Consider the following 226,942-nt stretch of genomic DNA (forward strand, 5'->3'; position numbering starts at 1 on the left):
AACTGGGAAGCTCATGACAGGCGCAAGCACATCGGTCACCGCGCTAAATTTTTCCCGGTAGGCATCGCGGTTAGCACGCACGTGGTGCTCATCCTGCCAGGCGGCAATAGAGGCGTGCTGGAGGGGCAGCGACATGGCGCAGCCATGATAGGTGCGGTAGCGCTTGAAGGGGGTTAGCAGGGCTGCATCGCCCGCCACAAAACCCGAACGCAGGCCGGGCAAGTTAGAGCGCTTGGAGAGCGAGTGAAATACTACGCAACGCCGATAATCGTTACGGCCCAGTTCGGCGCAGGCTTGTAATAGGCCGGGCGGTGGGGCGGTCTCGTCCAGATAAAGTTCCGAATAGCACTCGTCTGAGGCGATGATGAAGTCGTGCTCATCGGCCAGTGCAATGAGTTGCTTGAACTCCTCAATGGGAGTGACTGCCCCGGTGGGGTTGCCCGGTGAACAGATAAACACCATCTGCACCTCGCGCCACATAGCGGCAGGCACCGCACTAAAGTCCGGCCGAAAATTGTTCTCAGCGGTGCAGTCTAAGTAGAGCGGTTCACCGCCTGCCAGCAGCGTCGCGCCTTCGTAAATCTGATAAAACGGGTTGGGTACCGCGACTTTCGCAGGGCGCGTGCGATCCAGGGCTGCCTGCACAAAGGCAAAAATTGCTTCCCGAGTGCCGTTGACCGGAACGATATGTTGTTCGCTGTCGAGGTTGCGTAGCTGAAAGCGCTGTGTTGCCCAATTAGCGATGGCTTCACGAAGCGCTGGCAGGCCGTTGGTGGCCGGGTAGCGGGCCATTTCCAATTGGTGCGCTACTAGGGCATCAAGCGCTGCTGGGTAGGGCGCGTGCTGAGGTTCGCCAATGGTCAGCGGTATATGGGCGAGCTCGGTGGGCGGGGTGAGCGTCGCCTTTAGCGCCGCCAGCTTTTCAAACGGGTAGGGATGCAGGGCGTCGAGGTCGGCGTTCATGATGTGTCCGTTAGTGGCTGGCTGGCGTAAGACGACGATTATAGGCAAGCCCCGGTGCAGGCTCAAACCTAACGAGGGTGTGATTTTGCAATGAATGCTTTTACAGACACCTGATAGACGGGAGCGAGGGTAGGTTGGAGCGAGGGTCTTTCGCCATGGATGGCGAAAGTAGCGCCCATGGAGGGGTTCACAGCGCCCTCGCGGAAACCTACCCTCGCCCCCAGGCTTGGCACTACAATCTCTGCGTCAGCCTCGGGGTTCGGTGTATTACCTTTTAAACCCCTAACACTTCAATCAGCCGCTCGCGTAGCTGCTGTTGGCGTTCAGGGTCGGTCAGTGGTTCGCCAGCCTTGGTGGTAATGAAAAAGACGTCTTCCACCCGCTCGCCGAGGGTGGCGATTTTCGCCGCTGAAAGGGAAATATCCTGCTCCATAAAGATTCGACCCACGCGAGCCAACAGGCCGGGGCGGTCGGGGGCGGTTAGCTCCAGCAGCGTGCGTTCGTTGGCCGGGTCCTGCTCAATCAACACTTCCGTGGGTACCTTGAAATGCTTGAGCTGGCGCGGCGTGTGACGTGTCACGATAGTGGGGTAGTCGTCGGGGTCATCCAGCTCTTCGACCAAGTGCTGGCGCATCTCTTCGATGTGGTTCGGGTCACGAATGGGCTGGCCGTGACTATCGAGCACAATAAAGGTATTCAGCGTCCAGTCGTTGTGGGAAGTGGCGATGCGTGCGTCGTGGATCGACAGACCCAGCTGCTCCATGGCGGCTGCCGTTGCGGCGAACAGGTCATCCACCGAGCGAGTGTGGATAAACACCTTGGTGCCGCCTTCGGCCATGTCGGCGGTGGGCGCGCTGATCAGTACCAGCGGCAGCGGCGACTGGTTGTGATTGAGGATGCCTTGGGTCTGCCAGACAATCTCGCTGGGCGCATACTGGAGAAAGTAGTCCTCTCCTAACGATTCCCAGAGCTGATCGATTTGGGCCCGATTAATCCCGATAGTTTGTAGCAGCGAGCGCGCTTCGGTGCGTGTTTCGCGTACCCAGTCATCTCTGTCAGGGGGGTTGTTCAGGCCACGGCGCAAAGCGCGCTTGGTCTCAGCATGCAGTTGGCGCAGCAGTGTCGCCCGCCAGCCGTTCCACAGCGTTGGGTTGGTCGCGTTGATATCGGCAACGGTGAGCACATAAAGGTAATCCAGGCGGGTTTCATTACGCACCACCAGGGCAAAGTCGCGAATCACATCGGGGTCGCTGATATCGCGCTTTTGTGCGGTCATCGACATCAGCAGGTGGTGCTCCACCAGCCAGCTGACCAGGTTTGTATCGTGAGGCGAGACGTGATGCCGCTGGCAGAACTGTTCTACGTCCCGGGCGCCAATTTCCGAGTGGTCGCCGCCACGGCCCTTGCCGATATCGTGAAATAGCCCGGCAATCCACAGTAGGTCCAGCTTGGGAAGCTGCTGCATGAGCGCTGCCGCCACGGGAAAGTCGCCTTTCGCTTCCGGCTTACGGAAACCGTGCAGAAACTTGAGCAGCCGCAGAGTGTGGGCGTCAACGGTATAGATATGAAACAGGTCGTGCTGCATCAGCCCCACGGCACGGCCAAACTCGGGCAGGTACTTGCCCAAAATGCCGTAGCGGTTCATACGCCGCAACTGGCGCGGTACGTTGCCTGGGGCGCGCATAATGGCCATAAACAGCCGCTGGTGGCGCGGGTCTTCCCGGTAGTGGTCGTCAATCTGGTGGCGGTGATCGCGGATCAGCCGGATGGTGTCGGCGCGTACCCCTTCAATTTCGGGGTGCTTGGCCATCAGCAAAAACAGCTCGAGCATGGCGGCAGGCCGTTCGCGGAACAGGTTGCGTGAGCGAACCTGAATATAGCCGCCTTTGGTCTCGAAGCGCTCATTCAGCTTGACGGTTTCCAGTGCCTCTTTGCCGCGCAAAATCACTTCGTCGAAATGCTGCAGCAGCATATCGTTAAGGCCCGCGAGCGCGGTGACGTGGCGGTAGTAGCGCTTCATAAACTGCTCGACCGCGAGGCGCTCAGGCGTATCGCGGAAGCCAAACATCTCGGCAATCGTGCGCTGATGGTCAAACAGCAGGCGGTCTTCGGCGCGGTCGGTGAGCATATGCAGGGCGTAGCGCACTTGCCATAAAAATGCCTGCCCCTGGCTCAAAATGCGCAGTTCGGCGTCATTCATAAAGCCGTTAGCGACGATGTCGGTGTACTGTTCGGTGCCAAAGTGGCGTTTGGCTACCCAGCCGATCATCTGAATATCGCGCAACCCACCGGGGGAACTTTTGAGATTTGGCTCCAGGTGGTACTCAGAGTTGTTGTAACGGTAGTGGCGGGAGATCTGCTCCTGCCACTTGGCCTCAAAGAAGCGGTCGGCGGGCCAAATGTGCTCGGCGCTGAGGCGCTCGCGCATGGATTCACGCAATGCCTCCGGCCCCGCGATCAAACGTGATTCGAGCAGGTTGGTAATCACGGTCACGTCCGCTTCGGCTTCCCGTTCGCAGTCGTTGAGCGAGCGCACGCTGTGCCCGATCTCCAGGCCAATATCCCACAAAAACGTGATAAAGGCGGTGAGCGGTTCACGGTAGGCGGTGTCGTCGTCCTGCTTTAGCAACAGCAGCAGGTCAATGTCGGAGTGTGGGTGCAGCTCGCCCCGGCCATAGCCGCCAACTGCGACCAGCGCGATGCCATCATCGGGCCACTCATGCTGCGCCCAGGCAATAGCGAGTAGCTGGTCAAGATACCAAGCGCGGCCGCGCACCAGATCACGGATATCCGCTCCGGCGCGAAACTGGTCATCGAAGCGTGCCTGCAGTTCGCGCAGCGCGGCTTTGAAAGGGGCGACCGGGGAGCGCGAGCCTGCAAGCTCGGTGCGAAACAGGTCTAAATCGAAAAGCGAGGTGTCCGGTTCAAACCGGTAGTGGTGAAGAAGCATCAGTTGTTCAAAAAACTGAAGTCTTCGTCGCGACGCGCGGTCAGCACTTCAACACCGGATTCAGTGACCAGTAGCGTGTGTTCCCACTGGGCGGAGAGACTGCGATCCTTGGTGACGGCGGTCCAGCCATCGCGCAGTACCTTGGTTTTATAGTCACCGACATTAATCATCGGTTCGATGGTGAAGCACATGCCGGCAGCAAGCTTGATGTCGGCGTCCGGCGCGTAGCCGTCGTAGTGCAAAAACTGCGGCTCCTCATGGAAATCAGCACCGATACCATGGCCGCAGAAGTCGCGCACCACCGAGTAGCCGTGCTCTTCGGCGTGCTTTTGGATCACTCGAGCCAGTTCGGAAAGGCGTACGCCAGGTTTCACCAGTTCAATGCTCTTGTACAGGCACTCCTGGGTGATGCGGCACAGCCGTTCGCCCTGAATAGTCTCGCCGACCACGAACATCACGCTGGAGTCGCCGTGGTAGCCGTCCTTGGTCTTGACGGTGATATCCAGGTTCATGATGTCGCCGTTTTTGAGCTTCTTGGCATCGTCAGGAATGCCGTGGCACACCACATGATTAATGGAGGTGCAGGTTGCCTTGGGAAAGCCGTGGTAGTTCAGCGGTGCCGGGGCCGACCCCAGTTCGTTAACGATATAGTCGTGGCAAAGACGGTCGATTTCCCCCGTACTGACCCCTACCTGGACATGAGGGGTGATCATTTCGATAACGCTAGCCGCTTGGCGCCCGGCTTCGCGCATGTGTTCGATTTCAGAAGGCGTCTTGATAGGAACGTTCATGAATACTCGATATGAATTCAGAATGGAAAAATTGAATGGCGCAATTTAAGACCGTCAAACGGGGTGCGACTTCATCTTGGCAATGATCTATGGTATAAAGCCGCGCGCTTTCCTGCAATCGTGATTCCGAGCTTCTTGGCTGGGAAAGACGGCAGTAGGGCAGGGCGATGAATCCGCAGCGAGCCCGTTAAAGGGCACACTGCTTACTATCAAGCCTTAAAAACACACATGCACCGGCACATGGTCCCGGGTGCCGCTGGCAGCGTTTTACGCAGTCAACGGTCGGATCCATGGGGTGCGTGGAGGCCTAACCCGAGTTTGAGGAGTTTTACCATGTCTCACGTTAATATGCGTGACCTGCTGAAAGCAGGCGCTCACTTTGGTCACCAGACCAAGTACTGGAACCCGAAGATGAGCAAGTTTATCTTCGGCGCGCGCAACAAGATTCACATCATCAACCTTGAGCACACCCTTCCGGCGCTGAATGAAGCGATCGATGTGGTCGAGAAGATGGCGGCATCCAACAACAAAATTTTGTTTGTTGGCACCAAGCGCAGCGCTAGCAAGGTAATTAAAGAAGAAGCAAACCGTGCAGGTCAGCACTTCGTCAACCATCGCTGGTTGGGCGGCATGTTGACTAACTTCAAGACCATCCGTCAGTCCATTAAGCGTCTGCGCGATCTTGAAACCATGCGCGAAGACGGCACGTTCGAGAAGCTGACCAAGAAAGAAGTCCTGGTAGCAACTCGCGAGCAAGAAAAGCTTGAGCGTTCTATCGGCGGTATCAAGAACATGGGCGGCCTGCCGGACGCACTGTTCGTGATCGACGTTGACCACGAGCGCATCGCGATCAACGAAGCCAACAAGCTGGGTATCCCGGTTATCGGCGTGGTGGACACTAACTCCAACCCCGATGGCGTTGATTACGTAATCCCAGGCAACGATGACTCCATTCGCGCTATCCAGATTTACGTTAAAGCGATTGCGGATGCGTGTGGTCGTGCCAAAGAAGGCAACGCGCAAGAGTTTGTTGAAGTGACCGAAGAGGCCGCTGCAGCTGAAGACAAGACTGCCGCCGAGTAATCGCAGCAGTGGGTGCGGTAAGCAGATGTGCCGCATCAAGATAAAGGGGGCTATGCCCCCTTTTTCCCGCGACAGATGAACTGTCTGAGCGGACGAATTTGCCGGCGCTCAATACCGGCCCCGTAATACAGAGAGACATAGGGCAGTGTGATACATGATGGTCATTTATCATGCCTATACTCTGTGTTGCGTTTAACTCTCATAGAACCATTTCAGAGGTGAATTCTCATGGCAGCTATCAGCGCCTCTCAGGTCAAGGAACTTCGCGAACGTACCGGTCTCGGCATGATGGAGTGTAAAAAAGCACTCACCGAATCCGACGGCGACATCGAAGTTGCGATTGAAAACCTGCGCAAAAACTCAGGTCTAAAAGCGGCTAAGAAAGCCGACCGCATCGCCGCCGAAGGTGTTGTGGTAACGCGTGTAGCGGAAGACGGCAGCTACGGCGTAATGGTCGAAATCAACTCCGAGACTGACTTTGTTGCTCGTGATGACAACTTCATCACGTTTGCCGACAAGATCGCCGGTGCTTTCTTCACTGCGAAAAGTGAAGATGTCGCCGCTGTTATGGCGGGCGAGCTGGAAACTGCTCGTGAGCAGTTGGTTCAGAAAATCGGTGAAAACATCGGCGTACGTCGTGCCGTGGTTGTTAACGCTGCAGACAGTGGTTTAGTAGGTGAATACGTCCACGGTGGCCGCATTGGCGTTCTAACCGTACTGACCGGTGGCACTTCGCAAGTCGCTAAAGACGTTGCGATGCACGTAGCCGCGATCAATCCTGCGGTTGCGCACCCTGCTGATATGCCCCAAGAGCAGCTGGATCAGGAAAAAGCGATTATTCTGGCGCAGCCGGATATGGCCGGTAAACCGGAGCAGATCGCTGAGAAAATGGTCCAGGGTCGCTTGAAAAAGTACCTGGCGGAAAACAGCCTAACCGAACAGCCGTTTGTTAAAGACCCGAACCAAACCGTTGCTGAGTTCGTCAAAGCGGCAGGCGGCGAAGTGGTTGGCTTTACGCGCTTTGAAGTTGGCGAAGGCATCGAGAAAGAAGAAGTCGACTTTGCTAAAGAAGTTATGGAACAGGCTGGCCGTCGCTGAGGTCAGAGGTTTCAGAAAGAAGATGGCGTGCGCGCGAGCGCACGCCTTCGCGTATCCGGCCTCTGTATAATTGATGCTAGTATGACCGGCTCTTTTTTATCGGTTTTATACGTTATCAGTTTTATACATAGGGGCTGCACCGCCTGCCTGTGTTCAGGTCTGCCTCAGGAGAGATGCCATGTCACGTGATGTTCAAGAGCCTACCCCCCACGTAGCACCCAGCAAAGGCACTGCTGAGAGTTCGAAGTCAAAATACAAACGTATTTTGCTCAAGCTTTCTGGCGAAGCGTTGATGGGTGAACACGATTTTGGGATTGACCCCAAGGTGCTTGACCGCATGGCGCTGGAAATAGGTCAGCTAGTCGGCATTGGGGTGCAAGTCGGTATCGTGATTGGCGGTGGTAACTTGTTCCGCGGCGCGGCGCTCAATGAAGCCGGTATGGATCGCGTCACGGGTGACCACATGGGCATGTTAGCCACCGTGATGAACGCGTTGGCTATGCGCGACGCCTTAGAGCGCTCTAATATCCGTTCGCGGGTGATGTCTGCTATCCCGATGAGCGGTGTGGTAGAGCATTATGACCGCCGAACCGCTATTCGTTATTTAACCTCCGGGGACGTAGTGCTGTTCTCTGCAGGGACGGGTAATCCCTTCTTCACCACCGATTCGGCTGCTTGCTTACGCGGCATTGAAGTGGACGCAGATGTGGTCATTAAAGCGACCAAAGTGGATGGCGTCTACAATAAAGACCCGGTAAAACACCCAGATGCTGTGAAGTATGACCAGCTCTCTTACGATGACGCCTTGGATCAAAAGTTGGGCGTGATGGATTTGACCGCAATCTGCCTGGTACGTGACCATAATATGCCGGTGCGGGTATTTGATATGAATAAGCCTGGTGCTCTACTGAATATGGTTGTAGGGGGCAAGGAAGGCACGCTGATATACAGAGGTTAATGACGTGATTAACGATATTAAGAAAGATGCCGAATCGCGCATGAAAAAAAGCGTTGAGGCGCTGAATAGTAACTTCAACAAGATTCGTACCGGCCGTGCTCACCCGAGTATTTTAGACGCCGTTACGGTGGAGTATTACGGCAGCCAGGTGCCGCTTAGCCAAGTGGCGTCGGTTAACGTTGAAGATGCTCGCACGCTGAGTATTGTACCGTGGGAGCAGGGCATGGTGCCGAAAATTGAAAAGGCCATCATGACCTCTGACCTTGGCTTGAACCCGGCCAGCGCCGGTACGGTGATTCGGGTGCCGATGCCGATGCTCACCGAAGAAACCCGCAAAGGTTACATTAAGCAAGCACGTAGCGAAGCCGAAAATGCTCGCGTTGCGGTGCGCAATGTACGTCGTGATGCCAACGGTGATTTTAAGTCGTTATTGAAAGATAAAGACATTACCGAAGATGATCAGCGTGAAGGCGAAGACGCCATCCAAAAGCTGACCGACAAATATATCGCTGAGATCGATAAAGCGCTGACTGCAAAAGAGCAGGATTTGATGCAGGTATAAACCTGTGTTTTATGCAGCCACGGGCAGCTTATGCTGCCCGTTTTGCCACACTCTGGCTGGTTTTTTTATGACTGATCTTTGGTGCGAGAAACCATGACGTCACCGCAGTTTCCTGAAGAACAGCAGGACGAGACCGGTGCACTTTCTCAGGCCGGGGAGGCGCCGCCGGCACACGTTGCTATCATTATGGATGGCAATAATCGCTGGGCGCGCGCGCGTGGGCTTTCAGGCGTACGTGGGCACCGCGCGGGGGTAGAAACGGTGCGTGCAGTGATACAGCGGGCCGCCGAGCGCGAGGTGAAAACGCTGAGTCTGTTTGCCTTCTCCAGCGAAAACTGGAAGCGCCCCGCCGCAGAAGTTAATGCCTTGATGGAGCTGTTTTTGATGGCGCTCAAGCGTGAAGTCAAAAAGCTCAACGAGCGCAATGTTCGCCTCTCGATTATTGGTGAACAGCGTGGTTTCTCCCATGCGATACAAAAGCATATTCAGCGTGCTGAAGTGTTAACTGCACAGAATACCGGCATGCACTTGGTGATTGCCGCTAACTATGGTGGCCAATGGGACATCGCCCGCGCGGCGCGCTCCCTGGCCGAGCAAGTCGCGGCAGGCGATTTAGCGCCCTCGGATATTGACGAGGTCTGCTTTGATAAAGCGATGGGGGTTGATAATGTGCCGCCCATCGATCTGTGTATTCGCACCAGTGGTGAGCAGCGACTATCTAATTTTATGCTTTGGCAAATGGCCTATGCCGAGCTGCATTTTTCACCGCTGCTATGGCCTGATTTCGGTGCTGATGCATTCGATGGGGCATTAAACGACTTCTGTCAGCGCCGTCGTCGCTTTGGGATGACGGATGAACAAATAGAGGCGCAAGGTGCTTAAACAGCGGATTATCACCGCAGCCTGGCTAGCGCCGCTGGTGCTAGCTGGCCTGTTTGGATTGGACGGTGGCGCCTTTGCGCTGTTTACGGCGCTGATTGTGCTACTCGGCACCTGGGAGTGGGCCAATTTAGCCGGTATCACCCGCACAGCGCAGCGTGCTCAGTTAGTGGTCGTGATGGCCGCGTTAATGCTGGTGATGTGGCTAATAGATGCCGCAACCTCGGCATGGCCGCTTTGGCTGGCCGCAGCAGGCTGGCTGATAAATCTTTATTGGGTTACCCGCTACCCTGCCGCTGGTCAGCAATGGCAAGCTACCCCGCGACGATTGGTGATGGGCTTGTGGGTGCTATTGCCTTGCTGGGTCGGTTTTAACGTGCTGCGTGAGAGCGGTATGACGTGGCTGTTGTTTGTGCTGTTGCTGGTGTGGTGTGCTGATATCGGCGCCTACTTTGTGGGCCGCAACTGGGGCAAGCGCAAGCTAGCGCCTAATGTAAGCCCAGGCAAATCCTGGGAGGGCGTGTACGGCGGTTTAGCAGCAACGGCTATGCTGGCCATTGTGTTTGCCGTGTGGCTTTCACTGGGTATGGCCAGTAGCCTCATGCTTATCCTCGTGACAGCAGTCGTCACATTGACCTCTGTGCTTGGGGATCTGCTGGAGAGCATGCTCAAACGTCACCGCAATATCAAAGATTCAAGCCAGCTGCTGCCAGGCCACGGCGGGGTGATGGATCGCATTGATAGTCTGACGGCGGCGATTCCGCTATTTGCGCTGTTTTATCTTGAAGTGCTTATGCCGATGCTGGTTCAGGGGCAGTCGCTATGAGTCAACGGCAGCATCCGCAAACTAAACCACCTACGCAGCGTGTGACGGTGCTTGGATCAACAGGATCCATCGGCACTAGCACGCTGGATGTGATTGGTCGTCATCCCGACCGCTATAGCGTCCATGCGCTTACCGCGCATACTTCAAAAGAGTCCCTGTTAGCTCAGTGTTTAACGCACCGTCCTGCAGTGGCCGTGCTGGATGATGATGTTGATGCTGCTTGGCTACGCCAAGAGCTCAAACTTGCAGGCCTGCCAACCGAAGTGAACGCGGGGCGAGAGGCGCTGTGTGAGGTTGCCCGTGACGCTAGTGTAGATTGCGTGATGGCGGCTATCGTGGGTGCCGCAGGCTTGCTGCCTGCACTGGCCGCCGCCGAAGCGGGCAAACGCGTGTTGCTGGCCAATAAAGAGGCACTGGTGATGAGCGGCGCACTGTTTATGGACGCTGTTTTGCGTTCGGGTGCGACGCTATTACCGATTGATTCCGAACATAATGCCATTTACCAGTGTCTACCTGCAGAGCATCGCGGCGGCTTGGCGCGCCACGGCATTAGCCAACTGCTGCTGACGGCCTCCGGCGGGCCGTTTCGTACCTGGAGCCAGGCTGATATTAATAACGTCACACCCGAGCAAGCCTGCGCTCATCCAAACTGGTCAATGGGGCGTAAAATCTCCGTTGATAGCGCCACGCTGATGAACAAAGGGCTAGAACTCATTGAAGCTTGCTGGCTGTTTGATGCGACGCCTGAGCAGATCCAGGTGGTGGTGCACCCACAAAGCGTGATTCACTCCATGGCGGCGTATCATGATGGCTCGGTGATTGCGCAGCTAGGTAATCCCGATATGCGCACGCCCATCGCCTATGGGTTAGCGTGGCCTGAACGTATTGATGCTGGGGTCGAAACGCTGGATCTTTTTCAGGTGGCGCGGCTAGATTTTGAAGCACCTGATGAATTTCGTTTCCCGTGTTTGGGACTTGCCCGTGAAGCGATGCAGCAGGGTGGTATGGCGCCAGTAGTACTGAACGCGGCTAATGAAATAGCGGTTGATGCTTTTCTACAGCGTAAGCTCAGTTTTACGGCGATTGGACAACTGGTGGCCGAGGTCTTATCGCGCCCCTATGAAGGCCGGGTCGACAGCCTTGAAAGCGTTTTAGCAACCGATCAATGGGCGCGACAACAGGCGTTGGAACTGGTAACAAGGTGGTCCGCTTAAGCATTCGCTGGGCTGGTCGTTAAGCGCGGGTCGTTAAGGAGTGCAGTGTGGGCCTGATACAGAATATTTTAGCGGTCATTGTGGTGCTGGGCCTGTTGGTAACCTTCCATGAGTTTGGCCACTTTTGGGTGGCGAGACGCTGTGGCGTCAAAGTACTGCGTTTTTCGGTAGGGTTTGGCAAGCCGCTATGGTCTCGTGTTGACCGTCAAGGCACGGAATATGCGATAGCCGCTATTCCGCTGGGCGGCTATGTCAAAATGCTCGATGAGCGTGAGGCGCCGGTACCCGAAGATCAACTCGACCAGGCATTTAATCGTAAGACTGTATGGCAGCGCATTGCTATTGTAGCCGCGGGGCCAATCGCTAACTTTCTGCTGGCGATTGTTGCCTACTGGGCACTGTTTGTGGCGGGTACCACGGTGGTTTCGCCGATGGTGGGCAGCATCGTGCCTGACTCGCCAGCCGCCGAGGCCGGGCTTGCCAATGGCGATGAGATTATTGCCATTCAGGGCGATGAAATGCGCTCTTGGGAAGATGTTAATCTGAAGCTAGTGTCTATTATTGGCTTCAGTGGTGAGTTGGCTATCGACGCACGTTCTGAGGGTGCCACTGACATACAGCGCTTTGAACTACCTGTTACCGATTTTTTGGTGCGCCAAGATCCGCCCCAGCCGCTGCAAACATTGGGTATTACGCCTTGGCAGCCAGAATTTCCGGCTATTTTGGGCCAAGTCGTCAGTGGGGAGGCCGCCGAACAAGCGGGCCTCATGGCTGGCGACACCATGGTCGCCATTAACGGCGAGCCAGTGGATGATTGGATGCACTTCGTTAATATTGTGCGAGGTAATCCTAACGAAACGCTGGAGCTCACCTACGAGCGTGATGGCGAGCGAGCAACCGTAGATTTAACGCCCGGGCGTAACAGCTTAGATACTGGGGTGGAAATTGGTTATATCGGTGCTGGTGCCGAGCAAGTTGAGTGGCCGGCTGCGTTTCAGCGTGAGATTCGCTATGGTCCTATCGAAGCGGTAGGCCAAGCGTTATCACGTACCGGTGAGATGACGTTACTGACCGTTGACGCCATTCGAAAGATGTTGGTGGGGCTTATTTCGCCTTCCAATCTCTCGGGGCCCATTACTATTGCTCAGATCTCTGGCGATTCGGCTCGTGCTGGGATAGAAGCGTTTATTGGCTTTCTAGCGTATCTTTCTATCAGTCTTGGGGTGCTTAACTTACTGCCTATCCCGGTGCTCGATGGTGGTCACTTGCTTTATTATTTTATGGAGGTCGTGCGTGGACGACCAGTATCTGAAAAAACACAAGCTGTAGGATTGCGCATTGGGCTTGCCATGGTCGGCACCCTGATGTTGATGGCCCTCTATTTTGATCTGATGCGCCTGTGGTAATGACGCGTGTAGCGCGCAGGATGCCTTGTCATCTGCCTGCACAAATGTATATGGTGCCTTTCTGGAATGAACGGCAGACCAACGCGAGCGAATTGACTGCATGAAAATCAAGACCCTTGGAATGGCGGCACTCTTGCTGGCAGGCGCCAGCGGCGCCCAAGCACAATCCTTTGATGTTTCTGACATTCGAGTGGAAGGACTGCAGCGGGTATCCGCCGCCTCGGTCTTCAATGCATTTCCGGTGAGCGCCAATGAGCGTGTCAGTGAGGCGCAGTTGGCCGCCGCTGCCCGTGACTTATTTGCCACAGGGCTCTTTGACGACGTCTCCTTGGCACGCGAGGGTGATGTACTGGTTATTCAGGTCGTCGAGCGCCCGACCATTGCCCGACTACAGATCAGTGGCAACGATCAGATCTCCGAAGAAGATTTGCGCAATGGTTTGCGTGAATCAGGGCTCTCGGAAGGCCAGGTACTGGAGCTTTCCACGCTGGAAGAGATTCAGCGTGAACTGGAAGGCGTTTACCAGTCACAGGGCCGCTACAGCGCCAGCATCGATACCGAAGTTGAAGAGGTTGATGAGGGGCGGGTACAGGTCAATATCAATATCAACGAAGGCGAAGTCGCTAAGATTCGTCAAATCAATATCGTTGGTAACGAAGCTTTTGATGACGAAACGCTGCGCGAGGTGTTTGAGCTCAATGATCGGCCAGGACGCCTTTTCGGCTGGTTCTCAAGCGATGAGTACTCCCGTGAAGCGCTTGCCGGTGATATTGAGCGGCTACGTTCGTTCTACCTCGATCGCGGCTACGTCAACTTCGATGTCACCTCGACCCAGGTGTCGATTGGCCCGGAAAAATCCGAAATCTTTATCACCCTCAACGTCGATGAAGGCGCCCAGTACCGGGTAGGTGATATTCGTTTCGCGGGTGACCTACAGATCAGCGAGAACGAAGCTCGCCAGCTGCTCACCGTTAAAGAGGGAGAGATTTTCTCCCGCGGCGATGTGAATGCCTCCACCGAAGCCTTGCGCCAGCGTTTGGGTGCCGAAGGCTTCGCATTTGCTGATATTCAAGGCGTGCCTGAAATGGCAGAGGACGGGGAAACGGTCGATCTGGTGATTGCCGTCAATCCCGGTGAACGTGCCTACGTTCGCCGTATCGAGTTCTACGGTAATACCACTACCCAGGATGAAGTGCTGCGACGTGAAATGATTCAGTTGGAGGGCGCACCCGCTTCCACCGACGCCATTACGCAATCGCGTCAGCGTCTTGAACGCCTGGGCTTCTTTAGCCAAGTAGAGGTGGATACTCAGCCTGTGCCCGGTGAGCCGGATTTGCTCGACGTTACTTATAATGTCGAAGAGCAGCCTTCAGGCTCGGTCTCGGCAAGCGTTGGTTTCTCCCAGAGTGCCGGGGTTATTTACGGGGTAGGGCTGTCGCAGAATAACTTCCTGGGTACGGGCAATCGCGTCAACGTAGGTGCTCAGCGCAGCGACACTTTCACCAGCGTTAACTTTGGCTTCACAGATCCTTACTGGACCTTGGATGGTATTTCCCGCGGCTATAACCTGTTCTACCGCGAAACCGACTATGCCGATTCGGATATTTCGACGTTCTCGACAGATGCCTACGGTGCAGGGATTAACTTTGGTTATCCCGTCAGTGAGCTGTCGCGGCTTAACTTTGGGGCCAGCGTTGAAGACCTAACGGTGAAAACCTACTTCGACACGGCCTCAGAAATTCGTCGCTACGTGGAAGATCAGGGCGAAGATGCGCAAAGCCTGAAGCTGACCGCCAGCTGGACACGCAATAATCTTAACCGCGGTATTATGCCTACCGATGGCAGCTATCAGCGCCTGTCGCTGGAAACCGGCGTGCCGGGCAGTGATTCGGAGTACTACAAGCTGCGCGCGCGAGCTCAACAGCTCTTCCCGATTAACGATGACGAGTCCTGGGCGTTCAAATTTACCGGCAACGTCGGCTATGCCGATACGCTGGGCGGCAACGATCCTTACCCCTTCTATGAAAACTTCTACGCCGGCGGTCTAGGCTCGGTACGTGGCTTCACCTCGAATACGCTTGGGCAGCGCACTACGCCAGCAACAGAAGGCGGCCGTGACCGCACCCTGGGCGGTAACGTTTCAGTAGAAGGTAGCGCCGAGATCATTTTCCCGCTGCCCTTTGTTGAAGATCAGCGTGCGCTGCAAACATCGCTATTCCTGGATGGCGGTAATACCTTCCTGACCTCTTGCTACGATGTGCTTGCAGAAGACGCAGGACGTCAGCAGTGCAACTCCGGCGTTGATCTAGGCGATTTGCGCTACAGTGCCGGTATCGGCCTTTCTTGGCTAACGCCGGTGGGGCCGCTGACCTTCAGCGTTGCCGAACCATTGAACGATGAGAGCGGTGACGATACCCAATTCTTCCAGTTCTCACTCGGCCAATCGTTCTAATTTTGCTAGACCGCGTGCCATGGCGGCGCGCGGCTGGCGTGACCTAAGGAGATAACATGATGCGTAGACTAACAGCGGTGGTATGCCTGTTGGGCGCGATGATTTTGCCCGCTCATGCGGCAGAAGTAGCGGTATTAGACTGGCGAGCAGCATTGATGAATACCCAGTCGGCACAGGCCTCAATGAGTACTCTGGAAGGGCAGATCGGCAATCAGCAGCGTGAAGCACAGAACCTGGGTAATGAGCTACAGCAATTACAGCAGCGTTTGCAGAACGAAGGCGAAACCATGGCCCAGTCTCAGCGTGAGTCGCTGATTAGCGAACTACAAGAGAAGGGCAGTCGTTTTGAGCAGCTTCGCCGGGAAGTCATGCAGGCCCAGCAGAGCTCTGAGCAGCAGTTTTTAGAAAGCGCTGAACCGAAGTTGGAGCAAGCCGTCGCACAGGTACTGGAACGCCACGGTATTGATGTACTGGTTGAGCCCCAGGGCGTACTGCACTCAGGTGTGGATCTGCCCAATGTGACCGACGAAGTCACGCAGATTTTTGATACCCTGAACTAAATTTAAACGATGATTGGTGTGGCTTGACCACACCAAAGCTTCCCTGGGCTCCCATGACGCACGCTTCTCATCACCTAACCCTCGCAGACATTGCGCGCCAATTGGACATTGCCGTTAGCGGCAACGCCCAGCAGCCGATACGTGGCTTGGCGACGTTAAAAGAAGCGCAGCCGGATCAAGTCGCTTTTCTGGCCAATCGCGCCTATCTGAAAGATCTGGCGACGACCAAGGCGGCCGCTGTATTACTGCACCCTGAGCACGGTAAACACTGCCCGGTAGCGCGTCTGGAAATTGATAATCCTTACCTAGGCTATGCCAAGCTATCGCAGCTGTTTGACCCATTGCCCGCCCGCGATATTGTTGGTATTCACCCTACCGCAGTCGTAGCGGAAGATGCTCAGATAGGCGCCGATGTCTGTATTCAGGCTCACGCTGTGATTGAAGCGGGTGTGGTGCTGGGCGACCGCGTAGCGATTGGAGCAGGGAGCGTGGTTGGGGCCGACAGCATTATCGGCGAAGCAACACGACTGCATGCCAATGTCACGGTGTGTCATGGTGTGGTGGTAGGTAAGCGAGTCATCCTGCAAAGTGGTTGTGTTATCGGCGGTGACGGATTTGGTTTTGCCCACGACGGTGCTGGCTGGCATAAAATTGCCCAGCTGGGAGGCGTTGTGCTGGGCGATGACGTTGAGGTGGGCAGTTGCTCCAGCATCGATCGGGGCGCACTGGGTGATACGGTGATTGGTGATGACGTCAAAATCGATAGTCAGGTACAAATTGCTCATAACGTCATCATTGGCGATCACAGCGCCTTAGCGGGCTGTGTGGGCATTGCCGGCTCTACCAAGGTCGGTAAACACTGCATGCTGGGTGGCGGCGTTGGTTTGTCCGGCCATCTAACGATTTGCGATGGCGTTCAGGTGACGGGAATGAGCTTGGTGACAAACTCAATCCATGAACCGGGGGTCTACTCCTCAGGTACCGGCGCTATGGCCAATACCCAGTGGCGTAAAAACGCGGTGCGTTTTAAACAGCTCGATGATATCGCTAAGCGCCTAGCAAGATTGGAAAAAAAACAGCGTGATTGATTTATGCTGAATGAAATTTACCTGCCACTGACTTGAGGCTGAATAGCAGCAGGTTATAATCCACTGCTTTTTGGCCAGCAGGGGTGCTGGTATTTGCCTGAGAGTCATTAGGCGTTTTGTTATTTTAGAGGTCGCTACGATGGTTATGGATATCAATGAAATTCGCGAGTACTTGCCCCACCGCTACCCTTTTTTGCTGGTGGATCGAGTAACGGAACTAGCCATCGGTGAATCCATCGTTGCGTACAAGAATGTCAGCATCAACGAGCCGTTTTTCAACGGCCATTTTCCGCATCACCCGATTATGCCTGGTGTGCTGGTGATTGAAGCACTGGCCCAAGTTTGCGGTATTCTCGGCTTTAAAACGGTCAATAAACTGCCCGCCGATGGCTATGTATACTACCTGGTAGGCAGTGACAAGGTGCGCTTTAAGCGCCCGGTAATGCCGGGTGACAAGCTCACCTTAGAGGCCGACGTGATTAAAGGTAAACGCGGTATTTGGAAATTTGCATGCCGTGCCTCGGTTGACGGTGAGCTGGCCTGCGAAGCGGAAATTATTTGTGCCGAGAGGAAGGTGGCTTGATACATCCTACTGCACTGGTCGACCCGACGGCGCGCCTTGCCGACGACGTTGAGGTAGGCCCTTTTAGCATTATCGGCCCCGGCGTCACGATCGGCGCGGGCTCGGTAATTGGCCCCCATGTGGTGGTTAAAGGCCCCACCACGCTGGGTGAGCGCACGCGTATCTTTCAGTTCGCCTCGGTAGGCGAAGACTGCCAGGACAAGAAATACGCAGGCGAGCCGACACGTTTAGTGATGGGTGACGATAATGTCATTCGTGAAGGTGCCACCATTCACCGTGGCACCGTTCAGGATCGTAGTGAAACCACCATTGGTTCGCGTAACCTGTTAATGGCCTACGTTCATGTCGGCCATGACTGCGTTATTGGTAATGACTGTATTTTGGCCAACCAGGTCACCTTGGCGGGGCATGTCACCGTCGGCAACCATGTAATTCTGGGTGGTTTGGCGGCAGTACACCAGTTCTGCCATTTTGGCGATCACGCCATGGCGGGTGGAGGCTCGATTATCACCAAAGACACCCCCGCCTATATCATGATTAATGGCAACCCTGCCGAAGCACGTGGCCTTAACCTGGTGGGCTTAAAGCGCCGTGGCTTTAGCCGCGAAGCGATTAATGCTTTAACCGCCGCCTATAAGATGGTCTATCGCCAAGGGTTGACCACTGAGCAGGCACTTGCCGAAATGCGTAACCGCTTTGAGCTACCCGAAGTCGAGCATTTTGCCGCCTCTATTGAGCGTTCGACCCGCGGCATTACCCGCTAACCCATGCTGATCTGCCTATGACCCTGCAACGCGTCTACCTCGTGGCCGGAGAGCTATCTGGCGATATTCTTGGTGCTGGGCTGATGCGCGAACTGAAAGCACGCCATCCCGACGTCGAGTTTCGTGGTATTGGTGGGCCGCGCATGCAAGCAGAAGGCATGGAGAGCCGCTTCCCTTTAGAGACCCTCGCGGTAATGGGGTTGGTTGAAGTGCTCAAGCACCTCCCCGAACTGATCCGCGTGCGTCGAACCCTAAAAGCCGAAGCCTTGGCCTGGCAGCCAGATATTATGCTCGGTATTGATGCCCCTGACTTCAATTTAGGTCTGGAACGCCAGCTCCGCGAAGCGGGTATTACCACCGCCCACTACGTGAGTCCTTCCGTATGGGCGTGGCGCCAGGGGCGGGTAAAAGGCATCGCTAAATCGGTAAACGGCATGCTAACACTGCTCCCTTTTGAAGCCGCCTTCTATCGCGAACACCGTGTCCCCGTCGCCTTTGTGGGCCATCCTCTGGCCGACGAGATGCCGCTGGAAAATGACCGTGTTGCCACCCGTCAAGCGCTGGAGCTAGCGCCTGATAGCCAAGTGTTGGCGCTGTTGCCCGGTTCCCGGGCCAATGAAATTCGCTTTTTGGGTGATACTTTTCTTAACGCTGCCGAACAGCTGTGCCAGCGCCACCCGGCGCTGCAGGTGTTGATTCCTGCGGCCACTGCTGATCGCCGCCGGGAAATCAGCGCACTGCTGGCTAATTACCCGCTACTGGCTGAGCGTACTGCGTTGCTCGATGGCCAGGCCCGTGAAGCCATGGTGGCGAGCGATGTGGTACTGCTGGCCTCGGGTACCGCCGCGTTGGAAGCCATGCTGTGTCACCGCAGCATGCTAGTGGCCTACAAAATGGCCCCCGCCACCCACTGGCTGGCTAAACGAATGGTAAAAACCCAGTGGGTGTCGCTGCCCAATTTGATTGCCCAGGCCACGCTGGTGCCCGAACTGATTCAAGAGGCCGCCTCACCCGAGGCGATTGCCGACCAGCTTAGTGCCATGCTGTCAGATGAGGCAGGCCGCCATGCGTTGGAAGCGCGCTTTGCCGAGATGCACGCTACGCTCCAGCGCAACGCCAGCCGTCGCGCCGCCGAGGCAATTAGCCAGCTAGCAGCAGGCCAGCCACTGGAGACTGTTGATGGCAATTGAGCATTGGTTGATCGAGCACAAGGATTTTCAACCGCTAAAAATTGCCTACCGTGGTGAGCGTCTGGCAGGGGTTGATGAGGTGGGACGTGGGCCGCTGATAGGCAGTGTGGTAGCCGCTGCGGTAATTCTTGACCCCGCTCAGCCGATTGACGGTCTTACCGACTCTAAAAAATTGACGGCGCGCAAGCGTGAAGCGCTGGACAGTCAGATTCGCGAGCGGGCGTTAGCCTTTGCCGTGGCAGAAGCCAGCGCTGCCGAAGTGGATGCACTGAATATTTACCACGCTACCCACTTAGCCATGCGTCGAGCCATTGATGCATTGGCACCGGCGGCGGAATATCTACTTGTCGATGGCAATAAATTACCTGGCCATCTGCTGCCTGGGCAGGCCGTGGTGAAGGGCGATGCGCGTCACGCGGCCATCGCCGCCGCATCGATTCTGGCCAAGGTTGCCCGGGATGCCCAAATGGTTGCCTTGGATGAGTGCTATCCTGAGTATGGTTTTGCGCGCCATAAAGGCTACCCGACCAAAGAACACCTGACGGCGCTTGCAGCTCACGGGCCACTGGCCGACCATCGTCGTAGCTTTGCGCCGGTGCAGCGTCAGTTGGCGCTGCTTTAACGTATTTCTTCTTCATCTAGCGTATTTCTGAGAGTCTCATGACGGTCCCGTTCGTTCATTTACGTTTGCACAGTGAATACTCCCTGGTCGACGGCCTGGTTAAGCTCAAATCACTGGTCAGCACAACCGCTGAGCGGGCGATGCCAGCGCTGGCCTTGACTGATGAGACCAACCTGTTTGGTTTGGTCAAGTTTTATAAAGCCGCCCAGGGGGCGGGGTTGAAGCCGATCATCGGCAGCGATTTATGGCTGCAAAACCCCCACGACGAATCGCACCCCTATCGGCTAACGCTGCTGGCCATGAATGACGTTGGCTATCGCAACCTTACCGAGTTGATCTCTAAAGGCTGGACCCATGGCCAGCGCCAGGGGCGGGCCATTCTCGATAAACAGTGGGTGTTAGAGCAGAGCGAAGGGCTGATAGCGCTTTCCGGTGCGCGGGAGGGTGAGATTGGCCGACACCTGCTCTCTGATCATGAGCCTGAAGCACGCCAGTTACTTGAAGAGTGGCAGGCAGCGTTTCCCGAACGTTTTTATTTAGAGCTAGTGCGCACCGGGCGCCCATTGGAAGAGGCCTGCGTTCACGCCAGCGTCAAGCTGGCCATTGAGACAGGCACACCGGTGGTGGCGACCAACGACGTTCGCTTTTTAGAGCGCGACGATTACTGGGCCCACGAAACCCGCGTCGCTATCGGCGAAGGTAAAGCGCTGGATGACCCACGTCGTGAACGCCGCTACACCGAAGAGCAGTACCTAAAAAGCCCTGACGAGATGGCGGCGCTGTTTGCGGATATTCCCGAAGCGCTGGAAAACAGCGTTATGATCGCCGAGCGCTGCAGCGTGAACGTGCGTTTGGGTGAGATTTTCCTACCCGAATTCGAAATTCCTGAGGGCATGACCCAGGATGAGTTCTTCCGCAAGGTCTCTCACGATGGCCTGACGGATCGACTCGATTTTCTTTTCCCTGCTGAGCGCTATCCCCGCGACAGCGACGAGTACAAGGCGATCGACCAGCGCTACCGCGATCGGCTGGAGTTTGAGCTCAACGTTATTATCCAGATGGGCTTTCCTGGCTACTTCCTGATCGTAATGGACTTTATCCAGTGGGCAAAAGATAACAGCGTCCCTGTAGGCCCAGGGCGCGGCTCGGGTGCTGGTTCGCTGGTGGCCTATGCGCAAAAGATCACCGATCTGGATCCAATTGGTTACGATCTGCTGTTTGAGCGCTTCCTGAACCCGGAACGTGTCTCCATGCCCGACTTTGACGTCGATTTCTGTATGGAGAAACGCGATAAGGTCATTGAGTACGTGGCCGAGCGTTACGGACGCAATGCGGTATCTCAGATCGTGACGTTTGGCACCATGGCCGCCAAGGCCGTGGTGCGTGATGTTGCCCGCGCTCAGGGGCGGCCCTACTCTCTTGGGGATAAGCTCTCCAAGTTGATTCCCTTTGAAGTGGGCATGACCCTGGCCAAAGCCATCGAGCAGGAACCCGCGCTCAAAGAGTTTATCGGTAACGATGAAGAAGCTGAGGAAATCTGGGAGATGGCCCTCAAGCTCGAGGGCACCACCCGGGGTACCGGTAAGCACGCCGGGGGCGTGGTCATTGCGCCGACCAAACTGACGGACTTCTCGCCGCTGTTGTGCGACGAAGACGGCTCAGGCTTGGTCGTTCAGTTCGATAAAAACGATATCGAAGAGGCGGGGCTGGTCAAGTTTGACTTCCTGGGCCTACGCACGCTGACGATTATCGACTGGGCGCTGGAGATGGTCGATAAGGTGCGCAGCGTTAACGGTCAGGGACCGCTCAGTATCGAGAGCATCCCACTGGACGACGCGCCGACCTTTGAAATGCTCAAGCGCGCCGAAACCACCGCGGTGTTCCAGCTTGAATCCCGCGGCATGAAAGAGCTGATCAAGCGTCTGCTGCCCGACTCGCTGGACGATATGATCGCCCTGGTGGCGCTGTTCCGCCCCGGCCCGCTGCAGTCGGGCATGGTTGATGACTTTATCAATCGTAAGCACGGCCGAGCCGAAGTCTCTTATCCACACCCGGATTACCAACACGAACTGTTGAAGCCGGTGCTGGCGCCTACCTACGGCATCATTCTTTACCAAGAGCAGGTCATGCAGATCGCTCAGGTAATGGCAGGCTATAGCCTCGGCCAAGCCGATATGTTGCGCCGGGCCATGGGTAAGAAAAAGCCTGAAGAAATGGCCAAACAGCGCGACGGCTTTATGGAAGGTTGTGCCGCCAACGGTATCGATAAAGACCTCGCCGGTAACATCTTTGACTTGGTGGAAAAATTCGCCGGTTACGGTTTTAACAAGTCGCACTCGGCCGCCTACGCCTTGGTTTCCTATCAAACGGCGTGGCTAAAAGCCCACTATCCAGGGCCTTTCATGGCCGCGGTGATGTCCACAGAGATGGACAACCTGGATAAGGTGGTACCGCTGATTGAGGAGTGTCGCAACCTCAAACTCACGGTGACCCCACCGAACGTTAACGTCGGTGGCTATAAATTCACCGTCGATACCGATGCGCGGGTGGTTTATGGCCTGGGCGCGATTCGTGGCGTGGGCGAAGGACCGATTGGTGCCATTGTTGAAGCCCGTGAGGCAGACGGTCCGTTTAAGGATATCTTCGACTTCTGTCGCCGCATGGATCCCAAACGGATGAATAAGCGCACCCTGGAAGCACTGATTCGCTCCGGCGCGCTGGATACCATCGGTCCCAACCGCGCGGTGCTATTCGCTGCCATGGAAGACGCGCTGAAAGCCGCCGCCCAGAACCATACCAATCAAAACCTGGGTATGCTGGATATGTTCGGCGACGCCTTCGTTGAAGCCGACGACAGTGATAGCAACGTTTACGCCGAATATATCAACGCCCGAGAGTGGACCGATCGCGAGCGCCTCTCGGGGGAGAAAGATACCCTGGGGCTTTATCTGACGGGGCACCCGATTGATGAGTACGAGCGCGAATTAAAGCGCTTCGTGTCTACGCGAATCAGCGATTTAAAGCCCTCCCGCGACCCCCAGCGTGTGGCAGGTCTCGTGGTCGGCGTGCGTACCATGAAGTCCAAACGCGGCGATACCATGGCGTTTATTACCCTGGACGACCGCACCGGGCGCATTGAAGCCTCGCTGTTTGGGGAGTTATTCGAGCAGTTGCGCGGTCAGATTGAGGCCGACCAAGTGCTCATCGTAGAGGGCGAGGTTTCCAGCGATGAATTCTCTGGCGGCCTGCGCCTGCGCGGTAAAGACGTCACACCGATGGTGACAGCACGTATTCGCTACGGCCAAGCGGTGGAGCTGGCGCTGGACGCCGCCCAAATCAATGGTCGCTTAATTGAAACCCTGCGCGACAGCCTGACGCCGTATCGCGATCAAGAGGGCTTGCCGGTGCGCCTACAGTATCGACACCCGGCAGCTGTCGCGTGGCTGGAACTTGCCGATGAGTGGAAAGTCGCGCCAAGCGACGATTTACTGCTGGCGCTGCGGGATGTGCAGGGCCAGGCAGGCGTTCAGCTACGTTATCGTTAAAAGTATCGTTAACGGGTAAACGGGCGAACACCCACCTTGCGCAGCAGGGTCAGGGTGCGATAATGCTCTTTATACTCTCTACACACATATGCATGCTTATTTTGACCAGGCAGAGCCGATGAATCCTAATTATCTCGATTTTGAACAGCCCATTGCCGAACTTCAGGCAAAAATTGAAGAGCTGCGTTTGGTCAGCTCTGATAGCCAAGTGAACCTTTCTGACGAGATCTCTCGGCTGGAAGAGAAAAGCCGTAAGCTGACGGAATCGATCTTCAAGGATTTGACTCCCTGGCAGGTTTCTCAAATATCTCGTCACCCCCAGCGCCCCTATACGTTGGACTATCTCGAACACATCTTCACCGACTTTGACGAGTTACACGGCGATCGTAATTTCGCCGATGATGCGGCGCTAGTGGGTGGCATTGCACGGTTGAACGATGCGCCGGTGATGGTGATTGGTCATCAAAAAGGCCGCGATGTAAAAGAGAAGGTGCGCCGTAACTTCGGTATGCCGCGCCCAGAAGGCTACCGCAAAGCGTGCCGCCTGATGGAAATGGCTGAGCGCTTCAAGATGCCGATTCTGACCTTTATCGATACGCCTGGGGCTTATCCCGGCATCGACGCGGAAGAGCGCGGCCAGTCAGAGGCCATCGCCTATAATCTGGCCGTTATGTCGCGACTGAAAACACCGATTATCTCCACCGTGGTGGGCGAGGGCGGCTCCGGTGGCGCGTTGGCCATCGGTGTATGCGATGAACTGCAAATGCTGCAGTACTCCACCTACTCGGTGATCTCACCGGAAGGCTGCGCCTCGATTCTATGGAAGAGTGCCACCAAGGCTTCTGATGCCGCGCAGGCCATGGGGATCACAGCCGAGCGCTTGAAGGAGCTGGGTTTTGTCGATTCGCTGATCAAAGAGCCGTTAGGCGGCTCTCATCGCCATCCTCTCTCTACCGCCGAGCGCGTCAAGGAAGCGCTCACCGCGAGCCTAGAGCGTTTGCAGGCGATGGATACCGATGCGCTGCTAGAACGTCGCTATAAGCGCTTGATGAGCTATGGCGCCTCAGCCGCTTAACACGCTTCAATGCCTGCTTAATGACGCCCTGGCGGAAACCCCGTCGGGGTGCTCTATTTGGGTGGCACTCTCGGGTGGTTTGGACTCCTGTCTGCTGCTCTCGTTAGCCGCACAGGTCTGCGAACAAGCAGACCGTCGCTTGCAGGCAATCCACATTAACCACGGCCTGCAGTCGGCAGCGCAGACGTTCGAAGCGCACTGCCGTGATATGTGCTTGCGTTTAAACGTACCGCTGACAGTGGCCAATGTGGCGGTAGATGGACAAAGGGAAGGCATCGAAGGCGCCGCCCGCAACGCCCGCTACGAGGCCTTTTTCGCGATCATTCCTGCGGGTGACACCCTTTGGCTGGCCCAGCATCAGGACGATCAGGCGGAAACCTTTCTGCTCGCCGCCCTACGCGGCAGTGGGGTGCGCGGTTTGGCCGGTATGCCCCATCGACGGGAGGCTCAAGGCATCGCCCTGGTGCGCCCCTGGCTCTCTGTGCGCCGAGCGGAACTTGAAGCTGCGGCTGGGCTGCTTGAGTTGCGCTGGTGTGAAGATCCCACCAATCAAGATATTAGCTTCGATCGCAACCGCCTGCGTCACCGGCTACTACCCGCGATGCGCGAGCGCTGGCCGGCAGCAGAAACTGCGCTGGCGAATAGCGCTGCCCATGCCAGTGAAGCAGATGCAGTGCTTAGTGAGTATTTAGCGGCGGAGCTAACAGAGCTCTTCACCGGAAAAGGGCAGATAGATGCGAGCGCGCTTAGTCAGCGCTCCCGCCCCCGCCAGCGGCTGCTGGTGCGCACTCTTTGCCAGCAGCAAGGATTGCCAACGCCGCCGCAGAAGCGTTTAGAGAGCCTTTTAGATCAACTGACAGCCAAAGCCGATGCCGAGGTGTGCATTGAGTGGCCGGGCGCTCAGGCGCGCCTATGGCGCCAGCGGCTCTACCTCCTTCAACCCCTTGAACCGCTTCCGCCTTGGGAAGTTAGCTGGGATGGTCAAACGCCGCTGGAAACGCCCATCGGGCCATTAGGCTGGCAACTTGCATCATCTCAATCGCACTCTCAAGTATTGAGGGCGAGCTGGCGACAAGGGGGGGAGGTTATTCAATTGCCCAAACGAGGGCGGCGCGATCTCAAACGGCTGCTACAAGAGGCAGATATGCCGCCTTGGGAACGCGAGCGGCTGGTGGTCGTCATGCAGGGTGAGGCGTGTATTGGGGTGATTTGCCCCCCTGCTCAGCTGCTATGGCAGGCAGAGGGCGTTCGCTTTACCCGTCTAACTTCGCCTGTTTAATAATCAGCTTAAAACCGGCGGCTTCCATAAACGCCTGCTCCTGCTCCAAGTCGGTACTCAGCAGGGTGGGTTCATCACTGGCAGGCAGCGTGATTGTCAGGCTATCGCTGTCAGCGCTTATCTCCGGCAGCGAGGGAGCGGTTTCAGGGCGCGAATGGTTAAGCAGTACGGCTAAACGTAGCAGCCGGGCGAGCTTCTGCGTCACTCCCTGTTGCGCGTCGGGCAAAGCCTGCCACTCTTTAAGCGGAAATTTGCGTCGATGAGCACGCACTAGAAACGCCAGCCGGCGCTGCTCAGGACGAGAGAAACCAGCGAGATCGGAGTGCTCCAGCAGGTACGCACCGTGGCGATGAAATTGGCTGTGGGAAATCGCCAAGCCGATTTCATGCACATGGCTAGCCCACTGCAAATAGCGCTCTTGATCGGGGTTGAGCGACCACGCTTGGCGTATCTGATGAAATAAGCGCTCAGCGGTGTCGGCGACATTAAGTCCCTGGCGAGTATCGACATCGTAGGTGCGTTGCAGCGACTCCAGGCTTTTCGAGCGTGAATCTTCTGCGGTATTACGCCCGGCCATATCGTAAAGAACGCCTTCGCGCAGAGCGCCATCGGCAAAGCGCATCTGGGTTAAATCAAAGGCTTCAAAGATCGCACCAAGGATGGCAATACCCGCCGGAAAGACTTTAGCGCGGTCAGCTTTTAGGCCATCCAGCGCGACTTTATCCAGCTGCTTGCACTTTAGCAGCCGTTCGCGCAGCTTCTTCAAACCACCACGCGTAATCACACCTTCGTGGGGCGTATCGCCATAGGCATGCAGTACGCTGGCGGCGGCCTTGATTGTACCGCTTGAACCGACGGGGTCATCCCAGCCCAGGCGCTGGTAAGGACGCTGAATATTGGCAAGCTCCGAAAGGGCGGCTAGCTCGGCGCGGCGCATACGTTTTTCGTTTAACTCGCCGTCGGGGAAGAAGCGCCGGGAAAAAGTGACGCAGCCCATGCGTAGGCTTTCCAACGCCTTGGGTTCAAACGCCTCGCCGATGATAAATTCGGTCGAGCCGCCGCCAATATCGACGATTAATCGACGGCCACTTTCGGCCAGGGCGTGGGCGGCGCCCAAATAAATCAGCCGAGCCTCTTCGCGCCCAGCAATAATTTCGATGGCGTGACCTAATTGGGCCTCGGCGCGCTCTATAAACGCTTGGCTATTATGTGCATCGCGTAACGCGTTAGTGCCCACAATACGCAAATTGGCGTTGGTAATATCGCTTAAAAAGGGCGCGAAGCGGCCTAAGCAGTCTAGCGCGCGCTGCATAGCGGCCTCGCTCAGCATGCCGTCATCGTCTACGCCTGCGGCGAGCTGCACTTTTTCACCCAAGCGGGCCACCACCTGGAGGCGTTCATGCTGGTAGTTGGCCACCAGTAGATGAAAGCTGTTAGAGCCCAGGTCAATGGCGGCGAAGCGCTGTGGCGCACCGCTGTCTGCCACGGTGTTAGAGGCGGCAATGGGGAGCGAAATGTCCTTGGGCATGAGCTTTCCTTCGTGTTGGCTGTGCCAAGGTTGCGGTGACCTTTATCTATTGTCAATTGCAAAGACTTGCGTTTGTCGCGAGGCTTGACTACCATCGACCTACTGGCTTGATCTGACCTGGTTAGTTAGTGTGTCCACAAGTACTTCGTTGTTAAGATAGTTTGGCTAGACCGTTTAGATAGACGGCTTAAATAGACAGTTTAGATAAATCATCTTGCATGCGTCGTTCAAGTACGGCACCTTGGTCGCCCCAGACGTTATTCATTGTTTATCCCGTTAGCGTCAGCCAGAATTCCAAGTCGTCAGATAGCCCACTGGTTCAAACTCTTCCTGTGTGAACCAGAGTAGACAAGTGTTAGCACCCTCGAGTTGAGTCTTAATAACAACTAGTAGCAGCGTTGTTAGTTAAGTCCAACGCCGTTCCTTTCATCTTCGAGCGCGTGCCTTTACCGGGGTCTGAACGCATCACACGGCGTCACTTTCACGCCTCCTGTCTTACTCCCGGCGCCTGGCGCCCAGCTTCCATGAGCAACTTTCTAACACACCGATGAATCTCACTGAACTCAAGCAAAAAACCGTTCCCGAGCTCCTCGATATCGCCCGTGAAATGGGTATTGATAACTTGGCCCGTTCGCGCAAGCAGGACATCATTTTCGCCATCCTCAAGAAACACGCCAAAAGTGGCGAGGATATTTACGGCGACGGTGTGCTGGAAATTCTTCAGGATGGCTTCGGCTTCCTGCGTAGCGCTGACAGCTCCTATCTCGCCGGTCCCGACGATATCTACATATCGCCTTCGCAGATTCGCCGTTTCAATCTGCGTAAGGGTGACTCCATTTCCGGCAAAATCCGTCCGCCGAAGGAGGGTGAGCGTTATTTCGCCCTGCTGAAGGTCAGTCAAATCAACTTTGACCGTCCGGAGAATGCCAAGCACAAGATCCTGTTTGAGAACTTAACACCGCTGTTCCCAGACGATCGTATGCGTATGGAGATCGGTAACGGCTCCACGGAAGACCTTACCGCGCGGATCATCGATCTGACCGCGCCGATCGGTAAAGGCCAACGTGGTTTGCTGGTATCGCCGCCCAAGGCGGGTAAAACGCTGATGTTGCAAAACATCGCGACCTCCATCACGCGCAACAACCCAGAGTGTCATCTGATCGTACTGCTGATCGATGAGCGCCCTGAGGAAGTCACCGAAATGTCGCGCACCGTGCGTGGCGAAGTAGTGGCGTCAACCTTCGATGAGCCGCCGGCGCGTCACGTGCAAGTGGCTGAAATGGTTATCGAGAAAGCCAAGCGTTTGGTTGAGCACAAGAAAGATGTGGTCATCCTGCTCGACTCGATTACCCGTCTGGCGCGTGCCTACAACACCGTGGTGCCCAGCTCCGGCAAAGTGCTCACCGGTGGTGTCGATGCCCATGCGCTTGAGAAGCCGAAGCGCTTCTTTGGTGCGGCGCGTAATATCGAAGAGGGTGGCAGCCTGACGATTATCGCCACGGCGCTGGTCGACACCGGCTCCAAGATGGACGAAGTCATCTTCGAAGAGTTCAAGGGTACCGGCAACATGGAAGCCCACCTGGACCGCAAACTGGCCGAGCGTCGCGTATTCCCGGCGATCAACATCCGCCGCAGCGGCACCCGTCGTGAAGACCTGTTGGCATCCGAGGAAGAAATGCAGCGCATGTGGATTCTGCGCAAGCTGCTCAACCCGATGGAAGACACCGCCGCGACTGAATTCCTGATTGACCGTCTGAAAGATACCAAGACCAATCTTGAGTTCTTTGAAGCAATGAAGCGCCGCTAGCTTGTAGTCCAAAAGAGCGCCGCTAACGCGGCGCATTCGCCAGTCAGGGAGCGTGCCTTGAAGTACAAAGACTTGCGCGAGTTCATCGCGGCGCTTGAAGCGCAGGGTGAACTCAAGCGTATCCATGTCGAAGTCGATCCTTACCTGGAAATCACCGAAATTTGCGACCGCACGCTGCGTGCCGGTGGCCCGGCGTTGCTGTTTGAGAACGTCAAAGGCCACGACATGCCGCTGTTGGGCAACCTGTTTGGCACGCCCAAACGGGTTGCGCTGGGCATGGGGCAGGATTCGGTAGAAGCACTGCGCGAAGTCGGTAAGCTGCTGGCGTTTTTAAAAGAGCCTGATCCACCTAAAGGCTTGAAAGATGCCTGGGACAAGCTGCCGATCTTTAAGCAGGTGCTCAGTATGGGCCCCAAAAACGTCAAGCATGCACCGGTGCAAGAGGTGGTGTATGAAGGTGACGAGGTCGATCTTGGCCTGCTGCCGATTCAGCACTGCTGGCCGGGCGATGCAGGGCCGCTGGTGACTTGGCCATTGGTCATTACCAAGGGACCGAATAAGAAACGCCAAAATTTGGGTATCTATCGTCAGCAGAAAATCGGCAAAAACCGCCTGATTATGCGCTGGCTTTCCCATCGTGGTGGCGCCTTGGATTTTCTGGAGTTTCAAAAGGCTCACCCTGGCGAACCTTTTCCCGTGGCGGTAGCGCTAGGCGCCGACCCAGCGACGATTTTGGGCGCCGTGACGCCGGTGCCAGATTCACTTTCAGAATATGCTTTTGCAGGGCTGCTGCGCGGTTCACGGACGGAGTTGGTGAAGTGCGGTCATGCGGATCTTGATGTGCCTGCATCAAGCGAGATTATCCTCGAAGGCTTTATTTACCCCGATGATATGGCCGCGGAAGGCCCCTTTGGTGACCATACCGGTTATTACAATGAGGTCGATCACTTTCCAGTATTTACCGTCACCCGCATGACCATGCGCCGTGATGCGATTTACCACTCGACCTACACCGGGCGCCCGCCGGACGAACCGGCCATTCTGGGCGTTGCCCTGAACGAAGTGTTTGTGCCCATTCTATGCAAGCAGTTTCCCGAAATTGTCGACTTCTATCTACCTCCGGAAGGCTGCTCTTATCGTATGGCGGTCGTGACGATGAAGAAGCAGTACCCAGGACACGCCAAGCGCGTAATGATGGGTGTCTGGAGTTTCCTCCGCCAGTTTATGTACACCAAGTTTGTGATCGTGCTGGATGATGATGTGGATGCGCGTAACTGGGAAGATGTGATCTGGGCGATCACCACGCGGATGGACCCCGCACGGGACACCGTGATGGTCGAAAATACGCCGATCGATTACCTCGATTTCGCCTCGCCGGTCTCAGGCCTTGGCTCGAAAATGGGGCTTGATGCTACCAACAAGTGGCCGGGAGAGACCGACCGCGAATGGGGCACCCCCATTGTGATGGACGAAGCGGTTAAAGCGCGGGTAGATGAACGCTGGGAAGCACTGGGCATTGGCCTGGAGTTACCGCCCTCTCGCCTTTGATAGACTGAAGACAGCCGTTGATCATGCGTATCGCTGACCAAATTTGTAAAAAGAGGCTTTCATGAGTGCAAGGACGTTGACTTGCCAAGTCACCGAGGTTGAGAACTTAAACCCCGATGTGTTTGGCGTAACGCTAGCCGGGCGCGCCGAGGCCATGCAGCATGCGCCGGGGCAATATTTAGAACTGAAGATAGACGACACAACCTGGGTACCGTTTTCGATTGCCAGTGCCGATCGCAGCGATGGTGTTATCGAGCTGCATATTCAGCACTGGCCGGAGCGGGATAACTCCGCGCGGCTGCGTGAGCTGCTTCAGGTGGCCAACCAGCTCACCTTGCGTTTGCCGGGTGGAGATTGCGTGTTGGATCGTCAGAGCGAGCGGCCGCTAATGCTGGTAGCCGCTGGCACCGGTTTCTCGCAGATGAAAGCGATTATTGAAGCAGCACTCCACGAGCAGCCTGAGCGTGAAATTTCGCTATGGTGGGCAGCGCGTGAACATCGCGACCTGTACTTGGAGCAATTGGCGAGTTCATGGGCGCAAACCCATGCCAACGTTTCGTTTCATGCAGTGACCGAGCTTGCGTTAGAAGAGCCGATGGCAGTGGGTGAGCGGATCAACCACCACCAGGGGCGTATTGACCAGGTCTTGAAAGACGCAGAGATAACGCCGGACACCCATGATGTATATATCTCGGGTTCACCAGGCATGGTATATGCCTGCTTGGATGTGCTCGACACGAAAGGCGTGAAGCTTGAGCGAGTGTTTTCGGATGTGTTTGCCTACGCCCCTCGAACTACTTAATATGGCCGCAGGTTTTTTGAGACTCCCCTGATATAGCGTTGATAAAAAAGGAGGCTAACATGGCCCATCACGACGAAGACTATAAAGACGAATCTGGCTTTTTATCCATTTTTCTCGGCATAGTGGTATTGGTTAGCATGGCAGCACTGCCCGCGACGATTGGCTGGGTACAAGCTTTTAGCGGTTGAGTGTTGCCATTTGCAGCGCTTGCAGGCAGGATAAAAACCACAACATCATTGCGGCAGCCTTAGCGGACGATTCTCTCGGGCGAGCTATTACTAACGGAAAATAAAGACATGCAGCGACTCACCACGCCACACACGATGAAACCACTGCCAGACATGGCTGATGGCGTGTGTGCGCTCATGAGTAGCGCAGGCTCTTATTGGTATTGGTTTAGCCACGGAGTGCCCTTGGCCGACGCCTAACGTCGCGCCACCAGGCACACCACACGGTTGCCTGCCGCAAGCACAGAAGCCCCGGTCGGTAACCCCGCCGGGGCTTTTGGCGTTTTTAGTCCCTGCTACTGACGGGGTCGGTTAACTTTCATCACTATTTCATCGAGGAGCAGCATCATGATTTATCGTGCACTGACTAACGCGTTCGCTACCGGCTATGTGGGCTATGGCTATGGTTGGCGATTTAGCGACGCGTGGTCGGTGCTAGCTGCCACCTCCGACCGCGTGCGCCTGGGTGGTCACCTAGTCAAACGATGTACGATTGCGGAGAATTAATCATGAATGCGCCCATCAGCTCTGTTGTAAATAAACCAGCCGTCAATACTACCCAGGTCACTTCGCGGCTTACGCCTACCACCCCCAAAAGGCTGCCTACCCCCGCCGAACTGCGTCAGCGTATCTCGTTAAGCGACCCGCTAAGCGAGCAAATTGCCCGCCAGCGTCACGCTATACAGCAAATTCTAAGCGGTCACGATGACCGTCTACTCGTGGTGGTCGGCCCCTGCTCGGTGCACGACCCTGATGCCGCGCTTGAATACGCCGACCGCTTGGCAGCACTCAGTGAAGAAGTGAGCGGGCAGATATTAACTGTGATGCGTGTCTACATTGAAAAACCCCGCACCACCGTGGGCTGGAAAGGGCTGGCCTATGATCCTGGTTTAGATGGCAGTGGCGATATGCCCCGCGGCCTGGCGCTCTCCCGTGAACTAATGCACGCCGTGGCGGCGCGTGGCCTGCCGGTGGCCACCGAGCTTCTGCAGCCGATGCTGGCACCTTACCTGGACGATTTGCTGAGCTGGGTCGCCATAGGCGCGCGCACCACTGAATCGCAGCTGCACCGGGAACTTGCCAGTGATTTAGCCGCGGCGGTGGGGTTCAAGAATGCTACCAGTGGCGATGTTCAAGTCGCGATTGATGCCATGAGTGCCGCAGCCCACCCGCATCAGCGTTTCGCCGTCGATTCTCAAGGCCATCCGATCGTCCAGCAAACCACGGGCAACCCACACACCCACGTAGTACTACGCGGTGGTCACGGTGAACCCAACTACCAGACTCAGCACGTACGTGCAGCTACCACTGCGCTACGTAACGCGGGCCAAAACCCACGGCTGATGGTTGATTGCAGCCACGCTAACGCACGTAAGGATCACCGTCGCCAGAGCGAAGTGATGCTGGATGTGCTCGCCCAGCGCCAGTCGGGGGAAGCCAATCTGGTGGCATTGATGTTGGAAAGCCATCTATTCGAAGGCAAGCAGCCGCTCAAGCCAGGTGCCATGCGCTACGGTGTTTCGGTGACCGATGCCTGCGTGGGCTGGGAAACCACCGAACACTTACTCAAAATGGCGGCGGAGCGTTTGAGTTAAGCCTCGCTAACACTAGTACTTGTTTGCCATGGCCAGCCCCGTATCATAAGAAACTTATTTTGATGATGAGGCTGGCCATGGTATTTGCCCTAGAAGATCACGACCCTGAGACTTACCGCCGTAAAGCCCGCATGATCAGTTTTGCCATGGCAGGGCAACTGATTATTTTTGGCCTGCTGTTCTCCATGCTGCTCACGACCACCTTTGGCAGCAGTCTTTGGCTCAACGCCCTTGGCGTACTACTTGGGTTACTGGCCACCAGTGCACTTTTTGCCGTGCTGCGTGAGCGCCCGTGGATGACCGAAGTACGCTATGTCTGGCAGCTCAAACATCACTTGTCGCAAGTCAGCGGCTACCTTTCCCAGCTACGTAAAGCAGTGGAAGAGAATAATCGCACAGCCTTGGACCTGCTCACCTTCTACCACCAAGGCATGGCGCAGTTGGCAGAGCTTAACGGGCGTACCACCGACGACGACTCGGAGCGGCTGGCTGAAAAAATGCAGGTTAAGATTAAACGCGAAGAGCTGGGGATGCCCCCGCAGGTGGAGAGTATCGATACCCATGACCTGCAGGCGTTCAAGCGCGGATAAACACTATAGACAGCAAGAGCACCTGACACAAAGGGAGCGCGGTGTATGAAGAGATTAAAAGCATGGGGTGGCGCCATTGCCGCAGCAGGCATAACGGTTGTCATTGGCGGCTGTGCAGCGACGCCTTCCGCCGAAACGACGACAGCCAATCAAGCCACACTGGATAACCGAGCCCCCTTTTTACCATCGGCACTTTTTCCCGGCTCGGCGCAGGGCTTTGATGCGTGGCATTGTAGCCCAGCGCGTCAGAATTTAATCACCGCTGTCGACGGCGAAACGCTGCGTCTTTGGTCGCTGCATGGCGCCTGGCACTTGCCGCAAGCGGTGGTGGCCAGCGGTGCTCGCTATCAAGACGGTGAAATCAGCTTCTGGAATCGCGGTGAGCAGGCATTGGTCGAAACGCCCCGTGGTCAACTCAAATGCGCGCTGGCCGCTAGCCGTGATGCCTCAACCCGGAAGGATCACCCTGGGGTCATGTTCCGCGGGCAGGGCAATGAACCCGGCTGGTCGGTTGCCTTGGCGAACGATACGCCAACGCTGACGATGGAACTCAACTATGGGGAAGAACGTGTCCAACAACCCTATATGATCAGCGTGATGGACAACGAAGCAGGCAGAGTCGTCATTGAAAACGCGGATGTGGAACCTTTCTTCCGCGTTCGCATTGAAGCTGGCGCCTGCTTTGACGGCATGAGCGGCAAGCCTTTCCCTGCCAGGGTCACACTAACCTACGGTGGGGAGCAATATAGTGGCTGTGGCCAAGGCATTGCTCCCTAATGGGTTGAGTAGCTTAGTTTAGCAGCGATAGATAACACGCTCGGCCCGCCACTCTTGTGTCACAAAGTCGCTGGCGCATAGTGCCGAGGTGTTGCCAGCGGCACGAGCGGCAAGCCGGGAGAGCGTTGTCATCTGAATGCCGCGCGAACTTTCCACTTGTTCGCTCACCGCCAGCGGTACCCAGCGCTCCTCTTCTAACGTAGCCAGGGTGAAACTAAACGGATGAAACCCTGGAAAGCCGAGCCGTATATCGGTGGCAATAAGCGTCTCTTTACCGTCCATCCAACGCGCTTCATAGCGCAGAAAAGGCCCAGCGAACCACGCCAAGCGCTGCCCTTGCAGGCTGGCCAAAAGAGGGGCTTCTAACGCTGCGTTACGAATCAGTGGTTCCAGGCGGGGCTGGCTATTACCGTCAAACACACTGATCAAACTTTCATAATAGCGATCCCCATCCATCACCGTGGCGCGCCATAGCACAATATTGAACGGGGTTGGCTGTATCAGCAGAGGAGCCTCCTGCAGTCCCTGCTCCGCCAGCACCGGGGCGATCCGCTGTTCAATCATTACTTTCGCCCCAGCCGCCATGGTCAGATAAACACAGCTGATGACCAGCCCCCAGGTGCAGGCCTTTCTTACCCGCAAAGAGACCAAACCGAACCCCAGGGCGATTAGCAAGGCAAGGGTATAAAGCGGGTCGATAATGAAAATGATTGGCCAGGCCGCAGGCGTTACATCAAGTGGCCACAACAGCTGGGTACCGTAGGTGGTAAGGGCATCAAGCAGCGGGTGCGTGACCAGAATAAGTGTATAAAAGCACCACCAGCGGGGTAGGCTAATCGCCGTGATAGGCGCAAAGCGTGCGCTCATTAGTGCCAGCAGCGTGGCCAAGCCCGTCAGCACAAACAGTGAATGGCTAAAGCCGCGATGCTCGGTAACATTGGCCACGGCGTCGCCGTAATCGATTATCACATCAAGGTCAGGCAGGGTGCCCAGCACGGCGCCAATGAGAATGGCTTTTCGGCCCAAGCGCCGGCCCAGCACGGCACCGCCAATGGCTGCGCCAAGCGCAGCTTGCGTGACTGAATCCACAGGTTTCTCCGACGGGTAAACCCAGCTAAGATAAACGTTATGGTTTAATTGTACAGCGTTGCGGCGTTTTATGTACGCTGTCACGTTTTTGTAAAGTATGGCTACGGTCGTTTTTTGAGGAGTCGATATGCAATACCTACATACCATGGTACGTGTGAGTGACCTAGATGCTTCGCTACGTTTTTACTGCGATCTGCTGGGCCTTAAAGAAGTCCGCCGTAAAGAAAACGAGAAGGGCCGCTTTACGCTGGTGTTCCTTGCCGCCTCCTTTGATGAAGCGCGCTCGGCGCGTCTCACCGCTCCTGAGCTAGAGCTGACCTACAACTGGGATCCTGAAGAGTATACGGGCGGGCGCAACTTCGGCCACTTGGCTTACCGCGTCGACGATATTTATGCACTTTGCCAAAAGCTTCAAGACAACGGTGTAACCATCAACCGTCCGCCTCGCGATGGCCACATGGCGTTTGTAAAATCACCAGACGGTATCTCGGTTGAACTGCTGCAAAAAGGCGATGCACTCGAGCCGCAAGAACCCTGGGCGTCGATGGAAAATACCGGTAGCTGGTAATTATTCCTGAAAGACTATCAAACAAGGACGATTCACCATGACCATGAAAGGTTGGCGTTTATTGCCACTGCTCGCCTCCACTGTGCTCCTTTTAAGCGCCTGTAGCAGTGCGCCAGGGCCAAGCACTGCGCCGCAACCAGGGCAGAGTGGCTCCTCGCTTTCTGGCGCGATCGTCGATCAGCGTTGGAATTTATTGCTGGTAGGCACCGATGAGCGTATCTCCATGCCGGAAACGCCTTTTTTCAGCATTGCAAATAATGGGAAAGTCAGCGGCCATGACGGCTGTAACCGCTTTAGTGGTGAAGTAACCCTGGGTGAGAATCAGCGTATAGAGTTTAGCCAACTGGCCACCACCCGTATGGCGTGCCCGCAAATGGCCGATGCCAAACGGGTCACGGATATGTTGGAAACTGCCTATCGGTATTTGATTGACCATGATCGGTTGGTCTTCTTTGGCCCTGATAGTCGCGTGCTAGGCGGCTGGCGCGAAGGCAACTAATACAGTCGGTTAGTTCTCAACAGGCGGATTGAAGCGGGCGATAAAGCGCGCATCAATCCGCTTTTTCCATTGCCATACCCACTTGCCGGATACCCCAAAGCCACCGCGGCTGGCAATGGCGCGGCCGTCGCCAGTGCCAATCAGTGCCAACACCCGTTCGGGTGGCTGCCAGGGGAGTAACGGTTCGTTATGGCAGGCACGGCGGAGGTTGTCTGCTAAGTGGGGGCCCATACGCACTGCATATACACCCGCATTGGGTAGCGCTGGGGTCAATGCTGCACAGTCGCCCGCGGCAAAAATAGTCGGCTGGCCGGTGACTTCCAACGTGTTTTCTACCTGAATAAAGTTGTGTTTATCCAGTGGCAGCGAGGTGTTTGCAAGCCAAGAGTGGCCGATAGCCCCGGTTGCCCAGAGCACAATGTCCGCATCAATGCGAGTACCGTCCTGGGTGGTTACCCCGCCTTCCACCAAGGTTTCGCCGCGTTGCTCAACGTGAACGGTAATGCCTGCCTTTGAGAGCGCGCGTCGGGTAAGCCAGCGTGGCAAGCGCCCGGCCTCGGGCAAGAGTGCATCAGCGGCAGTGAGTAAGTGCCCCTCCCAATCAATATCCGGGCGCTGCTTGCGCAGCTGGGTCAGTACACTCATCAATGTTTCGCAGCCTGCCGCACCGCCCCCAACGCCTAGAACTCGTTGGACACCGCCGCTGGGCAAGTGGCTAAGCTCATTTTTCACTACTTGCCAGCGCTGGTGTAGGCTGCTTAGTGGTCGCATGGCGAGTAGCTTGGGGAGGTTCTCCCCATGCTGCTGGGGGCGCGCCAGGGTCGAGCCGATATTGAAGGAGACCACATCAAAATTAACGCGCTCGCCATTCGCCAGCGCTACGTAACGCGCCTGGGTATTGATGCTACTCGCTGGGGAAAGAATCAGTCGAGCGTTGGTCCGTTGGCATAACGCTGCCACGTCGATTTGCGTCTCGCGCAGCGTGCACTCTCCCGCTAGCCATGCGGGTACACTGCCGGAGTAAGCGGCTAAGGGGCTATCACTCACGACAGTAATGGCAATATCTGAAGCGGGCTGTTGGGCAAAGGCTTCGAGCACAAAGGCGTGGGCATGGCCCGCACCAATCAGTAATAATTGCGGCATGGGCATCGCCTATACGCCTATAGAGAAGCAAGGAGCTATGGGATGTTTAGCAGACAAAAACTTGGTTTTTACCTGCCATTTTGGCCAGATACATGCCTTGATCTGCCCGTTCAAACAGCTGTCGAGGCTGGTCGCCGGGCTGTAATAGAGTCAGGCCGATACTCACCGTTAAATGGTCGGCGATGGAGAAGGTGTGCTGCTCCACGCTGCGGCAGAGCCGGTTAGCCAGCTTCAAGCTGGCGTCTTGATCAAGCTCCTTGGATATGATGACGAACTCTTCGCCTCCCCAGCGACCAAGGTGGTCATTAGCTCTCAGCGTCTCCTGCACTAACTGCGCTATATCACACAAGATATCATCCCCGATGGCGTGACCATAGGTATCGTTAATATTTTTAAAATCATCAATATCAAACATCAACATGGCGAAACTGACAGAGGAGTGGATCAAATCCTCGATCACCAATTCGGTGTAGTAGCGGTTCCAGCATTTCGTTAAGGGATCGGTGTGGGCCAAGCCCTCAAGGCGCTGATTGGTCTTGGTTAACTGGCGGTTGAGGCGAGCGACCTCCAGAGCCGTTATGGCCACTGCTATATCGTCAGCCAACTCGATGATCATGGAAGCTTCCAGAGGCATCCAATAGCTCAAGGCGTCTTGGAGCTTTGTATCCGCTACCCGTGCAGTGATGAGCGATTGTTGGCGAAACAGTAGCAACCAGCCTAGGGGAGCATTCGCGACACTAAGAGGGGCAGCCAAGCCGTCTTGGCAGTTGCTATTCAGCTCGATAATTTCGTCATGGGTGTTTTGCTGATTCAACTGCTGTAATTGATGAAACAGCTGGTGCTTGGTGGGGCACTCGCCAAAGCAGTGAAGATCGCCCTGATAGGCCAGCGCAATGCCTTCGGCCTGAAATATATCGCACCAGCTGGCGCCATGATGCTGCAAAATATCATCGATGGAGGTGAGTCGTTTAATATCTCTGGACAGCAATCTGCGGCGAGACTTTAAACCAGAGTGGCGAGCAGCTATGCGCTCTGCTTTTAACAGGCGTAAGCGTTGGGATGCAATGTCGACAAGTAGCTGGATCCACTTGCCAAGCCCGGGATGAACCGTAGGCGGATGTCCAATATACCCCCACACCTCCTGTTCGCCCTGTAGCTCATAAAGTTGCAGGTTTGAGGTCGCCAGGTCGTCGTCACAACGAATAGCGAGCAACTCGTGATGGGAGGTCAGCGTACTTTCCAGCGGATAGCAGTATGCCAAACGGAGGTCGCCTGTACTTAAGCGGCGATAAAGTACCACGGGTTGACCCTGGGTAAGCGCGTGGAGCGTTTTGGCCAGCAGTTCAAAAAGCTCCAGAGGCGTTGCCAAGTCGCATAGTAGCGCCAGCTTTTGGCACAGGTTGTCGAGATTTTGCACCGATAGAGATAGTGTGCCACTCATCATGAATGACTCCTCAAGCGCCGCATCTCAGCGCTTAGCATAGCAACTCGCCTAAGCGAAAACTCGAAATTGAATTAATGATTCAATCAAAAGGTGAACTGTTATTCAACTATTATTGAACAATCGCTTCACATTGGCGGCATGAATGAAAAAATCATGTTCGCTGAGCGTCTGAAGTCAGCACTCGAAGCAGCCGGCTACGAAGCGCGACCATCGGTGCTTGAGCGGGAATTTAACCTGCGCTACTGGGGAAAGCCGATTACATTTCAGGCCGTAAGGCGGTGGTTACGAGGTGACTCAATCCCCAGTCAGGACAAGCTTCAGGTATTAGCACGCTGGCTGCTAGTGGATCCGCACCAATTGCGTTATGGCGACAGCGCTTATAATAGTGTCAGTGAGCCAACGCCAACCTGGGAGGTTTCATCTTCAAGTGACGAGTGGCAGGTTCTTTTACTGTATCGGGGGCTGCCTGCCGCGCAGAAAAAGGTCGTGCGCGACATCATCGAAACATTTGCTAAAGCACATCCACCGAAAGACGGCTGTTAAACTTTATCACCGCGCCGCCAATTGAAGTAGCGCTTCAATAGTGCCAGTACCCGCTCGGGCTTATGAGCGTTTTTCCATACGCCCGCCGTGGCCTTGGCCGCTTCGCACAGTGTTGGGTAGGGGTGAATGGTGCCCAACAGCTTGTTGAGGCCCAAGCCGTGCTTCATGGCGATGGTCAATTCGCCTAGCCACTCGCCAGCGTTTTCGGCAACGATAGTGGCGCCCAGGATTTTGTCTTTGCCAGGCACGGTAAGTACCTTGATAAAGCCATGGGTCGCACCTTCGGCAATGGCGCGGTCACTTTCGCTCATGGCGTAGCGGGTGATCTCAAAGGCAATACCTTGTGCTTTGGCCTCCTTTTCATTCAGCCCAACTCTGGCGACTTCCGGCTGCATATAGGTGACTGCAGGCATATAGCGGTAGTCCACTGAGAAGCTTTTCAGTTCGCCGAACAGGGCATTGACTGCCGCATGCCACGCCTGGTGCGCGGCAGCGTGGGTAAGCTGATAAGGCCCGGCTAAATCACCACAGGCCCAGATATTGGGTAGGCGGGTTTGCAGTCGCTCGTTAAGTTCAAGAGTGCCTGCTTGGGTGGTCGTGATCCCCAGCGCTTCTAGCCCTAAGCCCTCAATATTGGCCTGGCGACCCACGCTCACCAGCAAATAGTCAAAGGAGAGTAATTTGCGCTCGCCATGTTGCTCCACCGCTAGCTGATAGCCGCCATCCTCGTTAAGAACTTCCAGCGCTGTGGCGTCGGTCATTACCATCACACCTTCGTCAGCCAAAGTGCTTTCAGCCAGCTCACTAACCTCTTGATCCTCACGATTCAGTAGTTGGGAAAGCCCTTCCACCAGCGTAACCTGACTGCCCAAACGGGCGAAGCTCTGACTCAGCTCACAGCCAATGGCCCCGCCACCCAGTACCACTAAGTGTTTGGGCAGCTCGGTCAGCGACCAGAGGTTTTCGGACGTTAAAACAGGGGCGCTCTCCATACCTGGCAGCGAGGGCACCCGGGGCCGTGCGCCGGTTGCCAGCACAATATGGCGGACGGTCAGGGTTTTATCGCCGACCTGAACTTCCCATGGCGAAGTGAGTTTAGCGTGCTCCTGGTAGACCTCAACGCCCAAGCCACTATAGCGCTCCACGCTGTCGTGGGGTTCGATATCGCTAATCGCCTGTTTGACGTGGCCCATTACCTTGGCAAAGTCGATCTCTGGCTCGCTGGCGGTCACCCCGAAGCGGTGGGCAGTTCGTATTTCATGGGCGGCACGGGCAGCGCGAATCAACGCTTTGGAGGGCACGCAGCCGGTGTTCAGACAGTCGCCGCCCATTTTATGTTTTTCCACCAGCGCCACCTTGGCTTTTACGGCACTGGCGATATAGCTGGTGACCAGCCCCGCCGAACCGCCCCCAATGACCACAAGGTCGTAGTCAAAGTGGGCGGGTCGGGTAAAACCTTTATATGTCTTGCGCTGTTGCACCAGCAGCACAATGCGCCGGGCGATCCAGGGGAAGATGGCCAGCAGCAAAAACGAGGCGATAAGCGTGGGTGAGAGGATGCCTCCCAAACTCTCCAAGTCACCCAACTGCCCACCCGCATTCACATAAATAGCGGTACCGGGCAGCATGGCGACCTGGCTTACCCAGTAAAAGGTGACGGTCTTGATCCGCGTCAGGCCCATGACCAGATTGATCATGAAAAATGGAAACACCGGCACCAAACGCAGGGTGAATAGGTAAAGGGCACCGTCCCGCTCAACACCGCGATTCACGGCTGCGAACTGGCGGGGAAATCGCTTTTCGATAGGGTTACGGAATAGACAGCGCGAGAGTAAAAAGGCCAGGGTGGCGCCCATGGTGCTGGCGAAGGAGATAATCAACAGCCCCCAGCCAAGCCCAAACAGAGCTCCACCTAGCAGGGTTAATAGCGTGGCTCCAGGCAGTGAAAGGGCCGTCATCACGACATAAACGGCAAAGAAGGCGCCCGCCACCTGCCACGGGTATTGGTTAAACGCTGCTTGAAAGTCGCTTTGGTACGTCTTTAGGGTTTCCAGGGTGAACCATTGGTGGGCGCCGCTGAGGAAAAACACGCCAATGGCAGTGATCAGTAGCGCTGTAATCATCAAACGTTGTCGGGTCACAATAAAAGCTCCAGCGCTAATAAGGTCAGTATTGGTGGTGACTTTGTGAAAGGGTCGCCCGTTTCCTTACACTGATATGGGAGCACTTTTCCAGCGCTGCCAGTCTTCTGGGCGATCCACATCCCAAATGGTTTCGGGGTAGGCGGCGCTCAGCCCCAGTTGTCTAATGCGCTGTTTAGTGATGCTCAGTACGCTTTTAGTACCCCATGGAATGTCTTCAAACAGTGCGGGATAGTCTTGCCGGGTGCCCACAAGGCCGTAGCCGCCATCTTCGGCGGGTAACAGCACCACATCAAAACGGGCCAGTTGCTGCGCGCAGGCAGTGATCAGTGTGCTGGTGATGCTTGGGCAGTCACTGCCCATCAGCATGGCGGGCCCTGGCGTACTGTTCAGGGCATAGCGAACCCTTGCGCCTAAATCACCCTCTGGTTGAGCGCTTAGCGCCACACCAAAGGCTTCGCGAAGCTCGATAAACAGCGGGTGTACGTGATCCAGCGCCGTCCATAGCGTGACGTTTTCAGCAGGCAGCGCTTTGCAAGCGCTGGCGGCGCAGTGACGAACCAGCTCCGCGTGGGCACAGGCAGCCCCTTCTAAACCTAGCAGGGGGGCCAAGCGCGTTTTGGCCTGCCCCGCCAGCGGTGCTTTGGCGAGCAGGTGCAGGTGGGGCGTTTCAGCGGGCATCGCGATACTCCTTGGCGAGTTGGGTTGCGCTCACGCCGCGCCAGTAGCGATAGCGCAGTCGCCACATCAGGCGGATGGTTTTCCAAGCGCCGAACTCATCCCAGCGCCTGCCCGAGCTTATCACTTTCGCCGTTAGGCAGGCGGGGCGCGATACCTGTTTAAGCCGTTTAGACAGTTCAATATCTTCCATCAGTGGCTGTTCGGGAAAACCACCGACGGCCCTGAAGGCGCTGGTGCGGACAAAGATTCCCTGGTCGCCGGTGGCCATCCCGGTCAGTCGCGAGCGCTGATTCATCATCCAGCTCACCACGGGCAGCCAGCGGCTGCGGCCTGAAAGCTGAATAGCAAAGCGCCCCCAGGCGTGGCGGTTAAGCCCCCGTGTTATCTGTTCAACGGCACCATCGGGCAGTTGAGTATCCGCATGCAGAAACAGCAGCGCAGGCGCTCGGGCATGCTGCGCGCCCAGGTTCATTTGTTCACCTCGGCCGGATGAGCTGCCGAGCACGCGGTCAGCCAGGGGTGTGGCGATGCGAACGCTGCTGTCGCCACTGCCGCCATCGACCACAATGACTTCGACCAGTGCCGAAAGGCGCTGAGCGCGTAGTAACTGTAGCGGCAACAGTGTTGCCTCAATACCGGCTGCCTCGTTAAGTACCGGTATCACGATGCTGAGTTGAGGTGCCTTTTCAATCGAGTTTTCAACCGAGTTCAAGCACAGGCCCTCCTGCTGCCTTGGCATCTGCGAGGTCGTGGGTGACCAGCAGTGCAGGCAGGCCTGCGTCGCGCAGTTGGTTAAACACGAGGGTGCGCATTTCCTGGCGCAGTGCCGTATCCAGCTTGGAAAACGGCTCGTCCAGCAGCACGGCGCGCGGCTTGGAGAGCAGCAGGCGCATCAATGCCACGCGAGCCTGCTGGCCGCCAGAAAGGGTGGCGGGGTCGCGCGCTTCAAAGCCTGCCAGCCCCACTTGTTTAAGCGCTTGGGTGACCTGTTGGTGTTTATCTTGAATATGGCGAGGTAGCCCAAAACGCAAATTGCCGCCCACGCTTAGGTGCGGAAACAGCAGCGGATCCTGAAACAAAAGCCCGATGCCGCGCTTTTCAGCGGGGAGGCTTAGCAGGTCTTGCTCGCCCAGCCATACGCCGCCACTGGCGCTAAAATCTCGAGTAATAAAGCCCGCAATATACGCCAGCAGGGTCGATTTTCCTGAGCCCGATGGACCCATTACGGTGAGCACCTCGCCAGGGACTATGGTGGCATCCACTGCCAGTAACTCGCGGCCCGCAAGGGCGATGCTAATCTGCTCAAGGCGCAGCGACGCGCTGAAATAAACTGTCACAATGTCCCTCTTAGGTAGCCAGTTCACGGCGGTGGGAGCCCAATAAGCGGGGCAGCCCCAGAGCAAGCATAAAGCCGATCAGTGGCAGGCCCGCCTGCACTAATGCCCAAACGCCGATTAAGCGTCGGTTACTGCCTGCGGCAAGCGCCACCGCCTCGGTCGTTACCGTAGTGACACGCCCGGCTCCCAGCAGTTGGGTGGGTAAGTATTGGCCAATACTTACCGCCAGGCCCACCGCAAAGGCCGTTAATAGCGGCGCTAATAGTAGCGGGAGGCGCACTTTCCAAAATGCAGCACTGCGTGACACACCCAGGGAGCGCGCTACCTGTAGCCAGCGTGGATCCAGGCGACGATACGCCTCGGCTAATGATAGATAGACATAAGGCAGCACAAACAGCAGGTGACCTGCGATCACCAAGCCTAGTTGGGGGCGAACGCCCAAACTCTCCGCTGCCACAATCAGACCAAACAGAAAGGCAATTTGCGGCACCAGTAGCGGTAGATAGAGCAGCCATAGTGCGCGCCTCGGTTGAATGTGCTGGCGATGCTCGTTTTCCAGCGTCGTTAACACCAGCGCCGTGGCCAGCGTCGTTGAAATCAGCCCAATCAGCGCGGTATTGACAAGCGGTGTGACCAGCATAGGGCCGCTGCGTTGCCAGTGATCCAGCGTTAGCATCTGCGGTAACAGCTCAGGAAAACGCCAAAAACCGGCCAGCGAAAATAGCCCCAACCCGACCAAGGCCGCCAGCGCCGTGATACTTGCAAATAGTAACGCCGAGCGGCCCACTACGCGCAGGGCGATTTCACCTCGCTGGCGGCTGCCATTGGTCAGCCAGCCTCGCGCCAGCAGGCGGGTCAGTTGTTCCAGTAGCCACCAGCAGAGCAGCGCGGCGATGGTGACCCCCAGTTGTAGTACTGCCGCCGCCGAGGCCATAAAGCGGTGGCTAATATCGGGGTCGTTGAACCAGCGCAAGATAGACACGCTCAGCGTGGGAGGCAAGGTCGGGCCGAGAATCAGCGCCATATCGACGACCGAGGTGGCGTAGGCGATCACCGCATACACGGGCAGGCGAATCAGCGGGTAGAGCGAAGGCAGCACGGTTTTTAACCACGCAATGGTAGGTGAATAGCCCAGTGATCGCGCCAGCATTAAGCGCTTTTCAGGCACTAGCTGCGGCAGCGCTGCCAGGCTCATTAGCAGTAGGAACGGCACTTCTTTTAGCACCAGCCCCGCGATCAGGGAAAGCCCCCAAGGATCGTTGATGATCAGCGCATCCGGCGGGCGCTCCCAGCCGGTTAGCGATGGCGATATGAGCCGCGCCAACAAGCCCGAAGGGGCAATCAGAAAGGCAAATCCAAACGCGATAGCGGCATGGGGGATGGCGAGTAGAGGCGAAACCAGCCGCCGAATGCTGCGGTCTAGCCATGTGCCCCGGCTGGCGGCCAAAAACAGCACCACAATAACCAGCGCTATGGCTGCGCTGACTAACCCGCTGGTAAAGCTCACCGCCACCGAACGCCAAAGCCCCGGCTGGGCGAACAGCATCTGCCAGGGGGCTAAACTACCGCCATGTCCGCCTAGCGCGGGCAAGTAGCCAAATGCTGGCAGCAGCACCATCAGTAGCCCTGCGGCTACCGGCAGTACTAGCAGGGCAATGATGAGCGCCGGGGCCAGTCGCAGCATGGTCTAGTTAACGCCGTAACGCTCAAGCCAGGCATCTTGCAGGGCGGTCATCCAGCTGGGGTGCGGTTCGGGTAGGGTGTTAGACAGCGCGTCCGCGGGTAGTTCTGAAGGGTGACGATCTCCCTGCTCAAACAGCGCTTGGGCGTCAGTGTCTAGCTGGTTGATATCCAGCACGCTGTGGTCGCCCCACATCGCTAACGACTGTTTTTCGGCCTGGGCTTCCGTTGAAAGTAGATAGTTGGCGAGCACCATGGCCCCAGCTTTATGCGGTGAGTTATAGGGAATTGCCACAAAGTGGACGTTACCCAGGGTGCCGCCTTCCAGCACATAGCTGCGCACGCTATCGGGTAATTCATACTCCATGACCGCCACGGCAGCATCAGTGGGGTAGAAAGAAAACGCTAGACTTAGCTCACCATCGCTCATCAATGTACGCAAGTGGGGGCCGGAGTCGGGAAAGCTGCGCCCGCTGCGCCATAGGTGCGGGTGCAGCGCATCTAAATAGGTCCACAGCGGTTCTGTCACGGTCTCGAAATCGCTCTCTGAGAGCGGCTGGTAAAGCGCCTCATCCTGCTCGGTAAGCTCGATCAGTGCTTGTTTCAAAAAGGTGCTCCCGGTGAAGTCGGGAATACGTGGATAACTAAACTGGCCCGGGTTGGCTCGAGCCCAGGCGAGTAGCGACTGTATATCCTTGGGGGGAGTCTCGGTTTGGGCGCTGTCGTAATAGAAGGTGATTTGCGCTTTTCCCCAGGGCGACTCGTAGCCTTCGGTAGGCAGTGTGAAGTCGGTGACAACCTCGGGGTTTTCGTCGGCGTTGGTGAGCGCAAAATGGGGCAGCGCCTCGGCGAAGGGGCCGAACAGCAGATCGTTGTCGCGCATGGCTGCGAAGTTCTCGCCGTTGATCCAAATCAGATCAATACTGCCCTCGTCGTGGTTACCTGCCTGCTTTTCGCCTAGCACCCGCGCCACCGCGCTGCCGGTATCGTCCAGCTTAACGTGCTCCACATCGACGCCGTACTGGGCCTGCATTTGCTCCGCCACCCAGTCAATATAACGGTTGGTGCGCGTATCACCCCCCCAGGCATTCCAGTAAACGGTTTGGCCTTCGGCTTGTGCCACGACGCTTTGCCAGTCGTCCGGATCAGGGTTGGCCATGGCAGGAAGCGCAAGGCCTAACAGCGTGGTGGCGATCGTGAAGCGTATAGGGTGACGGTTAATCGGCATCGCATATCTCTTGGGTAGGAAGCACAAACGTTATAGGGAAGCTTGCAAGCACTGCAGCTCGCTATGGACGTGATCAATAATCGGCAGCGAGAGGTAGTGCTCAACGCGGTCACGCACGTGGTCAATCACGGCAGGGTCGGTGAGTTCTGCCGACCAGTCTTCTCCCCGTTGCTGGGCATCTTTAGCGTTTAGGTGCTGGGCGCGCCATTTCGCGCACCAGGTTAATGACCACAGCCAGGTAGCGCGACGGCAGGCGACCAGGGAGTCGGTATCGGGTGATTCACTCATGGCTGCTTGCCAGCGGCGGTAAAAATTAATCACGTCATTCAGCGATAGCACCGCTTGGCTGTTTACATCCCAGGTAGTGGAGGTGTAGAGGCTGGTGTGGGCGAGATCAATGCCCGGCAGGCCGTAGCGACACTTCTCTAAATCCACCAACACCGCGCGGCCATCGTCGCGGATTAAGAAGTTGCCAGGGTGGGTGTCAAAGCTAATCAGCGTCGCGGTTTCATCGTTTAGGCGGGGCGGAAGTAAGTCCAGTTCCTGCTTAATCCGCTGGGTCACTTTACTCGAAAGCTGCGCATCGCCTAGCCAGTTAGCCTGCTGGCGCACTTCATCCACCATCGCCTGCCACGGATTTTTAGGAGCGAGCAGTGGCGCCCGTGCCGCGAGAGCGGGCAGCGGTTGACGGTGCAGGCTGGCAAGAGCATCTGCAATGGCAGGCAGGTCTTCCGGCAGGCTGGCCAGACGGCCGCGGATCGCCTCAACCAACAACCCGCCACGAGGCAGCGATTCGCCTGGCGGCAGGGTGTCATACAGCACAGGCGTGTGTCCGCCAGGGCTAGAGCGCTGATAACAGGCGGCCTGATAGGCAAGGTTCGCTTCCGGCGGCAGGTTCATCTGGCTCTGTTTCGGTAGCCGCGCCACCCAATCATCGCCATCGTTGCGATGCACCCATACATGGTCATGAGCTAGCCCGGTATCCGCCATTGGCGAAAGCTCGCGGTACGCAATCCCGGCCCGCTCAAGTTCGGTCGCCAGCGCCTCTAATCGCGCCACAGTTGGTGTCGGCATAGAGCAGTCCGTATTGTTGCTGAATCAGCGATGCCACTTGGTGGCTGTTCTTGTACCAACCTTACACGTTTCGTAAGAAAATGTGATTAGGTGTGGTGTAAGGAGGAGGAAAAGCTTTGTATTAACTCACTCTAAACTTTGAAGTGGTCTGACAAAGTCAACAGAGCGTTCCCAAACAAAAACGGCACCCTGACGGTGCCGTTTTTGTTTCAGCTATTGTTACTAACCAACTTTATAAAGCCTCAATCTTCGCCTTTTGCTCTTCCAGCAGCTGCTTGGTGGCTTGGAACTCGTCCAGCTTGCCTCGCTCTTTATCCACCACGGCGACGGGGGCTTTGGCGATAAAGCCGTCGTTGCCAAGCTTCTTCTCGATGCCGCCGATCAGTTTGTCCTGTTTCTCGATCTCTTTACTGAGGCGAGCGATTTCGGCATCTCTGTCGATGAGATCCGCCATCGGCACCAATACTTCCATATCACCTACCAACTGCGTGGCTGAGAGCGGGGCATCATCAGGGTTGTCGAGCCATGTCACGCTTTCCAGCTTGGCGAGCTTGGAAAGGAAGTGGCGGTTGCTTTCCAGGCGCTCGGCATCTTCGGGCTTGCCTTTGGTCAGCAGCACGTCGAGGGGTTTGCCAGGGGCGATGTTCATTTCGGCGCGGATGTTACGCACGGCGATAATGACGCCTTTGAGCCACTCAATATCCAGGCTGGCCTGTTCGTCGATTTTACTCTCATCGGCTTCTGGCCAAGCTTGCAGCATGATCGATGCGTCGTCACCCATAAACACACCTGCCAGCGGCGAGACGCGTTGCCAGATCTCTTCGGTGATATAGGGCATCATCGGATGGGCCAAGCGCAGGATAGCTTCGAGTACGCGCACCAACGTGCGGCGAGTGCCGCGCTTGGCTTCGGCCGTCGCATTTTCGTCCCACAGTACGGGCTTGGATAGTTCCAAATACCAGTCGCAGTACTCGTTCCAGATGAATTCATACAGCGCTTGGGCGGCGTGGTCAAAGCGGTACTCGTCCAGCGCCTTGGTGACCTGGGCTTCGGTTTTCTGTAGCTGCGAGATGATCCAGCGGTCGGCGAGGGAAAGCTCAACTTCCTCTCCGCTCGTACCGCAATCTTCGCCTTCGGCGTTCATCAGCACGTAGCGTGAGGCATTCCACAGTTTGTTGCAGAAATTGCGGTAGCCATCCAAGCGGTTCATATCAAACTTGATATCGCGCCCGGTGGTGGCCTGGGAGAGGAACGTAAAGCGCAGCGCATCGGTGCCATGGGCTTCGATGCCGTCTTTGAACTCATCCTTGGTGGCTTTGGCAATCGCCTTGGCCTGTTTGGGTTGCATCATATTGCCGGTGCGCTTTTCGAGTAGCTCATCCAGCGTGATGCCGTCGATCAGGTCGATGGGGTCGAGCACGTTGCCCTTGGATTTGGACATCTTCTGGCCCTGGCCGTCGCGTACCAAACCGTGCACATAAACCGTCTTAAATGGCACCTCTTTGGTGAACTTCAGGGTCATCATGATCATCCGGGCTACCCAGAAAAAGATGATGTCAAAGCCAGTGACCAGCACACTAGAGGGATGGAAGGTCTCAAGCTCTGGGGTTTTTTCCGGCCAACCGAGAGTACCGAAGGTCCATAATCCCGAACTAAACCACGTATCGAGTACGTCTTCATCCTGCGTCAGCACGACATCGGGTTCGAGTGCATGCTTCTCGCGGGCTTCTTCTTCGCTACGGGCAACGTAAACATTGCCTTCCGCGTCGTACCAGGCGGGAATGCGGTGGCCCCACCACAGCTGGCGGGAAATACACCAATCTTGCAGGTCACGCATCCAGGCGAAGTACATGTTTTCGTAGTTTTTAGGCACGAACTGGATATCGCCGTTTTCCACCGCTTCGATGGCGGGCTTGGCGAGGCTTTCCACCGCCACAAACCACTGGTCGGTTAGCAACGGCTCAATGACATCGCCAGAGCGATCACCATAGGGCAGGGTGTTGTTAACGGCTTCGACTTGCTCCAGCAGGCCCAGCGCCTCCATATCAGCAACGATCTGCTTGCGCGCTTCAAAGCGGTCAAGCCCAGCGTACTTGGCGGGCAGCGTGGCGTCTTCGTCGGGCTGGGGCTGGCCTTTTAGGTCAAAGATCTCAGCTTGCTCAAGGATCGTCGCATCTTTGGAGAAGACGTTGATCAGCAGATGATTCTGACGCTTGCCGACCGCGTAGTCGTTGAAGTCGTGAGCCGGGGTGATCTTGACGCAGCCGGAGCCTTTCTCCATATCGGCATGCTCATCCGCCACCACCGGAATACGGCGGCCTACCAGTGGCAGCTCGATAAACTTGCCGACCAGTGAGGCGTAGCGCTCATCTTCCGGGTTGACCGCCACACCGGTGTCGCCCAGTAGCGTTTCCGGGCGGGTGGTGGCGACCACTACGTAATCCTTACCGTCAGCGGTTTTAACTCCATCCGCTAGCGGGTAGCGGAAGTGCCAGAAGCTGCCTTGCTGCTCTTTGTTTTCCACTTCCAAATCAGAAATGGCGGTATGCAGGGTAGGATCCCAGTTGACCAACCGCTTGCCGCGGTAGACCAGCTTTTCTTCGTGCAGGCGCACGAACACTTCCTGCACCGCTTTATAGAAGCCGTCGTCCATGGTGAAGCGCTCGCGGCTCCAATCCACGCTGGCGCCCATGCGGCGCAGCTGGCGGGTGATATGGCCCCCAGACTCTTCTTTCCACTCCCACACCTTGTCGATAAACGCATCGCGGCCAAGATCGTGGCGGGTCTTGCCCTCTTCAGCCGCTATTTTACGCTCGACCAGCATTTGCGTGGCGATACCCGCATGGTCGGTGCCTACCTGCCACAGGGTATTGTTGCCCTGCATCCGTTTCCAGCGCGTCAGGGTATCCATAATGGTGTCCTGAAACGCGTGACCCATGTGCAGGCTGCCGGTCACGTTGGGCGGTGGAATCATGATCGAAAAGGGCTCGCCCTGGCCGGAAGGGGCGAAACGGTTGTCGGCCTCCCAGCGTTCGTACCAGCGGGTTTCGATCTGTTCGGGTTGGTAGGTCTTTTCCATGGAGAGTCGGCTCACGGCTGGCAAAAAATGTGAAATTGTATAGCGCGAGAGTATACAGCGTGAGTGCCGGGGTCGTCAGGTGCTACTCACGCTCGTTGTTAATGTTAACGGTTGCCGCGCACCGTCTTTACAAGGTGCTGATGCGAAGAAAACCCGCGCATGGCGATGAGCCCCAGGATAGGACCTGGCACTAGCCACCAGATCACCGCCAGCGACTGGCTCGACCACAGCGCGGTAACCAGCGCAATCGAAGGAATGGTGAGCCCAAAGCCGATAGCGTTCATCATCGCCAGCGCTGCCCCCAGTCGCTCGACTGGGGCGGTGGCCGATGCAAGCGCTGAAAACTGAGCAGAATCGGCAATCACGCTAACGCCCCATACGCCGAGAAGCGCTAGCAACAGCCAGGGCGATGCGCTGCCCAAAAGCGGATAAACCAAACACAACGTGCCCGAGACAGCCAACGCCACGCAGGCCACGCGGTCGCTGCCAATGTGACGGCTCCATTTGCCCGCGAGTACGCAGCCGGGCAAGCCCAACGCAATCACGGCAAAGCTTAGCCATGGCTGGGCGCCGTTGGCAGCGCCAAGACGTTCCAATTCCCTAGCGACCAGAAACGGCACCAGCGCCCATAGCGCATACAGCTCCCAACAATGGCCGAAATAACCTAGCGCGGCGGCGCGAAAACGCGGCTGTTTAAACGCGGCCAGCCCTGCCCAAGGGCGCCCGCTTTTGGCGGTGGCCGGGAGGTGTGGGCCTACGCCCAGTCTGAAAATCAACAGCGCGGCGACCAGCGCCAACAATGAGGCCAACAGCAGCGGCCACTGCCAGGGCAGGTGCAGCGTTAACCCGCGTAGCAGGTGTGGGGAAGCAATGCCCAAGGTCAGCATGCCCACCAGCCAACCCAGCGCTGCCCCGGCGTGGCTGGGAGTCCAGCTCACCACCAGTTTCATACCCAGCGGATAGATACCGGCCAGGCAAAGCCCTGTTGCAAAGCGCGCCACGGCTGCCAGCGTGACGCTCTCGGCCACGCCGATAAAAGCGGCGTTGATCAGTGCGCCAAGAACGGCAGAAAACGCAAACAGGTGGCTGGCACGAATTCGGTCAGCAAGGCCGGTGGTGGCGATCAGCAGCGTGCCGCTAATAAACCCGGCCTGAACGGCGATAGTGAGCAGACCCAAATCGCTTTCACTAAGGCCCACGGCCTCCTGCAGCGCCAGACCAACGCCATTAACGCTAAACCATAGCGAAGTGCCGAACAGTTGGGCGATGACGATAACGGCCAGGGGAGTGCGGGCTAAAAAGGTGTGAAACTGCATGGGCGCTCTCGTGCGTTGAGTTATTGTTGTTAAAAGATTAGTTAACCGAGCTTATGCGGCACGACCTCATGGCCCATTTCTTTATAGCGCTGCCAGCAGGTGCGTTTGGCGACCAGCACTTGTTGGTGCTGATTGATGATCTCGGCGATTCGCGCGTAGCGTTCTACACCTTCGGGAATATCGGGGTGCAAATTAAGCAGGGCGGTTTCTTCTGTCGGCACCGGCAGCTGCTGCCAGCCTAGCGTGATCGGTACGCTGGCGGCCATTTCGCTATCTTCCAGGGCGTGGGGTAAATAGGCATCCGGACGAAAATTCCACAGCGCGCTATCGGCCTGCTCGGCGAGGGCTCTGTCTTCGCAGTGTAGATGCAGGCGGTAGCCTTTACGCCAGATGGTCTCGGCCAGTTTGCAGGCAAACTGCAAGCGCGCCTCCAAGGTCGTATCGGGCAGAATGTAGAAATCAATACGGGCCATTGGCGGCTCCAGCGATTGCAGATAAATGTACTACTTACAAACAGCGCCGCCGCAAACGTTGCGGCGGCGCTGAACGGTGAAGCGTGGGTTTTAAACCCGCTTAAACCAGCTGGGTTAGCCAGCCGTACTTATCTTCACTGCGGCCGTACTGCAGGTCGAGCAGTTTGGTACGGATGCGCATGGCGATTTCATTATTGCCGCCCGCGGTGAGCTTGATACGCTCGTTTTCAGTGACCAGTTCACCTACCGGAGTGATGACCGCGGCGGTACCGCAGGCAAACACTTCGGTGATCTCACCAGATGCCGCCCCTTCGCGCCACTCGTCAATGCTGATAGCGCGCTCTTCTGGCGTTAGACCTTCATCTTTGGCCAGTGTGAGTACGGAGTTGCGCGTCACGCCTTCGAGAATGGTGTCGGTCAGACGCGGGGTCACCAAACGGCCGTCTTTGAAGACGAAGAACAGGTTCATGCCACCCAGCTCTTCCACCCACTTGTTTTCAGCCGCATCGAGAAACGCGACCTGACCACACTGGTGGGCTTCGGCTTCTTTTTGCGCGGCCAATGAAGCGGCGTAGTTGCCGCCACACTTGGCAAAGCCGGTGCCACCGGGGGCTGCACGCTTGTAGTTCGAGGAGAGCCATATCGACACCGGGGCAATACCGCCTTTAAAGTACGCCGCGGCGGGGGAGGCGATCACGTAGTAATCGACTTCCTGTGAGGGGCGTACGCCAAGAAATGCTTCAGAAGCGATCATAAACGGGCGCAGGTAGAGGCTGCACTCATCAGAGGCGCTGGCAGGCGTAGGTACCCAAGCCTGATCCTGGGCGAGCAGCGCTTTCAGCGAGCCGATGAAATCCTCATCGGACAGTTCCGGCAGCGCCAAGCGGCGGGCGCTGCGGCGGAAGCGCTCGGCGTTTTTCTCAGGGCGGAATGTCCAGATTGAGCCGTCGGCGTGGCGATAGGCCTTGATACCCTCAAAAATCTCCTGGCCGTAATGCAGTACAGAGGCAGCAGGGTCGAGGGTTAGCGGGCCGTAAGGGCGCACCTGATGGCCGTGCCAGTCGGCGTCCACGGTCCAACGAATATGGGCCATGTGGTCGGTAAAGTAGCGACCAAAACCGGGGTTTTTAAGGATGTTTTCACGGATCTCATCGGCCGTAGGCTGGTTGGACGGCAGTATTTCAAAACGCGATTCTGACTGGTTATTTGAAGCTGTGGGCACGGCGTGTTGTCTCCGCTAGAGCCAGACCCCGAAGGGCAAAAGTAAGCAGTGTATGTAAGTACGGCGTGTGTCCAAGGACAGGGTGCACGCTCATGTATTCAGGTTTAACGGTTGCCGCGCTGAAAGGCAACCGTTGAACGAGGGATCGTGGTGCCGAGTGATGATATTAGCCGTCGCTGTTTTCTACTTGGGCATCGGTTTCACGGTCCAACAGGTACTGGGTTAATAGCCCAACCGGCCGGCCGGTGGCGCCTTTTTGCTTGCCTGAGTGCCAAGCAGTGCCCGCGATATCCAGGTGCGCCCAGGGGAAGTGATCGGCGAAGCATGATAGAAAACATGCGGCGGTAATCGTACCCGCGGGGCGGCCGCCAATATTAGCCAGATCGGCAAAGTTGGAGTCTAACTGCTCTTGGTATTCATCCCACAGCGGCAGGTGCCAGGCGCGATCCCATGCCCCTTCGCCGGCATCCAGCAAATCCAGCGCTAGGTCGTCGTCGTTGGAGAGCAGGCCGGTGGCGTGATGGCCTAGGCCGACAATCACAGCGCCAGTAAGAGTGGCGATATCGACCACGCTGGCGGGAGTAAAGCGCTCGGCGTAGGTTAGCGCGTCGCACAGCACCAAGCGGCCTTCGGCGTCGGTATTGAGCACTTCGACGGTCAGCCCTTTTAGCGTTTTGATGATATCGCCGGGCTTGGTGGCGCGGCCGTCGGGCATGTTTTCGGCGGCGGCGACGATAAACACCAGATTGAGCTTCGGCTTGATATCCAACACCGCTTTGACGGTGCCGAATACGCTGGCAGCACCGCACATGTCGAATTTCATTTCGTCCATGCCTTCGCCGGGCTTGAGCGAAATGCCGCCAGTATCAAAGGTAATGCCTTTGCCGATTAGTACATGGGGCGCTTCTTCACCATTGTCGGCGCCCTGGTACTTCATGACGATCAAGCGTGTCGGTTCCTTGCTGCCGCGACCGACGGAAAGCAGCGAGCCTGCACCCAGAGCTTCCAGCGCTTCTTCATCGAGAATGTCGACCTCAAGTGCGCCCTTTGAATCGCGGCCCAGCTGCTCTGCCTGCTCGGCTAAATAGCGAGGCGTGCAGATATTGGCAGGCAGGTTGCCTAAGGTACGCGTGTAGTTGATGCCTTGGCCGATTGCATTGCCTATTAAGGCGCCCTGCTTAACCTGCGAAACAGCGTCAGCATCGCTGATCATTAACGTCAGCTTGGCTAGACTGAGGGCCGGTGCGGGCGATGATTTGAACTGATCAAAGCGATAAATGGCCCGCTCAGCTGCTTCCATCACCTTGCGCGCTTTCCAGGCAGGGTCGCGGTCGGCGAGTGGCACATCGCCGAATACCACGCTCGCTTCATCGATAGGTAGTTTTACCAACGCTGCCATGGCCGCATCCAGGGCCTTGATGAAGGCGGCTTCCTGGCATTTTTCGCGCTCACCCAAGCCCACTAGCAAGATGCGCTCAGCGCCCAGGCCCGGTGCAAAGGGCACTAATTGCACGTTGCCCAGCGCGGCGTCAAAGTCGCCGCGTTCCAGCAATTGGCCAATCAGGCGCTCGCTGGCGTCGTCCAGCTTGGCAACGGTGGGCAGAAGATCGCTCCCTTTGAAAACCGGTACCAAAAGGCAGGCCGTTTCGGTTTTGGCCGGGTTCGCAGTCTGAACGGAAAATTCCATGACGGCTCCAACAAGACAAGCAGCGAGGGATTCGGGATAATGCCCCGTTGCTTTTGATTGTGAAAAGGGACTGAGAATAATTTGTTTAGTGTACCCAAGCCATTCGCTTATTGCATGGCATCCTGCACGACTAGCCGGAGAGCGCGTTGATTTTATTTCGATATCTAACTCGCGAAGTGTTACTCACCATGTCGGCGGTCGCTGGCATCCTGTTGCTGGTGATTATGGGCAGCCGCTTTATCCGCTATTTTTCGGACGCAGCGGAAGGTGATATTCCGGTCACCATGTTAGGCAGCCTAATGATGTTTCACCTGCCCGGCTTTATGGAACTGATTTTACCGCTGTCTTTTTTTCTGGGCATCCTGCTGGCCTACGGGCAGCTCTACATGAATAGCGAAATTACCGTGATGGTCGCCTGCGGAATGAGCCCTACTCGGCTGTTGAAAGTGACCCTGCTACCCGCCAGCGTGGTGGCGGTGCTGGTAGGTATCTGCAGCCTGTGGCTGACCCCCTATGGCGCGCTGCAAACGGAAACTGCGCTGGAAGAGCAGCGTAGCCGCCTGGATGTTTCTGTGTTGGCGCCGGGGCGCTTTCAGGAATTTGGGGGTGGTCGTACCGCTTACATTGGCAGCTTTTCCAGCGATGGCACGGAAATGCAGGATGTATTGGTGCACGAGCAGAACCAGCAGGGCGATGAAGGTACCCACGACTACGTGACCCGCGCCGCATCGGGTTTTCAGGAAACGAGGCTTGAAACCGGTAGCCGATTTTTGGTGCTGGATGATGGTGAACGCTACGGGGTGACGCCAGGTGAGCAGAGCGCCGAGCGGCTCACGTTTGAGCGCTATACCCTGCGCCTGGGGTTAAGTCGCGACCGGCAGGAGCTTGATTCTCTGGAGTACGCGACCACGGCTGCGCTATGGAATAATCCAAGCCCCCGTGCCCAGGCTCAATGGCAGTGGCGGGCAGGGCTACCCTTAATGGTGTTTGTGCTGGCTTTGATGGCTCAGCCGCTGTCCCGCGTCAACCCCCGCCAGGGGCGCTTCGGCAAACTACTGCCCGCGGTCTTTTTATATGTTGCGTATCTCAGCCTGCTGCTGGCGGTGGTCGATGCGATTGGCAGCGGTACTTGGTCCATTATGCTGGGTGTGTGGCCGGTACATGGTTTGTTCTTGGGGTTGGGCCTGCTAATGCTGTGGCGCTCGCAACGTAAGGGGATGCGCTAATGGTACTTGACCGTCTCGATCGTTATATCGCCCGCAACGTGTTGGCGGCCATTGTCGTCGTTCAGTTTGTGCTGTTGGGTTTGGATATTACTATCGCCTATATCGATGATTTAGGCGATGTACAGGTGGGTTATACCGCTTTTGATGCGCTGCTTTACCTGTTAATGCGTACGCCCTGGCGCTTTTACCAATATGCGCCGGTGGCGGTGTTAATCGGCGCGCTGATTGGTTTGGGCAGCATGGCGTCCAGCAATGAGCTCACCGTTATGCGTGCGGCTGGGCGCTCCCTGGCGCGCATTGTGTGGGGCGTGATGAAGCCGGTGCTGGTGGTGGTGGTCGTGGTGCTGCTGGTTGCCGAATATGTTAGCCCGCGCACCGAGCAATACGCCGAAGCGTGGCGCTTGGAAAAACTCCAGGGTGAAGGCGCCATGTTGACCAGCCGCAGCGGCTGGCAAATCGAAGGCGACAGTGTTTACCGTTTTGGGGCGATTCGTGCGGATAACGTGGTGCTTGATTTAACTCGCTATCGCTTTGATGATCGCCAGCTAGTCGAAGCCACTTACGCACAGCGTGCTCGTTGGGAGGGCGAGGCGTGGCGGTTGGAAAACGTCGCTACCACGCGCATTTTCGACGATCACACGGAGTCGGATCAATCGGCAAGCATGGGCTGGGACACTGCGTTTACCCCGACCCAACTGGAGCGCTTGCTGCGCGATATCGAGAGCCAGGCACCCAGCGAGTTGTGGGCCTATGCCCAGTTCCTTGAGGAGCAGAACCTGCAGAATGACCAAGCGCTGCTGTATTTTTGGCAGAAGATGCTGATGCCGCTCACCATGGGCTCGCTAGTGCTGATTGCCGCCTCCTTTGTGTTTGGCCCACTGCGCACCGTGGCCGCGGGTACGCGCGTGTTTTACGGCGTGGTCACCGGGCTGAGCTTCAAGTATGTACAGGATTTGCTGGCGCCCGCCTCGACAATCTTTGGTTTTTCCCCTGTATGGGCCGTACTGGTGCCGACATTAGCGTGTGCCGGGGTAGGGATCTACTTTCTACGTCGCAATGGTTAATGCCGCAAGGGGTAGGCATAGTTCGCTAAGCCCAAATGAGACGTCATCACCACCAAGTGGCAAACAAGAACTAATAAGAGGAACTATGCGAATACGACGCTTTGCTCAGTTGGACAGCGTATGGCCAGCGGGTCTTGGACGCCGCCTGGGTGCCATGCTCTATGACGGCTTTTTGGTCACCGCGATCTGGATTGCCGTGACCGTCGCGCATATGGTTTTTTTCCGCTATGTGCTTGGCCAGCAGCCAGAAGAGATTGGCACCACGGCCGGTGATATTTGGAGCCTGCGTCTCTTGCTGCTGTTTTTTGTCACGCTGTTTTTCGTTTTTTCCTGGTCGCGTGGAGGAATGACGTTGGGCATGCAGGCGTGGCGGTTGCGGGTGCAAACACTGGATGGCTATTCGCTGAATTTGAGGCAGTGCCTCATTCGCTGCGCGGTGGCGTGGCTCTCGCTGCTGGCATTTGGTTTGGGCTACTTATGGGTACTGTTCGATAAGCAGCGGCGTAGCTGGCCGGATATTGCTTCTAACACGCAAACGGTGGTATTGCCGAAAAAATAATGGTCACTTGCGATATGCCTTATGAAGATAGAAAACATTGCTAAGTCAATAGGTTATCGTACTTTGTTTGTTCTTTAAGACGAATAGATACCAACAAGCAGTCATTTCTACTTGAAAAGACCTATGCGAATCATTTACATTCACCTCATGACTTTTATGAGGTATCGCCATGTACGTTTGCGTGTGCAAGGGAGTAACCGACCATCATATTCGCCAGCACGTTAGCGACGGAGCGCGCAGCTGGCGAGAAGTGCGTGAAGCAACCGGCTGCGCAACGCAGTGCGGCAAGTGCGCGTGCTATGCCAAATCTATTACCCGTGATGCAGTGTTTGAAGCGCGCCAAGAAGCCGATATGGGACTCGCTTATGCTGTGTGACGCGAATCACTATTGTTAGAGTTATCGTTAGCAAATATATGATTTACTTGAACTTTTAATCACCTTATCTATACTCTCAGAAACGCTGGGAGTATAGCTATTTGCGTCTATGCTCTTCTCCAAACGTAACTGCTTGATCGTATTGTCTAAACTAGATTAAACATCAGCATTACAGTAGAAAAGGTGACGTTATGAAAGGTGATACGAAAGTTATTGAGCATCTTAATAAGGCGCTCGGCAACGAACTCGTTGCGATCAATCAGTACTTTTTGCACGCCAAAATGTATAAAGATTGGGGGCTGAAAGCCCTCGCCAAATGGGAATACGATGAGTCCATCGAAGAGATGCAGCACGCTGACAAGATCATCGAGCGCATTCTATTCCTGGAAGGCATTCCCAACCTGCAAGACCTTGGCAAGCTGCACATTGGCGAAAACGTCAAAGAGATGCTCGAAAGCGATCTAAAAATTGAGCACGACGGCCGTAACGATTACATCGAGGCCATCACCTATTGCGAAAGCGTTAAAGATTACGTGACTCGCGATATGCTGCGTGACCTGCTTGCTGATGAAGAAGACCATATCGATCACATCGAAACAGAGCTGGGTTTGATCGACAAGGTAGGTATTCAGAATTACATGCAGCGCCAAATGCAGATGGCAGGCGACGAGTAAAACGCTATCGCGCGTATGTATAGAAGCAAGCTAGCAACCAAAACTAGCTAAAAAGCAGCCAGTCAGGGCTAACTGACTGGCTTCTTGCGTTCTAAAGTCTCCTTTAACCTATCGATTTTCCCGCTTCCCTTTTCCCCTATGTGTTCCTTCACTACTTACCCATCTAACATTTTCGCGGCAACCTGCGTTTAGCGCTGAGGTGTGCCGATAGCCAACGGCGCTAACTTAGCCAGTGAGTGTCATAAGACTGACATCGTCATGGTGTTGGATAGTTAATCGGACATAGCAAATTTAATAACTTAATCAGTCGTTTCTGAAGCTTAAGCAAGGGATTAACTCCATCATGATACTCAAACGCAGACCAATACTGTTGGCGCTGGCTGCTGTGCTGGCCGCCACGCAAGCGGCAGGCGCGGCAGATAAACATTTCAACCGCATCGCCAGCTTCGCGGTTCCCGATAACATGGCCGAGGGCGAGGATCGTACACGCGAGACCGCGCCTGAAATCATTGCTGCCTCCGGTGATGGCATGACGCTGGTGTATACCGATAGCCCGCTGGGCGCGATTGGGCGCATTGATATCAGCGACCCGGCTAACCCGCAACCGCTGGGTAATATCGTTATGGACGGCGAGCCTACGGCCGTATCGGTGCTCGGCAATATGGCCTATGTCGGAGTGAATACATCGGTTTCCTACAGCGAGCCTTCCGGTGAGCTGCGCACGGTCGATTTAGCCAGTGGCGAGATACTCGCCTCCTGCCCGCTAGACGGACAGCCCGATAGTGTAGCTTCTGCTGCGGCACCCGATGGGCACTTTGTCGCTGTCGCCATTGAGAACGAACGCGACGAAGAGGCGGGCGATGGACGTGTACCGCAGATGCCCGGCGGTTCCGTGGCACTGGTGGAGATCAATGCGGCAGGGCTGGTTAACTGCGACAGCCTGCTCTACGCCGACGTAACCGGGCTCGCCGAGATCGCCCCCGAGGATCCCGAGCCGGAGTTTGTCGATATCAACACCCTGGGTGAGACCGTCGTTACCGTGCAGGAGAACAACCACCTGGTGGTGCTCGACTACGCCGGAAAGGTGGTGGCGGATTTCAGTGCCGGGACTGTCGACCTGGACGGCATTGACGCCAGCGATGACGGTGCGCTGATTTTCAACGAGCAGCAAGCCGAGCGCCTGCGTGAGCCGGACGCTTTGCAGTGGATCGACAACGACCACTTCGCTATTGCCAACGAAGGCGATATGGATGGCGGCGCGCGCGGCTGGACGATCTTCAGCAAGCGCGGCGAGGTGGTATACGAGTCAGGTACTTCATTCGAGCGCGCGGTGATTGAAGCGGGTCATTACCCCGATAAACGTTCGGATGCCAAAGGCAGCGAGCCGGAGGGGATGGAGTTTGCGGTGTTCGAAGGTACGCCCTATGTCTTCCTGCTTTCCGAGCGCGGCTCGCTGGTGGGCGTTTATGACGTTAGCAATCTGGCCGAACCGCAGCTCACCCAGCTGCTGCCCTCGGGCCTGTCTCCCGAAGGCGCCGTGGCGATTCCCAGCCGTGGCCTGTTAGCCACCGCCAATGAAGGGGATCTGGGCAAAGACGGCGGCCCCCGCGCCCATGTCATGATTTATCAATATCAGGCTGCGCCAGCGGTCTATCCCACCCTGACCTCGGCGGGCGCTGATGAACTGATTGGCTGGGGCGCACTTTCCGGTTTGGTCGCTGCTGATGACATGCTCTACGCGGTTAGCGACAGCTTCTACAGCGCCCAGCCGCGCATCTTCACCATCGACCCATCAGCATCGCCGGCGCGGATTACGGCAGCGCTGGATGTGACCCGCAACGGTGAGCCTGCGCTAGGCCTGGATATGGAAGGTATTACCACCGATGGTGAAGGTGGCTTCTGGGTCGCTTCCGAAGGTAACGACAAAGGCCTTGCCAACACCCTTTATCATGTGGGTTCCGACGGCGAGATTATCCAAGGAATTGCACTGCCCGAGGCGCTCGCTCAACAGGCATTGAAGTGGGGATTAGAAGGCGTCACGCGCATTGATAATCAGCTGTGGCTGGCGGTACAGCGCCCCTGGCAGGATGACCCCGAAGGCATGGCCAAGCTACTGCGTTTTGATATCGACAGCGGTGAGTGGGGCGCTGTTCATTACCCGTTGGATAACGTGGAACAGGGTTGGATTGGCCTCTCCGAAATCACCGCCCATGGCGCTTGGCTTTATTTGATCGAGCGCGACAACCAGATCGGCGCCGAGGCGAAGGTTAAGCAAGTGACCCGCGTTGCCCTGGACGGCCTGGAACCCGCCCCGCTGGGCGGTGAGCTGCCGGTGGTCGAGAAACAGCTAGTACGCGACCTGATTCCCGACCTGGCCAGCTACAACGGCTTTGTGGTGGACAAGATTGAAGGAATGGCGATCAACGATAATGGCAACGCCTGGCTGGTCAGCGACAACGACGGCGTGGACGATAGCTCCGGCGAGACCTACTTCTGGTCGATACCGCTAGAGTAGTCCCTGCCTGTTTTCGTCTATACCGCAGCAGCATGGAAGCGATAAACATGAGGAGGAGGGGAGAACAGGTAGGATAAGAGAGATAGGGAAAGAAACGAGGGCACGCATCAAACACGGTTATGTGGCTGATGTGTGCCCTTTTTTGTGGCGTGGCTCGTGTTTGAAGAGCGTCCTGTTAAGAGAGTGTGGTGGTAACGTTATGGAGCGCCTAACTATTTAGCTGTAATCGCCTCTCCGCTGTCCACAAACTGGCTCGGTACCGCCGGCTCATCAACGGCAAAAGTTGCCCGGCTTAGACGACGGACACGCTTCATAAACAGCGCAATGCAAAGAAGCGTACCTAGCGCGGCTACCACATAGCTTAGCTGCAGCGGTAGACCAAAACCGATCGGCGCGTAGGCCAAGTAGGTAAACGTGGCCATGGTCATAAAGGTGGCTGGGATCGAGGTAATCCAGTGAGGCTTACGCGACAGCACTAAATACATAGTGCCAACCCATAGCGCGATAACGGCGGTGGTTTGGTTCGCCCATGAGAAGTAACGCCACAGTAGCGTGAAGTCCATATGGGTTAATGCATAGGACACTACAAACAGCGGTAGAGCGACCATGACGCGCTTCATAATCGGCTTTTGATCGATCTTAATGTAATCAGCAATGATCATTCGCGCGCTGCGGAAAGCGGTATCGCCCGAGGTGATCGGCAACACGATAACGCCGAGTACCGCCAGGGTGCCACCCACCGCGCCGAGCATGGTGGTAGAAACTTCGCTTACCACCGCGGCAGGGCCACCGGCCGCCAGCACATCGGAAAGCGACTGGTCGCCGTAGAACAGGCTCATGGCGGCGGCCGCCCAGATCATCGCAATAATGCCTTCGGTGATCATCATGCCGTAGAAGATTTTGCGGCCGTTGGTTTCGTTTTGCGTGGTGCGCGAAATAATCGGCGTTTGGGTAGCATGAAAACCGGAAAGTGCGCCGCAGGAGATGGTTAAAAACAGCAGCGGGAAAATCGGTGCGGCGTCAGGGTGCATGTTCTGGAACGAGAGCTCGGGGATCGGAGCACCCGTGATGATCAAGCCGATACCGATACCCGCCGCGCTGAACAGCAGCAGGGCGCCAAAATAGGGGTAGATACGGCCAATGACTTTATCAATCGGCAGCAGGGTGGCAATCAAATAATAAATAAAGATAGCGACAATGATGAGCGTTAACGACAGCGAGGTCATATTGGCCAGCAGTGCTGCGGGCGAGGTGACGAATACTGTACCGACTAAAAGTAGCAGCAGAATCGCGAAGCCATTGACCACATGCTTCATCGCTTTACCCAGAAACTTGCCGGCCAGTTGCGGCAAATGAGCGCCGTGGTTGCGGATCGAGATCATACCGGTCAGGTAATCATGCACCGCACCGGCAAAGATGCAGCCAATCACAATCCACACAAAGGCTACCGGACCATACAGCGCGCCGAGAATCGGTCCAAAAATGGGGCCGACACCGGCAATATTTAATAACTGAATGAGTGAATTGCGCGTAGTGTTCATCGGCACATAGTCGATGTTGTCGCGCATGCTGAAGGCAGGGGTCTGACGTTTGCGGTTAGTCACAAACACGCGTTCAACGAACTTCCCATAGGTAAAGTAGCCCGCTATCAGCAGCAGGATCGATACGATAAAGGTGATCATCTAAGGTACCTAGAGCAGTGAGGGGGATGGGCGAGCATGCCGGTAAGCATGCAAGCAGGCACTTTTTTAGCAGGGCCGAATGTACAGATAACCACTATAAAATCACAGTTAGACTTTAGTGGGCCGTAAGCAAAAAAATGGACAGCCGAGTGGTTGCCCATTTTGTCGATTAACAATAACGGTAAAGCTTAAGACTCAACGACGCCGCAGGCCATGCGAGTGCCGCCGCCGCCCAGATGTGGCTCATCTTTGTAGGTGTCGCCACCTTCATGGATCATCAGGCTGCGACCCGGCATATCTTCCATGCTTAGGCGTGGGGCTAGAACGGGTAGATTGGCTTCGCCCTCTTCATTAACGGTTAGCACCGGCAGATCGCCTAAATGTCCTTCACCATAGGGGCCTTGGTGCGTGCCGGTTTCTTCGGGGTCATAGTGACCACCTGCGGACAGTGCAGCGGTCATTTCGCCACTGTCGTTTTCGGCAGGATCACAGCTGGCGTTCTGGTGGACGTGAAAACCGTAAACACCGGGCTCAAGATCCGTCAGCGAAGGGGTTAGCAGTAGGCCATGATCGGTATGCTCAAGAGAGACGGTGCCGATTGACTCTTCATTACCCTCGGTGCTGACTTTATGCATCTCGACATCGAGCGTTTCATTGGCTTGTGCCGCCGTGCTGGCGAGCAGCAGCGAAGCGGCAATGGCGGTAAGTGGTGTTGAGAAACGTATAGTTGAATAGCGCATAGAGTTATCTCCTTCCGAATCCATGGAAACGCTGTAGTTGCGTTGCTTATTTAAGGTAGCTGCCAAGCGGTTTGTTCGCCAATTAAGCCGACGGATGACATCGGCTCGTCAAGCCGCGACAATAGCGGCCTGTTTGATAGATAGCTTTTGTAGAAAGTCTTGTCACCAGCTGTTACCAGGAGCGTTATGACGCCACTCAACATCCTCTATCAGGATGATTATCTCGTTGCAGTGCATAAACCGTCAGGCCTATTAGTGCACCGCTCGGCGTTAGCGCGTGGCGAAACCGAATTTCTGCTCCAGCGGCTCCGCGACCAGCTCAATAAGCGAGTGTATCCCGTTCACCGGTTGGATCGGCCGACGTCAGGGGTGATCGTTTTTGCGCTCTCTTCAACAGTCGCTGGCCTGCTCAGCGAGGCTTTTAGCGAGCGTCAGGTAGAAAAGCGCTATCTGGCGGTGGTGCGGGGTAAAGCGCCGGAGAGCGAACGTTTGGATTACCCATTGCGGGAAGAGGATGGCACGCGGCCCAAAGCTGAGATGCCTGCTATGCCTGCGATGACTGATATTCGCCGTCTGGATAGCGCTGAGTTGCCGGTACAGATCGACCGTTACCCAGTGGCGCGTTACTCCCTGGTAGAGGCTCGGCCATTGACGGGTCGGCGCCACCAAATTCGTCGTCATCTTTCACGGCGGGGCTATCCGATTATCGGCGATGCCAAACACGGTAAAAGTGTCCACAACCGCTTTTTTGCCGAGCAGATGAGTGCTCCACGCTTACTGCTCGCCGCGACCTATTTAGCCTTTGACCATCCGCTGTTGGCCAAGCGTGTACAATTGAGCTGCGCCTTGGACGAGACCATGGTCGCGCTGTTTAATCACCTTGGCTGGGCAGGGCATTTGCCGCTGGATAGCGTACGAACGCCGCCTCTTGCAACGCCTTCCGCTCTCCAAGCACTGTGAGTCTGTTTTTATGCTTTTGAACGAGCCATCAACCTCCCTTGCTACTGCCTCAGTATCTAGCGACCGTGTTTCAAGTGACTATGATTTTCGCTTTGGCGGTATACGACGCCTCTACGGCCAGCGCGCTGCGGAGGCGTTTCGCCATGCCCATGTAGTTGTGGTCGGGGTAGGCGGCGTGGGTAGCTGGACGGTAGAGGCGCTGGCGCGCTCGGGCATTGGCAAGCTCACGCTGATCGATCTGGACGACGTCTGTGTCTCCAACGTTAACCGCCAGCTCCACGCGCTGGATGGCACCATCGGTCAGCCCAAAGTGGACGTGCTGGCCGAGCGCTGCCGTTTGATCGCCCCTGAGATCGAAGTCATCGCAGACACCGCCTTTGTCACGCCCACCAATCTGGCCGAGCGCATTCCCGAGGATGCCGACCATGTGGTGGATGCCATCGACAGCGTGATCGCCAAGGTTGCGCTAATCGCCTGGTGCAAGCGGCGCAAAATCCCGATTACCGTGACCGGTGCGGCGGGCGGGCAGACCGACCCGACGCGCATTCAAGTGGCGGATTTAACCCGCACCGAGCACGACCCGCTGCTCTCCAAAGTACGCTCGCGGCTGCGTCGCGATTACGGTTTCTCCCGCAATCCCAAGCGGCGCTTTTCGGTGGAGTGCGTCTATTCCGACGAGCAGTTGATCTATCCCGGTGCCGACGGTGAAGTCTGCCTGCAAAAGCCCGGTAGCGGCGACGCCACCCGGTTGGACTGCGCTTCGGGCTTTGGTGCCGCTACCTTTTTGACCGGCACTTTTGGCTTTGTGGCCGCCTCCAAAGTGCTGGAGCGCCTGGCCAAAAAAGCCAACCAGCCAGCTGTCGCAAACGCTACCCAAGAGGAGAGCTCATGACCACCCCCGTTCCCGGTATTTACCGCCACTACAAAGGCAGCCTCTACGAAGTGCTTGGCACTGCCCAACACAGCGAAAGCGAAGAGCCGCTGGTGGTGTATCGTGCCCTCTACGGCGACTACGGCCTCTGGGTGCGCCCGCTTGAGATGTTCACTGAAAGCATAAACAAAGAGGGCCACATCCAGCCGCGCTTTGCGCTGGAAAAGGCGTTTTAGATCTTCACTACTTAGATCTTAGCTACTCATCACTTAGCAGGCAGTGTTTATGACCTCATCATCACCCCAGCAAACGCTGAAAGACGTATTCGGTTTTGACGACTTTCGCGGCGGCCAACAGGCGGTGGTGTCACGAGTGTTGGAGGGGCACTCCACGGCGGCAATTTTTGCCACCGGCGCGGGCAAGTCACTTTGCTACCAGCTTCCGGCGCTGCATCTTCCCCATCTCACCCTAGTGGTATCGCCACTGCTGGCGCTGATGCAGGATCAACTGGCGTTTCTAACGCGCCATGGCGTGGCGGCGGCCAGTATTGATTCCACCCAAGACCGCGAAACGACTCGCGATGTCATGGAGCGCGCCAAAAGTGGTGAGCTGAAAATCCTGATGGTGTCGGTGGAGCGACTTAAGAACGAGCGCTTTCGCCATTTTCTGCGCCAAGTGCAGATATCGCTGCTGGTGGTCGACGAAGCACACTGCCTTTCTGAATGGGGGCATAACTTCCGACCCGATTATTTGAAGCTACCGGACTACCAGCGCGAGTTCGCCATCCCCCAGGTGCTGCTACTAACCGCCACGGCAACGCCGACCGTGATTGCCGATATGAGCGAGAAGTTTGCCATTGCCCACGATAACGTTATCACCACCGGCTTTTACCGCCCCAATCTTGAGCTGCTGGTGGCACCCGCCATGGAGGATCGCCATCAGCAGTTGGTTGAATGGCTGAAACCACAGATGCAGCCGGGCAGCGAAGCACCGACGATTATCTACGTCACCCTGCAGCAAACCGCTGAACAAGTGGCAAAAGTGCTGGCGGCCCAGGGTATTGCCGCTCAGGCCTACCATGCTGGGTTAGATCCTGAATTCAACTAATAAGTGCAGCACCTGCGGTTTCTAGCGCTCCTGAGTATTCACCTAAGAACACCTGGGCTGGGGTTCGGTATCCCAGCCGCTTTCTTGGTCTATCGTTTAGCTTATTGACGACTCTTCGTAGCTCGGCATTGGTCACTTTGCGGAAGTCAGTACCTTTAGGAAAATACTGCCTAATCAGACCATTGGTGTTTTCATTAGTACCACGCTGGCATGAGCGGTACGGGTCGCAAAAATAGATCTTGGCCGAGACGGACTTGGCAACCTTCCGATGCTCGGCGAATTCCGACCCATTATCCAAAGTGATGGTGTGCACTGCCCCTCGGCGTGGTGCCAATAACCGCGTCATCGCCTGTGCCGTTCTAGTGGCGGTGATTGTTGGCAGCCGCGCTGCCAAGAGGTAGCCACTGCGTCTTTCGACCAGGGTCACCAGCCCGGATTCTTTGTGGCCCTTAAGCACCGTGTCGCCTTCCCAATGTCCGATATGGCGCCGTTCTTCCACCTTGGCAGGGCGCTGCTCGATGCCTACTCGGTGCGGGATTTTGCCTAACCCCGCCCGCTTAGCCAATTGGCGCTGATAGCGCCGCTGGCGTGGCAGCCGGAGCCGTTTCCATAAGGTTCCACCGTGCTTCTTGTCGTCCCAGATTAACGCATAGATCCACTGATGGCTTACGCAGACTCCGTTGGCATTGGCCATAAAACCACTGATTTGTTGAGGGCTCCATTCGTCCATCAATTGGCCAGTGACCCAGCGAACCAGGCTGGGTAGTCGTTTAGTCACTTTCCAGGCGGTGCGTCGGCGCTGATCACTTACCAATTGGGCCTGTTCAGGCGCATAACCACGGGTCAGACCGTTACGTTTTATCTCGCGGCTAATGGTGCTGCTGTGGACACCAATGGCCTGGGCGATCTGTCGCTGGCTGATGCCGGTCTCAAGATAGGCAAAAATTTGGTATCGTTGGATTTGGGTCAGTTGTCGGTATCCCATGCTCTGCTTCACTTTGGTAGGTAAGGCAGAGAGGGTACCGGCGCTGGCCCTCCTGCCTCTACCTTGTGATCCAAAGTGCTGCGCTTATTCTATGAATCCAGGATTCAAGCCGCCGAGACGAGATTCAGCGCCAGTTTATGGGCGGCGAGTCGCCCTGCATTGTCGCCACGATTGCCTTTGGCATGGGCATCGATAAGGGCGATATTCGTAATGTAGTGCACTATGACCTGCCCAAATCTATTGAGAATTATAGCCAGGAGATTGGCCGGGCAGGGCGTGATGGACAACCTTCTACCTGCCTGACCATGGCCGGGCGCGATGGCCTGCGGGTGCTGGAAAACTTTGTTTACGGCGATACCCCTGAATACGCGGGTATCTACTGCCTGTTGGAAGAGATTGCTGCGGCAGGCTGCGCGTCAGGCAATGCGGCAGATCAGCAGTGGGAAGTGCTGCTCAATACACTTTCCCGGGATACCAATATCCGCCCGCTGCCGCTGAAAACACTGCTGGTGCGGCTGGAGATGCACGGCATTATCGCCCCGCGCTTTGCGTTTTTAGCCGAGTATCGGCTGCGCTATCACATCGAAGCGGAGGCGCTGGTGGGCCGTTTTAAAGGCGAGCGGGCGGCGTTTGTACGTTTGCTGGTCGACAATATCCCTATTGCCCGCACCTGGGGAACGGTGGATTTTGACCGCTTACATCATGCCGGGCAGGCCCAGCAGATTGATGCCTCCCGCGCTCGCGTGATTACGGCCCTTGAGTACTTTCAGGACAAAGGCTGGCTGACCCTGGAAGGCAAGCGGATGACCGATGTTTACGAGGTCTGCCAGCCGAATTTTGCCATTGAGACGCTGGCGAGGCAGCTTTTTGAAGATTGCCTGAACCGGGAGCGTATTGAGATCGAACGGCTCCAGGCCATGCTGGCACTGTTTGAATCGGAGAGCTGCCTGACGCGGCGGCTGGCCGAGCACTTTGGCGATAGCACTTTTGATGCGCCATCCGACACCGAGCAGGGCCGCTGCGGCCACTGTTCGGTGTGTTACGGGCACCCCGTTAGGCTACCGGAAGCGCCGCCACTACCCACGCTACCGGATAACGACTTCACGCGCTTTGCCGCTCCGTTTATACAGCGCCACACCGAACAACTGGGCCAGCCGCCAAATGCCCAGAGGCTGGCGCACTTTCTGTGCGGTTTAACCATGCCGGTCTTTACGCCGCTCAAAGCGCGTAGCATTAGCGGCTTCGCGGTTTTCGAGCAGCGCGGCTACTCCGACGTGCGCCAGTGGACAGAGGCGATGCTGTCGCTAGACAGTTAAGGTAATACCGCTGAGCTTAGCTGTAAGTGCAACAGCTCAGCGGCACTCCTGCCTGCTACGGCCCCCAGCACCACAGCGCTGAGCAGCCCGTTACCGGAAAGGTATCCGCTGTCGTTGGAGCCGGAAACCCCGCGAGCAGCACCGCCTGCGGCGAACAGGTTGGGCAGCGCCTGGCCTTGGGTGTTGAGCACCCGGGCCGTGCGATTCACTTCTAAACCCCCCTGAGTGTGAAACAACGCACCGGTTACGCGAATAGCGTAATAGGGCGGTTTGAGTAGGTTGGCGGGTTCAAAACGGCGGCCAAAGGTATCCGTCGTTTGCTGCTCGGCATGCTGCTGCATTTCCGCGAAGGTGTCCTGCAGTGTGGTTAGTGGCAGACCCAAGCCAGTTGCCATCTCTTCAATACTGGCAAAGCTGCGCACTGCGCCGCTCTCCTGGGCATTGCGGTAATCCTCAAAGGCCTGTGCGGATTCATGAATGCGGGCGTCATAAAGGTTCCAGGCCACCTGATCAGGTTGCGCCAGCACCTTGGCCGCCTGTTCGGAGTAGCCGCCGTGCTCGTTGGAGAAGCGCTCGCCGTTTAGGTTGACCTGAATGCCGCCCTGCATCATCAGTGCCCAGCTAATCAAAATCTGGTGGGGCGTAGCGAGTGACCCATGCCCCTGGCAGGCACCTAAGTCTTTGGTGCTCGCGCCCATGGCCTGACCCCACAGCAAGGCGTCGCCCTGGTTGCCTTCATGGCCGTAATACAAGGCATTTTTTAGCGTCGGCAGATAGCGCTCCACCAGTTCCACGTTACCTCCATAGCCGTTGCAAGCCAGGATCAGCGCATCGCAACCAATGGTTTCGCGGCTACCATCTGGGCGTTCGAGCGTAATGCCCCGCACTCGCTGTGTGGCATCAACGTACAAATCAACTACCCGTGCCTGGGCCAAAATATCGATGCCCACCGACTCGGCAGCGTTAAGCAGCGCACCCATCAGCTCTTCCCCGGTGCGCCTCGGCGTGGCGTGCATGCGCAGGTGGCGGTGGCCGGGGTAGAGAAAGCCTTCTACTAGTTCAAAGGGCACGCCATGCTGATCCGCCAGCCATTCGATGGTTGGGCCGGATTGGCTGGCCAGCAGTTCGACGATGGCTGGGTCGGCCTCAAAGCCATTTTTTTTCTGAATATCTTCCGCCATGGCCTCAGCAGAGTCCGTGACGCCCAGCTCATGCTGAAAGCGCGTATTGGCGGCGGGAATAAACCCCGACGACATCGCCGTGCTGCCACGGGGCAGGGAGTCGCGCTCTAGAACAGCAAGCTCAACGCCCGCTTTCTGGGCGGCGAGGGCCGCTACCAGGCCGCAGGCCCCCGCACCGATAATCAGCAGCGGCAGGTGGGCATCAAAGCCTTCGTGTGTGTAGGGAATGATCGCCATTACGCCTGCTCCGCAGCTTGGTGGAAGACATCCAGAATCTCACCCGCTGGGGCTTGCCAGACGTCTGGGTGCCCGCTGATATGCACCAGCACTTCTTCCAGGCAAGCAATTCGGTGGGGCTGACCCACCAGCCAGGGGTGCAGGTTCAGCGCAAACAGTCGCCCGCCCTGCTCGCGGGACTCTTCCAGCAGGAAATCGAAGGCGTCTTTTACCTGTGTCACCCAAGAGTCTTCCGAGTGCAGGTTCTGGCTCATCACAAACTGATCTTCAATCTCGGTGGCCAGCGGCATCATGGTCAATCTGCCGGTGTTGGTTTCACAAGCATAAGGCATATCGTCGTTCACCCAGTCGGCGCAGTACTCGATGCCGTTTTCCGCCAGCAGGTCCAGGGTGTTGAAACTCTGGTGCTTGGCGGGGCTTAGCCAGCCGCGAACGGGTTGGCCGGTCACCCGCCGCAGCGTGTCCACGGAGCGTTTGACCAGCTCGGCTTCCTCTTCAATCGGTTGGCCGCCGTAGTGCAGGTGATCCATGTTCCAGCCGTGGGCGATAAATTCACCGCCGTGCTCTTTCAAGCGCTGCACCAGATAGGGCGTCTGCTCAGCCAGTTGCGCGTTGATCGCAAAGGTAGGCGTGATGTTGTGCGCGGCCAGCGCTTTCAAAACACGGTAGATACCCACCCGATTGCCGTAATCGCGCAGCGAGAAGTGGCGCAGATCTGGGTAGGGCATGGTCATGCCGTTGGGCACCTTGAACGGCTCGCCGCGCTGGTTGAGCGGGTAGAACTGCAGTGAAATATTGACCCATACCGCCAGCGTCTTGCCACCGGGCCAGGTGACGGGCGCACGTTCACTCAGCATCGACCAGTCATAGCGGTCGTGGTCGTAGCCGTGGCGGCGTAAAGGGTAGTCGAGATAGTCGTCGTTGAGCACCATGTCTTTGGATGCCATAAGATTAGCCCTCCCTGCGTGCGGTGGCGGCCTGGGCCTGGATGCTGTCGAGGGCGGCATCGTAATAGTGTTCGAGATAGTAGTCGGCGATTTCGCGGCCCGTGGCTACCCATACATCCGGGTGCCCGGTGATGTACTCCAGTGCCTCTTCAAACGCCTTGATGCGGTGGGGGCAGCTCACCTGATAGTTGTGAGTGGGAATGCACATCACCGTGCCAGACTCCGCGCCCTCTAAGTACAGGCGATCAAAGTGGCGCTTGAGCATGGTGGCGTACTGGCGCGGCTCTACTTTATTCACCGCGTAGACGATGGTGTCGTTCATCTCCAGCGAGTAGGGCATGGAGATAAACCGCTTGCCGGAGCGAACGCTGACCGGCGTTGGCTGATCGTCATGGAACAGGTCGCAGGTATAAAGCCCGCCCCGCGCGCCGAATAGCTCTTCGCCTACTTCGGCAAATAGATCCAGGGTGCGCTCGGAATGCGAAAGCGCAGGCGCCAGATAACCCGCACAGGCTTGGCCGGTATGGCGGTGAATGGTTTCCATACTGTCGCGAATCATCGCCCGCTCTTGTGCCTCGCTCAGCCCATAGGTGTAGCGGGTGTTGTAGATGCCGTGGCTAAAAAACTCCCAGTCGCGCTCTTTGCACATCTGGATGATTTCGGGATGGTGCTCGCAGAGCGCCACGGAAAGCGATACCGAGCCGCGAATGCCGTACTTATCCAACAGGGCCATTTGGCGCTGGTGGCCCACGCGGTTGCCGTAATCGCGAATGCTGTAGCCGGGTACCGACGGGTGTGGGTGTGGCCACGGCTTGCGGCTTGGGTTCTGCGGCGGGTCGAGTTCGTAATACTCGATATTGGGGGCAACCCAGAAGGCCACCTTTGCTCCGCCGGGCCAGGTGATTTTGGGGCGCTGGTCGTAGGCCCAGTAGTCGTAAACGCCTAATGACTCTTTCATCGCTAGCTCCTCGCCTTATGCATCGCCCTCAAGCCACGCCAGCACCTCAGCAACGGGCATGACATCGGCGTATTTAAGGTGCAGGTCGGTCAGGTTGGCGTAGTGGTAGCTTTCGTGTTTATCGGAGACGCACTCCATCGGCACGATGGTGCGGTAGCCACGGGACAAGCTCTCCACGGCGGTCGCGCGAATACAGCCCGAGGTGGAGCCGCCGGTGATGATCACCGTGTCAACTTGATGCCATACCAACAGTGACTGCAGCGGCGTTTCAAAAAATGCCGAAGGCATGCGCTTGGTGTAGATCACGTCGCGGCTGAGGTCGATCTCGCAGCGATCGTCGAACTCGGCGCGCTCAGAATCGTACTTGATGTTTTGCAGTGAGTCGGGGGTATCGGTGCGGGTGCCCCATACACCTGCATCTTCAGCGGAGTCCAGAAAGGCGACATGGGTCCAGACCACCGGCCAGTCCTTTGCTCGAAAGCCGCGCGCCAGCTGGTTGGTGTACTCCAGCTGTTTGGGGTCGGTTTCGTAGGCAGTCTTGAAGAGATCGGTACGGGTGTAGGCCTTTTGGGGATCTACATTGACCAGCACGGCTTTCTTGCCAAAGCCAAAGGGCACCCGCTGAGGGTTGGCCATCACGTCGTTAAAGATCTCTTTTGCCGTTTTATCAGTGGTCTGCATGGTCGTCTCCTGAAGTTATTAATTTATAAATCATTGGCACGCGTTGGGAAGCGAGCGTTAGCGATTGTCGTACTGCTCGCCAAGTTCCAGCATCGCCTGGGTGCCTAGGTAGTCGTTAAGCTGTTTGAAGTCGAGCATCTGGTCGCGGAAGGCATCGGTAGTACCGTCCTGTTTCAGCGTGGCAAAGAAACGGCTGGCCATATGGGTAATCGCCCGCACCAAGGCGCCAGGGAAAATCACCAGCGAGAAGCCAAGGTCTTCCAGCGCCTGGGCGTTCTGCAGCGGCGTGTCGCCGCCCTCGACCATATTGGCCATGATCGGCACTTTGCCTTTGAACTGGGTCATGATCTTGCTGATATCTTCATCGCTACGAATACCTTCGATAAACAGCATATCCACGCCCGCTTCATAGTAGGCCTGGGCACGCTCGATGGCGCTGTCGGTGCCTTCCACGCCCAGCGCATCGGTACGGCCAATAATCAGCGTGCTATCGCTTTCCCGTGCGTCCAGTGCTGCATGCAATTTACCCACCATTTCGCTCTTGGAGACCAGTGTTTTGCCACGCAGGTGGCCACAGCGTTTGGGGTAGGTCTGGTCTTCCAACTGAATGGCGTTGGCGCCCGCGCGTTCAAGCAAACGCACGCTGCGCATCACGTTCATGGCATTGCCAAAGCCGGTGTCGCAATCCACCACCACGGAAAGGTTGGTACGTTCGCGGATATGCGACATGGCGGTGCAAATTTCGGTAATGCTGAGCAGGCCAATATCTGGCCGCCCGAGTTGGGTGTAGGCCAAGCTGGCGCCAGAAAGATAGACGGTATCAAACCCTGCCTGTTCGGCCAGTGATGCGCCCAGTGCATCAAACACGCCGGGAGCGACCACAATGGAGCTGTCTTGCAACTGTTGTTTAAGCTGGGCGGGCTGGTGTTTCGCGTGATGTTGGCGTGTCATAACTATCTCGTCATTGGGTAAGCGAAAGGTACGTTTAGTGTTAGCAGTGGCTGTTTGTTCTAGCGGCTAGCGCCAAGTCATTCCAAACGTCCTGGCGGGTAATCAGGCCATCGGTTAATTCAAAGCGGTCAATAAAGCGCACGCCGGTTGACGTGCTGCCATCCAGCCACTCCACGGTTAGCTCGCCATGGCAGACCACCACGCAGTGGTTTGGATATAAGCATTGATCTACTGCGTGAAATGTTTTGCTCACACGGCGATAGCGGGTTTTTGCCCACTCCACGACCTCGTTTAGTCTCTGCATGGGCGGCGCGCCAGGGAATTGCATCACCACGTGAGTCGCAAGGTAGCGCTTGGCACTGGCTAGGTCGCGCGCTTCCATGGCGGTTAAGAAGGCGCGCACCTGCTCTGTGCTGTGGTTATCTGGATATGACATCGTCAATTCTCTTTATGCCAGCGGTGCCTTTTAGATCGTGTGGTAAGCGATACCCAAAGACGCTGGTTCTGTAATAATGGCTTTCAAGCGTGAGTAATTGTGTTATTGATTGGCTGTCGATATGTATTATATGTAATACATTTTTATGTCTATTATTGTCCCTGCGTCAAGCCTGTTATGAATTTTTTGAACCACATCCTGAGGAGAGGCATGGATGAGTGAGGCAAAAACCTCTGCGGTGGGTGGCACCAAATCACACCGTATTTATCTGCTACTGAAAGATGCCATTTTGAGTGGGCGGCTGCCTGCGGGCAGTAAATTAGCAGGCGAAAATAAGCTGGCGGAGCAGCATGGCGTTTCGCGAGTCACCGTTCGGCGTGCCATGGAGGCGTTGCAAGCAGCAGGAATGGTAGAGCGCAAGGCGGGAGTGGGCACAGTAGTGCTGGAGCAGCCGCTGGACGCTACGGTGATGACCGCCAGCGTGTCTAACCTGATGCCCAACATGGTCAAAATGAGCCAAGCGTCCCAAGTGCGGCTGCTGGAGTTTGCCTATGTGCTGCCACCGGAAATGATCCGTGAGCGGCTGGGCATGGGGCCGAGTGGCAAGGTGCAGCGTTCGGTGCGTGTGCGCATGGTCGACGATAAGCCATTTTCCCATCTGGTGACCCACGTCCCGGAGTCTATCGCTCTGCACTACAACGAGATGGATTTAGCCAATACGCCGCTGTTTGTGCTGCTTGAGCGTAGCGGTGTGAAGGTCGATCACGCTTCCCAATCGATCTCCGCTACGTTGGCTAGCCACGAGGTCGCGGAAGCGCTGGATGTACCGGTAGGTTCGCCGCTGATCTCGCTGACCCGTGTGGTATTTGATGAGCAGGGTCGAGGCGTTGAACATCTCGATGCGCTCTATCGTCCGGATCGGTATCGCTTCCAAATTGATCTGGAGCGAAACGGCGATGAACACTCACGCTACTGGGAGCCCAAGGTAGGTGGAATGCCCACCAACGGGAAGGATGAGTAGTGTGATTGGTTGATTTTTTAATGTATTAAATTTAATACAGATTTAAAATTTCAAAAAATACATTTGACCTGTGTTGTGAAATTGCGCTAGTTGTATTGGGGTGAGAACGATAAGTCCAACGAAGGCCGAGGCAACAAGCGAAGACAATGAGTACCCCAACCACGCTGTTTGACAAAGTTTGGCAAGCCCATGAGGTTCACCGCAGTGACAGCGGTCAAAGCCTGCTGTGGATTGACCGCCACTTCGTCCATGAAGGCTCCTTCCATGCGTTCAATAAGCTTTCTGAGCGTGCGTTGCCCGTTGCCCGGTCCGATTTAACCTTTGGCATTGCTGACCACTACGTACCGACGCTAGCCCGCGATTTGGCAGGCGTTGCCGATCCCAAAGTGCGTTCAATGATCGAACAGCTTTCGCAAAATACCCAGCAGCATGGGGTGACGCTGTTTGGTTTGGATGACCCGCGCCAGGGCATCGTGCATGTGCTAGGCCCCGAGCAGGGGCTCACTCAGCCCGGGATGGTGATGGTGTGTGGCGATAGCCATACCGCTACCCATGGTGCTTTTGGCAGTATTGCCTTTGGCATTGGCGCATCAGAAGTTGCCCATGTGCTGGCCACCCAAACGTTGTGGCAAAGTAAACCCAAGGTGATGCGCATCACGGTGGAAGGCCAACTGGCCGAAGGCATCACCGCCAAGGATATCGCGCTCACCTGGATTGCCCGTTTGGGTGCCGATGGTGCACGAGGCTACGCCATCGAGTACGCCGGAGAGGCGATTCGCTCGCTCTCCATGGAGGCACGGCTCACGCTGTGTAATCTCTCCATAGAGGGCGGTGGCCGCTGCGGCATGATCGCGCCGGATCAAACCACCTTCGACTATTTGCGCGAGCGCCCCTGGAGCTCGAAAGGCGATGCCTTCGATCAAGCCTGTGGTTACTGGTCCACGCTCTATAGCGACCCAGGCGCCAGCTTTGATCTTGAAGTGACGCTGCATGCCGATGAGATTGCGCCGACAGTGACCTGGGGCGTCTCGCCGGAAGAAGCGTTGCCGATCGACCGGGCGGTGCCTGATCCTGACCAGTTGAGCGATCCGGCGAAAGCGCGCCAAGCCCGAGATAGCTTGTCCTATATGGGGTTAACGGCGGGGCAAAAGCTCACTGATATAACCATTGACCGGGTATTTATCGGTTCTTGCACTAACGCGCGTATTGAAGACTTGCGCGCTGCGGCGGCGGTGCTGGCGGGTCAGAAAAGCCGCGTGCCCGGTATGGTCTCGCCCGGCTCGACACTGGTCAAAACCCAAGCCGAAGCTGAAGGGTTAGACCGCATTTTTATCGATGCGGGTCTTGAGTGGCGCCATTCTGGCTGCTCCATGTGCGTAGGGATGAACGGTGATTTGGTGGCAAGCGGCGAGCGCTGTGCTTCAACCACCAACCGCAACTTCAAGGGTCGCCAGGGGCCTGGGGCGCGTACGCATCTGATGTCACCTGCGATGGTGGCCGCTGCGGCGGTCAGTGGACGGCTGGCCGATGTGCGGACGTTAACGGCGGGCAGTGACTCATCCGTTCAGGCTTCAGGAGCGCACTAATGCAACCGATTACCGTACTAGACACCCTTGGCGTTGCCCTTGCTGCGGCTAACGTGGATACCGATCAGCTCATCCCTGCGCGCTTTATGAAAGAACCGCGCAGTGTCGGTTACGGTCAGTTTCTGCTCTACGACGTTCGCCACGATGAGCAGGACACACCTAACCCCGAGTTTATTCTTCATCGCCCTAACGCAAATGATGCCGAAGTGATGGTTAGTCGGCGCAATTTTGGCGCGGGGTCATCTCGTGAAGCGGCGGTTTATGCGCTGGTCGACTACGGCTTTCGCTGTGTGGTGGCACCGAGCTTTGGTGATATTTTTGCGTCGAACGCCGTCAATAACGGCTTACTGCCTGCGGTGGTGGAAGAGGACGATGCCGAGCGTTTGCTGGCTGCCCTAGGCGATGCACCGGCGGCGATACACGTTGATTTAGAGAAGCAGGTCGTCCGTGTGGCAGAAGTAGAGGTCAGTTTTTCGATTAGCCCTGTTTGGCGCACTAAATTGCTAAATGGCTGGGATGACATTGATATGACCCGCCAGCATGCTGACACCATTACCGATTTTGCCACTCGGTATTCAGCACAGTTTCCCTGGACATCGGCTCAGCCGCCAGAAAACGCCATTATAAGTAAAGGGTAGTGGCAGCAATGGCTACTCCCAGAATGAGTTTCAATAAAAACAGCACGCACGCTTGCAGCAGACGTTTATAAAAAAGGTTAACCAAAAACAGCTTTATAAAACGACTTATAAGAACGCAACAGAAACAATAAACGCTATAACGCAGACTACCTCGTGCAGGAGACTAACGAATGAAAAAAGTAACGCTTACCCTGGGCATGCTCACCGCCCTAGCTTCCGCTCAAGCGCTGGCCGTTGATGAAATCACCGCCGTGCATGCCTTTCCCCCTTCGCTCATCTATACCCAGAGCTTTCTGGAGTTTGTCGATAAAGTAAACGAGCGCGGTGAAGGCGTGGTGCAGATTAACGTGCGTGGCGGACCTGAAGTGATCGGCCTTTCCGAGCAGCCTGATGCAGTGCGCAACGGCGTGGTGGATATGGCCTATACCGCGGCAAGCTTTTATGCCGGTACCGTGCCAGAGCGCGATGCCATGGTGGCCTCTAATACCAATGCGATCTACGCGCGTGAAAATGGCGGCATCGACCTGCTCAATGAAATTCACCAAGAGAAGATGGGCACCTATTATTTGGGCTGGTTCGACAGTGGGGTCAGCTACAATTTCTACACCATTGATGAGCCCAACGTCGATGGCGAAGGTAATCTAAACGTTTCGGGCCTTCGCCTACGCAGTAACCCGGTGTATGACGCCTTCTTCCAGGACTACCTGGGCGCACAGCCAATCAGCCTACCGACCACCGATGTTTACGCGGCCCTGGAGCGGGGTGTGGTGAACGCGACCGGCTGGACGCAGATTGGCCTGAAAGACCTCAATTGGGATCGTTTTCTTAACTACCGGGTTGACCCTGCCTTCTTCTCCACTGATATGGGCGTGATCGTCAACCTGGACAAGTGGAACCAACTCAGCGAAGAGTCCCAGCAAATTCTTCAGGAAGTCGCTATTGAGCATGAGCGCGACAGCGCCGAACAACTGGCTGAATTAGCCAAGGAGCAACAGGCTCAGCTTGAGGCCGATGGTATGCAGGTCATCACCCTGGAAGGCGAAGCAGCACAGCGCTTCTCAGACGCTGCCCGGGATGCCACCTGGGAGCGTATGCGCGGCCAGATGGAGCGCCACCCTTCAGGGCTTGAGCACTACGATACGTTGATCGAAAAATTTAACGACCTATAAAGACATGCGGGGTGCTGCGCCAGTGAGCGCCCCTTTTTTGTGTGGCTATTTTCGTTAGGGTCTTTTATGCGCTACGCACAACGCGGCTATTTGCTGCTACTTAATGGCATGGCTCTTCTGGCCGCTATCATGCTGGTATGGCTGATGGTGGCCGTAGTGCTCTCGGTGGTCATCCGTAATTTGGGGCTCCAGCCCTCTGCATGGTTTTTCCTTTCCACCGAGTACGCCATGTTTTACCTCACCCTGTTAGGGGCACCCTGGTTGGTGCGCCAAAAAGGGCACGTGCATATTGAGTTGCTGACCTCCGTCCTGCCGCTGCCAGCGCTCAACATTCTAAGCCGAGGGGTATCGCTGCTATGTGTCGTGGTGTGCGGCGTGCTGGCATGGAAAGGATTGGATCTATTTCTGCTCAACATTGAGCGCACAGACTATGACGTGCGTGCCTACTTTGTGCCGAAGTGGATATTGACCATCGTATTCCCTATTAGCTTTACGTTAATGGCGATTGAGTTTGGCCGCTTTGTAGTGGGCCATGAAATACTTCACAGCGGCGAAGCGGGGATGAAAGAATAATGGAATGGTACTTTGCGCTCGCTTTTCTGCTCTCGCTGATTCTTATCTTTATGGCGATTGGCACTCCGATAGCCTTGGCATTTTTAGCCGCTAACGTCATCGGTGCCTGGCACTTTATGGGTGGTCAAACCGGCATCTTACAGATGCTCAACAACGGTTTCGGCGCACTTTCAAGCTTCAACCTAGTCCCCATCCCGCTCTTTCTACTGATGGGCGAACTGTTTTTCCGCACCGGCTTAGGCATGAAAATGTTCAATGCCGTTGACCAGTTGATGGGCAAGCTTCCAGGCCGTTTATCTTACGTGACGGTGGTCGGCGGCACGGCGTTTTCTACTTTAAGCGGCTCTTCCATGGGCTCCACGGCGTTGATGGGATCGCTGCTGGTACCGGAAATGGAGCGACGTGGCTATAAGAAGAAAATGGCCATTGGTCCTATTCTGGGAACCGGCGGTTTGGCGATTATTATTCCGCCTTCTGCGTTGGCGGTACTGTTGGCAACTTTGGCAAAAGTGGATATTGGCGCGCTGCTGATCGCTGGCATTTTGCCTGGGCTGACGCTGGCGGGGTTCTATATTGTCACCATCTTTATCCAAACCAAGTTGGACCCGGAGGCCGCTCCTGTCTATGAGTTGGAGCCGGTGCCGCTAAGCGCCAAGCTCAAGCTGATAGTGACCGATATTCTGCCCATGCTTAGCGTGATGGTGATCATTGTTGCGATGATGCTGATGGGGTTTGCTACGCCTTCAGAAGCCGCGGCCTTTGGGGCTTTGGGCGTGATTATCCTGGCGTTTCTTTTCCGCTGCATGACTTGGGAGGCATTTAAGCTTTCGGTCACTGGGGCGCTAAAAGTCACGCTGATGGCTTATCTGATCGTGTTTGGTTCGGCCACTTTCAGCCAATTGCTCGGTTTCTCGGGCGCGTCAGGCGGTTTGATCAGTTGGGCAACAGGCTTCGATCTTTCCCCCATCCTGATGCTATTAGCAATGTTTGCGGTACTGTTGGTGCTGGGCACCTTTATGGAGCAGATCTCCATCATGATGCTCACTGTGCCGATTTTCTTTCCGCTGGCGCAGGCACTTGGCTTTGATTTGGTATGGTTCGGTATCGTCGTGTTGCTGGCACTGGAAATCAGCTTCTCGACACCACCATTGGGGCTGTTACTGTTTGTGATGAAAGGGGTAGCACCGCCGGGCACGACCATGAGTGAAATCTACTCGGCCGCGATTCCTTATATTCTCTGTTCGATGCTACTGGTCGCCGTGCTGATAGTATTCCCGGGGCTCGCTACTTGGTTGCCCAGTATGCTGCGGTAAGCGCCTTCGCTTGCAAAAAAGTAGCTTGCATAAAATAGTTGGCAATAAAAAAGAGAGGCTTCGGCCTCTCTTTTGGTACTTGAGTATTACTACAATAACCTACTCCCAGGAAGGAAACGGGTCAGATAGTTTCTTCCACGCTTTCATGCCTTCCAGCAGTTCTGCCTCGCTTAATAGGCAGTCGTCCAGCGCTTCGCGCATACGGGCTTGATCCAGGTTCTGGCCGATAAATACCAACTCCTGGCGCATATCGCCAAACGGCTCCTGCCATTTTTCCATAATAAACTGACGCGTTTCTGGATCCGTTGGCCAGCGCTCTTCGGGAATCGCCTTCCAGAACACCCCCGCTGGGCCGTGGTGGGCGATACCACCTGCTTGGCTCCACTGGCCAGCGGCTTGAGGGCGGGTGGCGAGCCAAAAGAACCCCTTCGAGCGTAACAGGCCTTTGCCGAACCACTCTTGGTTAAGCAAGTCGTGAAATTTCTGCGGATGGAAGGGGCGTCGGGCGTGGTAAGCAAAGCTGCCAATGCCATACTCTTCGGTTTCTGGGACGTGCTCGCCGCGCATCTCCTTTAGCCATCCCGGTGCCAGTTGGGCGCGCTCAAAGTTGAACTTGCCGGTATCGAGTACTTTATCCAACGGCACGTCACCTTGGGTAATCGGCACTAGCTCAGCATCAGGGTTAAGCGAGCGTAAAATCGCCTTCAGGGCCTCCAGCTCTTTTTCGCTGATGAGGTCTGTCTTACTGATGAGCAGCACATCGCAAAACTCGATTTGATCGACCAGCAGGTCGGCAACGTTGCGCTCGTCGTCTTCACCTAAGCTTTCGCCGGCTTCGGCGAGGCTTTGCGCTTCGCGATACTGGTCAAGAAAATTGGCGCCATCGACTACCGTCACCAGCGTATCTAATCGGGCGACGTGGGAAAGGCTCTGGCCGCTTTCGTCCTCAAAGGTGAAGGTTTCCGCGACAGGCAGCGGCTCGGAAATCCCGGTGGACTCAATCACTAGGTAATCGAATTTTCCTTCTCGGGCCAGTTGGCTAACTTCTTCCAGCAAGTCTTCGCGTAGAGTGCAGCAGATGCAGCCGTTACTCATCTCTACCAAGCGCTCTTCTGAACGGTTAAGGGCCACGTCGCCATCCAGCGTCGATTCGCCAGGGCCACCGCGCACCAGTGCACCATCAATGTTGACCTCACTCATGTCGTTAACGATCACCGCCACCCGACGCCCCTCGCGATTGGCCAGAATATGATTGAGTACGGTTGTTTTTCCGGCACCAAGAAAACCCGAGAGCACCGTCACGGGAAGGGGAGTAAATGCGGTCATTGCTAGGTCACCTCTAAACGGGTTTATGTTATGTAATAATATAACAATAAAGAGACGTTTAGATAAAGGCTTGTTTTGGAAATAATGAAGTAAGATTGACGTTGCTTAGTAAATGAGTATTTAACACACATAATCAATGAGAAGAGGCCCAAAGTATTGATGAGCCTCTTCTCATGAGTGATCGAGCATTGCTCCTACTAAATAGGTTACTTATACACTCTACTCAATCATTCTGGGCGTATCTCAAGGAAGAATGAGCAAAGTGCCGCCGATGATGATGCCGGAGACTAACAAGATCACCGCACAGAACCCCATAATATCGCGAGCTTTGAGCCCAGCAATCGCTAATGCAGGTAGTGCCCAGAAAGGTTGAAGCATATTGGTCCAGCTATCTCCCCACGCAAATGCCATGGCAACCTTGGCAATATCTGCGTTCAAAGCTTGTGCTGCCTCCATCAGGATGGGTCCCTGTACTGCCCATTGGCCGCCGCCTGAAGGTACGAAAATATTGATAATCCCTGCAGAAATGAAACTAAGCGCAGGTAAAGTAGCTGGTGTGGCATGCTCAATGAAGAGCTGAGCCATGGAGGAGGTTAAGCCTGAAGCGCTCATCATGCCCATAATGCCAGCATAGAAAGGAAACTGGATCAGCACTCCACTAGCGCCCGAAATACCTTCCTGCACACAATCGAGATAACGACGCAAAGTACCGTGCAATAGAATGCCGATGAACAGTAGTGCGAAGATCACCACGTCTAGCGTAAGTCCACCGCCATTAGCCAATGCGTAAACCGCCATCGCGGCTAACCCCATTGCCCCAATCAGTCGTGCTAACCACACCGAACGCTCCAATCGCTGAGCGGGGCGCATATCATCATCGTCACTCTTCGCAGGCAAAACCTCAGGATGTACTTCCACGACTTCCTGCAATGTTACTGGCTGGTCGATGTTGCGCATCATCAGCCGATTGGTTAGCGGCAGAGCAACCAAAAGCGCCGCTAAGATGAATAAGTTAAAACTGCTGAGAAGCGTCTGGCTGGTAGGAATAAGGCCAATGCTGCTTTCCAGAAAGTGACCGGGGGTAGCCAGTGTCAGTGGGACCGCGCCGGATAACCCACCATGCCAAACAAGAAAGCCGGAATAAGCGCTGGCTATCAGCAACCGGTAATCCACCAGGGGAACTCTGCGTGCCAGTTCACGGGCGAGAATGGCTCCAATAACCAAGCCAATGCCCCAGTTAACCCAGGTTACGATGAGAGAGGTTAGTGTCACTAGCACGATAGCACGCTCGGGCGTACGCGCAACGCTCGCGATGCGCTCTACCAGGCGGGTAAACAGCGGCGCCTTAGCAACAATAAAGCCAGTAAGTAAGATGAGCGCCATCTGCATGGCAAAGGTGTGTAGTGACCAAAATCCTCCGCGCCAATGATCAAGCATCGCTACTGGGCTTTGGCCCTCAAATAGTATGCCCGCACAGAACACTACCAAGGTAATGAGCACAACAAGCACAAAAGGGTCGGGCAGGTAACGGTCGAACAGCCGCACACAGCCATTGGTGAAATGTTTTATCATTATTTCGTTTCTCCCGGGTTTATGTGAAAAGCAGGTCAAGCATCCAAACTAAGGTCGGTCAAAGGAACCGATTGGCACGTCAGGCAGCGCCCTTCCTCCGCTGGGGTATCTACCAAGACATGAACGTCCCCCTTCATAAGAGTGAGTGAACAGCTTTCACACTGGCCGACACGGCAACCGCTAGGCAGTTGAAGACCCTGTTTCTCTGCGCTTTCAAGCAAGCTGCCGTGCTGAGGCTGCCAAACAAATTCGCGTTGTGAACGTGCTAAATGAATGCGGCGCGGCTGCATAGCGTCTAAGACGGGGCGTGAGGGGGCGGAAAACGCCTCGTGAAAAATCTCAAAAGGTAATATGCCCTGGGCTACCAGTAGGCCACGTAGGGCATCCATCATGACGGTAGGGCCACAAAGGTAGACGCGGGCATCGTGCCCCACGTGTGAGAAGAGCAATTGCTCATCCACAATGCCGGCATGATCGAAAGCACCATCAGCGATATCACTGGGGCTAGGTTCACTGTAAACATCCAACACCTGGAGGCGGGGCAAGCGCTGGCAGAGTTCTTTGAGGCGCTCACGAAACGCATGGCTCTGGCCGCTACGGTTGGCGTACAGCAGCGTGACTGATGGCATCGTGCCAGCACCTTGGGAATCCAGGGTTTCCAGCAGCGATAGAAAAGGCGTAATACCAATGCCACCAGCGATAAGTACTAACGGATGCCGATGACGAAGTGGCAGAGTGAAGTTGCCGCCAGGCATCTTCATGCCAATCTCCATGCCAGCCTGCAACTGGTCATGAATGTGCTGCGATACACTTGGGCTCTCTATCAACGAGTGGGAGCGGCGCACGCTGATGCGATAACTCATCCCGGACGTTGACTGAGCTGGAGCCGCGCCGGAAAGCGAATAGGTGCGTTCTATCCAGGCCCCATCAATAGAAAAGCGGAAAGTAGCGTGCTGGCCGGGTAGGTAAGAAGGCAATGGCAAATCGCTGGATGGGGTTAGCCACAGCGAGGTCACATCCTCGCTCTCTTGAATCTTCGCGCTGATGCGCATAGGGCGAAAGCCGCTCCAACGAGTACCCGGTATTTCCGCAGGACGCAGGTCGCAGGCAGCACTACGCAGCGGCAACGCGCCGCTCAGCGGGTCGCGTCGGCGAGCAGAAAGTGCGGCATTAATATTGGCAGAGCCAAGACCATGCAGCGCATAACCAGAACGACCGAGGTCGTGACAGGCCTGCCACCAACCATATTCGGCTACCACCAAATTATTGCTTAGGTTCTCATCGAGCTTAACGCACAGCTGTGCACTACCCTGCTCACCAAGGATCTCTGCCCAAGCGCCTTCCACTAGCCCTTTAGCCTTGGCAAGTGCCGGTGAGATAGACACACTCGGTTCGGGCGCCCGGCGGCGCAAAGAGGCCAACTGGCGTTGTTGGGAGTGGCAGTAATAGCCATTTTTCACCGTGATTAACGTCAATGGCCATTCGGCGGAAGTGGCTGGTTGTGGTGGCACATACGAGGGCACCGCCGGGTAGCCATTCTCTGCCAAGGTTTGGGAGTAGAGTTCTACCCGGCGGCTTAACGTTGAAAAACCCTGACAATGACCCTTTGCGTCCAGCAATGTATGGCGCTCAGTTAGCTGCTCCAGCGGTAAACGAATACCTTCAGGACGGCGGCGTAGTGTCGCTACATCAAGCCCCATTGGGGCAAGCATATGGTTCCAACCTTGCTCAATATCACCGTGGAAGAACGCCTCTGCCATGCCCAAGCGGCAACCAAGATCCAGCGCGATTTGGTAATCAGCACGGGACTCACCACGTGGCGACACCATGGCAGGGCGTAACTGCACATGGCGTGCTGCTTCAGCGTTAATCTCAAAACCGATGCGCAAGCCCTCCCGTTCCCACGGGGTATTCACCGGCAGCAGAATATCGGCAAAGGCATTAGTAGGCGTATGGAAAAGATCGCAATGCACATGAAAGTTGAGAGCGGCAAGAGCACGCTCACCGCGCTCGGCCTCAGGCTGTGAAACCAGCATATTGCCGCCAAAGCAGAATAACGCCTCAATGGGGTAGGGAACGCCGCTTTCAATCGCCGCATAAACATCCTCCGCCGTTACCCAACCACTGGCTGCCGGGCCAAGGGGGCGTTTACCAAGCCCCAGTGCTTTTTCCCGCTGTCCCTCTGGCATTAATTCTAAGCCGTTAACGGAGTTGCTCGGCGGTGTGCTCCAGCGGCGATTACCGCCAGGGCGGTCGAAACTACCCGTTAAGGCATAAAGCGTCGCAATAGCACGCTCAGTTTGCGTCGCGTTGGTGTGCTGGCCAATGCCGGTCCAACCGTGATAGCTAACGGCATCACCAGCCTCACCTATCAGTGTCACCGCGCGTAAAATCTGTTCAGCTTTAACACCTGTTACCTGCTCGGCACGCTCCAAAGGCCATTCGGCGCAGGCCTGGCGGTAATAGCTCCAAGCAGGGCGGCAGCGGATTACCTCCATACTCTCCGGGTGAAGTTCATACTCTCCCTCCAGGGCAAGTTGGGCAGCTAACGACTCAGAAGTCTTAAAGCGGTTATCCAAACCAATAGGCGCTCCTTGTTCGGAATGCCATGCCATAAAGCGTTCTGGATTGAGGGGGTCACGTACATAGCGTCCAGTGGCTACGTCCACCAGCAAACAGGCATTGCTCCAAAGGCGAATAAAATCAACATCAAAACGGCCCGTAAGAATCAACTGATGGGCAATTGATAGCGCCAGAGCGCCATCAGTACCCGGATGTGGAGCAAGCCACAAATCGGCCTGTCGGGCATGCGATGTTTCACGAGGATCAATCACTAGTAGCCGGGCCCCCGCCTGTTGGCCCACCCCTAACTCACCAGCTTGGGAAAGCCACACATGGGAAGGATTGTGCCCCCACAGCACGTTAAGTCGCGCATTGGCGTAGTCCGCGTTGGGAGTGCCGCAGCCAAAAGTGAAGGTATGAGCAACATCTTTATGCCAATTACAAATTTCTGTGCCATAGATGGTATTGGGGCTGCCAAAGCTACGGATAAAGCGCTCCACCCAATCGATGCTGTCAGAAAGTGGCGTGCCACTAGGGGTAGTAACAGCGAAGGCAACTCGCTCAGCTCCACGAGCGTGGATCTCGTTCAAGCGGTCGGCAATCTCAGTTAGCGCCTCCTCCCAACTGATACGCTTCCAGCCGGGGTCCCCACCATTTTTTGGGCGGGTGCGCTTAAGGGGATATAAAATACGTTCAGGGTGATTAACCAGCTCCGGCGCCGCACGTCCCTTTGCGCAGGTACCGCGGCCAGTGGGGTGGCCTGCCAATGCCTCAACCGCCACCAGCTTGCCATTTTGAACATGATTGAGCGTACCGCAGCGAGAGCGGCACAGCGTACAAAAGCCGGGAAGGGCGGCGGCGGGAGTCGTTGTAAGTGTTGTAGATGCCATAGGTAAGTGCTCGAAACATTTAATTCATCCTATCGCTCCACAAACGCATCAAGCTAATATGTATTTCAAGTCGATTGATATAGGTTTTATCTATGACGCTGCAGCAATTACGCCACTTCCTGGCCATCATAGAGACCGGCACGCTTTCTATGGCGGCGCAACGTTGCCATATCTCCCAGCCCTCAATGTCAGCCTCGCTTAAAGCGCTGGAGAACGATTTGGGTTGCCTGTTATTCACACGACATTCCAAAGGGTTGTTGCCCACTGCAGCAGGGCAGTCTCTGCAGCAATATGCTGTTCGCCTACTTCACGAAGCGCAGCAGGCTAGAGAAAGCGTTCGGTCATTGCCAGATGAGCCCTGTGGCACCTTGCGCCTCGGGGTAACCGAAACTATCTCGGCCTACATGCTGCCCCGCTTACTTCAAGGGCAACTAAATATATTAAGCGGTGTTCAGCTAACTATTTCTGAAGCCAGTATCGAAGATATTCAACAGCAACTGCGGGCTGGCGACATTGACCTTGGGTTGTTAGTCATCGATAACGTGTCCCCTGCGGAAGACTTTCACTGTGAACGGCTGTTTGACTCCCCACGGCGGCTATGGGCACCCACAGGTCATCCCTTGCTACGCCGAGCTCACGTTAAGTTAAATGACGTGTGTGAATACCCCTTTATTCTGCTAGAGATGGATGAGCATATAGCCACCTGGGAGCGCTACTGGAAAAGGCAGCCGCGTAGGCCACAAGTGATTACGTGCAGCCGCTCTATTGAAGCAGTGCGCAGTTTAGTCGGCATGGGTATCGGCGTGACGATTTTATCCAATCTAGTGTTTCGTCCCTGGTCGCTGGATGGCGACCACTTATCGCGACGTGAACTAGCAGAAGATGTGCCCGGAATGGGCATTGGCCTGTTAAGTAGAAAAGAACCGTGCTCTACCGAAGCCCAACGTTTTACTCACCATTTGAAAGGATTGCTTAAACAGGGCGGGTATTGGGGAAGTGTGGGCGATTAAAAATGGGCTCTAGGTAAGGCAAAACTACCCGTCATTGATGAAACAGCCCCTTCTTTAGGGTCTGTTAAATACTGTCAACCAGCGCGTATTGGAGAGGACGCTTTCGGAAGCATTTCTTTTTCCAATCATCAGCGCTTATATTGCGTCGGGCAGTAGCCGCGAAGTACATCGGGCGAACGCAGAGCTTGGTGCTTTGTCGCGCGGCCGGTGACGCGTTTGCGCCATAGGCGAAACGAAGCGGGTTTGAGCTGGTGGCGCATTACTTCTATGACGTCCGGTTCGGCTAAACCATACAGCGTTTCGATCGCCTCAAACGGCGTTCGGTCTTCCCAGGCCATCTCGATAACGCGTGACTGCTCGTCATCGGGTAAGCGACGAAAGCGTTTAACGGGTGCTTTTGGCATCGATCACCTTGATGTATTTGAAGGGTGGGCATTTAGGTGGCGGGCAGTGTAACGCTTTTTCACATACCAGCGTAGCGCATCGATCACGATAAATATCGCGAGACTAACGCCTAAAACGGGTAGCGCCATACCTAACGCGATAGCAACTAACAGCACGCTGAGCTTGGCTTTAATCGGAAGCAATAACCATGGCTCTGAAACCGTTGGGAAACGCTGGCCACTCGCCGTGCGCAGCCGACGCCATGCCATGGCGTACCCCCAGCTCATTAGCGTCACAAGCCCTGCAGCGATCAATGCCAGCACTACTTGATTGACCAAGCCAAAGAGAACCCCCATATGCAGGTCAATCCCCCAGCGGGTGAGCTTGGCGGCTAAGGGGAACGTGGCAAAGTCGGTTTGATCGGTGACCGCCATGCTGTGCGGATGCAGCGCGACCTGGTCCACCTGGGTGGGCCAACGCCGATCAATTTCTGCTACCCGCCAAGCCTGGTTTTCACTGGTTGGTGGAGAGAGTTGAATGCGATCTGCCGTTAGCCCTGCCGCCCGTGCCGCCATGAGCGCACGATCAAAATCTTCTGGCAGCAGCTGTGTACTGGCTGAAACGGGGGCTGCATGACCGTGATGTTCGGCATGCTCGTCAGTGATTTGGCTATCAGGATCGATCAGTGCTGTTGAGGCGCTAGGTGTGTTCCAACCCCAGGCATTGCGCAGCTCCGCGATATTGCCCCCCGCCCATTGCGACCAAGTAAGTCCCGTCACCGAGAAGAACAGCAGTCCGATGGCAAGTACCAATCCCAGCGTGGCGTGACGTCGCCGGGTTGTAGGGGCTCCAGAAACCCTTTTCAGCGCAGGGCGCTGCCACATCCACAATATGACGCCACCCAAGGCAGCAAGCCAAAGCCAAGACGCGGCTAATTCGCTGTAAAGGCGGCCTACATTACCCATCAGCAGCTGACGGTGAAAATGATCAATCGCTGTGCGTAGCGGTAAAATACCGCTGGTGCCGTAGACCGTTGTATCGCCTGTCACGATGAGCGAAATAGGATCAACAAACACCGCTCTATGTTCCGAAGGGCCAAGGTTCGTTGCGTTAAACATGAGGCGCGTGGTGTCGCCGAGCTCAGGAGCCGGGCGAACGGCGCTTGGGAGCGTAGCATCACCTAAGAAGTCCTGAGCAGCGGCAATCTGAGCGGACAGTGGCTGTGGGTCACCCTGAGTTTCCCCATAAAGCGTGTCGTAATAGAGCCACGCTTCAAGAGGTGGGCTAAGCAGGTAAGCAATGCCTGATAGCGCTGCAATAAGAATAAAAGGTCCAATAAAAAGACCAATATATAAGTGCAGGCGACTAAGCAGGGCAAGCAGAAGCCTTTGGGTACGAGCGGAAGAGGGCGGTGGCATGGCAAAAATCCGAGCATGATCGGCGAAGAAGTTTGCCAGAGTAGCCAATCCCCTCGGCAATCACCAGCGTGCAGGCAGCGGTGAAAGGTCACATGCTTAACGGTTAGCAAGCGCTGGTTTGGTAGCTAACAGCGCACGGAACAGGCCATTCATCAGCACGGGTTCATCGTGGCGAATCGTGAAGCCAGCCTCCGCAAACAGTGGTTGGGCTTGGCGGGTAATATCGGTGGCAAGTGCTGATGTCAGATGGTTCAACAGGCGTCGGCCCGCCCCAGCAGGCTGTTCATCCGGCTGGAACTTATCCATCACACACAGCTGGCCGCCTGATTTCAGCACACGGTGTGCCTCTGTAAGCCCTCGCTGTGGGTTAGGCATGACCGCAATAATCAGATGCATGATGACGGCGTCAAAGTGCTCGTCGGGGTAGTTGAGCGCCTCGGCATCCATCACCCGACACTCCACATCGCGGCGTAGCGTTTCAGCTCGTTTAGCCGTGCGCTTAACCATCGCTGGGGCTAAGTCGGTGGCATGTAATTCAATGTCATGAGGCAGAAAAGGTAGGTCTAGCCCTGTACCGGCGCCGACCAACAACACCCGCATACCTGGCTCCCAATCGACCTGGCCTAGCGCAATACGCCTTGGCCTGCGGAAAGCACGAGCTGCAACCACGTCATAAAAAGGGGCGTAAGCGGTATAACGCAGGCGGTTCCAAGCAGTCGTGTTGAACATAACGCCTCTTTGCAGCGCAACGCTGCGATGGCTGAATAGCAAAACCTGACTATTTACATCAGGCTTTTCTATAGCATAAAAATGGCTGTGCAACCAATAGGGTGCACTAGTGCACTAGTGCATTAGAGCTTCTTAATTCTGGTTTTATAAGATTAATGTGTGAAGTCAATTGTGCTGTTTTAAATACCATAAAGTGTAGACAATCTATTATAAAATATTATTGAAATAATAGAGAATGCTAGTTGTCTTATGGGGCTATGTGGCGGTTGCCACGATTGCTTTGTATTAAGGTGACAAGAACATGTGCTTGTCATCTTATATAGTTACCCTTGCTGCAAGCGCGTCGTTAAATTCTCCACTAAATCGATCACTAGTTGTCGGTCATTTTGGTTTAAAGGTGCCAGAAGCTGTTTCATTCTGCTTGACTGATCATCAACATGAAAGCTTGCTTGGCCGAGTAATTCTGCAGCTTCGCAATTAAAAACCTCCGCAAGTTCTATTAGACGCACAATATTGGGTATCACCCGCCCGCGCTCAATGCGAGAAACGGCTTCATTGCCAACGCCTAAGCGCTCAGCGACTTCTTCTTGGGTCATTTGACTGCGAACCCTTTGTTTGGCAATGGCTCTGCCAATACTGCCTGCAAGCCGATCCTGTTCTGTTTTATTCACAACGTCCTCCATTAGACCTAAATAGTTGAGGAACGACCTATTGACATGAAGGGCTGTTTGGGTTGAATATCAACTTCTAAGGTTGGTTTGGATGATAAGGGTAACTTTTTGTTTCGTATGGTTGCTGTTTGAAGTATTAGTTGTTGGTGGAGGTAAGGTTAATTGAGCGTTTGAAAAAGAAAAAGCCTAAATGCTCAGGGTAAAGCCTGGAAGTTTGAAGCGGGTAGGTTAATGCTGTAAAGGAAAAGAGAGTTATATGTCAATATTTAGTAATAAAGTATGAGTTAATTTTTAGTAGTGTTGAGCTTCTAGCTGGAAGGTTTTTAAAGTGAATGGGTGTCAGTGGCTTGATTTTTTCATTAAAGTTTTTGAAGCCTGAGTAGATGCTGGAATATTTTATATGACGGGTATAAGTGATGTTTTCAATAATGCTGTTCAGAAAGAGCTGGCAAGTAGCTTGATTTTGGCACGACTAATCCGAAGGCGTTTAATACCATGTCTCTTACCTCGGCACCAGAAATTTTTCGACAGTTAGCGGATAAGCTATCTTACGTCAGCGAAGAGGGCTTTTTTCACCACCTTGTGAGGTCCTTAGCGGGTATTCTCAAGGTGGATCATGCCGTTGTAGAGCATATCGATAGCCACCGTGAAATGGCGACCACGCTGGCCATGTGGTCACATGAAGCGTTCAGTGAGGGGGCTCCTTATGCTTTGGAAGCCACGCTATGCCAACAAGTAGCTGATCTATCAACATATTTTATTTCCTCTCGGGTTTGCCAGCACTTCCCGAATGATAAGCGGCTAAATTTACTCAACGTTGAAGGGTATTGGGGCATCGCTATCACAGCGCCTGATGGCAGCTTTTTAGGCGTTATTGCGCTGATGCACTCCTCTCCTTTGGTACTACCTATATATGCCGATTACGTATTACGTATTGCTTCCGCGCTAGCAGGGGCTGAACTGGCACGTCAGTTATCGGAAAGCCACACCCAAGAGCGGCTACAGTATAAGAAGCGGGCGCTGCAGCGTATTGGTCGGCAGAATGAAACACTGGTTAATACCATTAATGAACAGCAACGCTTTCAGCAAGCGGTTGTTAGCGTGGCGACTGCGGTCTCAGCAACAAGTGGTGGGGCGTTTCTGCATCAACTAACCGCCCATATGGCGGAGGCGCTGTCTGCCGAAGTGGGCTTTATTGCGTTGTTGGACGAGCAGAATTCAGATTTTTCGCATACCTTAACGCTATATGTAAATGGTCAACTGCAGGATAATTTTGCCTATTATCTGCCTGGGGTTCCCTGCCATAAGGTGATGGTTGAGCAGGAGTGTATCGTTCATGAGGGTGCCGCCATCATGCTGCCTAAGGAGAGCAACGGGGCCCTAAGTTGGGTAAATGGCTATGTAGGACGTCGGCTTGATAACAGTCACGGTCAGCCGATGGGCCTTATGGGCGTCATGTTTAAAAAGCCGCTAGATGAAGTGGATATCGTGCGTAATGTGCTGCAGATATTTGCGGCGCGTGCAGCTTCAGAGCTTGAGCGTCAGCGAGACGAAGTGCGTATACGGCAATTGGCCTTTTGTGATCCTGGCACTCAATTGCCTAATCGGGCCGCTTTTATGCGCCACTTAGAGCGAGTCTTCGCCGATACGAAGACCCCTGAGTTGGCGCTATTGCTGCTTGATCTGAACCATTTTAAAGAGATCAACGATACCGCAGGGCATGATCTGGGCGATTTAGTTCTGAAGGGCGTTGCTAGCAACTTTGCAGCGTCGCTAACGAAGGATGAGTTTTTGGCCCGATTAGGGGGCGATGAGTTTGTCGTCGTTTGCCCTGGAGTCGGAGCGATTGGCGCGTTAGCTGCCGCTCAACGGTTGTGCGATAGCATGGCATACCCGATGCTGGTTGAGGAGCACTCCTTTGAACTCTCAATGGGCATCGGTATTTCGCTTTGTCCCCAGCATGCGGCAACGCCCTTGGAGCTGTTGAAGCATGCTGACATCGCCATGTATCAAGCCAAGCGGCAAAAACTTTCCACCTGTGTATTTGAACCCTGGATGGGGCGCGTCATCTCTGAGCAGTTGAATATCGCCAAGCGCTTAGCGTCCGCTATTGCAGAAAAACAGTTAAGCTTGCACTTTCAGCCTCAGGTGGATTTAAACAGTGGCCAATTAATTGGCGCCGAAGCACTGTGCCGGTGGCATGATGAAGAGCTTGGCGACGTATCTCCGGGTAAATTCATTCCCATTGCCGAAGAGCGTGGGATGATTGTAGCGCTTGGTTATTGGGTGATTGAAGAAGCTTGCCGACAGCTGGCTGAGTGGCGGGCTCAGGGCTATTCAATGCCGGGGCAGCTAGCGATCAATATTGCCGCCCAGCAGTTCGAGGAAGAAAACTTGGTCGCCAACCTGCTCGATAGCTGTGCTAGTTTCAGCATCGAGCCCTCGCAACTTAGCTTGGAAATTACCGAAAGCGGCATCATGGAAAATCCTGAAAAAGCGATCGCCATGACCGAAGTGTTGAAGGGCAAGGGGCTGGGGCTATCTATCGATGATTTTGGCACCGGCTACTCATCGCTTGCCTACCTGAAGCGCTTTGCCGCCGATAAAATAAAAATCGATATCTCGTTCGTCCGCGATATGCTCACTAGCGACAATGACCGTGTGATCGTGGCGACGATTATCGCCATGGCGAACACGCTAGGGCTTGAAACCATTGCCGAAGGTATTGAAAGCAAAGATCAAATCGCCGCCTTGCTTTCACTTGGCTGCAACCAAGGGCAAGGTTACTACTTTGACCGACCTCTGGTCACCGATCAGTTTGTTCAGCGCTGGCTCTGCTAATCTAACAGGTAGAGATAGGTTAAGTATTGGCGAAGGGTTTTCGTAAAACTACGGCTTGTAATAGACCACCCGCTTAATGTAGCGCCTCTCCACGCGGTTCAACATACTGAGTAAGTTCTAATTTTTTGCCTCAGTCCTTTCAAAAAGCTCGGTCAGTCAGGGTGCCAAGTAGTCTAGACTCATGCTATACCTAAAATGTAATCTAATCTTTACATGCGCGCATGGTGTGTATGTTGGCGATGGCGAGCAATAGCAAAAGGACGCAATTAGCTGATCGAATGGTCTCTCACGTATGTCGATTCGGCAAATAAGCGTATTTGAATTCAGTCAAAGGATTGTACAGGAGGATTACGCTAAATGAGTGGATCGACCCCACAGAGTAAATTTTCACGCCGTAACGATTTTTTTTCTCTAGCCGTTCTAGGTGGGCTGCTGATTGGAAGCATTCCTGTTGAGGCTTTTGCGTTTGGCTTTGATGATGTCGTTAAAAAAGCAGAGGAACTCGCGCAGCAGGGCTACCGCGCCCCGGAAACATCGTTGCCCAATGAGCTGCGCGAACTCAGCTTTGCAGAGTATGCGCAAATACAGTACAAGCGAGATCGCGACGTTTGGAGCGGTAGAGGCGCACCTTTCACCCTGAGTTTTATCCATGAAGGGATGCATTATGACAGCGCCATCCAATTAAACAGCATTGATCAGGACGGTGAGGTGCATGGCTTTGCTTATAACCCAGATGACTTCACTTACGGTGATTTAGGTATCTCCGACGAAGCGAAAAATAGCGATGGCGTTGGTATTGCTGGTGTCAGGATCAACCATGCGCTCAAGGAAGGAAATCGCAATGAGGAGGTGATGGTCTTTCTGGGGGCAAGCTATTTTCGCGCAATTGGCAGAGGGCAGGTTTATGGTCTTTCAGGGCGCGGCCTGGCTGTTGATACAGGGTTGCCCTCAGGCGAAGAGTTCCCTCGCTTTAGCGAAATGTGGATCATCGAGCCTAGCCTAGAAAGTCAGTACTTGACGATTTTCGCCCTGCTTGACTCGCCTAGCGTTACCGGTGCCTACCGCTTCGTGTTACGCCCCGGAGAAGACACCTTAGTAGACGTACAGTCGCGGCTATATTTGCGCCGGGCGGTCGAGAAATTGGGGATAGCACCACTCACCAGTATGTACCTTTACGGCCCAGAACAGCCCTCTTCGACACAACACTATATCCCGGCAATCCATGACTCTAATGGCCTATTAATCAATGATGCGCAGAATGGGTGGGCATGGCGCCCGCTAGCCAATCCAGCCCGATTGATGATGAATCGACACGCAACGCCTCAGTTACGCGGGTATGGACTGATGCAACGTGGTCACAATTTTAGCGATTATCAGGACATTGCCGCACGTTATGATCTGCGCCCAAGCGCCTGGGTTGAGCCACAAAACGAATGGGGGGCCGGTAGCGTTGAGTTGATCCAGATTCCCACCGACAACGAGACCAACGACAACATCGTATCAATGTGGTTGGCTGACGAAACGCATGATCCTGAAACACCGCTGGCGTTCGATTACCGTATTACGTTTACAACCGATGAAAGCCGTCACCTTGATCCTCAGCTTGCGTGGGTTGAAGAAACACGTCGCTCACGGGGAGAAGTGATACGCGATAATCTGGTGCGTGAGCCTGACGGTACGCTCGCTTTCGTCCTCGATTTTATCGGGCCCTCGCTTTCCGGCATCCCCAGCGATGCCAATATGAGCGTAGAGGCCAGCGTTGGCGATAATGGCGAATTAGCCAATAGTCGCGTTGTGCATAATCCAGCGACCAACGGTTGGCGTGTGTTTGTTAACGTGAAGCGCGATAATGGCAACCAGCCTTTGGATATCAGGGCCAAGCTAGTACTCGAGGGCAAGCAAATGTCCGAGACTTGGTATTACAGGCTGCCCGCTAATGGCTGAGACAATGTCCTCTTCCCAGGCAACGCCAACGGATCTGTATTTAGAACGATTGGCATTGGAGACCCGGGATCGTAAGGAGCGCTACTCGTTATTAGTCGGTGACCTTGATAAACAGGATATGGCTTCGCTACATGCTGCGTTGGGTGGAGATAGCGAGGGTGAAGGTGATTGGCAGAATAAAAATAGTGATGATCCAGCGGCCTTATCAGTGGGACGACGCTTGGCGCTTGCCTATGCAGAGCCGCCGTTAGCGCCGCCAGAGGTATTGTCAACGGATGCATCTGGCATTACGCGTCTACGCACTGCGCCACCGATGAAACGCACGCCGTTGGCCCCCCAGAAGTGGTCGACCAATCCTTTCATAAATATTGGTCGACGTTTCAAGCGCTGGGCTAACGGGGATTTTCGAAAGCGCAGAAGAGAGTCACCCTCCGCGTCCTGGAAGTGGGTCGCCAGAAGGCGTCGTTGGATTTTGCTGGTGCTGATTTTTGGTCAAAGTATCATTGCCGCCAATCAGATGCGCACTGTACTCCCCGGCCAAGGCCTGCAGTGGCTTGAGATCACTATCCTATCGTTGTTTGTGCTGCTATTCGCCTGGGTATCGGCCGGGTTTTGGACGGCCTTGATGGGGTTTTTCCAGCTATTACGCCGCCATGACCGTTACGCCATTGATAGCGAGGTGGGTGACGAGCCGATTGATGATGAGGCGCGCACAGCGTTGCTGGTGCCCATATGTAACGAGGACGTTGCCAGGGTATTTGCCGGCGTGCGCGCCACCCTGGAGTCTTTGCGCAGCACGGGTAATGATCGGCATTTTGACATCTTCATCCTGAGCGATACGTCTGATCCCGATATTGCCATTCAAGAAACCTACGCCTGGCTGGTGTTGTGCCGTGACCTGAATGCTTTCGGCCAAGTTTACTATCGCCGTCGGCAGCGCCGTGTCAAACGCAAAAGCGGTAACCTTGACGATTTTTGCCGTCGCTGGGGGGCGCTCTATCGTTATATGGTGGTGCTGGATGCCGATAGTGTCATGAGCGGCAAATGCCTGACCCGACTGGTGCAAATGATGGAGGTGCACTCCAGGGTCGGCATTATCCAAACAGCACCACGCGCTTCGGGGCGCCTAAATCTGTACGCCCGCATGCAGCAGTTTGCGACGCGGGTTTACGGGCCGCTATTTACCGCCGGGCTCCATTTTTGGCAACTGGGCGAGTCGCACTACTGGGGCCATAACGCGATCATTCGTCTGGCCCCGTTTATGCAGCACTGCATACTGGCGCCGCTGCCCGGTAAAGGCTCCATGTCGGGGGAGATTTTATCCCATGACTTTGTCGAGGCGGCGCTGATGCGACGTGCGGGTTGGGGGGTGTGGATTGCCTATAAACTGGAAGGCAGCTATGAGGAAATGCCGCCTAATTTGCTGGATGAGCTCAATCGCGACAGGCGCTGGTGTCACGGAAATTTGATGAACTTCCGGCTGTTTTTCTCACAAGGTATTCATCCGGTACACCGTGCCGTCTTCCTGACCGGTTTAATGTCTTATCTGTCAGCGCCGCTATGGTGCCTTTTTTTAATTCTTTCCACCGCACTTCTAGCCGTGCATAGCTTTAGCACGCCCGACTACTTTCCCGAGCCGGGGATGCTGTTTCCTGTTTGGCCGCAATGGAATCCCACCTTAGCGGTGGGCTTGTTCGGCGTGACGGCATTACTGCTGTTCTTGCCCAAGTTGCTAAGCGTATTGCTGGTATGGATAAAAGGTAGCCGCCACTATGGCGGGCCGCTCAAGGTATTGACGAGCATGGTGCTCGAGTCGCTATTCTCGATGTTGTTAGCGCCGGTAAGAATGCTGTTTCATACCCGGTTTGTACTCACGTCAGTAATGGGGTGGGCGGTGCAATGGCGCTCACCATCGCGGGAAAATAGCGATACGACATGGGGGGATGCCATCCGAGCTCATTGGACACAGACTCTCATTGGAGCTGTGTGGGCAGCGGGTGTTTACGTTATGGAGCCTACCTTTCTTTGGTGGCTCTCGCCCATCGTCGTCGCTTTGATGCTGTCTATCCCGGTATCGGCACTGTCGAGCCGTGTCTCGTTAGGGCGGTTCTGCTTTCAAAAGCGGCTGTTCCGGATTCCTGAAGAAACGCAGCCACCACGGGTGCTGCGACGCATGGTGAGTTTGCTTGCCCAGATGAACACCGGGATGTCGGCACCCTCTTTTGTCCGAGTGGTGGTAGAGCCCGTGCCTAATGCGTTGGCGACGGCTTTAGGCACATCACGGCACACCGATGTCGCGCCCATACGCCAGCGCCGAGCCGAGCGGGTTTCTCGCGCCGTGTTGATGGGGCCAGCGGGGATGAGTCGATTGGAACGATTGGATTTTCTAGATGATCCAGTGATGATATCTCAATTGCACTATCACCTATGGGTCGATAGTAAGGCGCATCACAGTTGGTTTGAATTGGGTCTGCCAGGGCGTGAATCCACGGATCTACCGACCTTTAGCTAAGCTTACTTTTGGGTTAAGCGTATGTGACGGACACTCACCAAACTGCTGCTTATAGTCGTGGGCGAATTGGCCCAGATGCCAGAAGCCCCAGTAAGTGGCTATTTCCGTTACCGACTGTTCGGGTGATGCGGCTCGCAGCGCCCGACGGACACGATTGAGCCGCGTTAAACGTAAATACTGCAGCGGGCTAATGCCCAAAATGGCCGTAAAGCTGTACTGCAGCGTGCGCCGACTAACATGGGTCAACTGGCACAGTTCATCCATGGTGACCGGGCCATCCATATGCTCGTCCACGTAGCGCTTCACCCGGTCAACCACTTCCTTGCGGTGCGCGTAGCTGGGGGGCAGCTCTGCACTAGGCTGTTCGGCTTGCAGGAGTTCAAGCAGCGCCATCAGCAGAATGTCTTGATGTATATGGCTGGCAATTGCCAGCGTTTGGCTAGTCAGCAGGCGCTCGATAAGAAACGCGACGGCATTGAGCGTTTCGGTCGCCGCTTGCCGACGGGGCATGACGTGCCAGCCTGTATCTAAGCTCATCCCCTGCCGCTTGGCCGCCTCTGCTAACGCTGGCAATTGAATCACCAGCCCATAGATGTCGAATCCTTCCGGCGTCACCAATTCAAAATCCCGCCCACCGGGGCGGCACATGACGTCGCCCTCGCTAAGCGCTTGGCCATTGATCCGCGTGCCATGTCGCGTCGTGGGGATGCCGATCCATAGCGAGTTTGGCCATACCCGACACTGCTGGCGTAGCGCTTGTCCGGTGTGCTCCTTGAAAACTTGCATCGTTTCTAATGCCACTTCATCCAGGCGACCATAGAAGCTGCCAGGGCTGAGCTGGTCGTACTCCTGCTGCCAGCGCGTCAGGTTTTGCGCGTGCTCATCGGCATCGAACGCTTCCTGAACGCATCTTTTTGGTGCAAATGCGTTGTCGAGCGTGGTCATGGGGCTCTCCTTGTGGCGTTATATGCATTCAATATTGCTGGACTAACGTCCTAACTTTATGTATTTATTTAAATTTATTAAATATTCTTGGGTTTGCCAAAACTCGATACTCCCTCTCTAGTGATAGCGCTATGGTGGAAACAAGCAAGTTTCGTACCTCAACGCGCAGCCAGCGCGATGTAAAGCAGTCATGACAAAAAGGACCGCTCTATGGCGCAGACCTATCACACCACGGTGGGAAGCCGCAGCTATCGCTTTGCAAGCCTGGCAGAGTTGATGGCCAAAGCCACACCGCCTCGTTCCGGCGACCGCTTGGCCGGGGTAATGGCGGAGAGCGCTGAAGAGCGCGTGGTCGCTCAAATGGTACTCGCCGACCTCCCGCTTACCACTTTTTTGAATGAGGCCCTGATTCCTTACGAAGAGGATGAGATTACCCGGCTGATTATTGACGATCATGACGCCGACGCCTTCGCTCCCCTACGTCACCTCACCGTCGGCGACTTTCGTAACTGGCTCTTATCCGATCACGCAACTAGTGACGTATTAACAGAAGTAAAAGCGGGAATTACCCCAGAAATGGCCGCCGCCGTCAGCAAGCTGATGCGCAATCAGGATTTGATTCTGGTGGCTAAAAAGTGCCGGGTCACCACCGCTTTTCGCAATACGATTGGCCTGCCGGGGCGGCTCTCGACACGCCTTCAGCCCAACCATCCCACCGATGATGTAACCGGTATTGCGGCCAGTATTTTAGATGGCCTGCTCTATGGCAGCGGCGATGCAGTCATTGGCATCAACCCCGCGACAGATAACGTCGCCCAGAGCGTCAAGCTGATGCGCCTGATGGATGAGGTAATTCAGAAGTATCAAATTCCCACCCAAGCCTGCGTGCTTACCCACGTAACGAACACCTTGGAGGCGATCGAGCAGGGCGCCCCGGTGGATCTGGTCTTTCAGTCGATCGGCGGCACCGAAGCCACCAACCGCAGCTTTGGCTTTGATTTGGGTACTCTCGCCGAAGCCGAAGCTGCGGCGCAGTCGCTCAATCGCGGCACGGTGGGCCGCAACGTGATGTATTTCGAAACCGGCCAGGGCAGCTCGCTCTCCGCCGATGCCCACCACGGGCTCGACCAGCAAACCTGCGAAGCCCGCGCTTACGCGGTAGCGCGTAAGTTCAATCCGCTGCTGGTCAATACCGTGGTGGGCTTTATCGGCCCCGAGTACCTGTTCGACGGCAAGGAGATCACCCGTGCGGGCCTTGAAGACCACTTCTGCGGCAAGCTGTTAGGCGTCCCCATGGGCTGCGATGTCTGCTACACCAACCACGCCGAAGCCGATCAAAACGATATGGATAACCTGCTGACGCTGCTGGGCGTGGCGGGCTGCAATTTCATTATGGGCATTCCCGGCTCCGACGACATTATGCTCAATTACCAGACGACTTCCTTCCACGATGCCCTCTACGCACGGCGAGTCCTGGGGCTCAAGGCCGCGCCCGAATTTGAACGCTGGCTCGAAGAGATGCAGATTTTCCAGGATGTCAGCACCCACCGGCTCAATGACCAGCTTCCCGCCGCCTTTGCCAACAGCCTGCGCCACCTGCCCAAGGAGCCGCGACATGTCACATAAACCCTCATCCCCCATCGTAGTGGAAAACCCTTGGGAGCGGCTAAATGCCTTTACCGATGCGCGCATTGGTCTGGGGCGCGCTGGGGTTAGCCTGCCGACCAGCAAACTGCTGGCATTTCAGTTAGCCCATGCCCAAGCCCAGGATGCGGTTCACTGTCCGCTGGATGTGGAAACGCTCTCCAACGAGCTGACCCAAGCCCTCAATTTGACTGAGGCGCCGCTTCGCCTACACAGCCACGCTCAAGACCGCGCCATGTATCTGCAACGACCCGACTATGGCCGTCGCCTTAACGACGAGACCCGAGAGCAGTTGCAGCAAGCGGCTACTTCTCAGCAACGCTATGACCTTGCGGTGGTTGTGGTCGATGGGCTTTCCGCGCTGGCCGTGCAGCAAAACAGCGCGCCCTTTCTTAGCACGCTTTATCAGATGTTGAGCAGTGACGCCGCCGATTGGCAGCTAGCGCCGTTAACGATTGTTGAGCAGGGGCGGGTGGCCATTGGCGATGAGATTGGAGGGCTGCTCAATGCTGACGCCGTGCTGGTGATGATCGGCGAACGACCAGGGCTAAGCTCGCCAGATAGCTTAGGGCTGTATATGACCTGGGCACCGGAACCGGGGCTTAAGGATGACCGGCGCAACTGCATTTCCAACGTGCGCCCGGCGGGTTTGCAAATAGAGGAGGCCGCTAGACGCTTTTTTCTACTCTTAAAAGAGGCCCGCCAGCTCAAATTGTCTGGCGTTAAGTTGAAAGACCGCAGCGAAGACGATGTGTTGGAAGGCGAATCAGCATCAGGCTCGACGCGTAACTTCCTGGTGGCGGATTAGCTTCGCCCCAAAAACGACACCTATAACAACGATCAAACAACAACAGTCACATAACAAAATGGAACAGCGTTAGTAAACAACAGCACGCCGCTGACGACGATTTCGTTCCACACTGAAAGGGCAAAACGATGACACAACCATCGATTGATCAGGTGTATTTGGCAAAACGCCAACTACGCAAAGGCACCGCTGGCTGGATACTGCTAGCAGGGCTTGGGGTTTCCTACGTCATTTCCGGTGACTTCGCCGGGTGGAACTTTGGCATCGCTGAAGCGGGCTGGGGTGGCTTTGCGATTGCCGCCTGTTTGATGGCGCTGATGTACTTGGCTTTGGTGCTGTCGCTCGCGGAAATGTCAGCGGCACTTCCCGCAGCAGGCGGTGGCTATAGCTTTGCCCGCCAGGCAATGGGGCCTGCCGGTGGTTACTTAACCGGGTTGGCGGTATTGATCGAGTACGCCTTGGCCCCAGCGGCGATTGTGATCTTTATCGGTGCCGCGGTAGAGGCGTTAATCGGTATTGACGGCCCGCTGGTGTACCTGATTTTCTACGCCGTGTTTATTGGCATTCATTTGGCAGGCGTGGGGGAAGCGCTCAAGGTCATGATGGTGATTAGTGGCCTAGCGGTGTTCGCCATTCTGGCGACCGCTGTCGCGCTGATAGGCAGTTTCGATGCTGCCAACCTGTTTGATATTGCGCCCACTGATGCGGCGGGCGCCAGCACCTTTATGCCGTTTGGCTGGTACGGCGTTTGGGCGGCGCTGCCGTTTGGTATGTGGCTGTTCCTGGCAGTGGAAGGTGTACCGCTGGCGGCGGAAGAGGCTAAAGACCCCGCCCGAGATATGCCCAAAGGCATTATCGCGGCGATGCTGTTTCTGCTCTTCACTGCACTGTTAGTCGTGGTGCTGCTGGCCGGTGCGGCGGGTGCCGAAATGATTGGCCAAAGCGGCGTGCCATTAGTAGATGCGTTGAACGAGGCGGGCAACCCGACCCTGGCCACGCTGGTTAACGTGCTGGGCTTGGCTGGGCTAATTGCCTCGTTCTTTTCGATTATTTACGGCTACAGCCGATTGGTATTTGCGCTCTCACGGGCGGGCTATTTGCCTAAGCGCTTATCGCTGACTAGCGGGCGTAAGGTGCCTTATTTGGCGTTGATCGTACCGGGCGTATTTGGCTTTTTAGTCTCACTCAGCGGTGAAGGCGACTTAATGCTGGGGATGGCCGTGGTCGGAGCAACCATTTCCTACGCACTGATGGCACTGAGCCACATTATGCTGCGTGTGCAGCAGCCTGATCTGCCTCGCCCGTATAAAACCCCTGGCGGTGTTGTCACATCAGGCATTGCGCTGGTGCTTTCCCTGGTCGCGCTCACCGGGGTATACGCCTTCGACCCACGTGCCTTTAACTACACCATTGTGCTGTTCATTGTTGGCGCAGCCTACTTCTTCCTCTATAGCAAGAATCATCTCGTTGCGAAAACCGCCGAGGAGGAGTTTGCGCTAGTGGTCACATCACCTGAAGAGCTGGATAGCCAGGATTCAGAACCAGCGGTCACGACGGCGAAGCTATAATTTGCAAGGTTAATCACCTAGGCTGAACGAGCCTCTTTGCCCTGCGGCAAAGAGGCTTTTTTAGCTAATGAGAAGGAGTAATCATGGCGTTGACATTTGATAACCCAAACGAGCAGCAGCGCTGGTACGCGGTTGACGATGGCGTAATGGGCGGTGTTTCTCAGAGCACATTTAGCGTTACTGACAACGAAGGGCGCTTTCATGGCGAGGTGTCGCTGGAAAACGGCGGGGGCTTTGCCTCGGTTCGCCGCGAGCCCAACGGTTTTGAACCAACCCTGGCGGATGCCTGGGGAATAGCGCTGACAGTGCGGGGCGATGGGCGTACCTATCAGTTGCGCCTGAAAAGCACCTCCCTTGGCAATGCCTCAGCGTACCGAGTGAAATTTACGCCTGCTCAGGATAGCTGGGAAACGCTGCACTTCCCCTGGAGCGTCTTTGAGGCGGTGCGGCGTGGCACGCTGCTCAACGATGCCCCCGCAGTCACGCCCAGCGAGATTCACCAGCTCGGCTTTTTAATTGCGGATCGAACGGCAGGGCCTTTCCGTTTGCAGGTCAGCCGCATTGAATCTGTTCGTTAACGGAGCACGGGTATCCACCAAGGTCGTCTCGCATGTAGTTTACCGTTAGGCAACGCTACTAGCGTAAATCCACAGGAGTACGGCCCGTGAAGCACGCACCTGCATACCGCTTAGCGACGACGATTTTGCATGGCTTCGATGAGTACCGTGCGCGTTTTAAAGAGATTACTGCCGATGCCAGCCGTCGTTTCCGTGACGCGGCGTGGCGCGAAACGCAGCAAGCCTCCGCGGAGCGGATCAATCTATATAAGGAGAAAATCGACGTTACCCTGGGGCGCTTAAAGCGCACTTTCGATCCCGAAGTGGTATCCCACTGCGAGTGCTGGCGAGAGGCGCGCAACCACTACGCTGAGCTGATCAGCCTCCGACTCGATTATGAACTCGCTGAAACCTTTTTTAACTCGCTGTTCTGTGCGATTTTCCATCATCGCCATATTCGCAACGACTGGATGTTTGTGTATAGCTCCCGGGAGGATGCCGCCCACCGCTCGGGAATTGACTTATGCCGTCGCAAACAGGTTAACGGCGACTGGCAAGCTGCGCTCAAATGGGCGCTTATCGATGCTCCCTTCGAAAATCGCTTTGCGGAGATAGACCAGGATACCCACCTCGGCGCCACCTTCTTACAGCAGCACTTACCCTCGGCGATGTTGGACGACGATGATACTGAAATCGAGCTGCTGAATAGCGTCTTTTATCGCAATAAAGGGGCTTATCTGGTGGGACGGATTATCGGCGGCGGTGAGCAGGTGCCACTGGTGCTACCGGTACTCCACGGCGAGGGTTTTGGTGAGCAGGCAGGAGGCGATGCCAGCCTGAGCCTGGATACGGTATTGATCGAAACTGACGAGGTGTCGATTATCTTCTCCTTCACCCGCGCTTACTTTCAGGTGGAGGTGGCGGTACCCAGGGAGTTTGTCGATTATCTTCAGCAGTTGATGCCGCATAAGCCAGAAGGTGAGCTCTATGCCTCAATCGGCTTCTTCAAACATGGTAAAACCGAACTTTTCCGGGCGCTGAATCGTCAGGTCGCCAAGCGGGAGGAACAGTTTATTATTGCCCCTGGCGTGCGTGGCATGGTGATGGCGGTGTTTGTGCTGCCCAGTTTTCGAACCGTGTTTAAGATCATTAAAGATAAATTCGACCCGGCCAAAGACGTGACCCACGCCGTGGTGCGCGAAAAGTATCGACTAGTAAAGCGCCATGACCGAGTAGGGCGTATGGCCGATACGCAAGAGTTCTCCAATTTTATTGTCCGTCAGGATCATTTTGCGCCGGAGTGTCTGGAGCACTTACTGGAAGTGGCGCCCTCAACCGTTGTGTTGAAAGGCGATAAGGTGATTATCAAACATTGCTATACCGAGCGCATGATGACACCGCTGAACATCTATCTGGAGCAGTGCAGCGACCAAGAGAAGGAGATGGTGCTTAAGGATTACGGCAATGCCATTAAGCAAATGGCTGCGGCGAATATTTTTCCCGGCGATATGCTGCTGAAAAATTTTGGCGTGACACGCCATGGAAGGGTGATTTTCTACGACTACGATGAAGTCTGCTACCTCACCGAGTGTCGTTTTCGGCATATGCCCAAATCCCAGGGCAATGACTTCCAGGGGGGGGATACGTTGTCCATCGGTCCTAACGATATTTTTCCAGAGGAGTTTGGCCCTTTCATGTTCGCTAATAAGGCGCTGCGCGATATGTTCATGGCGCAGCACCCCGAGCTATTTGATCCGGAATACTGGCTGGAACTGCAGCAGGCCATCATCGATGGGCGCGTCATCGATGTTTATCCTTACCGTAACAAGCAGCGTTTTGCGGGCAGCATCGGGCAGCTAGTATATTAGTGTTTGACTTAAGAAAAAGTGGAACATAAACGACGAGGTAAACATGGCAGCAAGCCCGCATTTGGTGGTATTAACCGGCTCGGGGATTAGCGCCGAGAGCGGGATTAAAACCTTTCGCGCCAGCGACGGCCTGTGGGAAAACCACCCGGTCGAGGATGTGGCTACCCCCCAGGCGTGGCAGCGCAATCCGCAGCAGGTGTTGGATTTCTATAATCAGCGCCGCGAGCAGATCCGTCGTGCCAAGCCCAACGCCGCCCATAAAGCGCTGGCTGCTCTGGAGCAAGGCGGCTTTAGCGTCAGTATCATTACCCAGAATATCGATGACCTGCACGAGCGAGCAGGCTCCCGACACGTGCTGCACCTGCACGGTGAGATTTTAAAAGCACGCTCTTCCATCGATGAGCGTATGCGCTACCCGCTGCCCAAAGGGGGGATTGAGCTGGGGAATGTCTGCGATAAAGGCAGCCAGCTGCGTCCCGATGTGGTCTGGTTTGGAGAGTCGGTGCCGCTGTTTGAAGATGCCTGTGAACTTGTTAGCCAGGCTGATTTTCTGCTGGTCGTGGGCACGTCGCTGGCGGTCATGCCTGCCGCTTCGCTGCTCTCTTACATTGACTACGACACACCCTGCGCGCTGGTCGACCCTGAGGCGGATATGCTCAGCCCGCCGGGTGTGCTGGCAATCAATACCACCGCTGGAGAAGGCGTTCCGGCGTTGGTAAATCGCTGGAAGCAGCAGGGTAATTTGCTGTTGTCTTAAAAATTCGAGACCGGCTCGGCACAGCCTTCTGCGAGGGCGCTTCAATCAGGGCGGTGGCGCCGAGCACGCAAATATAAAGGGAAAAAAGCACGTGAAGAGCGCAATCTGTAGCATTGTTATCGTGATGGCTTGGACGGGCGGTGTTGCCGCGCAGGATATGACTTATTCGAACGAGGCAACGCAGTCCTGCCTTGCTGACGCATCGGGTGACGCTCGGCTGGCCTGCGTTGGTGAATCCGCTAATGCCTGCATGGCTGACACAGAGGGCGGTTCCACGACCGTCGTTATGGGGGGTTGTCTAGATCGGGAACGGCAGTTTTGGGACGACAGGTTAAACACCGCTTACAGCGACCTGATGGCGATGTACGCCTCAGCTGACGCTGAGGCAGAGGATGACAGTTGGAACACACCGGCACAGGCGCCAACGCTGAAGGCTATGCAACGGGCCTGGATCGGCTACCGCGATGCCCGCTGCGATTTCGAGCGGGCGAAATGGGGTGGCGGCACCGGCGGTAGCCCTGCAACCGCGCAATGTCTGATGCGGGTCACGGCAGAACAGACACTGGTGCTGATCGACGGTCAGGACGGACTGCAGTGATACGCGCCGCGAACGAGGCCCGCCGTGTGTGCTGGCAATCAATGCCACTGGCGGAGAAGACGTTCCGGCGCTAGTGAATCGTTGGAAGCAGCAGGGTAATTTGCTGCTTTCCTGAGCCATTACGACTCAAGAAACCATGCTTTCATCACGCTGGTAATCTGAGTGATTTCCGCTTCCGAGGTGATGTAGGCGGGCATGGTGTAGAGCCAGCGGTCAATGGGGCGCAGCCATACGCCGCGCTCGCGGGCGAAGTCGCCTACGCCTTTTAGCGCCTCGGCGGAGTGCGCTTCGATCACGGCGGTGGCGCCAAGGACTCGAACGTCAGCCACGGCCGGATGTGCATTCAGCGCTTGGTCTTCAAGTAGCTCATGCTGCAACTGCTGGCTGAGCTTGGCAATTTTGCCCAGGTAATTCTCTTCCTCGAAGACGCGCAGGCTTTCCAGCGCCACGCGGCAGGCCAGCGGGTTGCCCATAAAGGTAGGCCCGTGCATAAAGGCGTGCTGGGGAGTATCGCCGACAAAGGCGTCGTGGACGCGATCTGTGGCGAGCGTCGCAGCGTGGCCTAAATAGCCGCCGGTCAAGCCTTTGGAAAGCACCATGATATCCGGCGTGACCCCCGCGTGATTGGCAGCAAACAGTTTGCCGGTGCGGCCAAAGCCGGTGGCGACTTCGTCAAAAATCAACAGCACCCCAAACTCATCGCACAGTTCCCTGGCGCCAGTGACATAGTCCGGCGAGGTCATATTAAGCCCGCCAGCAGCTTGTAAAAGCGGCTCCATTAGTAGGGCGGCGATCTCCTCATGGTGGCGCTCAAGTACGCTGCGCAGGGCGCCAAGATCGTGTTCAACCTGTTCAGCGCTAGCATTAAAAGGAGCCGTAGGTGCCGGGGCGAAATGGTGTTGGGGGAGTAGGCTGGCGAACAGACTGTGCATGCCTTCTTCCGGGTCGCACACTGCCATGCAGCCGGTGGTGTCACCGTGGTAGGCCTTCATCAACGAGAGCATCTTTTGCTTGCCGGGGTTGCCGGTGAGTACCTGGTACTGGAGGGCCATTTTCATCGCCACTTCCATGCCTACCGAGCCGCTGTCCGAATAGAAAACGTGGTTCAGCCCGGCGGGGGTAATGCGCACCAGCTCGCGCGCCAACTGGTCGGCGGGGTCGTGGGTTAAGCCGCCAAGCATCACATGGCACAGCTCACCTGCCTGCTCGCGAATGGCCGCCACCAGGCGCGGGTGGCCATAGCCGTGAATCATGCACCACCAGGAGCAGGTGGCATCCAATAAGCGTTCGCCGCTCTCGAGCACAAAGTGAGTACCGTCACCGCCCACCACCTTGGGCGCGGGCGTTTGGGTTTTTAAGTGGGCATAAGGATGCCAAACCGGCGTGTTCATAACGGCTCCAGGGAGAGATAGGGGGCGGCAGTTGCGGCGTCGGGGGCATCAAGATGGGGAATAATGCCTAAACAGGGCGCCGCGAGTTTGGCGTTTAGATGGGCGATATTGGCCTCAAAGCGGGCTGTGTCAGCCGCAAAAGCGGGATCAACTACGCTGCCCGCCCATCCTGCTACTACCAAGCCGTCGGCGCGAATGGCTTCTGCTGTTAAGCGGGCATGGTTTAAGCAGCCCAGCTTTAGGCCAACCACCAGAATCACCGGCAGCTCAAGCGCTATCGCCAGGTCGGCGAAATCTTCCTGCGCGTTTAACGGTACGCGCCAGCCACCGGCGCCTTCAATCAGGGTGATATCTCTGGGTGTTTGGCTAAGCGTTTCGCGCAACAAGCTAACGATAGCGCTAACCTCAAGCGGCTGGCCCGTCTCTAGCGCGGCAAGATGGGGCGCAATAGCGGGGGCAAAGGCGATGGGATTCACCTTGACGTAGTCGACCGGCGGCACGCTTTGATGCTGAAGGGCGAGGGCATCGCTATTTTGCAGGCCTTCAGGCGTCGCTTGGCTGCCTGAGGCGATGGGTTTTAAGCCCAGCGTGCTCAACTGCTGTTGGCGGGCGGCATAGAGCAATCCACTGGTCACTAGGGTTTTACCCGCATCGGTATCGGTGCCCGTCACAAACCAGACGTTCATAGCGATTTTTCCAAGTGCAGCGTTAAGCAGTGGTAGCTCACGGGTAGGCCTTCCGGCTGGCGGAGTTGTTCAAAGCGCGCTTGTGCGGCGGCGACGTCATTTCGGCTAAGGCTGGCCTGTGGCCGGGCAATCTGAGCGCCGACACCTTTGATAGACGCCATTACCGCCTTCAAGTCAGGGTAACTGAAGCGCTCAACGCTGGCCGCCTGACGGGTGATGGTTAAGCCGCTTTCGCCGATGGCCCTCTCGACACTGGCGCGATCAGGCATTTGCAGCAGCGCCTCGGGGCGCTGCCAGGCAAAGGCAATCTCCTCCAGGATGCCGGGCAGCAGCGTGGTGATATGCGCCTCCCCGCCGGGTGTGAGAACCCGGTAAAGCTCCTCCATCACCGCGCCAATATTGCGACACCACTGCACCGCCAAGTTGGAAAACACTAGATCAAAGGTGTGCTTACCAAACGGCAGGGCCACAGCGTCACCCGGTTGCCAGTGGATACTTTCACTATAGCGCTGACGTGCCTGTTCGAGCATGCCGGGGGCGATATCGAGCCCCGTTACGCGGGCTTGGGGGTAACGTTCAGCCAACTGCTGAGTCCAGTAGCCGGTACCGCACCCCATATCCAACACGTTAAAAGCGCTTGGAGGTAACGAATCCCAAAGCATTTCGCCTATTTGGCGCTGGGCAGTGGCGAGTACATCATAGCGGGGCGCAGCCCGGGAAAAGGCGTGGGCGACCCGTGCTTGCCAGTTAACCTCGCTGTTCAGCGTTAGGTCGCTCATAAAACCGCCGTGCTGACGTTAGTCATCTGGGTAGCATGACGGATAATCGCGGCGGCGAGCACCTGGGGCTGCGAGAGCATCGGGCAGTGGCCGACACCGCTTAGGGACTTGCTTACGTGGTGCTGGGCGGGGCTGATAAAGGGATCATGTTCGCCGGTGAGACGTACCACCGGGCAAGGGGAAGCCGCTAGGCGTGGGCGATTATCAATGGTGGACAGCCAGTGTAAGCCGGTAGCCAAGGTGAGGCTGTCGGCAGGCGGGGTGTCGCCCAATAAATCACGCAGTTGCCGGTGAGCCTGCCGGGGGCTGGGCTCCCCTTGGGTCTGCCAGCGCAAAAAGTGTTGCCATGTCGCGGTGGGGTCGCGCTGAAAGGCGCGTTGGAAGGCGCTCAGCTCTGCGCTAGTGACACCACCTGTGGCGCTGACCTTGTCTTTTGCACAGAACGTATCCCCCGCACCAAGCAGAATCAAACCCCGAGGTGGGGGGAGATACGCCAGTAGCGCCGTAGCCAGTAGTCCGCCCAGTGACCAGCCGACCCAGATCGCATCGCTGGCTAACGGCTCGGCCATGGCGTCTGGCAGCTCTTCCAAGGTCGCGTTGGCCGCAAGCGGGGTCGTACCGCCGTAGCCGGGCCACTCTACCGCCTGGGCTGTTAGATTAGTGGGCCAGTGCGCCTCGAGCGGCTGCCAAATACGTTGGTCGATTCCCCAGCCAGAGAGCAGAATTAAACGCAGGGGCTGCATAAGGCCTCTTGGTGCTGACAGTGGTGGAGCGCGGCTATCAGTTGATCGATATCGTCGTGCTGATGGCGCGCACTTAAAGTCACACGCAGACGGGATTCACCCTTGGGCACCGTTGGCGGTCTAATCGCCCCCGCCTGTATACCCTTTTGCTGGAGCTGCAACGCCCAGCTTAGGGTGCGCGTTTCATCGCCCAGGATCAGCGGCTGAATGGGAGTGGCCGAATCGCTGAGCGGTAGCCCTAGTTGCAGCGCCTCATGGCGAAAGTAAGCGATATTGGCGTTTAGCTGAGCGCGAAGTTCCGGTTCACTTTGAACGATCTCCAGCGCTTTTAACGTCGCGGCGGCGATGGCCGGAGGCTGGGCGGTGGTGTAAATATAGCTGCGTGAAAACTGGATCAGGTGATCGATTAACTCGGTATCGCCAGCAACAAAGGCCCCGGCGGTACCTAACGCTTTTCCTAACGTGCCGACAAGAATCGGCACGTCCTTACTACTCCAGGCGCTGCCCACGCAGCCGCTGCCATTGTCGCCTATCATGCCTACGCCGTGGGCATCGTCGATCATTAGCCACGCATCGTGGCGTTGAGCGACGGTGATTAAGCTTGCGATGTCAGCGATATCGCCATCCATACTGAAAACGCCATCGCTGACCACGAGCTTATGCGCGCACTCACTGCGCGACAGCAGGCTTTCCAGATCAATGGCATCGCGGTGATGAAAGCGCCGGGAGCGAGCGCCGCTTAATGCGGCGCCATCAATTAGCGATGTGTGGTTGAGGCGATCCTGGAAAAGTGCGGTATGGCGATCTGCCAACGCCTGCAGCACGCCGAGATTGGCCATATAGCCGGTGGAAAAAAGCAGCGCACGTTCGCGGCCTGTCCAGCGCGCTAATGCTTCTTCCAGGGCGTCGTGAATCTTCAGATGACCGCTGACCAAATGCGAAGCGCCTGCACCCGCGCCAAGTCTACGCGCGCCTTCCGCCTGGGCCTCTAAAACGCGAGGATCTTTGGCAAGGCCCAGGTAGTCGTTACCGGCAAAGTCGAGGGTATTGCTTTTGGCTACCTGACGAGTGCGCCAGCGCTCCCTCTGTTGACGATGAGCGCGGGCGTCGGCCAGACGCTTTTGCCACGCTTTAGACACTGGCGTCTACCGCCAGCTCGGCAACGCGTTCGGCGTGCATCTGCTGTTGTGCCTGTTGGGCAAGGCGGGCTGCTTGGGTATCCTCGCTTTCGCAGGTCTCGCGCTTCTCTGGGTGCAGGCCCAGCTTGGCAAACAGCGCACGGTCGCGATCCACTTGGGGGTTGCTGGTGGTCAGCAGTTTGTCGCCGTAGAAGATCGAGTTGGCGCCTGCCAAAAACGCGAGCGCCTGGGTCGATTCGTTTATCTGCTCGCGGCCAGCGGAGAGACGCACATGGCTTTGCGGCATCATAATGCGGGCGACCGCAATGGCGCGGATGAATTCGATCGGGTCTAAGTCTTCGACATTTTCCAGCGGCGTGCCGGGTACTTTTACCAGCATATTGATCGGCACGGATTCAGGGTGCGGGGAGAGTTTGGCCAGCTGTTGCAGCAGGGCACTACGATCTTGGGCATCTTCACCCATGCCGAGAATGCCGCCGGAGCACACTTTCATGCCCGCATCGCGCACGTTGGAGAGGGTTTCCAGCCGATCGGAATAGGTGCGGGTGGTGATAATCTCGCCGTAGAACTCTGGCGAGGTATCCAGGTTGTGGTTGTAGTAATCGAGCCCAGCCGTGGCCAGTCGGCTGGCCTGTTCGCCGTCGACCATCCCCAGCGTCATACAGGTTTCCAGGCCTACCGCTTTCACCTGACGAACCATCTCTTCGACTAACAGCAAGTCTTTATCACGGGGGCTACGCCACGCCGCGCCCATACAAAAGCGGCTGGCACCGGCTTCTTTCGCTGCCTTGGCTTGTTCGACCACCTTTTCAATTTCCAGCAGCTTCTCTTTCTCCAGCTGGGTATTGTAGTGGCCGGATTGGGGACAGTATTTGCAATCCTCCGGGCAGGCGCCGGTTTTAATCGACAGCAGGGTAGAGACCTGCACCGCGTTTGCATCGAAGTGGGCACGGTGAACCTGCTGAGCTTGAAACAGCAGGTCATTGAACGGCAGCGCGAAAAGCGCATTGATCTCTTCTAGCGTCCAATCGTGACGCTGTTCGTGAAATCGTTCGTGGGACACGGTCATGGTGTAAACCTTTTTAACTTTAATAGTTGACTAGACAGTTGGCGAGACTTTAGCGGCGTTGCGCTTTGGGTGTCAACGTTGGAGATTTTGTAGGTTTACGGTGGTGTTGGAAACATTCGTCAAAAGACGCCGTGCTCATTTATACTCTGCGCCCTTTTTCACTCTTAGTTTCCCCCCACTCTTTGGAGCGCGGATGTCTGCTTTTGAAAGCTCTGCTGATAAGGGCTCTATTGATAAGGACTGTGTTAACAGTCCCAGCAATGAGCATCCGCGTCCGCCCCGGCGTGAATTTAAAGCCCGTGGTAGCTTTGTCACGCGCTGTGAAGGGTGCAATTTACCGGCACTAAATTGTTTGTGTCCTTATCAAGTGAAGGCGGAAAGCGTCGCTCAGGTATGGCTGTTAACGCATCCGATAGAGCACTACAAACCGACGAATACCGGTCGCTTGATTGGTGATGTGCTTAGCGAGACGCGAATCTTTACCTGGTACCGTACGGCACCGGATGCGCAGCTGGCAGCGCTGTTGAAAGACCCTCGCTATGTCCCCTTTGTGATCTTCCCCGATGACCAGCCCGACTACGCGGATCGGGTAGTGGGTATTGAAGCGGTGCATGCGGCGAAAGCGCAGGCGCGCATTCCAGTATTTATCATTCTGGATGGCACTTGGCGTCAGGCGCGGCGGATGTTTCGCAAAAGTGCTTACCTTGACGCGCTTCCCGTACTGCCGTTGAGTACTGAGCGGGAGACGCGTTATCGGCTGCGCAAACCGGCGTCAAAATCGCACCTGTGTACTGCGGAAGTGGCTATTGAGCTGCTACGTCAGGGCGGGGATACGGTCGCTGCGGATGTGCTGGATGACTATTTTGAGGTGTTTAACGATAGCTACGCGGCGAGCCGTCTGCATCACAGAATCGACTCACCGACCGCAGCAATGCGGCGCCTATTAGCTCAGCAAGAAGCAGCACCCATAGAGATATGAGCGCTGCGAAGGTCGTTTTACGCGCTGCCGCTGCCAAACAGGGCACCGGCGATTCTGAACCCGGCTACCCAAGTGCCCACCGCGGAGCCTAGCGTGGCGAGAATAAACACCAGCAGAGTGCGCGATACGCGGTTTTGCCACCAGCCTTTGAGCTGCGTGACATCGTGGCGTAGGGACGAAAAATCGCGCACTTTGGGTTTACGCATAAATAGCTCAACCCCGGCGGCCACAAAGCCAGCGCCGATGGTGGGGTTGAGCGAGGTGAGCGGCGCGGCAAAGAACGTAGCAATCACTGTCACCGGGTGGGCCAGGGCGATAATCGTTGCACCGCCCGAGAGAATGCCGTTAATCAAGAACCACTCAAGCACCAGTTGCCAGCCAAGGTCGGTGTTGCGGGAAAAACCAATCGCAAAGCCGGTAAGCACCAGTGCGGTAATCAACCACGGTAGCGCTTTCCAAAGCTTGGACGGCGGCGGGGTGGCTTCCAGGGCTTCGCGTTCGACTTTTGGCTCGGCAGGCAGTGGCGCTTCAAGGTGCTCGCCGGTGCCTTTAAGGTGGCCTGCGCCGAGCACCACTAACACGTGCTTGTAGCGCCCTGGCGGCGCCTCTTCAGCCAAGCGTAGCGCCATATAGCGATCGCGCTCACGAATCAGCGGCGTATAGAGCGCTTCTGACTCAGCGGCAAACTCGCTGAAGGTGGCCTCCAGCATATCGCCCTCTTTAAGCTTTTCGATATCCTCTTTGGAGACATCCTGGCGGGAGAGCACACTGCCGATAAGGCCTGAAAACAGCGAGAAGCGCTGCCACCAGGGTACATTGCTGTAAATGCGTTTCAGCGTGATACCGACATCGCGGTCGACCAGCAGCAGCGGCAGCTTCAGTCGGCTGGCTTCTTCAACTGCCGCACGCATTTCGGCCCCCGGCTGGATGCCGGACTGGTCGGCTATACGCTGCTGAAAGGCACCCAGCGCCAGGCTCGCAGCGACCATGCCCGCTTTGCCTTCTCTGAACACCTGAAAAAGATCCTGCTCGCCCATGGCATCCGGGTTGGACATGCTGTGGTGGCGGGCGTCACAGAGCTCTATGGCGACGGCGTCAAACGCGTCGCTACCCAACAGTGAGCGAACATCGTCGGCGCTTTCCGCCGATACGTGAGCAGTGCCCAGCAGCGTGTAGTGGGTTTCACCAACGGTGAACGTTTTTAGCGGCCCACTGGTGACCGGAAGCGAGGTTGTTGCTTCAGATAGTGGCCTCGTTTCTGCGTTGGGGGGTTCTTGGTGAGATGTATCATCGTGGTTCATTAACAGCTCTCAATTCGGTCATATAAGTGTGTCTGGTTGGAGGGTTAACGCCGCCAGAAAGCGGGCGTAAACAGCACCAGTACCGTAAAAATTTCCAGGCGGCCGAGCAGCATGGCCATAACCAGTATCCATTTGGCCAGGCTGGGCATCTCGCCATAGTGAGCATGGGATTCACCCAGTGCAGGGCCGAGGTTGTTGAGGGCCGAACCCACCGCCGACCAGGCCGTTATCTGGTCAACCCCGGTCGCCATCACCCCCACCAGCATCAAAAAGAACAGCAGAACGTAAACCGAAAAGAACCCCCAAACCGCCTGGGCTATGCTGTCGGGAACGCTGACTTTGCCCACTTTGACCGCAATCACCGCGTTGGGATGGATCAGGCGCATAATCTCGCGCATGCCCTGTTTGATGATCAAAATAATCCGGATCACTTTCATGCCACCGCCGGTAGAGCCGGAGCAGCCGCCAACGAAGGCCGCCACAAACAGCAGAAAGGGCAGGGCACCGGGCCACATGGAGAAATCGGCAACGCTAAAGCCCGCGGTCGTAGCAACAGAAACAACCTGAAAAACCCCGTGACGAAGGCCGCGTACAGTGTCATAGGTATCGGTGAGCCATAGCGAAAGCACCGTGACCACGCTCAGGGCGAGTAGAAAGAGCATTAAAAAGCGCGCTTCTGGGTCGTGAAAATAGTGCATCACGCTTTTTTCACGCCAAGCAATAAAGTGCAGGCTAAAACTGAAGGCCGAAATCAACATAAAGCCGACACAGATCATTTCAATCGTCGCGCTATCAAAGTAGCCGATGCTGGCGTCGTAAGTAGAAAAACCACCCAAAGCAACGGTTGAGAAGCTATGGCTCAAGGCGTCGAACCAGTCCATCCCGGCTAACATATAGGCCACCATACAGGCGAGGGTGAGGGTAGCGTAGATGTACCAGAGCGCCTTGGCGGTTTCGGTGATACGTGGAGTGAGCTTGGAGTCTTTCAACGGCCCCGGAATCTCGGTGCGATACAGCGCCATACCGCCCACGCCTAGGGTAGGCAAAATGGCGACGGCCAAAACGACGATACCCATGCCGCCCAACCACTGGAGCTGCTGGCGATAGTAGAGAATCGACTCGGGTAAAAAATCGATGCCGGTAATCACCGTGGCGCCAGTGGTGGTCAAACCCGAGAACGACTCGAATACCGCATCGGTAATGCCTAGCGAGCCTTCGCCAAATAGCATCAGCGGCAGCGAACCAAACAGCGCCAGCACCGTCCAGAACATGGCGGCGATAATAAAGCCGTCGCGAATACGCAGCTCTTTTTGCGAACGTCGATTGGGCAGGTAAAGCAGTAATCCCGTTGCCACGGAAATCCCAATGCCGCTAATAAAAGCACTCCACACGCCGTCGCGAAACCACAGTGAAATCAGCGTGGGAGGGAGCATGGTTAGGCTGAACAGCATGAGCAGCAGCCCCAAAATGCGCAAAATAACCCGCAGACTCATGGTTGTCGCATGCTCCTGTTTTTAGCAGCCAGTGGCAGGAATTCGAAGGTTATCAAAAGAACGTTAAGCCGACTTGGAACAGGCGCTCCACATCGCGAATGCGGCGCTTGTCGATCACGAATAGGATCACGTGGTCGCCGCTCTCCACCATCACGTCGCCATGAGCGATAATGACTTCCTTGCCGCGCACAATCGCACCGATGGTGGTGCCGTCGGGCAGGTCGATCTCGCGAATGGTGCGGCCCACCACTTTAGACGACTGCTTGTCACCGTGGGCAATGGCTTCAATGGCTTCAGCGGCACCCCGGCGCAGCGAGTGGACGTTGACGATGTCGCCGCGACGCACATGGGTCAGCAGGCTGCCGATGGTGGCCTGCTGGGGGGAAATAGCGATATCGATCTCGCCACCCTGCACCAAATCCACATAAGCGGCGTTGTTAATCAGCGTCAACACCTTCTTGGCCCCTAAACGCTTGGCGAGCAGCGACGACATGATATTGACCTCGTCGTCGTTGGTCAGCGCGCAGAAGATATCGCACTCTTCGATATTTTCCTCTTCCAGCAGACGCTTGCTGGTGGCGCTGCCGTGGAGCACCACGGTGCGATCCAGGCGTTCAGATAGAGTGGTGCAGCGCTCCAGGTTGTGCTCGATGATCTTGACCTGGTGGCTATGCTCCAAATGCTCTGCTAGCCGCTCGCCGATATTGCCGCCCCCGGCAATCACCACGCGGCGGAAATCGCGCTCGACCCGCCTTAGCTCGCTCATGACCGCGCGAATATCCCGGCGGGCGGCGAGGAAGAACACTTCGTCGTCAGCCTCGATGACCGTATCGCCGCGGGGAATAATCGGCCGGTTGCGGCGGTAGATCGCCGCCACGCGGGTATCCACGTTGGGCATATGGCGACGTAGAAAGGCCAAATCCTGGCCTACCAGCGGGCCGCCGTAAAACGCCTTCACCGCCACCAGCTGTACCAAGCCACCGGCAAACTCCAGCACCTGTAGGGCACCGGGGTGCTCAATCAGGCGGCGCACGTGGTCGGTGACCACCTGCTCGGGGCTGATCAGTACATCAATGGGGATCGCTTCGTGGGCAAAAAGGCCTTTACGGGTTAAATACGCGGTGGCGCGCACCCGGGCAATTTTGGTCGGGGTGCGAAACAGCGTGTGGGCTACCTGGCAGGCGATCATATTGATCTCGTCGCTGTTGGTGACGGCGATCAACATATCGGCGTCTTCGCAGCCTGCCTGGCGCAGCACAATCGGGTAGGAACCCGCCCCGGTGACGGTGCGGATATCGAGTTTGGTGTGCAGGTCGCGCAGTTTTTTGGCGTCGGTATCAACGACAGTAATGTCGTTTTCCTCGCGGGCGAGGTGTTCAGCCAGTGTGCCGCCGACCTGGCCGGCGCCGAGAATGATGATTTTCATTGCTGAGCATCGGTTCCATTAAAAGCGCCAGCGCGCGATGTTGTTGAGACCATGTCGTTAAGGCCATGCCGTTAAAATCAGGCGAGGTCTATCATGCGCTGCAATAAAGACGGCGGCCAGTGTAAACCAGCCGCCGTCGAAAAGCAGGTGAGGATTATTCTAGTGTAAAGCCGACTTTAACCGTGACCTGCCAGTGGGTCACCTGACCGTCTTCAATATGGCCACGCGTATCGACTACTTCCAACCAGCGCATGTGCTTAATAGTCTCTGACGCCTTGGCCAGAGCGTTCTGTACCGCTTCCTCAATACCTTTCTCGGAAGAGCCGGTCAGTTCCACGTGTTTATAAGTATGATGACTCATAGTACCTCCTTCCTTGTCATAAATTCACTGCCTTGGCATCAGTGAGCGCTTAGGCAGTGCGCTTCTCTAGTCTGGCATAAAAAAAGCCATCGTGACTGCTCTGGGCCGGGAACAGTTGGCGACCCGCGCCGCTGACAATTCCCCAGCCAACGTCGTTAGGCGTGGTGACATGAGCGTCGGGCGTGCGGGCGAGAAACGCCTCAATCTGCTCACTGTTCTCTTCCGGCAGCACCGAGCAGGTGGCGTAGAGCAGGGTGCCGCCTTCGCGCAGCATCGGCCAAAGGTTATCTAACAGCTGGCGTTGAAGCTTGGCCAACGGGCGAATATCGTCTTTACGGCGCAACTTTTTAATATCGGGGTGGCGTCGAATAACGCCGGTGCCCGAGCAGGGGGCATCGAGCAGGATCGCATCAAACGGCGTGCCGCTCCACCAGTCACGCTCGGTCGCATCGGCGTGTTCGAGTACCGCCTCAACGCCGAGACGGCTGAGCGTGTCCTCCACCCGTGCCAGGCGCTGGTTGTCGCTATCGATCGCGGTCAGGTTGATGTCGAACTGCTCGAGCAAATGGGCTGTTTTGCCACCGGGGGCGCAGCAAGCATCCAAAACGTGCGCGCCTGGCCGTGGCGCGAGCGTCGGGCCTAGCAACACCGCCGATAGCTGAGCGGCTTCGTCCTGAACGCTAACGTGGCCTTCTTCAAAGCCAGGCAGCGACAGCACATCGCAGGGTGTTTCCAGGGTGATAGCGTCTGGGGCATGGGGGCATAAGTGGCCGTTCAAGCCCTGTTCGGTGAGCATGCCTAGATAGGCTTCCCGGTCGTTGTGGTGCTGATTCACCCTTAGCGTCATGGGGCCGGCGTGATTGTTGGCTTCGATGATATTGCGCCACTGCTCTGGCCACGCCTGGCGCAAGGCGTTAAGCAGCCAGGGCGGATGCTCTAACGCTACGCTCTCATCGCGGTCTACCTGGGCCTGGAGCGCCTCGGATTCGCGCTGTAGGCGCCGCAAGCAACCATTTAATACGCGAGTAGCCCACTCCTTATTCAGTAAGCGCGCAGCGCCCGCGGTTTCGCCTACCGCCGCGTGGGCGGGGATGCGCATATAGAGCAGTTGATAAATACCTACCAGCAGTAGCGCCTGAACATCGCTGTCGCGCTTCTTAAACGGTTGCTTAAGCAACACGCCCGCTAACGCTTCAAGACGCGGTAAGCGACGGCAGGTGCCGAAGCAGAGCTCTTTCAGCAGGCCGCGGTCGCGAGCCACTACGCTGTGCTCATCCAATCCCGCCAGTGAGCCTTGGTCGCTGAGTACAGGGGCCAGCGCGCGAGCCGCAGCAGCGCGAACTTCTTGGCCACTGCCACCGCTTTGAGGGGAGCGCTTTTGGCTCATGGTGTTTCTCCTTCGCTGGCCTGAGCCGCTGGTTTACCGAGACGAGCGCCAAGACGAACGCCGGTGGCCAGGCGTGCGTGACGCGCATTAAGTAGCTCTCGCACGGCCATGGCTTTACCGCCGGGCAGCTGCGCGCTGGTGATGCACAATACTTCGCGACCGTCGGTGCCGCAGGCAATGCGGAGGTGATCGTCGCCGTGATCGAGTAGCGTGCCTGGGGCGCTGGGTGGCTGCTCGCCTTCTTCTACGTTCGCCATCAGAAAGCGTAGGCGATCATCACCCAGCGCGCACCAAGCCACTGGCCAGGGATTAAAGGCGCGAATTTTACTGGCTAGCTGATGCGCGGGCTGGTCAAAGTCGAGCTCGGCTTCCGCTTTGCTGAGTTTGGCAGCGTAGGTCACGCCTTCGTCCGGCTGGGGTGTGGCGTGAGCGGCGCCGGTGGCCAACGCATCCAGCGTATTAATCAAGGCATTGGCGCCCTGAATGGCGAGCCGGTCGTGCAAATCGCCGCCGGTGGTGCGTGGCGTAATCGGCGTGCGCACTTCTGAAAGCATTGCGCCGGTATCCAGACCAGCGTCCATCTGCATGATGGTCACGCCCGAGACGCTATCGCCCGCTTCGATGGCCCGCTGAATGGGGGCAGCGCCGCGCCAGCGGGGCAGCAGCGAGGCGTGGACGTTAACGCAACCTAAACGCGGTATGTCCAACACGGCCTGGGGAAGCAGCAGCCCATAGGCAACCACCACCATAATATCGGCATTCAGTGCGGCTAACTCAGCTTGAGCACCGGGCTCTTTTAGCGTCTGAGGCTGATAAACGGGCAGGCCGTGCTCTAGCGCCAGTTGTTTGACCGGACTGGGCGTGAGTTTACGGCCGCGGCCAGCGGGGCGATCCGGTTGGGTATAAGCCGCGACCACTTCGTGCTGGCTTTCCAGCAGCGTTGCAAGACTTGAAGCGGCGAATTCAGGCGTGCCAGCAAAAACAACGCGCAATCGTGACATAAGTTGAGAGCTACCTGGCGTATCTAAAATGTAAGGAGGAAAACGGTCTAGGCGTCCTGCATCTGCTTATGGCGTTTCTGCATTTTCTTACGGATGCGGTCACGCTTTAGCGGCGACAGATAGTCAACAAATAGCACGCCCTCAAGGTGGTCGTACTCGTGCTGAATACAGTGTGCCAGCAAACCCTCAGCCTCTAACTCATAAGCCTCGCCATTACGATCAAGCGCGTTGAGCTGCACCTTAAGGTAGCGCGGTACTTCGGCGTAGTGCTCGGGAATCGACAGGCAGCCTTCCGAAAGTAGCTCTTGCTCGTCTCCAATGGGTGTATAGCGCGGGTTGATGAGCACCAGCGGCTGAGAGTTATCGTCGCTGACGTCCATAACGACAACGCGTCGATGAACATCGATTTGCGTCGCGGCAAGACCGATACCACGGGCGTCATACATGGTCTCCAGCATATCGTCGACAAGTTTACGCACTTCATCATCGACGGTTTCCACCGGGGCAGCCTTGGTGCGCAGGCGCTCATCGGGGAATTCAAGAATAGGAAGTTTGGCCATGACGTTACAATCACCGTTATGCTGAGTCTAAATTAAGTCAAGCTAGGCAATGACGAGCGTCTTCTAGCCTAGGTACTTTATGATGGGTCACTATATCATGCTGTCAACGTTTCTGGGCATGGGTAGCCAAGGCGCATGGCGTGTTATCAACAATAGAATTTTGTACTTACTTATAGGAAAGGGGAGAGCAGGATGGCGGCTAAACAACACGCCTATCGTGACGCTTTTGGCGCTCTGCTGCTGAGTGTTGTCATGCTAATGAGCGTTGACGCAGCGGCGTGGGAACGCCTGCGCAGCGATGCGCCTGAACGTTATCAGGTGGTGTCAGGTGACACGCTATGGGGTATCGCCGGACGTTTTCTGCACACCCCCTGGCAGTGGCCCCAGCTATGGCAGCACAACCCTCAGATTGCCAACCCGCACCTGATTTATCCCGGTGATGTACTTGTTCTTGGCGACTGCCAGGGTACCCCCTGCTTAGCGCTGGAGCGTGGCCAAAATGTGGTGAAGCTTTCACCGCAGATGCGTACCTTGCCCCATCGCGAAGCGATTGCGCCGATTCCCATGGAGGTGGCGCGGGCCTTTTTGCGCGAACATCGCGTCGTGGATGATGTTGAAGCGTTGCAGGAATTAGCCTATGTGGTCGCCGGTAATGATCGACGCTTGATCAGCGGTGCCGGGGATCGTTTATACGTGCGTGGTGAGGTGCCGCGTCATGGTGAGGTGGGTATCTTCCGGCAATCAGAACCCTACCAAGCGATGGATGGTACGCCGCTTGGCTTAGAGCTGATTAATGTAGGCGTCGCCCGACATATCAGCAGTGAGGGCGATATTGCCCAGCTTGAAGTCGTGAGCTCCCATCAGGAAGTGCGCGTTAACGATATTATTCTTCCGCTGGAAGAGCGCGAGCTGAGCAGTGAGTTTATGCCCCGTGCGCCGTTAAATGCGGTTGAAGGCCATATTATTGCCGTACCAGGTGGCTTGCGTTTTATCGGCCGCTACCAAATTGTCGCGCTGGATCTGGGCACCTTGAATGGTTTGCAGGCGGGGCATGTGCTGCGGGTTAATCAGCAAGGAGAGCTGATCAAAGACCCACGTACCCAGGAACTAGTCCAACTGCCCAGCAGCGAGGCGGGAATCGTGATGGTCTTCAAGCCCTATGATCGCGTCAGCTACGCGTTGGTGATGCAGGCATCCCGTGTGTTGGAAGTGGGGGATCAAGTGGAGTCGCCGGCTGACTAGCGGGTGGCAAAACGCGTTTAATAAGGAGAGAGTATGGACGCCCAGGAGTGGCTGGCGGTCAATGCGTTGCCGAGTATGGGAGCGCTGCGTATCGCGCAATTGGTTGCCCGACAGCCACGGTGGCCGGAAGGTTGGCTGGCCGCCCTGCCTAGTCGAGCGGCCAGTGAATTGAGGCTGTGGCTTGAGCACCCTACACGCAGCCCGTTGCAAAAGGTCATTGATGAAACACTAGCGTGGCAGCAGCGAGGCCCCAGTCGGCATATACTGCATCGTCACCACCCTGCATGGCCTGACCTGTTAAACGAGCTACCTGATCCGCCCGTGGTGCTATGGGCCCAGGGCGATCTTGGCGCACTGGAAGGCCCCAAACTGGCCATAGTGGGTACCCGCCGCCCGACGGGGGAAGGCACCCACAATGCTCAAACGTTTGCCCGTGACCTGGCCCACCGCGGCTGGTGTGTGGTGAGTGGTATGGCGCTAGGGGTGGACGGCGTTGCCCAGCGTGCGGCCTTAGCCGCCGGTGGAAGCACGGTGGCGGTACTCGGCTGCGGTGTGGATGTCATCTATCCCGCTTCCCATCGTGACCTTCATGAACAGCTCAGTCGTCTGCCCGGTGGGCTACTGTTATCTGAGCATCCGCCTGGCACCTTGGCCCGCCCAGCGTTTTTTCCGCGCCGTAATAGAATCGTGACTGGCCTTTCGCTCGGCACACTGGTGGTCGAGGCCACCGAAAAAAGCGGTTCATTGGTCAGTGCGCGGCTCACCTTAGAGCAAAATCGTGAGCTGTTCGTGCTGCCCGGTTCGCTGCACAACGTGCAGGCCCGCGGCTGTTTGGCACTACTGCGTCAAGGGGCGGCTCATCTGGCCTGCAGTGTCGACGATATCATTGCCGATCTTGGCCACTGGGCGGAGGCGTTTATCCAACCTGCGACCGAAGACAAACCATCGGAGCAAGCACCTCTTTCCGATAGCTTGTCAGACGATAGCTTTTCAGACGACAACTTGCCCGATTCATTGTTAACGTCATTATCAGCTACCCCAACGCCGATCGATCTCTTAGTGCATTCCACCGGTGTGTCAGTCAGTGACTGTCAGCAGCGCTTGCTGATGCTGGAGCTAGAGGGCTGGGTAACCCAGCAGGCCGGAGGCTGGGTGCGGCTGCCGCGCTCATGATAGGATGCGGGCATGTTCGCCCTGACGGTGAGGAGAGACCATGAGTTTAGCTGCCGATCTAGCCCCTGCGATTAACGCGCTGCGTGAAGGTGGCGTGATTGCTTGTCCCACCGAAGCGGTTTGGGGGCTTAGCTGCGACCCTGAGAACGACGAAGCCTTAGCGCACCTGATGCGTATGAAAGAGCGTGATCCGGCTAAAGGGGTCATTCTCGTTGCCGCCAGTATTGAGCAGTTCCAACCCTGGTTAAGCCAGCTTCCTTTAGCGATGCACGCCCCTCTCGCGGCAAGCTGGCCGGGTCCGAACACCTGGTTAGTGCCTGATAATGGCCGCAGCCATGGGCTGGTGCGCGGCGCTCACGAACGTGTGGCGCTTCGAGTCACCGACCACCCACTAATGAAAGCGCTTTGTGAGGCCTTTGGCGGCCCGCTGGTATCGACCTCGGCCAACCGCTCCGGGGAGCCGCCCGCCATGAGTGTCGCTGAAATCACTTCAATCTTTGGCGATGAAGTGGCCTATGTGGTGAAAGGCGAGCTAGGCGGCAATGCCAAACCGAGCACTATCAGGGATTTAGCCACTGGCAAAGTCATGCGTTCTTAGCCGCACTTTGGTTCACTACTCACCACTGATTAATATTCACTGCTTACTACTTTTCACTCACGATTCACCACCCAGGAGTTACCGTGGCCCACGAGCACCTTGATGACGTTAAACGCTACCTTCTTGATTTGCAGGAAAGGCTCTGCGCTGGATTAGCCGAAGCCGACGGGGCTGCCCAGTTCCAAGAAGATAGTTGGGAGCGTGAAGAGGGGGGCGGTGGTCGCTCGCGGGTGATGACTAATGGCGGCGTATTTGAAAAGGGCGGCGTCAACTTTTCACATGTGTATGGCACTCAGCTGCCGCCTTCCGCTACCGCCGCGCGCCCTGAACTTACCGGGCGTAGCTTCCACGCGGTGGGCGTTTCCTGGGTGCTGCACCCTGAAAGCCCTCATGTCCCCACCAGCCATGGCAATGTGCGCTTCTTTATTGCAGAAAAAGTCGGCGAGCCACCGGTATGGTGGTTTGGCGGCGGTTTCGACTTAACGCCGTTTTATCCCGTGATGGAGGATGTCGTCCATTGGCATCAAGTCGCCAAAGCCGCCTGCGATCCCTTTGGCGATGACGTTTACGCCCGCTACAAATCCTGGTGCGACGAGTACTTTTATCTCAAGCATCGCGATGAGACCCGCGGCGTAGGCGGGCTGTTTTTCGATGACTTAAATGAAGGCGAGTTTGCCGAGTGTTTTGCCATGCAGCGGGCGGTGGGCGACAGCTTCCTTGAGGCTTATTTGCCCATCGTGGAGCGCCGCAAAAACGATACTTGGAGCGAGCGCGAACGCGAGTTCCAGCTTTATCGTCGTGGCCGCTATGTGGAGTTCAATCTGGTATGGGATCGCGGTACGCTGTTTGGCCTACAGAGCGGTGGGCGCACAGAGTCCATTTTAATGTCGATGCCCCCCTTGGCTCGCTGGGAGTACGCCTTTGAGCCGGAACCCGGCAGCGCTGAAGCGCGCTTGCAAGACTTCTTACATCCCCGCGACTGGCTCGGTGAATCCGCTGCGGGTGCAGGTAAAAGAATAAGCGGAGAGCTCTCATGACCGATCGTTACTGCGTATTTGGCAACCCCATCAAGCACTCCAAGTCACCGCTGATCCACGCTGAGTTTGCCCATCAAACCCAACAAGCGCTTGAGTACACCGCTGAAGAAGCACCGTTGGATGGCTTTGCAGGCGCGTGGCGCGCCTTTATCGATGCGGGCGGGCGTGGGGCTAATGTTACCGTGCCGTTCAAGGGCGATGCCTTTGCGTTGTGCGACACCTTGAGCCACCGCGCCCGTCGTGCAGGGGCGGTGAATACGCTGATCCTGGGGGGCAATGGCCGTACCTACGGCGATACCACCGACGGTATTGGCTTAGTACGTGACTTGGCCTATCACCGCGTAGCGTTGGCGGGAAAGCGTATTTTGGTGGTAGGCGCCGGCGGCGCCGTGCGCGGCATTCTGGAGCCCCTGCTTGCCGAGCAGCCCAGCGAGCTCGTCGTGGTCAATCGCACCGCCGCCAAAGCCGAGCAACTGGCCAGCGATTTTGCTGATCTGGGGCCTATCACTGGCGGCGGCTTTGACACTCTTGACGGTACGTTTGATGTGGTGATTAACGGCACCAGCGCTAGCCTTTCAGGCGACTTACCGCCGCTACCTGATACGTTGTTTAACACCAACGCCTGGGCCTACGACATGATGTACGGAGCCGAGCCGACGGTATTTTTACAATGGGCAGGCCCGCGTGGTGCGAAGTTGCTTGATGGCTTAGGCATGCTGGTCGAGCAGGCCGCTGAGTCGTTCTTTCTGTGGCGCAATGTGCGCCCCGAAACCGCGCCCGTGCGCGAAATGCTGCGCCAATCGCTTAACTATTCATAATCGCATCTAGTCAACGCTGCTAAAAAAAACGGGGGCGGATAGTGAATCCGCCCCCGTTTTTTTTGTACCGCTGATAACGCTTTACCTAGCGCGCTTGACGTACAACCCCACCATACTCATCACTAGCCCCACCACCGAGAGCAGCATGCCGCCATTGACTAACAGCGGCGAGCGCTCCAGCCAGGAGACAAAGGGTTGGGGGGCGTCTCTACAGGCACTCTCGATATAGTCCCAATGGCCGCCATCAAGCTGACACGCACGTACGTCGTTGAGCTCCCAGAAATACACGCCCATCAGCACAAACAGAGGCAGCACTAGCAACAGTAATCCCAGCTTGATCATTTAAACCTCAATAGCCGACTCACTCAGCGAAGCATTAGGGACGCGGGCAGTTGGGTGTACGACCATTGCTGCGAGCCTGCTCATAGACAGTCAGGGCTTGATCCATATTACCTTGCAAGCCTTGGATGCGCTGGCCTTGACCAGGGTGAGTGGACATCCACTCCGGGGGTGCGCCACCACCGGACACCGCCTGCATGTTTTCCCACAGAGTAACACTCTCACGTGGGTCGAAACCGGCTTGCGCCATTAGCTCCAGGCCAATCACGTCAGCCTCACTCTCATGGGCCCGGGAGAACGGCAGTACGATACCGTACTGCGCGCCCATGCCGAGTACGCCCATCAACTGCTGGCCACCGGCAGACTGCATGCCGGAAGTACTGGAAATAACCGACAGGCCTAACGAGGTGGCGCTCTCGGTTGAGGCGCGTTCATTGGCATGGTTGGCCAGTACGTGACCAATTTCGTGACCGATTACGGAAGCCAGTTGGTCTTGGCTAGTGGCAATATCCAGCATGCCGGTATTCACCCCCATATAGCCGCCGGGTAGCGCGAAGGCGTTGGGCTGTTCGGATTCAAACACGCGGATTTGCCAGTCTAACTGCTGCTGCTGTGCGGGCAGTTCTGCCACGATGGCATCGGCAATACACTGCACATAGCGCTGACTCGCTTGTCCAGCGCTGGGAAGCTCCTGCTGATATTGAGAAAATGCCTGGCGGCCCATCTCATTGAGTTCACCATCAGAGAGCAGCAGTAGCTGCGAACGCCCGGTGGGCGAGGTGGTACAAGCGGCGATAGACGCACATAAAGTGGTTATAGCGAGAGGGCGAAGCCAGCGCATGAGTCGGTTTCCTTATAGACGAAAGAATTTCTTGCACACAAGATAACCGCTGATAGCAGTAAATCAATCCCTCATCATAACCCACCTAAGGGTGAGTATGGATGCTGAATTGACTACCCCTCTGAACCAAGGCTAGGCCGCAGAGGACTGGCTGTAAGCTTCTAGATACAAACCCTCAACGCTGGGGTACTAACTGCCCATCGGCACCGACATTTAGGCGAATGGTAGGCGTTAATAGTCCCGCAGGAAGCCGCATACCTAAGCCGCGCAGATCGCCAGGCGTGATAGCCAGTTGGCTACCGGTCGGTAGCTCGCCTTGAGACGCCAGCTGACTGGCAAGTTCAAGCATCGGCGCCATTTTTTGGGTGTCGGTTCCCAGCACATCAAAGGCAACCGGCAGGCGTAAATTGGCATCGTCGCCAGAGGTCAGCGTGACATCCTGCTCATAGTTACCCTGTACAGGGTCAACACCCGGCATATCCAGCGACCAGCGAAAGCCCGACATCTCCACCGGCGGCATCCCAGCGGGTAAGCCAAGGCCCATGGCAATGGTGGCTTGTATGGGCAGACTGCCCGCGCCAAGGCTGGAAGCGATTAAGCTGGTTAGGTCGCTCGTATCCAATCCAGCATTAATACTGTAAGGGCCAATGCGTACATCTTCGACCCCCAGGGAGGTCACCGCCAAACGAAACGCAAATAGGCCGGTTTGAGGTAGGGCGAGACAGCCCGTTAACAGGCTGGTTAAGCCCAATAGAAGTAGCCAGCGGCGAGCAGCATAAAGCATAACGTTCTCCCCCTACGCAGTGCATAAGCAACATATAAGTAGGGCAGCAAGGGTGGTGATGGGGGTGGATGATAGGGTGTGGGTATGAATGACAGCTGAGTAAAATCGCGGCTATTTGAGTGCCGAAACCGGGCGCTGTCAAGCGAAACTGTTATCGCGGGTGTTACCTGGGAAAGGGGTTAATCAAAACGCCCGCTTGACGGTGCAAACGGGCGAATTCAAATAACCAAGAGAGCTACGATGGCGAATTAACGACGGCTCTTACGCGCTTCTTTGGTGCGGTTCAGCTCGCGTTTCTTGGCCTTCTCTTTGTCGCTGGCGCCCGCCATGGTGTCAAACGGATTGCTGCCCGAGCGAAACTCAAAGCGAATCGGCGTGCCGCGTACCTTCAATACCTTGCGGAACGTATTGGTGAGATAACGACGGTACGCTTCAGGCAATGACTCTGTTTGGTTACCGTGGACAACGATAATCGGCGGATTACTGCCACCCTGGTGGGCCATGCGCAGCTTAATCCGTCGGCCTTGTACCATCGGTGGCGGGTTCTGGCTGACTGCATCCTGCAGCAGGGTCGTTAAACGGTTGGTCGACCAGTGAGCGTTAGCGGCGTCAAAGGCGCGGTCAATCGACGGGTACAAATCGCCTACCGCCGTGCCGTGAAGGGCAGAGATAAAGTGGAGCTCGGCGTAATCGGCAAAGCCCAGGCGGCGCTTCACTTCGGTGCGCATCTTGTCCTTGGCTTCGCTCTCCAGGCCGTCCCACTTGTTGACTGCCAGCACCAGCGCGCGACCGGTGGTTAATACGTAGTCGAGCAGGTGCAAATCCTGCTCCACCAGACCGCTGGAACCATCCAGTACCATGATCACCACATGCGACTCTTTAATCGCATCCAGCGTCTTGATGATGGAAAACTTCTCGGCGATTTCGCTCACGTTCTTACGGCGCCGGATACCCGCGGTATCAATCAGTACATAAGGCTTGCCGCGGCGCTCGAAGGGGATCTCAATGGCATCGCGGGTGGTGCCCGCTTCATCAAAGACCACCACCCGGTCTTCGCCGAGGAGGCGATTGACGAGGGTCGATTTGCCCACGTTCGGGCGGCCAATCACGCCGATGCGAACGCCTTTGCTGCCGGTGTCCGCGGGAATGCTGGCATCGCGTTCGGGAAACGGTTCGAGTACCACGTCCATCAGGGTGGAAACGTTGCGCCCGTGGGCGGCAGCAATCGGCCAGGGGTCGCCTAGGCCGAGCGACCAGAAGTCGCCCATCGCCGAATGCTCTTCAAGCCCGTCAGTTTTATTCACCACCAGCCAGGTTTTTTTCTGATTAACCCGCAGGTGGTTGGCAATCGCCTGGTCTGCAGCGATAAGGCCGGCGCGGGCGTCGACCATAAACAGCACAATATCGGCTTCATCAATGGCAGCGAGTGACTGCTCCGCCATGGCGGCGTCGATACCCTCTTCGTCGCCGCTGATGCCGCCGGTATCAATGACCGTATAGACCTTATCGCCCAGCATGCCGTTGCCGTACTTGCGGTCGCGGGTGAGGCCAGGAAAATCGGCCACCAGGGCATCACGCGAGCGCGTTAGGCGGTTAAACAGCGTCGATTTGCCCACATTGGGGCGACCGACTAAAGCAATGACGGGTGTCATGGAGTTACTTCCAGGGTTTCCAGGCGACCATTGTTGGCCTGGACATGAATGGTGCTGCCTTCAGTGACCGGGCGAACGCTAATGCCCGAGCTGTGCACGCGAGTGCGTCCTACAATATTGCCTTCACGGGCGTCGATCAGGTGAACATATCCTTCAAAATCACCGAAGACCAAGCGGCCGCCGGCGAAGGCCGGGGCGGTCAGCCAACGATCTTCTAAGTCGTCATTGCGCCAAACTTCGCGGCCACTGTTAGAATCTAGCGCCACCACTTGGCTGTCATCGGTGACCACAAACAGGAAGTCACCGACTAGAATCGGCGTATGGCGGCTGGATAGATCCGCTTCCCAAAGCACATCGCCTTGGGTGGCTTCTAGAGCGACGACACGACCATTGTAGCTGGTCACGAACAGGCGGCCATCGGGGCTGATAATCGGTTGGCCGGAAAGGTCAACCAGGCGCTCTACTTCGCTACGACCACGTGGTGTGGCAATCTGCATGTCCCATAGCGGTTGGCCGCTGCGGTTATCCAGTGTGGCCAAGCGGCCGTTGGCCAAGCCAACGAAGCTCACCGGGTCGATGACCATCGGCGTGCCTGTTCCGCGCAGGGTGAGTGATGGCTGTGAGCTGGTGTATACCCAGCGCTCTGCACCAGTTGCGCGATCTAAGGCGGTGACCTGTCCATCAACGCTTTGCACGACCAGCAGTTGCTGGTTAGCTTGCGGAGCGGCAAGGACTTCGCTAGAGACCCGCGAACGCCAGCTTTCGCTGCCATCGCCTTGGTCCAGTGCGATCACTTCGCCGTTACCGGTCGCCAGATAAACTTGGCCGGCAATCGCGGTGAGGGCGCTAGAAATAGTGGTGTCGAGGTCAATTTCCCACTCAACCGCACCGCTATTGGCATTCATTGCCATGACCACGCCTTCAGCGTCTGCTGCAAAAACGCTGTCGCCTTCACGGTCCGGAGCAATGGGGTAACGCTGACGACCCAGGCCGCTACCAACGTTGCGGCGCCACTGGGTGTCTAGCGAAGAGGTCTCGTCGAAACTGCGCAACTCTTTGGGAGTGTAGGCTGGCTCACCTTTGCTGGCGCAACCGGCCAACAGTGCCAGCGTCAGTGCACCCACGCTTACCCGTACCAGCTGTTTGGAAATACCCCAATTAATTACAGTGCTAATAGTCATTGTGTCGCCTCCTCAGCGCCGAGATCGTCAAGCTTGAACTGTACGCCGTAAAGCGGCTGGTCTTGGGTTTGTGACACTTCCATCGCGGTCTCCCAGGCATCACGGGCCGCGTCAGTGTCGCCTTGAGCAGCAAAGGCATCGCCCCGCACGTTCGCTCGTTGGGCCGCCAGGGCGTCGCTGATCGGCTCGTCCAGCAATGCATGCGCCTGAGTGGGATTGCCGTCGGCAAGCTCAACCCGCGCTAGGCGCAGCCACGCCAGGCTCTGCACGTAGCGCCGCGATGATTCGGCAGCGCTTTCAAGCGCGGTACGCGCACCTTCCAGGTCGCCTTGCTGTACCGCCAGACGAGCATCAAGCAGCAGGGCGAGTTCAGCATAGAGCGTGTCGCCATGCTCGTCGGTCAGTTCGACGACCATTTCTCGCGCGCTTGCCAGTTGGTCGTCTTCAAGCTCGTTACCAGCGGTCATGTTGACCAACTGCTGGTAGCGCATGGAGGCGGCTTCTGACTGACCCTGCTGATAGTTCTGCCAAGCATTCCAGCCGAATACCCCCGCCGCCGCCAGGACAGCGCCTGCAATCAACGACATGCCGTTCTCTTTCCACCAGCGCTTAACAGCGTCTAGCTGCTCTTCTTCGCTTCTCAGCTCCACCACGGGCGGGCTCCTATTCTTCTAAATTCGTATGTTTAGACCGTCGCATGTGAGCAGGCGGCTAACCTATAGGGTGTATTATGCGTTAGCCGTTATAAGCTCGCGCAGCGTGCGGCCTAATACTGCTTGGGAGACACTTTGCTGTTCACGGTCATCGCGCAGAAACTTGACTGTCGCCGACTGCTTGGCGATTTCATCTTCGCCGAGCAGAATTGCCAATGAGGCATTGCTTTTATCGGCTTTTTTAATCCGGCTTTTGAAACTGCCGCCGCCACAGTGAAGCTGCAAACGCAGCTCCGGTAGCTCGCTACGTAGCTGCTCAGCCACGGTGATAGCCGCCGTGGTGGCGCTATCATCCATGGGTAGCAAATAGACATCGCAGCCGCCAAGTGCGTCTGCAGGAATCAATTCCAGGGTGTCGAGCAGCAGAATCAACCGCTCAATGCCCATGGCAAAGCCCACCGCCGGGGTAGGCTTGCCGCCCAGCTGCTCGACCAAGCCGTCGTAGCGGCCGCCTGCGCAAACAGTGCCTTGGCTGCCCAGTGCGGTAGTGGTCCACTCGAACACGGTGCGGCAGTAGTAGTCGAGCCCACGCACTAGGCGGGGGTTGATCACATAATCTATACCTGCCGCTTCAAGCATCTTGGTGAGCTGCTCGAAGTGTTCGCGGGATTCCACATCCAGGTGATCCATCAACTGCGGCGCGGCATCCAGCATCTCGACCATGGCCGGATTCTTGGAATCGAGAATACGCAGCGGGTTGCTGGTTAGGCGGCGTTTGGAGTCTTCATCAAGCACATCATGATGCTGCTCAAAATAAGCCACCAGCGTGTCGCGATAGGCCGCACGCGCCTCAGATGAGCCCAACGAATTAAGCTCAAGGGTAACGTGCTCCATTAGCCCCAGCTCTTTCCAAAGCCGCGCTGAAAGCAGAATCACCTCAGCGTCGATATCCGGGCCATCAAAACCGAAGGCCTCGACACCAATTTGATGAAACTGGCGGTAGCGGCCCTTTTGCGGGCGCTCGTAACGGAACATGGGACCCTGATACCACAACCGCTGGGTTTGGTTGTACAGCAGGCCGTGCTCCATGGCCGCACGCACGCAGCTGGCGGTGCCCTCAGGGCGCAGCGTCAAACTTTCGCTGTTGCGATCGTCGAAGGTGTACATCTCTTTTTCGACGATATCGGTCACTTCGCCAATAGAGCGGGCAAATAGCGCGGTTTGTTCAACAATCGGCGTGCGAATTTCGTTGAAGCCGTAGCGCAGCATGAGCTGGCGTACTTTGGCTTCAAAAAACTGCCAGCGCGGGCTGTCGCTGGGTAATAAGTCGTTCATACCACGGATGGCTTGAATCTTTTTAACGGCGGACTTGCTCAATGAAAACTCCTTATTCTGCCATTTAGCGCTGGTTGCCCAGGCTGGCAGCTAACCCCAGCGGTTAAACGCTGCGGGCAATCATAGCGTCTTGCTGCTGCTGTTTTTCGCGCACTTTCTCACGAATCAGCTGCTCCAGGTCGTCGACCAAGTGGTCGTTACGTAGCTTGCTGGCCGGTTTGCCATCGATATAGACCAGGTTGGCGGGGCTGCCGCCGGTTAGGCCGATATCGGTCTCTTTGGCTTCGCCGGGGCCATTGACCACGCAGCCAATTACCGAGACGTTCAGCGGCGTCATCACGTCTTCTAACCGCTCTTCGAGTTGGTTCATGGTGCTGATGACGTCGAAGTTCTGGCGTGAGCAGCTAGGGCAGGCAATAAAGTTAATCCCTTTAGAGCGCAGCTTGAGGCTTCGCAGCATATCGAAGCCGACTTTAATCTCTTCCACCGGATCAGCGGCCAGCGATACACGGATCGTGTCGCCGATACCGTCCATCAGCAGCATGCCCAGGCCAATCGATGATTTCACCGTGCCTGAACGCAGTCCACCGGCTTCGGTAATGCCCAGGTGCAGCGGCTGTTCAATGCGCTCGGCAAGATCGCGGTAGGCGGCGACTGCCATAAACACGTCTGAGGCTTTTACGCTGACCTTGAATTCTTGGAAATCGAGGCGATCAAGGTAGTCGATATGGCGCATGGCGGATTCCACCAGCGCGGCAGGCGTTGGCTCGCCGTACTTCTTTTGCAGGTCTTTTTCAAGCGACCCAGCGTTGACGCCGATGCGAATCGGAATCCCATGGTCACGGGCCGCACTTACCACTGCGCGTACGCGGTCTTCGCGGCCGATATTGCCTGGGTTGATGCGCAGGCAGTCGACGCCTAGCTCGGCAACGCGCAGGGCAATTTTGTAATCAAAATGGATGTCGGCAACCAGCGGGACATTGACCAACTTTTTGATCTGGCCAAAGGTTTCGGCGGCGTCCATATCAGGTACGGAGACGCGCACGATATCTGCGCCGGCTTTTTCCAGCTGCTGAATTTGCGCTACGGTCGCGGCCACGTCCAGGGTGTTGGTGTTGGTCATGCTTTGTACGGCAATGGGCGCATCACCGCCCACGGCTACATTTCCAACCTGAATCTGACGGGAATGGCGGCGTTTTATCGGAGAAGGGGCGTGCATAGGACGGGTCACTCTCCCAAAGTGAATCGGGCAACATTGTTGGCGCCTGCGCGGGCGGGAAGATCAATGACCTCGCCTTGGTAGCGCAGTTCAACGCCGGTGGCATTACCCACGGTTAAACGAAAAGGGGGTTCACCTTCGACGCTTGTCGAGGTACCGGGCGTTTGTAGGCCAACGAAAACGCGCTGGTTGGTGGCATCAAAAATTTCAGTCCACGACTGCTCGTTAAACGTCAGCTCAAGCACATTGGCATTGGTGGCTGGCTCTGCAGCGGCGGTTTGCTCGCTGTCAGCGTTACTCTCTTGTTCGGTAGCGAGCTGTTCACTGTCATTCTGCTCAGCGCTGTTCGGTTCATCGCTTTCTGCGGCAGTGCTGGACGTGCCGCTATCGCTATCCAGGATTGATTCGTTAAGACCCGCAACGGCGTCAGCGTCATCCTGTGCGCTGGGGGCTTGATCCTGGGTAACTGACGACGAAGGCGACACGTTGGTAGCATTGCTCGGCAGCGTCGCGCTCTCATCGCCACTGGTGAAGCTTGAGCCAGCTGTGGAGTTTTCTGCTTCAGCTGGCTCCGCCGTGGCATTGGCGGTTTCTTCCGTGGAGGTTGAGCCAAAGCCCGGCGGCTCGTTGCCGCCTCGGCTTTGCCACCACATTACGGTCACAGCGATAAGGCCGGCGATTACTAGTAAAGTAACCAGCTTAAATAGCCAGGCGCCAATGCGAGAGGGCGGTCTGGCGGTGGAGACCGGCGTCACTTTGTGTTCGGTGTCGGTAACGCCACTACGGGCTTGATACGCTTCAAGCACCAGCCGGTCATCCATTCCCAGGTATTTGGCGTAAGAGCGCAGATAGCCGCGCCTATAAGCGGCGACGGGGATTTCCTGGTAATCATCCTGCTCAAGCCCTTCCACGACTGCGGGGCGCAGATTCAGCGCCCGGGCCGCATCGGTGAGTGGAATGCCGAGCTGTTCGCGTTGGCGAGCAAGAAGTTCGCCAGGCGAGGCGCTATCAGTAGTGTTAGGACTATCGATAATGTTTTCTTGTGACTGTGTATCGCTCATGGCTGAGCATCCTTCATTAAATAAGCGGTGATCAGGGCGTCAATCAGTCAGTCGTTGCCTAGCAAGCGCTGGTATTCGGCGGCAACATCATGCTCGCCGCGTGCGTGGGCGATATCAACCGCCATGCTTAGCGCTGCTTGGTCGGGCTCGGCGAGCTGTAAATAGGTTTGCAGCGGCGCCCAGGCCTGAGTGTAATGGCCCTGCGAATATTCGAGTTCAGCTAACATTAAATAGCCGCGTGAATTACGCGGATCAATACTCTGCGCGCGCTCCAATCGAGCGCGCGCCTTGTCAAATTCTTCCAGCGCCAGGTAACACTGCCCTAAATTAGTAAATAGCTGGGCACGGTTGGCGTACTGGGCATCCTGTGATGCGGTTTCTAACTGCTCACAGGCGGCATTGAATTGGCCCTGACCGTACAAGAATGCCGCATAGTTGTTACGGGCGCGGGTGAAGTCAGGTTCAGCGTTCACCGCCTGTTGAAAATAGTCGTTGGCAAGTGCGCTTTCCCCCTGGCGCTGGTAAACCAGTGCCAATGCTTGCAGCGCTTCTGCATGGCGTGGGGCAATTTCAAGCGCCCGATCCAATGCGTTGAGAGCGCGGGGAAGATTATCGCGCCCTAAATAGGCGACGCCAAGCTGGGTATAGGCTTCTGCCGCCGCGGGGTTGGCTTGCGGTGTAAGGTTGTTGGACGAGGCACAGCCGGCTAGCCACAAGCTCCCGATAAGCACGGTGAGCATGGGCACCCGTGATGGGTGTTGACGCCTGCGGTGAGCGATCATGTAAATCCTCTTGTTGTGAACGTCCAACTGCGAGTAAGGCAATACATACAAACAGCAGTGCTAATCTAAATAAAAACCGTGACCATCAAAGCGCCGTGCCAAGCGGAAGTCAAGATAAGCCCGGTTTTCTACACTCCACCCCTTAGTCCGCATCAAGCTGTACCGATTGAATATAGCGTTCGCTGCGTTTGGTACGGTCTTTCACGCGACCAACGAGTTGGCCACAGGCGGCGTCGATATCTTCACCGCGGGTCGTTCTGACCGTGGCGTTGTAATTCAAATCGTACAACCACTGCTGAAAACGCATGACTTGATTGCGCGATGGTTTTTCGTACCCTGAGTTGGGGAACGGATTAAACGGGATCAAATTGATCTTGCACGGCAGCTCTTTTAGCAGTGCCGCGAGCTGCTCGGCGTGTTCCTGCTGATCGTTGATGTCTTTGATCAGCGTATATTCGATCGTGACCTGACGATTGTCCGGGCACTTGGCAAGGTAGCGGTGGCACGCATCCAGCAGCGCACGAATATTATATTTGCGGTTGATGGGCACTAAGGTATTGCGCAACTCGTCGGTGGAGGCGTGCAGCGAAATCGCCAAGCTGACATCCATTTCATCGCCAAGCTTGTCGATCATCGGCACCACACCCGAGGTCGACAGCGTCACGCGCCGCTTGGACAGGCCATAGCCGTTGTCATCCAGCATCAACTTCATGGCGGGCACGACGTTATCAAAGTTGAGCAGGGGCTCGCCCATGCCCATCATTACCACATTGGTGACGGGGCGATTGGCCGTATCACGACGCGGGCCAACGCTACGCTGGGCGACCCACACCTGGCCGATAATTTCAGCGGCGGTTAAATTGCGCTGAAACCCCTGTTTGCCGGTCGAGCAAAAACTGCAATCCAGCGAACAACCCACCTGGGAGGAAACACACAGCGTACGGCGTTTACCGTTTTCGGCCGGGATCAACACCGTTTCGACGTAGCTGCCATCTTCTACCTCAAGCACCCACTTACGCGTGCCATCGCTAGAGGTGCCTTCGTAGATCACCGCTGGGCCACGAATTTCAGCTACCCGCGCCAGTTTTTCACGCAGCGGCTTGGAGAGATTCGTCATGGCAGCAAAGTCATCACTGCCTTCTTGGTGAATCCACTTCATCAGCTGCGCAGCACGGAATTTCTTTTCGCCAATCGACAAAAAGAAGTCTTCCATCTGCTCGCGGGACATGCCAAGCAGGTTGTGACGTTCAGGCGTCGCTTTGGCATCAGGCGTGCTGGCGACGTCTGAACTATTGGCTTCAGTGCTATCGGCGCCTGGACGGGGGGCGGGCGTATGTTGGGCTACAGTGGTGGTCATGGCGGTCAGCGTTATAGAAAGGGGCGGGGGCGAGGCCCCCGCAAAATGGCCGGCAACTGACGTTGAGACGGCGGCGCTACCAGAAAGGCTTAGCGCGGGCAGATTTCGTCGTTGCCAAAGAAGTAACTAATTTCGCGCTCAGCGCTTTCTGCAGAATCAGAACCATGGACAGCGTTCGCATCGATTGTTTCCGCAAAATCGGCGCGAATCGTGCCGGGTGCCGCTTCTTTGGGGTTAGTTGCCCCCATCAGATCGCGGTTTTTGGCGATAGCGCCTTCGCCTTCAAGCACTTGCACAACGACCGGGCCAGACGTCATGAAACCGACCAGGTCTTTAAAGAAAGGACGCTCTTTATGCTCAGCGTAGAAACCGCCAGCTTTCTCTTCAGAGAGGTGAACCATCTTCGCGGCAACAACGTTCAGGCCGGCTTTTTCAAAGCGGGCGATGATTTCACCGATCGCATTTTTAGCAACGGCATCAGGCTTGATAATAGAAAGAGTGCGTTCAGTAGCCATATAAATGGTCTCCATAAATGGGGGCTAAGCAAAATTGCCGCCCCAGAAAGCCGGGGCGGCCCAGAAAACAATTCGGCTAAGAGCGTTAAGCAGCTAGCATTTTAACAAGCGTCGGGTGCTACCCGGCGCTTGATGGGGTATCTAGGGGCGCGATTATAACGCTTAAGCCAGAGGATGAATACCGGTGATGGCACCGGTCCTTAAATGGCTAAACCGTAAAGCTTTCGCCACAGCCGCACTCATCTTTGACGTTAGGGTTATTGAAGCGGAAAAAGCGGTTCAGGCCTTCGCTGACATAATCCACTTCGCTACCGTTGAGCATCTCGACCGCATCGGGCGCCACATAGACACTGGCGCCGTGCTCTTGAAAATGGACTTCTTCTTCGCTAACGGTGTCGGCGAAATCAAGTACGTAGCTGTAGCCGGAGCAACCGCTTGGCTTGACCGAAACGCGCAGGCCTAGGCCTTGTCCACGCTCATCAAGCACATGACGAATCTGTTGTGCGGCAGCCGGGGTAATGTTGAGTGTTGCCATGAGGCGTTCTCCTTGAAAATAGTCAGCCGCTTAACCGGGCGGTGTACGTAAACCGCTCACCGCGTGGCGTATGAGCGTTAGCGCATGATCGATTTCTGCTTCGGTAGTAAAACGCCCGAAGCTAAAGCGCAGCGACGAGAGCGCCAGCGAGCGGGGCGTGCCGATGCCAAGCAGTACATAAGAAGGGTCAACGCTTGCCGAGTTGCACGCGGAGCCAGTAGAGACCGCTACATCGCGCAGCGCCATCAGTAATGACTCACCGTCGACGCCTTCAAACGCCAGGTTGAGAATATTGGGAACCGCGTTATCTAGTGGTGTGTTAGCAAAAACACCTTCAACGCCTTCGAGGCCGCGCAAAAAACGCTGCTGCAAACGGCTAATGTGAGCGTTGTCGTCATCGTACTGCTGCTGCATCAGCGCGAAAGCTTCGCCCATGCCAGCAATTTGGTGCGTCGGTAGCGTGCCGGAACGCATGCCGCGTTCGTGACCGCCGCCATGGATCAATGCCTCTACGCGAATGTCTGGGTGGCGCTTCACATATAGCGCGCCGACGCCTTTGGGGCCGTAGGTCTTGTGCCCGGAAAGCGACATCAGGTCAATCTGTTGGGCCACTACGTCTAAGGGGATGCGACCTGCCGCCTGGGCGGCATCGGTATGAAAGACCGCACCAAACTCATGAGCAACGGCCGCCAGGGCGGCAATATCGTTGATGCTGCCCAGCTCATTATTAACCGCCATGAGCGAGACCAGCGCAGTATCGTCGCGCATCGCTTCGCGCAGCTTTTCAGGCTGAATACAGCCATCCCGCCCTGGCGTGAGCCACGTCACCTCAAACCCCTCTTTCTCCAGCGCATGGGCCGTGTCTACGATGGCTTTATGCTCAATCGTCGAGGTCACCAGGTGTAGGCCACGCTCGCGGTTAGCGCGCATAAAGCCGATCAGCGCCAGGTTGTCCGCTTCGGTGGCACCGCTGGTCCAAACAATTTCTCGTGGGTCGGCGCCAATCGCGTCGGCCACTTGGCGGCGTGCCTGCTCAACCACCTGTTCTGCCTGCCAACCTAACATATGGCTGCGCGAAGCCGGGTTGGCAAATAGCTGGTCAACCGTTAGGTAGCGCTGCATAACCTCAACCACGCGGGCATCCGCCGGCGCGGTGGCGGCGTAATCCAGGTAAATGGGTAGCGTGGGTGTGGTCATCGTTATGTTCCAGCAGTTTGTCGGTCAGGGAGAGTTGGGTCAGGGTGAGGAGGCAAGAATACCCGCCTCGGCACGCTGTTTCTGTCGCGATGCAATACGTATGACATCAGGGCGCAGCATCAGTTGTGCCAGCGTCATCTCGTCAAAGAAATGGCGTATCTGAACGGAAAGCTCGCACCACAAATGGTGCGTCAGGCAGGTGTCGCCCTGTTGGCAATCGGAAAGCCCTTGGCAGCGGGTGGCATCAACGCTTTCATTCACTGCATCAATGACCTTGGAAACGCTAATCTCTTCCGCAGGTTGTGACAGCAGATACCCGCCGCCTGGGCCGCGTACGCTGTTGACCAAGCCTGCACGGCGCAGGCGAGCAAAAAGCTGCTCTAAATAGGAGAGCGATATCTCTTGACGCTGGGAGATATCGCTTAGGCTGGTCGGGCCGTTGTGGGCATGCAAGGCTAAATCGAGCATGGCAGTAACGGCGTAACGGCCTTTGGTGGTCAAGCGCATGGCAAGCCCCTCGACGCTGAACGCTCAGCGCACTGACGGCAAATGTGTTGCCATTATGGGAAAACCTGAGTGCTTTGGTCAACCATTACGCGGTGGCAGCGTTTCTTGCTCGGTCTCTTGCCCAGCCTCTTGCTTAGCTGATGGCGGTGTCGCCGAGCGTTTGCCAACGCCTGGGCAGCCGGTATCGTGCTCATCCAGAATGCCAGCAAAATCTTCTTCGCGTAGCGCCGGGAGCTGGCCGTCACGGTAGTTGTCGTCTAGCTTGCGCAGGGTCGAACACATGCGCTCAATGCGTTCATCCACGGCGTGCATATGATCCAGCATGGCCTGCATCGAGCGGGCTACCGGGTCGGGCATATCCTGGCTGACACCATAAGCATCAAAGCCAAATTTCTGGCAGATAGCTTCGCGGCGGGCGGGGTCGACATCAAGTGCCTCTTCCACATCAGGGTCGGTGCGTTTGACAATTTTGCCGGGAATGCCGACCACGGTGGCGCCCGGCGGTACTTCTTTCGTGACCACCGCGTTAGAGCCAATTTTGGCGCCGGCACCCACGGTGAAGGGGCCCAATATCTTGGCGCCCGCGCCGACAATCACTCCATCGCCCAACGTTGGGTGGCGCTTGCCCTTGTTCCAACTGGTGCCGCCTAGCGTGACTCCCTGGTACAGCGTGACGTTATCGCCGACCTGGGCCGTTTCGCCAATCACCACGCCCATGCCGTGGTCGATGAAAAAGCGCCGTCCGATGGTGGCGCCCGGGTGTATCTCGATACCGGTCAGCCAGCGTGAAAACGTCGATAGCGTCCGCGCTAACCATTTGAGGTTTTTTTTCCACAGCCAGTGACCGCAGCGGTGCAGCAGTAGAGCGTGCAGGCCGGGGTAGTTGGTCAGCACCTCAAGAAAGTTACGTGCGGCTGGGTCGCGGTCAAATACGCTGTTGATGTCTTCACGTAGACGTTGAAACATGAGGTGATCCTTGGGCGGTAGAGGTGCAGTCACTCAACTGAAAGTGCATCGCATGAAGATAACTAAACAGACCTTCAACGTGGGGGCGTTAGGTAACGTCTTCAAGTCAGCATCTTCAAGCCTAATAAATTATCACTTGGTTTGCCTGGTGTTGGCAGCCTTCTCGGTGGCCGACAGTATTCCACGCAATATATTCATTTCCATCCGCTCTGGACGGGCGCGCAGGTAGAGCCGGCGGAGTCTCGCCATCAGTTGACGCGGCTGGTCGGGGTCGTGAAAATCAATGCCAATCAGCGTGCGCTCCAAGTGCTCGAAATAGCGTTCAAGTTCAGCGTGGGTAGCCAGTTCAGCGTCATCACTCGGCGCCGCTGAAGGCGCATCCGCATGGCTTAGCCAAGCCATGCGACACTCATAGGCAAGCACCTGCACCGCCGCCGCCAAATTGAGCGAGCTGAAATCAGCGTTAGTCGGAATATGCACGTGGGCGTGGCAGCGCTGTAGCTCAGCATTGGTCAGACCGCTGTCCTCGCGGCCAAACACTAGTGCCACGCGTGACTCAGCAGCTTGGCACTCGGCGGGCAGCCGGTCGGCTAATTCCCTGGGCGAGAGCATCGGCCAGGGCAGGGTGCGTGAGCGCGCACTGGCGCCCACGGTCAGGGTGCACTCAGCCACTGCTTCTTCAAGAGTAGCGTGCACACTGGCTTGATGAAGCAGGTGGTCAGCGCCGGAGGCGCGGGAAATACTGTCCTGGGTAATGACCTCGCAGCGGGGGGCAACAAGGGCTAAATCTGCCAAGCCCATATTATGCATGGCGCGTGCCACGCCGCCGATATTGCCAGGGTGGCTAGTGCCGATAAGAACAATGCGAATGCGCTCAAGCATGATAGGGCTCGGTAAATAGTCTTTGTTAATAAGATCCGGTTAATAAGATCCTGCTAATAAGGCCCTGTTAATAAAAACAAGGGATCATTAATGCGTAAAACGCGCAGTCTAGCATGAGTCGATGGCATGCCCGAGAGTGGTCTGCTAGAATTGCGCGCCAAAGGCGGCACCTGCGCCTACTTATGCTCTATTATTAGCATCACGTTCTTTAACATCACTGTCACAAGGCCCAACCATGAATCCGATGGTCCAATTTACGCTGCGCGCTGCGCGTGGCGCTGTTGAACACTTTCTGCGCGTACGCGAACGTATTGAAAACGCTCACGATGAATTTAACCTTGACCGCCTGCTCGATGAGACAGCGCGCAAGGCCGAAGCGACGATTGTTCAGCAGTTGGAGCGCGGTTACCCCCAGCACGGTGTGACCGGCCGCTTTACGCCACATCGCGCGGGTGAAGGCGAAGGCGCGGATACCGTCTGGAAAATTGAACCGATGCACGGTTACTCCAATTTAGCCGTTGCCGGTAAGGGCTTTGCACTCTCAGTGGTGTGTCTAGTTAAAGGTCGTCCCGAGCACGCAGTGATTATCTGCCCGTTCGCCGACGACGAATATATCGCCAGCCGCGGTCGCGGTGCCCAGCACAATGACAAGCGCATGCGCGTTAGCAAGCCAACCGCCATCAGCGGCACGCGCATGGCCATGAGCCTGCCGGAAGTTTGGCTGCGCCCCCGCAATTTACCTGCCTATCTAACCGTTTCACAGCAGCTTGCCCCCCAGGTAGAAAACCTGCTGGCAACAGGCTGTGGACTACTTGATTTGTGTGAGTTAGCCACTGGGCGAGTGGACAGTGCTTTCGTGCTCGGCTTGGAAGAGCAGGACATGCTAGTAGGCACGCTGTTTCTGAAAGAGTCGGGCGCCTTGATGGGCACGCCAGACGGCCAGCCCACGGTGAAAGTGGAAGGGCAATTAATGGCTGCTGGGCCGCGTCTTTATAAAGCACTGATCAAGCAGCTAACGCCGCACTTTTAAGCAGCAATGCTAAGCTTTTAAAGATAAAAGCTGTAAAGATAAAAAAAGCCCCTGCTGGGTTACCAGCAGGGGCTTTTTTGTCGGTTAAAGAAGCCATCTAAATGGAGGAGCCGTTAAGGCAACTCCTCCTCTTCTTCATCAAGCTCTTTCTTGGTGGGAATCAAATCTTCCCGCGACAGCTTCAGCGGTAGCAGCAGCGCCGCGGCAATATAGATAGAAGAGAACGTGCCCACGACGATGCCAACCAGCAGCGCAATGGCAAAGTTCTCAATCATATCCCCGCCCAGCAGCAGTAGCGCAAGCAGCACCAGAATGGTGGTGCCCGAGGTTGCCAGGGTGCGCGAAAGCGTGGCGTTAATCGCTTCGTTGAAGATCTGCGGCATGTCATCGATGCGCGAGGTGCGGATGGCTTCGCGCACACGGTCATAAACCACGATGGTATCGTTCAACGAGTAGCCGATAACCGCTAGGATCGCTGCGAGCACGGTGAGGTCGAAATCGAGCTGAAACAGCGCGAAAACGCCCACGACGATAATCACGTCATGCAGCAGTGCCAGCAGTGCGCCAATCGCAAACTTGTACTGAAAGCGGAAGGCCACGTAGAGCATCACCACGCCAAGGGCCACCAGCAGGCCCAGGCCGCTTTGATCGCGCAGTTGGTCACCGACTTGGGAGCCAACAAACTCAGAGCGCACTAGGTTGACCGTATCGCCATCAGCACGCAGCAAGTTGACGACTTCGCCACCAACATCGGCATCAAACGCTTGCTGTAAGCGGATCAATACTTCTGTTGACGCCCCAAAGGTCTGCACGGAGACATCTTGGAAACCGCTCTCTTCAAGCAGCACACGAATAGCATCAAGTGAGGGCGCAGCGCCATAACGCACCTCAACCAGCGTACCGCCGGTGAAATCCAGCCCCAGGTTGAGCTGCTGGAACAGAATAGCGCCAATCGACACGACCAAGAGCAAAGCAGAGACGACAAACGCGATATTGCGCCGTCCCATAAAGTCGATTTGCAGGTGTGATAGGGGTTTCATTACCACCTCTTAAGTTCTGGGCTAAGCACGTGGATTAGATCCACAGCTTTTTGACGGGTTTGCTGCCATAGAACAAGTTGACCATGGCGCGAGTCACCATCAGAGCAGTGAACAGCGACGTCAAAATGCCGATAGAGAGCGTGACGGCAAACCCTTTCACCGGGCCGGAGCCAATCGAGAACAGGATAACGGCCACCAGCAGCGTGGTGATATTGGCGTCGACGATGGAGGTAAAGGCGCGCTCATAACCGGCTTGAATCGCCTGTTGCACCGACATGCCGTTGCGCAGCTCTTCGCGTATTCGCTCAAAGATCAGCACGTTGGCATCGACCGCCATGCCCAGTGTCAACACGATACCGGCAATACCCGGCAGCGTCAGCGTGGCGCCCAGCATTGACATCACCGCGACCAGCAGCGTTAAGTTCAGCGCCAGGGCGATGTTGGCAAACACACCAAACACCTTGTAACGCACCAGCATGAACAGCACGACCAGCAGCAGACCGATCTGCACCGAGAGCAAACCGCGCTCAATGTTTTCAGCGCCCAAGCTTGGCCCAATTGTGCGCTCTTGCACGAAGTAGATGGGGGCGGCAAGAGAACCAGAGCGCAGCAACAGCGCCAGTTCAGCGGCTTCCGTCGGAGAGTCGAGGCCGGTAATACGGAAGCTGTTGCCCAGGGCGCTTTGAATCGTTGCCAGACTAATCAGGCCACGCTCCACATAAGGCTCGCGCTCGATAGTCTCTTCACCCGTCTCCGGGTCGGTCACTACAGTGTCTTCGCTCTTGTGCTCAATGAACAGCACCGCCATGTTGCGGCCAATGTTAGTGCGTGTCGCGCGGTTCATCAGCGTGCCGCCGGTGCCATCCAGGTTAATGTTGACCTGCGGGCGGCCGTTTTCATCAAAGCTGTTACTGGCACTGGAAACGCTGTCACCGGTAATGATCACATCGCGCATTAGTTCAGCAGTGCGCCCTGTCTCGTTACGGAAGGTATGCGTTTCTGTTTCGTTGTCCGGCGTATCGTTGCGTGCTTCCAGACGGAATTCCAGGTTAGCGGTCGCACCTACAATGCGCTTGGCGGCAACGGTGTCTTGTACGCCCGGCAACTCTACAACGATCTGATTAGGACCTTGGCGTTGAACCATCGGCTCTGCCACGCCCAGTTCGTTGACCCGGTTACGCAGGGTGGTCAAGTTCTGGTTGATCGCGTAATCCTGAATTTCGCTGACCGACTGATCGCTAAGCGTCATGACCAGCGTTGAAGCGCGGCCATCGCCTTCGCTGCTGTATTCAAACTCAGGGAAGTCGCGGCTGATCAGGCTGCGGGCTGTGTCGCGGTCTTCGGTGCTGGCGAAATCGATCGAAAGCGAACGCTCTTCGACTTCAGTGTTGCGGTAGCGGATACGCTCACCACGCAGCAGCTCACGCATGGCACTGCCGTTGACTTCAAGGCGCTGGGTTAACGCGGCGTCCATATCCACTTCCAGCAGGAAGTGCACGCCACCGCGCAAATCAAGGCCTAACGTCATGGGTGAGGCAGAGAATGCCTGTAGCCACTCCGGCGTTGCTTCAGCAAGGTTCAGTGCTACCGTTGCCTCATCGCCCAATAAATCGGCGGCAATGTCGCGTGCGGGAAGTTGATCATCGTCATGGCGCAAACGAATGAGCCATTGTCCATTCTCTTCTTCGAGCGCTTTTACTTCGATATCGTTTTCGCTAAGCGCGGCTTCAACACGCTCTATCTGTTGCTCATTCAGCGAATCGCCTTGGGCGCTGCTGATTTGAATAGCGGGATCTTCGGGGAATAGATTGGGAAGCGAGTAGATAAGGCCAACCACCAGGACGACCAGTATCAGTAGATACTTCCACAGGGGGTAACGGTTGAGCATGCAAGCCCTGCCTTCAATTACAAACGGAATGCTGTGCACGGACACGCCGCGCACAGCAAAGTTCACCATCATTTATACCATGTCACCCCTGCCGGGGTGGCTGGCACTGGCTCGGCAGGGGTATTACAAGGTTTAGATGGACTTGATGGTGCCTTTAGGCAGTACGGCGGCAACGGCGTTCTTCTGCACGTTAACTTCGGTGCCTTCAGAGATCTCGATGGTCAGGAACTCGTCGCTCACCTTAGTGATACGACCTACCAAACCGCCGCCAATGACGATCTCGTCGCCTTTGTCCAGGTTGCTGACCAGTTGCTTGTGCTGCTTAGCGCGTTTGGCTTGCGGACGCCACAACAGGAAGTAGAAAATCAGCACGAAGCCGACCAGCATGACGATTTGCGCAATACCACCGCCAGCGGCGGCTTCTTGGGCATGGGCTGGTGAGATGAAGAAATCCAGCATTGTAGAGAGCTCCTGGGTTAGAAAAAGCTTAGGTTTATTAAAGGCTTGGTTATAAAAGCTTGGTTGTTAACAGCTTGGTTCAAAAAAACATAGTTGAACAGTTTAAACCACGCGCCAAGGCGCGTGGCGATTAATTCGCTTTAGGTAGCAAGGGGAGGCACCGGCAGGCCGCGCCGTGCATAGAAGCCTTCCACAAAGGTCGTCAATGTACCCGCTTCAATTGCCGCGCGCAAATCAGCCATCACACGCTGGTAGTAACGTAAGTTGTGGATGGTGTTGAGCATTGAGCCGAGCATTTCATTACAGCGGTCCAAGTGGTGCAGGTAGCCCCGGGAGAAACTCTTGCAGGTATGGCAATCGCACTCTTCATCGAGTGGGCGAGTGTCGAAACGGTGCTTGGCATTACGAATCTTAACCGTGCCTTCCGAGGTGAACAGGTGGCCGTTACGCGCATTGCGGGTAGGCATCACGCAATCGAACATATCCACACCCCGGCGCACGCCTTCCACCAGGTCTTCGGGCTTGCCGACCCCCATTAAATAGCGCGGCTTTTCATCGGGCATCCAGGTGGGCAGGTAGTTGAGCACCTTGATCATCTCTTCTTTCGGTTCGCCGACGGAAAGCCCGCCAATCGCCAAACCATCAAAGCCGATTTCCAGCAGCCCTTTGAGCGAGCGTTCGCGCAGCTCAGGGTGCATGCCGCCTTGAATAATACCAAACAGCGCGGAAGGGGAGTCGCCGTGGGCATCCCGCGAGCGTTTGGCCCAGCGCAATGACAGCTCCATCGACTTCTCTGCTTCCTCGAAGGTGGCCGGGTAGGGCGTGCACTCATCAAAGATCATGACCACATCGGAGCCCAGCGAACGCTGAACCGCCATGGACTCTTCCGGGCCCATAAATACTTTGCTGCCATCCACCGGCGAGCGGAAGTGCACGCCCTGCTCGGTGATCTTGCGCGTTTCGCCCAGGGAAAAGACCTGGAAGCCGCCGGAGTCGGTTAGGATCGGTTTATCCCACTGGGCAAAGTCGTGCAGGTCTCCGTGGGCTTCAATCACCTCGGTGCCAGGGCGTAGCCACAGGTGAAAGGTGTTGCCCAGGATGATTTCGGCACCGATCTCTTTGACAGAATCCGGCGTCATGCCTTTCACCGTGCCGTAGGTGCCCACCGGCATAAAGGCCGGCGTTTCCACCGTGCCACGGGGAAAGTGAAGGCGGCCACGGCGGGCGCGGCCATCGTCGGCCAAGCGCTCAAAGCGCATAAAGCATTCGTTTCGCATAAAGGTAACTCGTTAATCTCGTTCGTTTGGCGCGACTGGAGCAGGGCAAGCGGGTCAATAATCAGCAGTCAACCGCTAACGGGTTAACAGCATGGCATCGCCGTAGCTAAAGAACGCATAGCGCTCGGCCACTGCCCGTTGATAGGCGTGCATGATGGTGTCGTAGCCCACAAAGGAGGAGACCAGCATCAGCAGGGTCGATTCAGGCAAATGGAAGTTGGTAATTAAAGCATCCACGCAGCGCCACTGGTAACCGGGGTAGATAAAAATGTCGGTATCGCCACTATAAGGTGCGATCTGGCCGTCGCTACTTTTCATGCAGGCGCTTTCCAGGCAGCGCACGCTGGTAGTACCCACCGCGACCACGTGCTTGCCGGCTGCCAGGGTCTCGCGCACCTGTTGGCAGGTGGCTTCCGTGACCTCAATCCACTCGCTGTGCATATGGTGTTCAAGGATGTTGTCGACGCGCACCGGCTGAAAGGTGCCCGCGCCCACATGCAGCGTGACAAAGGCACGGTTAATGCCTTTGTCGGCAAGGGCATCCAGCAGCGGCTGATCAAAATGCAGCCCGGCGGTCGGCGCTGCTACTGCACCATCACGCCGGGCATAGACGGTCTGGTAGCGCTCACGGTCACTGAGTTCGTCTTCGCGGGTGATATACGGCGGCAGCGGCATATGGCCGTGCTTTTCAAGCAGCGCGATCATCGGCGTATCGCCTAAAAAGCGCAGTTCGAACAGCGCATCACGGCGGCCTTCTACGATGGCGTGAACGTCACCCTCGAAAATCAGCTCCGTGCCGGGCTTTGGCGATTTACTTGACCGAATATGCGCCAAGCCGCGGTGGGCATCCAGCGGGCGCTCCAGCAGCATCTCCACTTTGCCGCCGCTGGCCTTATGGCCGTGCAGCCGCGCCGGAATCACGCGGGTGTCGTTAAACACCAACAGGTCGCCGGGCTCAAGAAGCTCAAGCAGATCAGGAAAGCGGCGGTGTTCCAACGCGCCGCTCTGGCCATCCACGCACAGCAACCGGCAGTCGCTACGCTGTTCAGAAGGGTAGCGAGCAATTAATTCGTCGGGTAGCTCGTAATGAAAATCCGCGCGCTGCATGGCGTATAACTCTTAACGTTGATCAAACAGGCGGCATAGGATAGCGCTTTGGCTGCATAAAGTCAGTCAATGTGATTGACCTACCTAGAAATTTACGTATACTACGCACGCATTGCCGGTATGGCGGAATTGGTAGACGCAGCGGATTCAAAATCCGCCGCCTTTACGGGTGTGCCAGTTCGAGTCTGGCTACCGGCACCAAAGATATCAAGGGCTTAGCGTTCATCGCTAGGCCTTTTTTATTGGGCGCTATTCCTAAAGTGTCAACAAAGTGTCAACAGAGCTTTGGCGCGTATTTGATGGCATCGGCTAAATGGTCGGGTGACAGGTGTGCATAACGCATCGTCATGGCAATGGTTCTGTGTCCGAGAATATTCTGCAGGGTTAGCACATCACCACCATTCATCATGAAGTGACTCGCAAACGTGTGACGGAGAACGTGGGTTCTCTGCCCCCTGGGGAGCCTTATACCGGCTTCAATGATCGCCGCGGAGAACGCTTTATAAGCGTCGGTGCGGAAGACTCTACCGATCCTTGGCCCGTGTTGGGTGATCGCTTTATAAAGCTCTTCACTCAGCGGTATGGTGCGGTTGCGGCCGTTTTTAGTGCCGGTGAAGGTGACACGGCTATTTCTTAGCATTTCCGCTCTTAGGGTCTGGGCTTCGCTCCAACGGGCTCCCGTGGCGAGACAAAGGCGTGTGATTAATTCAACGTCTGGGTTGTTGGCGTGTTCGAGTACGTTAAAAAGTTGACGTAACTCTTCATCGGTCAGGTAGGCGAGCTCTTTTTCGTCCAGGCGCAACGGCTGCATTTTGGCGAAGGGGTTAGGCTTATTCCATTCTCCAAGCCGTATGAGCTGGTTAAATACCGCTCTTAAGTGGGCATGGTCATGGTTGGCCGTGTTGGGTGTGATCCCCGCTTCAAGGCGTTTTTGGCGTAATTCTGAGGCGTCAACGGGGGTGATCGTGGCGGCCGTTGGGTTGCCCATGATATCGGCTAAATTATTTAGCTGTGAGTTGCGTCGTTTGCCGTCTTTGAGAGAGCGGCCATGGTAGTCATACCAGAGCTTGATCAAGTCTTTTAGGGTGCGGCGATCCCTTTTTGGGCTGACGTAACTTTCGCCAGTGGCAGCCTTGGCTAATACCTTGCCTTCAAAGCGTTTCGCTGCTGCCTGGGTAGGCAGTATTTTACGGACACGCTTTCCATATCGGCCTTCAGGCATGATGTCCACTTTCCAGCCGGTTTTGACTTTCTTGATGCTCATTACGCGGCTTTGCCTACTAATCGTCGCTCTATCAGCTTCTGTTCGACGATCTGCCGGAACTGGCCGGTGTTGACGTCTCGTCGCCGGTAGTACTGTTCTAGGTCTTCCCACATACCTGAGCGCTTGAGATAGCCTATCGCTTGGTCGGTGCGGATGCCCTGGCGGGCGTAGATGCTAATCAGGTTGCCAAACGCCAGGGTGACGTTCTTTTCGTTGCCGAGCCCAGGCGCTTTCCGCGCTCGCTTGTACATAAAGCCGGGTTCGTGACAGTAGAAACGAGCGTCATCCTGCATGACTTGCCATGCGGGGTCGATTAGGTTGCGGCGGGCGTCCAGGCGATAGGATTGCATGGCGGTACGCCAGAGGCCGGTGAGGTGCGGTACCACGTCGACGAAGCGGCTGAAGCCGTGGTTATGATCGAGCACTTCACCGGTGTCGACGTTGCAGGGGATGCCTTGAGCGTACTCACGGAGTACGGACTGATGGAAACGTAATTCGATACGCCAGACGGTTTCTTCGGGGTTGTAGGTGCTGTTGAGGTCGTCATCGACTGCGTTTTGCCAGATACCTTCCCAGAAGTGCATTTTGTCGCGGTGCTTGGCTTCCAGGGTCTTGTTGTAGATACAGCATTGCAGGGCGCCTGCCGTGCCAAACATGTAGGTTTCACCGCGGCCATAGGTGGTGGCAATGTTGCCGTGGTCAAATTCCAGGGTGTCGATGCCGTCGATCCGCATGATCTTCTTGGAGCGGGTCACGAAGCGTTCCATGAAGTTTTTAGGCGGCTCCCAGCCTTGTACATCCAGGGCGAGGTGGATGGCTGCGCCTACGGGCTCTCCTTGAGTCAGCATGGAGGCGGCGATCATATCCATGAACTTTTGGCACTGCTGAGGGGAGCGCTCCTGGATGAAGTGGGGGCTTAGCTCGATTTTCAGATGGCTACCGGTGTTCTCGGTTTTTACGTGCCGGGCCTGGAAGAAGACGATAGCACCTAGTTCATTGTTTTGGAGGCGGTAGCGGAAGCCTGAACCGGCTGCGCCGGCACCTACCGACCACTCTTGATCAAAGAGGCGCATGGTGGCCCCTTTGCCTTCGTTGTAGACGTTGATGATCTTATCGAATTGGGGAAGCTGCGGTTTGCCTTGGTAGAGCTGGCGTACTGTATCCACGCCCGCGTTCAATATGCGGAGATTGTGCATTTCTCGCTGTCCTAGCGAGCTGATAAGCAGCTTTCCAAACTGGTCTTGTTCGCCGCGCTGGAGCGACGCAATAGAGTACCGTTCCCAACGTTCCATAGCATGAAATCCTCTATTTTTGAAAATGCTTCAATGTGCTGTAGTGAGCCAGTAGCTCATTTGGGCTATTTACTCTGCGAGACGTGTTACAGGGATGGTCTCGACCTCGTGACGCCAGCCTGTGGTTGTCAGCCCTGCTACGGTATTCGCGGCGTTTGGGCGTGCAACGGGCTGTTTTGCGTCATAACGAGGGAGCACCGTGGCCTGTAACAGCACATGGAGGTTTGTACGTTGGCGGGAGTTGGATTCGTTCTGGAATAGACGACCGGCGAGGGGGACGCTTTGTAAGCCTGGCACTCCCATGACCTGTTGTTGGTCATTCTGGGAAGAGAGGCCACCTAGAAGCAGTGTTTGGCCGGAACGTATCTGAACGGTGGTATTGATCTGCCGTTGATTCGTAATGATATCTGAGGCTAGCACAGAATCCGTAAGAGAGTCAGCCGATGTAGTGATATCCATGATCACCAGGCCGGAAGCGGTGACCACCGGTAGGACGTTTAAACGGATGCCCACATCGCGGCGTTCGATGGTCTGAAAGGGGCTGTTAACGTCCGCTGATTCACCGGTGACGCGGCCCGTGACGAACGGGACATTCTGACCGATGGAGATAGTGCCACGCTTACCCGAGAGGGTGAGTATTTGCGGTGTGGATAACACGTTAGAGCTTGAGTCGCGCTGTAAGGCATTGATCGCAAACGCGAGTATATTCCCGTCGAAGATCCCGAAGGTGCCGCCGGAGGAGGCGAGCGAGGTGCCTAGGTTGGCGGTGTTGAAGCCACCCGCGACACCGCTACCCGTGGCCCGCCCCAGTGAGACGCCGAGATCGAAGGTATCCCCGTCGGTGGTTTCAAAGATGACCGCTTGAATGAGCAATTGCGGGTGAGCGACGTCGACCTGAGGAATGAACTGTTGAAGCTGTTCTAGCTGCTTTGCGGGGCCCTTGGCCAAGATGGCATTGGAGGCATGGAGTACCTGCACACGGGGCAAGGTGCTGCCTTCCTGGGCGTTTTGGGTGAGGAAGCTAGTGATCAATGGGGCAATGTCATCTGCGCGCACGTTATCGAACGAGAACAGGTGGGTGGCCTGGGGTTCGGGCGGTGGTGTCAGCGTGGGGGCGTTGGCGATCGCGGCGGCGGGATCGTGGGGTTCTGTTGGCTGCGATAAAACACCTGGTGTTTTTTGGCTGGCTGATTGGCTGGCCGGGGCAACGGTCGGGGGGTTGCCTGGAAGGATGGTGTAGCCGTGGGAGCTCAACACGCCTTGAAAGAATTCTTCCAACTGGTGATCGGGTACATCGGGGGCGTAGACCGTGAGCGTGCCGGTGGCGGTGGGGTGAATGGCTAATGGGGTGGCGGTTTGATCCACGTACCAGCGCACAAACTCACGAATGTCGGTGTCTTGCATGTGGATGGGGCTGGCATGGGCGCTGGTGGCGATGCAGGTGGCCAGGGCGAACGATGCGGCGGTTTTAGCAGCGAATTTCAGCATGGGTAACTCCATTTTCGATGCGGACAAAGCAGGCGCTCACAGGGACGATGCCGAAGCCTTGGCGGGCGAGGTCGTCGGTGGTGAGGGTCTGGCGGTCGCTATCAATGAGACGGTAGGTGGTGTGGTCGCCAAACTGGGTAAAGCTGGCGATTCGGGTGGTGCTGAGGTCGGGCAGTGCTAGCGGTGCAGCGGGGGTGTCGTCTGGTGATCGTGCGTTGACGCGGTCGGCGACGAGTACCGACAGGGTGATAAAGCAGCCCAGCGCAAATGATGCCAGGGAGAGAAACGGGCGGTTAAAGCGTTTCCAGTAGATACGGGTCATTTTCATGTAGAACCTCGCGTCACGCGGTACCCTGAGCCTGCCGTGGGTGAGCCAGGGCGGTAGCACGGAATAGGTGCCGTGGGCGTAGTGGTCAGAGAAGGCTTGTTTGGTGTCGTACGCGGGGTAGAGCGCGCGGCCGGTGTAGGTCCAGCGTTCGACGACGATGGAGGTGGGGGAGTCGCCGTATTTGACGATGCCCAAATGCACCTTGGGCATGGGCATCTTGCCACCGGCGAACAGTGACCAGAGCGAGCCGATAAGGGGGATGGAGATGCGGTCCAGGCGGCGGCAGTAAACGACGTGTTCCGCGAGGGCGACGCGGGCTTGCTTGTCCATGATCGACAGGTCTTGAATCAGAAAAATGATATCCCAGCCGAGTTTTCGAGCATGGAGAAACCAATTGATGACGTCTTGGCGGCTTTTGTCGTTCCAGGAGCGGGCGTTGAACCAGGTGCCGCATTCGTCGAGCACTAGCAGGCCGTTTTTATGTTCGTCGTAATCGTCGGTACCGGTGCCGATGGACTCCAGGTCAGCCAGGACGGGTTTATCAGGGATGCGGTAGCAGCGGGTCTGTTTGGCTTTTTCGCCAATCAGCTTATCCAGTTTTAAATCAAGGTTGGTGGCGACTTTACAGCCGCGATTGAGCTTGTCCTTGATCTTGCCCACGGCGACGAGGGTTTTACCGGCGCCGAGTTTGCCGGTGACGACGTAAACGGCCATTACACGTCACCGCCCAGGTGTAACACCCGATCTTTAATGTGGAAGGTATAAACGAGGAACTTGGCCAACAGGATGGTGGTTGCGCAGGCATAAAAGTTATCGGGCATAACGCGGTTAATGCCATCGGCCAACATGGGTGGCATCGAGACAATGATCGAATTACCCAGCAACTTAATACCGTTGATCATGGCGGTTAAGAGGCCGAGAAAGATGCCGAGCTTAATGGTGAAAATGCCAAACTTGGCGACCTTAAACCATAAGTAAGCACGGACAAATAAGCCGCCAAAATGACGAAATAACTCGGTCAACAGGATGCCGAAGCGGCTTAACAAAATGCGAAGTAATGCGGCCATCTAAAACGCTCCTATTGTTGCGCCTTACGGGCATCCATCGGAATGGAAATAAGCTGGTAGGCGGTAAAGAAGAACAGCACCCAGGAGAGGGCGGCCTTTAAGAGGTTGAAGCCTTCACAATCGATGGTGAATGAGCGTTCGCCAGCGCCAAACACGAGCGGGGTACAGCCGCCCGTTGGCAGGCTGGGAAGAAAAGAGGTAACGAAGTCGCGCAGGGGGGAAAGCGCGCCGTCAATGATGCCACCGCCCTCGAAAATGCCTTCAAATTCGTCATAAATGGCGGTGTTTTCTTGTTCTGCTTCTTGGTCAAGGGATTGAATGATCTCATCGGTAACGCCTTCACCGTCGATCATGCCAGCGGTATCACCATCGCTGGGTAACTCTGAGGAAGTGGCGGCTTCTTCGAACTTGGCATCAAAAAGTGAGGCGAGTTTGTCGATTAAGGTGTCTAGAAAACCTTCCTCTTCTCCGTCACCTTCGCTATCGCCCTCACCGTCAGAGCCACCGGAAGAACCGCCACCGCCGCCAGAGACGCGGACGGTAATGTTTTTCATGCCATCGACGATGGCGGTTTGAAGATCGCCGAGTTTGCTGGTGAGGCTGCCTGTTTGATCGCCAATGGCGTCAGTAACGTCAGTCGTTTGGTCGTCTAACGAATCGGTGAGGGCGTCCGTTTGGGTAGTCGTTGCGGTGGTAAGGTCGGTGGTTTGATCTGTGAGGGAGTCGGTAAGGGTATTGGTTTGGCTACTGATCGCGCCGGTCACATCATTGGAGAGGGAGTTGATGGCGTTGCGGTTGGATTGGCCAGAGGAGCCAATCGCTTGAATGACACTGGAGTCATCAAACTCGAAATCCGGTACGGTTGAGCCGTCACCGGAGCCACCGCCATTGTCATCGCCTGGGTCGGTAGGATCGCCGCCACCACCTGAGCCCGATTGAACATTACCGCTCGAATCAACATAGGAGAAGTAATCAGGAGCGGCGTCCCAATCGACTAAATAAGAGGTGTCGCCGATAGTGACGCAACTAGACGGGTCAGAGCAGCCACCAGGAAGGGGATTTAAATAACTAGGAGGCGAAAAGTCTGCAACCGAAAAAGTCCCATCACTAGAAGGATCTTTTAGATCGATGTCATTATTAGAAGGCGTAGAAATCTGACCTGTAGAATTAGAATCCAATGTAACCGTACATTGAGTTTCACCGGACACCTCTGAACAAATAGAGCCAGTACCCACAACAGCACAAGCACCACCAGAGCCTGAAACGGAACCACCAGACGTTAAATAATTAGCAGATGATGGGGATAAAGATATTGAAGAACCCGCATTTTGAGATTGGCACTGTTCATCTGTATACGTAACATTTAATAAATCAAAATTAATATAATCATCTGCAGTCAGCTGGCTTTTATCTTTTAAATAAAACCTGTAACAAGGACCTTCCGCACAGTTATACGTCTCTTTTATTCTCGCAGCATATTTACCATCGTAAGGGACACTATATTCAATTTGAGATGTAAACCAGCCATCATCCGCATAAACATCTGAAAACACCATTAAAAAAGGCGCTGATAAAGTTAATAAAACGGCTTTTTTAATCATGTTCCCCTCGCGATATAAAAAGGGGCGTTTCCGCCCCTTGGTGGTCCCTTGCTTGGCGGGATTAAGTGGCCTTGTTAGCAAATTTCTTGAACAGGCCGATGGCGAGCAGTGAGCCGACCACGCCGACGACGACCGGCCAGGCGGATGCCGCCATTTCGGAGGCTTGGGTTTGCAATTCTGTGAAGGCGGCAGCGGCACCGGTGGCTTCCTGTGCGTGAGCGACTGCCGAGCCCATGAGTAGAGCAGCACCGCCTGCGACTTTGCCGCGTGTGGTGGTGGCGGCTTGTTTTACGTGTTGTGCGATGGTGTTAAGGGTCATTAGACAGACTCCATAAAGCGTTTGAAGATCAAGATTGAATGTCCGAAAGCCCAACCGAGGGCGTAGGACGTGAATAGGGAACCAACAACAAACGTGACGCTGGGATCGTTCATCGTTGCCCCCCATTTATTGAGCCGATCCCGAAGGCGAGAACGAGGCCGACGCAATAAACCAGGAGCCACAGACCTTCAGGTGTACTTGTGTCCATGGCTCAGAATCCTATTTTTTGTCGCTGTGGGTCGCCGGCTGTGGCTGGCTGCCGGTGGCGTTGGGTTTGCGGGCGGCGATGACGTGAAGCACGGTTTTGCCACCGGCAGCGGCGGAGGAGGTGCGCAGTTCGATATCCAGTTCCATGGCACAGGGCATGTACGGGATGCTGGCGTGGAGCTGGTCGAAAATGTCATAGGGCGCCGTCATGATGCTGACCTGATTGCCGATGGCGTTTTCGTTCTCGGCTGAGGCGGCTTGCATGATGGAAATTTTGGCGCCTTGGACGCCGTTATCCATCTTGTAGCGAGAGGCACCGATTACGTGGGCTTGAATGGTGTTGATCATGGTGGTGTTTCCTTTTCGTTAGCGTTGGGTTCTGGCGGCTTGCGTTAGGCAGTAGTCCGCGAGAATGGCTAGCTCAGTGGTTTCAGGTGTGATGCCGCTTTGTACTAGCACCAGGTATTCCGCCTGGGCGTAGTAGGTAGCAGCGCGTGCATAGTCCCTGCCGTGGAGGCACCGCTGGCCCCGCTCCCTCAGAGCTCGGGAATCGAGGCAGGGGGTCCCAGCCCGCCCTCCGTGGCCCTTCGGTCTTTCTGCACGGCAGCCCACCTCGGGGGTGGAGTAAACCCTTCGTGCCTCAGGGTTGACACCACCCCCGACGCGGGCTAAGGACGCCGTGCGACCGAAGGGCGACGGATGACGGGCAGGGGACATAGGATTAGGCCTCTGTGCCGTGGGGAGCGGGGGAGGCGGCACGGGAAAGGGCTTCCAGCGGTGCTTTGTCGCCGCTCTCCAGTTGCGCAAGGCCGTACTCAATCAGCCGTTCTGAAAGGGCCGAGGACGTCAGGCCGTTGGTGCCCGCCTGAATGAGGTGGCGGCTGTGGGTTTCCGGATCGAGAAAGACGCGGATGGGCTGTTTTTTACTCATGTGCATAACTCCGAAAGGGCTAAAGGCCGTTGTGGATAAAGGGCGACGCGTTAGCCGTGGGGGTGTGGATAGATGCGCCGGTACCACAATCACCGATGAACTAGGGGAAGGGTCGGCAGGTGCAGGGGCGCGGTCGGTGGCCTGGGCGAGGCCGTAGTGCTTGGCGAGGTAGGCCAGGGCTTGGTGGTAGTGCTTGAAAGAGATGCAGTAACGCTCGCCGTGGTCGATGTCTGACAGGCGGAGAATGGTGCTGTCATCCAGGTCTAGGGCGAGCTTGTGCTGAGCGGGTACGTTGATGAAGAAAAAGCCGCCAGCATCAACAATGTGATGATGCAGTACCACGCCACCAGGGACGCTTTCACCATCGAATAAGAGCTTTTGGGTCGCGATGGTGAGGCTATCGGTATCTAGCAGCGTGCAGGGAGCCGAGAGCGTGACGATAGGGGCAAAGGCGGTCATTAGTGCCAGTCCTCCGATTGCAGGCACTCAGCGGTAAAGAGCGCGACATTAACGAGACGACGACGACCCACTTTGATAAGCGGGAGATTCCCCTGGTTAAGCTGGCCCCGCACGGTGTCGGGGGAAAGGCCAGTTAGTTCAGAGAAACGCTCTATCGTCATAACGGGCACCTGAGGTGCGGGGACGTGGGGCGTGTTGCTCGTTTCCATGCTGTACCTGCTCGCTGTGGCATGTTGTGGTATCTTTAAATGATCAATGCTCACTAGAGCACGCTGTATCATGATTCCAATATAGTAGGATCTTAACATAGTGTCAAAGACTGATGGTGAAAAAATCCGAGAAATTCGAGAAGCAGAAGGAATGGGACGGCAAGAGTTCTCGGAAGTGACAGGAATTAAGAAACAGACCCTGATCAGCACAGAGACAGGAAGGATGACGTGCTCACTAAAAACAGTGAGACAAATCACAGCAGTATTTCCGAAATACAGAATGTGGTTGGTAGATAACCAGGTAGACGAAGAAAAAGGGCAAATAAACCCGGAGATAGAAAAGGCGCGCCGCGAGTTGAAGCAGACAGGGACGGATACCAACTAGCCAAACGAGTTGTGGATAGATGGTATCCAGGGGGAAGGCATTGTGGATAAGGGCAGTAAGGGGATTAAACGTTGTGGATGAAGCGAGAGAAGCATTTCAACAGATGATGAAAATGGCGATCCTGTTTGGTGGGATGGCCATTTTTTATATCTGGATTGAAAGTAAGCTATTAAAAAAATGGAAAAAGAGAAAGCGTAAGGGGAACAGATAATGGAAAGTTTGGACAGAATGCTAAATAATGCGTTGCGTGAGTTTGATGCGGGAATGCAACAAGCAATCTATTACTCAATCTTTATTGATATAGTTTTGCTGATAGCACTTGGAATTTTTACATGGTGCTGTTGTGTATATGTTGTTAATTATAAACGCCTTGTGGATGAAAGTGTAAGGCTTAAGAAAACTCAAAAGCAGCACGCTATTGTTAAATCAGAGCGTGAAAGGTTAGAGGTTAAACGGCTAAGACTAGAACTTGGCTTTAATGAAGAACTGAATAAGTTGGAAATTAATAACGCGAGTAACTCGACACCTCACCATTACAGATAACTACCATATAGAACATCCCCGTATCAAGGGAGGCGAGCACGCATCCTGACTCTGGCATTACGACGTTCGAGGGTGGTTTGATAGACGCTTCTGTGCGGAAAGTAAAAATAACGACGAGGTTGGGGCGTTATTGGTTGGGATGATTGTGAGGGTGGACGCACAGGGGGTGGAGGGATAACAGTAAGGTTATCGGTATCAACCTTACTTGACTCACCACTTGCACAGGGGAAATCCTGAAAGGTGGTATGACCGTTTGCAACACATTTATATAATTCAGCATGTGCAAACGATGATAAGCAGCTAAACATTATGAAAGTTGTTATTTGCCTAACCATCTTTCTCTCCTTTAACCATTAATTTCTAGCGCAACATGCCCTGGTGTTGAGCGTGGGCGAGCCGGACCCACCACAATGCGTACATCTCGGCCAAGTTTGGCGAGGCATTCCAGCATTTTTGATTCACTAATGCCCCGAAACTGGCCTTTTAGCATTGCTGAAACTTTCGGCTGTGGCAAGCCGGTCAATTCAGCTACTTTAACCTGGGTAAGACGGCGGCGTTTGATGACCTCACCGATCTTGGCGGCAAGCTGTGCTTTGATGAGCATTTCATCGGCATCATTGCTGTGGATATCGTCGTAGACGTTGCCGGTGCTTTCTTCAATGATCATTAGATTTCTCCTTTGGCGTGTTTTTCTGCCGCTTTCAATCGGTCACGGATTTTGTCTATATCGGGTTTGGGTGTGGCGATCCCCGTGGATGACTTTTTTTGAAAGCAGTGAAGTACATATACCGCTTCCTGGATGCGAACCGTGTAAACCGCGCGGTAGGTATCACCCTGGTAATCTTCTACTACCTCAAGAACACCAGCCGAGCCAAAGCCTTTGAGTGGCTTAGTTTGAGTGTGTTTTGAACCGGATTGAGCCAGGTGAAACGCGAAGCCGAAAACATCTTTCACATCCTCGGGCATGGCTTGGAGGTCTTTTTTTGAGCTAGCTACCCATCGCAAAGGTTTTGGTGATTTGCTATCCATGGAAAAAATATATACCTATTTGGTAATAATGGCAAATGAACGTGAAGTGTCCACATTGTGACAACATTTTTGAGCTGAAACGAGCCAAAACGAGCAATTTTTAAGGTGAAAAAGCTTTAAATTCAATGCAGTGTGCTAGTGTGAGTCGGTGCGCTAAGGCTTCAAAATCCGCCGCCTTTACGGGTGTGCCAGTTCGAGTCTGGCTACCGGCACCAAACATTAAAAATCAGGCGCTTAGGCGCCTTTTTTTTGTGCCTGTCATTTGAGTTTTCCTCTCCTGAATGTCTGAAATTGTCCACTTTTTGTCCACCTCGGTTTTCGAGGCTTACTGCATAGCGTTGACTAGCTATGCTTAGTTCTAGCTGCAGCACTGTAGCTTCTAGGCTACTATTTTTGCTTAGATGTATTTATGCGAGGCAGGCTGGCTAAGGCTTTAGCCCATTCTCGCATCGTGAGGGTGAAAAAATGAAAAGCCATGATGATGCTGTGATTACAATGCTTCGAGAAGACCCTGATATGGCTATCGATTATTTACGCACCGCTTTTGATGAGTTGGATGAGGAAGGCGGCGAAACGACCCTTCTTATGGCGCTCCGCCATGTGGTGAAGGCCCAAGGTGGAATGGCAGTCGTTGCTGAACGTGCCAAGCTATCAAGAGAAAGCCTTTATCGTGCATTATCGCCTAAGGGTAACCCTACCTTGCGTACTATGACTGCCGTCATCAAAGCCACTGGCTTACACTTTATGACTTAACCTGGCAGGCTTCGTGAGCGAACCACTTAGAAGCCATGAGATAGAGAGGAAGCGCCGCGAAATTAAACAAACAGGGACGGGTACTAGCTAGGACAACGGATTGTGGATAGATGGTATTCAGGGGGAAGGCATTGTGGATAAGAACAGAAGGAAATAAAGCGTTGTGGATGATTAGTATTTAAAACGACGACTTAATAAATAAAAGAAGGGAATGATGGAATGAATCCACTTATAGGCGTTGAAGATTTTTTTATTAAAACTGTTGTTTTTGTAATTATAGTCGCGTTATGTACAGCAATATTGCAAGGCTTGTTAAGCAAAAGAATAGTAGCTAAAAAGAGAAAAAATAAAGCGCGTAAACAATACGTAAACGCAATGAATTATAGGCGTGATGGCGTTGTAAGGGACGTAAAAGAGGAAGTGGAAGATAAACGAATTGAAAAACTTAAAGAGAGTTATGAGAAAAAGGATAAAAATTATTCTGAAAAATTAATAATGGATGGCGGTGCATACGTAGCTAAAGCAAAAATGATGAGCGCATCAGAACAAGGCGTGTATAAAATTCTAGAAAAAGCCTATGGGGATAAGTATTACATCTTTTGCCAAGTAAGGGTTGTGGATATAGTTCAGCCAAATATCACTAAATATCAGACGTGGACAAAAGAGTATAAGTCTCTCTTTTGGCAAATATCACAATGGCACTTTGATTATGTCATGTGTGATAAAAGTAGTTTTAGTATATTTTGTGCGCTTGAGCTTGATGACGCAAGCCATGAGAGAGCCGATAGAGTGAAAAGAGACCGTATTTTAAATGCAGTATGTAAAGATGCTGGTGTTGTTTTAAAGAGAATGAAGTTAAATCATGAAAGTAAGAGAGTAGAGGTTATCTCTTGATATGAAAAGATAATGGCTGTTTAAGATACCTCAAGCTGTACATGCCCAGGTTTAGAGCGTGGGCGAGCTGGCCCCACCACAATGCGTACAGAGGGTGTTCAAAACTCTGTGTCAGCCAACCAGCCTTATAGGCTGATGTGATGTTCCAAGCGCCCTGGGAAGTGGATGGCCATCTGTGACAGCGTCAAGTTCCAGTTCTGCACGGGGTGCGTCCAGCGCTCAGAGGCCTTGAGTATACCGGCATAGAGCAGCTTGAGTAAGCTGTTCTCATTGGCGAAGCCGCCCTTGGTCTTGGTGAGCTTGCGGAACTGGCGGTGTACGGCTTCCACCGCGTTGGTGGTGTAAATCGCCTTGCGCACGTAATCGGGGTATTTGAAGTAGGCTGAGAGCGTGGGCCACTTGTCCCGCCAGGACTTGATAACCATGGGATATTTATCACCCCACTTGGCTTCCAGGTCATCAAGCGCAAGTTCGGCGGCATTGAGCGTGGCAGCCTTGTAGACGGCTTTCAGGTCGGCCATAAAGGCCTTCTGGTTTTTCGAGGCAATGTACTTCATCGAGTTCCGGATCTGGTGAATGATACAGTGCTGGATCTCGGTGTCGGGGTAAATCGACTCAATGGCTTCGGGGAAGCCCTTCAGTCCATCGATACAGGCAATCAGGATGTCTTTGACGCCCCGGTTGTAGAGGTCCGTGAGTACACTGAGCCAGTGGTGAGCACCTTCCTGGTCCGAGAGGTAGAGGCCGAGCAGTTCTTTCTTGCCCTCGATGTTCAGGCCAAGGAGCGTGTAGATCGCTTTGCTGACGTAGCGACCATTCTCTTTGATTTTGTAGTGAATGGCGTCGAGCCAGACAATGGGGTAAATAGCTTCCAGGTCACGCTCACGCCAGGCTTGCAGCTCCGGTAGCAGTTTGTCGGTGACGGCGTTGATGGTGCCGTTGGAGAGCGAAACACCATACAGCTCGGCGATGTGCGTACGGATGTCCTGATAGCTGTTACCGAGTGCGAACAGGGCAATGATTTTACGTTCCAGTTCGTCAGTAAGGTGGGTCTGGTGCTTCTTGACGATCTGGGGCTCGAAGGAGCCGGTCCGGTCTCTCGGTGCGTCCAGCTCAAAGCTGCCAGTCGGCCCCTTCATGGTCTTGCGACTGGAACCGTTCTTGCGGTTGGCTGTGTCCTCCGAGGCTAGATGGGCCTCCAGCTCACCTTGCATGGCGGCTTCGGTGAGTTGCTTGATCAACGGGGTCAGGATACCGTCTTTGCCGGTGAGGTCTTTGCCCTCACGCAGAGCTTGAAGTGCGGCATCCATATCGAACATAGGTTTGGTCATAAGTCATCTCTTTTCGGTTCAGTCTAAAGAAATGACACAGAATTCTGAACACTACCTGCGTACATCACGACCCAGGCGAGCGAGAGACTCAAGCATCTTGAATTCGCTGATGCCCCGAAACTGGCCTTTAAGAAGGGCAGACACTTTAGGCTGAGACAGGCCAGTCAACTCGGAAACTTTGACATGCGTTAAACGGCGCTGCTTGATGACCTCACCGATCTTGGTAGCAAGCTGTGCTTTGATCAGCATTTCATCGGCATCATTGCTGTGGATATCGTCGTAGACGTTGCCGGTGCTTTCTTCATTGATCATATAGTTAATTCCCTGAATAACTCGACACCTCACCATTGCAGATCCTCACCGAATGATGACCGTCCTGAAAAGGGCGACTTCCATCCCAATAGAGATAACGGCATAGGTTGCCACCAAAAGTGCGTGTGGATCTCCTCGAAGGCTGACCGAGAATACGAATGGCCTGGCTTTCAGTCATACCAGGAAGCACGATCCCCCTTGCTGCTGCACTCACCTCAGCGTTTCGACGTTCAGTGCTCGATTGATAGGTGTTATTGCGGCTGTTGTAGCTAGGGCGTTGGAATTGCTGCGCAGGCTGATAAACACGCGAAGCAATAGGGCGGGTAGCCGGGGCAGGGATCGGCAGGGTTGATAACGTGCCGGTATTAGAACGTGGTGCAGCACCTTGCGAGCATGGAAAATCTTGAAAGGTGGTATGGCCACTAATGATGCACTTGTGGACATCAGCGCTGGCAGTGAGCGGGGAGAGCACCAGGAGAGCAAGCAAAGCGGCTTTTTTCATCGCTCTAAACGCCTAACTTAAAATAGTCTTCTGATCCTAACAAAATATTGCCCTAAAGTGTCCACATTGAGACAACAAAACTTTGCTCTAGCGAGCCAAAACGAGCATTTTACGAGGTTAAAAACCTTTAAAATCAATCCAGTGTGCCAGTGTGCCAGTGTGCCAGTGTGCCAGTGTGAGCCGGTGCGCTAAGGCTTCAAAATCCGCCGCCTTTACGGGTGTGCCAGTTCGAGTCTGGCTACCGGCACCATATTTAAAATCAGGCACTTAGGTGCCTTTTTTGTGCCTGTCTTTTATGTTTTCTCTCTCCTAAATGCCTGCATGTGTCCACAAAGTGTCCACGTAGGTTCTGGCTTTTACTTGCTCCCACGAGCCAAACTCTCAGCCGCAAGCTGACGATAAAGACTCACCAGCTCCGCGCTCTTGGCATCCTCATGCCAGCTAGCGGCGTAGGTTTGGGCGCGTTCGGCTAGCTGTTGGCGCAGGGGTTCATTGCTTAGCAGGCGGTTGACCTTGGCGGCGAAGTCGTCATGAGTATCCTTGGCGATCAGGCAGCCTTCTCCCTCTTTCAGTACATCCAACGTGCCCATCATGGCGGTGGAAACCACCGGCGTGCCGAGGGCCATCGCTTCCAGTAGCACCAGCCCCTGGGTTTCCGTGCGTGATGCAAACACGAATACGTCGGCGGCGCGGTAGGCGGCTTGCAGCGGGCCGTTGCGGTCAAGGTAGCCGAGGAACAGTACGGCGTCTGCCACGCCCATTTCCTGGGCGCGTTTGACGAGCGAATCATGGGCCGGGCCTTCGCCGGTAATGATTAGCCGGGCGGTGGGGTGTTCGGCTAATACCTTGGGCAGCATATCGATCAGAAAATCGATGTTCTTCTCAAAGGCGGTGCGGCCTACATAGAGCAGCAGCCGCGCTTCTTGCGGCAGGTCGTAGTGAGCACGAAAGTCGCTGGCATCCTGGGCTCCTTGGGGGTGGCAAAACGCTTCAAGCGCTAAACCAGTGGCAATAACCATGATGGGTGTCGTTACGCCGTAGTGGGTGAGCGCTTGTTGCATTGCCCGTGAAGGAGCGACCAATGCGTCGAGCTGCTGGCACTGGTGCACTGAAAGCCGACGCGCGGCAAGTCGTAGCCAGCGTCGTGGAAGCCAGCGGATATAGTGGTGAACATACTCCTCAAAGAGGGTGTGGTAGGTCGCTATCACCGGTATCCCAAGCTGACGCCCCAGCGCTACACCGGCATAGTGTGCGGTAAAGGGTGTGTGCACATGAATAAGATCAAAGGCTTCATCTGCCAACTGAGGTGCTAGGGCAAGTAGGTCCCGATAGCGCATCATGCGGTCTTCAGGATCGCCGGGCACGCGGCGGGTAGGAATACGCAGCACGCCCGGTTCGTCCACTTGGCCCACCGGGTAGTCGGGGCAGATCAGCGTGACCGAGTGGCCCAAACGCTCAAGGGCACCGCGAAAACTGGCAATGGAGGTGGAAACGCCATTGACACGGGGGAAGTAAACATCCGAAATCATCAATACTTTCATACCGCTCTGCGGCATGTTGGTCGTTGACGCTGCTGGGTGAAACAGCGTTAAAGTCGATGCTAGCCGCGCCTTGCGGTCAGCTTCACGTTGTAGGTGCAGGGCATTACCGTTGGCTAATTGAGTTAGGGCCGCGAGTTCTGGGTCACTGAGAGGAGAGCTGAGATAGGGGCGTCGGCGCTGTGGCATGTTGTTTGGACTCTTTTGGCAGCTTATTGCCACGCTAACCCGAGTCCATGACTGGCGGATGACAGCCAGCACCCAGCTTGCGCCCATTGAGCAGAGCGTTTGCGCACAGTGGGCGGTTCCCTCGCTTTTTGTTGCCTAGCCGTTTTATAGTGCTTCAATAGCACTCAACGAAGACGGTAATCGACCATGGCCCTTTTTGAGCTGCATAGCCGCAACTTAGCCCAGGAGCAGGTGGCCCATACCCACGATTTCCATCAGCTTATTCTGGCCACTTGTGGCGTCACGGAGCTTTCGATGGAAGGCCAGGGGGAGCGGGTTACCGCTCGCCGTGGCTGTCTGATTCCTTCCTCGCGCCATCACGAGTACCAGGGTGATGGCAGTAACCGCACTCTGGTGTTGGATATTCCCGTTGCGCATTTGGCGTCGCTTGAAAAGGGCAGCGAGATTGAACGCCTGTTTGATAAGCCGCGCTTTTTCAGCGTGCCGCCCGCGTTAAACCAACTGACCCACGCCCTGGCCAATCAGCTTGAACAGTGCCCTGCGCTGCAGAATGAAATTGCGATTCTGCTGTTACGGGCGCTGACCATGTACCTGCAAGATGCCTCTCCCTCAGAGGTCGGGCAATTGGGTCAGCACTGCATCAGCGAACGACTCGATCTTGCCCGCCTGGATGCTTGGTTGGATCAGCATCTTGCCGATGAGATCCGTGTCGAGCAGCTAGCTGCTTTATGTGCCTTGAGCCCAGGACACTTTCACAGCTGCTTTCGTGAGCTGACCGGCGTTACGCCGCTGGCCTACGTGCAGCGCAGGCGCTTAGAGCATGCCCGTACCTTGGTTCGCCATAGCACGCTCAGCTTAGGGCATATCGCCATGCTGGTCGGCTTTCGCGATCAAGGTAGTTTTTCCCGCGCCTATCGGCGTTATTTCGAGCTTTCCCCATCTTCAGATCGTTAGGTCCTCATCTGGCCGCTAGCCCCTCGCCGAACCGTTAGTGATAAAATTGTCCTGCCTGCATGACTTGCGGGCAAATCTACCTCAGCTTCGGGCAAGTAATTTGCCTGCTAGCGCTTTAGTCTTTGACTAATCCCTTATATCAACACCCTTTATATCAGCAGCACCGCTTTCAAGGAGCAACACCATGGGCGTTACCTATCAAGACAGCAATGCACGTATGAGCCAAGTGGCGATTCACAACGGCACCGTTTATCTAGCAGGCCAGGTTCCCCCTGATGCCACCGCGGATATGCGTGGCCAAACTGAGCAAGTGCTGGCGCGTATTGATCAACTGCTAGCCCAAGCGGGCACCTCGAAAGAGCATTTGATATCGGCGCAAATCTGGGTCACCAGCATGGCGGAATTCGATCAAATGAACGCGGCTTGGGATGCCTGGGTCGTGCCCGGTCGCCCGCCGGTGCGTGCCGCGCTGGAAGCCCAGCTCGCCAAGCCCGAGTGGAAAGTTGAGATCATGGTGGTAGCCGCGCTGCCGGAGGCCTGATATGCGGGTTGTTACTGCCGAAGAGGTCACTCGCCACCTGACGTGGGGTGGCTTGATCAAGCGGCTACACACGACGTTCGTGAACGGCGTGGAGTCGCCTCCCCGCCATCACCACGCGATGCACCGGCCCGATGGCGAAGCCACCATGCTGCTAATGCCCGCCTGGGAAGCGGCGGGCTATATCGGCGTCAAAATGGTCAACGTGTTCCCGCAAAACGCCGACCACGGTATTCCCGCCATCTCCGGGCTCTATTTGCTCAGCGAAGGTAAGCACGGCCAGCCGCTGGCCTGTATCGATGGCAGCGAGTTAACCCGGCGTCGTACGGCGGCGGCCTCCGCGCTGGCCGCCCAAGTGTTGGCGAATGAAAACGCAGAAACGCTGCTAGTGGTGGGCACCGGTAAGTTGGCGCCCATGGTGATCGAGGCTCACGCCAGCGTGCGCCCTATCAAACGTGTGCTGATCTGGGGCCGTAATCCCAGTAAAGCAGCAGCCATCGCCGACGAGTATGCCGAACGCTTTGAGACCCACGTGGTGGAAGACTTGGCGGATGCCGTGGCAGAAGCGGATATCGTCAGTTGTGTGACGCTCTCTACCCAGCCGCTGATCAAGGGCGAGTGGCTGACGCCCGGTACCCATCTGGATTTGATCGGCGCGTTTCGGCCACAGATGCGCGAAACCGATGCGCTGTGTTTGCGACGCTCAGAGGTGTTTGTGGACACCTACGCCGGCGCCAAAGGCGAAGCGGGCGATGTTCTGCAAGCCATTGAAGAGGGCGAATTTCAGTTCGACCAGATCCAAGGGGAGCTTGCAGAAGTGCTAGCAGGGACTAAGTCGGGGCGCTCTGCACCGGAGGCCATCACGCTATTCAAATCGGTGGGCGCCTCGCTTGAAGACTTGGCCGCTGCCATTGAAGTGTGGGAGTCACTCCCCGAACAGCCATAATTTTTTCAGCAGACATGGTTTTAATAATAACAACAGTAGCAACGACATCGTCACCGATCAGGTGGCCACGCCAGTCATAACGAAGACCGACCAATAATCAAAACGAGGTGTGTTATGAACGCTAAAAAATCTGCACTTTTTGCCGCCTTGGCGGCACTTCCGCTAGCCATTGCCAGCGCCAATGCCCAAGCGCAATCCTATGAAATGGTGATCGCCACGCAGCTGCCCGAGGATATGAGCAATAACGAAATCTACCCGGCGCTGGTGCATTTCAAAAATTTGGTAGAGGCGCGTACCGATGGAGATCTAGAGGTCACCATCTTCGGTGGCGGCCAGCTAGGTTCTGAAGTGGAAAACGGCTCGGAAGTGCAGGGCGGGCGAACGCTACAGTCGACCATTATGTCCGCCGGGGCGATGTCATCCTTCTACGAAGACTACCAAGTCGTTACGGCGCCTTTCCTGTTTACCAACTGGCGCCAGGCGTGGAGCTTCTTTGACAGCGAATGGTTCGCCGACTTTATGTCCGGCACCGTCGAAGATGCCGATATGCGCTATTTGGGCACCTTCGACGATGGCGGTGGTTTTGTCGCTTTCACTAATAACGTGCGCTTGATCGAGACCGTTGAAGATTTAGAAGGCCTTAATATCCGTACCGAAGAGAACCCTGCCCACGTGGCGATTATGCGCTCGCTAGGCGCTTCTGCTACGCCACTGCCCTGGGGCGAGCTGATCACCGCGCTGGAAACCGGCCTGGCCGATGGTCAGTTCAATGCGCCGGTACTTAACACCACCTTCAACTTCGATGCAGTGACCGACTACACCACGCTCACCGGGCATGTGTATAACAGTGCGCCCTGGGTCGTCAGCGAGTCGTGGTACCAGTCGCTACCCGAAGAGCATCAGCAGGCCGTGATTAGCTCTGCGCGGGAGGCGATTCAGCTGAGCCACGGTATGTCTGGCGCGTTAGCGACCGCCAGTTGGGTCGAGTCCTGCGAGCGCTTCGAGGAGTGCTACCTAATGCCCGACGCCGAACGCGAGCGGATGGCGGAAATTGCTCGTCCCGCCTGGCAGGCGTGGATCGTCGATGACTTCGGCATGGACGAAGCCCGCGTGCAGGGGCTGCTGGATGAAGTCGAGCGTGTCGGCCAGCAGTTGGCAGACGACGACTACCGCATTTATGGTCAATAAATTCAGAGTTAATAAATGCAGGGCCAATAAGGCTAGGGATAAAAAGAACCAGGCCAATAACGGTTAGCGAACGATATACGCTGGGGCGAGGTGTGGCCCCAGCGTGAGGAAAAACCATGAGTGTTTTAACTCCTTTGCGCCGCGTGAGTGATCTCGTCAATCAGGTGGCCATCGTGGTGTGTGTGGGCTGTATCCTGGCGATGCTGGGCATCTCGTTCACTGCGTTTCTCTACAAGCTGATCACCGGTAGCACGCTGAGTTGGACCTACTCGCTGGCGCGGCTGTTTCTGCCCTGGATCGGCTTTCTTTCCATGACGATTTCGCTGCGCTACGGCGAACACGTCGCCATGACCCTGCTGGTTCGCAGCTTGCCCCGCGTGATGGTGCAAGTGGCGGCCGGGCTCTGCCTGGCGGTGATTGGCCTGTTTGCACTGATGCTGACCTGGTATGGCTGGGACTACTTTATCAGCGCCACTCAGGTTTACATGGTCTCCGATCAAATCCGTATTCCCAGCAAGTTTACCGCCATTGTCATTCCCATTAGCGGGGTGATTATGCTGCTGCACTTGGTGCACGGCTTTGCCCTGCTGGAGCACTTCATCGATGAGCAGGACGTGATTGGCGAACTCATCGACACTAATGACGGAGAGCACCGCTCATGACCCCTGCCATTATTGCGTTTGTCGTGCTGCTGTTTATCGGTGCACCGGTAGCGGTGGTGATGGCCATGTCGGGGCTAGCCGGTGGTTTTGCCATCGGGGGGGAGCGCATGCTTGGCATTATTGCCGATCGCATGTTCTCCGGCGTTTCGGGCTTTTTGTTGATTGCCGTGCCCTACTTTATTTTCACCGCTGAGCTGATGAACCAGGGCGGGCTGACCCACAAGCTGATTGCGTTCAACAATGCGCTGTTTGGTCGGGTGCGGGGGTCACTCTCTCACGTGAATATCTCGGTCTCGGTGTTTTTTGCCGGTCTCACCGGCGCAGCGGTCACTGATACCGTCGCCATCGGCAAGATTATGATCCCCGAGATGAAAAAGCAGGGCTACGATGCCGAGTACGCCGCCGCGGTTACCGCCTGTTCATCGATCATTGGGCCGATCATTCCCCCCAGCGTGGTGATGGTGGTCTACGCCACGCTGCTGCGGGATATTTCGGTGATTGACCTGTTTGCCGGTGGCATTATTCCTGGCCTGTTGATGGCGCTGGCGCTACTGGGCGTCAGTTTCTTCCTGGCCTGGAAGCGCAACTACCCGAAACAGGCACCCACACCCTTTAAGGCGGCCATCATCGCGCTGTTAGTCGCGCTGCCTGCGATGGTGGTGCCGCTGATTATCCTCGGGGGGATTCTCTCGGGGCTCACCACGATTACCGAAGCCTCGGGCTTTGCAGCGGTTTACGCCATTGTGATTGGCGTGGTCTTCTACCGTAATCTTACCTGGCGCAAAATCTGGGATTCTCTGGTGACTACGGTGCGCTTCTCCGGCGTGGTGTTTTTTCTACTGGCCACCTCGGCGGTATTGGGCTGGTTCGTCACCCGCTCGGGCATCGCCAGGGATGCAGCCAGCATGATCACCACCTTTAGCGATGTGGCCTTTGTGCAATTGATGCTGGTGTGTCTGCTACTCTTGGTGATTGGCACAGTGATGGACGTGCTGCCTGCCCTGGTGGTCATTGCGCCGGTGCTGGTGCCTGCGATGATCCAGCTGGGCTTTGACCCGCTCCACTTCGCGATCCTGATGATCGTGGTGCTCAATATCTCCAACGTGACGCCTCCGGTGGGGATGACGCTGATGACCGCCGCGCGAATAGCCGAGGTGCCGTACGAACGGGCGATCGTGGCCTCGCTGCCGTTTTACGTGTCGTTTTTAGTAGTGATAGTGCTCCTGGCGGCGTTCCCAGCACTCTCCACCTGGATTCCGTCACTGCTGTAATTTAGCTAAGGACTGCGACCCATGAAGTGTTTTTATCACCCTGACCAGGCGTTGCATGCGCCGCCGACCTTCCTGCTGCGCGGCCAGCCTGTGCCTTCTCCGGAAGGCCCGGTGCGCGCCGAGCTGCTTACCCAGGGGCTGGCAACGGCTGGGCTGACCCTGACCGCGCCTACAGAGGCGGATTCGCCAATGCTGCGCAAGCGCTTAGAGCAGATTCATACGCCGCGTTACCTCACGTTTTTGGACACCATTTACGCTCGCTGGCAGGCGCTGCCCAATGCGGCGGAATTTGTTGCACCCAATATTCACCCTTGCGGAGGTGGCCACCACTACCCGCGCCACCCGATTGGGCAAGCAGGCTGGCATTTGCACGATATGGCCTGCCCGCTAAGCGCGACCAGTTTTCAAGGCGCGCTGGCCTCGGCGGCTAGTGCCGAAGCGGCGGCAGAAGAGGTACTTAATGGCGCGTCTACAGCCTACGCGCTGTGCCGCCCGCCGGGTCACCATGCCGGGCCGGAGCGTGCTGGGGGCTTTTGCCTGCTGAACAACTCAGCGCTGGCGGCGACCGTGCTGCGTGAGCGCTACGGCAAAGTCGCGATCATCGATGTGGACCTGCATCACGGCAACGGCACCCAGGATATTTTTTATTACCGCAGCGATGTCTGGACAGGCTCACTGCACGCTGATCCTAGCGACTTCTACCCGTTTTTTTGGGGCGGTGCTGATGAAGAGGGCTTTGATGAGGGCGTAGGCGCTAACGTTAATCTACCCTTGCCGGTAGGCAGCGACGGGGATGTCTATCTGGACGCCCTGGCAGTGTTAATTGATCACCTGCAGCGCTACGAGCCCGATGCCGTGGTGGTGGCGCTCGGGTTAGACGCCCATAAAGATGACCCGCTCGCGGGGCTTACGGTGGAAACCGAGGCGTTTGTCGAGGTGGGTAAACGCCTGGCGGCGCTCTCGCTACCCATGGTGATTGTTCAGGAAGGTGGCTACCCCACCGAGCACCTAAGCGCCAATCTAGCCGCGTTTATGCAGGGTTTTACGGCATGAGCAGAACCGGTTTCTACTGGCACGAACGCTGCTTCTGGCACGACCAGGGCGCGATAGGGGTGTTTTCCGCTCCCGGCGAGTTTTTACAGCCCCAGGCCGCCTCGGAAAGCCCGGAGAGCAAGCGGCGGCTGAAGAATATACTCGAAGTCAGCGGCTTGATTGACGAGCTGAACGTGGTGAAACCGCCCGCCGCCTCGCTGGAAGACCTGCTGCGCTTTCATACCCTTCGCTATTTAAACGAACTGCAGGCAGGCGATAAAGCGCGGGGTGGCAATGGCGGTGACTGCGCGCCTTATATGCCGGGCAGTTGGGCGGCGGCCACTCATTCAGCGGGGCTAGCCGTGGCGGCTGTTGAGGCCGTGGCGCTGGGGGAGGTGAGCAACGCCTACGCCCTATGCCGCCCGCCCGGCCACCATGCGGAAGCTGACCAGGGCCGTGGCTTCTGCCTGCTGGGCAATATCCCCGTGGCGGTGATGCGCGCCCGGGCCTTGGGGCAGGTTAATCGCGTGGCGATACTCGATTGGGATGTTCACCACGGCAACGGTCAGCAGGCGGCGTTTTATAACGAGCCTGAAGTCTTTACGGTTTCTATCCATCAGGCGGCCAACTACCCGCTGGAAACCGGCAGCTTTGACGAACAGGGCGAAGGCGCAGGCCTGGGTGCCAACCTTAGCCTGCCGCTGCCGCCGGGCTGTGGCCTGGGCGCTTACGCATACGCTATGGAAACGCTGGTGCTGCCAGCGTTGGAAGCCTTTAACCCCGATATGATTGTGGTGGCCTGCGGTTACGACGCCTGCGCCAAGGACCCGCTAGGCAAAATGCTGCTCAACAGCCAGGCGTTCGCCACCATGACTGCCCAGCTTAAAGCACTGGCCGAGCGCTGCTGCGATGGCAAGCTGGTATTTATTCACGAAGGCGGCTACTCGGAAGGCTATGTGCCGCTCTGCGGCCATGCGGTGATCCAGACTCTGGCGGGTAGTGAGATTGCCGTGTCCGACCCGCAAAACGATGAAATTGCCGCTTGGGGCTATCAGGCCCTGCAACCGCACCAGCAGCTGTTAATCGACGACTGGTGCCAACAGTGGGAGCAACGCAAACAATGACACCGCTTTATGACCGCGATGGCTGGATCTGGCACGACGGTGAATGGCTGGAGTGGCGCGAGGCCAAGGTGCATGTCTTCACCCACACGTTGCACTATGGCATGGGCTGTTTTGAGGGCGTACGCGCTTACGCAGGCCCTTCGGGCACGCATCTGTTTCGTGCTGCTGAACATACCCGCCGCTTGGCAGAAAGCGCCCATTCGCTGGATATGCCGCTGCCGTTTAGCGAAGCGGAATTGATCGACGCCCAGCGCCAGTGCCTGACCAAAAACGGCCTGAGCAATGCCTATCTCAAGCCCACGGTATTTTTCGGCGCGGAAGGGATGGGGCTGCGTGCGCAAGGATTAACCACCCATGTCATGGTGGCCGCTTGGGATTTGGGCCCCTATATTTCGCCCCAGGCCGCGACCCACGGCTTGCGCGCGCTGACGTCATCCTGGGCGCGCCACCACGTCAATATCAGCCTCTGCCGGGCGAAAACCAATGGCCACTACGTCAACTCGATACTGGCGTTGAATACGGCGATCAAAGCCGGGTTTGATGAAACCATTATGCTCGACCCAGAAGGCTATTTGGCCGAGGCATCAGCGGCCAACGTCTTTTTGCTCCGCGATGGCGTGCTGCATACGCCGGAAGTGACGTCGTGCCTACAAGGCATTACTCGGGATAGCGTGATTCAGCTGGCGCAAAAAGTACTGGGTATTGAGGTGCGCGAGCGTCGGATTACCCGCGATGAGTTATACACTGCCGATGAGGCGTTTTTAACCGGCACCGCCGCCGAGATACTCCCGCTGCGCGAGCTGGATGGTCGCCGTATTGGTGGACGTGCTGGCGCACCACCCGTCAACGAACCCATCAGCCAAGACAGCGTCACTGCTCAACTGCAGAGCTTATATCGTCAGGCGGTGCGCGGAGAGCTGGATGATTTTCGGCATTGGTTAACGCCTTAAAACTATTGGGGTTGGAAGTAAATGCTATGCATCCCCCCTTTCACGAGCTGCGAGGGCAGGTTGGAGCGAGGGTCTTTTTCCAGGGATGGAAAAAGTAGCGCCCAGGGATGGGTTCACAGCGCCCTCGCGGAAACCTGCCCTCGATGCACCGTGCCATCCGCTTGCCCAATTTTACCAACTTAATCAGGCGCGCTCTTTAATAGCCCGTTCGAGCGCGTCTAATCTCCCCGGCTCCAGCGCGGCTTGCACGGCAGTGATGCGAATCACATTGGCAAGCTCTGGATGCGCCAAGCGAGCAACTAATACGCCTTTGTCTAGCAGTTGCTGGTGAACCTCGGCGGCGAGGTCAGCGCTGGGCAGGCGAATGCCGATAAAATTGGTGGCGCTGGGCAGCACGTCGGCCCCTAGGGCGCGAAAGTGCTCCGCCAACTGCTCCCGGCGGGCTTTTACATTGGCAACGTGTTGGTGAACCTCGTCAGGGTGGTCGAGTACCACTTCTGCAGCGGCCAGGGTTAACGACGATACCGCGTAGTGAATGCGCACCTTCATCATCATCGACAGCACTTCTGGGTCGGCGATGGCGTAGCCAATGCGTAGGCCCGCCAGACCGTGAGCCTTGGATAGCGTACGTAGGCGAATCACTCCCGGTATTGCTTTAGCAGCGAACTCGCTACCTGCGTCATCGCGGAAATCCCCATAGGCTTCGTCCAACAACAGCCAGCAGGTATCGGGCAGCGCATCGCGCAGCTTGAGGATGTCGCTGTCGCTGTGTAAGTGGCCGCTGGGGTTATCCGGGTTTGCCAGATACACCAGTCGTGCGTTTTCCTGATGGGCAGCGGCGGCCAGAGCTTCCAGGTCGGGGGCCAGCACGCCGGGTGCTTCATAATAGCTGGGCTCTACCAGGTTGCAGCCCTGGCCTTTGGCAAAATAGCCCAAGGTGGGGTAGGTGCCTGCGGTGCTCACCACGGTTTCCCCCGGTTCGCAGGTGGTGCGCAGGGCCAGGGCAATCAAACTATCGGCACCGGCATCTACCAGCAGGGTTTCAAGCGCCATACCCTGTTGTTCGCTAATACGTTTGCGAACACCCAGCGCCTCGGCGTCGCCGTAGCAGTAAACGTGTTCGACCAGGGCATCGCCAAAGTGATCGCGCAGGGCGCGGTGAGGCATATCCAGGCCTTCGTTAGAGCCCAGCCGATGGGGTAACACCTTGCCAAGTCGGCGTTCTAGCACCTTAATGCCCGGAAATGGATTAGCAGGGCCTTCACTCAGTAAGTGGTTGGGGTAGCGGGGCATGTTGATATCCTAAAAACAATTATTAACTCAATATTTTACCGCGATTGAGAAGGCGATGTGGGTCTAGCGCCTGCTTGAGCGTATGCATCAACTCAATCTCGGCGCTGGAGCGGCAAGTGGCGAGCCAAGGGCGTTTCTCCAGGCCAATGCCGTGTTCTGCGGAGACTGAACCGCCCAGTGTGGCCAGCGGCTGGTAAACCATGGCTTCAACCTCTCGCCGAACTTCGATCTCAGCACTCCCCACGCTAACGGAAATATGCAGGTTGCCATCGCCGAGATGGCCAAATACCACCAGTTTCGCCTCTGCCCAGCGCTGGGTTAGCTGCGCTTCCAAGGCATCGGTGTAGCGCTGCATATCGGCAATGGGCAGGCTGACATCGAAGGTGAGTACTGGCGCAAGGCCTTTGACCAATCCTTCGATATCTTCACGAATCGCCCATAGTCCGTCGCGCTGGGTGCTGGATTGGGCAATCACCGCATCGACAATTAGCTCGCTCTCCAACGCGCTTTCTAATGCTTCGTTGAACTGGGTGGCATTGCGCTCGGCGTCGCTGCCCAGGGACTCAATAATCACATAAAACGGGTGCTCGGTGGCAATTGGTGGGGTGTGGCGGCCCAGGGTTTCAGTGAGCAGGCGGTAGTGGTTTTGCCACATCACTTCAAAGGCTCCCAGGCTGCCGCCAAGCGCTTTACCCATATGGCTGAGTAGACCGGTTAACGCCTCAAACGAAGGGCAGGCCACCATCGCCGTTTGCTCGCTGGGAGTGGGTGGCTGAAGGCGCAGTACCGCACGGGTCACAATGCCCAGGGTGCCTTCACTACCGATAAACAGCTGCTTCAGATCGAAACCGGCGTTATTTTTCAGCATGCGGTTCATGGAACTGACCACGCGGCCATCGGCCATCACCGCTTCCAGACCGAGTACCTGCTGGCGCATCATGCCGTAGCGGATCACCCGAACGCCACCGGCGTTGGTGGCGATATTGCCGCCAATCGTGCAGCTGCCCCGAGCGCCCAGATCCAGCGGGAACTGCAGGCCGACCTCTTTCGCTGCCTCCTGAACTCGCTGCAGCGGTGCCCCCGCCTGCACGGTGAGAGTGCCGCCCACTTGATCGATCTCTTCAATCGCGCTCATACGTTCCAGGGAGATCACTAACTCATCCGGGCTGGCTTCTGCACCGTGCACCAACCCGGTTAAACCGCCGTGAGTCACCACCGGCTGCTGCAACTCATAGCAGGCGCGCATCACTGTGGAAAGCTGCTCCGTATCCGCCGGGCGAACAATCGCCCCAGCCTGGCAGGGCGCGCCGGTCATCCAATCCACGCGTCGGCTGTGCACATCGTCGCCGGTCAATACATGGGCGGGGCCAACAATAGCGCGCAGCGCCTCCAGGGTTATTTGCATGTGTTTTCCTTAGCTTGTCTTTCCTATCCGATAAACTACGCTGTTGCCGCCACGGGGGCTTCGCGGCCGGGAATCGCCTTGAGCAGATCCTGGGTATACGCCTCTTTTGGGGCGAGGAAAATCTGCTCGGCGCTGCCTTGCTCGACGATGCGCCCATGCTGCATCACCACAATGCGGTCACAAATATGCGCGGCGACGCGCAGATCGTGGGTGATGAACAGCAGCGACAATGAAAGCCGCTGTTTTAACTCTTCCAGCAGTTCCAGCACTTGGGCCTGAATCGATACATCCAGCGCCGAGACAGCTTCATCCGCCACGATCAGCTCAGGGTTAAGCGCCAACGCTCGGGCAATGCCAATACGCTGACGCTGGCCGCCGGAAAACTCGTGAGGAAAGCGCTCCACAGCGCTGGCGCCCAAGCCCACCATGTCCAGTAGCTCCCCCGCCTGCTTAAGCGCCGCGGCTTTGGGCGTGCCGTTGGCAATCGGCCCCTGGGCAATCGCCATGCCCACTTTGGTGCGTGGGTTGAGCGAGGCGTAGGGGTCTTGGAAGATCATCTGCACCCGGTGGCGTTCCCGGCGCAGCGCATCACCTTTTAGTTGGGAAAGGTTCACCCCATCCAGTAGCAGCTCGCCGCTGTCGGGGTGCTCCAAGCGCACCACGCAGCGCCCGAGGGTGGATTTTCCGGAACCTGATTCGCCCACGATGCCCACGGTTTCGCCTCGCGCCAGGGTGAGCGATACATCCTCTAGGGCGCGCACTTCGCGGGAAGGTTTAAGGAATCCGCCCCGGGAGCGAAAGACCTTATTGAGCTGCTTGATCTCCAGCAGCGGGGCGACTTGACTGGTCTCCCGGTGAGGCGGAACCGCATTGCTGGGGATCGCGGCAATCAGCGCTTGGGTATAGGCGTCTTGAGGGTTCTCAAGCACCGGCTTGGCGTCCCCCAGTTCGACGATCTTGCCGTGGCGCATGACGCAGACGCGGTTGGCGATTTCGGCCACCACGCCAAAGTCGTGGGTGATAAACATCACCGACATGCCGCGCCGCTGCTGAAGGTCGCGAATCAGCTCAAGAATTTGCGCCTGGGTGGTCACATCCAGCGCGGTGGTGGGCTCGTCGGCAATCAACAAAATGGGTTCCAGCGCCAGCGCCATGGCGATCATCACCCGCTGGCGCTGGCCGCCGGAAAGCTCAAAAGGATAGGCGCGAATGGCTTTCTCAGGCTGTGGAATGCCCACTTCGATGAGCAGCTCCAGCGCGCGGGCCTGGCGCTCCTTGGGGGTGAACTGGCCGTGGGCCTCGAACACTTCGGCAATTTGCGCGCCTACCCGCATCAGCGGGTTTAGGGCGGTCATTGGCTCCTGGAAGATCATGCCGATTTTTAGCCCGCGCAGGGCGCGGTGCTGCTTTTCCGTCAGGGCGAGGAGATCCTGCCCCTCGAACAGTATCTCGCCCTGAGTGGCGTTCACGCCCTTGGGCAGTAGCCCCATGATGGCGTTGGCAGCCATCGATTTGCCGGAGCCGGACTCGCCCACCACGCACATGATTTCGCCGCGCTTTACCTCGTAGCTCACGTCCTCCACCGCCAGGGCGCGATCCGCCCCTTTGGGCAGCGCAATGTTGAGATCGCGAATGCTGAGGACGGTGTCAGCCGATGGATTCTCTGTAATAGGCATATAAAGTCCTTAGCGCTCGCGGGATAGTTTGGGGTTCAAAGCGTCGTCTAACCCTTCACCCACCAGGTTTAACGCCAGTACGGTGAGCAGAATCGCCACTCCCGGGAAGAAGCTCAGCCACCATGCCTGGCGAATCACCGTGCGCGCCGCGCCGATCATATAGCCCCAGGACATCACATTAGGGTCGCCCAGGCCGAGAAACGACAGCGCCGACTCCAGCAAAATCGCGGTGGCCACCATTAGCGAGGCCAGCACGATAATCGGCGACAGCGTATTGGGCAGAATTTGGCGCAGAATAATCGTGGTGTTGGACTGGCCCACCAAACGCGCCGCTTCCACGTATTCTCGGTTGCGCAGCGACATAAACTCGGCACGCACTAAGCGGGCCACCGGTGGCCAACTGACAATCGCGATCGCCAGCACGATCGAGGTGATGCTCGGCTGCATAATCGCCACCAGCACTATCGCCAGCGCAAAGTTGGGGATGGTCTGGAAGAACTCGGTAAAGCGCATCAATATGTCATCAATGATGCCGCCGTAGTAGCCGGCAATGGCTCCCAAGGGAACGCCAATCAGCAGTGCCACGCTGGTGGAGACCAGCCCGATCAACAGTGATACCCAGGCGCCGTGCATCAAACCCGAGGCCACATTGCGGCCCATGGTGTCGGTGCCCAGGGGAAAGCCATCTTGCGAGAGCGGCGGCAAAAAGGGCCGCTGCACCATGCGCCAGGGGGATTCAGGAAACAGCAGCGGCGCCAGTATCGCCATGGCGATAATCAGCAGCAGGATGATCAGCCCCACCAGGGCGCCACGGTTTTGCGCAAAGCGTGCGAAAAAGCTCATGAGGCCCCCTTCTTGATGCGTGGATCAGCAAGGCTGTACACCAAATCGGTGATGATATTGAAGACGATGACCAAGGCCGCCGAGAAGAAGAAAATACCCAGCAGCAAGTTGTAGTCGCGCTGCTGCAGCGCTTCGAACATCAGCCGCCCGATACCGGGCCAGGCAAACACGGTTTCGGTCAGGATTGCCCCCCCGACCATCTGCCCCGCCTGCAGGCCTGCTAACGTGATGATCGGCAGCAGGGCGTTACGCAGCACATGGCGGCGCTGAATAATGCTCGGTTTCAAACCTTTGGCGCGTGCGGTTTTGACATAATCCTGCTGCGCGGCATCCAGCATCGACGTGCGCGTCATGCGGGTGTAAATCGCCATAAAGAAGAGCGCCAGGGTGGTCGCCGGGAGCACCAAGTGCTGGGCAACATCGAGCACCAGCGCAAACCCCGTATGGCCTGCCCCCACGGTGTAAAGCCCGTAAGCGGGCAGCCAGCCCAGGTAGACCGAAAACACCACCACCGACATCAGCGCGACCCAGAACAGCGGCGTAGCGTAGAAGATCAGCGCGAGCGCCATAATGATGGAGCCTGAGGGCTTTTTAACCCGCGCCGCCGCCATGGAACCGGCCACAATGCCCAGTACCAGCGAAAGCACAAAGGCGGTGCCGGTGAGCAGCAGGGTGGCGGGCAAGCGATCCATAATCAGATCAAACACAGGGACACCCAATCGGTAGGAGTAGCCGAAATCAAGCATGGCGATACCTGATACATAGCGCCACAGCTGCACATACATCGGCTGGTCGAGCCCAAAGCGCTCGCGCAGCTGGTTAAGAAACTCCTGGTCCGCGGCACCCGCTTCACCGGCCAGAATGGCGGCCGGGTCGCCGGGGGCCAGCTGAATCAGCAGGAAGTTAAAAATAACGATTAAAAACAGCACAATGACGGCTTTGAACAGCCGCATCAGAATGAGGCGAGCGTAAACCATAAGTCGTTTCCTGACTAAGACCTTCAAGACATAGCTGGAAAACCCAGGTAGCCAGCGCTACCTGGGTAGCTTGGGTTTAGCGATCTAGCCAAGCATCTTTAAAGCCGTCGTTAACACCCACACCTGAAGTGACCAGATCCTGCACATCACAGCGATAAAGGGTCGGGAAGCCCAGTTCCATCAACCAGCCAACGGGCACGTCTTCGTGGAGGATTTCCTGTACTTCACGGTAAAGTTTCTCGCGCTCTTCGTCGGGGAAAGCCGTGGCGGCTTCGTTGAACAGTTCGTCGACACGCTCGTTTTCATAGCCTTCCACGTTATTCCAGGGCGAGCCCTTGGCAATATTGTCGGAAAGATAGGTGCGTGAAATGCCCAGCGCCGGGTCGCCGTACTGGTAGAGGTAGGTAAAGGCGAGGTCGTAATCCCAATCGCCCAGGCGTTGGTTCCAGCCGCCCACGTCGGTGGCTTGGGTTTCAACGTTAATACCCACTTCGCGCAGGTTCTGCTGCACGGCTTCGGCCCAGCGGGTCCAGGTTTCGCCGTAGGGCAGCGGCAGGATGGTGATCTCTTCGCCGTCGTAGCCCATCTCTTCAAGCAGCTCACGGGCGCGTTCCGGGTTGTGGTCGTAGGGCTCCAGATCTTCATTCTGGAAGCGCGCATTAGAACCAAAGGCAGACAGCGGCACATTGCCCAAGCCATTCCATAAGACATCTTTGGCGAACTCGCGATCCATGGCGTACATCACTGCCTGGCGGAAGCGTTTATCCGCGGTGGGGCCTTCGCGGTTGTTCATCCACAGCATGGCAAAGGGGCTAAAGTACTCGTGGCCCTCTTCGGTCATGCAGACATTATCCATTGCTGCTAAGCGGGGAATATCGAAGTTCTCGACGGTGCCGCTGGGCAGCACGTCAATGGTCTCGTTCTCGAACGCCACTGCACGGGAAGCGCCGTCAGGAATAACGTGCCAGTTAACCCCGTCGAGGTAGGGAAGACCCTCTTCATAGTAATCGTCGTTTTTAACCAGCTCGATAACGGTACCGCGCTCCCAGTTGGCGAACTTGAACGGGCCGGTGCCAATGGGGTGGTCGTTGTGCTCATTGTCGCGGAATTCAGTACCTGCGTAGAGGTGCTCCGGCACCATGGTAAAGGTGCCCGCCTCGAAGGAGAGCAGAAAGGGGCCGAAGGGTTGCGTCAGAGTAAATACAACGGTGTGGTCATCGATGGCTTCGATGCTCTCCACATGCTGAAGCACGGCGCGGGCGCTAGGGTTGAGCTCGCGGTGGAAAACATCCGCAGAGAACACCACGTCATCAGCGGTGAAGGCTTCGCCATCGTGCCAGGTAACGCCTTCACGCAGGTGGAAGGTGTAGGCACGGCCATCGTCGCTGATTTCCCAGGACTCCGCCAGCTGTGGCATGGGTTCAAGATCGGTGGAGTAGCGCAGCAGACCTTCGTAAATATTGCCCGATACGGTACGTGTAGGCGCGTTCTGAACCATGCCCAGCACCAGGCCAGGCGGCTCGGGCTGAATAATGGTGTTAACGACGCCCCCTTCTTTGGGGTCGTCTGCCATAGCGGCGGAGGTAAAAGCGAATGCTGCAGCGGAAATAGCCAACGCTAAAGGTTTTTTCATGTTTCCTGCTCCTCGGTTATTAGCACGTAATGAGGTTACGTAGTCGTTAGGCGAGCGAGGCGTGGCGTGTCAGGCCCAGTTGTGGTGGTTATTGGGGGCCTTTTTTGAACCTTGCACTTTGAACTTAGCAGCATGTGGTAAAACTGTCGACAGTCGGCAATCGTTCGTCGACAAGTGGCTTTTTTTCGTCATACTGAAAAAACGTGTCATACCCCTTGAGTGATTTTTATGGCCTCATCAATGGTGGCTCCTAGGGCCTTTATTCAGCAGCAGAACCTTGTCGAACAGGTGGCTGACTATTTGACCCAAGCGATTATTAAACAACACTTTTTACCCGGTGAGCGGCTTTCGGAAGTGCAGCTTTCCCGTGACTTGGGCGTTAGCCGAGCCCCGGTGCGTGAGGCGGCACGTTTGCTGGAAAGCCGGGGTTTATTGATCTCGAAACCGCGCCGTGGGTTCTTCGTTCGTGCGTTGAATGCCGTTGAACTCGAAGATGTATTTGATTTGCGGCTATGCCTTGAGCGCCATGCGATTCAGCGCCTTGCCGAGCGCTATACGCCGGAAGTCCAGCGCGCGCTCAAGCAGCAGGTCGAAGTGCTTTGCGAGGCCGCAGTCGGTAACGATGGCACGCGTCGGATTGAAGAAGATCTTCAGTTCCACCGCCTGATGCTGCAATACGCAGGTAACGACCGACTGCTGCGCGCCTTCGATGATTTAACCCATGAACTGCGCCTCTGTATCACTTTAATCACCAAAACCCATGAAGCCCCCGACACCATCGCCACCAGCCACTATCAGTTGCTCGATGCGCTGGATAGCGGCAGCCCGGCAGCCTGCCGTGAGGCAATCGATTACCACATTGGCGTTGCCCGCAAATTTGTAGTGAAGGGTGTGGGCGAAACCGGAGATAGATCTGATGAAGGATAGTTCTGATGAATATAGTGCCGATGAAGACGTTCTACCACGCTGACCAACTGCTTCATCAGCCGCAAACCTACTTCTCCCGGGGCAAAATGCGCACGCCCCAGGAAGTGCCTGAGCGTGCCACGCACCTGCTGGCCGCCGCCAAGCGGCTAGGCTTTGATATTCAAGCACCCGCGGATCATGGCGTAGCGCCAATAAGGGCGGTGCACTCGTTGCCCTATCTGCGCTTTCTCGAAAGTGCCCATCGGCGCTGGCATGCCCTTGGGGAAGACTGGGGCGAAGAGGTAATTTCCAATATCTTCGTGCGCTCCCCCAACGCCCTGCGCGGCATCTTGGCGGAAGCCGGGCGTTATCTAGCTGATGGTAGCGCCCCGGTAGGCCAGCATACCTGGCAGGCTGCTTATTGGTCGGCGCAAAGCGCGGTCGCTGGGGCTGAGGCTCTATTAGCCGGTGATCGGTTTGCCTATGCGTTATCGCGCCCGCCGGGCCACCACGCGGGCATCGACTCCGCCGGCGGCTTCTGCTTTCTCAACAATGCCGCCATTGCCGCGCAGCACCTTAAAACCCGCTACCCCCGCATCGTTGTGCTCGACCCCGATATGCACCACGGCCAGGGCATTCAGGAAATTTTCTACCAGCGCGACGATGTGCTGTATATCTCGATTCACGGCGATACCACCAACTTCTACCCGGCGGTAACCGGCTTCGAAGATGAGCGCGGGCAGGGGGCGGGGCTGGGTTATAACCTCAACCTACCGATGCCCCACGGCTCAGAGGAGTCAGTGTTTTTTGACCGCCTGGAAGAAGCCTGCCAGGCCATCCGCCTGTTCGAACCGGACGCCATTGTGCTGGCGCTGGGATTCGATATTTACGAACTCGATCCGCAAGCCAAGGTCGCTGTTTCTACAGCGGGTTTCGGTGAGCTTGGTCGTAAAGTAGCGGATCTGAACGTACCCACGCTGGTGGTGCAAGAAGGTGGTTACTACCTGGAAGGGCTGGAAGCCAATGCGGTGAGTTTTTTTGAAGGGTTGTTGGGCACCACGTAATAGTTTCGTGCCGGTTTATCTGACGCGGGGGCAGCTACAAAGGCCGGACAGCATCGCGAAGCAAGTCAGGCAGCTCACGGTTGCCTTCTAGTTGATCCACGCTCAGCATCACGTCGCGCTTCGTGACGAGGTTTTGGATATTTGGTAAGGCAAGTTTATTCACACTAAGATCACGAGCAATATAAAGAACATCGCGACCAGCTGGAGACTTATCGAACTGGCTCCAATCCAGGGTGTAGCCCGACGCTTCGGCTAGTTGACGTGTGAATTCACGCAGCGTGCGGCTATTACCGTCAATGAAAGGGTGAATGTAATCAACTTCGACGTAGAGCTTCCCTATAAATTGGGTGAACTCGGTTGTCTTTAAGTTGGATAATTCGGCTGGGTTCACTCTTTCTAGCACTTCGTCTAGCCGCAATTGCGCTGCTTTATTCATTGGGGAATAAGCCACATTGGATGTTATACCAATGCTTTTAAGGTGGCGGCTTTTAATCCAGTCTTTCCCAGGGGTGACAGCAGGTCGATACTCGCCCGGTGTGATATCAACGAAACCCAAGCCCGGTAGATCTTGAAAAATTCGCCGATTAATTTCTTTCAGGTGAGCTGCATCGAAGCTGCCAAGCACCGGATCAAGGCGTAGCTCAACAATCCGTTGCCATGTATGCGTCGCTTCAAGCGCTTGGCGTTGTTCAGGGGTGAGTGGTTTACCGTTCTTGTACTGATTCATTGCGTATTTTTATAAACTCATCCAGCTCGATTTCGCCATCGATAAACCGCTGTGCATGCTGCTCATCGGCCTTGCTGAGTTTCAAACCCTCCAAACCAACCGAGGCACGGCTATAGTTCACCGCTTCCTCCCGGCGCTTACGCTCGGCCGGGCTGATAGCCGACTTACGAACACGCGACTGATCAACGTAGTCACGCATCAGCTCGCGTAAAACCTGAGCGGCTGGACGATGTTCGCTCTCAGCCGCATCACGGAAGCTGGCTCGAAGATCCGGCTCGACGCGGAAAGTCATCGTTGTTTCTTTGCTCATTGCTTCAACTCCTGAGCTCAAGGCTTAGAGCCTTCATGGCGATCATTATGAAACGCCAAATACCTATACTAACATTCAGGTAATGACAATGTAATGTCATCGGGTTGGCAAGAATTTTTCGCCGTCGCTCAATGTCGATAGAACGCTAAGCAGCAAAATCACTAACGATTAAGCCAGTATTTCCAACCCCTTTTCGGCCACCAGGTTCAGCAGCTTAAGCGAAGGGCCATTAGGTTTCTTCTGGCCTTGCTCCCACTTTTGAACCGTGGACAAACTGGTATTCAGGTAGGCCGCGAACACGCCTTGGCTGGCGTGATTTTTGGTGCGAATCCGCTTGATCTGTATTGCTGTGTACTCTTTTACTGACGGCAGACAGAGTGCATCGAACTCGCGCAGCGTGGTTTCTTTCATCACACGGTAATCCCCCCATTTATAACCGGAGCGATAAGTAGAGTTGGTTAGGCCGCCATGGCCACCTTCTGTTTCGGTGTTATCCCACCCAATGCCATGTTCGGTCGCTCGTGGTTGTACGTCCAGAGCCAGTGTGTGGCAAAATCCTGTACTTCAGCGATCGAGTCGAAAAGATAATGGCTCAGCCAATCATAACGGACTGTTCGGTTGTAGCGTTCAATGTAGGCATTCTGCTGCGGCTTGCCAGGTTGAATGTGCATCAGCTCAATGCCGTTCTGCTTCGCCCAACGGGTTAGTTTGCCACTGATGTATTCCGGGCCGTTGTCGCATCGAATGGCCTTGGGTCGGCCACGCCATTCGATCAACTGGTTTAAGGAGCGTATCACGCGCTCTGCTGGCAGTGAGAAGTCTGCATCGATGATCAGGCCTTCACGGTTGTAATCATCGATCACGTTAAACAACCGGTACGTTCGGCCATCGGCCAACTGATCATGCATGAAGTCCATCGACCAGCAGTCGTTCAGAGCAGTGGGCACAACCAACGGCGCAGGCTTTTCACGCACCAATCGCTTTTTCGGCTTGATGCGTAAGTTCAGCTCCAATGCCCGGTAAATTCGGTAGATGCGCTTATGGTTCCAGCGAAAGCCCTTCACGTTGCGCAAATACAAGTAACACAGTCCAAAGCCCCAGTTACGCTGATTGTGGGTCAGGCGCACCAGCCAGTCAGCGATAACGGCGTTCTCATGGCTAAGCTTCGCCTGATAGCGGTAACAGGTTTCACTGATCCCGAAAACCTGACAAGCCAGCCGAATACTGCAGCAACCGGCCTCAACGACATTCTTTGCCATCTCGCGGCGTTGAGATGGCTTTACCACTTTCCCTCAAGGGCTTCCTGGCGCAAGTCTGCCTTCAACCGCTCTTCGGCATACATCTTCTTGAGGCGCTGGTTCTCGTCTTCCAACTCTTTGAGGCGCTTCATCATGGAGGTGTCCATACCACCGTACTTGGAACGCCATTTATAAAATGAGGCACTGCTCATACCATGCTCGCGACACAGTTCAGGGACAGGCACGCCAGACTCAGCCTGCTTCAAAATCGCCATGATCTGGCTGTCAGTAAAACGTGATTTGCGCATGTGAAATCTCCTGTTTTTTCAGGTTACAAAATTCCACTTATCAACGCGATTATTTTTCGGGAGGATTACCACACCAGCCGCGCGCAGGTCTTGAGCCGTTTCATGCACCATATCTAAGATTGATTTATCCATCTCTTTCTACCTCAATTATTCAAAGCATATACCAAGAAGGTGGGCTGTAGTGGGAGGCAACTCACAAGATATTCTTGTTGGATCAGCGTGGAAGTTAGCGTGAAGTTAATCGCCAGTACGATTTTTTCAATCTGAATGTGATTATTGCCATTGGCTACAACAACGACGGGCTGCGAGCTGTTGACTCATAAAGTAAGTTTCAAAAGCCGCACTAAAAATCGTTAATCCTAAATGCTTTCTGCAAACTGAGGAATGCAGAAAGGATGCAGAAAGAACATGACATGAAGCTGAGGTTGTTCAAAACACAAGCCATCCAGCGCCGCCAGAAAATGCTGCTTTGGCTTGTATCAAGCAAGAGTGGCAATATAGCCACTTTCAGCGATCAGCAAAACGATCCGGATAGTCATTGAGACAGCCATTGAAATAGTCATCGAAAGGACACGGCATGGCCCACCTGCTACGCATCGTGATGATTCACGGCCACCTGGAAGGCGTGGTCGAACTGAGTGTGGACGGCCACACCAATATTTGCGGCACCAACGCCTCCGGTAAAACCACGCTACAGCGCCTGGTACCGGTGTTCTACGGCGAATTACCCAACAAGGTCGTGCCCAAAACGCGCATGAAGTTTGATGCGTTCTACCTGCCTCACCGCAACAGCTACCTAGTGTACGAATATCGCCGCGAAGCGGGCAATATCTGCCAGGCGGTGCTGACCCGTAAGGCCGAGGGCGGGGTGGAGTACCGCTTTGTCGGCGCGCCCTACCAGCCGGAAGATTATCTGGTGGAGAGCGACGCGGGCGTAGCGGCGCTGGACTACACCCAGTGGGCCAGCGGCCTGCGGCGCAACGGCACGCCGGTTTCCCCCAAGCTGGGCGCTACCTCTGAATTCCGCTCAGTGATCCAGAACGACTTTACCCAACTGCACGGCAACAGCCGCGACGGCCTCAAGCTGCGCCAGATCGCGGCGCAGTTCAGCCTGGTCAAACCCGAGCGGCGCATCCGCCATATCGAAAAGCTGGTCTCGGCGGTGCATGCCAAAGAGGGCAAGATGGACACCCTCAAAACCATGCTGGCGGCGATTTTCGAAGAGGATGGCGTTGAACTCCCGGTGACCCGAATTCGCAATACCAAGGCGCGGGAGTGGATTGCCCAGATGCGCCAATCCATGCGCCTGGAACCGCTGCAGGCCTCTCTCGCCCGGCTCGCCGGTATCGACCGTGAACTCGCCGACCTGGATGCCACGCTGTGGCAACTAAAGCCCCAACTGGAAGACGACCGCCAGCGGGCCGAACGCCAAATGGCCGACGTAGATGCCGAGCTTGCCCGCCACCAGCGCGAGTTCCAGCAGCGGGAGAGCGACTACGCTGAAGCGCGGGATAAGCTGAACGACCGCCACAGCGAAGTGGTCAGCGATTTGCAGCAGACCCAGCGCCGCCTCAACGACCTGCAAACCCAATACGAGCAATACGCTGATGCGGATATGCCTGCCTTGGAGCGCGACATCAACGCGCTACCCCAGTGGCGGGAACAGCGCGACCAGTTGCGCACCCACCTGAACGTGATGCAGGACGCGGTAAAAGAGAGCCAGGCGCGCCTGGACGGGCGGCTGCGCGAACTTTCCGAGGCGCTGGCCCGCCAGACCCGTGAATCCCAGGAACTGATCGACGCCCTGGTCGAAGAGAAAGCCCAGCGCCGGGAGCAGCAGTGGGAGTCCGAACAGCAGCTCAACGAACGCTACCAGCAGGAGCGTCAACGCCTGGAGGGCGAGTACCAGGCGCAGCTGGAACTCGGTGTCGAACAGCTAGCCGAACTAAAAGCGCAGCTCTCGCTCTCGACCCAAACCTCCGAAGAGGCTTCCGAGGCGGAGCTTGCCCAGGCGCGCCTGGATCAGGCCCAGCAGGAGCGCAACGCCTCGGCCGCTACCCTGGATGGCCTGCGCCGGGAGTTTGAAAGCCGCAAACGCGAGCGCGACAGTGCCGAACAGCAGCTGGTGCAACTTCGCCAGCAGTTGGAACGCGCCGAGCAGCGCTGCTACGCGCTCTATCAGCAGCGCGACCCGGAGCAGGGCAGCCTGCGCCACTTCCTGCGCTACCATCGCCCCGGCTGGGAGCAGCAGTTAGGCAAGGTGATTGCGCCGGAGCTGCTGGAGCGGCGTGACCTCGCCCCACAGCTGGCGGAAGGCGCAAGCGATGACTTGTTCGGGCTGGCGCTGGATCTTTCCGCCATTGCTTTGCCGGATTACGCCCAGGATGAAGCAAGCCTACTGGCCGCCATCGAAGAGGCGGACACCGCCAAGCGGCGGGTGCAAACGGAGAGTCAAGCCGCCGAGAAATCGCTCAAGCAGCATAACGAGCGGGTGCAGCAGGCCGATGAAGCCCAGGATCAGGGCCGCATGGCCCACAAACGCGCCGAGCAGGAAGTCGAGTTTGCGATAGAGGCCCGCCGCCAGCAGCAGGAGCGCCACACCAAGCGCCAGCAGGAGCGCCGCGCCGCGCATCAAACCGCGTTAGCCAGCCAAGAGCAGGCGCAAAAGGAGCTGCGCGAAGAGAAGCAGCAGGCGCTCGCCGCCCTTAGCGAGACCCATCAAAGCCAGCTATTGGAGCTCAAGGCCGACGGCCAGAGCCAGGTGGATAGCCTGGATGCCCAGTTGCGCCAGTATAAGCAGCAGTTGAGCGACGCCAACACCGAACACCAGCGCCAGCGCGCGGAGCTGGAAGAAGCCTTTAGCCAGGAGCTGGCCGAGCAGGGCGTCGACCCCGCCAAGCTGAAAGATACCAAGGAGCGGCTGGCCAGCCAGGATGAACGCATTCGCGTCACCGCCGCCCGCCAGGATGAACTCACCGAATACACCCGCTTTATGCGCGTTGAGTGGGGGCAGCATAAACCGCAGCTCGTCGCGCAAGAAGCAGAGCTGGAGCAAGCAGAGCAAAAGCTGCAACGGGATAAAGAGCACCTGAAAAACGACTTCCAGGCGGCGCGCAAAACCCACCAAAGCACGGTCAGTACGCTGAAAGCCCAGCGGGAGAGCGAATACGCCTGCCTGGAAGCCTTGAAGCCGCTACTCACCCAGCTGGAAAGCTTGGCCATTGAGCCCGATGGCCAAGCGCCCGGCACGCCACTGGGCGATGTGGACGAGCGCATCGAGCGCGCCCGCCAAGCGCTGGGCAATCGCCACCAGCTTATCGAGCAATTACGCCGTGGCTGCCTGGAAGTCGAAAGCCAACTCATCAAGGACGCCAGCAGCGGCTTTGCCGAAGCGCTGGAGAGCGAGCGCAGCAAGTTGCAAAGCGACAACCCGCGCCTACAGCTGCCGCTACTGCGCGACATGCTCAAACTGCTCGAAGATCAACAGCAGCAGTTGATTCAGGAAGGCCGCAACCTGAGCGACGACCTAGATAAGTTCTTCACCGTGTTCCGCGATCTGAACCGGCGCATCAGCGCCCAGAGCCGTCGGCTTTCTGAAGAGGTTGCCGATGACCTGCGCCTGGAAGGCATCACCAAGGCCGAAGTGCGCATCCAGTCCACCATCGACGAACTGGGCTTCTGGGAGCCGCTAAAGCTGTTCGCCCAGCGCTACAAAGAGTGGCGGGAATCCGGCCAGACGCTACCCAGCGACGACTACCTCAACGCCCTGGCAGACGTGGTCGATTTGCTGCGCAGCGACCAGCAGTACAGCTTCGAAAGCCTGCTGCGCCTGGAGCTGCACCTGAACGAAGGCGGCACCGATCTGGTGATCAAAAATGACCGCCAGCTGCTGGAGTCCTCCAGCCACGGCATGGCGTATCTGATTCTGTGCAAGTTCCTGCTCGCCTTTACCCGCCTGCTGCGCGGCGATGCCGAGATTGCCATCCACTGGCCCATCGATGAGATCGGCACCCTGGCGTATCACAACGTCGAGAAACTGTTCGACGCCTGCGACAGCAACCGCATTCATATCGTCGGCGCGTTTCCCAACCCCGAGTCCGACGTGCTGCTGCTGTTCGCCAACCGCTACCTGATCGATCGCGATGAGGCCAACCCCAACAAGCGGGTGTTAAAACGCATCGAGCCACGGCTAAGCCGCCTGGCCGAACGGCTCCAGGAACGTCAGCAGGAGGTGACGGTATGATCGAACATGGCCCACTGCTAGAGCGCCTGCTGGCCGGTGAATTTGTCTGCCCGATCAGCGATGAGAGCGGCTATCGCCATCTCACCAATGAAGAGACCCGGGAGGAGATCGATACCTACCTGCGGCCGCTTAACCGCCGCCTGGCCAGCAATGAAGAGGGCAGTGTCTACTTTCTGGCCTGGCGTCAGCTCAATGACAACGCACGGGATCAGCTGTCACGTCAGCTCGGCGATACGCTCAATAGCCTGCTGCCGCTGCTGGAGTGGCTGCAGCTGGTTCAAGAGGCGCTGGGCCGCGATACCCTGGCCGCCCCCGGCGACGTACTCAAACCGGCCGAGTTCAGCGCCAAGTGCGAAGACAACCAAAGCCTGCGCGAACGCTTGGAGCGCCTAGCCACCGACAGCTTTTTTGGCTCGCAAAGTGACCAGCTCGATGCCCAGGTAAAGCAGGTCTTCAAGCGCCTGAAAGAGCACGGCTACCTGCTTCAGCCCCACGCCGAGCGGCAGGTATTCGTGGTCACCGGCAAGATCGACTACCTGGTGGATCTGGTGCGCTTTATTCGCGATGAAGAGAACTTGCCTATCGAAGAGGGCAGCGAAGAAGGCTCTGGTTCCCAGGAGGCCTTGTTGTGAGTATGGGTTCTAATGGAGAACACGCTCTGGAAAGCCGCCTGCTAAAAACCGGCAGCGAACGGCTGGCGCTGCTCGGCAAGCACGCCGATGCACTGATGCAAGCCTACACCCGCGATGAAGTGCCGCTGGAATCGCTCAGCGACAGCGCGCTGCGCAAGCTGCTTGCGGCGCGCATTCTATGGCGGCCGGATGAGCAGAGCGGCGTAAAGCTGGCGCCCAAGGTGCGCGAACTGATCGCCGAGATGCTCGCCGACGAGACCCGCCGCCATGTGAACGCCGATGTAGCGGAAACTCTGGAGCTGATTCGCGCCCTGGTACACAGCTACCGGGAAGCGCGCAGCCGCGGCGAACACTGGCGGCTGGAGCAGCAGTTGATGCGCCTGCGTCAGGAAGTCGACGACCTGAACGGGCGCTTCGCCGATGCCATCGACAGCTTATGGCAGCGGCTGAATAGCGATTTTGGTTTCGTCAGTCAGCTCAACGACAAGATCCGCGAAAACGACCGCGCCCAGAAGCAGATTGCTAGGCTGCTGGATGGCCTGGCGCTGATCGACTTCGACGAGCTGATCGAACTAGTGGGCAGTGACGGCAGCCTGCGCAAGCTTTTGATCAGCCAGCTACAGCAGCAGTTAAGCCACCACTACACCGGCCTGCGCGAAGTGCAGCGGCGCTTGATCGAACTGATGGCACGCTTTCGCAAGCAGCAGGCGCGCAGCCGCCTGATCAGCGGCATGGCCGCCTTTATGCGCGAACACCCCGGCTTTGTGCCGGGCAACTATGCACGGCGCAGCGAGGTGCCAGGGCTGGTCAATCAAGCCGCACCGCTAAGCGCGGCGGCCGCCCCGGCGCTGGATCGCAACCTGGATAGCCGGTTGCTCGCCGAACTGCTGCACCAGCTACCCCAGCCGCGCCACACCACGCAAACGGTGGAAGCCGCGGCGCCTGCCCAAGCCCAAGAGAGCAGCCTCGCTGCTGCCCGCCAGCAGGCGCTCAAGCAGGATGTGGAACACTTCTATTTAAGCGTGATCGACCAGCCCCAGGCGGCGCCGGTCAGCGCCCTTGAGTACCTACACGCAAGCCCGCTGGAGTGGCCGGATGAGATATGGCTTTTCCAGGTGATTTCCGAATACCAAGGCCTGCCGCGCAGCGATCAGAAGGCATTTCGACTCAAACAGCAGGAGAGCCAAGCGAGCCAATTCAATCACCTGCGCCTGATCCACGATGTAGAACTGCAGCTGGCCGTATGAATCTACCCAGCCGCGCACGCAATGGCCTTAACGGCGTCGCCCGCGAACTTCTCCGCCAGCCCGCGGTGGAGAAGCCGCGTCGCCAATGGGTAGACGACGTAGTGGCCTGGTGCCACCAGCACGACATTGACCTGGCCTCGCGAATCAACAGTAAAGCGCTGCGTTTTGACGCCGCCTTGTTGGCGCAAATTGATGAGGTGTTAGAAAGCGCCCGAATAGCCCCGCTAGGCCGCTCCCTCAGTGGCCTGACCAGCAGCGCCCAGGCGAAGGAGGGCGTAGAAGAAGACAAAGCAACCCGCGAAAGTCCCCGCGCAAGGCGGGTACTCGTCAGCTTTCCGCCCCAGCCAATAGCAGGGCTTGCCAACGAACCACGCGCTATTCGTGATGTGGATGTACTCGGCCTAAAGCTGAGCGCGTTCAGTGCTCTAATCCAGGTCGAAAACCTGGATAGCTTCTATGAGTTCTCGCCAGAATTACCAGCACTAAGCGGCTACATTAACCCGCTGGTAGTCTATCGTGGTGACAGCCACTACGGCGGCGGCTTTGCGTTACTGGCGGATGCTTGGCACAAAACCCGCCGAACACATATCTACGCCGGTGACTTCGACGTAAAGGGCGTTACGTTAGCCCTCGACAGCAACGCCACCCACTTGCTGCTGCCCTCCATCGAATGGCTTATCCAGCATGCCACGCCGTTGCACGTGCCCGCCGAGCAGTTTCCCTACCAACGGCGATTGCGCAAACATCTTGCCGGGCTGCCATCTGCCCACCCATTGCACGAGTATCTGACGCTGCTTCTGGAAAAGCAGCGGGGGCTCAAGCAGCAGTGGTTTGGTGGGGAACTGATGTGTGTGGGACTTAGATAGGAGCAGTTTTGGCCGGGCTGCAACTCAAACCCGCTATTTTACGCTTTGCCTTGATTAGTCTAATCAGCGTCGTAGGTCTGATTCCCCCAGCGTAGTAGTGCTTTTTAAGCTGCATGATTAGGCAGAGCAAAATGATCCAGCACACGACTTTGGGATATGCCTCCTATTTTTTCTTTGCCTTAAGGCGAATCAGTGGGATAGAGTCAAATGAGCTGGGTACATAACCTTAATGAATAAGCGGGCGTGTTTATTCATTAAGGTTATGCAGCCTTCTGTGTAATCACTGTTAGCTATAAGGGAGGTTGAGCATGCTTAAAGCCGTCGGAATTCTCCTGATAGTTTTCGGAGGCGTTGGTCTGATACAGAATTTTCGATTCTTGGTGGCATTTCGTAAAATCACCAAGTCTTCCTCTGATGAAGCGTCCGGGAAAACTGCCGTCAATGAGCACTTTCTTGGGCTTTTCGTTTTCTCGCTCGGCATATTTGCTTTGGGTGTATATTTGGTTCAGAGGTAAAGAAACATGGCTATATTGGGTGTGATCTTAATTATTGTAGGTCTTAGTGCCGGGGTACAATCATTTCGTGTGCAAGGAACCTCAAACGAAATATTGAAGGCTGGTCGAGATCCAGACTCTTTAACATCTACTTTGTGGACGCAGCGGGTAATCAGCTTATCTTGTTTGGGTGCTGGTTTATACATATTGCTGTAGCTAACAATTCGCTGTTGTCGGACAATTTCGCCACCGCTTCGCGGCTACAAAATTGCCGCAAAGCTCTGCGTTATACGAATACTAGAATTGGAGTACGAATTTGAAAGGTAAATACATCACCCCGTTTTTGCGTGGAGAGGCATTTAACTGTGTAAGTTGCCATGTTTTCACTAAACAACATTGGTATTACATGCGAGGGTCAACTGATGCTTCTGGGTATGGTGGCCAAAGGGAAGATGGCCGATTCATGATATCTTATTGTGAACACTGTGATTTCCCAACTATCTGGCATGGTGAGGTCATTATATTTCCGCTAAATTTGTCTGCGGAACCACCAAATGAAGACCTTCCTGCAAATATTAAAGCAGACTATGACGAAGCGAGAGCTATTTTTAATCTTTCCCCTAGCCTGGATTTCTCATAGTACCTCAGCCAGTACCGCACTCAGGCTGTAACACCGCTAAACACCTACTGGCTCGACTTACATCGGCTACTTTTTAACCACTTTCCGTCCTTCAGACACACTTCCCCCTTTCCCCCATTGCGTCGGGCCGGGGGCGCCCGAGCAGTCAGTTCGGCACCAACCGCCTGACCAGATCGGATAGCGCCGTTTTATAGGGGTAGCTGTCACTCATCAACACCCGGATGCGGCGCGTATTGCGGAGGATGACCGCGCCTACTTTGATGAGCTTGAGCCTCAGGTTGCTTGGACTCATGCACGCGAAGGGCGTGTGCTTCAGGTAAGTCCGTAACCGCTCGAACAGCGTATAAGCGAAGCCCGACAAGATCAGCCGCCACTGATTGGCCCACCAGTGCGTGCTGGAGGTCCGGTCAGCAAACAGGCTCAGTTGTTGATCCTTGATCCGGTTCTCCATGTCACCCCGGGCACAGTACTGCTCGTAGTAAAGCGTGAAGCCGTCATCGTAACGAGAGCTGATGATAAACCGGGGATTAGAGCCTAACTCACCTTCTTCTAGGCGGGCCACCACCCAGCGTGGGTATTTCCAGGAGCGGGCTTGATACTGGAAGCGGAACGTCCCCGCTACTTTCCCTCCCACCTGCCATTGGGTCTTGCGCACCAGCATCATGGGGACGTCCACTTCCTTGAGCAGCCGGCTGTTCTTTGCGATTCCCACGATGTAGTCGACGTGATGCCGATCACACCAGTTCAGCATCCGGGGACGACAAAAGTGGCTATCACCTCGTAACACGATGCGCGTATCGGGCCAGTATTGACGGATAAAGCGTACCAGTAAGGCGAGGATCGCCCAGCTATGGCGGCTGTCGCTGCGGTCACTGGTGCGCAGATAGCTCACCAGTAAGTGGCGCCCACAGAAGACATACAGTGGGAAGTAGCAGTGGTGATCGTAATAACGGTTAAAGAACTTGCCGGGTTGCTCGCCATGCACGGGGATGTCGGTGCCATCAAAGTCCAGCACGATCTCCTTGGGTGGTTCGTCATGCTGTTCAATGAAGTGATGCCACAGCAACTCATGGGCCTTCACTATTGCTTGCCGATCGGCGTTCTGCTCCACCCGGCACAGCGTCGACTTGCCTGCCAGCGTATCCTCTTCACCGAGCGCTGTCTGAAGGGCCTGATCATAGCGCAGGGCCTCATGGTCGTTGAAATCTTCATAGCCAGCGGCGACACCGAACACCCGCTGACGAACCAACGTGTCGAGCTTATGACGAACCTGTTCCGGTGAGCGGGGATCATGAAGCACGGCGGCCAAGCGGCGTGTTAGGCGATGCTGTTTATCGACTTCACGAAGCAGGAGTAATCCGGCGTCCGACGTAATGTGGCCCCCGGAGAAGTCGGCTTCAATTTGGCGGCGAGAGAGTGGCGAGAAGGTCAGCTTTTCAGGTACCATTTTGGAAGCGGCTGTTGGTGTTGGTTTTTGGTGTAAGGCCCTGAAACGTTAACACTTTCAGCCGCTTTCTTTTATACCCTGTGAGAAATCCGGGCTAGAGGATCAGCTGCATTGCTTCGCCTCGGAATACAAAAACTTTGTGCACACTTGGGCCAGCCGGGGAAAAATATTAATGCAGACATTAAAACTCTTGTTCAAGCGGGCTTACCGCCAAAAGTTCAGGAAGCGCTCGATAGCGTTCGGGTTATAGGTAATGACGCTGTACATCCAGGCACTATCGACCTTAATGATGACCGCGATACTGCGAATCAACTCTTTAGACTTGTGAATTTCATTGCTCATAAAATGATAACCGAGCCTAGCCCGGATTTCTCACAGGGTATAAAAGAAAGCGGCTGAAAGTGTTAACGTTTCAGGGCCTTACACCAAAAACCAACACCAACAGCCGCTTCCAAAATGGTACCTGAAAAGCTGACCTTCTCGCCACTCTCTCGCCGCCAAATTGAAGCCGACTTCTCCGGGGGCCACATTACGTCGGACGCCGGATTACTCCTGCTTCGTGAAGTCGATAAACAGCATCGCCTAACACGCCGCTTGGCCGCCGTGCTTCATGATCCCCGCTCACCGGAACAGGTTCGTCATAAGCTCGACACGTTGGTTCGTCAGCGGGTGTTCGGTGTCGCCGCTGGCTATGAAGATTTCAACGACCATGAGGCCCTGCGCTATGATCAGGCCCTTCAGACAGCGCTCGGTGAAGAGGATACGCTGGCAGGCAAGTCGACGCTGTGCCGGGTGGAGCAGAACGCCGATCGGCAAGCAATAGTGAAGGCCCATGAGTTGCTGTGGCATCACTTCATTGAACAGCATGACGAACCACCCAAGGAGATCGTGCTGGACTTTGATGGCACCGACATCCCCGTGCATGGCGAGCAACCCGGCAAGTTCTTTAACCGTTATTACGATCACCACTGCTACTTCCCACTGTATGTCTTCTGTGGGCGCCACTTACTGGTGAGCTATCTGCGCACCAGTGACCGCAGCGACAGCCGCCATAGCTGGGCGATCCTCGCCTTACTGGTACGCTTTATCCGTCAATACTGGCCCGATACGCGCATCGTGTTACGAGGTGATAGCCACTTTTGTCGTCCCCGGATGCTGAACTGGTGTGATCGGCATCACGTCGACTACATCGTGGGAATCGCAAAGAACAGCCGGCTGCTCAAGGAAGTGGACGTCCCCATGATGCTGGTGCGCAAGACCCAATGGCAGGTGGGAGGGAAAGTAGCGGGGACGTTCCGCTTCCAGTATCAAGCCCGCTCCTGGAAATACCCACGCTGGGTGGTGGCCCGCCTAGAAGAAGGTGAGTTAGGCTCTAATCCCCGGTTTATCATCAGCTCTCGTTACGATGACGGCTTCAAGCTTTACTACGAGCAGTACTGTGCCCGGGGTGACATGGAGAACCGGATCAAGGATCAACAACTGAGCCTGTTTGCTGACCGGACCTCCAGCACGCACTGGTGGGCCAATCAGTGGCGGCTGATCTTGTCGGGCTTCGCTTATACGCTGTTCGAGCGGTTACGGACTTACCTGAAGCACACGCCCTTCGCGCGCATGAGTCCAAGCAACCTGAGGCTCAAGCTCATCAAAGTAGGCGCGGTCATCCTCCGCAATACGCGCCGCATCCGGGTGTTGATGAGTGACAGCTACCCCTATAAAACGGCGCTATCCGATCTGGTCAGGCGGTTGGTGCCGAACTGACTGCTCGGGCGCCCCCGGCCCGACGCAATGGGGGAAAGGGGGAAGTGTGTCTGAAGGACGGAAAGTGGTTAAAAAGTAGCCGATGTAAGTCGAGCCAGTAGGTGTTTAGCGGTGTTACAGCCTGAGTGCGGTACTGGCTGAGGTACTATGAGAAATCCAGGCTAGAGAGATTGATGAAATTTACAACAATCTTCCTGCTGACAAGCTGAAAGGCATTCAAGATCGTGACGCGAAGTAATAGTCGTATAACAAAGCCAAGCAGCAGCTCCCCTTCGGGGTTGGATCTCGCTACACTTGGCCGCTGTTAGCGGCGTTAACTACACGAAAGAATGAACATGTATTGTATTTATTTAGATAAAGAAGTTGATCAAGCAGACATGAATCGGGAGCACATCATCCCCTTGTCATTGGGTGGTGCGAACGGCTTCGAAATACAAGTTGACTCACAAGCCAATGCAACTATGGGTTCGAATGTTGATGCTGCTATTGCTAATGATTTTTTTATGTCATTTCCAAGGCGTGAATACGATGCGAGAGGTCACTCGAATAAGCAGCCTTTTCCGCTTGCAAAGAAATCAAAGCTATTCTTCTCAAATAAACCTGTTCAAGTCGCTTTTAAAAAAGAAAAAATTGAGATCTTTTCACCAATTGATCGTCGAAATCTGGATGAAAGTGAAGTGTCTGGCGAGAAATTCCTAAGTACATTTAAATTGGATGTTTATTCTCGAATGAGATTTACAGCAAAAGTGGCTCTGTCTGCTGGTTATTTCATCTATGGTGATTTGTTTAGAAACAACGTAAACCATAATGAAATACGTAAGCTAACGAGTTTTGATCGAAGTACTGCAGACAGGAAAGATTTTGAAGGCTTTACAACGAAAGGCTGGTTTTGGCCATTTCTTGTTGAAGAAAAAGACAAGGAAGATCACCAGCTCTATCAGTTCTTGGCAAGTCATCTGGAAAGCTCTTTCGTTTTAGCAATTCCAGGCCCTTCCAATCTTGGTTTAATTGTTGGAATTCTTGGTCAGGTTGTAGGAATTATCAACTGCCCAGCAAAAACTGATCATTTTCCTGTCGGGGATGATCATGACCTAGGCCACCTAGTTTCAACAAAGGGTGGGAAGGTGTCGAGAATGTCTTACCGAGAGCTAATAAAAAATGCTGCGGAAGCAAACGACTTGGACTTACCAGAAAGCTAACCAGGCCAGCCAGTGGAACCAAAAACCGCCGCTTCGCTCTGGTTTTTTGGCCCCTGCTAGCGGCGTCAAGAATTGGGGGTTAAATGCTATAATCGCAAGCTGCATCGGCCAAGCTTGCCGTATGTATATAGACCTCAATTGCATCAATGTCTGCCTACTAATTATCGTAAAAGTACTCTTTAAATTTAGCTGACTGGCAATTCGCCGCCTTGGTCTTAAAGCGAGAGCACGTAAAAGATATGAACTTACTGTTCCTAGGAACATCCGCCGGTGTACCCACTAAAACAAGAAACGTCCCCGGCGTCGCGTTGCGCGAAAGCAAGGGGAAGGGCTGGTACCTGATCGATTGTGGTGAGGGCACCCAGCATCAGGTCTTGCACACCAAGCTATCGTTCCATTCGCTGAAAGCCATCTTGATTACCCACGTACACGGCGACCACTGCTATGGGCTGCCGGGCTTACTGGCGAGTGCAGCCACCTGCGTGCATAGTAATTTGGACTATGCTGGGGAAACTAGTTTTTCTTAACGTAGCATCCTGCCGCTCAAGGATACGGTGATATGAGCCTAGAAATAACAATGATTGTACTGCTCGCTGCCATCTTTAACGCAAGCTGGAATGCGATCGTTAAAGTGAGTGGCGACAGAATAGCCGTCATGGCGGTGATCACCTTTATTGGGCAGTCTGGTTTCTGCGCTCGCCCTGCCTTTCGTGGCGCTCCCCGATCCTGCCAGTTGGCCGCTGCTTGGCTTGGCCATCTTGATTCATACCGCATATCACTTTTGCCTGCCCATGGCTTACCACTATGGCGATTTCGGCCAGGTCTATCCCATAGCGCGTGGATCGGCGCCATTACTCGTTACCCTTGGTGCAGCCGCATTCGCTGGTGAAATGTTGGGCTTTCTCCCGTTACTCGGCGTGCTGTTTCTTGGGGTGGGCGTGATGTCGCTAGCGTTTGAAACAAGCACCGGTATCACCAGGAACCCCCGCGCTATCCTCCTTGCGCTCGGCACGGGTGCCTTTATCGCTTCCTACACGCTGGTGGGTGGCCTAGGTGCACGACAAGCTGGCTCGGTGCTCGGTTTTGCGGTTTTATTGACCCTCGGCAACGGCTTGCTGACGTTTGCGATTGCTCTGACGTGGAAAGCCAAGGAGATAAAAAGAGTTATATCCAGCAATTTGGCTCCAGCCATTGTTGGCGGTGGAATGCAGGTCGGTGCGTACTGGATTATTATCTGGGCCATGGCTTATGCTCCACTCGGCATGGTATCGGCTCTACGAGAAACCAGCGTGCTGTTCGCAGCGCTGATTTCCACCATCATTCTGAAAGAAGGTTTTGGCGTATGGCGGTTTGTTTCTTCAGGCTTGATCGCTTGCGGTATTGCGTTGACGCGTTACAAGCCTTGAAACTCGCCTTCTAGTCTGAATGGTCGTTTCGAAAGCTACAGGCTGGACTGGCTCATCCATAAAGTCGCCTGTGGCATTCACAACCTCAAGCGAACTACCTTTGCGTCACCTTTAATTGGGTAGCTACATAATCTCAATAAACACTTCGGGACTTTTATTGAGGTGATGCAGTCTTCGTATAACCACTGTTAGCCGTCGAACTGGGAGTTTAGCATTACTAAACGAAACGTTATGATTCTCGACGCACCATCGAATCTTGGTTTACGCCCTCCTGAAGATGGTGTCGTACCTGGCTGCTATAAGTTGCCTTGGGCACTTCGGGATCGTGGATTGCTGAAGGCAATAGGCGCTGATGATGGCGGTAGTCTGGTGCCGCCTCGATACTGTTCTCAGTGGACTCCAGGCGATGGAGATCGTAATGCTGAAGGATTTGCCAGCTACTCAGTTCTGTTGGCGAACCGTATCCAATCCATTATAAAAACGCATCGCAAAGTCTTAGTGTTGGGTGGCGATTGCAGTATTCTTCTCGGCTCCATGCTGGCCTTGAAGCGCCGCGGGCGTTATGGACTGGTCTTTTTGGACGCTCACGGTGATTTTCGGCATCCAAAAAACGCGCCGGAAATCGAGACAGCGGCAGGAGAAGACCTCGCCATCGTGACTGGGCATGGAGATGCGCGTCTGATTAATCTTGATGGATTGGGCCCCTATTTGCGTCATGAAGACGTACACGTTGTCGGTGTGCGCCCTAGCGACGAATATCTTGATGAACTCGCAGCCAGACAGATCAGCATTACCACAAGTCAGGAGCTCATGGAGCGTGGCGCAGAGATAAGTGATGACGTGCTGGAGACGACGACAGCAAACACCGATGGCTTTTGGATCCATCTCGATCTAGATGTAATTGACTCTTTGGAAATGCCAGCCGTCGATTGCCCGGAACCAGAGGGGCCATCCTTTGCAGTGATCGCCACGCTCTTAACGAAACTCCTCTCATCACCCAAATGCGTCGGCATGGAGGTCACTATCTATGACCCTGATCTTGATTCCACCGGAGCGAGCGCTGATAGGGTTGTGGCCTGCCTCACAGAAGCCTTTTCGGCGGCTAACCTTTGATTGCAAAGAACGCGCTTACATGCGTCTCTGAACTCAACTGTTAACCTGCTTCGTATTCATTGCATTGCCCACTCAATCGGCTCTGTAACTTGTAGAGCCGGATCTTTTGCCAGTCGCAAATGCCCCCTTGAAAATATCACTCTGGACTAACCCAATGGCCGAACGGTGAATTGATGACTGATGAACAAACTCGCCTTATTCATCTGATTGATGAATTGCGCAATGCGAATCAACTGCTAGTCGATGGTTTTGGAGCCCTTCAGGAAATCACCATCGACAACGATTTCTATCATGTGCCACATCAACTGATTGCCAGCGGCCTTGAGCGATTAATGAAATGTTTTATCTCTATTGTTCATCATGGCCGAACTGGTGCGTTTCCAGATATGTACTTTATGAAGAGCCTTGGTCACAACTTAAATGATATTAAGCACGAGATTTGGCAGAACTACTATGGAGGCCGCAACCGGCCATTCGTAAGTGCTGAATTTTACGCTCTCACGACAGATCAGCATTTAACAGATGCAATTAGTATTCTCTCACTCTTTGGCCGGTTTGGGCGCTACTATAACCTCGATGTTGTTGCTGGTAGTCATCGCGACCCGGTTGACCCGAAGGCAGAATGGAGAGAGTTAGAGTCACGTATAGAGTCCCCCGTACCTTATCTTGCCGATACCGAACTGCTGTATCGAGAATACTACCCGCGTATTAATTCACTTCTAGTCGGGCGATTGGAGCGGTTTGTCCGCGCTATTGCATTGCAGTTTACGATTGGTGATCACACCGATCCGAAAAAATACATCAGACAATCGGCGGTTGCTTTCTCCAACTTCCGAAACCTGCGTGATGAAGAGCTTGGCCAAAAAGACTATCGGCGCTCAGTGAAAGTACTACAAAGCAAAAAGGAAAGTTGGGTAAACCGTACCGATAGTGAAATCCTGAATAGTGACTGCCAAACTCGCATTGTAGAGCGCAGTGATTTCAAAGGTGACTGGCCGTTTCGAGCGGATCGTGTAATTCTTGAATGCATTGACTCTATATTCCTAATCGTCAACATTGACGGTTATGCTTACTCGTTAAATGGTGCTGCAAGCAGTCGCTATAACCTTCCTTCGCCGCACGATGCGGGTATTGCAATCTTAGGTAAATCTATTGGCCCCTTCATTGAAATGGCGCGAGAAGCGCAGCCTTAGGCGTGAGCAGGAGATTTCTGGTTGTTGCTTGGTGCGCAACAGGCTATAGTTTCTTCATGATTAAATCATTCCGTCACAAAGGACTGAAGCGGTTCTACGCTAGTGGCAGCACCGCTGGCATACAGGCGGATCATGCCAAGAAGCTGCGTATGCAGCTTGCTGCTCTGGATACAGCTATTTCAGTAGAAGATATGGATATCCCAGGTTTTCGGCTCCACCCGTTGAAAGGGAAAGACAAGGGGCGATGGTCGATTTGGATCAACGGAAATTGGCCCATGACGTTCGAATTTCGGGACGGCAACGCCTACATTCTTGATTATGAGGATTATCACTGATGACGATGCATAATCCGCCGCATCCAGGCGAGTTTATTCGGGAAGTTTACTTGGAACCCTTTGGTATTAGTTCCCGTCAGCTTGCGTCCAGTTTGGGGGTTTCACCTTCCACGCTGTCGCGGTTGCTCAAGGGGGATAGCGGCATTAGCCCCGAAATGTCTTTGCGTCTATCCAAAGTGCTTGGGCGCACCCCAGAAAGCTGGCTGGCGATGCAGGATATGTATGACCTATGGATGGCTCGCAGCACAATTAATTTGGACGACCTTCACCCATTGGATTTTGAAGCCGCTTAACGGTAGCTATCGTTGCTTCTGATCCTCCTGTCGAAAAAAGTCCGAGAAACCGAACTTATTGGAAGTCTATATGCCTGCAACCCAGGTTTGGGGTTCTAAAAAGAGAGCATGGAAGCGATATGAACCTACTATTTCTCGGCACCTCCGCCGGCGTACCCACTAAAACCAGAAACGTTTCCGGAATCGCTTTGCGAGAGAGCAAGGGCAAAGGCTGGTATCTAATCGATTGTGGTGAGGGCACCCAGCATCAAGTCTTGCACACCAAGCTGTCGTTCCATTCTTTGAAAGCCATCTTTATTACCCACGTGCACGGTGACCACTGCTATGGGCTGCCGGGTATATTGGCGAGTGCGGGAATGGGCGGCCGGAAAGCGCCCCTGACCATTGTGGCACCCGCAGGTATCAAGGCGTGGTTGGAGGCCACCTGTGAGGCCACGCAGCTATGTTTACCCTTCACTTTGGAGTTTATCGACTCAGACGAGCTGCCCAGCGTTGAGTTTGGGAGCATTGCGGTTACCATTCACAGGCTTTCACACCGGGCACCGTCCTATGCTTATGGGTTTACGGAGACAAAGGTCGACGCCGCCTTGGATGTAGATAAGCTAGCGCAAAAGAGGATTCCGAGAGGGCCGTTGTGGGGGCAGTTGAAGCAAGGGTTTGATGTTGAGTTCGAGGGTGAGCGGTTAAAAAGCCATGATTACCTGATCTTCAAGCATAAGCCGAGAAAAGTCGTGATCGCTGGGGACAATGATCAGCCTGACTTGTTGTTTGACGCGTGCGCGGGGGCCCAGGTGCTGGTGCATGAAGCCACCTACACCGAAGAGATGGCACAGAAGGCCGGAGATGTCGGGCATAGCTACGCCCAGCTTGTCGGCGCATTTGCCGAATCGGTACAGCTTCCCAACCTGGTGCTGACGCACTTCAGCCCCCGTTACCAGCTCCACCCCCTTGCGTCGCCTGCCATTGAGGACATCCGAAAGGAGGCCCTGCGCGTCTATTCGGGCTCGCTTTACCTGGCGCGGGATTTTGGCGAATACACCCTGGATAAAGCGGGCCACTTTGCTGAACTGGCATAGCAAGTTTCTCGACTCTTTTTGATGTGTCCCATACTAATGCCGAGATCGTGAATTACGAAGATTACCTCTGAGATAGCGCCAATGTTGATGCACAATCCACCCCACCCTGGTGAAGTATTACGCGAGCTTTGCTTGGAGCCTCTAGGCCTTACTGTGACAGCCGCTGCCGAAGCGCTGGGTGTAACTCGCAAAACGCTCAGTGCCGTGCTGAACGGCAAGGCGGGTATTAGCCCTGAAATGGCTGTGCGGCTTTCTATCGCGTTTGATACTTCTGCGGAAAGCTGGCTGAACCAGCAGTCCCAATACGAGCTTTGGCATGCCGAACAGCATCGCAAAGAGCTTAAGGTAAAGAGGCTGGTTGCCGCTTAAAGCAGTGGTGGTTTAAGTACACCCTGGATAAAACGGGCCACTTCTCTGAACTGGCGGGGCGATTAACCGATTTCATCCCAGCTCCGTGAGTGACCATCGCGTAGGTCAGTCGCGGCAGTAGCCTTCACCTGTTGCGACTACCAAGCAGTCTTCCTTTTCCAATAGCCACTTCATGCCGGTGGCTTCGCCGTCGCCCGCTCGAAGCAGTTGTTGACCGCCCTCGCGGTTGAAGCGAATGCCTTCGGCGGTGGCCTGCCCTTCGAAGTTGCCGATTTGATCGGCATCCAGGCCGTAGCGCATGTGAAGGAGATAATGGCCCGGGCCTTCAGGATCGTCCTTGCTGATTTCCAGGAATAATCCTTCAACGCCAGTCCATCGGCCGACCCATTGATCGGTTATCTGGTGGTGGTGCTCGCTTTATTCGGTTGACGCACCTGAGTCGGCAGCGTCTGCTGAAGAGGGATTGCTGTTTTGAGCGCACCCGCTGATAAGTAATAGGGTGCTTAACGCTAACGCTGCTTTTTCCATGGTGGTCTCTTTATCAGTACTGCCGTTACTCACTATATACACGTACCATGCTTTCTTTAGTTTGATCGAATTTTGGGATATGTCGAAGGGGTAAACAAAATGCAAAAGGTAAGAATCGACCTAGTGTCCGATGTAGCCTGCCCGTGGTGCGCGATCGGCTACCGGCGCTTGGAGCAAGCGCTAGAAACCCTTGATGGCGAGATCGACGTTGAGCTGGTCTGGCAGCCTTTTGAGCTCAACCGCGATATGCCGCCTGAGGGCGAGCCGATCTTGGAGCACTTGTGCCGCAAGTACGGCAAGGATGCTGCCAGCATGGAGCAGTCCCAACGCGAGATTATGGCCGCCGCCGAAGAGCTTGGGCTGAATTTCCGTGGTGCCCTGGAGCGACGTGCGAACAATACCTTCGCTGCCCACCGCGTGCTGGCGTGGGCTGGAACGCAAAACCTAGAGACGCCCCTGCAGTTGGCACTGTTTGATGCCTACTTCGGTGAGGCGAAAAACCCCGCCGACCCAGCGGTTCTGCGGGAGAAGGCCATTGAGGTTGGGCTTGATGGCGACGCCGCCGAGGCCATCGCCCGGTCTGATCAGTACGCAGACGAAGTTCGCGCGTCAGAGCAGCGATTTATGGAGGCAGGGGTAAACGCCGTACCAGCATTTATTCTCGATGGACGCTACCTGATCTCGGGTGCCCAGCCCGCCGATGTGCTTGTTGATGCGCTTCGTCAGGTGGCCGAGGAAAACGCTAGCCGCTAATATCCCTGTTCCACTGTGCTTCGCGCTAGCAAGATGCCAATAGGCACACGCTTTGCTACACTCGTCCCATGAAGCAAATTAACTGGAATGCTGAAAAAAACCAGCAGTTGATGAGCGAGCGTGGCGTCTCCTTCGAAGATGTCCTGTTTGCTCTTCAGTCTGGTGGCTTGCTTGATGATGGGCCTCATCCCAACAGGGATAGGTATCCGAATCAGCGACTGTTTGTGATTCGGATTGATGGTTACGCTTGGCTGGCACCGTACGTCGAGAATGAGAGAGAAATTTTTCTCAAAACGATTATTCCCAGTCGCAAGGCCACCAAGAAATTTCTAGGAGGGCAATATGGCTAGGACTAAATTAGAGCCTGAAGAGCAAGAGTTGCTTGAGGCATATGATTCCGAGGAGTTTGAATCGGATCTGAATGCTGATCGTCGGGAATATCTCACGAAGGCAGCGGAAGAAACGTTCAAGAAAGACAAACGTATCAACATTCGTATTTCCAGTCGGGATCTGGAAGCGCTTCAGCGCCGAGCGTTGGAAGAGGGACTGCCATACCAGTCTCTGGTTTCCAGTGTTCTGCACAAGTATGTTTCCGGTGGCCTCAAGGATATTTCTGCTCACAAATCAGGACAGCGGAGACGCTAGCGCAATCCAGGCCTATTTGGGTGATTCGCAATGAGTAAGTGGAATAAAGAAGAGCAGGATATTCTGGACGCATTTGATGCGGGAGAGTTGCAGCGAGCGACAGATGTTGAAGACAGAAATGCAAAGCATCAGCAGTATGCTGAGGCGATGCTCAAGAAAGATGCCAGCATTCTTCATAAATATGTGGAAGGACGCTTGCATTAGGCTCGGTAGTTAATCCGCCTATTCATTGAGTCAGAGCGCTGGCTCTCTCAAAGCCAGCGCTCAAGCCCTTGCTTCAAAAACTCTCAACTTATCGCTGGCTTGGTCGATGGAAACAACACCATCCAAGTGGCCTCGATTGCCTTCCTGGGTTACCGGTGCCGCCCACTTCAATCAGAGCAGTAATGCGAGCGGCGGCAATGCCATGCAGGGGTTGCTCAGTAGGCGTTTCGCCTGAGCGCATGGGTAACGGCAGGATGTTAAAACCTTCTACCTTCTTCAGTATAAAGAAGGCGAAGCTAGCCCGAGAAAAAGACAGTCAGACTATCCAGTTTAATGAAGTATGGCTGATCTACGGGGTAGCTCTGAGCTTGGCGCCGCACAACATTGATGAGATATAAATATGCGCATATAGTAAGTGCATTGTTATGTGCGAGGAGTGAATCATGCAAGCCGCCGAAGTGAGCAAATCCATACGCAAGCCAACGAACTTATCGCTAGATAGTGCCCTTCTAAAAGAGGCCAAAGCGCTGGGAATCAATGTTTCACGATCAGCAGAGGCAGGGATTGCGGAGGCGGTGAAGCTGCATAAGCAGAAGCAGTGGTTGGAGGATAATGCCACAGCCCTTGCAAGCTCGAATGCATACGTTGAAGCGAATGGATTGCCTCTTGCACGGCACCGTCAGTTCTAATGGCCCGTTTCGATATCTTTGAAAATAAGGGTGGGGATGGCTATCTGCTGGATGTTCAGACAGATCTTCTCAGTGGCTTGAACACTCGAGTGGTCGTGCCACTGCTGCCCAAATCCTCGGCACCGTCTCCTGCTCAGAGGCTAAACCCGGTGTTCAACGTTAAGGGCCAAGAGGTTGTCATGGCGACTCAGTACATGGCTGCTGTGCCTGAAAGCGAATTGCGTTTTATTGCAGGTAGCCTTGCTGAGCAGCAAGACGAGATTTCTGCGGCGTTGGATATGCTGTTTTTGGGATTTTAAGGTTGAGCTTGTAGGGGTTTCACCGATTGCGTCGTATCGGCCGCACTTGAGCTGGTCTGCAATGAATGCATCAAAATGATGGCAAAAAAAGCGGCGCTGGTGTGATAAACGCTGGCTTTAGTCTAAAAGCCAGCGCTCCCCCCCCCCTTACTGCAAAAACTCTCGCAACGTATCACTCGCTTGGTCGATGGAAACAACGCCATCCAAGTGGCCTCGATTGCCTTCCAGGGTTTCAAGCGTCACGTCGGTGCCGTCTGCTTCAATCAACTCGGCAGTGCGGCGCACGCCTTGGGGAGCGAAGACAAGATCGTTTTCGCTATACAGCATTAGAGTCGGTGCTTCGATGGCGGCAAGCCCTTCCTCTAGCGAGTCGCCGTGGCCCGCCATAAAGGTTTGGTTGGCGCGCACCAGGTAGAGCAGGTGGTTGGCATCGGACGTCTCGGCACGGGCGGCGGCAACGTCATCCAGGGTTTGCTCGATGGCGTAGCGGGCATTGATATCCTCAGCCGGGTCGCGCGCTTCATCGGCCCAGTCGCGGTTAAAGGTTTCGTTGGCCCATTGCCAGTGGTTGGCGTTGAGAGTGACCAGTTTCAGTGCTTCTTTTAGGCCGTCGGTGGGCGGCTCGCCGTCGTAGTAATTACCTTCATTCCAGTTGGCATCCAGTCGAATTGGCGCTGCCCAGGCGCTTAGCGTGGCCAGCAGCCAGGGGTCGGCAACGCCGCCGCCAATCACTGAGATTAGCCGTTCGACTCGGTCTGGGTAGGCGCTGGCCCACTCGATGGCCTGTAGCGCGCCCATCGAAGCACCCATCACCGCATGCAGCGATTCAATCCCTTGACTCTCCAGTAGCTCGCGCTGTACCTCGACAAAGTCGCGGATGGTAACGACCGGGAAATCCATGCCCCAGGGCTCGCCGGTGTCGGGATTGATGGAGGCGGGCCCGGTGGTGGTGACGTTGGGATCATTAGCGCCAAGATTGACCAGCGTATCCGAGGAGATGATGTAGTACTCATCGGTATCGAGTGGTTTACCGGGGCCAATGATCGCATCCCAGTAGCCGGTCGGCTGCCCATCTGCCTCATAGCGGCCTGCCGCATGGCTAGTACCTGAGAAAAAGTGAGTAATCAGAATGACGTTATCGCGGGCGTCGTTGAGCTCGCCGTAGGCTTCCCAGCCCACCGTGACGTTAGGAATCGTCTCACCGCCCTGGGTAGTGAAGCTGTCCATTTCGAAGGTCTGTTTCTCAACGACGCCATCCCAGGCCCACAGGGGTGAAGCCAGAAGGAAGCCAAGGCCGGAACAGAGGGTTGCCGTGAACAGCGTTTGCCGTGTAGATGCCATAGGGTTGCCTTAAATGAGGGGTTATTGTGATTGTTAGTGACCACAGGCAGTGGCCATCCCCTCAGCATAGTCAGTTCTGAAGCATAAACAGCCCTAGCGCATTTTGAATGGATTCAAGCCGTTGGCTTGTTGCATCATCATGCGTTTGGCGAACGGGAAGCGCTCGGCAATTTGCAGGCTTAGATCGCCTAGCTGGCGCAGCGGCTTGGCACCGGTAAACAGGTGGTGAAAGCTGTCGGTGGCGGCGATCATGGCCTGGTTGGCGACGCGACGCTGGCACTCGAAGCGGAGTAGGTCAATCGGGTCACCTGGATCGCGGCCTTTGATGATGATCTCGGCAAGCGTATCGGCGTCGTGAAGGCCGATATTCAATCCCTGGCCTGCCAACGGGTGCACCACGTGAGCGGCATCGCCAATCAGCGCCAGGCGCTTGCCGATATAGCGCTGGGCGTGCTGGCGCTTGATGGGAAAGCTGGCCCGCGCCACGATGCGAGTGATTTTGCCCAGGCGCTTGGGAAAGGCCATTTCGATGGCCGCTGTCAGTGCGTCATCGTCAAGCTGTTCGCGGGCTTTGGTTGTTTCGTCGCGGTCATACCACACTAATGAGGCGCGCTGGCCGGGCAGCGGTAGCATGGCTAGCGGGCCGGTGGGGGTAAACACCTGCCAACTGACATCCTGCTGGGGCAGTTCGGTTTCCACGTTAATGATCATTGCCCGCTGATGGTAGTCATAGCGGGTCACGCTAATGCCGGCCAGCGAACGCAGCGTCGATGTTGCCCCGTCGGCGCCGACAATCAGTCGGGCGCTTAGGGTTTTGCCGTTATCCAGTTCCAGTAGGCGGCTGTTCGTCGCCGAGACGGTGCTTAACGGCGCGCACTGGGTGTAGCAGGTGACGCTGGGCAGCTGTTCCAGGCGTTGCCATAGCGCATACTGCAGGGTGCGGTTTTCGATAAAGATGCCGAAGTCTTCCATGCCGCTATCTTCAGCGGAAAACAGAGAGTGGCCGGTGCCATCCTGGTTGGAAACATCGATATGGCGAAACGGGCAGCTACGCTCTTCCGGCAGAGTGGTGCCGCTTGCTTTGATAAATGCCAGCGAGCGCGCATTGAGCGATGAGATGCGCAGGTCATAATCGCCGCTGGGCGGGGTGGGGGCATCGCCCTGTTCCACCAGCCCGACAGAAAAGCCGGTTTGGCCCAAGCGCGCTGCCAGCGCGGCGCCGACCATACCGCCGCCGACAATGATGACATCATGGTCGTGCTGCCCAGAACGTTGCTCAGACTGTTGCATCATATGCTCCTTAAAATGAGGTGCCGTTGTGCATTGCGCAGGCGTTGGTTGTCATACAGTATCGTTGAGTTTGAGCAAGATTGCCTAGAGGTGAACGATTGACGCAGGCCGTGGAAATAGTAAATAGCGTTGCCCAGGCGGGTGAGGAGCTGGCAGCGTTTATTCAACAGAACCCCAAACTGTGGGTGATTACCGGTGCGGGCGTAAGTACCGACAGCGGCATTCCGGACTATCGGGATGCGGATGGCCAGTGGAAGCGGCCGCCCCCGGTGCAGCATGGCGACTTTATGAGTTCTCATCACGTTCGTCAGCGCTACTGGGCGCGGGCGCTGATTGGCTTTAGCGCTATGCGCGAAGCCCAGGCCAGCGGTGCGCACCGTGCGCTGGCCGCGCTGGAGTCACGTGGCTATATCCAGCAGTTAGTGACCCAAAACGTTGACCGTTTGCATCAGCGGGCTGGTTCGCGACGGGTGATCGACCTGCATGGCCGGGCGGATATGGTGAAGTGCATGGTGTGCGACTACCAAATGATGCGCCATGCCATGCATGCCGAAATGGCGCGCATGAATCCGAGCTTTACTGGTTTGCAGGCGGGGCACGCTCCGGATGGCGATGCCGACCTGGAAACCGATTTCAGCACGTTTCGTATTTTCGACTGCCCGCGCTGCAGCGGTATCTTAAAGCCTGATGTGGTGTTCTACGGCGATGTGGTGCCCGCCGAACGGCGGCTGGCAGCCCAGGTAGCGCTGGCCGAGGCGGAGGCGGTGCTGGCCGTGGGCACCTCGTTGATGGTGTTTTCAGGCTACCGTTTCTGCCGCGCCGCCCATGAGCGGGGTATCCCGCTGGCGTCGCTCTCGCTCGGCGTCACAAGGGCAGATGCGCTATTGACCCATCAGTGGCGCGCGCCGTTGACGCCAGTGCTGGAGCAGGCAGTTCGCTGTTTGCAGGGCACTTAGTCCTGTTCAGCACTAGCGCGCCTTCGATACCCACGCATTATCTTCCAACCAGAGCCGCCATGGCGCATCGCGGTGCTCGGGTTTGGCGTAATCGATGCCCACACGTGGGCCACTGACTATCGAGGCGTCGTGGGTTGCTGTGCTAATCCAGAGCTTGTCAGCCTGGGTCATATCGTGACCATACAGCGCTTTATCGATCGTCATTGCACGAGTGAGCTTGCCGGGGCCATTGCTGAGCTGTTTACCTAAAGCTTGGCGGGTGGCGCGCATGGCGGCTTCGTTAACGGTGGGCTCTACTGCACGAATCAACACCGCGCAGGGCGAGCCTTCCGGTTCAGTCACCACGTTTAGCAGCCAGTGCATGCCGTAAACGAGATAGACATAGGCGTGACCCGCAGGGCCGAACATTGCTTCGGTGCGCGGCGAGCGGCGCCGATGGGCATGGCAGGCGGTGTCTTCAGCACCGCAGTAGGCCTCGGTTTCGACGATTCTTGCCGCCATTTGCTCACCGTTATGCTCACGCACCAGCCAGCAGCCGAGCATGTCACGCGCCACTTCTAGCGTGTCGCGGTTATAAAAATCTCTGGGCAGTGGCGTCAGTACGCTCTCTTTAACATTTGGCATGTTTGGCAACATCGCCTCGGCGTTTAGTTGAGTAGAATGCTAGGGTATTAGCTAACCATAGCAATTAGAAGCGGAGCCTATCGTGCTGTCATTTGAACATCTCTATTCCACGTTACCGGAACCCCTTTGGGTTGCCACCCAAGCAACGCCCGTGGCCCAACCCGAGCTGATCGCGTTTAATGCCCCGCTTGCCCATGAGCTAGGCGCCAAAGAGATACCTGACTCCGAAACGCTGGCCCAGTGGTTTAGCGGTAATCAGCCCATGCCGAGTTCTCAGCCGGGCGCATTAGGTTACGCAGGTCACCAGTTCGGCAACTTCGTGCCGCAACTGGGCGATGGCCGTGCGTTGCTGCTGGGTGAGGTGATCGACCAGAGCGGCGTGCGCCGCGATGTGCAGCTAAAAGGCAGCGGCCGCACGCCGTTTTCTCGCGGTGGCGATGGTCGTTCGCCGCTAGGCCCGGTGCTGCGTGAATACCTGGTCAGCGAATTTATGGCCGCGATGGGTATTCCCACCACTCGAGCCCTTGCGGCCGTCACCAGCGGCGAGAGGGTGGTGCGGCAAATGGCCGAGCCCGGCGCCGTCTTTACCCGCGTGGCGAGCAGCCATATTCGCGTGGGCACCTTTCAGTTTGCCGCTGCGCAGCGGGACGAAGCCTTGCTCAAAGCACTGGCGGACCATGTGATTGTGCGCCACTACCCGGAAGCCGCCAATGCGGAAGACCCTTATTTGGCACTGTTAGAAGCCGTGGTGGCTCGCCAAGCGGTGCTGATCGCCCGCTGGATGAGCGTCGGTTTTATCCACGGTGTGATGAATACCGATAACTGCAGCATTGCCGGTGAAACCATCGATTACGGCCCCTGCGCCTTTATGGAGCAGTTCGACCCGCAGAAGGTGTTTAGCTCCATCGATCAGGGTAAGCGCTACGCCTTTGAGAACCAGCCCGCCATTGCTCAGTGGAACTTGGCGCGCTTTGCCGAAACGCTGTTGCCATTAATGCGTGAAGAGGGCGACGCGCTGGTGCAGCAGGCCACTGACGTCATTCGTCGCTTCGAATCACTGTTCAGCGCGGAGCAGCTCCGCTTGCATGCAGATAAACTCGGCTTGGCGGCGGAAAGCCCTCAAGCAGCGCCATTGATGGAAGCACTGGAAAGCCAGATGCATCAAGGGCGGATGGATATGACCGCCACCTTCGATGCGCTCACTCACTACGCACTTTCGCCAAGTGATGAGCACCGTGAAGCGCTGCTGGCGCTGACGACTCAGCCCAGTGAGTTGACCGCGTGGCTGGAGACTTGGCAGGCCGAGCAAGTCGCCAGTCAAGACAGCCCGCGCTCCGCCGCCATGCGAAGCGCCAACCCGGTGATCATTCCCCGCAACCACCGGGTTCAGGAAGCCATTGATGCCGCTTACGATGGTGATTTTGCGCCTTTCCACACTTTATTGGCAGTTGTGACTAAGCCGTTCGATGAATCTGTTGAAGCGCGCCGTTTAGCAGCGCCTGCTACGGAAAATGAGCAAGTGTTGAGAACGTTCTGCGGCACCTGAGGCTGTGATAAACTGTGGTTTTTTACAGGTAGAAGGGTAGCCGGTGCGCAAAATCATTCACTGCGACTGTGACTGCTTTTATGCAGCAGTGGAAATGCGCGATAACCCCGCGCTGCGGGATATCCCCATTGCCATTGGCGGCAGTGTAGAGCAGCGCGGGGTGGTCGCTACTTGTAACTACCCTGCTCGTGAGTTTGGTATTCATTCGGCAATGCCGATGGCCCAGGCACTCAAGCGTTGTCCGCATCTCACCGTGATTCGCGGTGAGATGGCCAAATACAAAGAGGTCGCCCGCCAAGTCTTCGCCATTTACCGCGATGTGACTGAACTGATCGAACCGCTCTCCCTGGATGAGGCGTTTCTGGATGTCTCGGAGGTCACGCTGCATCACGGTAGCGCCACACTAATGGCCGAAGCGATCCGCGAACGGGTCAGCCGAGAAGTGGGGATCACCGTTTCAGCGGGCGTCGCGCCCAATAAGTTTCTGGCCAAAATCGCCAGCGACTGGAACAAGCCCGACGGCCTGTGCGTGATCACGCCAGATAAGGTCGATAGCTTTGTGCAGCAACTGCCGGTCAAGAAAATCCATGGGGTGGGCCCGCGTACGGCTGAGAAGTTAGCGGGGCTGGATATTCATACCTGTGCTGACCTGCGTACCCGCACGCTCACCGATCTGGTCGAGCACTTTGGCCGCTTTGGTAAGCGGCTGCATGAATTGAGCTGGGGGCGGGACGAGCGCCCCGTTAAAACCCACCGTGAGCGCAAATCGGTGAGTACTGAGCAGACCTACGCCAAGGATTTACCCAACCTCGACGCCTGCCGCCGCGAGCTCCCCGCGCTGATCGAGGATTTAGAGCGCCGCTACGCACGCCTTGACCCACCGCTGGCAGTGCGCGGGCTGATCGTCAAAGTAAAATTTAACGACTTTACCCAAACCACCGTGGAACACGCCGACCCGGCGCCTAACCTTGAACAGTTTGAAACCCTGCTTAACGTTGGTTGGGACAGGGGCGAGCGCCCTGTGCGCCTTTTGGGAGTGGGGTACCGGCTGGCGGAAAGCAGCCAGGAGCATCAACTGTCGCTGTTTTAATTAGCCGGTTAATCCTTTTATGGATTGACGCTCCTCCAGGCCCGCGATAAAACAGCCGTATGATAGATTGAGTTGTTCATTTTCCGTTTTGTCACCCACGAGCCCCGCCATGCCAGCTGATGCCGCTTCACGCCCCCGATTAGTGTTTGCCCATGCCAATGGTTTTCCAGGGCTGAGCTATCGCAGCTTGCTCAACCCACTGGCAGAGATGTTTGACCTGCACCCTTTGGATCGCCTGGGTCACCACCCGGATTATCCGGTGAATCACAATTGGGGCAATCTGGTGGATGAGCTGCTGAGCTACCTACCTCAGAGTGATAAACCGCTGCTGGGCGTGGGGCATTCGTTGGGTGGGACGCTGATGGCCATGGCGGCCGATAAACAGCCCGAGCGCTTTTGCGGGGTGATCATGCTGGACCCGCCGTTGATGCTGGGAACGGATGCCTGGGCGATGAAAGCCGCCAAGCGGTTTGGCTTTGTGGACCGAGTAACGCCAGCGGGTAAAACCTTAGGGCGGCGCACCGTGTGGCCGAGCAGAGAGGTCATGGCGACTTCGCTGGGGCGTCGTGGTCTGTTTCGCCGCTTTACCCCGGAAGCACTCAACGACTACATTGAAGCAGGAACCCGTTTATTGGATGACGGCAGCGCAGAACTGACTTTCGATCCGCGTATCGAGGTGGAGATTTTCCGCCATCTGCCGGATCACCTTTCGCGCCTGCCACAGCGGCTTGGCGTGCCGCTTGAGCTGGTGGCGGGTAACGAGTCGCACCTGTTGACGGCATCTCGTATCAAACGCTTGAGGCGCAAGGGGTTATCGGTGAGCGAGGTTCCCGGCACGCATATGTTCCCGATGGAGCATCCGGATGAGACGCGTGCCGCCATATTGGCTGCCTGGCAGCGTATCGCCAGTACCAGTCAGTCTTCTCATACAGCATAAGGAGGCGTTATGTATCTTTCCGTACAGCTTAGCTATTACCCGCTGGCCGATGATTTCAAGCCAGTGGTCAAAGAGGTAGTAAAACGCTTGGAAGCGACGGGGCTGGAAGTGCACCCGAACCGTATGAGTACACAGGTATTTGGCGAGTTCGATGAGGTAATGGCAGCATTAAGCGATGTGATGAAGTGGTCGTTTGAGACCCATGGTAAGGCGGTATTTACGGTTAACTTTTTGGAAGGAGACCGTCGGCCTCGGTAACTGAGCCGAAGTCGCTGCGACGGAAGCTCTGTGCGGGATCAGCCGTGGCCATCGCTTAAGCGCCCACAGTGGCGAAACTGGTGGGTTGCGGAAAAACCGGCCCTGGCGGAGCTTTCGCCAATGGTGGTCATAGTCGCCTGTTGCAGGTAGTCGCGCTGTCCTGCCTATCATCGCTTGAGATGACCCTTCGATTGCATACACCAACGAGACGCGTTTTTTAGGGCCTACTCGTTGGTAAGCGGGTTAGATAAGTTATCATTAAACTACATAAGTCATGGGGCGAGGATATCATCATGTTGACAGCGCTTGTTTTTTTGATGATTTTGGTGGGAGTGACGACTTCTTGGTATCAAATCTATCAAATGCATTTCAATATTAATACATATGATAGCTCTAAACTTTCGGGTAAGAAAAACAGGCAGTTCGAAAAGCTTAGCGTCTACGAAAAGAGAGCAGTTGAAAATCAAGATGCCTCCCTTCTTGATAAAGAGACTGTTGATATATTCGGTAATGATTTTAATGTGGAAGCATTACGGATTGCTTTTTCTAAAGAGGGGCGGGAGATTTATGGAGTGCCGCTTTTAAGGCGTAAAAAGGGTTTGGTTTTAAATTCGTCGAGCAAAAAGGGAAGTGGTAGTACCAGTGCTCGCCATGCTCTTTGCTTCAAGACGGGGCTGCCTTCAATCAACCTGAGAAGCTTTTTTATAGTCGCCGTCATTGCTAACTGTGGGTTGATTCAATTATTGGCGGCCATGAGTATCTACACCATTCACTATGAAGTTAGTGTGTCGATTTTAGAGTGGATTAATCAACCTGTGATGATTATGCCTATGATATTTTTTATTGTGTTCTTGAACTACTTGATCTCTAAAGTAGATGCTTATATGCATGATCTTTATCAGGTTGGAAAGTTGAATCAGCTGGCGCCTTTATTCAAGTGATGTTGTCAGGTTTGACGTTCTTTGAAATGAGGCGATAGCCTCATTGACTAGATAAAAGCTGGCTAGACAGAAACGCCGCCCGATTGGGCGGCGTATGTTTGAATATTGATAATGCTTAGGTCAAAGATTCCAGGCAGGACTCGATGATATCCAGGCCTTCGTTGAGCACGTCGTCTTGAATGGTGACGGGCATCAGGAAGCGGATGGTGTTGCCGTACATGCCGCAGGAAAGCAGGATCAAGCCCTCTTCGCGAGCTTTCTTGCACAGCGCGGCAGCCAGTTCTGGGTTAGGCGTATGCTCGGCTTTGTTCGACACCAGCTCAAAGGCAGCCATCGCGCCCATGTTGCGCACGTGGTCGATGCAATCAAACTTGTCTGCCCACACGTTGAAGCGCTTGGCCAGCTTGTCGCCCAGGGCCCGGCTCTTCTCCAGAATGTTCTCTTCTTCAAACACTTCCATGACCGCTAGCGCCGCCGCACAGGCAGTGGGGCTGCCGGTGTAGGTGCCGCCCAGCGAGTTAGGGCCTGAAGCGTCCATCACTTTATCGGTACCGACGATAGCGGAGATCGGCATGCCATCAGCCATACTCTTGGCCATGGTCATGATGTCCGGCTCGACGCCGCTATGTTCGATGGCAAACATTTTGCCGGTACGGCCAAAGCCCGACTGCACTTCATCGACGATCATCAGCATGCCGTGCTCATCGCAGATTTCGCGAATTTTAGTTAGAAAGCTGGTAGAGGCGGGGTAGAAACCGCCTTCACCAAGCACCGGCTCAAGCACGATGGCCGCGGTGTCTTTCGGGTTGGCATCGGTTTTCAGCGTCATTTTCAGGCCGCGAATGGCTTCATCTTCGCTCACGCCGTGGTAGGGCACTGGATAGGGCGCACGGAAGACGGTGCCCGGCATCGGGCCGAAGTCGCTCTGGTAAGGCGCCACTTTGCCGTTCATGGCCATGGTGTAAAAGGTACGACCGTGGTAGCCGCCATCGAAACAGATAACGTTGGAGCGGCCGGTAGCGGCGCGGGCGATCTTGACCGCGTTTTCCAGCGCTTCCGCACCGGAGTTGGCCAGCATGACTTTGGCATGACCACGAACCGGAACGATGTGACTGAGCTTTTCCGCGACCTTAACGTAGCCTTCATAAGGCATGACCGTCTGGCAGGTATGCATCAGCTTATCGAGCTGGGCTTTTACCGCCGCGACGACTTTAGGGTGACGGTGACCTACGTTGAGTACGCCAATGCCACCCGCGAAGTCGATAAAGCGGTTGCCGTCCGCGTCCCAGATTTCAGCGTTTTCCGCGTGGTCGGCGAATGCCGTTGCAGGGCTTGCGGCACCAGCAGCGACGTATTTATGTTTCAGCTCGTTCAGTTCGGCATTGCTGCTCATGGCTTACTTCCTAATTGATGAGGGATGATCTTTCAGCATAGTACTTATAAGCATAGTGCTTAATAGCTTTGATTACATTGATGACGAGGCAATGACAACATGATTGCGCCCCGTTTGTTTAGCTTGATACATAGCTTTATCGGCACGATCAAGTAGCCGTGTGCCCGAGGCTTCGACGTAGCTGGCCACACCTGATGAGAGCGTTATCGATAATTGATGTTCGGTAAAGGGATTCTGCGCCACGGTTTCACGTACGCGCTCCATCGCCAGGTGAGCTTCTTCAGCGTTCACGCCCGGCATAATGATCAGAAACTCTTCACCGCCCAGGCGGACATGAAAATCGGTATCCCGCAGTGTTTTACTCACTAAAGCCGTCATTTGTTGAAGCACGGTATCCCCCGTGCTGTGACCGTAGGTGTCGTTGATTGCTTTAAAGTCATCCAGGTCATAAATCGCGATACTAAAGGTGGTGCCGTATCGCTCGCAGCGTTTGATTTCTTCGTCGAGGCGTTGCAACCCCGCACGGCGATTGAACAGCTCCGTTAGCTCATCATGATGGGCTAGGCGATCCAGGCGTTCATTGGCCTGCTTTAAACGCACTTCCAACTGCTTGCGCTGGGTGATATCGATAATAAAAGTCACTTTGCGCGATTGACCATCTTCGCCTTCAATACGTGCCGCTTCGGCAATAATGGTGTGAACGTTGCCGCTTTTCGTCAGTACATCCCACTCTTGGCGAAGTTCATGGGTTTCATTGCCTTGAATGAAATCATCGTGTAAAGCCGACAGCCGAGCGCGAAAAGCTTCGGGCACGACCACCGTAAAGTGTTGGCCGAGTATTTCCTCTTCACGATAGCCATAAAACTCGCAGTAGGCAGGGTTGACCATCTCAAAATGCCCGGAGGGATTGGTGATGCAGATACCGATGGGTGCCGCTTTAATAACGTTTTCAGTGTTGCGCTTTGAACGGTTAAAAAGCTGGTAAAGGTGATCGGGACTAACCTCTTTCATTCACTGCTCCTGATCCAAATAGACTTCACTTTTTAACCCTGCTAACAGAGCAGTTATGTCATCACCGAGTGAGTTAATAGCCGGTTTTGCAAAGTAAAAGCCTTGCTGGCGCACGATGCCTGAACGGGCCAGCCATAGTGCTTCGGCGCGAGTTTCAACGCCTTCAGCAATCAACGTCATATCGAGTTCTTGAGCGAGTAAGATGATCGCGTTTAACAGCGCTTGGCGGCGAATATCACTATTGCAATTCATGATCAGCTCACGATCAATTTTGAGCTTATCAGGCGTTAACTCGGTCAGTAAGTCCAAATTGGCGTATCCATTGCCAAAGTCATCGAGCGCCGTTTTGAAGCCCATGGAGCGGTAGGCATCGATGATATTGCATAGGTGCTGCCGGTCGAGGACGCGTTCGGTTTCGGTAATTTCAAAAATAAGCCGATGGGTGGGCCAGCCCACTCGCTTGGAAACTTCTAATGTTGCCTGGATACATGCTTCCGGCTCATAAACGGCGTTGGGTAAGAAATTGATCGAAAGGTCGGTTTGCATATCCAGTGCGCTAGCCATCTCGATTGCTTTTACCCGGCAGCCCTGATCAAACCGGTAGAGCAGGTCGTCGGTGACTTGGGCAATGACACTTCCTGCGGATTCACCGCTCGAGCCACGAACCAGTGCTTCATAGGTGACGATTTTGGCCAGCGATAGATCCACGATTGGTTGAAAGGCCATGGTGAACTCAAAGGGCAAATCGCCTTCACAGCGTTTGCAACTGCCATTAACGCGTGCACACTGGCTCATAGCTGCTCCTGTGAGGTAGGGGCCGGATGACGTTGTTAATGCCATTATTAGATAGCTTAATGCCCGCAGCCTACACTGAAGCATTCAACGCTATTTAGTTTAAATCTTAATACATTTTTTGTATAGGTGTTGTACAGCTAGCCTTGCTAAGCACTAGCCGGTAACTCTCCGCTTCCTGGCTAACAGTGTCTGTTGGTGCTGTCGGCCAAAAAAAAGCGCCGTTTAAGGCGCTCGAGAAGAGAAATAACAAAACACTACAGCTAGATAATCCCCGCTTCGCGAAGCGCAGTTCGCTGCTCCAAGCTAATGCCGAGTTCATCCAACACGCTTTCCGTATGTTGGCCCAAGTGGGGCGGCGCCGTGGTGGCACTCAGTTGAGCGCCATTAAAGCGGATAGGATTGGCCACTAGATCAACGTGGCCCGCTTGGTCGTGGGGCAGGGTCTGTTTGAGCCCGCGCGCTTTCACATGCGGGTCATCGAAGACGCGATCGAGCGTATTGATCGGCCCGCAGGGCACGCCGACCGCTTCAAAGGCGGCCAGCCATTCATCGGTGGTGCGTTGGGCCAGCGCTGCTTCCAATTGCGGTACTAGCAGAGCCCGATGATTCACCCGGGCGCCGTTGGTGGCAAAGCGTGGGTCTTCAGCCAAGGTCGGTAGCGAAAGTACCGCGCAGAAACGTTTGAACTGCTCGTCATTGCCGACCGCCATAATCATATGGCCATCTTGGGTGGTGAACGCTTGGTAAGGCACGATATTAGGATGAGCGTTACCCAACCGTTGGGGCACATTGCCCGAGGTTAAGTAGTTGAGCGCCTGATTGGCGAGTACGCCGACCTGGACATCCATTAATGCCATATCGATATGGCAACCTTCGCCGCTATCACGACGCTGATAAAGCGCTGCCAGTACTGCGTTGGCGGCATATAGCCCGGTGAAAATATCGGTAAAGGCGACGCCGCTTTTTACTGGGCCTCCGCCGGGCTCACTGTCGGGCTTGCCGGTCAGGCTCATGATGCCGCCCATGGCCTGAATCATAAAATCGTAACCGGCGCGGTGCGCGTAAGGGCTCTCCTGGCCAAAACCGGTAATCGAGCAGTAGATCAGCTTAGGATTTAGCGCTTTCAGGCTGGCGTAATCCAAGCCATAACGCTTGAGGCCGCCGACCTTGAAGTTCTCTATCAGCACATCCGATTGCGCGACTAACTGCTTAATTACCGCTTGGCCTTCGGGCTTGGCCATATCGACGGTCACTGAGCGTTTGCCGCGGTTAGCGCATAGGTAATACGCCGACTCTTCAGTGCCTGCTAGCCAAGGAGGGCCCCAGTGGCGAGTGTCATCGCCGCTGCCGGGGCGTTCAACCTTGATGACATCCGCGCCCATATCCGCAAGCATCTGACCGCACCACGGCCCGGCCAGTACGCGGGAGATATCGAGTACTTTAATGCCGGCCAGTGGTTTGATGGGCTCACTCATAAGGGGCTTGCTCATAAAGGCTGTTTCCTTGGTTGATGGCGTTTAACGGGGAGTCATTCAGGGATTTTTAAAAGAACGCCTGAATACCCGTTTGTGCGCGGCCCAGAATCAGGGCGTGCACATCGTGAGTACCTTCGTAGGTATTCACCGACTCCAGGTTGACCATATGGCGAATCACGCCGTACTCATCAGAAACGCCGTTGCCGCCGTGCATATCGCGCGATTGACGGGCGATATCCAGTGCTTTACCGCAGTTGTTGCGCTTGATCAGCGAGACCATTTCCGGCGCCCAGTTGCCACTATCCATCAATCGGCCGACTTGCAGCGCTGCCTGCAAGCCCAGAGTGATCTCGGTTTGCATGTCGGCGAGTTTTTTCTGGATCAGCTGGTTCGCTGCCAGCGGGCGACCGAACTGCTTGCGATCTAAGGTGTACTGGCGTGCCGCGTGCCAGCAGAATTCAGAGGTGCCCATGACGCCCCATGCAATGCCGTAACGGGCTTTGTTCAGGCAGCCGAATGGGCCTTTCAAGCCGCTGACGTTGGGCAGCAGGTTCTCTTCAGGAACGAAGGCGTTATCCAGCACGATCTCACCGGTAATCGAGGCGCGTAGAGAGACTTTGCCTTCGATCTTGGGTGTGGTGAAGCCTTCGGTGCCGCGCTCAACGATAAAGCCTTTAATCTGATTATCGTGGGCTGCTGATTTCGCCCAAACCACGGCGATATCGGCAATCGGGCTGTTGGTGATCCACATTTTGGCGCCGGTCAGGCGGTAGCCACCGTCGACTTTTTCCGCCCGGGTAATCATATTGCCGGGATCGGAGCCGTGGTCGGGCTCGGTCAAACCAAAGCAGCCCACCATCTCTCCGCTGGCCAGCTTAGGCAGAAATTTTTGCTTCTGCTCTTCAGAGCCGTAAGTCTCGATGGGATACATCACCAGCGAGGACTGCACGCTCATGGCGGAGCGGTAGCCGGAGTCAACGCGCTCGACTTCACGGGCAATCAGACCGTAGGCGACATGATTAACCCCCGCACCGCCGTATTCAGGAGAAACCGTGGCACCGAGCAGGCCAAGCTCGCCCATTTCGGTCATGATTTCGCGATCGAATCGCTCTTCACGGAAGGCGGACAGTACGCGGGGCTGAAGGTTTTCCTGGCAGTAATCGTAGGCCGCATCGCGAATCTGGCGCTCTTCATCGGTGAGCTGTTGCTCCAGTAGCAGCGGGTCGTCCCAGTTAAAATGTGTCATTGCGTGATTCCTCAGGTAGTGGGCAGGAGGTTCGTGGCAGGAATAAATGCAAAATAGCTGGCAATCAATGTATCGCCGTTTTTATAAAATATCTACATTTTTTTAAAACGCAGAATTTAGCGGATACCGCGTGCCTCAAGCACTCGAGTAATGATCGGCACGGGGGTCATCAAGTGGTCCCGCATCAAGCTGTCGGCCTGGACAGTGTCCCTGGCTAGAATGACATCGACCAGCGCGGCGTGCTCCTGGCGCTTTAGCTCCAGCGCTTGGGGAGACATCACGGTTTCCTGGAGCCATAGGTGACGGTAGCGCTCCACTTGGTTAAATAGGGTATCGCGCATCTGCAGCAGGTGAGGGGAGTTGCAGCCGCTGGCAATGGCAGTATGGAAGGCTTTGTGGCGCTGATCCCAGATATCGAGCAGGTCGTCGGGGGTGTTGATGTCGGTGACCTTGGCCAGCCGATGCGCGGTGGCCAGCACCGTGGCTTCCCAGTCGTCGTCGCCGCGCTCAATAGCTAGACGCAGGATTAACCCCTCAAGCTGTGCTCGGGCGTCGTAAATGTCGTTGAGTTCGGCCAGCGACATCGGGGCCACTCGGTAACCGCGCTGGCTGATCGCCACCACTAAGCGGTCAGCGACTAATTGAGAAAGAGCTTCCCGCAGCGGCCCAGTGCTGGCGCCGTAATGCTCTTTCAGGTGGCTCATCAACAGCTTCTGTTCTGGAGCGTAGCGGCCTCGGATAATGTCATGCTTGAGTTGCTGATAAGCACTGATGGCCAGATTCTGGCGCGGTGCGCCTTTCTCAAAAACATTGAGCTCCATAGCGGTAAGGCTCCTGGGCGACTGACGAAAAGGAAGAATTATCGACTATAAGGCCAAATAATAACAATTTTGCATAGAGGAATATATTTATGCAGAATTTCATTATTTTCTGCGTCGACCTCTATCAGAGTCTGGTCTCAAGATCGAAGCCTAATTAAGGGTGGCGCTGCGCTTATAACCCTCATTAGCATCTAACGCATCAGCCGTGCTAACTTCTCTTCCACCGCTTCTGGTTGCTTTTAGATAGTTAGCAGAAGCTGGGGCTTCAACACCTCCTTTTTCGTCAACCATACCTATAAGTCCAAGCAGGACGGAGGAAACGCTCATGCGAACTCTACGCTCTCTATACACCACAGCCGCTGCCGCTTCTATGCTCGCAGTTGCGCTTCCCGCAAGCGCTCAACAGCTTTCAATCGCTACCGGCGGTACTGGCGGCGTTTATTACCCGATCGGTGGTGGTTTTGCCGAAATGATCAACAACCACATCGAAGGCGCCCAGGCGACCGCTGAAGTGACCGGTGCCTCGGTTGAGAACATGGGCCTGATCATGCGCGGCGATGCGGATCTTGCGCTGGCACTGGCAGATACGGTCTATCAGGCCTACACCGGTACCGGTGACTTCGAAGGTCGTCAGATCGAAAACACCCGTGCACTGGCGTCGGTTTACCCTAACGCAGTACAGCTGGTCACCCTGGCCGAGTCGGATATCGAATCGATTGCCGACTTGGCAGGCAAGCGCGTTTCCGTTGGTGCACCGGGTAGTGGTACCGAGTTAAACGCCCGTGCCCTGCTGGAAGCCAACGGCGTCAGCTATGACGACTTCACGCCGCAGCGCCTGAATTTCAACGAAACGGCCGATGCGATTCGTGATGGTGATATCGACGCCGGTTTCTGGAGCGTTGGCCCACCTACTAGCTCTATTCTTAACCTTGCCGCCACGCGTGATATTCGTCTGATCGGTCTTTCCGATGAAGAAGTGGCCAATGCCCAGGAAGAAGAGGCGGTATTTGCCCCTTACGAACTGGCAGCCGGTATGTATGACGGCATGGATGAAGCCGTACAGACCATTGGTATTCCCAATGTTCTCGTCGTCAATGCCGATATGGACGAAGAGCTGGCTTACCAGCTGACGCAACTGCTGTTCGAAAACACCGATGAGCTGATTGCCGTTCACCCGGCAGCGAACGACACCACCGTTGAGTTCACCATGGACTCTACCCCGGTGCCGCTACACCCAGGTGCACTACGCTACTTCGAAGAAGTCGGTGCTGAGATTCCGGATCGTCTGCGTCCGTAACCGCTAAAGTGCATTGAAGGGATAGTGCATTGAAGGATATTGCCATGCAGTGGCAGCAACGACTGTTGTCGCTACTGATTGCATGTTCTCCGTTCGCCGAAGTGGGGGCTTCCCCCGCTTCGGCGTCGGCGTTTATGCACCTAACCGTTGTGACCGAGCAAGGCGACACCCTGGTGGATGAAGGGGTGCCTGCTGGCGGTCGCTGGTGTATTAAGTGGCAGCACTCCGTTGAGCACTTCACCGTGTTGGACTGCTATCGCAATGCGGCGGGTGTCATGCAGTTGGAGCGCAGCCATCAACCCGACTTTGCCGCCGGGCTTGGGCATATATTTGGCCGCGGCGAGCAGGTTTCAGACGGTGAGGGCGGTTACTGGATTAATGCGATTAACGAGCCTGTCGCCAATAACCGTTATGTGTTGAGGGTCGGTTCTCCTGCGGTCAACCATCGCGTAGTGTGGCCAGACAGTGAGCATGCGCCAGTGAGCCTAAGTGAGCACGCCGCTGGGCAGCGTGTGACCATTCAGCTAATAGCTCCTCACGCATCCCCGCGTGAATAAAAACGACATTAGTTAACGCTTCCGAGGACTTCATGAGCGAATCCAAACAACCGTCGAGCGTGGTGCCGGGCGGTAATGCGATTCAACCCCGCATGGTGCTGTGGTCAATCACCATTGTGGCGG

Annotated in this window: 218 protein-coding genes, 2 tRNA genes and 2 pseudogenes (2 of these 222 only partly in view); 112 read left to right on the top strand and 110 right to left on the bottom strand. The window is 55.9% G+C overall.

The window, feature by feature from the left end; translation table 11 throughout:
- The 3 genes from dapC to map form a co-directional block, all read right to left on the bottom strand.
- Positions 1-963, bottom strand: partial view of a succinyldiaminopimelate transaminase gene (gene dapC, locus ACXUPB_RS02430; RefSeq protein ID WP_179915353.1) — the 5' portion only. Its footprint begins 234 nt before the window's first position; 963 of the gene's 1,197 nt are visible here — the first part of the coding sequence; the start codon lies at positions 961-963; the stop codon falls past the left edge of the window.
- Between the two features lie 274 nt (positions 964-1,237).
- Positions 1,238-3,913 carry a [protein-PII] uridylyltransferase gene (locus tag ACXUPB_RS02435; protein ID WP_179915352.1) on the bottom strand — a complete coding sequence of 892 codons (2,676 nt, stop codon included), beginning with the start codon at positions 3,911-3,913 and terminating at the stop codon, positions 1,238-1,240.
- Positions 3,913-4,704, bottom strand: a complete 792-nt coding sequence (map, locus tag ACXUPB_RS02440) for a type I methionyl aminopeptidase (protein ID WP_179915351.1) — start codon at positions 4,702-4,704, stop codon at positions 3,913-3,915. The genes ACXUPB_RS02435 and map overlap by 1 nt, the downstream gene beginning before the upstream one ends.
- Positions 4,705-5,037: 333 nt before the next feature.
- Here map and rpsB point away from each other — a divergent pair, with 333 nt between their 5' ends.
- From rpsB to tilS, 18 genes are all read left to right on the top strand, one after another.
- Positions 5,038-5,787: a 30S ribosomal protein S2 gene (gene rpsB, locus ACXUPB_RS02445; protein ID WP_179915350.1), complete on the top strand. Its 750-nt coding sequence runs from the start codon at positions 5,038-5,040 to the stop codon at positions 5,785-5,787.
- Positions 5,788-6,015: 228 nt separating this feature from the next.
- Positions 6,016-6,885, top strand: a complete 870-nt coding sequence (gene tsf / locus ACXUPB_RS02450) for a translation elongation factor Ts (protein ID WP_179915349.1) — start codon at positions 6,016-6,018, stop codon at positions 6,883-6,885.
- 178 nt (positions 6,886-7,063) lie between these two features.
- Positions 7,064-7,843 (top strand): UMP kinase, encoded by a 780-nt coding sequence (pyrH, locus tag ACXUPB_RS02455; RefSeq protein WP_176302523.1) that lies wholly within the window; start codon positions 7,064-7,066, stop codon positions 7,841-7,843.
- A gap of 4 nt (positions 7,844-7,847) precedes the next feature.
- Positions 7,848-8,405: a ribosome recycling factor gene (gene frr / locus ACXUPB_RS02460; protein WP_008959876.1), complete on the top strand. Its 558-nt coding sequence runs from the start codon at positions 7,848-7,850 to the stop codon at positions 8,403-8,405.
- Between the two features lie 93 nt (positions 8,406-8,498).
- Positions 8,499-9,287, top strand: coding sequence for a polyprenyl diphosphate synthase (gene uppS, locus ACXUPB_RS02465; RefSeq protein WP_179915348.1), 789 nt, complete (start codon positions 8,499-8,501; stop codon positions 9,285-9,287).
- Positions 9,280-10,110, top strand: a complete 831-nt coding sequence (locus tag ACXUPB_RS02470) for a phosphatidate cytidylyltransferase (protein WP_179915347.1) — start codon at positions 9,280-9,282, stop codon at positions 10,108-10,110. The genes uppS and ACXUPB_RS02470 overlap by 8 nt, the downstream gene beginning before the upstream one ends.
- Entirely contained in the window at positions 10,107-11,324 is a 1,218-nt protein-coding gene (ispC, locus tag ACXUPB_RS02475) for a 1-deoxy-D-xylulose-5-phosphate reductoisomerase (protein ID WP_179915346.1), read from the top strand. Before ACXUPB_RS02470 ends, ispC begins: the two co-directional genes overlap by 4 nt.
- 47 nt (positions 11,325-11,371) lie before the next feature.
- Positions 11,372-12,730 carry an RIP metalloprotease RseP gene (gene rseP / locus ACXUPB_RS02480; RefSeq protein ID WP_035564742.1) on the top strand — a complete coding sequence of 453 codons (1,359 nt, stop codon included), beginning with the start codon at positions 11,372-11,374 and terminating at the stop codon, positions 12,728-12,730.
- Between the two features lie 100 nt (positions 12,731-12,830).
- Positions 12,831-15,182, top strand: a complete 2,352-nt coding sequence (gene bamA, locus ACXUPB_RS02485; protein ID WP_374730584.1) for an outer membrane protein assembly factor BamA — start codon at positions 12,831-12,833, stop codon at positions 15,180-15,182.
- A gap of 59 nt (positions 15,183-15,241) precedes the next feature.
- A complete protein-coding gene (locus tag ACXUPB_RS02490) occupies positions 15,242-15,742 on the top strand; it encodes an OmpH/Skp family outer membrane protein (RefSeq protein ID WP_133731095.1) in 501 nt (166 codons plus the stop codon).
- A 53-nt stretch (positions 15,743-15,795) separates the two neighbouring features.
- Entirely contained in the window at positions 15,796-16,830 is a 1,035-nt protein-coding gene (lpxD, locus tag ACXUPB_RS02495) for a UDP-3-O-(3-hydroxymyristoyl)glucosamine N-acyltransferase (protein WP_179915345.1), read from the top strand.
- Positions 16,831-16,969: 139 nt separating this feature from the next.
- Positions 16,970-17,413: a 3-hydroxyacyl-ACP dehydratase FabZ gene (gene fabZ / locus ACXUPB_RS02500; RefSeq protein WP_133730950.1), complete on the top strand. Its 444-nt coding sequence runs from the start codon at positions 16,970-16,972 to the stop codon at positions 17,411-17,413.
- Positions 17,410-18,177 carry an acyl-ACP--UDP-N-acetylglucosamine O-acyltransferase gene (gene lpxA / locus ACXUPB_RS02505; RefSeq protein WP_179915344.1) on the top strand — a complete coding sequence of 256 codons (768 nt, stop codon included), beginning with the start codon at positions 17,410-17,412 and terminating at the stop codon, positions 18,175-18,177. The genes fabZ and lpxA overlap by 4 nt, the downstream gene beginning before the upstream one ends.
- 17 nt (positions 18,178-18,194) lie before the next feature.
- Positions 18,195-19,367, top strand: coding sequence for a lipid-A-disaccharide synthase (lpxB, locus tag ACXUPB_RS02510; protein ID WP_179915343.1), 1,173 nt, complete (start codon positions 18,195-18,197; stop codon positions 19,365-19,367).
- Complete coding sequence (gene rnhB / locus ACXUPB_RS02515) at positions 19,357-19,989, top strand: ribonuclease HII (protein WP_179915342.1); 633 nt, start codon at positions 19,357-19,359, stop codon at positions 19,987-19,989. The genes lpxB and rnhB overlap by 11 nt, the downstream gene beginning before the upstream one ends.
- A gap of 38 nt (positions 19,990-20,027) precedes the next feature.
- Positions 20,028-23,534 carry a DNA polymerase III subunit alpha gene (dnaE, locus tag ACXUPB_RS02520; protein ID WP_179915341.1) on the top strand — a complete coding sequence of 1,169 codons (3,507 nt, stop codon included), beginning with the start codon at positions 20,028-20,030 and terminating at the stop codon, positions 23,532-23,534.
- Positions 23,535-23,652: 118 nt separating this feature from the next.
- The gene (gene accA, locus ACXUPB_RS02525; RefSeq protein ID WP_472955183.1) at positions 23,653-24,609 is read left to right on the top strand and encodes an acetyl-CoA carboxylase carboxyl transferase subunit alpha; all 957 of its coding nucleotides are present in this window, start codon (positions 23,653-23,655) and stop codon (positions 24,607-24,609) included.
- Positions 24,590-25,888 carry a tRNA lysidine(34) synthetase TilS gene (gene tilS, locus ACXUPB_RS02530; protein ID WP_472955185.1) on the top strand — a complete coding sequence of 433 codons (1,299 nt, stop codon included), beginning with the start codon at positions 24,590-24,592 and terminating at the stop codon, positions 25,886-25,888. Before accA ends, tilS begins: the two co-directional genes overlap by 20 nt.
- Here the strand turns inward: tilS and ppx are convergent.
- Positions 25,863-27,416 carry an exopolyphosphatase gene (gene ppx, locus ACXUPB_RS02535; protein ID WP_472955187.1) on the bottom strand — a complete coding sequence of 518 codons (1,554 nt, stop codon included), beginning with the start codon at positions 27,414-27,416 and terminating at the stop codon, positions 25,863-25,865. The genes tilS and ppx overlap by 26 nt on opposite strands.
- A gap of 547 nt (positions 27,417-27,963) precedes the next feature.
- On the opposite strand from ppx, the gene rho reads away from it, so the two are divergent.
- The 8 genes from rho to ACXUPB_RS02575 all read left to right on the top strand — a co-directional run bounded on the left by rho (position 27,964) and on the right by ACXUPB_RS02575 (position 34,762).
- Positions 27,964-29,223, top strand: a complete 1,260-nt coding sequence (rho, locus tag ACXUPB_RS02540; RefSeq protein WP_008959860.1) for a transcription termination factor Rho — start codon at positions 27,964-27,966, stop codon at positions 29,221-29,223.
- Positions 29,224-29,280: 57 nt separating this feature from the next.
- Positions 29,281-30,771, top strand: a complete 1,491-nt coding sequence (ubiD, locus tag ACXUPB_RS02545) for a 4-hydroxy-3-polyprenylbenzoate decarboxylase (protein WP_035564725.1) — start codon at positions 29,281-29,283, stop codon at positions 30,769-30,771.
- A 61-nt stretch (positions 30,772-30,832) separates the two neighbouring features.
- The gene (locus ACXUPB_RS02550) at positions 30,833-31,573 is read left to right on the top strand and encodes an FAD-binding oxidoreductase (RefSeq protein ID WP_035564723.1); all 741 of its coding nucleotides are present in this window, start codon (positions 30,833-30,835) and stop codon (positions 31,571-31,573) included.
- A 59-nt stretch (positions 31,574-31,632) separates the two neighbouring features.
- Entirely contained in the window at positions 31,633-31,761 is a 129-nt protein-coding gene (locus ACXUPB_RS02555) for a hypothetical protein (protein WP_008959857.1), read from the top strand.
- A 387-nt stretch (positions 31,762-32,148) separates the two neighbouring features.
- Positions 32,149-32,307: a hypothetical protein gene (locus ACXUPB_RS02560; protein ID WP_179915337.1), complete on the top strand. Its 159-nt coding sequence runs from the start codon at positions 32,149-32,151 to the stop codon at positions 32,305-32,307.
- A 2-nt stretch (positions 32,308-32,309) separates the two neighbouring features.
- Entirely contained in the window at positions 32,310-33,395 is a 1,086-nt protein-coding gene (locus tag ACXUPB_RS02565) for a 3-deoxy-7-phosphoheptulonate synthase (RefSeq protein WP_179915336.1), read from the top strand.
- 77 nt (positions 33,396-33,472) lie between these two features.
- Positions 33,473-33,985: a DUF3087 family protein gene (locus ACXUPB_RS02570; protein WP_035564719.1), complete on the top strand. Its 513-nt coding sequence runs from the start codon at positions 33,473-33,475 to the stop codon at positions 33,983-33,985.
- 45 nt (positions 33,986-34,030) lie between these two features.
- Complete coding sequence (locus ACXUPB_RS02575; RefSeq protein ID WP_035564717.1) at positions 34,031-34,762, top strand: MliC family protein; 732 nt, start codon at positions 34,031-34,033, stop codon at positions 34,760-34,762.
- 18 nt (positions 34,763-34,780) lie between these two features.
- Here the strand turns inward: ACXUPB_RS02575 and ACXUPB_RS02580 are convergent, their stop codons facing one another.
- Positions 34,781-35,851, bottom strand: coding sequence for a metal-dependent hydrolase (locus tag ACXUPB_RS02580; protein WP_179915335.1), 1,071 nt, complete (start codon positions 35,849-35,851; stop codon positions 34,781-34,783).
- A 127-nt stretch (positions 35,852-35,978) separates the two neighbouring features.
- On the opposite strand from ACXUPB_RS02580, the gene gloA reads away from it, so the two are divergent.
- Both gloA and ACXUPB_RS02590 read left to right on the top strand, forming a co-directional pair.
- Positions 35,979-36,419 (top strand): lactoylglutathione lyase, encoded by a 441-nt coding sequence (gloA, locus tag ACXUPB_RS02585; protein WP_008959851.1) that lies wholly within the window; start codon positions 35,979-35,981, stop codon positions 36,417-36,419.
- Between the two features lie 37 nt (positions 36,420-36,456).
- Positions 36,457-36,918, top strand: a complete 462-nt coding sequence (locus ACXUPB_RS02590) for an META domain-containing protein (RefSeq protein WP_035564714.1) — start codon at positions 36,457-36,459, stop codon at positions 36,916-36,918.
- A gap of 9 nt (positions 36,919-36,927) precedes the next feature.
- Here ACXUPB_RS02590 and ACXUPB_RS02595 read toward each other — a convergent pair whose 3' ends face one another.
- Both ACXUPB_RS02595 and ACXUPB_RS02600 read right to left on the bottom strand, forming a co-directional pair.
- Entirely contained in the window at positions 36,928-38,067 is a 1,140-nt protein-coding gene (locus tag ACXUPB_RS02595) for an FAD-dependent oxidoreductase (protein ID WP_035564713.1), read from the bottom strand.
- A 40-nt stretch (positions 38,068-38,107) separates the two neighbouring features.
- The gene (locus ACXUPB_RS02600) at positions 38,108-39,505 is read right to left on the bottom strand and encodes a GGDEF domain-containing protein (RefSeq protein ID WP_246361724.1); all 1,398 of its coding nucleotides are present in this window, start codon (positions 39,503-39,505) and stop codon (positions 38,108-38,110) included.
- A 153-nt stretch (positions 39,506-39,658) separates the two neighbouring features.
- Here ACXUPB_RS02600 and ACXUPB_RS02605 point away from each other — a divergent pair, with 153 nt between their 5' ends.
- A complete protein-coding gene (locus tag ACXUPB_RS02605) occupies positions 39,659-40,048 on the top strand; it encodes a transcriptional regulator (RefSeq protein WP_339934264.1) in 390 nt (129 codons plus the stop codon).
- On the opposite strand, the gene ACXUPB_RS02610 is transcribed toward ACXUPB_RS02605, so the two are convergent.
- The 12 genes from ACXUPB_RS02610 to ACXUPB_RS02665 form a co-directional block, all read right to left on the bottom strand.
- The gene (locus ACXUPB_RS02610) at positions 40,045-42,189 is read right to left on the bottom strand and encodes an FAD-dependent oxidoreductase (protein WP_179915333.1); all 2,145 of its coding nucleotides are present in this window, start codon (positions 42,187-42,189) and stop codon (positions 40,045-40,047) included. The genes ACXUPB_RS02605 and ACXUPB_RS02610 overlap by 4 nt on opposite strands.
- Before the next feature lie 66 nt (positions 42,190-42,255).
- Complete coding sequence (locus ACXUPB_RS02615) at positions 42,256-42,870, bottom strand: TIGR04282 family arsenosugar biosynthesis glycosyltransferase (protein WP_179915332.1); 615 nt, start codon at positions 42,868-42,870, stop codon at positions 42,256-42,258.
- Positions 42,860-43,582, bottom strand: coding sequence for a TIGR04283 family arsenosugar biosynthesis glycosyltransferase (locus ACXUPB_RS02620; RefSeq protein ID WP_246361722.1), 723 nt, complete (start codon positions 43,580-43,582; stop codon positions 42,860-42,862). The genes ACXUPB_RS02615 and ACXUPB_RS02620 overlap by 11 nt, the downstream gene beginning before the upstream one ends.
- A complete protein-coding gene (locus ACXUPB_RS02625) occupies positions 43,569-44,207 on the bottom strand; it encodes an ATP-binding cassette domain-containing protein (RefSeq protein WP_472955193.1) in 639 nt (212 codons plus the stop codon). The genes ACXUPB_RS02620 and ACXUPB_RS02625 overlap by 14 nt, the downstream gene beginning before the upstream one ends.
- A 10-nt stretch (positions 44,208-44,217) precedes the next feature.
- Positions 44,218-45,891 carry an ABC transporter permease gene (locus ACXUPB_RS02630; protein WP_035564706.1) on the bottom strand — a complete coding sequence of 558 codons (1,674 nt, stop codon included), beginning with the start codon at positions 45,889-45,891 and terminating at the stop codon, positions 44,218-44,220.
- 3 nt (positions 45,892-45,894) lie between these two features.
- Positions 45,895-47,115, bottom strand: a complete 1,221-nt coding sequence (locus tag ACXUPB_RS02635; protein ID WP_179915329.1) for an ABC transporter substrate-binding protein — start codon at positions 47,113-47,115, stop codon at positions 45,895-45,897.
- Positions 47,116-47,145: 30 nt separating this feature from the next.
- Positions 47,146-48,189: an aminoglycoside phosphotransferase family protein gene (locus ACXUPB_RS02640; protein ID WP_179915328.1), complete on the bottom strand. Its 1,044-nt coding sequence runs from the start codon at positions 48,187-48,189 to the stop codon at positions 47,146-47,148.
- Positions 48,190-48,421: 232 nt separating this feature from the next.
- Complete coding sequence (locus tag ACXUPB_RS02645; RefSeq protein ID WP_179915327.1) at positions 48,422-51,268, bottom strand: valine--tRNA ligase; 2,847 nt, start codon at positions 51,266-51,268, stop codon at positions 48,422-48,424.
- 104 nt (positions 51,269-51,372) lie between these two features.
- Positions 51,373-52,584, bottom strand: coding sequence for an MFS transporter (locus ACXUPB_RS02650; protein WP_035564698.1), 1,212 nt, complete (start codon positions 52,582-52,584; stop codon positions 51,373-51,375).
- A 41-nt stretch (positions 52,585-52,625) separates the two neighbouring features.
- Complete coding sequence (locus tag ACXUPB_RS02655) at positions 52,626-53,057, bottom strand: DNA polymerase III subunit chi (protein ID WP_179915326.1); 432 nt, start codon at positions 53,055-53,057, stop codon at positions 52,626-52,628.
- 100 nt (positions 53,058-53,157) lie between these two features.
- The gene (locus tag ACXUPB_RS02660; protein WP_035564695.1) at positions 53,158-54,279 is read right to left on the bottom strand and encodes a branched-chain amino acid aminotransferase; all 1,122 of its coding nucleotides are present in this window, start codon (positions 54,277-54,279) and stop codon (positions 53,158-53,160) included.
- Positions 54,280-54,445: 166 nt separating this feature from the next.
- Complete coding sequence (locus ACXUPB_RS02665) at positions 54,446-55,966, bottom strand: leucyl aminopeptidase (RefSeq protein WP_472955197.1); 1,521 nt, start codon at positions 55,964-55,966, stop codon at positions 54,446-54,448.
- A 146-nt stretch (positions 55,967-56,112) separates the two neighbouring features.
- Between ACXUPB_RS02665 and lptF the strand changes: the two genes are divergently transcribed.
- The 6 genes from lptF to ACXUPB_RS02695 all read left to right on the top strand — a co-directional run bounded on the left by lptF (position 56,113) and on the right by ACXUPB_RS02695 (position 62,380).
- Positions 56,113-57,192 (top strand): LPS export ABC transporter permease LptF, encoded by a 1,080-nt coding sequence (gene lptF / locus ACXUPB_RS02670; protein WP_179915324.1) that lies wholly within the window; start codon positions 56,113-56,115, stop codon positions 57,190-57,192.
- Entirely contained in the window at positions 57,192-58,256 is a 1,065-nt protein-coding gene (gene lptG / locus ACXUPB_RS02675; protein WP_035564690.1) for an LPS export ABC transporter permease LptG, read from the top strand. Before lptF ends, lptG begins: the two co-directional genes overlap by 1 nt.
- An 85-nt stretch (positions 58,257-58,341) precedes the next feature.
- Positions 58,342-58,815, top strand: a complete 474-nt coding sequence (locus ACXUPB_RS02680) for an RDD family protein (protein ID WP_035564688.1) — start codon at positions 58,342-58,344, stop codon at positions 58,813-58,815.
- A 169-nt stretch (positions 58,816-58,984) separates the two neighbouring features.
- Positions 58,985-59,191: a (2Fe-2S)-binding protein gene (locus tag ACXUPB_RS02685; RefSeq protein ID WP_035564686.1), complete on the top strand. Its 207-nt coding sequence runs from the start codon at positions 58,985-58,987 to the stop codon at positions 59,189-59,191.
- 191 nt (positions 59,192-59,382) lie between these two features.
- Entirely contained in the window at positions 59,383-59,865 is a 483-nt protein-coding gene (gene bfr / locus ACXUPB_RS02690; RefSeq protein WP_009288515.1) for a bacterioferritin, read from the top strand.
- Between the two features lie 343 nt (positions 59,866-60,208).
- Entirely contained in the window at positions 60,209-62,380 is a 2,172-nt protein-coding gene (locus tag ACXUPB_RS02695) for an esterase-like activity of phytase family protein (RefSeq protein WP_472955201.1), read from the top strand.
- A 212-nt stretch (positions 62,381-62,592) separates the two neighbouring features.
- Here the strand turns inward: ACXUPB_RS02695 and ACXUPB_RS02700 are convergent, their stop codons facing one another.
- Positions 62,593-64,062, bottom strand: coding sequence for a carbon starvation CstA family protein (locus tag ACXUPB_RS02700; RefSeq protein ID WP_472955204.1), 1,470 nt, complete (start codon positions 64,060-64,062; stop codon positions 62,593-62,595).
- 188 nt (positions 64,063-64,250) lie between these two features.
- Positions 64,251-64,802, bottom strand: a complete 552-nt coding sequence (gene sodC / locus ACXUPB_RS02705) for a superoxide dismutase [Cu-Zn] SodC (RefSeq protein WP_339934273.1) — start codon at positions 64,800-64,802, stop codon at positions 64,251-64,253.
- A gap of 186 nt (positions 64,803-64,988) precedes the next feature.
- Between sodC and ACXUPB_RS02710 the strand changes: the two genes are divergently transcribed.
- From ACXUPB_RS02710 to ACXUPB_RS02725, 4 genes and pseudogenes are all read left to right on the top strand, one after another.
- A complete protein-coding gene (locus ACXUPB_RS02710; protein ID WP_339934274.1) occupies positions 64,989-65,762 on the top strand; it encodes a pseudouridine synthase in 774 nt (257 codons plus the stop codon).
- Positions 65,763-65,772: 10 nt separating this feature from the next.
- Positions 65,773-66,654 (top strand): tRNA cyclic N6-threonylcarbamoyladenosine(37) synthase TcdA, encoded by an 882-nt coding sequence (gene tcdA / locus ACXUPB_RS02715; protein WP_339934275.1) that lies wholly within the window; start codon positions 65,773-65,775, stop codon positions 66,652-66,654.
- The gene (locus tag ACXUPB_RS02720) at positions 66,651-66,869 is read left to right on the top strand and encodes a DUF1653 domain-containing protein (RefSeq protein WP_339934276.1); all 219 of its coding nucleotides are present in this window, start codon (positions 66,651-66,653) and stop codon (positions 66,867-66,869) included. The genes tcdA and ACXUPB_RS02720 overlap by 4 nt, the downstream gene beginning before the upstream one ends.
- Positions 66,870-66,918: 49 nt before the next feature.
- Positions 66,919-67,731, top strand: a pseudogene (locus ACXUPB_RS02725) (RecQ family ATP-dependent DNA helicase); the annotation flags it as partial.
- A 1-nt stretch (position 67,732) separates the two neighbouring features.
- Here ACXUPB_RS02725 and ACXUPB_RS02730 read toward each other — a convergent pair.
- On the bottom strand, positions 67,733-68,725 hold the full coding sequence (locus tag ACXUPB_RS02730; RefSeq protein WP_350359360.1) for an IS30 family transposase: 993 nt from the start codon (positions 68,723-68,725) through the stop codon (positions 67,733-67,735).
- Positions 68,726-68,820: 95 nt separating this feature from the next.
- Between ACXUPB_RS02730 and ACXUPB_RS02735 the strand changes: the two genes are divergently transcribed.
- Positions 68,821-70,041, top strand: coding sequence for a RecQ family zinc-binding domain-containing protein (locus ACXUPB_RS02735; protein WP_472956664.1), 1,221 nt, complete (start codon positions 68,821-68,823; stop codon positions 70,039-70,041).
- On the opposite strand, the gene ACXUPB_RS02740 is transcribed toward ACXUPB_RS02735, so the two are convergent.
- From ACXUPB_RS02740 to ACXUPB_RS02765, 6 genes are read right to left on the bottom strand one after another with little or no spacing between them, the layout of a single operon-like run.
- Positions 70,038-71,459, bottom strand: coding sequence for an FAD-dependent oxidoreductase (locus ACXUPB_RS02740; RefSeq protein WP_472955208.1), 1,422 nt, complete (start codon positions 71,457-71,459; stop codon positions 70,038-70,040). The genes ACXUPB_RS02735 and ACXUPB_RS02740 overlap by 4 nt on opposite strands.
- Positions 71,459-72,406 (bottom strand): polysaccharide deacetylase family protein, encoded by a 948-nt coding sequence (locus tag ACXUPB_RS02745; protein WP_472955209.1) that lies wholly within the window; start codon positions 72,404-72,406, stop codon positions 71,459-71,461. The genes ACXUPB_RS02740 and ACXUPB_RS02745 overlap by 1 nt, the downstream gene beginning before the upstream one ends.
- Before the next feature lie 4 nt (positions 72,407-72,410).
- Positions 72,411-73,364 (bottom strand): polysaccharide deacetylase family protein, encoded by a 954-nt coding sequence (locus tag ACXUPB_RS02750; protein WP_335597508.1) that lies wholly within the window; start codon positions 73,362-73,364, stop codon positions 72,411-72,413.
- 15 nt (positions 73,365-73,379) lie between these two features.
- Positions 73,380-74,045: an isochorismatase family protein gene (locus ACXUPB_RS02755; RefSeq protein ID WP_472955210.1), complete on the bottom strand. Its 666-nt coding sequence runs from the start codon at positions 74,043-74,045 to the stop codon at positions 73,380-73,382.
- Between the two features lie 57 nt (positions 74,046-74,102).
- Positions 74,103-74,996, bottom strand: a complete 894-nt coding sequence (locus ACXUPB_RS02760; protein WP_339934282.1) for an isocitrate lyase/PEP mutase family protein — start codon at positions 74,994-74,996, stop codon at positions 74,103-74,105.
- 40 nt (positions 74,997-75,036) lie between these two features.
- Positions 75,037-75,432, bottom strand: coding sequence for a nuclear transport factor 2 family protein (locus tag ACXUPB_RS02765; protein WP_472955212.1), 396 nt, complete (start codon positions 75,430-75,432; stop codon positions 75,037-75,039).
- Between the two features lie 214 nt (positions 75,433-75,646).
- Between ACXUPB_RS02765 and ACXUPB_RS02770 the strand changes: the two genes are divergently transcribed.
- From ACXUPB_RS02770 to ACXUPB_RS02795, 6 genes are all read left to right on the top strand, one after another.
- On the top strand, positions 75,647-76,453 hold the full coding sequence (locus ACXUPB_RS02770) for a GntR family transcriptional regulator (protein ID WP_101147356.1): 807 nt from the start codon (positions 75,647-75,649) through the stop codon (positions 76,451-76,453).
- Between the two features lie 146 nt (positions 76,454-76,599).
- Positions 76,600-78,039, top strand: coding sequence for a 3-isopropylmalate dehydratase large subunit (gene leuC, locus ACXUPB_RS02775; RefSeq protein ID WP_472955214.1), 1,440 nt, complete (start codon positions 76,600-76,602; stop codon positions 78,037-78,039).
- A complete protein-coding gene (leuD, locus tag ACXUPB_RS02780; RefSeq protein ID WP_472955215.1) occupies positions 78,039-78,677 on the top strand; it encodes a 3-isopropylmalate dehydratase small subunit in 639 nt (212 codons plus the stop codon). The genes leuC and leuD overlap by 1 nt, the downstream gene beginning before the upstream one ends.
- A 170-nt stretch (positions 78,678-78,847) precedes the next feature.
- Positions 78,848-79,846 (top strand): TRAP transporter substrate-binding protein DctP, encoded by a 999-nt coding sequence (gene dctP, locus ACXUPB_RS02785; RefSeq protein ID WP_472955217.1) that lies wholly within the window; start codon positions 78,848-78,850, stop codon positions 79,844-79,846.
- A 66-nt stretch (positions 79,847-79,912) separates the two neighbouring features.
- The gene (locus ACXUPB_RS02790; RefSeq protein ID WP_035587466.1) at positions 79,913-80,419 is read left to right on the top strand and encodes a TRAP transporter small permease; all 507 of its coding nucleotides are present in this window, start codon (positions 79,913-79,915) and stop codon (positions 80,417-80,419) included.
- Positions 80,419-81,732: a TRAP transporter large permease gene (locus ACXUPB_RS02795; protein ID WP_472955219.1), complete on the top strand. Its 1,314-nt coding sequence runs from the start codon at positions 80,419-80,421 to the stop codon at positions 81,730-81,732. Before ACXUPB_RS02790 ends, ACXUPB_RS02795 begins: the two co-directional genes overlap by 1 nt.
- Before the next feature lie 99 nt (positions 81,733-81,831).
- Here ACXUPB_RS02795 and zigA read toward each other — a convergent pair whose 3' ends face one another.
- The 3 genes from zigA to ACXUPB_RS02810 all read right to left on the bottom strand — a co-directional run bounded on the left by zigA (position 81,832) and on the right by ACXUPB_RS02810 (position 88,082).
- The gene (gene zigA, locus ACXUPB_RS02800) at positions 81,832-83,058 is read right to left on the bottom strand and encodes a zinc metallochaperone GTPase ZigA (protein WP_472955221.1); all 1,227 of its coding nucleotides are present in this window, start codon (positions 83,056-83,058) and stop codon (positions 81,832-81,834) included.
- Between the two features lie 243 nt (positions 83,059-83,301).
- Positions 83,302-84,630, bottom strand: coding sequence for a short-chain fatty acid transporter (locus ACXUPB_RS02805; RefSeq protein ID WP_101147350.1), 1,329 nt, complete (start codon positions 84,628-84,630; stop codon positions 83,302-83,304).
- Between the two features lie 35 nt (positions 84,631-84,665).
- Positions 84,666-88,082, bottom strand: a complete 3,417-nt coding sequence (locus ACXUPB_RS02810; protein WP_472955223.1) for a molybdopterin-dependent oxidoreductase — start codon at positions 88,080-88,082, stop codon at positions 84,666-84,668.
- Between the two features lie 92 nt (positions 88,083-88,174).
- On the opposite strand from ACXUPB_RS02810, the gene ACXUPB_RS02815 reads away from it, so the two are divergent.
- Positions 88,175-89,092: a LysR family transcriptional regulator gene (locus tag ACXUPB_RS02815; protein ID WP_472955225.1), complete on the top strand. Its 918-nt coding sequence runs from the start codon at positions 88,175-88,177 to the stop codon at positions 89,090-89,092.
- A 128-nt stretch (positions 89,093-89,220) separates the two neighbouring features.
- Here ACXUPB_RS02815 and ACXUPB_RS02820 read toward each other — a convergent pair whose 3' ends face one another.
- The 4 genes from ACXUPB_RS02820 to ACXUPB_RS02835 all read right to left on the bottom strand — a co-directional run bounded on the left by ACXUPB_RS02820 (position 89,221) and on the right by ACXUPB_RS02835 (position 92,294).
- On the bottom strand, positions 89,221-89,496 hold the full coding sequence (locus ACXUPB_RS02820) for a TIGR03643 family protein (protein WP_335597497.1): 276 nt from the start codon (positions 89,494-89,496) through the stop codon (positions 89,221-89,223).
- 3 nt (positions 89,497-89,499) lie between these two features.
- Entirely contained in the window at positions 89,500-90,894 is a 1,395-nt protein-coding gene (locus tag ACXUPB_RS02825; protein ID WP_472955228.1) for a PepSY-associated TM helix domain-containing protein, read from the bottom strand.
- Between the two features lie 96 nt (positions 90,895-90,990).
- Positions 90,991-91,623 carry a class I SAM-dependent methyltransferase gene (locus ACXUPB_RS02830; protein ID WP_472955229.1) on the bottom strand — a complete coding sequence of 211 codons (633 nt, stop codon included), beginning with the start codon at positions 91,621-91,623 and terminating at the stop codon, positions 90,991-90,993.
- 323 nt (positions 91,624-91,946) lie between these two features.
- Complete coding sequence (locus ACXUPB_RS02835) at positions 91,947-92,294, bottom strand: helix-turn-helix domain-containing protein (RefSeq protein ID WP_472955230.1); 348 nt, start codon at positions 92,292-92,294, stop codon at positions 91,947-91,949.
- A 495-nt stretch (positions 92,295-92,789) separates the two neighbouring features.
- Here ACXUPB_RS02835 and ACXUPB_RS02840 point away from each other — a divergent pair, with 495 nt between their 5' ends.
- From ACXUPB_RS02840 to mdoH, 3 genes are all read left to right on the top strand, one after another.
- Positions 92,790-95,135, top strand: coding sequence for a putative bifunctional diguanylate cyclase/phosphodiesterase (locus ACXUPB_RS02840; RefSeq protein WP_101147343.1), 2,346 nt, complete (start codon positions 92,790-92,792; stop codon positions 95,133-95,135).
- A gap of 357 nt (positions 95,136-95,492) precedes the next feature.
- A complete protein-coding gene (locus tag ACXUPB_RS02845; protein WP_101147342.1) occupies positions 95,493-97,079 on the top strand; it encodes a glucan biosynthesis protein G in 1,587 nt (528 codons plus the stop codon).
- Complete coding sequence (mdoH, locus tag ACXUPB_RS02850) at positions 97,072-99,591, top strand: glucans biosynthesis glucosyltransferase MdoH (RefSeq protein ID WP_472955234.1); 2,520 nt, start codon at positions 97,072-97,074, stop codon at positions 99,589-99,591. The genes ACXUPB_RS02845 and mdoH overlap by 8 nt, the downstream gene beginning before the upstream one ends.
- Here mdoH and ACXUPB_RS02855 read toward each other — a convergent pair.
- Positions 99,574-100,536, bottom strand: a complete 963-nt coding sequence (locus tag ACXUPB_RS02855; RefSeq protein WP_101147340.1) for a helix-turn-helix domain-containing protein — start codon at positions 100,534-100,536, stop codon at positions 99,574-99,576. The two genes, mdoH and ACXUPB_RS02855, sit on opposite strands and share 18 nt — an antisense overlap.
- Before the next feature lie 210 nt (positions 100,537-100,746).
- Here ACXUPB_RS02855 and ACXUPB_RS02860 point away from each other — a divergent pair, with 210 nt between their 5' ends.
- The 7 genes from ACXUPB_RS02860 (at position 100,747) to ACXUPB_RS02890 (ending at position 108,336) form a co-directional block, all read left to right on the top strand.
- A complete protein-coding gene (locus ACXUPB_RS02860; protein WP_101147339.1) occupies positions 100,747-102,162 on the top strand; it encodes an ethanolamine ammonia-lyase subunit EutB in 1,416 nt (471 codons plus the stop codon).
- On the top strand, positions 102,152-102,988 hold the full coding sequence (eutC, locus tag ACXUPB_RS02865) for an ethanolamine ammonia-lyase subunit EutC (RefSeq protein WP_101147338.1): 837 nt from the start codon (positions 102,152-102,154) through the stop codon (positions 102,986-102,988). Before ACXUPB_RS02860 ends, eutC begins: the two co-directional genes overlap by 11 nt.
- A gap of 128 nt (positions 102,989-103,116) precedes the next feature.
- Positions 103,117-104,556 (top strand): ethanolamine permease, encoded by a 1,440-nt coding sequence (gene eat / locus ACXUPB_RS02870; RefSeq protein WP_339934295.1) that lies wholly within the window; start codon positions 103,117-103,119, stop codon positions 104,554-104,556.
- An 83-nt stretch (positions 104,557-104,639) separates the two neighbouring features.
- Positions 104,640-105,134, top strand: a complete 495-nt coding sequence (locus tag ACXUPB_RS02875) for a CIA30 family protein (RefSeq protein ID WP_101147336.1) — start codon at positions 104,640-104,642, stop codon at positions 105,132-105,134.
- An 86-nt stretch (positions 105,135-105,220) separates the two neighbouring features.
- Positions 105,221-106,981 (top strand): bifunctional isocitrate dehydrogenase kinase/phosphatase, encoded by a 1,761-nt coding sequence (aceK, locus tag ACXUPB_RS02880; RefSeq protein WP_101147335.1) that lies wholly within the window; start codon positions 105,221-105,223, stop codon positions 106,979-106,981.
- A 43-nt stretch (positions 106,982-107,024) separates the two neighbouring features.
- Entirely contained in the window at positions 107,025-107,738 is a 714-nt protein-coding gene (locus tag ACXUPB_RS02885; protein ID WP_035564641.1) for an SIR2 family NAD-dependent protein deacylase, read from the top strand.
- 157 nt (positions 107,739-107,895) lie between these two features.
- On the top strand, positions 107,896-108,336 hold the full coding sequence (locus tag ACXUPB_RS02890; RefSeq protein WP_198556119.1) for a lysozyme inhibitor LprI family protein: 441 nt from the start codon (positions 107,896-107,898) through the stop codon (positions 108,334-108,336).
- Positions 108,337-108,455: 119 nt separating this feature from the next.
- On the opposite strand, the gene bioA is transcribed toward ACXUPB_RS02890, so the two are convergent.
- Genes bioA through bioB form a run of 6 tightly spaced genes read right to left on the bottom strand, consistent with a single transcriptional unit; the run spans position 108,456 to position 114,143 of the window.
- Positions 108,456-109,727, bottom strand: coding sequence for an adenosylmethionine--8-amino-7-oxononanoate transaminase (gene bioA / locus ACXUPB_RS02895; RefSeq protein ID WP_035564639.1), 1,272 nt, complete (start codon positions 109,725-109,727; stop codon positions 108,456-108,458).
- Positions 109,724-110,413 (bottom strand): dethiobiotin synthase, encoded by a 690-nt coding sequence (bioD, locus tag ACXUPB_RS02900; RefSeq protein WP_035564637.1) that lies wholly within the window; start codon positions 110,411-110,413, stop codon positions 109,724-109,726. The genes bioA and bioD overlap by 4 nt, the downstream gene beginning before the upstream one ends.
- Positions 110,410-111,192: a malonyl-ACP O-methyltransferase BioC gene (gene bioC / locus ACXUPB_RS02905; RefSeq protein ID WP_472955241.1), complete on the bottom strand. Its 783-nt coding sequence runs from the start codon at positions 111,190-111,192 to the stop codon at positions 110,410-110,412. The genes bioD and bioC overlap by 4 nt, the downstream gene beginning before the upstream one ends.
- On the bottom strand, positions 111,189-111,935 hold the full coding sequence (locus ACXUPB_RS02910; protein WP_472955243.1) for an alpha/beta fold hydrolase: 747 nt from the start codon (positions 111,933-111,935) through the stop codon (positions 111,189-111,191). The genes bioC and ACXUPB_RS02910 overlap by 4 nt, the downstream gene beginning before the upstream one ends.
- Positions 111,917-113,074, bottom strand: a complete 1,158-nt coding sequence (bioF, locus tag ACXUPB_RS02915) for an 8-amino-7-oxononanoate synthase (protein ID WP_472955246.1) — start codon at positions 113,072-113,074, stop codon at positions 111,917-111,919. Before bioF ends, ACXUPB_RS02910 begins: the two co-directional genes overlap by 19 nt.
- A complete protein-coding gene (gene bioB, locus ACXUPB_RS02920) occupies positions 113,067-114,143 on the bottom strand; it encodes a biotin synthase BioB (RefSeq protein WP_472955248.1) in 1,077 nt (358 codons plus the stop codon). Before bioB ends, bioF begins: the two co-directional genes overlap by 8 nt.
- Positions 114,144-114,336: 193 nt before the next feature.
- Here bioB and ACXUPB_RS02925 point away from each other — a divergent pair, with 193 nt between their 5' ends.
- Positions 114,337-115,122 (top strand): tRNA-uridine aminocarboxypropyltransferase, encoded by a 786-nt coding sequence (locus ACXUPB_RS02925; protein ID WP_472955249.1) that lies wholly within the window; start codon positions 114,337-114,339, stop codon positions 115,120-115,122.
- 17 nt (positions 115,123-115,139) lie between these two features.
- Here ACXUPB_RS02925 and ACXUPB_RS02930 read toward each other — a convergent pair whose 3' ends face one another.
- The 7 genes from ACXUPB_RS02930 to def form a co-directional block, all read right to left on the bottom strand.
- Positions 115,140-116,423 carry a TraB/GumN family protein gene (locus ACXUPB_RS02930; protein WP_339934304.1) on the bottom strand — a complete coding sequence of 428 codons (1,284 nt, stop codon included), beginning with the start codon at positions 116,421-116,423 and terminating at the stop codon, positions 115,140-115,142.
- Between the two features lie 44 nt (positions 116,424-116,467).
- Positions 116,468-117,916 (bottom strand): TrkH family potassium uptake protein, encoded by a 1,449-nt coding sequence (locus ACXUPB_RS02935; RefSeq protein WP_472955252.1) that lies wholly within the window; start codon positions 117,914-117,916, stop codon positions 116,468-116,470.
- Between the two features lie 52 nt (positions 117,917-117,968).
- Positions 117,969-119,342, bottom strand: a complete 1,374-nt coding sequence (gene trkA / locus ACXUPB_RS02940; protein WP_339934306.1) for a Trk system potassium transporter TrkA — start codon at positions 119,340-119,342, stop codon at positions 117,969-117,971.
- A 154-nt stretch (positions 119,343-119,496) separates the two neighbouring features.
- Positions 119,497-119,703 (bottom strand): dodecin, encoded by a 207-nt coding sequence (locus ACXUPB_RS02945; RefSeq protein ID WP_339934307.1) that lies wholly within the window; start codon positions 119,701-119,703, stop codon positions 119,497-119,499.
- A 49-nt stretch (positions 119,704-119,752) separates the two neighbouring features.
- Positions 119,753-121,090, bottom strand: coding sequence for a 16S rRNA (cytosine(967)-C(5))-methyltransferase RsmB (rsmB, locus tag ACXUPB_RS02950; protein ID WP_472955254.1), 1,338 nt, complete (start codon positions 121,088-121,090; stop codon positions 119,753-119,755).
- Complete coding sequence (gene fmt / locus ACXUPB_RS02955) at positions 121,087-122,091, bottom strand: methionyl-tRNA formyltransferase (RefSeq protein ID WP_472955255.1); 1,005 nt, start codon at positions 122,089-122,091, stop codon at positions 121,087-121,089. The genes rsmB and fmt overlap by 4 nt, the downstream gene beginning before the upstream one ends.
- Before the next feature lie 47 nt (positions 122,092-122,138).
- A complete protein-coding gene (def, locus tag ACXUPB_RS02960) occupies positions 122,139-122,651 on the bottom strand; it encodes a peptide deformylase (protein WP_339934310.1) in 513 nt (170 codons plus the stop codon).
- A 192-nt stretch (positions 122,652-122,843) separates the two neighbouring features.
- On the opposite strand from def, the gene ACXUPB_RS02965 reads away from it, so the two are divergent.
- The 5 genes from ACXUPB_RS02965 to aroE all read left to right on the top strand — a co-directional run bounded on the left by ACXUPB_RS02965 (position 122,844) and on the right by aroE (position 127,519).
- Positions 122,844-123,893, top strand: a complete 1,050-nt coding sequence (locus tag ACXUPB_RS02965) for a LysM peptidoglycan-binding domain-containing protein (RefSeq protein ID WP_472955257.1) — start codon at positions 122,844-122,846, stop codon at positions 123,891-123,893.
- Between the two features lie 33 nt (positions 123,894-123,926).
- On the top strand, positions 123,927-125,066 hold the full coding sequence (dprA, locus tag ACXUPB_RS02970) for a DNA-processing protein DprA (RefSeq protein ID WP_339934312.1): 1,140 nt from the start codon (positions 123,927-123,929) through the stop codon (positions 125,064-125,066).
- Positions 125,067-125,106: 40 nt separating this feature from the next.
- Entirely contained in the window at positions 125,107-125,664 is a 558-nt protein-coding gene (gene tsaC, locus ACXUPB_RS02975; RefSeq protein WP_339934313.1) for an L-threonylcarbamoyladenylate synthase type 1 TsaC, read from the top strand.
- Between the two features lie 83 nt (positions 125,665-125,747).
- Entirely contained in the window at positions 125,748-126,701 is a 954-nt protein-coding gene (hemF, locus tag ACXUPB_RS02980; RefSeq protein ID WP_339934314.1) for an oxygen-dependent coproporphyrinogen oxidase, read from the top strand.
- Positions 126,698-127,519 carry a shikimate dehydrogenase gene (gene aroE / locus ACXUPB_RS02985; RefSeq protein ID WP_339934315.1) on the top strand — a complete coding sequence of 274 codons (822 nt, stop codon included), beginning with the start codon at positions 126,698-126,700 and terminating at the stop codon, positions 127,517-127,519. The genes hemF and aroE overlap by 4 nt, the downstream gene beginning before the upstream one ends.
- Positions 127,520-127,600: 81 nt before the next feature.
- Here the strand turns inward: aroE and ACXUPB_RS02990 are convergent, their stop codons facing one another.
- The 17 genes from ACXUPB_RS02990 to trmJ form a co-directional block, all read right to left on the bottom strand.
- Positions 127,601-127,861, bottom strand: a complete 261-nt coding sequence (locus tag ACXUPB_RS02990) for a hypothetical protein (RefSeq protein ID WP_035564604.1) — start codon at positions 127,859-127,861, stop codon at positions 127,601-127,603.
- A 34-nt stretch (positions 127,862-127,895) separates the two neighbouring features.
- On the bottom strand, positions 127,896-128,699 hold the full coding sequence (locus ACXUPB_RS02995) for a M48 family metallopeptidase (protein WP_339934317.1): 804 nt from the start codon (positions 128,697-128,699) through the stop codon (positions 127,896-127,898).
- A 175-nt stretch (positions 128,700-128,874) separates the two neighbouring features.
- Positions 128,875-129,483 carry a hypothetical protein gene (locus tag ACXUPB_RS03000; protein ID WP_339934318.1) on the bottom strand — a complete coding sequence of 203 codons (609 nt, stop codon included), beginning with the start codon at positions 129,481-129,483 and terminating at the stop codon, positions 128,875-128,877.
- 248 nt (positions 129,484-129,731) lie between these two features.
- Positions 129,732-131,135, bottom strand: a complete 1,404-nt coding sequence (gene der, locus ACXUPB_RS03005) for a ribosome biogenesis GTPase Der (RefSeq protein ID WP_035564598.1) — start codon at positions 131,133-131,135, stop codon at positions 129,732-129,734.
- Positions 131,132-132,316 (bottom strand): outer membrane protein assembly factor BamB, encoded by a 1,185-nt coding sequence (gene bamB / locus ACXUPB_RS03010; RefSeq protein WP_179916879.1) that lies wholly within the window; start codon positions 132,314-132,316, stop codon positions 131,132-131,134. Before bamB ends, der begins: the two co-directional genes overlap by 4 nt.
- Positions 132,313-132,969 carry a YfgM family protein gene (locus ACXUPB_RS03015; protein ID WP_008959769.1) on the bottom strand — a complete coding sequence of 219 codons (657 nt, stop codon included), beginning with the start codon at positions 132,967-132,969 and terminating at the stop codon, positions 132,313-132,315. Before ACXUPB_RS03015 ends, bamB begins: the two co-directional genes overlap by 4 nt.
- A gap of 75 nt (positions 132,970-133,044) precedes the next feature.
- Positions 133,045-134,346, bottom strand: a complete 1,302-nt coding sequence (gene hisS / locus ACXUPB_RS03020) for a histidine--tRNA ligase (RefSeq protein WP_179916878.1) — start codon at positions 134,344-134,346, stop codon at positions 133,045-133,047.
- Between the two features lie 61 nt (positions 134,347-134,407).
- Complete coding sequence (gene ispG / locus ACXUPB_RS03025; protein ID WP_035564589.1) at positions 134,408-135,523, bottom strand: flavodoxin-dependent (E)-4-hydroxy-3-methylbut-2-enyl-diphosphate synthase; 1,116 nt, start codon at positions 135,521-135,523, stop codon at positions 134,408-134,410.
- 8 nt (positions 135,524-135,531) lie between these two features.
- Entirely contained in the window at positions 135,532-136,584 is a 1,053-nt protein-coding gene (locus ACXUPB_RS03030; RefSeq protein ID WP_472955261.1) for a RodZ domain-containing protein, read from the bottom strand.
- Positions 136,585-136,631: 47 nt separating this feature from the next.
- Entirely contained in the window at positions 136,632-137,366 is a 735-nt protein-coding gene (gene pilW, locus ACXUPB_RS03035) for a type IV pilus biogenesis/stability protein PilW (protein WP_472955263.1), read from the bottom strand.
- 142 nt (positions 137,367-137,508) lie between these two features.
- Positions 137,509-138,723, bottom strand: coding sequence for a dual-specificity RNA methyltransferase RlmN (gene rlmN, locus ACXUPB_RS03040; RefSeq protein WP_472955265.1), 1,215 nt, complete (start codon positions 138,721-138,723; stop codon positions 137,509-137,511).
- Positions 138,724-138,812: 89 nt separating this feature from the next.
- Entirely contained in the window at positions 138,813-139,238 is a 426-nt protein-coding gene (gene ndk / locus ACXUPB_RS03045) for a nucleoside-diphosphate kinase (RefSeq protein WP_035564581.1), read from the bottom strand.
- 208 nt (positions 139,239-139,446) lie between these two features.
- On the bottom strand, positions 139,447-139,773 hold the full coding sequence (locus ACXUPB_RS03050; RefSeq protein ID WP_008959762.1) for a HesB/IscA family protein: 327 nt from the start codon (positions 139,771-139,773) through the stop codon (positions 139,447-139,449).
- A 30-nt stretch (positions 139,774-139,803) separates the two neighbouring features.
- Positions 139,804-140,970, bottom strand: a complete 1,167-nt coding sequence (locus ACXUPB_RS03055; RefSeq protein ID WP_472955267.1) for an aminotransferase class V-fold PLP-dependent enzyme — start codon at positions 140,968-140,970, stop codon at positions 139,804-139,806.
- A 39-nt stretch (positions 140,971-141,009) separates the two neighbouring features.
- Positions 141,010-141,477, bottom strand: coding sequence for a Fe-S cluster assembly transcriptional regulator IscR (gene iscR / locus ACXUPB_RS03060; RefSeq protein ID WP_035564577.1), 468 nt, complete (start codon positions 141,475-141,477; stop codon positions 141,010-141,012).
- Positions 141,478-141,555: 78 nt separating this feature from the next.
- Positions 141,556-142,443 (bottom strand): serine O-acetyltransferase, encoded by an 888-nt coding sequence (gene cysE / locus ACXUPB_RS03065; protein WP_336274862.1) that lies wholly within the window; start codon positions 142,441-142,443, stop codon positions 141,556-141,558.
- A 132-nt stretch (positions 142,444-142,575) separates the two neighbouring features.
- Entirely contained in the window at positions 142,576-143,325 is a 750-nt protein-coding gene (trmJ, locus tag ACXUPB_RS03070) for a tRNA (cytosine(32)/uridine(32)-2'-O)-methyltransferase TrmJ (RefSeq protein ID WP_472955270.1), read from the bottom strand.
- A 235-nt stretch (positions 143,326-143,560) separates the two neighbouring features.
- Between trmJ and ACXUPB_RS03075 the strand changes: the two genes are divergently transcribed.
- The gene (locus ACXUPB_RS03075) at positions 143,561-144,355 is read left to right on the top strand and encodes an inositol monophosphatase family protein (protein WP_335596920.1); all 795 of its coding nucleotides are present in this window, start codon (positions 143,561-143,563) and stop codon (positions 144,353-144,355) included.
- Positions 144,356-144,468: 113 nt separating this feature from the next.
- Here ACXUPB_RS03075 and secF read toward each other — a convergent pair whose 3' ends face one another.
- The 5 genes from secF to queA all read right to left on the bottom strand — a co-directional run bounded on the left by secF (position 144,469) and on the right by queA (position 150,126).
- Positions 144,469-145,395: a protein translocase subunit SecF gene (gene secF / locus ACXUPB_RS03080; RefSeq protein WP_335596919.1), complete on the bottom strand. Its 927-nt coding sequence runs from the start codon at positions 145,393-145,395 to the stop codon at positions 144,469-144,471.
- Positions 145,396-145,429: 34 nt separating this feature from the next.
- Positions 145,430-147,283 carry a protein translocase subunit SecD gene (secD, locus tag ACXUPB_RS03085; RefSeq protein WP_472956666.1) on the bottom strand — a complete coding sequence of 618 codons (1,854 nt, stop codon included), beginning with the start codon at positions 147,281-147,283 and terminating at the stop codon, positions 145,430-145,432.
- Between the two features lie 132 nt (positions 147,284-147,415).
- A complete protein-coding gene (gene yajC / locus ACXUPB_RS03090) occupies positions 147,416-147,742 on the bottom strand; it encodes a preprotein translocase subunit YajC (RefSeq protein ID WP_071695382.1) in 327 nt (108 codons plus the stop codon).
- A gap of 140 nt (positions 147,743-147,882) precedes the next feature.
- Positions 147,883-149,001, bottom strand: a complete 1,119-nt coding sequence (tgt, locus tag ACXUPB_RS03095; protein ID WP_472956668.1) for a tRNA guanosine(34) transglycosylase Tgt — start codon at positions 148,999-149,001, stop codon at positions 147,883-147,885.
- A 93-nt stretch (positions 149,002-149,094) separates the two neighbouring features.
- A complete protein-coding gene (queA, locus tag ACXUPB_RS03100; protein WP_472955274.1) occupies positions 149,095-150,126 on the bottom strand; it encodes a tRNA preQ1(34) S-adenosylmethionine ribosyltransferase-isomerase QueA in 1,032 nt (343 codons plus the stop codon).
- A 114-nt stretch (positions 150,127-150,240) separates the two neighbouring features.
- Here queA and ACXUPB_RS03105 point away from each other — a divergent pair.
- Positions 150,241-150,327, top strand: a tRNA-Leu gene (locus ACXUPB_RS03105).
- Between the two features lie 73 nt (positions 150,328-150,400).
- On the opposite strand, the gene ACXUPB_RS03110 is transcribed toward ACXUPB_RS03105, so the two are convergent.
- From ACXUPB_RS03110 to ACXUPB_RS03155, 10 genes are all read right to left on the bottom strand, one after another.
- A complete protein-coding gene (locus tag ACXUPB_RS03110) occupies positions 150,401-151,390 on the bottom strand; it encodes a phage integrase (protein ID WP_472955276.1) in 990 nt (329 codons plus the stop codon).
- A complete protein-coding gene (locus ACXUPB_RS03115) occupies positions 151,390-152,682 on the bottom strand; it encodes a hypothetical protein (RefSeq protein ID WP_472955277.1) in 1,293 nt (430 codons plus the stop codon). The genes ACXUPB_RS03110 and ACXUPB_RS03115 overlap by 1 nt, the downstream gene beginning before the upstream one ends.
- A 69-nt stretch (positions 152,683-152,751) precedes the next feature.
- Positions 152,752-154,170 carry a secretin N-terminal domain-containing protein gene (locus ACXUPB_RS03120; RefSeq protein ID WP_472955279.1) on the bottom strand — a complete coding sequence of 473 codons (1,419 nt, stop codon included), beginning with the start codon at positions 154,168-154,170 and terminating at the stop codon, positions 152,752-152,754.
- Complete coding sequence (locus tag ACXUPB_RS03125) at positions 154,151-155,212, bottom strand: zonular occludens toxin domain-containing protein (RefSeq protein ID WP_472955281.1); 1,062 nt, start codon at positions 155,210-155,212, stop codon at positions 154,151-154,153. Before ACXUPB_RS03125 ends, ACXUPB_RS03120 begins: the two co-directional genes overlap by 20 nt.
- Positions 155,212-155,565, bottom strand: a complete 354-nt coding sequence (locus ACXUPB_RS03130; protein WP_472955282.1) for a DUF5455 family protein — start codon at positions 155,563-155,565, stop codon at positions 155,212-155,214. Before ACXUPB_RS03130 ends, ACXUPB_RS03125 begins: the two co-directional genes overlap by 1 nt.
- A gap of 11 nt (positions 155,566-155,576) precedes the next feature.
- On the bottom strand, positions 155,577-157,166 hold the full coding sequence (locus tag ACXUPB_RS03135) for a hypothetical protein (RefSeq protein ID WP_472955284.1): 1,590 nt from the start codon (positions 157,164-157,166) through the stop codon (positions 155,577-155,579).
- Positions 157,167-157,227: 61 nt separating this feature from the next.
- A complete protein-coding gene (locus tag ACXUPB_RS03140) occupies positions 157,228-157,485 on the bottom strand; it encodes a major coat protein (protein ID WP_472955286.1) in 258 nt (85 codons plus the stop codon).
- Positions 157,486-157,704: 219 nt separating this feature from the next.
- Positions 157,705-158,040: a hypothetical protein gene (locus ACXUPB_RS03145; RefSeq protein ID WP_472955289.1), complete on the bottom strand. Its 336-nt coding sequence runs from the start codon at positions 158,038-158,040 to the stop codon at positions 157,705-157,707.
- Positions 158,041-158,413: 373 nt separating this feature from the next.
- Positions 158,414-159,082, bottom strand: a complete 669-nt coding sequence (locus tag ACXUPB_RS03150; protein ID WP_472955290.1) for a hypothetical protein — start codon at positions 159,080-159,082, stop codon at positions 158,414-158,416.
- Positions 159,082-159,291, bottom strand: coding sequence for a MerR family transcriptional regulator (locus ACXUPB_RS03155; protein WP_472955292.1), 210 nt, complete (start codon positions 159,289-159,291; stop codon positions 159,082-159,084). The genes ACXUPB_RS03150 and ACXUPB_RS03155 overlap by 1 nt, the downstream gene beginning before the upstream one ends.
- Before the next feature lie 100 nt (positions 159,292-159,391).
- Between ACXUPB_RS03155 and ACXUPB_RS03160 the strand changes: the two genes are divergently transcribed.
- Positions 159,392-159,676, top strand: coding sequence for a helix-turn-helix transcriptional regulator (locus tag ACXUPB_RS03160; protein WP_045812171.1), 285 nt, complete (start codon positions 159,392-159,394; stop codon positions 159,674-159,676).
- A 210-nt stretch (positions 159,677-159,886) separates the two neighbouring features.
- Positions 159,887-160,219 (top strand): hypothetical protein, encoded by a 333-nt coding sequence (locus ACXUPB_RS03165; RefSeq protein ID WP_472955293.1) that lies wholly within the window; start codon positions 159,887-159,889, stop codon positions 160,217-160,219.
- A gap of 23 nt (positions 160,220-160,242) precedes the next feature.
- Here the strand turns inward: ACXUPB_RS03165 and ACXUPB_RS03170 are convergent, their stop codons facing one another.
- The 3 genes from ACXUPB_RS03170 to ACXUPB_RS03180 are packed head-to-tail and all read right to left on the bottom strand — an operon-like array spanning position 160,243 to position 161,248.
- Positions 160,243-160,554 carry a DUF4124 domain-containing protein gene (locus ACXUPB_RS03170; RefSeq protein WP_082072643.1) on the bottom strand — a complete coding sequence of 104 codons (312 nt, stop codon included), beginning with the start codon at positions 160,552-160,554 and terminating at the stop codon, positions 160,243-160,245.
- 11 nt (positions 160,555-160,565) lie between these two features.
- Complete coding sequence (locus ACXUPB_RS03175) at positions 160,566-160,886, bottom strand: helix-turn-helix domain-containing protein (RefSeq protein WP_179917275.1); 321 nt, start codon at positions 160,884-160,886, stop codon at positions 160,566-160,568.
- On the bottom strand, positions 160,886-161,248 hold the full coding sequence (locus tag ACXUPB_RS03180; RefSeq protein WP_179917274.1) for a type II toxin-antitoxin system RelE/ParE family toxin: 363 nt from the start codon (positions 161,246-161,248) through the stop codon (positions 160,886-160,888). Before ACXUPB_RS03180 ends, ACXUPB_RS03175 begins: the two co-directional genes overlap by 1 nt.
- Before the next feature lie 465 nt (positions 161,249-161,713).
- Here ACXUPB_RS03180 and ACXUPB_RS03185 point away from each other — a divergent pair, with 465 nt between their 5' ends.
- Positions 161,714-162,001: an addiction module antidote protein gene (locus tag ACXUPB_RS03185; RefSeq protein WP_472955296.1), complete on the top strand. Its 288-nt coding sequence runs from the start codon at positions 161,714-161,716 to the stop codon at positions 161,999-162,001.
- 219 nt (positions 162,002-162,220) lie between these two features.
- A complete protein-coding gene (locus ACXUPB_RS03190; RefSeq protein ID WP_008959751.1) occupies positions 162,221-162,895 on the top strand; it encodes a DUF2726 domain-containing protein in 675 nt (224 codons plus the stop codon).
- Between the two features lie 125 nt (positions 162,896-163,020).
- Here the strand turns inward: ACXUPB_RS03190 and ACXUPB_RS03195 are convergent, their stop codons facing one another.
- Genes ACXUPB_RS03195 through ACXUPB_RS03205 form a run of 3 tightly spaced genes read right to left on the bottom strand, consistent with a single transcriptional unit; the run spans position 163,021 to position 165,040 of the window.
- A complete protein-coding gene (locus ACXUPB_RS03195) occupies positions 163,021-164,226 on the bottom strand; it encodes an IS256 family transposase (RefSeq protein WP_035565815.1) in 1,206 nt (401 codons plus the stop codon).
- A gap of 51 nt (positions 164,227-164,277) precedes the next feature.
- Positions 164,278-164,538 carry a helix-turn-helix domain-containing protein gene (locus ACXUPB_RS03200; protein ID WP_472955298.1) on the bottom strand — a complete coding sequence of 87 codons (261 nt, stop codon included), beginning with the start codon at positions 164,536-164,538 and terminating at the stop codon, positions 164,278-164,280.
- Positions 164,539-164,542: 4 nt separating this feature from the next.
- Positions 164,543-165,040, bottom strand: coding sequence for a hypothetical protein (locus tag ACXUPB_RS03205; RefSeq protein WP_139041605.1), 498 nt, complete (start codon positions 165,038-165,040; stop codon positions 164,543-164,545).
- A gap of 169 nt (positions 165,041-165,209) precedes the next feature.
- On the opposite strand from ACXUPB_RS03205, the gene ACXUPB_RS03210 reads away from it, so the two are divergent.
- Positions 165,210-165,290 (top strand) — tRNA-Ser (locus tag ACXUPB_RS03210).
- Between the two features lie 106 nt (positions 165,291-165,396).
- Here the strand turns inward: ACXUPB_RS03210 and ACXUPB_RS03215 are convergent.
- Entirely contained in the window at positions 165,397-166,767 is a 1,371-nt protein-coding gene (locus ACXUPB_RS03215) for a glycosyltransferase (protein ID WP_472955301.1), read from the bottom strand.
- A gap of 186 nt (positions 166,768-166,953) precedes the next feature.
- Between ACXUPB_RS03215 and ACXUPB_RS03220 the strand changes: the two genes are divergently transcribed.
- The 9 genes from ACXUPB_RS03220 to ACXUPB_RS03260 all read left to right on the top strand — a co-directional run bounded on the left by ACXUPB_RS03220 (position 166,954) and on the right by ACXUPB_RS03260 (position 175,432).
- The gene (locus ACXUPB_RS03220; protein WP_472955303.1) at positions 166,954-167,721 is read left to right on the top strand and encodes a helix-turn-helix transcriptional regulator; all 768 of its coding nucleotides are present in this window, start codon (positions 166,954-166,956) and stop codon (positions 167,719-167,721) included.
- A 184-nt stretch (positions 167,722-167,905) separates the two neighbouring features.
- Positions 167,906-168,262: a RidA family protein gene (locus ACXUPB_RS03225; protein ID WP_008959745.1), complete on the top strand. Its 357-nt coding sequence runs from the start codon at positions 167,906-167,908 to the stop codon at positions 168,260-168,262.
- 1 nt (position 168,263) lies between these two features.
- Positions 168,264-169,205, top strand: coding sequence for a bifunctional Delta(1)-pyrroline-2-carboxylate/Delta(1)-piperideine-2-carboxylate reductase (gene lhpI, locus ACXUPB_RS03230; RefSeq protein WP_472955305.1), 942 nt, complete (start codon positions 168,264-168,266; stop codon positions 169,203-169,205).
- Positions 169,206-169,319: 114 nt separating this feature from the next.
- Entirely contained in the window at positions 169,320-170,393 is a 1,074-nt protein-coding gene (gene dctP / locus ACXUPB_RS03235; RefSeq protein ID WP_335596856.1) for a TRAP transporter substrate-binding protein DctP, read from the top strand.
- A 116-nt stretch (positions 170,394-170,509) separates the two neighbouring features.
- On the top strand, positions 170,510-171,055 hold the full coding sequence (locus ACXUPB_RS03240; protein ID WP_472955308.1) for a TRAP transporter small permease: 546 nt from the start codon (positions 170,510-170,512) through the stop codon (positions 171,053-171,055).
- Positions 171,052-172,326: a TRAP transporter large permease gene (locus tag ACXUPB_RS03245; RefSeq protein ID WP_071695389.1), complete on the top strand. Its 1,275-nt coding sequence runs from the start codon at positions 171,052-171,054 to the stop codon at positions 172,324-172,326. The genes ACXUPB_RS03240 and ACXUPB_RS03245 overlap by 4 nt, the downstream gene beginning before the upstream one ends.
- A gap of 21 nt (positions 172,327-172,347) precedes the next feature.
- Positions 172,348-173,379: a histone deacetylase family protein gene (locus ACXUPB_RS03250; protein WP_472955311.1), complete on the top strand. Its 1,032-nt coding sequence runs from the start codon at positions 172,348-172,350 to the stop codon at positions 173,377-173,379.
- A complete protein-coding gene (locus tag ACXUPB_RS03255) occupies positions 173,376-174,482 on the top strand; it encodes a class II histone deacetylase (protein ID WP_472955314.1) in 1,107 nt (368 codons plus the stop codon). Before ACXUPB_RS03250 ends, ACXUPB_RS03255 begins: the two co-directional genes overlap by 4 nt.
- Complete coding sequence (locus ACXUPB_RS03260) at positions 174,479-175,432, top strand: branched-chain amino acid transaminase (protein ID WP_472955316.1); 954 nt, start codon at positions 174,479-174,481, stop codon at positions 175,430-175,432. The genes ACXUPB_RS03255 and ACXUPB_RS03260 overlap by 4 nt, the downstream gene beginning before the upstream one ends.
- 183 nt (positions 175,433-175,615) lie before the next feature.
- On the opposite strand, the gene ACXUPB_RS03265 is transcribed toward ACXUPB_RS03260, so the two are convergent.
- The 6 genes from ACXUPB_RS03265 to ACXUPB_RS03290 all read right to left on the bottom strand — a co-directional run bounded on the left by ACXUPB_RS03265 (position 175,616) and on the right by ACXUPB_RS03290 (position 183,259).
- A complete protein-coding gene (locus tag ACXUPB_RS03265; RefSeq protein ID WP_472955317.1) occupies positions 175,616-176,725 on the bottom strand; it encodes a pyridoxal phosphate-dependent aminotransferase in 1,110 nt (369 codons plus the stop codon).
- Between the two features lie 22 nt (positions 176,726-176,747).
- Entirely contained in the window at positions 176,748-178,130 is a 1,383-nt protein-coding gene (locus tag ACXUPB_RS03270; RefSeq protein ID WP_472955319.1) for an FAD-binding oxidoreductase, read from the bottom strand.
- Between the two features lie 35 nt (positions 178,131-178,165).
- Positions 178,166-179,806 (bottom strand): ABC transporter ATP-binding protein, encoded by a 1,641-nt coding sequence (locus ACXUPB_RS03275; protein ID WP_472955321.1) that lies wholly within the window; start codon positions 179,804-179,806, stop codon positions 178,166-178,168.
- Between the two features lie 9 nt (positions 179,807-179,815).
- On the bottom strand, positions 179,816-180,649 hold the full coding sequence (locus ACXUPB_RS03280) for an ABC transporter permease (protein ID WP_113268633.1): 834 nt from the start codon (positions 180,647-180,649) through the stop codon (positions 179,816-179,818).
- Positions 180,646-181,626 (bottom strand): ABC transporter permease, encoded by a 981-nt coding sequence (locus tag ACXUPB_RS03285; protein ID WP_472955324.1) that lies wholly within the window; start codon positions 181,624-181,626, stop codon positions 180,646-180,648. The genes ACXUPB_RS03280 and ACXUPB_RS03285 overlap by 4 nt, the downstream gene beginning before the upstream one ends.
- Positions 181,627-181,702: 76 nt before the next feature.
- Positions 181,703-183,259 (bottom strand): ABC transporter substrate-binding protein, encoded by a 1,557-nt coding sequence (locus ACXUPB_RS03290; RefSeq protein WP_472955327.1) that lies wholly within the window; start codon positions 183,257-183,259, stop codon positions 181,703-181,705.
- A 228-nt stretch (positions 183,260-183,487) separates the two neighbouring features.
- On the opposite strand from ACXUPB_RS03290, the gene ACXUPB_RS03295 reads away from it, so the two are divergent.
- Both ACXUPB_RS03295 and ACXUPB_RS03300 read left to right on the top strand, forming a co-directional pair.
- Positions 183,488-184,186, top strand: a complete 699-nt coding sequence (locus ACXUPB_RS03295) for a GntR family transcriptional regulator (RefSeq protein WP_472955328.1) — start codon at positions 183,488-183,490, stop codon at positions 184,184-184,186.
- A gap of 20 nt (positions 184,187-184,206) precedes the next feature.
- Positions 184,207-185,229: a histone deacetylase family protein gene (locus ACXUPB_RS03300; protein ID WP_472956670.1), complete on the top strand. Its 1,023-nt coding sequence runs from the start codon at positions 184,207-184,209 to the stop codon at positions 185,227-185,229.
- A gap of 34 nt (positions 185,230-185,263) precedes the next feature.
- Here the strand turns inward: ACXUPB_RS03300 and ACXUPB_RS03305 are convergent, their stop codons facing one another.
- From ACXUPB_RS03305 to ACXUPB_RS03320, 4 genes are all read right to left on the bottom strand, one after another.
- The gene (locus tag ACXUPB_RS03305) at positions 185,264-185,956 is read right to left on the bottom strand and encodes a Fic family protein (RefSeq protein ID WP_472955331.1); all 693 of its coding nucleotides are present in this window, start codon (positions 185,954-185,956) and stop codon (positions 185,264-185,266) included.
- Positions 185,934-186,266: an antitoxin VbhA family protein gene (locus ACXUPB_RS03310; protein WP_472955333.1), complete on the bottom strand. Its 333-nt coding sequence runs from the start codon at positions 186,264-186,266 to the stop codon at positions 185,934-185,936. Before ACXUPB_RS03310 ends, ACXUPB_RS03305 begins: the two co-directional genes overlap by 23 nt.
- 168 nt (positions 186,267-186,434) lie before the next feature.
- The gene (locus ACXUPB_RS03315) at positions 186,435-186,677 is read right to left on the bottom strand and encodes a helix-turn-helix domain-containing protein (protein ID WP_472956672.1); all 243 of its coding nucleotides are present in this window, start codon (positions 186,675-186,677) and stop codon (positions 186,435-186,437) included.
- 47 nt (positions 186,678-186,724) lie between these two features.
- Positions 186,725-187,812, bottom strand: a protein-coding gene (locus tag ACXUPB_RS03320; protein ID WP_144408567.1) for an IS3 family transposase whose coding sequence is annotated in 2 segments (ribosomal slippage) — positions 186,725-187,557 and positions 187,557-187,812 — 1,089 coding nt in all. Because the reading frame shifts where the segments join, the coding sequence is not laid out codon by codon here.
- Positions 187,813-188,207: 395 nt separating this feature from the next.
- Between ACXUPB_RS03320 and ACXUPB_RS03325 the strand changes: the two genes are divergently transcribed.
- From ACXUPB_RS03325 to ACXUPB_RS03345, 5 genes are read left to right on the top strand one after another with little or no spacing between them, the layout of a single operon-like run.
- Positions 188,208-188,354 carry a hypothetical protein gene (locus ACXUPB_RS03325; RefSeq protein ID WP_472955335.1) on the top strand — a complete coding sequence of 49 codons (147 nt, stop codon included), beginning with the start codon at positions 188,208-188,210 and terminating at the stop codon, positions 188,352-188,354.
- A gap of 35 nt (positions 188,355-188,389) precedes the next feature.
- Positions 188,390-192,055, top strand: coding sequence for an ATP-binding protein (locus ACXUPB_RS03330; protein WP_472955337.1), 3,666 nt, complete (start codon positions 188,390-188,392; stop codon positions 192,053-192,055).
- Entirely contained in the window at positions 192,052-192,687 is a 636-nt protein-coding gene (locus ACXUPB_RS03335) for a hypothetical protein (protein ID WP_472955340.1), read from the top strand. Before ACXUPB_RS03330 ends, ACXUPB_RS03335 begins: the two co-directional genes overlap by 4 nt.
- 2 nt (positions 192,688-192,689) lie before the next feature.
- Positions 192,690-193,934, top strand: a complete 1,245-nt coding sequence (locus ACXUPB_RS03340) for a hypothetical protein (protein ID WP_472956674.1) — start codon at positions 192,690-192,692, stop codon at positions 193,932-193,934.
- A complete protein-coding gene (locus ACXUPB_RS03345) occupies positions 193,931-194,800 on the top strand; it encodes a DUF7281 domain-containing protein (protein WP_472955342.1) in 870 nt (289 codons plus the stop codon). The genes ACXUPB_RS03340 and ACXUPB_RS03345 overlap by 4 nt, the downstream gene beginning before the upstream one ends.
- A 1,279-nt stretch (positions 194,801-196,079) precedes the next feature.
- Here ACXUPB_RS03345 and ACXUPB_RS03350 read toward each other — a convergent pair.
- Complete coding sequence (locus ACXUPB_RS03350; protein WP_472954311.1) at positions 196,080-197,381, bottom strand: IS1380 family transposase; 1,302 nt, start codon at positions 197,379-197,381, stop codon at positions 196,080-196,082.
- Positions 197,382-197,528: 147 nt separating this feature from the next.
- Here ACXUPB_RS03350 and ACXUPB_RS03355 point away from each other — a divergent pair, with 147 nt between their 5' ends.
- The 11 genes and pseudogenes from ACXUPB_RS03355 to ACXUPB_RS03405 all read left to right on the top strand — a co-directional run bounded on the left by ACXUPB_RS03355 (position 197,529) and on the right by ACXUPB_RS03405 (position 206,123).
- A complete protein-coding gene (locus tag ACXUPB_RS03355; RefSeq protein WP_472956676.1) occupies positions 197,529-197,780 on the top strand; it encodes a DUF4145 domain-containing protein in 252 nt (83 codons plus the stop codon).
- Between the two features lie 57 nt (positions 197,781-197,837).
- Complete coding sequence (locus ACXUPB_RS03360; RefSeq protein ID WP_179917458.1) at positions 197,838-199,139, top strand: IS1380 family transposase; 1,302 nt, start codon at positions 197,838-197,840, stop codon at positions 199,137-199,139.
- A gap of 335 nt (positions 199,140-199,474) precedes the next feature.
- Positions 199,475-200,338, top strand: coding sequence for an HNH endonuclease (locus tag ACXUPB_RS03365; protein ID WP_472955344.1), 864 nt, complete (start codon positions 199,475-199,477; stop codon positions 200,336-200,338).
- A 239-nt stretch (positions 200,339-200,577) separates the two neighbouring features.
- Positions 200,578-200,814 (top strand): annotated as a pseudogene (locus ACXUPB_RS03370) (MBL fold metallo-hydrolase); the annotation flags it as partial.
- 198 nt (positions 200,815-201,012) lie between these two features.
- A complete protein-coding gene (locus ACXUPB_RS03375; protein WP_472955346.1) occupies positions 201,013-201,744 on the top strand; it encodes an EamA family transporter in 732 nt (243 codons plus the stop codon).
- 231 nt (positions 201,745-201,975) lie between these two features.
- Positions 201,976-202,857, top strand: a complete 882-nt coding sequence (locus tag ACXUPB_RS03380) for an arginase family protein (RefSeq protein ID WP_472955348.1) — start codon at positions 201,976-201,978, stop codon at positions 202,855-202,857.
- Between the two features lie 173 nt (positions 202,858-203,030).
- Positions 203,031-204,050: a hypothetical protein gene (locus tag ACXUPB_RS03385; RefSeq protein WP_472955351.1), complete on the top strand. Its 1,020-nt coding sequence runs from the start codon at positions 203,031-203,033 to the stop codon at positions 204,048-204,050.
- Positions 204,051-204,106: 56 nt separating this feature from the next.
- Positions 204,107-204,385 (top strand): type II toxin-antitoxin system RelE/ParE family toxin, encoded by a 279-nt coding sequence (locus ACXUPB_RS03390; protein ID WP_472955353.1) that lies wholly within the window; start codon positions 204,107-204,109, stop codon positions 204,383-204,385.
- Complete coding sequence (locus tag ACXUPB_RS03395; protein WP_088700604.1) at positions 204,385-204,678, top strand: HigA family addiction module antitoxin; 294 nt, start codon at positions 204,385-204,387, stop codon at positions 204,676-204,678. The genes ACXUPB_RS03390 and ACXUPB_RS03395 overlap by 1 nt, the downstream gene beginning before the upstream one ends.
- 119 nt (positions 204,679-204,797) lie before the next feature.
- Positions 204,798-205,754: a ribonuclease Z gene (locus tag ACXUPB_RS03400; RefSeq protein ID WP_472955356.1), complete on the top strand. Its 957-nt coding sequence runs from the start codon at positions 204,798-204,800 to the stop codon at positions 205,752-205,754.
- A gap of 81 nt (positions 205,755-205,835) precedes the next feature.
- On the top strand, positions 205,836-206,123 hold the full coding sequence (locus tag ACXUPB_RS03405; protein ID WP_472955358.1) for a HigA family addiction module antitoxin: 288 nt from the start codon (positions 205,836-205,838) through the stop codon (positions 206,121-206,123).
- A 105-nt stretch (positions 206,124-206,228) separates the two neighbouring features.
- Here ACXUPB_RS03405 and ACXUPB_RS03410 read toward each other — a convergent pair whose 3' ends face one another.
- On the bottom strand, positions 206,229-206,423 hold the full coding sequence (locus tag ACXUPB_RS03410) for a hypothetical protein (RefSeq protein ID WP_472955360.1): 195 nt from the start codon (positions 206,421-206,423) through the stop codon (positions 206,229-206,231).
- Positions 206,424-206,750: 327 nt separating this feature from the next.
- On the opposite strand from ACXUPB_RS03410, the gene ACXUPB_RS03415 reads away from it, so the two are divergent.
- From ACXUPB_RS03415 to ACXUPB_RS03440, 6 genes are all read left to right on the top strand, one after another.
- Positions 206,751-207,404, top strand: a complete 654-nt coding sequence (locus ACXUPB_RS03415; protein ID WP_472955362.1) for a DsbA family oxidoreductase — start codon at positions 206,751-206,753, stop codon at positions 207,402-207,404.
- 68 nt (positions 207,405-207,472) lie between these two features.
- Positions 207,473-207,754, top strand: a complete 282-nt coding sequence (locus ACXUPB_RS03420; RefSeq protein ID WP_472955364.1) for a BrnT family toxin — start codon at positions 207,473-207,475, stop codon at positions 207,752-207,754.
- Complete coding sequence (locus ACXUPB_RS03425) at positions 207,747-208,049, top strand: CopG family antitoxin (protein WP_035564496.1); 303 nt, start codon at positions 207,747-207,749, stop codon at positions 208,047-208,049. Before ACXUPB_RS03420 ends, ACXUPB_RS03425 begins: the two co-directional genes overlap by 8 nt.
- A 30-nt stretch (positions 208,050-208,079) precedes the next feature.
- Complete coding sequence (locus tag ACXUPB_RS03430; protein WP_200897106.1) at positions 208,080-208,253, top strand: hypothetical protein; 174 nt, start codon at positions 208,080-208,082, stop codon at positions 208,251-208,253.
- Between the two features lie 443 nt (positions 208,254-208,696).
- Positions 208,697-208,942, top strand: a complete 246-nt coding sequence (locus tag ACXUPB_RS03435) for a type II toxin-antitoxin system CcdA family antitoxin (protein ID WP_472955365.1) — start codon at positions 208,697-208,699, stop codon at positions 208,940-208,942.
- On the top strand, positions 208,942-209,241 hold the full coding sequence (locus ACXUPB_RS03440) for a CcdB family protein (RefSeq protein WP_472955367.1): 300 nt from the start codon (positions 208,942-208,944) through the stop codon (positions 209,239-209,241). The genes ACXUPB_RS03435 and ACXUPB_RS03440 overlap by 1 nt, the downstream gene beginning before the upstream one ends.
- 147 nt (positions 209,242-209,388) lie before the next feature.
- On the opposite strand, the gene ACXUPB_RS03445 is transcribed toward ACXUPB_RS03440, so the two are convergent.
- Positions 209,389-210,582 (bottom strand): E22 family MetX-like putative esterase, encoded by a 1,194-nt coding sequence (locus tag ACXUPB_RS03445; RefSeq protein WP_472955369.1) that lies wholly within the window; start codon positions 210,580-210,582, stop codon positions 209,389-209,391.
- A 93-nt stretch (positions 210,583-210,675) separates the two neighbouring features.
- Positions 210,676-211,872 carry a UbiH/UbiF/VisC/COQ6 family ubiquinone biosynthesis hydroxylase gene (locus ACXUPB_RS03450; protein ID WP_472956678.1) on the bottom strand — a complete coding sequence of 399 codons (1,197 nt, stop codon included), beginning with the start codon at positions 211,870-211,872 and terminating at the stop codon, positions 210,676-210,678.
- Positions 211,873-211,970: 98 nt separating this feature from the next.
- Here ACXUPB_RS03450 and ACXUPB_RS03455 point away from each other — a divergent pair, with 98 nt between their 5' ends.
- Positions 211,971-212,828: an NAD-dependent protein deacetylase gene (locus tag ACXUPB_RS03455; protein ID WP_472955372.1), complete on the top strand. Its 858-nt coding sequence runs from the start codon at positions 211,971-211,973 to the stop codon at positions 212,826-212,828.
- 12 nt (positions 212,829-212,840) lie between these two features.
- Here ACXUPB_RS03455 and ACXUPB_RS03460 read toward each other — a convergent pair whose 3' ends face one another.
- Positions 212,841-213,452, bottom strand: a complete 612-nt coding sequence (locus tag ACXUPB_RS03460; RefSeq protein WP_472955374.1) for a DNA-3-methyladenine glycosylase — start codon at positions 213,450-213,452, stop codon at positions 212,841-212,843.
- A gap of 82 nt (positions 213,453-213,534) precedes the next feature.
- Between ACXUPB_RS03460 and ACXUPB_RS03465 the strand changes: the two genes are divergently transcribed.
- The 5 genes from ACXUPB_RS03465 (at position 213,535) to ACXUPB_RS03485 (ending at position 218,224) form a co-directional block, all read left to right on the top strand.
- Positions 213,535-214,998: a protein adenylyltransferase SelO gene (locus ACXUPB_RS03465; RefSeq protein ID WP_472955376.1), complete on the top strand. Its 1,464-nt coding sequence runs from the start codon at positions 213,535-213,537 to the stop codon at positions 214,996-214,998.
- 43 nt (positions 214,999-215,041) lie between these two features.
- The gene (gene dinB / locus ACXUPB_RS03470) at positions 215,042-216,088 is read left to right on the top strand and encodes a DNA polymerase IV (RefSeq protein WP_472955378.1); all 1,047 of its coding nucleotides are present in this window, start codon (positions 215,042-215,044) and stop codon (positions 216,086-216,088) included.
- A gap of 109 nt (positions 216,089-216,197) precedes the next feature.
- The gene (locus ACXUPB_RS03475) at positions 216,198-217,025 is read left to right on the top strand and encodes an alpha/beta fold hydrolase (protein ID WP_472955380.1); all 828 of its coding nucleotides are present in this window, start codon (positions 216,198-216,200) and stop codon (positions 217,023-217,025) included.
- Positions 217,026-217,034: 9 nt separating this feature from the next.
- Entirely contained in the window at positions 217,035-217,283 is a 249-nt protein-coding gene (locus ACXUPB_RS03480; protein WP_186254914.1) for a YkoF family thiamine/hydroxymethylpyrimidine-binding protein, read from the top strand.
- Positions 217,284-217,576: 293 nt separating this feature from the next.
- Positions 217,577-218,224: a hypothetical protein gene (locus ACXUPB_RS03485; protein ID WP_472955381.1), complete on the top strand. Its 648-nt coding sequence runs from the start codon at positions 217,577-217,579 to the stop codon at positions 218,222-218,224.
- A gap of 115 nt (positions 218,225-218,339) precedes the next feature.
- Here ACXUPB_RS03485 and gabT read toward each other — a convergent pair whose 3' ends face one another.
- The 7 genes from gabT to ACXUPB_RS03520 all read right to left on the bottom strand — a co-directional run bounded on the left by gabT (position 218,340) and on the right by ACXUPB_RS03520 (position 225,292).
- The gene (gene gabT, locus ACXUPB_RS03490) at positions 218,340-219,617 is read right to left on the bottom strand and encodes a 4-aminobutyrate--2-oxoglutarate transaminase (protein ID WP_472955384.1); all 1,278 of its coding nucleotides are present in this window, start codon (positions 219,615-219,617) and stop codon (positions 218,340-218,342) included.
- Between the two features lie 72 nt (positions 219,618-219,689).
- On the bottom strand, positions 219,690-220,628 hold the full coding sequence (locus ACXUPB_RS03495) for a sensor domain-containing diguanylate cyclase (protein WP_472955385.1): 939 nt from the start codon (positions 220,626-220,628) through the stop codon (positions 219,690-219,692).
- On the bottom strand, positions 220,629-221,423 hold the full coding sequence (locus ACXUPB_RS03500) for an EAL domain-containing protein (RefSeq protein ID WP_472955387.1): 795 nt from the start codon (positions 221,421-221,423) through the stop codon (positions 220,629-220,631).
- 260 nt (positions 221,424-221,683) lie between these two features.
- Positions 221,684-222,898 carry a CaiB/BaiF CoA transferase family protein gene (locus ACXUPB_RS03505; RefSeq protein ID WP_472956680.1) on the bottom strand — a complete coding sequence of 405 codons (1,215 nt, stop codon included), beginning with the start codon at positions 222,896-222,898 and terminating at the stop codon, positions 221,684-221,686.
- Positions 222,899-222,965: 67 nt separating this feature from the next.
- Entirely contained in the window at positions 222,966-224,144 is a 1,179-nt protein-coding gene (locus ACXUPB_RS03510; RefSeq protein WP_179916503.1) for an acyl-CoA dehydrogenase, read from the bottom strand.
- Positions 224,145-224,260: 116 nt separating this feature from the next.
- Positions 224,261-224,965, bottom strand: a complete 705-nt coding sequence (gene csiR, locus ACXUPB_RS03515; RefSeq protein ID WP_472955388.1) for a DNA-binding transcriptional regulator CsiR — start codon at positions 224,963-224,965, stop codon at positions 224,261-224,263.
- Positions 224,966-225,115: 150 nt separating this feature from the next.
- Positions 225,116-225,292 carry a hypothetical protein gene (locus tag ACXUPB_RS03520; RefSeq protein WP_472955389.1) on the bottom strand — a complete coding sequence of 59 codons (177 nt, stop codon included), beginning with the start codon at positions 225,290-225,292 and terminating at the stop codon, positions 225,116-225,118.
- Between ACXUPB_RS03520 and ACXUPB_RS03525 the strand changes: the two genes are divergently transcribed.
- The 3 genes in view from ACXUPB_RS03525 to ACXUPB_RS03535 are tightly spaced (at most 44 nt apart) and all read left to right on the top strand, a layout consistent with a single transcriptional unit that may run on beyond the window.
- Positions 225,291-226,262 (top strand): TAXI family TRAP transporter solute-binding subunit, encoded by a 972-nt coding sequence (locus ACXUPB_RS03525; protein WP_472955391.1) that lies wholly within the window; start codon positions 225,291-225,293, stop codon positions 226,260-226,262. The two genes, ACXUPB_RS03520 and ACXUPB_RS03525, sit on opposite strands and share 2 nt — an antisense overlap.
- A 44-nt stretch (positions 226,263-226,306) precedes the next feature.
- On the top strand, positions 226,307-226,819 hold the full coding sequence (locus ACXUPB_RS03530) for a DUF1850 domain-containing protein (RefSeq protein ID WP_472955393.1): 513 nt from the start codon (positions 226,307-226,309) through the stop codon (positions 226,817-226,819).
- Positions 226,820-226,851: 32 nt separating this feature from the next.
- A protein-coding gene (locus ACXUPB_RS03535) for a TRAP transporter permease (protein ID WP_472955395.1) crosses the window boundary here: on the top strand, positions 226,852-226,942 show its beginning. The gene runs 1,928 nt beyond the window's last position; only the first 91 of its 2,019 coding nucleotides appear in the window; the start codon lies at positions 226,852-226,854; its stop codon lies off the right edge, out of view.

This window comes from Vreelandella sp. DA03-1M (genome assembly GCF_055725665.1).

Excerpts from the sequence above, each read along its gene's own strand:
- ACXUPB_RS02935 (WP_472955252.1), bottom strand. The coding sequence starts at position 117,916 with ATGAGTCTGCGGGTTATTTTGCGCATTTTGGGGCTGCTGCTCATGCTG.
- ACXUPB_RS02605 (WP_339934264.1), top strand. The coding sequence starts at position 39,659 with ATGTTCGCTGAGCGTCTGAAGTCAGCACTCGAAGCAGCCGGCTACGAA.
- ACXUPB_RS03165 (WP_472955293.1), top strand. The coding sequence starts at position 159,887 with ATGGAAAGTTTGGACAGAATGCTAAATAATGCGTTGCGTGAGTTTGAT.
- ACXUPB_RS03175 (WP_179917275.1), bottom strand. The coding sequence starts at position 160,886 with ATGATCATTGAAGAAAGCACCGGCAACGTCTACGACGATATCCACAGC.
- ACXUPB_RS03510 (WP_179916503.1), bottom strand. The coding sequence starts at position 224,144 with ATGACACATTTTAACTGGGACGACCCGCTGCTACTGGAGCAACAGCTC.
- ACXUPB_RS03250 (WP_472955311.1), top strand. The coding sequence starts at position 172,348 with ATGAAGTGTTTTTATCACCCTGACCAGGCGTTGCATGCGCCGCCGACC.
- ACXUPB_RS02695 (WP_472955201.1), top strand. The coding sequence starts at position 60,209 with ATGATACTCAAACGCAGACCAATACTGTTGGCGCTGGCTGCTGTGCTG.
- ACXUPB_RS03410 (WP_472955360.1), bottom strand. The coding sequence starts at position 206,423 with ATGCGCTACGGCCTGGATGCCGATCAAATCGGCAACTTCGAAGGGCAG.
- ACXUPB_RS02845 (WP_101147342.1), top strand. The coding sequence starts at position 95,493 with ATGAGTGGATCGACCCCACAGAGTAAATTTTCACGCCGTAACGATTTT.
- ACXUPB_RS02590 (WP_035564714.1), top strand. The coding sequence starts at position 36,457 with ATGACCATGAAAGGTTGGCGTTTATTGCCACTGCTCGCCTCCACTGTG.
- tsaC (WP_339934313.1), top strand. The coding sequence starts at position 125,107 with ATGAGTTTAGCTGCCGATCTAGCCCCTGCGATTAACGCGCTGCGTGAA.
- ACXUPB_RS03000 (WP_339934318.1), bottom strand. The coding sequence starts at position 129,483 with ATGCTTTATGCTGCTCGCCGCTGGCTACTTCTATTGGGCTTAACCAGC.
- ACXUPB_RS03225 (WP_008959745.1), top strand. The coding sequence starts at position 167,906 with ATGGGCGTTACCTATCAAGACAGCAATGCACGTATGAGCCAAGTGGCG.
- bioB (WP_472955248.1), bottom strand. The coding sequence starts at position 114,143 with ATGACCGTGTCCCACGAACGATTTCACGAACAGCGTCACGATTGGACG.
- ACXUPB_RS02910 (WP_472955243.1), bottom strand. The coding sequence starts at position 111,935 with ATGCAGCCCCTGCGTTTAATTCTGCTCTCTGGCTGGGGAATCGACCAA.
- trkA (WP_339934306.1), bottom strand. The coding sequence starts at position 119,342 with ATGAAAATCATCATTCTCGGCGCCGGCCAGGTCGGCGGCACACTGGCT.
- leuD (WP_472955215.1), top strand. The coding sequence starts at position 78,039 with ATGCAACCGATTACCGTACTAGACACCCTTGGCGTTGCCCTTGCTGCG.
- ACXUPB_RS02645 (WP_179915327.1), bottom strand. The coding sequence starts at position 51,268 with ATGGAAAAGACCTACCAACCCGAACAGATCGAAACCCGCTGGTACGAA.
- ACXUPB_RS03075 (WP_335596920.1), top strand. The coding sequence starts at position 143,561 with ATGAATCCGATGGTCCAATTTACGCTGCGCGCTGCGCGTGGCGCTGTT.
- ACXUPB_RS03340 (WP_472956674.1), top strand. The coding sequence starts at position 192,690 with ATGGGTTCTAATGGAGAACACGCTCTGGAAAGCCGCCTGCTAAAAACC.
- ACXUPB_RS03505 (WP_472956680.1), bottom strand. The coding sequence starts at position 222,898 with ATGAGTGAGCCCATCAAACCACTGGCCGGCATTAAAGTACTCGATATC.
- bioD (WP_035564637.1), bottom strand. The coding sequence starts at position 110,413 with ATGAACGTCTGGTTTGTGACGGGCACCGATACCGATGCGGGTAAAACC.
- bamA (WP_374730584.1), top strand. The coding sequence starts at position 12,831 with ATGAAAATCAAGACCCTTGGAATGGCGGCACTCTTGCTGGCAGGCGCC.
- ACXUPB_RS03155 (WP_472955292.1), bottom strand. The coding sequence starts at position 159,291 with ATGGAAACGAGCAACACGCCCCACGTCCCCGCACCTCAGGTGCCCGTT.
- ACXUPB_RS02665 (WP_472955197.1), bottom strand. The coding sequence starts at position 55,966 with ATGGAATTTTCCGTTCAGACTGCGAACCCGGCCAAAACCGAAACGGCC.
- ACXUPB_RS03440 (WP_472955367.1), top strand. The coding sequence starts at position 208,942 with ATGGCCCGTTTCGATATCTTTGAAAATAAGGGTGGGGATGGCTATCTG.
- ACXUPB_RS02875 (WP_101147336.1), top strand. The coding sequence starts at position 104,640 with ATGGCGTTGACATTTGATAACCCAAACGAGCAGCAGCGCTGGTACGCG.
- ACXUPB_RS03415 (WP_472955362.1), top strand. The coding sequence starts at position 206,751 with ATGCAAAAGGTAAGAATCGACCTAGTGTCCGATGTAGCCTGCCCGTGG.
- ACXUPB_RS03125 (WP_472955281.1), bottom strand. The coding sequence starts at position 155,212 with ATGGCCGTTTACGTCGTCACCGGCAAACTCGGCGCCGGTAAAACCCTC.
- pyrH (WP_176302523.1), top strand. The coding sequence starts at position 7,064 with ATGTCACGTGATGTTCAAGAGCCTACCCCCCACGTAGCACCCAGCAAA.
- ACXUPB_RS03130 (WP_472955282.1), bottom strand. The coding sequence starts at position 155,565 with ATGGCCGCATTACTTCGCATTTTGTTAAGCCGCTTCGGCATCCTGTTG.
- ACXUPB_RS02885 (WP_035564641.1), top strand. The coding sequence starts at position 107,025 with ATGGCAGCAAGCCCGCATTTGGTGGTATTAACCGGCTCGGGGATTAGC.
- leuC (WP_472955214.1), top strand. The coding sequence starts at position 76,600 with ATGAGTACCCCAACCACGCTGTTTGACAAAGTTTGGCAAGCCCATGAG.
- ACXUPB_RS02965 (WP_472955257.1), top strand. The coding sequence starts at position 122,844 with ATGGCGGCTAAACAACACGCCTATCGTGACGCTTTTGGCGCTCTGCTG.
- def (WP_339934310.1), bottom strand. The coding sequence starts at position 122,651 with ATGGCCAAACTTCCTATTCTTGAATTCCCCGATGAGCGCCTGCGCACC.
- ACXUPB_RS03390 (WP_472955353.1), top strand. The coding sequence starts at position 204,107 with ATGATTAAATCATTCCGTCACAAAGGACTGAAGCGGTTCTACGCTAGT.
- queA (WP_472955274.1), bottom strand. The coding sequence starts at position 150,126 with ATGCAGCGCGCGGATTTTCATTACGAGCTACCCGACGAATTAATTGCT.
- ACXUPB_RS03280 (WP_113268633.1), bottom strand. The coding sequence starts at position 180,649 with ATGAGCTTTTTCGCACGCTTTGCGCAAAACCGTGGCGCCCTGGTGGGG.
- ACXUPB_RS03255 (WP_472955314.1), top strand. The coding sequence starts at position 173,376 with ATGAGCAGAACCGGTTTCTACTGGCACGAACGCTGCTTCTGGCACGAC.
- lptG (WP_035564690.1), top strand. The coding sequence starts at position 57,192 with ATGGTACTTGACCGTCTCGATCGTTATATCGCCCGCAACGTGTTGGCG.
- csiR (WP_472955388.1), bottom strand. The coding sequence starts at position 224,965 with ATGGAGCTCAATGTTTTTGAGAAAGGCGCACCGCGCCAGAATCTGGCC.
- uppS (WP_179915348.1), top strand. The coding sequence starts at position 8,499 with ATGACGTCACCGCAGTTTCCTGAAGAACAGCAGGACGAGACCGGTGCA.
- eutC (WP_101147338.1), top strand. The coding sequence starts at position 102,152 with ATGTCACATAAACCCTCATCCCCCATCGTAGTGGAAAACCCTTGGGAG.
- tgt (WP_472956668.1), bottom strand. The coding sequence starts at position 149,001 with ATGCGCTTTGAGCGCTTGGCCGACGATGGCCGCGCCCGCCGTGGCCGC.
- ACXUPB_RS02640 (WP_179915328.1), bottom strand. The coding sequence starts at position 48,189 with ATGCCGACACCAACTGTGGCGCGATTAGAGGCGCTGGCGACCGAACTT.
- ACXUPB_RS03200 (WP_472955298.1), bottom strand. The coding sequence starts at position 164,538 with ATGATCAATGAAGAAAGCACCGGCAACGTCTACGACGATATCCACAGC.
- ACXUPB_RS02700 (WP_472955204.1), bottom strand. The coding sequence starts at position 64,062 with ATGATCACCTTTATCGTATCGATCCTGCTGCTGATAGCGGGCTACTTT.
- cysE (WP_336274862.1), bottom strand. The coding sequence starts at position 142,443 with ATGTTTCAACGTCTACGTGAAGACATCAACAGCGTATTTGACCGCGAC.
- ACXUPB_RS03385 (WP_472955351.1), top strand. The coding sequence starts at position 203,031 with ATGACTGATGAACAAACTCGCCTTATTCATCTGATTGATGAATTGCGC.
- ACXUPB_RS02575 (WP_035564717.1), top strand. The coding sequence starts at position 34,031 with ATGAAGAGATTAAAAGCATGGGGTGGCGCCATTGCCGCAGCAGGCATA.
- ACXUPB_RS03275 (WP_472955321.1), bottom strand. The coding sequence starts at position 179,806 with ATGCCTATTACAGAGAATCCATCGGCTGACACCGTCCTCAGCATTCGC.
- ACXUPB_RS03485 (WP_472955381.1), top strand. The coding sequence starts at position 217,577 with ATGTTGACAGCGCTTGTTTTTTTGATGATTTTGGTGGGAGTGACGACT.
- ACXUPB_RS03395 (WP_088700604.1), top strand. The coding sequence starts at position 204,385 with ATGACGATGCATAATCCGCCGCATCCAGGCGAGTTTATTCGGGAAGTT.
- dctP (WP_472955217.1), top strand. The coding sequence starts at position 78,848 with ATGAAAAAAGTAACGCTTACCCTGGGCATGCTCACCGCCCTAGCTTCC.
- ACXUPB_RS03445 (WP_472955369.1), bottom strand. The coding sequence starts at position 210,582 with ATGGCATCTACACGGCAAACGCTGTTCACGGCAACCCTCTGTTCCGGC.
- ACXUPB_RS02615 (WP_179915332.1), bottom strand. The coding sequence starts at position 42,870 with ATGCCCGCTGAAACGCCCCACCTGCACCTGCTCGCCAAAGCACCGCTG.
- aroE (WP_339934315.1), top strand. The coding sequence starts at position 126,698 with ATGACCGATCGTTACTGCGTATTTGGCAACCCCATCAAGCACTCCAAG.
- ACXUPB_RS02755 (WP_472955210.1), bottom strand. The coding sequence starts at position 74,045 with ATGCAGACCACTGATAAAACGGCAAAAGAGATCTTTAACGACGTGATG.
- ACXUPB_RS03335 (WP_472955340.1), top strand. The coding sequence starts at position 192,052 with ATGATCGAACATGGCCCACTGCTAGAGCGCCTGCTGGCCGGTGAATTT.
- ACXUPB_RS02740 (WP_472955208.1), bottom strand. The coding sequence starts at position 71,459 with ATGGCGATCATTCCCTACACACACGAAGGCTTTGATGCCCACCTGCCG.
- ACXUPB_RS02680 (WP_035564688.1), top strand. The coding sequence starts at position 58,342 with ATGCGAATACGACGCTTTGCTCAGTTGGACAGCGTATGGCCAGCGGGT.
- ACXUPB_RS03150 (WP_472955290.1), bottom strand. The coding sequence starts at position 159,082 with ATGACCGCCTTTGCCCCTATCGTCACGCTCTCGGCTCCCTGCACGCTG.
- ACXUPB_RS02550 (WP_035564723.1), top strand. The coding sequence starts at position 30,833 with ATGAGTGCAAGGACGTTGACTTGCCAAGTCACCGAGGTTGAGAACTTA.
- ACXUPB_RS03140 (WP_472955286.1), bottom strand. The coding sequence starts at position 157,485 with ATGACCCTTAACACCATCGCACAACACGTAAAACAAGCCGCCACCACC.
- der (WP_035564598.1), bottom strand. The coding sequence starts at position 131,135 with ATGACACCCGTCATTGCTTTAGTCGGTCGCCCCAATGTGGGCAAATCG.
- ACXUPB_RS03055 (WP_472955267.1), bottom strand. The coding sequence starts at position 140,970 with ATGACCACACCCACGCTACCCATTTACCTGGATTACGCCGCCACCGCG.
- ppx (WP_472955187.1), bottom strand. The coding sequence starts at position 27,416 with ATGCCCAAGGACATTTCGCTCCCCATTGCCGCCTCTAACACCGTGGCA.
- ACXUPB_RS02945 (WP_339934307.1), bottom strand. The coding sequence starts at position 119,703 with ATGAGTCATCATACTTATAAACACGTGGAACTGACCGGCTCTTCCGAG.
- ACXUPB_RS03050 (WP_008959762.1), bottom strand. The coding sequence starts at position 139,773 with ATGGCAACACTCAACATTACCCCGGCTGCCGCACAACAGATTCGTCAT.
- ACXUPB_RS02825 (WP_472955228.1), bottom strand. The coding sequence starts at position 90,894 with ATGCCACCGCCCTCTTCCGCTCGTACCCAAAGGCTTCTGCTTGCCCTG.
- ispC (WP_179915346.1), top strand. The coding sequence starts at position 10,107 with ATGAGTCAACGGCAGCATCCGCAAACTAAACCACCTACGCAGCGTGTG.
- bfr (WP_009288515.1), top strand. The coding sequence starts at position 59,383 with ATGAAAGGTGATACGAAAGTTATTGAGCATCTTAATAAGGCGCTCGGC.
- ACXUPB_RS03245 (WP_071695389.1), top strand. The coding sequence starts at position 171,052 with ATGACCCCTGCCATTATTGCGTTTGTCGTGCTGCTGTTTATCGGTGCA.
- pilW (WP_472955263.1), bottom strand. The coding sequence starts at position 137,366 with ATGATCGCTCACCGCAGGCGTCAACACCCATCACGGGTGCCCATGCTC.
- ACXUPB_RS02765 (WP_472955212.1), bottom strand. The coding sequence starts at position 75,432 with ATGTCATATCCAGATAACCACAGCACAGAGCAGGTGCGCGCCTTCTTA.
- ACXUPB_RS02720 (WP_339934276.1), top strand. The coding sequence starts at position 66,651 with ATGACCACCCCCGTTCCCGGTATTTACCGCCACTACAAAGGCAGCCTC.
- rnhB (WP_179915342.1), top strand. The coding sequence starts at position 19,357 with ATGGCAATTGAGCATTGGTTGATCGAGCACAAGGATTTTCAACCGCTA.
- tsf (WP_179915349.1), top strand. The coding sequence starts at position 6,016 with ATGGCAGCTATCAGCGCCTCTCAGGTCAAGGAACTTCGCGAACGTACC.
- ACXUPB_RS02570 (WP_035564719.1), top strand. The coding sequence starts at position 33,473 with ATGGTATTTGCCCTAGAAGATCACGACCCTGAGACTTACCGCCGTAAA.
- ACXUPB_RS03290 (WP_472955327.1), bottom strand. The coding sequence starts at position 183,259 with ATGAAAAAACCTTTAGCGTTGGCTATTTCCGCTGCAGCATTCGCTTTT.
- ACXUPB_RS03520 (WP_472955389.1), bottom strand. The coding sequence starts at position 225,292 with ATGAGCGTTTCCTCCGTCCTGCTTGGACTTATAGGTATGGTTGACGAA.
- ACXUPB_RS02815 (WP_472955225.1), top strand. The coding sequence starts at position 88,175 with ATGACGCTGCAGCAATTACGCCACTTCCTGGCCATCATAGAGACCGGC.
- ACXUPB_RS03285 (WP_472955324.1), bottom strand. The coding sequence starts at position 181,626 with ATGGTTTACGCTCGCCTCATTCTGATGCGGCTGTTCAAAGCCGTCATT.
- ACXUPB_RS03350 (WP_472954311.1), bottom strand. The coding sequence starts at position 197,381 with ATGGTACCTGAAAAGCTGACCTTCTCGCCACTCTCTCGCCGCCAAATT.
- ACXUPB_RS02860 (WP_101147339.1), top strand. The coding sequence starts at position 100,747 with ATGGCGCAGACCTATCACACCACGGTGGGAAGCCGCAGCTATCGCTTT.
- rpsB (WP_179915350.1), top strand. The coding sequence starts at position 5,038 with ATGTCTCACGTTAATATGCGTGACCTGCTGAAAGCAGGCGCTCACTTT.
- ACXUPB_RS03220 (WP_472955303.1), top strand. The coding sequence starts at position 166,954 with ATGGCCCTTTTTGAGCTGCATAGCCGCAACTTAGCCCAGGAGCAGGTG.
- ACXUPB_RS03180 (WP_179917274.1), bottom strand. The coding sequence starts at position 161,248 with ATGGATAGCAAATCACCAAAACCTTTGCGATGGGTAGCTAGCTCAAAA.
- ACXUPB_RS02630 (WP_035564706.1), bottom strand. The coding sequence starts at position 45,891 with ATGCTGCGACTGGCCCCGGCGCTCATCATTGCCCTGCTAGTACTGCCG.
- ACXUPB_RS02770 (WP_101147356.1), top strand. The coding sequence starts at position 75,647 with ATGAGTGAGGCAAAAACCTCTGCGGTGGGTGGCACCAAATCACACCGT.
- ACXUPB_RS02930 (WP_339934304.1), bottom strand. The coding sequence starts at position 116,423 with ATGAACCACGATGATACATCTCACCAAGAACCCCCCAACGCAGAAACG.
- sodC (WP_339934273.1), bottom strand. The coding sequence starts at position 64,802 with ATGCGCTATTCAACTATACGTTTCTCAACACCACTTACCGCCATTGCC.
- ACXUPB_RS02810 (WP_472955223.1), bottom strand. The coding sequence starts at position 88,082 with ATGGCATCTACAACACTTACAACGACTCCCGCCGCCGCCCTTCCCGGC.
- secF (WP_335596919.1), bottom strand. The coding sequence starts at position 145,395 with ATGAAACCCCTATCACACCTGCAAATCGACTTTATGGGACGGCGCAAT.
- tilS (WP_472955185.1), top strand. The coding sequence starts at position 24,590 with ATGGCGCCTCAGCCGCTTAACACGCTTCAATGCCTGCTTAATGACGCC.
- iscR (WP_035564577.1), bottom strand. The coding sequence starts at position 141,477 with ATGCGCTTGACCACCAAAGGCCGTTACGCCGTTACTGCCATGCTCGAT.
- bioC (WP_472955241.1), bottom strand. The coding sequence starts at position 111,192 with ATGAGCGACCTAACGCTGAACAGCGAGGTTAACTGGCAAGCACGGGTC.
- lhpI (WP_472955305.1), top strand. The coding sequence starts at position 168,264 with ATGCGGGTTGTTACTGCCGAAGAGGTCACTCGCCACCTGACGTGGGGT.
- secD (WP_472956666.1), bottom strand. The coding sequence starts at position 147,283 with ATGCTCAACCGTTACCCCCTGTGGAAGTATCTACTGATACTGGTCGTC.
- ACXUPB_RS03240 (WP_472955308.1), top strand. The coding sequence starts at position 170,510 with ATGAGTGTTTTAACTCCTTTGCGCCGCGTGAGTGATCTCGTCAATCAG.
- ACXUPB_RS03270 (WP_472955319.1), bottom strand. The coding sequence starts at position 178,130 with ATGCAAATAACCCTGGAGGCGCTGCGCGCTATTGTTGGCCCCGCCCAT.
- ACXUPB_RS02995 (WP_339934317.1), bottom strand. The coding sequence starts at position 128,699 with ATGCGCTGGCTTCGCCCTCTCGCTATAACCACTTTATGTGCGTCTATC.
- ACXUPB_RS02685 (WP_035564686.1), top strand. The coding sequence starts at position 58,985 with ATGTACGTTTGCGTGTGCAAGGGAGTAACCGACCATCATATTCGCCAG.
- tcdA (WP_339934275.1), top strand. The coding sequence starts at position 65,773 with ATGCTTTTGAACGAGCCATCAACCTCCCTTGCTACTGCCTCAGTATCT.
- ACXUPB_RS03260 (WP_472955316.1), top strand. The coding sequence starts at position 174,479 with ATGACACCGCTTTATGACCGCGATGGCTGGATCTGGCACGACGGTGAA.
- yajC (WP_071695382.1), bottom strand. The coding sequence starts at position 147,742 with ATGCTGGATTTCTTCATCTCACCAGCCCATGCCCAAGAAGCCGCCGCT.
- dnaE (WP_179915341.1), top strand. The coding sequence starts at position 20,028 with ATGACGGTCCCGTTCGTTCATTTACGTTTGCACAGTGAATACTCCCTG.
- ACXUPB_RS03325 (WP_472955335.1), top strand. The coding sequence starts at position 188,208 with ATGCAGAAAGAACATGACATGAAGCTGAGGTTGTTCAAAACACAAGCC.
- map (WP_179915351.1), bottom strand. The coding sequence starts at position 4,704 with ATGAACGTTCCTATCAAGACGCCTTCTGAAATCGAACACATGCGCGAA.
- ACXUPB_RS03185 (WP_472955296.1), top strand. The coding sequence starts at position 161,714 with ATGAAAAGCCATGATGATGCTGTGATTACAATGCTTCGAGAAGACCCT.
- ACXUPB_RS03195 (WP_035565815.1), bottom strand. The coding sequence starts at position 164,226 with ATGACCAAACCTATGTTCGATATGGATGCCGCACTTCAAGCTCTGCGT.
- ACXUPB_RS03530 (WP_472955393.1), top strand. The coding sequence starts at position 226,307 with ATGCAGTGGCAGCAACGACTGTTGTCGCTACTGATTGCATGTTCTCCG.
- ACXUPB_RS03380 (WP_472955348.1), top strand. The coding sequence starts at position 201,976 with ATGATTCTCGACGCACCATCGAATCTTGGTTTACGCCCTCCTGAAGAT.
- ACXUPB_RS02890 (WP_198556119.1), top strand. The coding sequence starts at position 107,896 with ATGACTTATTCGAACGAGGCAACGCAGTCCTGCCTTGCTGACGCATCG.
- ACXUPB_RS03495 (WP_472955385.1), bottom strand. The coding sequence starts at position 220,628 with ATGAAAGAGGTTAGTCCCGATCACCTTTACCAGCTTTTTAACCGTTCA.
- ACXUPB_RS02595 (WP_035564713.1), bottom strand. The coding sequence starts at position 38,067 with ATGCCCATGCCGCAATTATTACTGATTGGTGCGGGCCATGCCCACGCC.
- ACXUPB_RS03190 (WP_008959751.1), top strand. The coding sequence starts at position 162,221 with ATGAATCCACTTATAGGCGTTGAAGATTTTTTTATTAAAACTGTTGTT.
- ACXUPB_RS02855 (WP_101147340.1), bottom strand. The coding sequence starts at position 100,536 with ATGACCACGCTCGACAACGCATTTGCACCAAAAAGATGCGTTCAGGAA.
- ACXUPB_RS02635 (WP_179915329.1), bottom strand. The coding sequence starts at position 47,115 with ATGCCGATTAACCGTCACCCTATACGCTTCACGATCGCCACCACGCTG.
- ispG (WP_035564589.1), bottom strand. The coding sequence starts at position 135,523 with ATGCACGCCCCTTCTCCGATAAAACGCCGCCATTCCCGTCAGATTCAG.
- ACXUPB_RS03205 (WP_139041605.1), bottom strand. The coding sequence starts at position 165,040 with ATGAAAAAAGCCGCTTTGCTTGCTCTCCTGGTGCTCTCCCCGCTCACT.
- ACXUPB_RS03135 (WP_472955284.1), bottom strand. The coding sequence starts at position 157,166 with ATGATTAAAAAAGCCGTTTTATTAACTTTATCAGCGCCTTTTTTAATG.
- bioA (WP_035564639.1), bottom strand. The coding sequence starts at position 109,727 with ATGAACACGCCGGTTTGGCATCCTTATGCCCACTTAAAAACCCAAACG.
- ACXUPB_RS02435 (WP_179915352.1), bottom strand. The coding sequence starts at position 3,913 with ATGCTTCTTCACCACTACCGGTTTGAACCGGACACCTCGCTTTTCGAT.
- ACXUPB_RS02745 (WP_472955209.1), bottom strand. The coding sequence starts at position 72,406 with ATGGCATCCAAAGACATGGTGCTCAACGACGACTATCTCGACTACCCT.
- ACXUPB_RS03330 (WP_472955337.1), top strand. The coding sequence starts at position 188,390 with ATGGCCCACCTGCTACGCATCGTGATGATTCACGGCCACCTGGAAGGC.
- ACXUPB_RS03110 (WP_472955276.1), bottom strand. The coding sequence starts at position 151,390 with ATGAGCATCAAGAAAGTCAAAACCGGCTGGAAAGTGGACATCATGCCT.
- ACXUPB_RS03295 (WP_472955328.1), top strand. The coding sequence starts at position 183,488 with ATGGCCTCATCAATGGTGGCTCCTAGGGCCTTTATTCAGCAGCAGAAC.
- ACXUPB_RS03345 (WP_472955342.1), top strand. The coding sequence starts at position 193,931 with ATGAATCTACCCAGCCGCGCACGCAATGGCCTTAACGGCGTCGCCCGC.
- ACXUPB_RS02925 (WP_472955249.1), top strand. The coding sequence starts at position 114,337 with ATGTCTGCTTTTGAAAGCTCTGCTGATAAGGGCTCTATTGATAAGGAC.
- ACXUPB_RS03405 (WP_472955358.1), top strand. The coding sequence starts at position 205,836 with ATGTTGATGCACAATCCACCCCACCCTGGTGAAGTATTACGCGAGCTT.
- ACXUPB_RS02490 (WP_133731095.1), top strand. The coding sequence starts at position 15,242 with ATGCGTAGACTAACAGCGGTGGTATGCCTGTTGGGCGCGATGATTTTG.
- ACXUPB_RS02760 (WP_339934282.1), bottom strand. The coding sequence starts at position 74,996 with ATGACACGCCAACATCACGCGAAACACCAGCCCGCCCAGCTTAAACAA.
- ACXUPB_RS03305 (WP_472955331.1), bottom strand. The coding sequence starts at position 185,956 with ATGAATCAGTACAAGAACGGTAAACCACTCACCCCTGAACAACGCCAA.
- ACXUPB_RS02655 (WP_179915326.1), bottom strand. The coding sequence starts at position 53,057 with ATGGCCCGTATTGATTTCTACATTCTGCCCGATACGACCTTGGAGGCG.
- dprA (WP_339934312.1), top strand. The coding sequence starts at position 123,927 with ATGGACGCCCAGGAGTGGCTGGCGGTCAATGCGTTGCCGAGTATGGGA.
- ACXUPB_RS03115 (WP_472955277.1), bottom strand. The coding sequence starts at position 152,682 with ATGGAACGTTGGGAACGGTACTCTATTGCGTCGCTCCAGCGCGGCGAA.
- ACXUPB_RS03170 (WP_082072643.1), bottom strand. The coding sequence starts at position 160,554 with ATGGTTAGGCAAATAACAACTTTCATAATGTTTAGCTGCTTATCATCG.
- ACXUPB_RS03425 (WP_035564496.1), top strand. The coding sequence starts at position 207,747 with ATGGCTAGGACTAAATTAGAGCCTGAAGAGCAAGAGTTGCTTGAGGCA.
- ACXUPB_RS02805 (WP_101147350.1), bottom strand. The coding sequence starts at position 84,630 with ATGATAAAACATTTCACCAATGGCTGTGTGCGGCTGTTCGACCGTTAC.
- ACXUPB_RS02840 (WP_101147343.1), top strand. The coding sequence starts at position 92,790 with ATGTCTCTTACCTCGGCACCAGAAATTTTTCGACAGTTAGCGGATAAG.
- ACXUPB_RS02600 (WP_246361724.1), bottom strand. The coding sequence starts at position 39,505 with ATGATGAGTGGCACACTATCTCTATCGGTGCAAAATCTCGACAACCTG.
- ACXUPB_RS03120 (WP_472955279.1), bottom strand. The coding sequence starts at position 154,170 with ATGCTGAAATTCGCTGCTAAAACCGCCGCATCGTTCGCCCTGGCCACC.
- lpxD (WP_179915345.1), top strand. The coding sequence starts at position 15,796 with ATGACGCACGCTTCTCATCACCTAACCCTCGCAGACATTGCGCGCCAA.
- ACXUPB_RS03430 (WP_200897106.1), top strand. The coding sequence starts at position 208,080 with ATGAGTAAGTGGAATAAAGAAGAGCAGGATATTCTGGACGCATTTGAT.
- ACXUPB_RS03265 (WP_472955317.1), bottom strand. The coding sequence starts at position 176,725 with ATGCCCCGCTACCCCAACCACTTACTGAGTGAAGGCCCTGCTAATCCA.
- rlmN (WP_472955265.1), bottom strand. The coding sequence starts at position 138,723 with ATGACCACCACTGTAGCCCAACATACGCCCGCCCCCCGTCCAGGCGCC.
- ACXUPB_RS03300 (WP_472956670.1), top strand. The coding sequence starts at position 184,207 with ATGAAGACGTTCTACCACGCTGACCAACTGCTTCATCAGCCGCAAACC.
- ACXUPB_RS02565 (WP_179915336.1), top strand. The coding sequence starts at position 32,310 with ATGAATGCGCCCATCAGCTCTGTTGTAAATAAACCAGCCGTCAATACT.
- ACXUPB_RS03480 (WP_186254914.1), top strand. The coding sequence starts at position 217,035 with ATGTATCTTTCCGTACAGCTTAGCTATTACCCGCTGGCCGATGATTTC.
- ACXUPB_RS03435 (WP_472955365.1), top strand. The coding sequence starts at position 208,697 with ATGCAAGCCGCCGAAGTGAGCAAATCCATACGCAAGCCAACGAACTTA.
- ACXUPB_RS02795 (WP_472955219.1), top strand. The coding sequence starts at position 80,419 with ATGGAATGGTACTTTGCGCTCGCTTTTCTGCTCTCGCTGATTCTTATC.
- ACXUPB_RS03360 (WP_179917458.1), top strand. The coding sequence starts at position 197,838 with ATGGTACCTGAAAAGCTGACCTTCTCGCCACTCTCTCGCCGCCAAATT.
- ACXUPB_RS02830 (WP_472955229.1), bottom strand. The coding sequence starts at position 91,623 with ATGTTCAACACGACTGCTTGGAACCGCCTGCGTTATACCGCTTACGCC.
- bamB (WP_179916879.1), bottom strand. The coding sequence starts at position 132,316 with ATGACTATTAGCACTGTAATTAATTGGGGTATTTCCAAACAGCTGGTA.
- ndk (WP_035564581.1), bottom strand. The coding sequence starts at position 139,238 with ATGGCTACTGAACGCACTCTTTCTATTATCAAGCCTGATGCCGTTGCT.
- ACXUPB_RS02990 (WP_035564604.1), bottom strand. The coding sequence starts at position 127,861 with ATGATCAAGCTGGGATTACTGTTGCTAGTGCTGCCTCTGTTTGTGCTG.
- ACXUPB_RS03475 (WP_472955380.1), top strand. The coding sequence starts at position 216,198 with ATGCCAGCTGATGCCGCTTCACGCCCCCGATTAGTGTTTGCCCATGCC.
- ACXUPB_RS03215 (WP_472955301.1), bottom strand. The coding sequence starts at position 166,767 with ATGCCACAGCGCCGACGCCCCTATCTCAGCTCTCCTCTCAGTGACCCA.
- ACXUPB_RS03525 (WP_472955391.1), top strand. The coding sequence starts at position 225,291 with ATGCGAACTCTACGCTCTCTATACACCACAGCCGCTGCCGCTTCTATG.
- rho (WP_008959860.1), top strand. The coding sequence starts at position 27,964 with ATGAATCTCACTGAACTCAAGCAAAAAACCGTTCCCGAGCTCCTCGAT.
- ACXUPB_RS03030 (WP_472955261.1), bottom strand. The coding sequence starts at position 136,584 with ATGAGCGATACACAGTCACAAGAAAACATTATCGATAGTCCTAACACT.
- ACXUPB_RS02560 (WP_179915337.1), top strand. The coding sequence starts at position 32,149 with ATGATTTATCGTGCACTGACTAACGCGTTCGCTACCGGCTATGTGGGC.
- gabT (WP_472955384.1), bottom strand. The coding sequence starts at position 219,617 with ATGAGCAGCAATGCCGAACTGAACGAGCTGAAACATAAATACGTCGCT.
- ACXUPB_RS02820 (WP_335597497.1), bottom strand. The coding sequence starts at position 89,496 with ATGCCAAAAGCACCCGTTAAACGCTTTCGTCGCTTACCCGATGACGAG.
- ACXUPB_RS03365 (WP_472955344.1), top strand. The coding sequence starts at position 199,475 with ATGTATTGTATTTATTTAGATAAAGAAGTTGATCAAGCAGACATGAAT.
- ACXUPB_RS02750 (WP_335597508.1), bottom strand. The coding sequence starts at position 73,364 with ATGAAAGAGTCATTAGGCGTTTACGACTACTGGGCCTACGACCAGCGC.
- eat (WP_339934295.1), top strand. The coding sequence starts at position 103,117 with ATGACACAACCATCGATTGATCAGGTGTATTTGGCAAAACGCCAACTA.
- gloA (WP_008959851.1), top strand. The coding sequence starts at position 35,979 with ATGCAATACCTACATACCATGGTACGTGTGAGTGACCTAGATGCTTCG.
- accA (WP_472955183.1), top strand. The coding sequence starts at position 23,653 with ATGAATCCTAATTATCTCGATTTTGAACAGCCCATTGCCGAACTTCAG.
- lpxB (WP_179915343.1), top strand. The coding sequence starts at position 18,195 with ATGACCCTGCAACGCGTCTACCTCGTGGCCGGAGAGCTATCTGGCGAT.
- ACXUPB_RS03145 (WP_472955289.1), bottom strand. The coding sequence starts at position 158,040 with ATGATCAACACCATTCAAGCCCACGTAATCGGTGCCTCTCGCTACAAG.
- ACXUPB_RS03310 (WP_472955333.1), bottom strand. The coding sequence starts at position 186,266 with ATGAGCAAAGAAACAACGATGACTTTCCGCGTCGAGCCGGATCTTCGA.
- ACXUPB_RS03400 (WP_472955356.1), top strand. The coding sequence starts at position 204,798 with ATGAACCTACTATTTCTCGGCACCTCCGCCGGCGTACCCACTAAAACC.
- ACXUPB_RS02730 (WP_350359360.1), bottom strand. The coding sequence starts at position 68,725 with ATGGGATACCGACAACTGACCCAAATCCAACGATACCAAATTTTTGCC.
- zigA (WP_472955221.1), bottom strand. The coding sequence starts at position 83,058 with ATGACCGCATTTACTCCCCTTCCCGTGACGGTGCTCTCGGGTTTTCTT.
- ACXUPB_RS03420 (WP_472955364.1), top strand. The coding sequence starts at position 207,473 with ATGAAGCAAATTAACTGGAATGCTGAAAAAAACCAGCAGTTGATGAGC.
- dctP (WP_335596856.1), top strand. The coding sequence starts at position 169,320 with ATGAACGCTAAAAAATCTGCACTTTTTGCCGCCTTGGCGGCACTTCCG.
- fabZ (WP_133730950.1), top strand. The coding sequence starts at position 16,970 with ATGGTTATGGATATCAATGAAATTCGCGAGTACTTGCCCCACCGCTAC.
- ACXUPB_RS02710 (WP_339934274.1), top strand. The coding sequence starts at position 64,989 with ATGACGCCACTCAACATCCTCTATCAGGATGATTATCTCGTTGCAGTG.
- rsmB (WP_472955254.1), bottom strand. The coding sequence starts at position 121,090 with ATGAGCCAAAAGCGCTCCCCTCAAAGCGGTGGCAGTGGCCAAGAAGTT.
- ACXUPB_RS02790 (WP_035587466.1), top strand. The coding sequence starts at position 79,913 with ATGCGCTACGCACAACGCGGCTATTTGCTGCTACTTAATGGCATGGCT.
- ACXUPB_RS02650 (WP_035564698.1), bottom strand. The coding sequence starts at position 52,584 with ATGCAGTTTCACACCTTTTTAGCCCGCACTCCCCTGGCCGTTATCGTC.
- ACXUPB_RS03500 (WP_472955387.1), bottom strand. The coding sequence starts at position 221,423 with ATGAGCCAGTGTGCACGCGTTAATGGCAGTTGCAAACGCTGTGAAGGC.
- trmJ (WP_472955270.1), bottom strand. The coding sequence starts at position 143,325 with ATGCTTGAGCGCATTCGCATTGTTCTTATCGGCACTAGCCACCCTGGC.
- mdoH (WP_472955234.1), top strand. The coding sequence starts at position 97,072 with ATGGCTGAGACAATGTCCTCTTCCCAGGCAACGCCAACGGATCTGTAT.
- ACXUPB_RS03315 (WP_472956672.1), bottom strand. The coding sequence starts at position 186,677 with ATGAAAGAAACCACGCTGCGCGAGTTCGATGCACTCTGTCTGCCGTCA.
- ACXUPB_RS03450 (WP_472956678.1), bottom strand. The coding sequence starts at position 211,872 with ATGCAACAGTCTGAGCAACGTTCTGGGCAGCACGACCATGATGTCATC.
- fmt (WP_472955255.1), bottom strand. The coding sequence starts at position 122,091 with ATGTCACGATTGCGCGTTGTTTTTGCTGGCACGCCTGAATTCGCCGCT.
- ACXUPB_RS02555 (WP_008959857.1), top strand. The coding sequence starts at position 31,633 with ATGGCCCATCACGACGAAGACTATAAAGACGAATCTGGCTTTTTATCC.
- ACXUPB_RS03460 (WP_472955374.1), bottom strand. The coding sequence starts at position 213,452 with ATGCCAAATGTTAAAGAGAGCGTACTGACGCCACTGCCCAGAGATTTT.